The following is a 230,686-nucleotide window of genomic DNA, read 5'->3' as shown; positions in this document are numbered from 1 at the left end:
CACGAGGAACTGGTCGACGAGACCCCCGGAGAGGATGTCGTGGACGGCGCCCCCGCCGAGGGCGCCGACGAGGAGAACACCGCCGAGGCCCCCGCGGCAGATCCCGACGGGCAGCGCTCCCGGAAGGACGAGCGCGAGGAGGAGCTCGTCGCCGAGGGAGACATCGCCGCCGACTACCTCGAGGAGCTGCTCGACATCGTCGACATGGACGGCGACATCGACACCTACACCGAGGGGGACCGGGCCCACGTCGCGGTCGTCACCGAGGACGAGACCCTCGTCGGCAGGGACGGCGAGGTGCTCGAGGCCCTCCAGGAGTTGAGCCGTCTGGCCGTCATGACCGAGACCGGCCACCGCAGCCGCCTCATGCTCGACATCGCCGGTCACCGCGAGAAGCACCGCAAGGAGCTGCAGCTGCTCGCCCAGGACGCCATAAACGAGGTCAACGAGACCGGCGAGCCCGTTCGGCTGTCCTCCATGAACCCCTTCGAGCGCAAGATCGTCCACGACGCCGTCGCGGCGGCCGGTCTGTTCAGCGAGTCCGAGGGCACTGAGCCCCAGCGCCGCGTGGTCGTCCAGCCCGCCCGGTGAGACGGGCCCGGGCCCGACCGACGATCCGGGGCCGGCCGCACGCATCGCTTCGGCCCGGATCCGGCGGGAGGCTCGAGGCCCCGACGCTTCCCTCCTCCGGCCCGCCCCCGTTTCTTCTCCGCTCTCCCTCCCCGGGGGTCTGCGCACTTCGGTCGAGCTCTCTGCTCGGGAACTGAGATTCGAAAGCCACCAGTTAAATTTGTATTTCAACGAGTTTTCTGGGAGCGATTCTGGGCCGAGTTGTCCGGCCTCGGGATCGTCGTTCCCGGCGGGGCCCCGCTCAGCAACGCACTGCCGTGCCGGGCGTCAAGGCGAGGGCCGGAGAGCCGGGGCGCGGTTGTCGCAGACAGTCCCCTCCCGGCGGACCGCGGGCGGACCAGAGGCCCCGGGTCCGTCCTCGACCATGGGCGTCACCGGGGCGGACCGCACCGGCCGACGCCGGACTGGAGCACCGCACGGGGCCGTGCCATCGGACATCGAGGAACGGCCGCTGGGGAGCGCACGGTGGACTGGCGCGCCGGGTGGGGCGACCGGGAGTGCGCCCGGCGAGGACCGTGCTTCCCGACCGATGCGTGGCGCCGCCGTCCCGCGTCCAGGCCGCCCACGCGAACGATCCGGGCGTGGTCGGCCCGCTGTCCTCCACCGTGGGCGGTGACCTCCCCGAGCCCTCGTCTGTCCTCGTCGTGCGGCGATCCGCGGCCCCGGCCCGCTGGTTCCGGGGCCGGTCGGCCCGGCCGGGCCGAGCCCTCGCCCCGTCGGCGGCGACACCTCGGGTGAACGTGCTGACCGGGTTCTTCATGGGGCAGGATGGGGGCGTTCGGGAAGAGGGCCCGGGCAGTTCCCGGAAGGAGCGTCGTGACACAGCCGCACCAGCACAGCGTCGAGGCCGGAGCCCGTGGCGGGGAGACGCGCGAGGACGTGGCCAGGGGCCAGGCGGCTGCACTCCTGCGCGAGAACGATGAGCAGATGAAACGTTATGTCGACATATTGACTTCAGTGGGGGTCACCAGGGGCCTGCTCGGGCCCCGAGAGCCCGCGCGCATCTGGTCTCGGCACATCCTCAACTGCGCGGCCCTGTGCGGGTTGCTCCCTCAGGGGTCCGAGGTCATCGACATCGGCAGCGGTGCGGGCCTGCCTGGCCTCGTCGTGGCGATCGCGCGTCCTGATCTGCGCATCACTCTGCTCGAGCCCATGCTCCGACGCACGACCTTCCTCGGTGAGGTCGTCGAGGAACTCGGCCTGTCCGGCCGGATCACCGTGACGCGGGGGCGCGCCGAGGACTGCACCGGAGCCCATGAGATCGTCACGGCCCGTGCCGTGGCGAGACTCCCGAGACTCCTCGAGTGGACGGTCCGCCTCATCGCCCCCGGTGGCCGTCTCCTCGCTCTCAAGGGGGACTCGGCCCGGAACGAGATCGACGAGGCGGCGCCCCTGCTGAGGGCATCGGGTCTCGTGGCCGACGTCGTCCCCGTACGCGCGCACCCGGACGCCGAGGCGACGAACGTCGTGACGGTGGCCCGTGCACCTCGCGTGCGTCGGCGATGAGGACGGGGTCCCGGTCGTCGGGCCCGTCGCCGGCCGAGCGTCCCCCCGCGCCGTCGGTGAGGCGGCGACGACCCATGGCCGTCTTCTCCGTGGATCGGCTTCCCGTGCCGATGGGGATGCGATTCGCCGCGGACGGTCTTCGGCGGCTTCGTGGCTCCCGTGCGGGTGGAGGAGTGGTCTCCCCACCACGGACCCTCGGGTGGCCGGTTCCGCTCCCGGGCGGGTGGGGATGTGTCACGACCCGCCCGCCCAGATCTCCCGGTGCCATGCGCCTGACACCAGGAATGACTTTTGACAAGGCGTGTCGTCACGACGTTCCGGGGGAGGATCCCGTCTCCCCGTCCCGGTCCCGGACGCTAGGATTGACCTCGTCATTGTCGTCGAGGGATCGGTGGTGTTCGCGTGACGGATGTGCCCCTGGGCTGGCCTCCACTCAAACGGCGCACGTGGACGCGTCCGCTCGGTTATCCCGGCAGCACAGCGCTGCTGGAACAACGACGTGGTGATGTTTCACGTGAAACGTCGGCGGCTTCGACCGGTCCCGCCGGGCACTTCCCCGCCCCGACGAACCCGGGGACCGAGGCTCCCGCCTCTTCTGCGGGGATCCCGACGGTGCCGCTCGTGGACGACCCCGCCGCCGGTCGTGACGATCCGGTTCCCGTGCCGGGCAGTGGAACCACCGGCGACGAGCCGGACGCCGCGCCCGGAACAGGTGCGGCTGCCGTCCTCGGCGTCGACGCCCCGCAGTGGGGGGACTTCGGTGGGTCCAGGCCGGAACCGGCGACCGGTGCGTCCGACAGGACCGCGACGCACGACGAGGGAACGACCGAGCGTCCGCAGGGGCAGGGAACCCTCGGGGATGTTTCACGTGAAACAACGTCGTCCGTCGGACCCCTCCCCAGGCCGGTGACGACGCGCCGCATCGTCGTGGCCAACCAGAAGGGCGGGGTGGGCAAGACGACGACGGCGGTCAATCTCGCCGTCGCCCTCGCCCAGGGGGGCCTCCGGGTGCTCGTCGTCGACATCGACCCGCAGGGCAATGCCTCGACGGCGCTCGGCATCCCCCACGGGGAGGGGACGGCGAGCATGTACGAGGTGCTGCTCGACGACATGAGGCTCGAGGACGCCGTGGTCCGCTCTCCCGAGGCCGAAGGGCTCCTCGTCCTTCCGGCGACCATCGACTTGGCGGGGGCCGAGCTGGAGCTCGTCTCGAAGGTCGCCCGGGAGCAGAAGCTCCTCAAGGCGCTGCGCGAGTACCTGGTGGATCACGACATCGACTACGTCTTCTTCGACTGTCCGCCCTCCTTGGGGCTCCTCACGGTGAATGCCCTTGTCGCAGCGACGGACATCCTCATCCCGATCCAGTGCGAGTACTACGCGCTCGAGGGCGTGACCCAGCTCATGCGAACCATCCAGCTCGTCGGGGGCGAACTCAACCCGGATCTGCGGTTGTGGGCCGTGCTCCTCACGATGTTCGACGGTCGGACGAAGCTCTCGGCCCAGGTCGCCGACGAGGTGCGCGGCCACTTCGGTGAGGAGACCCTCGAGACCGTCATCCCGCGGTCGGTGCGCGTCAGCGAGGCGCCGAGTTACGGCCAGTCCGTCATCACCTACGACGATCACTCGGTGGGCGCCTGCGCCTATCGCACAGTCGCGGCGGAACTCGCCGCCCGAGCAGCTGAGGAGCAGGAATGAGCGCACGAACGGGTGGGCTGGGGCGTGGCCTCGGGGAGCTCTTCCAGCGCACCGACGTCCCCGCGGCGGCACCGGACGCCGGGAGGGGGGACGAGGCCCGTGCCGAGGAGTCCCGGGTCGGGGACCTCGCGTCCGCGACGATGCCCGACGGTTCGTACTACGCCGAACTACCGGTCGAAGCGATCACCCCGAACCCCCGGCAGCCCCGTCAGGTGTTCGGCGAGGAGGAGCTCGCCGAGCTCAGCGAGTCGATCGAGGAGGTCGGCCTGCTCCAGCCCATCGTCGTGCGCAGGATCGATGACGGGCACTACGAGCTGATCATGGGCGAGCGCAGGCTGCGCGCCCACGAGAGGGCCGGCATCGGGACGATCCCCGCGATCGTGCGGAGCACCGATGACTCGAAGATGCTCACCGACGCCCTGCTCGAGAACCTGCACCGTGTGCAGCTGAACCCCCTCGAGGAGGCGGCCGCCTACGAGCAGCTCATGAGCGACTTCGGCATCACCCAGGAGCAGCTCTCGACCCGTATCAAGAAGTCGCGTCCGCACATCTCCAACACGATCCGGCTGCTCAGACTTCCCGCCACCGTCCAGCGCCGCGTCGCCGCCGGCGTCCTGTCGGCCGGCCATGCGCGCGCGCTGCTGTCACTCGACGATCCTCTCGCCGTCGAGAGACTGGCCCAGCGCATCGTCGCCGAGGGCCTCTCCGTGCGCGCGACCGAGGAGATCGTCACGCTCGCCCCGGCCCGCCAGGAGGCGCCGCGCGGCACGAGGAGGGCCAGGACACCGAACCCGCGGGCCGAGTCGATCGCCCACGAGCTCGGCGATCGCTTCGACACGAGGGTCAAGGTGACCATCGGTCGTCGGAAGGGCAGCATCACGATCGACTTCGCCGGTGAGGACGATCTCGAGCGGATCCTCGGCATCCTCGGGAAGTGACCGGGCACGGGCCCGGCCCGGCGCCCCCGGGGCCGGCCGATCCGTCGAGAGCACCCGGACCATGCCGATGCCTCGGCGTCCGCCACGGCGATCCCGGTCGGGCCCTGAGCTCCGGCCATGGCAACGAATTGATTTATCGACAAATCGAGGTCCAGTCGGCGGAACCGACCCACAGCATTTCCGGGTGCCACCGGCCTCGACATCCCCGCGCAGCGGCGCCGGGGTCGCGAACGGACGGGACGTCCTGGGTTGTACGGGACCGGCGCTGCGCGTCGGGGCCCGAGGGCCTGAACGGTCACGGACGGTGCGGCTCGGCCGACGCGGAGCGGATCGGGCGGGTGGGACCATCGACCACGGCACCTCCGCCGGCCTTCGGACGCGGGGCCGACCGCGGAGAGGCGATGCGCGTGGGACGCACCGGCGCCTCATGGCGGGGCCGAGCATGCGGAACCGATCCGTGAGGCGGCCCTGGTGCGGAGTGCGGTGCCGGTCCCCGCGGCTCGCCCGCGCGGTCTCCGGCGCGCGGAGACGCGTCGAGGGGAGTCAGAGGAACTCGTCGAGGACCTTGAGCAGACCCGCACGGGTCTTGGCGCCCTGGAACTGCGCGACGAGCCGGCCGTCGCGGTAGATCTGCACGGTGGGCAGCCCGAGGACGCCCTGCTGGGTCGGCACGACCGTGTTCGCGTTGGTGTCGAGCTTGACGAAGTTGATGCGGTCGCCGTACTCCTCGCTGAGTTCGTCGAGGATGGGGCTCATGCGTTTGCAGGGGCCGCACCAGTCGGCCCAGAAGTCGACGAGGGTCGGCTTGTCCGATCCGAGGACGACGTCGTGGAAGGTGGCGTCGGTGACGTCGATCACGTTGCTCATGAGACTCCTCCTGCCCGGCTGGTCGAGCGTGCGGCCTCCATCCTACGGAGCCGGTCGCGGCGGGGCCGGGAGGCGGCGCCGGACCCGGCGGGGGAGCAGGCCACCGGGGGGCGGGGCCGTGGACCTGCCCGCGGGGTCAGGACTGGAGGGAGGCGAGGTGGTTCTCGGCGTCCAGGGCAGCGCGGCAGCCCGTGCCGGCGGCCGAGATGGCCTGCCGGTAGACGTGGTCGACGAGATCCCCGCAGGCGAAGACGCCGGGCAGGTCGGTGCGCGTCGAGGAACCCTCGACGAGGACGTAGCCGGCCTCGTCGAGGGCCACCTGGCCCTTGAACAGCTCGGAGCGGGGCACCGAGCCGATGGCCTCGAACAGGCCCTCGACGGCCAGCTCGCGTGTGGAGCCGTCTCTGGTGTCCTGAAGGGTCACGGACTCGAGCCGGTCGTCGCCGTGCAGGTCGACGACGACCGAGTTCCAGGCGAAGTCGATCTTGGGGTTCTTCTTCGCCCGCTCGACCATGATCTCGGAGCCGCGCAGCCGGTCGCGACGGTGGATGAGCGTCACCGAGTCGGCGAAGCGCGTGAGGAAGAGGGCCTCCTCGAGGGCGGCGTCGCCGCCGCCGACGACGGCGATCGGCTTGCCGCGGAAGAAGAAGCCGTCGCACGTGGCGCACCAGCTCAGGCCCTTGCCGGAGTAGCGCTCCTCGGCCGGGATGCCGAGATGGCGATAGCCGGAGCCGGTCGCCAGGATGACGGTCCGCGCCCGGTGGACGGCGCCCGTGCCGTCCGTGACGGTCTTCACGTCGCCGGCGAGATCGACCTCGGTCGCGTCGTCGGTGATGAACTCGGCGCCGAAGCGCTCGGCCTGGCGGCGCATGCCGTCCATGAGCTCGGGGCCCTGGATGCCCTCGGGGAAGCCGGGATAGTTCTCCACCTCGGTCGTCGTCATGAGCGCGCCGCCGGCGTCGAGCGAGCCCTCGAGGACGAGCGGGGACATGCCCGCCCGCGCGGTGTAGATGGCCGCGGTGCAGCCCGCGGGGCCGGAGCCGATGATGATGACGTCACGGAGCTGGTCGTTCATGGTTGCCTTTCTCGTCTCTGGCCGACGGGCGGTGGTCCGAGCCTACGCGGTGCCGGGACGGTCGGGGCCCTGGCCGTCCCCCGGCGCGGGTCGTGGTTGGGGAACGCGGTGGGCGGCGGTCTCATTCCGCTGTCGGCGCCCCGGGCCCCGTTCAGCCGGCGTTCTTGGAGTCCGTGACGACCCGGGCCAGGTTGCCGATCGCCGCGTCGGCCGATTGCTTGCCCTCGAGCGTCATGCGCAGCTGGCCCTCGACGACCGGGCGGAGGTCGAGCCAGGCGTCGCTGCCGCCGAGCATGACGCCGGCGTGGTCGATGCTGGCCAGACCGGCGTTGGCGATCCGATTGGACGAGAGCTCGCTCGTCACGAGCAGGCCCGTGCGTGAGGGGATCGCCGGAATCATCGCCGCCGTCGTCGACAGCGGCTGGTCCTCGAGGCAGTAGTGGAGGAACTGGAAGGCGACGTCCTGGTAGCAGCTCTGACGCGAGACGCTCAGGACGGTGCCGGTGCGCAGGATCGACGGCTCGCCGCCGGCATCGCCCGGGGGCATGGGGAAGAAGGCCATGTGGGCCTCGTCGCCGAGGCCCGCGCCGTTCAGCTCGTCCCAGGTGGCGGTGCCCATGGGGGCCATGGCGGCCCTGCCCTGGGCGATGAGGCGCGGCTCGCCCGTGCCGGGCACCGACGACGGATCGGCTGTCCCGTCATTGACGAGGCCGGCCAGGAAGTCGAGGGCCTTCGCGCCCGTGCCGTCGTTGAAGCCCAGGTCGCCCTCCTCGGTGAACAGCCTGCCGCCGTAGGCGCCGACGAGGTTGGCCCAGGTGCGCACCAGACCGGGGCCGAACGGGTCGAAGCCGCTGAAGCCCTCGCCGTTGAGCTGCTTGGCCATCTCGCGCAGCTCGTCGAGCGTCTTCGGGGGCTCGGTGATGCCGGCCTGCGTGAGCAGGTCGACGCGGTAACCGACGACTTGGAGGTCCATCGCGTAGGGCACGCCGAACAGCTCGTCGTCGATGCGGCAGCTGGGCAGGAAGCGTTCGTCGACGCCGAGGTCGGCGAGCAGGTCGGCCGGGAGGGGCTCGAGCGCGTTGCGACGGCGCAGAGCGTGCAGCCAGCCGTACTCGGGCATGAGGACGTCGGCCAGGATGCCGCCGGTCAGGGCCGTGAGGATCTTGTCGGGCAACTTGTCGCTCGTCGTGTAGGTGGTGGCCATCTGGTAGGCGCTCGTGCCGAAGAAGCCGGTGAGGACGTTGTTGGCGTAGCGGTCCTGGAGCTCGCCCGTGCCGAGCAGTGCCGAGAGCATCGACAGGGTGCCTGAACCGGTGCTCTTCGCGTCGTGCCAGTCGGGGCTGGCCGAGGGGCTCGCGCCGGTGGCGGTGGGCCGGGAGTCGTCGTTGCCGTCGCGGCAGGCGCTCAGCGCGGCCGCGGCCAGGGCGGCGGCGCCGATCCTCAGCAGCTTCCTGCGTTGCAGCCGCACGGGTGCCTCCTTGTGCCGGTGATGCCCGGAGCCCCGTGCCCGGGGCCGGCGTCCGATCCGACTCTACCGTCGACGCCGCTCCGGCCGTCCATGGTGCTCTCTTGCGAATGTCGAAGAGAGACGGATACGAGGGGATCGGCGCCGATCGACGATTATCATGATGTCTACTTTTTACGTAATAAAAATGGATACGGAATGATCACCCAGGCGGCCGCCCGTCGGGGGCAGACGCGCCCCGGCACGGCGGCGACCGGGCCGCTCTCAGTGGGTCTGCTCGTCAGGGGGCAGATGGTCGAAACGGTTGATCCAGTGGATCACGGTCTCGCCGGCCCCCTCGTAGGGCTCGGGGGCGGGCAGTCCGGTCTCGAGGTGGGCCGTCGCCGTGTTGAGCATGGTGACCCACGGGTCGGGGGCGCCCTGCACGCTGGCCGCACCCATCGAGGCGCGCAGCAGGTACTGGATGATCCATTCGTGGCAGATGAGGCCGACGACCCGGTCGTCGGCGTGGAAGCGGCGCTCCAGGTCGGCGAAGAGGGCGAAGCCGCGGCCCTGCGCCTGGGCCGGGGCCTCGACGTACTCGCCCTTGTCGTACCAGCCGTCGTCGTCGACGTCGACGGGCACGACGACGCGCTCGTTCACCTCGCGCAGCGCGCTGGCGCCGGCCCCGCGCTCGGCCACCGGCGCGCTCGGCGGACCGCCGTACAGGCCGCCGACCTCGTAGGCGTCGGTGAGCAGCTCGACCGGTACGTCCAGCTCCTCGCTGACCGGCACGGACGTCTGGACGGCCCGCACCATCGGCGAGCACAGCAGCACCTGCGGGCGCGGCAGCAGACCGTCCGCGAAGGCCTGCGCCAGACGGCGGGCCTGCGTGCGGCCCAGCGCGGTGAGCAGGGGATCGGCGCTGCGCCCCGCGAAGGCGTGACCCGCGGCGGTGAGCACATTGTTGGACGACTGACCGTGGCGGATCAGGAGGAGCTTCACAGGGCGCAGTGTATTCGGCGGGCCCGACGCAGGCGGGGCCCCGGGCCCTGGGAGGGCGATGCCGGGGGGTCGGCCACCGGGCGGGCGGTGTCCAGCCGTGTCGGAGGGCCGCGGCGGCGGGGCCGCCGGCGCTCCCCGCGGGGCCTCGCGGGGCGGGGACCCGGACGCCATGATCCCGCGCGAGGGGCGCTCCTGCGAGGGGGCGGGTCGCGGTCCGCCGCGCCTCACCGGGACCGCGGCGGTGCGGGCGCGTCTCGTGGGCGGCTCAGGCGGTGACCGCGATCTCGCTGATGCCGCCCTGCCAGCCGCCGTCGACCCGGGGCAGGCTCGTGAGGTAGACGAGAACGTAGCGGGTGGTGGGCCCGTCGTCGAAGGAGAACCGGGTCGTCGCGCCGGCCCCGTAGTCGGTGGCGACCGTCGTCCAGTCGTTCACCGTCGCGCGCGAGGGGTTCTCGGCGTCCCTGGGCGTCATGATCTGGACGGCCGTCGGTTCGCCGACGAACCGGATGTCCAGCCCGTCGAGCCCGACCGGGCGTCCCAGGTCGAGCAGCAGCCCCGTGCCCGGCTTGAGACCGCTGAAGGTCGCCGAGCCGGTGTACAGATCGGTGCGCCAGACGGTGCCCGCGTCCGAGTCGGCCACGAGGGCGGCCTCGGCGGCGTTCTCGCCGCCCTCGCCGCCGTCGGCGGTCGGGTCGAAGGACTCCGCGGTGAAGGCCACGGGCCCGGGGGCCGGCGTGGCGCTCCGCTCCGCAGCGGCCCGGCGGGCGGCGTTGTCGTTGTGCCTGATCGAGCCGATCATGCCCGGCACCGCGATGACGAGCATCGCCGTGACGTACAGAGGGGCCATCCAGCGCAGCAGCCGGTAGAGGCGCGTGCCCTCCCAGGAGTTCCCGCGCTCGCGGGCCCGGGCCTCGGCCTGCGCCTGGTGCTCCTTCTCGTCCCGGATGCGGGCCGCCGCCTCGGCGCGCTCGGCGAGCAGGGCCTCGCGCTGCTCGGCCGCCTCGCGGGTGATGCGCTGCACCTCGGCCTGCTCGACGAGGTCGTCTCCGACGAGCGGCTCCTGCACGGGCTCGGCGAGCGCGTGGACCCGCGGCGTCATGCCCGTGCCGGTCGTCCCGGCGCGCCCGGCCAGCGCGCGCACCCGCTGCTCCAGATCGCCATCGGGGTCGGCGGCGCCGATGACCCGGTTCATGGCGCGCACGATCTGGTCGACGCTGCGGATCCGGTTGGTCCCGGCGCGCGGGGTGAGGATCGAGACGCACACGGCGTCGAGCGGGGCCGGCACCGACTCCTTGATGGTCGCCGGCGGCACCCAGCGGGGCGTGTTCGAGACCTCCGGCGAGGTCATCGGCGCGGCAACCAGGCCGAACTCCTTGGTCTGGGGCCGCTCGGCGGGCACCGGCCAGCGCTGGGTCAGGCAGGCGTAGAGGATCTTGCCGAGCGCGCGCACGTCCTCGGCCTCCTGGAGCGCCGGCTCGCGTCCGGGGATCGCGGCCTCGCCGGACAGGGCCGCGTCGATGAGGAAGCCGACGACCTTCACGTTGCCGTTGGGCGTGATGATGATGCTCTCGGGCGTGAGGCGGCGGTGGAAGATGCCTCGGGCGTGCATGGGCGAGAGCGCGTCGGCGATCTCGCGGACGACGAAGGCCGACTCGACCCCGCTCAGCGCCCCGTACGAGAGCAGCTCGCGCAGCCGCGTGCCGGGGCTGTCCTCGCAGACGATGAAGGGGATCGGCTCGTCGAGGGCGTCGAGGACCCTCAGGAACCGCGAGTCGGTGGCCACCGAGGCGCGCCGGGCGGCCGAGAGGACCTCCGGCGTCGTGGGCGCCCGGGGATCGAGGACGTGGACGATCACCGACCTCGAGAGCATCGCGTCATGGCCGCGCCAGGTGGTGGCGAAACCGATGACGTCGAGCTGCTCGTCGAGGTGGTAGCGCTCGGCGAGCACGTCGCCGCCGGCGGGCGCGGCCGCCGGACCGCCGGGCCGGGGCCCCTGCTGCGCTCGCTCCATGTCATTCCTCGCTGCCTGGCCGGCCTGGTCGGCTGGACTGGTCCCAGTGTGCCCTCGAATCGACCGGGCGCCCGACCGGCCCGCCGAACGGCTCCTCACTCCGCGGCCCGTCTGCCGCGGGCCGCGTCTTCCACGGCCCGGGCGCGTTCGTGACGCACCTGCTTGACGCGCAGGGCGGTCGCCGCCATGAGGACTATGCCCGAGGCGATGATGATCACCCAGGCGACGCGCCCCGAACTGTTGGCCGAGACGACGAACTCGCTGCGCGGCCCGAGCTCGGTGGCGTGCTCGCCGGTGGTCATGACAACGGCGTTCATCTGCACGTCACCGTTGCTCGTCGCCCGCGGGGCGATGCGCACGGTGACCGACTCGCCCGCCCCGATCTCGAGCACGTCGGTGTCGTCGATGGAGATGCGTCCCGGATTGTCGGACGCGAAGTGGATGCGCACCCTGACCGGAACGCTCATGGTGTTGGTGACCGACACGGGCAGGGCGCTGTCGTCGTCGGGGATGACGAGACGCTCGCTGATGTGGACGCTCACCTCGCCCGAGGAGAGCGCCTGGCTGATCGGCGCGAGGGCCGTCCGGACGTACTCGTCCGCGTCGGCGTCGCTGGGGAAGGACGAGCTCCACGCGGCCAGCGTCAGGGCGTCCGCGTCGATGCCCGGGCCCCGGCCGGTGAGCTCCTCGTAGACGCCGAGGTCGCCGCGGGCCGTGCGCTCGGGCCCGGAGCGGTCGGTCGGGCTGCTCGGCGCCGTGTCCTGGGCGCTGGTCGTGACCGGCTGCTGCGAGGCGGTGAGCTCGTCGACGGTGACGCGGGCGCGCCCGTCGGCGCCGGCCAGTTCGGCTCGGGCGGCGTCCGCCGTGGCGACGACGTCGACCGCCGGGGAGCCCGACAGCGAGTAGACGAGCTGCTCGGCCCGCAGGCGGGCGGCGCGCTGGGCGTCGGAGTCCGAGCCGTCCCCGGCGCTGCCCTGGGCGATGGACTCGTGGGTGGCCAGCATCGCGAGGTCGTCCACCCGGTAGTACTCGCCGTCGGCGTCGAGATCGGGGGCCAGGACGAGTCCGGGGTCGACCCCGTCGAGGAGGTCGACGATCGCCTGCGAGGTGGACGAGCCGTCCGTGACGACGGCCAGGGGCAGGACGGCCAGCGGGTGGGCGGCCGGCAGGGCGTCCTCCGCGGCGCCGACGAGCTCGCCCCGCCCGGCGGCCGCAGCGGCGGTGACGTCGGGGGAACCGTACAGGGTGCGGTGGCTGCGCCCGTTCGCGGCGATGCGCCGCAGCCGGTCGAGGAACGAGGCGGCCGCCGCCTGGCCGGTGCCGTCGGCGGTCGTGCCGGGCCCGGTGCGCACCTGGTAGCCGGACGACATGGCCGTCAGCTCGTCCCACAGGAGCGGGTCGATGAGGCTCGAGACGTCGTCGGCCTCCGCCAGGTCGGCGATGAGGTCGAGGCGGCCGCCCCCGGCGATCTCGGCGGCCAGGTGGTCGTCGGTGAGGACGGCCTGGCCGGCCGCGCCGTCGTCGGTGGAGGGCACGAGCGAGGGCGCGCTGGACAGCACGGCGACTGTCGCCGCTTGGTAGCCGCCCTCTCCCGGGCAGGTGATGACGGTGCGGGCCGAGGCGATGAGCCCCCCCTCGGCGTCGACGAGCATCGCCCCCACGAGATAGGCGCTGGAGGCGCTCATGAGACCGAGCGCCTCGGACGAGGCCCTGAGCGAGTACGGGGCCGACGCCCCGGCGTCCAGGTCGGCGACCGTCGCGGACGCCTCGGCACCGGGCACGGGCGGGGTGCTCGTGACGTCCTGCTCGGCGGACAGCGCGTTGCTGAGGGCGTCGCCGTTGGTGATGGGCCCGCGGGCGCTCCACAGGCGCACCGTGGCTCCGGCGAGCCGGTTCGGGCCGGTGTTCGTGAGCGTCCCGGAGAGCGTCACCTCGCTCGGGACGCGGACGGTCGCCGGGTCCAGACCGGTGATCGTGAGGTCGGCGCTCGTGCCGTCGGCGGACGCCGGCGCGGCGCCCGCGCCGAGCAGCCCCGCGACGAGGGCGAGCAGCACCGCCAGCGCGACCGGCCAGGACGGCCGGGCGCGCCGGGTCTGCGCGGACGCGGCTGAGTGCACCCGCTCATCGTAGGCGGTGGACATGTGAGCGGGACGCGCGCTCGCCGTGCCCATGCCGGCGCCCATCGAGCGGCTCCGCGCCTACGCCCGGCGTTCCTTGAGGGCGCCGCGGCCGAGGCTCACGCGGTCGAAGACGGCCAGTGCCAGCGAGATCGCGATGAACACGGTGATCGCCGCATAGGCGCTCGTGAGGGCCCTCGTCCAGCCCGAGGAGACGAGCGAGTAGAAGATGGCGGTCGTCACGGCGTTGCCGATGGCCGTCGTGATGCGCTCGGCCGTGGACTTGACGCCGCCCGCGACACCGCCCTCGGCCGGGGGGATCTCGATCATCGAGAGGGTCTGGATGCAGCCCGTCATGCAACCGTTGCCGAAGCCGATGAGGGTCAGCGGGGCCATGAGCCACCAGAAGCTGTACCCGTGCTCGATCGTGAAGGCTGCCGTGGCCGCCGTGAGGACGACACCGGCCACCATGCACGACAGGCCGACGATGACGATGGTGCGGCCCTTGGCCAGCGCCATGCGCCCGGTGGCGATCGAGGTGACGGCCGAGACGAGCGCGTTCGGCAGGCCGATCATGCCGGCGGCGAGGGCCGAGGCGCCCATGCCGTTCTGGATGAACAGGGCCACGAGGACGAAGACCGAGGTGCCGCCGAGGAACTGCATGCCGCTGATGGCGGTGGCGTGGGTGAAGGAGCGGTGGCGGAACAGCGCCAGGTCGACCATCGGCTGACGGCCGCGGGCCTTGTAGGAGCGTTCCCAGCGCACCCACAGCCACATGAGCGCGGCGCCGGGGGCCAGGAGGGCGAAGGACGGGCCCGTCTTGATCATGAACGGCAGCATGATGCACAGCACCGCCGCCATGAGCAGGGTGATGGCGAGCGGGTCGAGGTCGAGATGGCGGGCCCGCGCCGTGCCCTCGCGCCGCTCGCGGGCCCGGCGCCGCTCGCTCTCGAAGGGGAACCAGCGCAGCGCCAGGACGATGCCGAGCAGGCCCAGCGGGAAGTTCCAGATGAAGGAGGCGCGCCAGCCGTTCTCGGGGCCGACCATGCGGATGATGATGCCCGTGAGCAGCGGGCCGGCCGTCACCGACGCCGAGATGACGAGTCCGAAGACACTGAACGCTTTCGCGCGGGCCTGGCCCTTGAAGTACTGCTGGATCATGCCGATCGTCTGCGGATTGTAGACGCCGGCGCCGAAGCCCTGCGCGATGCGGGCCAGGTTGAGCAGATGGGGGTTGTCGACGACGCCGCACGCCAGCGAGCCGAGGCTGAAGATGGCCACGCCGATGATCCAGAGGGTGCCGCGCCCGAGCACGTCGCCGATGCGGCCGGCGGCGACGAGGACCATGCCGAACAGCAGCGCGTAACCCGAGAGCATCCACTGCATCGAGGTGTTCGAGGCGCCGATCGCCGTTTCGATGGTCGGCAGCGCGACGTTGATCGACGAGACGGCCATGAGCTCCATGGCCAGCAGGATCATGAGGGTGAACAGGATCTTCATGCGGTTGAAGACCCTCGGGGAGTCCTCGATGCGGATGAGATGGTTCTCCGTGTTGAAAGGCACTTGTTCCTTCGTTCCCCTCGTCGGCTCCGGCGCCGGCCGGCGACCCGCCGGCTGCCCGGATCGTCCGATGCGACCGCCTGACGACCGGCTCAATTATCGGACCCGGGTTCAAGCCGGCCGTCGAGGGCGCGTCCCCGACGGCCGGGCCCGACCGGCGCCGTGCGGCCCCGTCGCGCGGCCCTGGCGCGCGACGGGGGCATCGGGGACCCGCGCCCGGGCCCGGCCGCCTCCCGCCGTCCTACGGCCCGGGCGCGCGGGCCGGGCGCCGTCTCACCCCGACGGCGGGGTCCCGGAGATCACGGAGAACGGCCGCGACCCCGCCGCGGACGGACGAGCCGTCCTGGGCCGCGACCGACGAGTCCGTCCGCGCCTCATCCGTCCGCGGCCGACAGCACGAGCCCGGAGATCCTGCTTCCGAAAAGGCTCCGGTGCAGGATGAGGACGTTCCTGATGGTCCGGTCCTCGGTGTCGTCCCCGACGAACCACTCCTCGTGGTTCTCCGCGGCGCTGCAGGCGAGCCCCGGAACCTGCTGATGCCGCAGGCAGAGCACGGCGGTGATGATGTTGGTGATGATGCTGAAGCTGATTCCGTAGCCCGTGATCGGGTTCGGCGTGTAGATCAGCCCCCGAGCGGTCGGGAGGAGCCCGGTGACAGCGGCGAGTTCCGAGTCCGTCGTGCTCGGGTCGCCGTCCGCCGTCGGGATGACCAGGTCGATGTCCGAGAGGCCGATGCGCGCCCTGTCGACGAGCCCGGTGATGAGCCTGCGGTACTCGGCGTCGATGCGGGCGTCGCGGGAGAACAGCGCCCTGCCCGCGTTCAGGGTGCCGATGGCGGTCACGCTGGCGAGGGGGGTCGCTCCCCTCTCGACCGCGACCCGCGGGTCCTCGACCCCGATGACGGCGCCGCCGTTGCTGGGCGCGAATCCGGTCCGTCGCGCGGAGAACGGCTCGTACTCGGTGTCGCAGAAGGTCAGGGAGTCCGCGCAGTAGTCGACGAGCAGATCCAGGGGGACCGCCTCCGCCGCGCCGACGAGGACAGCCCTGTTCCGCCCGCCCTCGATCGTCTGGGACGCGAGGTCCAGGGCGTCGGATCCGATGCACGACCCCGTCGTGACGGCGCAGTTCTCCCCCCTCGTGCCCAGGGCGCAGGAGATCTCCCCCACACTCGATCCGAAGTAGAACGCCATGCCCGTGCGCGGGGATATCCTCTTCGGCCTGCCCTCGACCACCTTCATCACCTGCTTGATGCCGAAACCTATCTGCGCGAAGGCCGTCCCCATGATGACGCCGATGTCCGAGGGGTCCAGATGATTCTGCGAGGAGAGCCTCCGGATGGACATCGCCTCCGCGCAGTCGAGCGCGGTCGTCGTCGCGTAGATGATCTGGTCGTCCATGTACCGGGTGCGTCTGCCGAGCTCGGGGTACCTGTCCAGCGGCACCCTCGCCGGCACCGAGGACAGGAACCGCTTCCCCGAGGGCCGCGAGTGGTGCCTGAGTGAGCTCGATTTCGCGATCAGTCCGTCCCAGAGGGAATCGGCCCCACTGGTGCCCCCGGACGAGTATCCCAGGCCGGTCACGTGCAGTCTCATGTCAGTCCTCCCAGCCTGCCATCACGAGTGCCATGTTCGATCCCCCGAATCCGGTCGCCGTCTTCAGCGCGTAGTCGCATCGGGTGACGGGGCGCGCCTCGTTCGGCACGCAGTCGATGTCGCACTCGGGATCGGGGGCGGAGTAGTTGATGGTCGGTGGAAGGATCTTGTCGACGAGGATCATGCCCAGGCACACCAGCTCCAACGCGCTCGCTCCCCCGAACGCATGGCCGATCATCGATTTGATGGAGCCGATCGGCACATCGGTCCGGCCCAGCGCGTCCGTGATCGCCCGGACCTCCGCCCGGTCGTTCTCGCGGGTGCCGGTCCCGTGGCAGCTGACGTAGTCGATCCGGTCCGGAGCGATGGACGCCTCGGCGAGGGCCTGCCGGATGGCATCCGCCCAGCGGCTTCCGTCGTGGGAGGGACGCACCATGTCCTCGCCGTCGGATGTCGCGGCGTAGCCGATGATCTCGCCGTAGATGCGCGCGTTCCGCGCCAACGCCGAGTCCAGGTCCTCGAGGACGAGGAATCCGGAGCCCTCGCCGAAGACCATGCCGTCCCGATCGGCGGAGAACGGCTTGCAGGCGCGGGCGGGATCGCCGGTCCACCGGGACGTCGCTCCGATGATCTGGAAGCTCATGTAGTTGGTGATGGCGATGGGGGCGTCGCAGCCTCCGGCGAGCGCCACCGTCGTCCGGCCCTCCTTGACGTCCCGGAAGCCCAGCCCGACCGATTCACCACCGGCATAGCAGCTGGTGCTCACCGAACGCATGATCCCATCGGCGGAGAAGCGGTGGGCGATCAGATCGGGCCAGGCCCCCGGGCAGAAGGCGTGCGCGAGCGAGAAGTCCGGGAGCGGGGTCCGGGTGAGATGCGAGACGGCCATGTCGGTGGCGCTCAGAATCCCGGCCGTCGTCGTTCCCAGGTAGACGCCGAACCGGTCGTTCGGGATCGTCTCCCCGAGGGCGGACCCCAGCCGGGCGTCGTCGAACGCCTCCTGGGCCGCGACGAGGGCGAACTGCGTACCGCGGTCGGTCAGGTGCGCGTAGGCCTCGGCCCCGGGGAGCGCCGTGGTGAAGTCGAAGTCCTGGAATTCCGCTCCGAGCGGCGGGGAGGACATCTCGTACCCGGCCAGTGAGCGCAGGCTGTCCACGGCGCTCCTGCCGCTCACGACGGAGCGCCACAGCGTGCGGGCCCCCAGCCCGTACGCCGACACGGCCCCCACACCGGTGATCACGACTCTGTGCATTTCATCAGTTCCTCTTCGTTCGATGGGTGATGCCCCGCCGGAAGGCTGTTCTCGGCGGCGCGCGGCGTCAAGGGGTTCTTGGCGCCGCCGTCTGCCCGGGGCCCGGCCCTCAACTGCGCAGCGCGCACCCGGCGCCGGCGCGGAGGGGTTCTCCCGGGCACGGCAGGGCCCGGACGGCTCCGGTCGATCATGGGACTCGGCTGCGTCGGGCCGGACGGCATCCGGTTCGCTCGGCGGCCCGGGCGGAGCCGGGAGGTCCGTCCGTCGATGCCGCGGACGGGTCCCGCCGGCGGGTTCATGGGCGGTCCGCCCGGTGGGCGCGGTGACGGGGCCGCCGACTACTCCTCCACCGGTGACTCCTCCCGGCCGGCTCCCCGCGGAACGGCCGCGCCGTTCTCCAGCCACCGTACGGTTCTCCCGAGGCCCGCCACGAGGTCGAACTCCGGGGAGTAGCCGAAGTCCGTGCGCGCCTTCCCGCAGGAGCAGATCCAGTAGTTCGTCGTCATCCACCGGACGTCCCGCGGCGTCAGCGGCGAGGTGAACCCGAAGATCCCGGCAAGGGCGTCGAGCACGTGGGAGGCCCCCAGCAGCGGGGCCCGCGGGAGGCTTCTCCGGGGCGGTTCCAGATGGTACGCCCCCGCCACCGCATCAATGATCTCCTGAAAGGTGTACGGCCGTGCGTCGGAGAGGAAATAGGTTCTTCCCACGGTGTTCTCCGACTGGGCCGCGTCGATCATTCCGCGGGTCAGGTTCTTGACATAGCAGAAATCCGACAGATTCCGGTGGCGGCCGGGGATGAGCAGCGGCAGGCCGTGGCGGGACGACTTCTCGATGAGCTCGAAGAAGGGCTGCCAGTTCCGGTCGCCCTCGCCGTATGTCATGGCGGATCTGATGATGACCACGGGGCTTCCCGTCTCGGCGCGGTGCCGGAGCGCGGCGACCTCCATGTTCGCCTGGCAACGGCCGTAGTTCGTGAGCGGTCTCAGCTCGCTCTCCTCGGTGAGGGGGAGGCCGTCCCTGGAGGGCCCGGTGGCCGCGATCGAACTCTGGATGACGATGCGTGAGATCCTCGTGTCCAGCTCGGCCGCGGACAGGATGTTCGTGGTGCCGAGCAGGTTCTGCGAGTAGGACTCGTAGCTCCGGTGGGAGCTCGGGTGCTCGCTCTCGGCGAGGTGGAAGATCGTGTCCACCCCCGAGCTCGCATTCCGGACGGAGTCCTCGTCGGCGGGCGCGCCCGGGTGGACGGCGACCGCTTCCGGGAGCAGTGCTCGCGCGCCCCGGGCGTCTGGTGCGAGGACCCGGACGTCGTGCCCCCGGTCGAGGAGGTCCTCCACCAGGCTCCTGCCCACGAATCCGGTTGCGCCCGTGATCAGTGCTCTCATCGGTCTTTCCTTTCGGCGTGCGGGTCAGCGGATCCCGCGTCCCGGGCAGGGCCGGGGTCGGTGCACCTGCTCTCGGCTGCCCGGGGAGCGGGCGTTCGTGGGACGCGGCGTCCGCGGAGGTGGGATCTGCGCGCGGCCTTGCGGACAGGAGGGCCGTCGTGCGGCGGTTCAGTTCTCCTGGCGGAAGTGGTCGTAGAGCCCGGCCAGCGGTTTCGGCGCCCACCAGTTCCACTGGCCGAGCACGGTCATCGTCGCCGGCACGAGCAGCAGCCGCACGAGCGTCGCATCGGCGGCGACCATGATGGTCAGCCCCACCCCGAGTTCCTTGATGGAGATCATCTCGCCCGAGACGAAGCCGAGGAAGACGGCGATGATGATCGCGGCGGCCGAGGTGATGATGCGGCCCGAGCGCTGCAGCCCGCGGGCCACGGCCTCGTCGTTGTCGTACCCGGCCCGCCAGTACTCGCTGATGCGGGCCAGCAGGAAGACCTCGTAGTCCATCGCCAGGCCGAAGCCGAAGGCGGCCAGGCAGGCCACGATGAAGGTCTGCAGCCCGGGTGTCCTCGGCAGCCCGAGGTGCCCGCCCTCGAAGAGCCAGGCCGTGGCGCCGAGCGAGGCGACGAGGGAGAAGCCGTTGATGACGAGCGCCTTGAGGGGGACGACGAGCGAGCCGGTCATGCAGAACAGCAGGACGAGGACCGCCACGACGATGATGAGCGCCGACCAGGGCGCCCGATCGAGCATGGCGTTGATGAAGTCGGTCTGCTGGGCCGCCGCCCCGCCCACCCAGAACGGGTGGTCGGCGGTCATCGCGCGGATCCGGTCGACGGCGTCGACGGCCTGCTGGCCGACCGGGTCGTCGACGTCCATGAGGACGCTGATGAGCGTCATGTCCTCGTGGCCGGGCAGCGGCGCGGCCGTCACATGGGTGACGTCGTCCATGGCCCGGATGTCGGAGACGAGTCCGGCCGCTCCGGTCGTGTCGGTCTGGGCGACGATGCTGATCGTCGGGGTGGCCAGCGCCGGGTAGTCGTCCTGCACGATGTCGTAGCCGGTGCGCACGGAGGAGTTCGCGGGCATGTACTCGACGATGTTCGTCCGCATGTGCAGGGAGGCGACAGGGCTCGCCATGATCGACAGGGCGATGGCGATGACGACCATGATGATCCACGGGTGCGCCACGACCCGGCGCGACAGGCGGCTGAAGAAGCCGTGGTCCGACGAGGAGTCGCCGATGGCGCGCATCACCCGTCTGATGCCCGGCACCCGGCTCAGCGGGCTCGGGCGCACCAGATGGGATCCGAGGAGCGTGATGATCGAGGGGACGAGCGTGACCGTGCCCAGCACGGCGAGCAGTGCCACGATGGCCGCCCCGGCGGCGATCGTCTTGAACATCGGGGTGCGCAGGACGAGCAGGCCGGCGATCGAGCAGGCGATGGTGAGCGCCGAGAACGAGACGGTGCGCCCCGCGGTGGCGACCGTGCGCACGACGCAGCGTCGCACGAGGTCCTTCATCGCCTCGCCGACCGGCGGTTCACCGCCCCCGTCGCCGGACTCCGCGAGCTCGTTCGCGAGCTCCTCGCGGTAGCGGCTGACGAACAGCAGCCCGTAGTCGATCGACAGGGCCAGCCCCAGGATCGAGATGACGTTGAGGATGAACGAGTGCACATCGAGGACGAAGGTGAGGCACCACAGCGCGCCCATGCCGACCAGGATCGAGACGATCGCGTTGACGAGCGGCAGGCCGGCGGCGAGCAGGCCGCCGAAGATGAGGATCAGCAGGACGAGCGCGATCGGCAGGCTCACGGACTCCCCCTGGGCGAGGTCCTCCTGGACGAGCCGGCCGATGGAGTCGCCGATGAGCTCCGTGGACACCGCGTGGGCATTCGCATCGGGCGCGTGCTGGCGCAGCGCGTCGAGATAGGCGCCCTCGGCCGTTTCGGCCACTCGGTCGTTGGCGGCCTGGGAACGGTCGTCGTCGAGGCCCGCGGCGAGCGTGACGAGTTCCACGTAGCCGTCGCCGTCGGCGGACAGCAGCGCCCGGGCCTGCTGCGAGGCGGGGTCGGGCATCGAGAAGGCGTCCTGCACCGAGGCGACGTCCTCGAGACCGGACAGGGTGCTGCGCGCCGTCGACACCGCGGCGGCGAGCCCCGCCGGGTCGGCGTGCATGTCGACGCCCTCGACGACGACCGTCACCGTCTCGCCATCGGTCCCGTCGGAGTCCGTCAACGAGGAGACCTGTTCGGACTCGGTGTCGGGGGTCGGGGCGTTCGTGCTCGTCAGCCGCTCGAAGAGCCCGCCATGCCCCAAGCCCTGGAAGGCCAGGCAGGCCATGGCGGACAGCAGCAGCGCCCAGGCGACGACGAACACCACCGGGCGCCGGGAGACGGCGCGGCCGATATATGTGAACATGGATCTCCTCGGTCTGGTCGGTCTGGTTCTGGGCGGGCGCACGGCCGGGCGTCCGTGCGAGTCCCGGATCCTCAACGGTCGATTTCGTCGTGCTGTCAGAACCTCGTGCGCCAGGCGGCGAGCTGCGGTTCCACGGCGAATCCTTCACCGGGGAGGGGGTGGGCGGGTCGTCGGATGGCAACCGGATTCCGGCTTGTCCATGCGGCCGATACGGGAACCTACAAGGCGTTTTCGGACGGGTCAAGGTTCCGTCGGGGGCCCCGCATTCCGGTAGGGGTGGATTCGGGGTTGCAATGACTTCAACGACGGTGTTGACTGAAAGTTTTTCCCGCTCGGCCAGGAGAGCGGAATCCCACGTGCGGAGCGGCGCGGACGAATTCCTGCGATTCCTGCTGGAGCGGACGGGAACCGGGCCGGTGGAGGCCGTGCGAGCGGGGCCCGGACGCCTGCCGTCGGAATACCCAGGAAACTCACAGCAATTGTCGGGATGAGCGCGTGCTCAGGGGATGATCAGGGGTGCGGGACCGGTCGCGGATGCCGCGGACGGCGCTCGTGGATGGCGCGGCGGGCGACGACGCGGCCGCGGCGAGCCGGTCGTGCCCCCGTCCCGTCACCTGCCGGCGCTCGGCCCCCGTCGGTCGGCTCCGGTTCACCGACCTGCCGCCCTGCCCCGGTACGGGACGGCGGGGGGCCGGAGCCGTTGCGACGCGCCGGGAGCGCCGGGCCCGGTCCTGCGGCCCCGCGCCGCACGGCGTTCACGCCGCGTCCGGAGCCGGGGGAACGCCCCTGCCCAGGGTGACCCGGTCGAAGACGGCCAGCGCCGTCGAGACGACGATGAACACGGTGATCGCCGCGTAGGAGCCGGTCAGCGCCGCGGCCCATCCGGTGGACAGCATCGAGTAGAAGATGGCGGTGGTGACCGCGTTGCCGACGGCCGTGGCCATGCGTTCGGTGGTGGACTTCACGCCGCCGGCCACGCCGCCCTCGGTGGAGGGGATCTCGCTCATCGACAGGGTCTGGTTGCAGCCCGTCATGCAGCCGCTGCCGAAGCCGATGAGGGTCAGCGGGAGGACCAGCCACCAGAAGCGGACGTGGGCGGTCTCGATGAGGCGGGCGGTGACGGCTGCGCCGACCACGCCGACGGTCATGCACGACAGCCCTGCGATGACGATGGTGCGCCCCTTCGCGAGCGCCATGCGTCCGGTCAGGAGCGAGGTGACCGCCGTGACGACCGCGTAGGGCAGGCCGAGGAGGCCGGTCGCCAGGGCCGAGACGTCCATGCCGTTCTGGAGGAACAGGGCGGCGAGGATGAGAACGGAGGTGCTGCCGAGGAACTGCGTGCCGCTGATGGCGGTGGCGTGGGTGAAGGAGCGGTGGCGGAACAGCGCCAGGTCGACCATCGGCTGGCGGCCGCGGGCCTTGTAGGAGCGCTCCCAGCGCACCCACAGGAGCAGCAGGGGGACGGCTGCCGCGAGCAGGCCGAATGAGACGCCGGTCTTGAGGATGAACGGCAGCATGATGCACAGCACCGCCGTCATGAGCAGGGCGACGGCGAGCGGGTCGAGGTCGAGGCGCCGGGCCCGCGCCGTGCCCTCGCGCCGCGCCCGGGCCCGGCGCCGCTCGGTCTCGAAGGGGAACCACCGCGTGGCGAGGGCCGCGCCGAGGATGCCCAGGGGGAAGGTCCAGATGAAGGAGGCGCGCCAGCCGATGTCGGGGCCTGCCGCCCTGATGATGAGACCGGTCAGCAGCGGGCCGGCCGTCACCGACGCCGAGATGACGAGGCCGAAGATGCTGAACGCCTTGGCGCGGGCCTGGCCCTTGAAGTACTGCTGGATCATGCCGGTCGTCTGGGGGTTGTAGACGCCGGCGCCGAGGCCCTGGACGAGCCGGGCGAGGTTGAGCATCATCGGGCTGGTGGCCAGGCCGCAGGCGAGCGAGCCGAGGCTGAAGATCGCCATGCCGGTGATCCACACCGAGCCGCGGCCCAGCGCATCGCCGATGCGGCCGGCGGCGACGAGGACCATGCCGAAGGCGAGGGCGTAGCCCGAGAGCATCCACTGCACGGAGGCGTCCGAGGCCCCGATCGAGTGCTCGATGGTCGGCAGGGCCACGCTGATGGACGAGATGGCCATCACGGCCATGGCGAGCGGGACCATCAGCACGGCGAGCACCTTGATGCGATTGAAGACACGGGACTGGCCCTCGACGTGGATGAGATTGTTCTCGGCGGTGAGGGGCATGGCTTCCTCCGTCATACCGGTGTCGGCCCGGCGTCGGCACGCGTTGCGTCGTCCCGGCCCGTCCGGTCGCCGGCTGGGCGGCGGAGGATCCGGCAGGGTCGTGAACAGTATGTATTCTTGCCGAAAAAACGTCGTTCTCTAGGGCGTTCGCAGTATGGGACGCTCAGCGGGGCCGGGCCGCCCACCACGCCCGCAGCGCCTCGGCGGCGCGCTCGGCGCCCAGCGGGCCCTCGTCCATGCGCAGCCCGAGCAGGTAACGGTAGGCCGTGCCCACCTCGGGGCCTGGGCCGATGCCGAGCACCTCCATGATCTGGTTGCCGTCCAGGTCGGGGCGCATCGCGTCGAGCTCCTCCTGGGCGCGCAGTTCGTCGATGCGGGCCTCGAGCTCGTCGTAGGCGCGGCGCAGCCGCTCGGCCTTGCGCCGGTTCCGGGTGGTGCAGTCGCTGCGGGTGAGGATGTGCAGGTGCTCGAGCTGGTCGCCCGCGTCGCGGACGTAGCGGCGCACGGCCGAATCGGTCCAGTCCTGCTCGCCGTAGCCGTGGAAGCGCAGGTGCTGCTCGATGAGCTGGCAGACGGCGTCGACGACGCTCCGGGGGTAGTGCAGGGCCCGCAGGCGCCGGCGGGCGAGCTTGGCGCCGACGACGTCGTGGTGGTGGAAGGTGACCTTGCCGCCCTCGAGGGCGCGGGTCGCGGGCTTGCCGATGTCGTGCAGGAGCGCGGCCAGCCGGATGACGAGGTCGGGCTCGTGGTCGGGGTCGGGGCGCCCGTCCTTGCAGTCGCGGGCCTTCTCCAGCGCGATCGCTTGGTCGAGGACGGTGAGGGAGTGCTCGAAGACGTCCTTGTGGCGGAAGTGCTCGTCGCGCTCGAGGCGCATGGCCGGCAGCTCGGGCAGGACGACGTCGGCCAGCCCGGAGGCGACCATGAGGGTGAGACCGGGCCGAGGGGCGTCCGACAGCAGCAGCTTGCTCAGCTCGTCGCGCACCCGTTCGGCCGAGACGATCGCGATGCGCTCATGCATGACGGTCATCGCGTTGAAGGCGGCGGGCTCCACGGTGAAGCCGAGCTGTGCGGCGAAGCGGGCCGCGCGCATCATGCGCAGCGGGTCGTCGCTGAAGCTGACCCGAGGAGCGCTCGGCGTGCGCAGCACCCCGGCGGCGAGATCCCTCAACCCGTCGTGCGGGTCGACGAAGACCCGGTTCACGACGTCGACGGCCATCGCGTTGACGGTGAAGTCGCGGCGCACGAGGTCGTCGGTGATGTTGTCGCCGAAGGCCACGACGGGCTTGCGGGAGTCGGGGGAGTAGGCGTCCGCCCGGAAGGTCGTGATCTCGACGACCCAGTCGCGGCCCCCGGCGCTCCGGGAGGCCCCGATCGTGCCGAACTCCTTGCCGATCGACCACACCGAGCGGCTGAAGCGGCGGAGGATCTCCTCGGTGCGGTCGGGCCCGGCCGAAGTGGTGAAGTCGAGGTCGTTGCCGAGCCGGCCGAGCAGCGCGTCGCGCACCGAGCCGCCGACCAGGTAGAGCTCCTCGCCGGCCTCGTCGAAGAGCCGGCCCAGCTCGTCGACGAGCGGTGCGGTGCGCAGCAGCTCGGCGACTGCGCGGCGCTGGACCTGCGACAGGGCGGCGGTGGAGTCGGACACGTCGGTCCAGTCTAGCCGCCGCGCCTTCGGCGCTCAGCGGTCGACGCGGGGCAGCTGGTGGGTCGAGTCCGCCGGGCCGGCCGACGCGTCCCCCGCCCCCTGGGCACCGGACCGGTGAGCGTCGGGCCGGTCGGACGGCCCCTGGGAGCCGGTCCGGTCCGAGGGCGCCGTGGCGCCGGAACGACGGCCCTTGCGGCGGCGCTTGGTGCCCTCGGCGACGGACGCGGGGTCCAGGGCGATCGTCTTGTCGGCGGCCATGTTGCGGCCGCTGTCGCCGGCCGAGACCCAGCGCACCCGTCGGTCGGCCGAGTCCTCCAGCCACTCGCGGGCACCGGTGAGGGTCTGCGACGGCGCGGGCGCCTCCTGGCCGGAGGCCGGCGCAGGTGTCGGGGCGACCGACCCGGGCGCCGTCGCGGGGGCCTGGGCGGCCTGCTCGGCGCGGTGCTCCTTGGCCGCCTTGCTCAGCGGGTGGCGCCGCTGCCCGGACTGGGGCGACGCGTTCGTGTCCTTCTCGGACGTCAGGGGCAGGATCGCCCGGCGCGGCGTGCGCATGCCCGCCCTGCGCATCGCCGCGAGGATGCGGCTGCGGATCTCGCGCTCGACGTCCCACTGCTTGTTGGCCGGGCAGGAGATGAGGATCTGGTAGACGGCCGCGTTCTCGTCCAGCGCGTTGAGGCCGAGCACGCTCGGGGCCTCGAGCATCTGGTTGTGCCAGTCCGGCTCGGCGTCCATGCGGGCGCAGGTGCGCCGCAGCAGTTTGATGACGGCCGCCGGGTTCTCGTCGATGCTCACGGGGATGTCGATCGTCGACTTCGAGAAGCCCTGCGAGATGTTGCAGACGGTGGTGATCTCGCCGTTGCGCAGGTACCAGACCTGGCCGTTGAAGTCCTGCACCTCGGTGACCCGGAAGCCGACGGCCCGCACGGTGCCCTTGATGTCGTCGACCTTGACGATGTCGCCCACGCCGTACTGGTCCTCCATGATCATGCAGATGCCGTTGAAGAAGTCCTTGACCAGGCTCTGCGCGCCGAAGGCCACCGCGATGCCGACGACGCCGGCCGAGGCGATGGCCGGCATCACGTTGATGTTGATCGAGTTGAGCACCGTGAGCACGACCACGATGATGATGAGCACATCGGTGATCGACTTGAGCACCGTGCCGAGCGTTCGGGCCCGCTGGGCGGCGCGGTTCGCGTTGATGCCGTCGGTGGTGATGTCATGACCGGCCCGCTCGGCCCGGTGCTGGCCGGCGTGCTTGATGAACTGGTCGATGAGACGGCGCATCACGAAGCGCGTCACGACCGCCAGAGCGATGGTGACGATGATCTCGATGAGGGTGTTCGGCCAGACGAACTCGATGTCCAACGGCAGCACTCAGGTCCTCCTGGAACGGCTCGACGAGGCGGGCGGACGATCGGCCCACCGCATCCATTGTGACGCGGCGGACCGGGGACCGGGTGCGGCGGCCCGCGGTGGGGGGACGAACCGGGCGGGCCTGCGCCCGTGGGCGGGGTCGGCCCGGCCCGCGCTCGCCCCGAAGGGGCCCCTCCAGGGGCGGGGTCCGCCGCGTCGCGCGGCGCCCCGGGGCGGATGGACTCGACTCCGATCTCCCAGTATCCAGCCATCTAGAAATTTTTCTAGAGCTGATGAGAGTGACGTACAGGCACCTGCCGCGCCGCCGCCGGCGGGGGCGCGCCGGTCACGGGCCGGATCGGGACGAGCGCTCCGGTCCGCGTCCCCACGACCGCCTCGTCCGCTTGTCCGGGGCCGGATCCCCGGCGGTGGAGGACCTCGGGGACGGACGTTCCCGGGGACTCCCGGTCGGGCGGTCTCGCGCGTAGGGTTGTCCCATCGGCGCCACGTACCATCGGCGCCACGTAGACGTCGGCTCCACCGGCGGAGCCGGATCTCACCCAGCACGGAGGTCGACATGAACATGAACCAGCAGCAGCGAGAGCGCATGGGCAGCGGTCGGGGCTTCATCGCGGCACTCGACCAGTCGGGCGGCTCCACGCCCAAGGCGCTGCGCCTCTACGGCATCGACGAGAGCGCGTGGAGCACCGAGGAGCAGATGTTCGACCTGGTGCACCGGATGCGCACCAGGATCATGACGAGCCCCTCGTTCACGAGCGAGCACGTCCTCGCCGCGATCCTCTTCGAGCGCACGATGGACAGCACCGTCGAGTCCGTCCCGACGGCCCGCTTCCTGTGGGAGCGCAAGGGCATCGTGCCGATCCTCAAGGTGGACAAGGGCCTCGTGGACGAGGCCGACGGCGTGCGGCTCATGAAGCCGATACCCGCCCTCGACGAGCTGCTCGACCGGGCGGTGGCATGCGGCGTCTTCGGCACGAAGATGCGCTCGGTGATCGCCGGCTGCAACGAGGCCGGCATCAGGGCCATCGCCGCCCAGCAGTTCCGGATCGCCCAGCAGATCCTGGCCAAGGGGCTGGTGCCCATCATCGAGCCCGAGGCCGACATCCACGCTGCGGACCGCGAGGCCTCCGAGCGGATCCTCCACGACGAGCTGAGGGCCGGCCTTGACGAGCTGCCCGAGGGCCGGCAGGTGATGTTCAAGCTGTCCATCCCCGTCGAGGACGATCTCTACGCCGACTTCATCGCCGATCCGCGCGTCCTGCGCGTCGTCGCGCTGTCCGGCGGCTACACCCGCCAGGAGGCCTGCGAGCGCCTGGCCCGCAACAGGGGGATGATCGCCAGCTTCTCGCGCGCCCTGACCGAGGGGCTGTCGGTGAATGACACCCCCGAGGAGTTCGACGCGAAGCTCGGGGCGTCCATCGAGCAGATCGCGGCGGCCTCGGCCACCTGATCCGCTCCGGGCGCCGCAGCGGGCAGACGGTTCCCGGGGCCTCGTGGCCCGGGAACCGTCTGCCCGTGACAGCCGATGCATCCTCCTGCCCGTGACCGCAGGGTCCCGGGCAAAGGGGTCACAGGGCGCTCTGCTTCTGCCAGCCGTCCCAGTCGTAGGTCCAGCAGCCGATGCCGTCGCCGGGCTGGAAGGCGAGGTAGGCGCCGCCGGGCGTCGTGCCGTTGAAGACGACGGGGTCGCCGATGTGGGTGACGCCCATGAGCCATGCCGCGTCGTCCGGGCTGAGGTTCGTGCAGCCGTGGCTCGTGGGAGCGACGCCCTGGGAGCCGACGGACCAGCTGGCCGAGTGGAGGAATTCGCCGCTCCAGGTGATGCGCTGGCAGTTCGGCACCTCGGTCTTGTAGCCCTCCGCCGAGTCCGCCGGGACGCCGTAGGTGGACGAGTCCATGGTGAAGGTGTCGTACTTCTGCATGATCACCTTGGTGCCGCTGTAGGTCTCGTGCCCCACCTTGCCGGTGCTCACCGGGCAGGTGCGCAGCAGCGAGCCGTCCTGGTAGACGTCCATGTGCTGGGAACCGAGGTCGCAGACCAGCTCGACCTTCGTGCCCGCGATGGAGATCGAATAGTTCGTGTCGTCGGCCAGGTACTGCTGGTCTCCGACCTTGACGCCGGCGAAGGCCAGATGGACGTCGACGGTGGTGCCGGGGGCCCAGTAGTCCTTCGGGCGCCACATGAGGATGCGGTCCTCGACCCAGCCCCACGAGCCGGGCTGCTCGGGGGTGACGGTGACGCTGGCCTGCTTCTCGATGGCCGCTCGGTGCTCGGGCAGGTCGATCGTGTCGGAGAACTGGACGTAGACCGGCATGGCCACGCCGAGATCGCTCTGGGAGTAGACGGGCTCGTAGACGAGGGTTTCGACGGAGGCGGTGGTGATCTTCTGGGTGAGGGTCGTCTCCTGGTTCTGAAGGGTCATGACGTCGACGGAGACCGTGTACTCGGTGCCGGGCCAGAAGGCGCGGTCGGGTTTCCAGGTGGTGTCGTCGAGCGTTCCGGTGAAGGCGACCCCGTCCGGGCCGGTCGCCTTGACCGAGACGGCGGAGCCGTTGGCGACGGTGACGGTGAGCGTGTCATCGGGCAGGACGGCGTCGGTGCCGTGCGCGCTGGTGACTGTGACGGTGGGGGACTCGGTGCCCGTGGGTGTGCTGCTGCCCTTCGCCGAGCCGTTCTGAGAGGGGTCGGCCGAGCCGCCGGCGCACGCCGCCAGGCCGAGCGCACCGGCTCCTGCGGCCGCTGCGACGATGACTCCGCGACGGGTGAGACGCGGATCAGTGTGCTGGGTGGTGGGCATCCAAACTCCGAATCGATGGTTCTCCCGAGCCCGCCGGCGCTGCGGCTGTGCGGCACGGTCGCATCCCGGAACGACCCGGGCGCACTGCCAGTGATGATAACCCGCCGACATGTCAGCAGGGCCCCGTTTCGAGAGCGCTTATTGAATGTTCACCCAAGGGGTGAATTCCACGCCCCGGGAGGGGGTATTTCTCAGCAAAAATTCAGCATGTTTTAATGAAACACGAGTGCTTCGCTCCGGGTTCTGCGGTGCATCCGCGGTGCATTCGATGCGCCCTGGCGACGCGTTCCGGTCCTGCACGTTCGGGGAGGGCGCTGCCCGAGGAGGCGGATCAGGGGCGTGATCCTCGACGCCGGGAGGGAACCGGGGCGCCGTGCCGCCCGGGGCGCGGGGGAGCTGCCGTACCGGGGCGACCAGCCTCACCCCGGCGCGGTCCGGGGCACGGGGTCGGTGCGCAGGCCGGTCCTGCACGTTCAGGACGATGGCAGCGGACGCGGCACCCAGCGCGTCCCGGCGGGCTCGGTGCGGGCCGCCCCCGAAGTGAGTGCGGCGATCGTTCCGACGGCACGGTCGGCGGCGTCCGCGGGGCAGGCGATGCGCACGACCGGGCCGGCCGGATCGTCCCAGCTGGTGCCCATGACGTCGAGATCGCCGGCGCGCAGGACCGCCTCGAGGCGGCCCGCGTCGGCCGGGGGCAGGTGGGCGTCGAGGAGGGCGCAGCGCTCGTGGAGCAGCATCGGGACCAGGCGCAGGGCCTGTGCGACGGTCCCCCCGTAGGCGCGGGCCAGGCCCCCGGCGCCGAGCTCGACCCCGCCGAAGTAGCGCACGACGACGGCCAGCACGTTCGACAGATCGGCCCGCCCGGTGGCGGTGACGTGGCTCGTGAGGGCCTGCATGATCGGGACGCCGGCGGTCCCGGCGGGCTCGCCGTCGTCACTGGAATGGGCGCTGTCGCGTCCCGGGCCGAGCAGCTGGGCGCTGCAGTGGTGCCGTGCGTCGTGGAACTCGTGGCGCAGCTCGCCCAGACGGGCGCGCGCCTGCTCGTCGTCGGCCACGGGGAACAGGCAGGCGATGAACCGCGAGCGCCGGATCTCGACCTCGTGGCGGCTGGGGCCGACGGGCGAGACGTAACGGTCTGCGGGCATGGGCCCATCCTGCCATCGACGTGAGGCCGGCATGCGGTTAGCGTGGTGTCATGAACGAGATGACTCCCCTTCTCGCCGGGCGATGGAGCCCGCGAGGTTTCGACCGGACGCATGTGGTGGGCTCCGGGCAGATCGAGTGCATGCTGCAGGCCGCGCGCTGGGCTCCGTCGGCCATGAACCGCCAGCCGTGGGCCTTCGTCGTGGGACGCCGCGGGGACCGGGTCCACGAGCGCCTCGAGGGGCTGGCCCGGGGCCTCTCCGACTGGGCGCTCGGCGCGTCCGCGCTCGTCCTGGCCGCCTACCGCACCGAGGGCGACGAGCCCGACTACGCCCTCCACGACCTGGGCGGAGCGGTGGCGCACATGAGCGTCCAGGCCGAGGCCATGGGGCTGCACGTGCGCCAGTTCGCCGGCTACGACCACGAGGGGGCCCGTACCGCGTTCGGCATCGACCCGCCGTGGACGCCCGTCGTCATGCTCGCGGTGGGCATTCCGGGGCCGGGGACGAGCCCGGCCGGGCGCGAGCGCAAGCCCATCGGCGAGCTCACGCCCTGGCAGTGACCGGCGGGCGCACCACGATGACGAGGCCGGCGGGTCCCGGGGAACGGTCTCCTGAAGGGCCTGCCGCGCGGACCGGTCAGATGTCGTACTGGTACAGGTTGTAGGCGTTCATGAGGTTGATCACCTTCTGCGCGTAGTTCGGGTCGGTCGCGTAACCGGCCCGCGCCACCTCGCGGATGAACCGGTCGGGGTCGTCCGTGTGGGCGAAGGCGCCCCCGTAGCGGCTGTTGTGCGTGAGGAAGTAACCGTGGTCGAGGAACGAGTCCGTCCGCGAGCCGTAGATGCGGAAGCTGCTCGAGATGATCTGGTACGACGAGTGGAGGTACTCGCCGCTGCCCATGTTGATGCAGCCGCTCTGGTAGGGGCTCGAGGTGCTGCACTTGATGCCGAAGTAGTTGTTGTACCGGCTCGACAGGGTGCTGCCGCCCCAGCCCGATTCGAGGATCGACTGGCCGAGCGCCACCGAGACGGGCACGCCGTACTGCTGCGACTCGGCGACTGCCGCAGGCAGGGCCTGCCGCAGGTAGTCCTGCTGGGTCGGGGTCAGCCCCGAGGAGTTCATCGTGATGGTCTCCGTCCTGCTCCCGTTCGCGGTCCAGATGATCGCGCCGCCCTCGAACATCTGGTACGAGCCCGTGCCCGTCGCGATCTCGTCCGATGTGGGATAACCGAGCGGGCCCTGCTCCCAGTTCTGGGACGCCCACCTCTCGCCGATGGCGCCGTGCGTGGCGTGCGCCCCGGCGGCGGACGTCCAGTGTATGGACCCGTCCTGGTAGGTCTGGTAGCAGCCGCCGTTGCGGAGTCCGCAGATCTCGTTGGTGGTGGGGTAGCCGAGGGGCCCGTTCTCCCAGCCGGTCGCCCGCCACTCGTCGCGGATGGCGCCGCGGGTGGCGTGGGCGCCGCTGCCCGGCGACCAGTGGATCTGCCCGTTCTGGAAGTTCTGGTAGCAGCCGCCGTTGCGGAGTCCGCAGATCTCGTCGGTGGTGGGGTAGCCGAGGGGCCCGTTCTCCCAGCCGGTGCGGCCCCATTCGTCGCGGATGGCGCCGTGGAGCGCGTGGGCGCCGGTGGTGGACGTCCAGTTGATGGAGCCGTTCTCGAAGTTCTGGTAGCAGCCGCCGTTGCGGAGTCCGCAGATCTCGTCGGTGGTGGGGTAGCCGAGGGGCCCGTTCTCCCAGCCGGTGCGGCCCCATTCGTCGCGGATGGCGCCGTGGAGCGCGTGGGCGCCGGTGGTGGACGTCCAGTTGATGGAGCCGTTCTCGAAGTTCTGGTAGCAGCCGCCGTTGCGGAGTCCGCAGACCTCGTCGGTGGTGGGGTAGCCGAGGGGCCCGTTCTCCCAGCCGGTCGCCCGCCACTCGTCGCGGATGGCGCCGCGGGTGGCGTGGGCGCCGCTGCCCGGCGACCAGTGGACCTGCCCGTTCTGGAAGTCCTGGTAGCAGCCGCCGTTGCGGAGTCCGCAGACCTCGTCCGAGGTCGGCAGCCCGAGGTAACCGTGCTCGTAGCCCAGGGACACGTACTCGTTGCCGATGCCGCCGCGGACCGTGTGCACCGCTCCGTCGGGCGAGGCGAGGATCGAGCCGTGCGCGAAGTTCGTCTGGCGCCCGCCCCGGACGGGGTGCTCCATCTCGTGGACGACGCCGTAGGTGCCGGACTCGCCGCCTGCGGCCCGCCACGTGTCGTAGATGGTCGAGTAGGTCTTGCCGTTGACGCGCGCCGCGACGGCGTTGCGTATCTCGGCCATGCGGTTCGTCACGTTCGTGCCCGGGCACTCGGTGCTCATGACGTCGCCGTGGCGGAAGATGACGTTGATCGTCCGGCCTCCGAGGGTCACGGTGCCGAGCGGGTTGAGGTAGTTGTTGGCGATCTTCCAGGCGATGACGTCCTCGAGCGAGGTGAGCATGGGGCCGGAGGGCTGCGCCGTGTTCGAGTTCATCATGAGGCTGATGCCGACGGTCTCCCAGTTCCAGGTGGTGGCGTGCGCGCCGTGCACGGGGAAGGTGGCGCCGCCGCCCTTGCCCTCGAAGACCTGGCCGTACTTGTCGACGAGGAAGTTGTAGCCGATGTCGCACCAGCCCAGCGTCACCTCGTGGTAGTATTGGATGCCGCGCACGATGGACGCGGACTGGCCGGCCGAGTAGTCGTTGCTGCCGGCCGTGTGGTGCACCGCGACGGCCCTGATCGTGTCGGAGTTCGCCTCGCAGCCGTCCTGGGCGATGGCGCCCCACCGGCTGCGGGTGATCATGGTCGGCTGGGGCACGGAGCCGTTCGCCGCGAGCGGTCGGGCGGCCGTCGCGGGACCGTTCACCGCGGCGGCGGTCGTCGCGGTGGTCGGATCGGAGCCGCGGGCCGGCGAGTCGATGAGCACCGCCCGCATGCCCTCGGCGGTGCCGCCGGGCCTGCTGGTTGCCTGCACCTCGACGGCGGTGGAGTCCTCGACGTAGATGACGCCGGTGGCCCGCTGCTCGGACTCCTCCTCGTCGGGGGTGACGTCGTACCACTCGCTCCAGCCGGAGGCCGTGAGGGTGCGCACGTGCACGCCGAGGTCCTCGCCGCTCAGGGCCGTCCACGTCACCCCGACCATGGAGAAGCTGCCGGCCTCGTCGGTCCGGATGTCCTCGAGGACGGTGGTGCCGTCGGCGGCGGTGGGCGCGCCGGTCGCAGGGGCCGAGGGGGTCTCGGACGACGGGGCGGGGGCCCGGCCGGCGGTGGCGTCGGACGACGGGGCGGAGGACGGGGCCTGGTCCGCCGGGGCCGACGCGGAGGGGACGGCAGCGGCGCTGCTCTCCGCGCTCCCGCCCGGGGCCTCGCCGGCCCGGCCGGAGACCGTGATCTCGTCCGAGGGGTTCTCGACGGTCGTCGAGGTGACCTGGCCCGCGCTGTTCGTTGCGGTGACGACGGCCTGCGCCGTCTCGATGTTCTCGAGCGGCTCGGAGCCCCCGGCCGGGGCCTCGCCGGCCCGGCCGGAGACGTCCTCGGCCGTGCCCGCGGGGCCGTTCGGCGCAGAACTCGGGGATGGATCCTGATCGGCGGGCCCCGCCGTGGGATCGGCCGATGCCAGTGGTGCCGCCATCATGGTGAGGGCGGCGAGGGCCGCGAGGGACGCCGCCCACCCGTGCCGCAGAGTTGTCCTGCCCGACATGTGACTCCTTGCTCGTGCTTCGTGGAAGGATGCCCTGCCGGGGGTGGTGCCGGGCCACGGGTCATCACAGTCGACGTTCCGGGGCGTACGCAAGGCGAGGGCCCCAACCCTCAGGTGGGGGTCAAGACACCCGCTGGGCCACGATCGGGGGAGGACGGGCGGCCGCCGCCGGCGACGAGGACGCCTGACGGGAGCCTCTCGGGGACGGGACGCCTTCCGGCCCACCGGTCCCGCGCCGCCCCCGGAGCGCGGGGCGCCGCCGCTCTCAGCCGGCCCGGTGCACGCCGACGAGGTGGATCGCCGCCCCGGCCGGCGGACCGGTGAACAGGGCGATGCACGCCCGCACCGGGAGCGCGAACGGCAGGAGGAGCAGCAGGGCCGACACGAGCGCCGGCCGGCAGCCGGCCGGCGCTGAAACCATGTACGGGCGTTCGCCGCCACCGTCGCCGTGCCCGTCAGCGTGGTGACGGCCAGTGGCACGGCGGCGATCGTCAGCCCGGCGAAGGTGGCGCCGGCGGCGACGAGCCAGACGATGTGCGGCATCGAGTCCGGCACGAGGCGGCGGGCCCCACCACGGGCCGGCGAGGGCGGACAGCGCCGCGGTGGCCGTCGAGAGCACCAGGGCCGCCCGGGGCACCGGCACTCCGGGGTCGGCGGCGCGCCCGGGCCCGTGGGGGTTCACGGCCCGGGTCGTCTCGTTCTGCAGGCCGTTGACCACGCCGTAGACGCCGAACAGCAGCGCCAGAGGACGATGAGCGAGGCGTAGCCGGCGTCCCCGTCCCCCACGAGGCTGCGGGCGGCGGTGATCATGATGGGCAGGGTGGAGACGGCGGCCGAGCCGGACGCCACCAGGATGTCGGGACCAGGATGCCGGGCGTGCGGCCCCTGCTCGGACCGATGCCGCTGCGGGCGGGCTGGGCGGGGCCTGTGGGCACGGCTGGAATCGTCGTGGCTGCGGGGCGTCCCGGCGGCGTCCCCTCAGACCGGTGAGGGCTCCCACCACTTCCGGTTGGCCCGGTACCAGTCGATCGTCTCCGCGAGTCCCGCGTCGAAGTCGCGGTGGACGGGCTCCCAGCCCAGTTCGGCGCGGGTCGCGGAGGGGTCGAGGCCGTAGCGCAGGTCGTGGCCGGGCCGGTCGGGCACGTGGTCGACCTCGTCGGGGTCGTGGCCCATGAGGGCGAGGATGCGCCCGAGCACGTCTCGGTTCGACAGCCGGCAGTCGGCGCCGATGAGGTAGGTCTGGCCGATGCGCCCCGACTCGAGGATGCGCAGCACCGCCGCGTTGTGGTCGTCGACGTGGACCCAGTCGCGCACATTGCGCCCGTCGCCGTACAGCCGGGGCCTGCGCCCGGTGAGCAGGCGCGTGACTGCGTTGGGGATGAACTTCTCGACGTGCTGGCGCGGTCCGTAGTTGTTCGAGCAGTTGCTGATGGTGGCCCGGATCCCGAAGCTGCGCACCCAGGCGCGCACGAGCAGGTCGGAGCCGGCCTTGCTCGACGAGTAGGGGCTCGACGGCCGGTAGGGGCTCTCGGGGGTGAAGAGCTCGTTGCCGTCGAGCGGCAGGTCTCCGTAGACCTCGTCGGTGGAGATGTGGTGGTAGCGCACGTCGTGGGCGCGGACGGCCTCGAGCAGGCTGAAGGTGCCCACGAGGTTCGTGTGGACGAAGGGCCCGGGGTCGGCCAGGGAGTTGTCGTTGTGCGACTCGGCGGCGAAGTGCACGACCGCGTCGGCCCGGGCCACGAGCGCGTCGACGAGCCCGCGGTCGCAGACGTCGCCGACGACGAGCTCGACGCGGTCCTCGGGGAGCCCGGCCAGCGAGGCGGGGTCGCCCGCGTAGGTGAGCCTGTCGAGCACCGTCACCGTGTGGTCGGTGCGCTCCAGTGCCCGGTGGACGAAGTTCGACCCGATGAAGCCGGCGCCGCCGGTCACGAGCAGATGAGTCATGGCCCGCTCCTCCGGGGCCCCTACCGGCCCCCGGCGCCGGCCCGGGCCTCGGCCTGCGCGTCGTCCGGGAAGACCCAGGCGCGGTAGGTGACGTAGCGGAAGACGGTGGCCAGCGCCTGACCGATGAGGGTGCCGGAGATGTTGTCGGACAGCCAGCTGTGCAGGCCGAGGACGTAGCGTGAGAAGCCGAGGCAGAGCTCCTGGAGGCCCATGGCGATGACGTTGAGCACGACGAACGCGAGCAGTCGGGCGCCGGTGACCCGCGACTTGCGGGAGTTGAAGGTCCAGACCTTGTTCCCGATGTAGGTGAAGACCGAGGCCACCGCGATGGCGATGAGCTTGGCGACCAGCGGCTGGTCGAACATCGGGCCGTGGTGGCCCGGCCACGGCCGCGCATAGGTGAGCAGGTTGAAGGTGAGGTAGTCGATGACGAATGCCACGCCGCCCACCGCGAGGAACTGCAGCCCGGCGACGAGGTGCTCCTGCAGGAGGCTCCGGGCCGGGTCCCGCTCGGCGGGCCGGGACTGGTCGAGGGAGGTCACCCGCCCACTGTACGTGGCCCGTCCCGGAGCCCGCGGATGTCTGCGCGATGCGCGGCACGGCATGCGGGTGGGGGACACCCCCTCAGGGTACGATCATCGCGTGAACGACACGGTGAAGCGCCCGGCGGCCGCCTTCGAGAACATCGAGGACCTGCGCATCGCGGCCATCGTCCCCTGCTACGACGAGGAGGCGGCCATCGCCAAGGTCGTCGCCGATCTGCGCGCGGCCGTGCCCCCGATGGAGATCTACGTCTACGACAACAACTCCGACGACAACACCTCGGCCGTCGCGGAGGCCGCCGGGGCGGTCGTCCGCTTCGAGGAGCGCAAGGGCAAGGGCAACGTCGTGCGCCGCGCCTTCGCCGACATCGACGCCGACGTCTACGTCATGATCGACGGCGACGACACCTACGACACCGCGGACCTGCCGGCCATGATCGGGCTGCTGCTCAAGGGCCCCTACGACCATGTGCTCGGCTGCCGCCAGGACGACGCCGAGGACTCCAAGTACCGTCCCGGCCACGCCGCCGGCAACCGGATGTTCAACCGCTTCGTCTCGTGGATCTTCGGTGAGCGGGTCACCGACATGCTCTCGGGCTACCGCGTCTTCTCGCGGCGCTTCGTGAAGAGCTTCCCGGCCACCTCGCGCGAGTTCGAGATCGAGACCGAGCTCACCGTGCACAACATGAGCCTGCGCGTGCCGAACGCCGAGCACCCCTGCGGCTTCCGCGACCGCGCCGAGGGCACCGAGTCCAAGCTCAACACCTTCAGCGACGGCTTCAAGATCCTGCACCTCATCATCAGCCTGGTCCGCCACGAGCGCCCCGTGTTCTTCTACGGCATCTGGTCGGCCCTGTGCGTCCTCGTCGGCCTGCTCGTCGGCGTCCCCGTCATCGCCGAGTTCAGCCGCACCCACCTCGTGCCGAAGCTCCCGTCGGCGCTGCTGGCCACGGGCCTCGTCCTCATCGGCGTCGTCCTGTGGATGCTCGGCCAGATCCTCGAGGGCATCAGGCGGAACCGCCACGAGGAGGCGCGGTTGGTGTACCTGCAGTACCCGGCCCCGCGCTGAGCCCCCGTCCGCGGCCGCCGCGCCGGGGGACCGGAAGGCCCCGCGCCCGGCGTCCCGGACCCGAGCGGTCTCAGCCCTGGCAGGCGGTGATCCGGTACAGGCTGTTCCCCCGGCCGTCGCTCAGCACGAGCTCGAAGCCCGGCGTGCCCTCGTCGACGGTCAGGCCGGACCAGTTGCCCTCGTCGACGCCGATGAACGGCAGGCCCGGCGCCTGCGTCCCGTTGAGCGCGTTGCGGTCCATGACGAGCGCGTACTCGATGTCGTACGTGCGCAGGACCTCGCACGTCGCCGGCGAGTCGGCCGCCCTGTTCAGGTCGTGGCGCACCGTGTCGATGTCGCTCGTGGGCTGCCCGATCCAGTTCGCGTCGTAGTCCCTGAAGAAGACATTCACGTGGAAGAGGGAGTAGGCGTAGGCCGAGCCGTCGTAGGGGTAGTTCGCGACGCCGGTCCCCTGTGGGACGACCTGCGAGACGCGTTCGAGGAACGCGTACTCGTCGTCCTGGAACCCCGTCTGCTGGCTCGGGACCGACTCCCCGCGCAGCAGCGCGCGCTGGGAGGTGAGCCCCCCGCCCGCGCACGTGAGGCCCGCGACGAGCACCACGGCGACCGCCTCCAGCCCCATGCCCGCCTGCGGCAGCCGGGACGACAGGGAGCGCGCCCGTGCGCACAGCCATGCGATCCCCAGGCACGCGAGGGGGACGGCCATGATGGGCGAGGCGGCGAGCAGCCGGTTGCTGTCGTGGTACCAGAACCCGGTGAGGACGTCTCGGAAGGTGCTCGTGGTGCTGCTCGTCAGGACGTAGAGGACGCCCACGAGGACCCACGAGGCGACGAGCCAGTGCAGGTGCCGGTGCAGGGCCCGGACGATCCCCGCGAACACCAGGGCGCAGAGCACGTACTGCGCGGGCCCCCGGTCGTTCACCCCGAATGCCGCGTAGACCCCGATCGCCTGCGCGTCCGTCTGGAAGGGAGGCCACTCGAAGCTGACGGTGCGGTGCAGGGCGGGCCTCGTGTAGAGGAAGCGCCAGACGGCGGCGATGCACAGGACGAGGGCGACGCTGATGGCCGTCGGCAGGACCAGGCCCCTCCGCTCGCGGACGTCCGCCCCGGACCACCGGAAGATCTGCTGGACGAGGAGGGGCAGCGCGATGACGACGATGGTGAACGCCGAGTTCGGCTGGGCCAGCCCGATCCCGACGAGCCCGACGAGCAGGACGACGACCATCGTGAGGTGCTCGCGGGGAGGGACGCGCAGCCGCGTCAGATGGCCCGCGAACAGGCCGATGAAGGACGGCAGCAGCGCGTACGAGAGGAAGTTCGAATAGAGGACGCCGTAGACGACGAAGTGGTAGGGGAAGGCGGCGAACAGTCCGCTGAGGCCGAGGGAGAGCAGTACCCAGCGGCCCCGGTGGCCGAGGAGCTCGCAGCTGAGGCCGAGGATGGCGAGCGGCCACACGAGCACGAGGATCGTCGTGCAGCTGGCGGCCACGGCGACCGGGATCGAGGTGCCGGTGGTCTGGACGACCAGCGCGACCATGTCGTGCCAGGCCGCGGGGTACAGCGTCGACCCCGCGGTCCGGTCGACCATCGCGGACGTGAGGGTCGACCCGTTGCCGCTCTCGACGATGTGCGCGATGACGGAGAAGTGGAAGGGCGTGTCGTACGGCTGCGGGAAGTTGTCCGGGCCGCGCACCGGCCGCGCGTACTCGAGCACCCACACGGCGATGCTGAGGAGGAAGCCGACGGAGTAGGCGACGGCGATCCTCGGGATCCTCGCGCGCCCGTTGCGCGCTGCGCCTCGGGGGTCGTCCCCGCGCGGTGGGCGGGGCAGCAGGCGGGCCAGCAGCCGGATGACGAGGAGCAGCACGATGCAGGCCAGGATCCCCAGCCCGATGTTCGTGAGGGTGAAGCCGATGCGCGCCTTGCCGTACACGACGGCGAGGAACGCGACGAGAGCGGTGGAGACCATCGGGGCCGGGTAGACGACCCGGATGCCGCGCATCCCGATCGCCGCCAGGGCGAGGATGCCCGGGACCATGTACAGGACGATGGTCAGGAGAAGTGGGGGGACCATGTGAACCCAGGACATCTTCCGATCTTTCTGCCCGCGCCGAGGCGCCCGTTCCGCTCGTCGAGGCGCAGGAGGCCGCCGTGCCCAGCGCGCCGACGCTCCTGGGCGCGACGAAGAATTCACCTCAGGATAACAACGCTGCCGGCCCCGGAGCGGTCACGACGCGACCGGGCGGAGGGCGACTCACAGCGGGCGCCGAGGCCGTACCTAGAATGAGGGCGGGCCGGTTGCCGCTACGCTGTACCGGACGGAAGGAGACCCCGGTGTCTGTGGATCTAGTGATCGTCGGTGCGGGCCTGTTCGGCCTGACCATCGCGGAGCGCGCCGCGAACGAGCTCGGCCTGAAGGTGGCCGTCGTCGACCGCCGCGGTCACATCGGGGGCAACGCCTACACCGAGCGCGAGGCCCGGACGGGCATCGAGGTGCACCGCTACGGCGCCCACCTGTTCCACACCTCCCACGAGACGGTGTGGGCCTACGTCAACCGGTTCACCGCCTTCACGAACTACGTGCACCACGTCTACACGACCCACGACGGCGAGGTCTTCCCGCTGCCCATCAACCTGGGCACCATCAACCAGTTCCTGCACGCCGCGCTGAGCCCCCGGCAGGCCCGCGACTGGGTGCGCGAGCAGGCCGGCGAGCTTGCCGGCACCGACCCCGAGAACCTCAACGACAAGGGCATCCAGCTCATCGGGCGGCCTCTCTACGAGGCCTTCATCAAGTACTACACCGGCAAGCAGTGGCAGACCGACCCCAAGGACCTGTCCGCCTCCATCATCAGCCGCCTGCCGGTGCGCTACACCTACGACAACCGCTACTTCAACGACACCCACGAGGGCCTGCCCGTCGACGGTTACACCGCCTGGTTCGAGCGCATGGTCGACAACCCGAACATCGAGGTGCACCTGGACACCGACTTCTTCGACGACGGCGAGTTCGGCCGGGCCGCCACCGTCGGCTCCGTGCCCGTCGTCTACACCGGCCCCGTCGACCGCTACTTCGACTACGCCGAGGGCGAGCTCGGCTGGCGCACCATCGACCTCGAGGAGGAGGTCCTGCCCATCGAGGACTTCCAGGGCTGCGCCGTCATGAACTACCCCGACCCCGACGTGAGGTTCACCCGCATCCACGAGTTCCGCCACTTCCACCCCGAGCGCGACTACACGAGGGACGCCACCGTCATCATGCGCGAGTACTCGCGCTTCGCCGGCCGCGACGACGAGCCCTACTACCCTGTGAACACGGCCGAGGACCGCGCCAAGGTCCTCAGGTACCGCGAGCGCGTCAAGGCCGAGAGGCAGATCCTGTTCGGCGGGCGCCTGGGCAGCTACAAGTACTTCGACATGCACATGGCCATCGGCTCGGCCCTGAGCATGTACGAGAACAGGATCAAGCCGCACTTCGCCGCTGGCGAGGCGCTGGTCTCAGGAGGGGTGGACGAGTGAGCACCGACACGAACGAGAGCGCCGGGCTGCGCGAGGTGGCCCACGTCTTCCTCGCCGAGGCCGACGACGCCGACGGCATGGCGCTGTGCATCGACAAGCCGCTCAAGGAGCAGGAGCTGACGCACGTCCTCGACCCGGCGGCGGTTCCCGAGGAGGACCGCATCTCGCGGTCCTCGCTGCGCGTGCGCCCGGGCAAGCGGGCCTCGTTCGGCTCCTACTTCAACGCCTTCCCCGCCGGCTACTGGCAGTGGTGGACGCCGGTCACCGAGGTGACGCTGCGTGTGCGCACCAGCGGCACCGGCCGCATCATCGTCTCCAGTTCCCGCGCCCGCGCACTCGGCCCCGCCGGCCCGCAGGGCCGATCCGGCAAGTCCGCCTTCTCGTCCGTGGCCGCCTCCAGACAGGTCTCCGGCCCCGGCGTGACGACCGAGTTCGCGCTGCCGCTTAAGAACTTCGGCGACGGCGGCTGGTACTGGTTCGACCTCGTCGCCTCCGCCGACGAGCCCCTCGTCCTCGACGGGGCTGCCTGGCTCGTCGCCGACAACGGTCGGCGCGGCACCGTCACCCTCGGCATGACCACCTTCAACCGGCCTGCCGACGCCGTGCAGAACGTGCTGCGGGTGGCCAACGCCCGCGAGCTCGACGACTGCGTCCGCGAGATGCTCGTCGTCGACCAGGGCAACCAGCCGGTCCGCGGGGACTCCTGCTACGTCGAGGCCGAGAAGGCCATGAACGGGCGCCTGCGCGTCATCGAGCAGGGCAACCTGGGCGGCTCGGGCGGCTACGCCCGTGGCATGTACGAGACCGTCAAGGGCAGCAACGGCGCGAGGTCCGACTACTTCATGACGCTCGACGACGACATCGAGATCGAGCCCGAATCGATCTTCCGCTCATGCGTCTTCGCCGACTACCTGACCAGCCCGGCCATCGTCGGCTCGCACATGTTCGACATCAACCGCCGCTCGTCCCTGCTGGCCTACGCCGAGGTCGTCGACGAGTACCGCTTCAACTGGGGCCCGATCCCCGGGCTGGGCGACATCGACTTCTCCGACGAGGGCCTGCGCTCCATCGCCGAACTGCACCGGCGCTGGGACGCCGACTACAACGGCTGGTGGATGTGCCTCATCCCGCGGTGCGTCATCGAGGAGATCGGCCTGCCGCTTCCGGTCTTCATCAAGTGGGACGACTCGGAGTACTCGCTGCGCGCCCGCGCCCACGGCTACCCGACCATCTCGCTGCCCGGCTCGGCGACCTGGCACGCCTCGTGGATCGACAAGGACGACGCGACCGACTGGCAGGCCTACTTCCACGAGCGCAACCGTCTCATCGCGGCCCTGCTGCACTCGCCGTACGCGGTCGGCGGCCGCATGCTGCGCGAGAGCATCAATGTGCTCACCAAGCACGCCCTGTCGATGCAGTACTACGCGGCCACCCTCGTCTCCCAGGCCATCGACGACGTCTTCGCCGGTCCCGACCGGCTGCACGACATCCTCGAGTCCAAGGCCGCCGAGACACGCGCGCTGAAGAACGACTTCGTCGACGGGCCGGTCATCACCAATCTCTCGGAGCGCCCGCCGATCCGCGCCGAGCGGGCCGTGCCGCTCATCGTCAAGGCGAAGCAGCCCAACCCGCGCACGCTCATCCCGTGGGCCGCCACCGTGGCGATCCGCCAGGTGTTCAAGAAGCCCACTGAGCTCTCGCGCACCTACCCGGAGCGCGCCGTCGCCAAGGGCGACGCCGCCTGGTTCTACCTGCCCAAGCTCGACTCGGCGCTGGTGAGCAACAGCACCGGCAACGGCGTCAGCCTGTACCAGCGCGACCCGCAGCAGGCCCGCCGGTTCCTGGGCAAGGACGTCGTCCTGCACGCCCAGCTCGCCAAGGCCTGGCCCAGGCTGGCGCGCACCTACCGGAAGGCGTTGCCCCGCATCACCTCGATGGAGGAGTGGGGCCGGACCTTCGCCAAGTACCCCGAGGAGCAGGATCAGTCCTCGTGAGCTCGTCCCCCCAGAGCACCGTGCCCGCGACGCACCTGGAGTTCCACGCCCCCGGACAGGGGCGCGGGCTGCGCGACGTGTTCGCGAACCAGTTCCTCCTCAAGCGCATCGTCGACAAGGAGATCCAGGTCCGCTACCGGGCCTCGGTGCTCGGCCTGGTGTGGAGCTACATCAAGCCGGCCATCCAGTTCGCGGTCTACTTCGTCGCGATGGGCGTCTTCCTGGGGCTGAACAAGGGCCTGCCGAACTACGCGATCTACATGTTCAGCGGCATCGTCGTGATGAACCTGTTCACCGAGGTCTTCGGCAACTCGGCGCGCATCATCGTCGGCAACGGCGACCTCATCAAGAAGATCTACCTGCCCCGCGAGCTGTTCCCCGTCTCGAGCCTGTGGGTCGCGTGGATCCACTTCTTCCCGCAGGTGGCGATCCTGCTGGTCGTCGACCTCATCGTCGGCTGGCACCCCACCCTCATGCAGCTCGTGGCGTTCGTCGTCGGCTTCGTCATCGTCTCGGTGTTCGCGCTGGCCCTCGGCCTCGTCTTCGGCACGGCCAACGTCTTCTTCCGCGACTCGGAGAACTTCGTCGACCTCATCAACATGGTCGTCACCTGGCTGAGCCCGGTGCTCTACATGTGGGTGCTCGTCGCCAACACGCTGCCGCACTGGGCCGTGACGCTCTACAAGTTCAACCCGCTCACGACGGCCGTCGAGCTCTTCCACGACGCCTTCTGGGCCTCGACCGTCAACGGCGAGATCCCCTACGAGGTCTGGCACGTCATGCCCCACCTGTTCTCGTCCTGGACGCCCATCGCCCTGGTGCTCAGCTTCGGCACGCTGCTCGTCGGCGACCTGCTGTTCCGCCACTTCGAGGGCAAGTTCGCGCAGGAGCTGTGATGGCCAGGGGAGTCGCACTCGAGCCGCGCGACGAGCGCATCGTCGTCACCGCCCAGCACGTCACCAAGACCTTCCTGCTGCGCCACACGCGCTCCATCAAGGAGGCCTTCGTCTGGCTCATCAAGGGCCGCAAGAAGGACATCACCAACGAGTTCCAGGCCATGGACGACGTGAGCTTCGACATCGCCGACGGCGAGTCGGTGGCGCTCATGGGCTTCAACGGCTCGGGCAAGTCCACCACCCTCAAGCTCATCAGCGGCGTCATGCACCCCGACGGCGGCGCCGTCGGCATCAAGGGCAAGGTCGCTGGCCTCATCGAGGTTGGCGCCGGCTTCCACCCCGACCTGACGGGCCACGACAACGTCTACCTCAACGGCGCCATCCTCGGCATGACCAAGGAGCAGATCAACGCCGCCTATGACGACATCCTCGCCTTCGCCGACATCGGTGACTTCATCGACACCGAGGTGAAGTTCTACTCGTCCGGCATGTACCTGCGGCTGGCCTTCTCGGTCGCGGTGCACACCGACCCGGACGTCTTCCTCGTCGACGAGATCCTCGCCGTGGGCGACGAGCCCTTCCAGAACAAGTGCAAGGCGCTCATCCGCCAGATGGTGCGCGACGGCAAGACGATCGTCATCGTCAGCCACGACCTCGACATGGTCGAGAAGTTCTGCAAGCGCGGCCTCGTCATGGAGCGCGGCCGGCTCGTCTTCGACGGCCCCTGCGACCAGGCGGTGCGCTTCCTGCGCGGCCGCGCCCTCGACGGCAGCGAGGACCCGCCGCGCCCGCCGCTCAGCGACGAGGAGAGGGCCAACCGCCTGTTCACCGACGACGAGCGCGCCGCCGTGCCGGTGCGGGTGCGCGTCGGCGGCCCGCCGACGGCCGCCGCCGAGAGGGATTGAGCCCGGAGGGCGCGGCGGACGCCGCCCGCGGAGCGCCCCGCTCCGCGTTCCTGGGACCAGCGCGGTGAGGCCCGCCCGGCCGCGCGTCCCCGCGTCCGCGGCCGGCCGCTCAGTCGTCGTCCCGGCCTCCGACCATGAGCCGGTACACGGGCCGGCGCACCCCGGTGGGGACCAGGCGGTAGCCGCCGCGCACGACGATGTTGCGCAGGCCCTGGCCGCGGGAGATGAATCCCGACGCCACGAAGGCCCGCTGCAGGGCGATCTCGCTGCGCAGCATCTCGCCGCCGCCGCGGCGCTGGTAGGCGCCGGCGCCCACCCGGTAGAGCACCAGCGGCTCGGCCAGGTTGGCCACCCGCGAGCCCGTCTGGAGCATGCGCACGAACAGCCAGTAGTCCTCCATCTTCGACAGCGGCTGGTAGCCGCCGGCCCTGGCCACCGCCGCCTTGCGGTAGACGACCGTCGGATGGTTGAAGGGGTCGCGGAAACGCGCCATCCGCCTGATCCGCTCCGGCTCGGCGGGCAGCTCCCGCACGAGGCCCGCCGGCCGCGCCTCCGACTCGAACTCCTGGATCGCCGCGCCGAGCAGGTCGAGCGGCTCCTCGTCGTCACCGCCCACGACGAGCGGGATCTGGGTGGCGAAGCGCCGGGGCAGCGAGATGTCGTCGGCGTCGGCGCGGGCGACGATCTCGTAGCGGCAGGCCTTGAGGCCCTCGACGAGGGCGGCCGCCAGTCCGCGGTTGTGGCCGATCCGCACGACGGTGACGGGCACGCCGCCGACGGCCGAGCCGTCGATGGCCGCGTCGAGCACCGCCTCGATCCCGTCGCTCACCTCGCCGTCACGGACGATGACGATCTCGTCGGGCCGGAGCGTCTGCTCGGTGCTCACCGAGCGCAGGGCGCGGGCGAAGAACGCCGGGTCGTCGCCCGCGTAGACGGGCAGCAGCACGCTGAACGCTGTCATCGGCCCCCCTCGACGGCGAGGACGTCCGCCTCGACCGGGGTGCCGGCCAGGACGCGGGCGTTGCGCCGCGGGCCCCGGCGCAGGCCGTCGCGCAGACCCCGGCGCAGGCCGCTGCGCAGGGCGGCCCGGTCGGACGAGGCACGGAACGTCGCCGCCCAGCGTCGCAGCGTCGAGGCGCCGTAGAGCAGGCGCTCCCAGCCGGCCAGCGCCGGCGAGCGGGTGAACATCCACACCTTGTTGCGCACCTCGAGGCGGAAGCGCGGGCCGGGGTCGGCGCTCGTGCCACCGAAGCGCTCCGTCAGGTGCGCCACGCGGCTGGCCGGCACGTAGAGGCCCTCGCGGAAGCGCAGCAGGCGCGTCGTGTACTCGAAGTCGTCGTTCCACAGGAAGTAGTCGCTGAGCGGCAGGCCCTCGTCGCGAACGGCCCGGGCGTCGAGGAGGATCGAGACGAACGAGGCCGACCGGATCGGACGGCAGCCCAGTCGCGCGGCATCGCGCCGCTGCTCGCGGGTGGCGCCGAACCGGGCCCGCGGCGTGTTCATCGGGTGCTCGCGGCCGTCGCGCCAGTCGGCGCGGCTGGCCAGGACCGCTGTCGGACGCGGATAGCGCTCGCGGGCATCGAGCAGCGCCTCGAGCGCGCCCGGGCCGGGCACCGTGTCGTCGTCCATGATCCAGACCAGGTCGGCGCCGTGGCGGTGACAGGCCACGGCGATGCCCGACGCGAAGCCGCCGGCCCCGCCCGTGTTCGTCGGCATGGTGACGACCTCGGTGACCGCCGGGTGCCCCGCCGCCACGCGCGGCGAATCGTCCGTGGAGGCGTTGTCGATGACGACGACCGCGTCCGGCCGGCGCGTCTGCCCGTCCAGCCCGTCGAGACAGCGGCCGAGGAGCTCGGCGCGGTTCCACGCCACGACGACCGCGACGACGCGGGGTGCGGGGGAGCCGCCGTCGGCGGCGGTGGGTTCGGCCATGGCCCAAGATTATCGGTGTCGCCCGGCCGGGCGACGGGGGCGTGCCGGACAGCCGCCGCCCGGCCGGCTCTCAGCGCACGGACAGCTTCCGCAGATATCCTCCTCTGGATCGCCGGGTCGACCCCCCTGCTCGGCCTGCGCCGCCGGACGTCCCGGCGGTCGATGAGCGGAAAGGACCCGAATCGATGAGGACCAGGCACGGGAAGCGCCCTTCGAGCCCCGCCGGCCGCTGCGCGGCTGCGCCGGTCCTCGCCCTCCTCACGGTGCTGGGGATGGTCGGCGTCGCGCAGCCGGCGCGGGCCGACACCGACTCGGGCGGGGCGATCACCGCCCGCTACGAGGCCCTCGGCGGCGCTGACGGCGTCCTGGGCGCCGAGCGGAGCGGCGAGACGTGCGGTACCAGCGATGGCGGCTGTTACCGCTCCTACGAGAACGGCACGATCGTCTGGACGGCCGCCACCGGCGCCCACGAGATCCACGGCGACTTCCTGGCCCAGTGGCGCCAGAGCGGCTCGGAGGACGGCTCACTGGGCTACCCGGTGACGGGCATCAGCTGCACGCTCATCCAGAACGGCTGCTTCCAGCGGTTCCAGCGCGGCTCGATCGTCCGCGACGGCGCGGCCGGCGCGACGTGGGGCGCGCACATTCTCCGGGGTGCGATCGGCGCCCGGTGGGACGCGACCGGTCAGGCCAGGGGCTATCTCGGCTATCCGAGGAGCGACGAGAGCTGCGGCCAGGACAACGGCACGGTCGGCTGCGTCCAGTTCTTCAGCTTCGGTCTGATCGAGTGGACACCGGCCACCGGTGCCCACTCCGTCCACCACGAGATCGAGCGCAAGTGGGAGGACGAGGGCGCCGAGGACGGCTACCTCGGCCTTCCGGTCAGCGAGGCGGAGGTCGGCGCCGGGACGATGACGATGACCCAGTACTTCCAGGGCGGGGCGATCCACCTCACGGCGGCGGACGCCCTCCTCGTCGTGCGGGGCGCAGTCTACGAGGCCTGGTCGGCCGCGGGTGCCCTCGAGGGCGACTATGGTGCGCCCGTGGGCGACGCGCGGTGCGACGCGTCTGGGACCTGCACCCAGGAGTTCGAGCACGGCACCATCACGCGCTAGATCGGGCGGCGATGCCCGCGGTGCGGGGCGGCCTCAGTGCTTCCCCCCGTCCGACCTGCGGGCCCGCTCGATCGCCGCCAAGTGCATCATCTCGGCCTGGGTGGGCATGCCGTAGGCCCTCGCCACACCGTCGTGCATCTCGATGATCTTGCGGCGCACCCGCTCGGAGAACTCGTGGGCGATCTCGCCCGGCTCGGCGGTCATCGGGGCCCCGTAGACGACGTGCACGTCGGGGCGGCCGGGCAGCCAGCGCTTCTCGGTGGGCGGCCACGCCGCCCACGAGCCGACCAGCGCCACGGGGACGACCGGCACGTTGTGGGCGATCGCCAGGGCCGCGGTGCCGGGTTTGAAACGCCCCATGCCGCCTGTACGGGACCGGGTGCCCTCGGGGAAGATGAGCAGCGAGACGCCCGCGTCGAGCAGCTCGCCCGACATACCCCGGTGGTTCCGGCCCTTGTTGCGGGCCCGGTCGACGGGGAAGGCGTTCATGAGCAGCTGGGTGCCCATCGCCGTGTACCACTTGGTGAAGAAGTAGTCGGCCGCTGCACCGGTGGCCAGTTCCTTGGTGAGCCGACTCGGCATCGTGAGCATGATGAGCGGGCCGTCGAAGTGGCCCGAGTGGTTCGGGGTGACCAGGAACGGGGCCCGCAGGTCGTCGAGGTGCTCCAGGCCGTGCACGTGCGCCTTGACGGCGCGGTCGAGCACCGGCTTGATGAGGGCGTAGCGCACGGAGTCGCGGGCGATGGCCGCCACCGTCGACTTGTAGAGCCGCGGGTTGCGTCCGAAGTTCATCAGCGGGCCCCCTGCCTGTCATGGCCGCTGCGAACCTTACTCGCCACGAGCCGGGACAGCCCGACAGGGCCGTGCCTCAGTGCCCAGGCGGCCGCCCTCCAGATGGCCTTCGGCGTGACCTGCACCCGGCCCGCGTCGAGGGCCGCGAGCGCCTCGGCGGCCACCTGCTCGGGCTCGACCCAGGCCCAGCCCGGCAGGCGCGGGCGGCGCATGCCCGCCGCCGCGTGGTAGTTCGTCCTCGCCCAGCCGGGCAGGACGACGGTGGCGTGCACCCCGGTGCCGGCCAGCCGCCCCGCGAGCGCCTCGGTGTAGCTCACGACCCAGCGCTTGGTCGCCGAGTAGACGTCGGCGTCGATGAGGGCGTTCACCGAGGCGACGTTGACGATCCCACCGGCGCCACGACGGACCATCTGGCGGCCGGCCGCGCCCGACAGGACGAGCACCGCCAGCGCCATCGCCGTGAGCGCCCCGGCGTGGCCGGACCAGTCGGCGTCGAGCAGATCGGCGTGCGCCGCGAAGCCGGCGCCGTTGACGAGGACGTCGATCTCGTGGGCGTCGATGAAGGCCTCGACGGTCCGGATGCCGGCCGGGTCGGACAGGTCCGCTGGAAGGGTCTCGACGGCGACCCCGTGCCGGGCCCGCAGCTGCTGCGCGGCCACGTCGAGTCTCGACCCGTCGCGCGCCACGAGCACCAGATCATCCCCGCGGGCCGCCAGGGCGTGGGCGAACGCCAACCCGATGCCACTGCTTCCCCCGGTGACGAGTGCGGTAGCCATGGCCACCAATCTATCCTCTCGCCGCCGGCCCCTCCACCGGTGCGCACGAGCCCGGGGACGATCCCGGTGGGCCTGCGGGCAGGGGCGATGCACCGCGCCCGGGCGCGTACGGTCGGATCGTGGGACGGGCCCCGGTGGGCCGGCGCCGGGAGGCTCCGCGGCCGCCCCGGGGTGACGGACCGGCATGCATCGGCCCCCGGCACGGGGGTCGTCGCATCGGCGTCCTGACGTCGACGGGGCCGGCGGGGGGATCCCCCGGCCCGTTCGACCGCCGTCAGCCGGCCAGCAGGCCGGCTGCCTGCTGGGCCATGGCCAGCTCCTCGTTGGTCCGCACGACGAGCACCCCGACCCGCGACTCGGGCGCGGAGATCAGGTGCGGGGCCTTGTCGCGCCGGCCGTTGAGCTCCTCGTCGAGGACGACGCCGATGCCGGCGAGCTTCGCGCAGATCTCGCGGCGGGTGAAGGCCGAGTTCTCGCCGATGCCCGCGGTGAAGGTGATGGCGTCGACGCCGCCGAGCAGGTTCGCGTAGCCGCCGATGTAGAACGCCAAGCGGTGCGTGTACACGTTCATGGCGGTGATCGTGTCGGCGTCGCCGGCCTCGAACTGCGCCTCGACGTCGCGCATGTCGGTGACGCCCGACATGCCGAGCATGCCCGAGTTCTTGTTGAGCTCGGTGTCGATGCGGTCGACGTCCCAGCCCTCGGCGCGGTGCAGGTAGGCGAAGACGCCCGGGTCGATGTCGCCCGAGCGGGTGCCCATGACGAGGCCGGCCAGCGGGGTCAGGCCCATCGAGGTCTCGACGGCACGGCCGCCCTTGACGGCCGAGATCGAGGCGCCGTTGCCGAGGTGGCAGACGATCTGGCGCAGCTCCGCCGGGTCGGCGCCCAGCACGCCGGGCACCAGGCCGGCGACGTACTGGTGACTCGTGCCGTGGAAGCCGTACTTGCGGATCGCGTGCCTGGCGGCCAGCCCGCGGTCGATGGCGTAGGTGTGGGCCTCGGCCGGCAGGTTGACGAAGAACGCGGTGTCGAAGATGCCGACGTGCGGCACGTCCGGGAGCAGTGTGCGGGCGGCGCGGATGCCCTTGATCCCGGCCGGGTTGTGCAGCGGCGCCAGCGGGACGAGCTCCTCGAGGGTGTCCAGCACCTCGTCGTCGATGACGGTCGGGGCGGCGAAGCGATCGCCGCCGTGCACCGTGCGGTGGGCGACCGCCGCGACGTCGTCGAGCGAGGGGCCGTGATCGGCGAACATCGTGAAGACCGCCTTGAGGGCCACCGTGTGGTCGGGCAGCCGCGGGGTGACCGTGAACTCGTCGTCGCCGACCTCGTGGGTGACGATGCCGTCGCTCGCGTCGCCGATGCGCTCCACCAGGCCCTTGGCCAGCACGGCCTCGGAGTCGGGGTCGATGAGCTGGTACTTGAGGGAGCTGGAGCCGCAGTTCAGCACCAGGATTGGTTCGGTCATGTCTCTCCTTGTCAGGCCAGGACTCTCAGGCGAGCGGGCCGTTCGTGCCCTGGGCCTGGATGGCGGTCATGATGATGGTGTTGACGATGTCGTCGACGAGGGCGCCGCGCGACAGGTCGTTGACGGGGCGGCGCAGGCCCTGCAGCAGCGGGCCGACCGCCACGGCGCCGGCGGTGCGCTGGCAGATCTTGTAGCCGATGTTGCCGGCCTCCAGATCGGGGAAGACGAACACGGTCGCGCGGCCGGCGACCTCGGAGTCGGGCATCTTCTTGGCCCCGACGACGGGATCGATGGCGGCGTCGAACTGGATCGGGCCGGCGATCCGCTCCTCGGGGGCGCGCTGGACGGCCTCCTCGTAGCCGGCGCGGACCCGGTCGACGTCCGGACCGCTGCCGGAGGTGCCCGTCGAGTAGGTCAGCATGGCGACCTTGGGGTCGATGCCGAACATGCGGGCGGTCTGGGCGCTCGCGAGGGCGATGTCGGCGAGCTGGGCCGGCTCCGGGTTCGGGGTGACGGCGCAGTCGGCGAACAGCAGCACGCGGTCGGCGAGGCTCATGAGGAAGGCGCCCGAGACGGTCTTCATGCCCGGGTTCGTCTTGATGACCTGGAGGGCCGGGCGGATGGTGTTGGCCGTCGTGTGGTTGGCGCCCGAGACGAGGCCGTCGGCGCCGCCCATGTACACCATCATCGTGCCGAAGCAGGCGCCGTCGGCCATGGCCTCGCGGGCCTGCTCGAGGGTGACGCCCTTCTTGGCGCGCAGCTCGGCGAACTTGGCGGCGTAGGACTCGACGAGCCCCGGGTTGTTCATCGAGACGATCTCGACGCCGGTCAGGTCGAGGCCCTGCCTCTTCGCGTCGGCGCGCACCTGCTCCTCCTCGCCGAGCAGGACGATCCTGGCGACGCCGCGGGCGGCGACGACCGAGGCGGCCTCGAGGATGCGGGGGTCCTCGCTCTCGGGCAGCACGATCGTCCGCACGTCGGCCCTGGCCGTGGCCATGAGCTCGTGGCTGAAGCGGGCCGGGGTACGGGTGGTGATCGTCACATCGGTCGCGGCCAGCACGGCAGACAGGTCGTCGCCGAGGACGGCGGCGGGCACGCCGAGCGAGGCGAGAAGGGTGCGGGTGGCGTCGGTGTGGGTCGGGCCGGTGGCGATGATCGCCACGACGGTGGCGTGCTGGGCGGCCAGGCCGTCCAGGGCGACGCGGGCCAGGCCGAGGGCGTGGTCGGGGCCCTGGGAGGCGTCGACGACCAGGACGACCGGGGCGGCCAGGTCGGCGGCGAGGCGGCCGTTGAGGGCCAGCTCGGTGGGGGCGGTGACGCCGGAGTAGTCGGTGCCCACGGCGACGACGGGCCCGGCGGCGGCGAGCGCCTCGAAGCGCTCGATGATGCCCGTCTCGGCCTCGTCGGTGCTCCTGGCGAATTCGTCGAAGGAGGCGCCGACGAGGCGGGCCGAGGAGGCCTGCGCGGCCAGCGGGTGGAAGAGGACGGCGGGACTGGACTGGCGTCCGGCGGCCTCGGCGATGGCCTGAGCGGCGGCGCTCAGATCGGCCCGGGCATCGGGGGACGCGACATATACACGTGTGCTCACGGGAACAAAGCTACGCCACCGGGGCCCGTCGCGCCGAACCGGAGAACGGAACATGGGGCGTGCTCCCACCGCGGCCCCCGATCCGGTGCGCCCCACCCCGTCCCGTTCCCACCTCGTCCCGTTCCCCGGTCCGGCGCTGCCTGCTTCTCCCGCCTCTTCTCCCGTTCCCACCTCGCTTTTGCGCTCGCACCTCGGACATGTCCCGGGTGCTAACCGGAAAGTGAGGTGGGAGCGGAGGGGCGGCAGCGAAGCCGGGGTCGGGACGGGGCCGGACGGGTGTGCGGGCCCCAGGCCAGCAGCCCGCGGATGTCGTCCGGGGTCAGCGGCGTCCGCCGTCGTTCCTGAGCTGCGGCAGCAGGGTGGCGGCCGCGATGCCGCCGAGCATGATCACCGTCCCGACGGTCATGGCCGCACGGGGCAGGCCGTGCGCCAGTGCTGCGACGAGCGCGCCGCCGAGGGCGAGACCCATGACGATGGCCCGGTGGGCCCGTACGCGCAGGATCGCGGTGATCGCGGCCAGGCCGATGAGGGTGACGGCCATCCCGTAGGCGGCCAGCTGCGGGAACTGAGGACCCCTGCCCGTGCACATGTCGGTGATGCCTATGTGCAGGGTGAGCAGGAGCGCTGACAGCATGGCCAGGATCGCGGTCCAGATCCTCGTCTGCTGGCGCTGGTCAGGGCCGGGGCGCAGGGGCGTGGATCCGACCAGGCGGTTCCAGAGCGGCATGAGCATCAGCAGCAGCGTGCAGACCAGCAGCGTGGCGGGCATGGCGGCCGCCGAGACGCCGCGGGGAACGGCCGACGCGCCGTGGCGGCCGGCGGCCTGACGGGTGATGACCTGCGCAGGCATGTCGTCCCAGAACAGCAGGCTGTAGCAGATCATGCCCGCCAAGGCGATGACGACGATGATGTAGCCGATGACCGGCTGAGAGCTGTGCGATCGGATGTTCATGCCCGTCTCCTTCGTGGACAGTGACAACGATGCCCGCTGGAGCGTTCACCGGTCATCGCACTTCTGGACACTCGTGTCTCCTTCTTAAGTCCCCGCGAGGGCGGTGGGGCCATCCTCCCCGGCACGTTGCGGCAGCCGGGCCCGGACGGCCCAGCCGCCCTCGTGCGGGCCTGCTGTCAAAGTGCCGCCGAGCAGCTCGCAGCGCATGCGCATGCCCTGGATGCCCAGCCCCGACCCGCTGATGCCGGAGGTCGGTTGGGTCGCCAGCCCATTGGTCACGGACAGGCTCATCCAACCGTTCTTGATGGTCAGGTCCACCATGATGGGGGCTCCTGGGGCATAGCGGTGGGCGTTCGTCAACGACTCCTGGACGATCCGGTACAGGGCGAGCCCGACAGCTGGTGAGACCTTCGGGTCCTGAGGCATCGCGACACCGATGTCGGGGTTGATCGCCCTGGCCCGACGCAACAGCTCGGGAATGTCCGCGAGGGTCGGCTGGGGGGCGGTGGGGGCCTGGGAACCCGCCGCGAGGATGCCGACCACCTCGTGCAGGCTCTCGCTGGCGCTGCCGGCCTCGCGGGTCAGTTCTTCGAGCAGCTCTGCTGCGCGTTGCGGGTTTCCGGGGAGCATGCGTCGGGCGAGCCTGGCGTCGAGCAGGACGGCAGTCATGTGATGGGAGGCGATGTCGTGCAGTTCCCGGGCCATGAGCCCGCGTTCGTCCTCGAGTGCCTTGGCGATCCTCGCTTCGCTCTCGGCCCGTTCTGCTTTCAGGAGGGTCTCCACTCCAACCGCTCGTTCGTTCGCGATCCGCATCCAGGCCCCGACCAGGGTGGGGGCCCCGATGAAGAGCGAGCCCGAGACGAAACCGACTGGTGCGAGGAGAGCGATGCCGTCGGAGCCGGTGCGCACGGGGGCGAGCACGAAGGCCCCGATCGTCGTCGTGAGGCCGATCATCGCGGTGACGGAGCTGGTCCGTGACCGGGTACGCCGTCCCAGCCAGAAGCACAGCGGCAGATAGAGCAGGAACTGCGTGACGAATGGATTCTGCTGCGTCAGTGCTGCAACGAGAACAGCAGTGTGGACGATCGCGAACGCCACGACCGGTCGGTTGATGAGAATGATGGTGCAGACGACCCCGAGAACGGTCAGGCCGATCTGCCACAGAATCTGGGCGAGCGAGTTTTCTGAGTTCGCCACCAGCAGCACGTTCAAGAGACTCACCAGGAACGATGCCAGTACGGTCTGCCGCAGCTGCTGGTTGACGCGCTCAGCCGCACCTCTGCTCATGTGCATGTCTCCGTCCGATGCCGGCCAGCAGCGCTACAACGCCGAGAAGGTCAGCTCCCTGCGGTTGAAGCAGAATGCACCCCATGTCACCACGATGGCAGACCATGCCACGACGATACCCGCTGCGAGCCAGCCCTGGGCGCCCGGCTGCGTCGAAAGCCCCGTGGCGCTCAGCGGGAGACAGCCGTGGAGGATGTCGGCGCCGGTGAGCGTGGCGAGTGAGCGGAAGGTCGACTCGACGACGAACAGACCGCCCAGCAGGAGGAGCAGAACGGTTTGCCGACGCAGCAGGAAGCCGAGGCCGGCGCCGAGGACACCGCACAGCACGAGTGTGACGAGTCCGCGCAACTCCGACATGACCAGGGCGAACGGATCCAGTGCCAGGTTGATGCGCTGCACGGCGAGAGCGGTGAACAGGACGAGCAGTCTGACCGCGGTGAGACCGAACGCGGCGACGAATGAGGCGAGTGCAGCGGCCGCGCACTTGTTCCGGTAGAGCTGCCCGCGGCGGGGCAACGCCACGGCCGCGCTTGTCATGGAGGCGAAGTGGTACTCGCGGGTGATGAACAGGCCCCCCATGATCATCATTGCGAGAGCCGCCGGGCTCACTCCGCCGACGCCGCCGGCATTGGCGGCGGCTGTGAGCTGCAAGCCGGGCTGGTCCAATGACAGTTTCGCCAGATCCTCGGGGGACATGGATTGAGCCTGCGTCGCATTGGGGATGACTCTGTTGAGAGAAATGAGGGCGTTGATCGTATCCCTCGCGAAGGCTTCGAGTGTGGCGACCAAGAAAGTCGCGATGATCAGGATGATCGTCATGGTGGAGGCGATTCGGCCTTGGCGCAGTCGCATGATCTCAACGTTCATGGTACTCATCCTCGATTTCCTGAAGTGGCGAGATAGAAAGAATCAAGATCGTCGGGCAAGGTGTCCGACTGTGCCACGACGCGGCCTCCTCGAACTATGACGACGGCGTCTATCGTGCGTTGCAGCTCGGCCAGGATGTGACTGGTGATCAGCACCGACCCGCCACTGGCCGCGAAGCGCCGGAGGAGGGTGCGGAACCATTCCATGCCCTCGGGATCGAGACCGTTGGATGGTTCATCGAGGACGAGAACATGTGGATCGCCCACCAGCGCGAGGGCCAGGCTGAGGCGTTGACGCATGCCCAGGCTCATCTCACGGACCCTCATGGGGCCTGCATCCGCCAGCCCGACCTGCTCCAAGTGCGCGTCGACGGCGTGAGGATCGGTCAGCCCGGCGGCGGCCCTGGCCAGGGCGACGCATTCGGCTGCCCTGCGGTTCGGATGCAGCCCAGCGTTTTCGCACAGAGCGCCGACCAGACGAGACGGTACGGGGATGGCATCATACCGATTCCCCTCCACCAGGCAGATGCCGGAGTCAGGGCTGGCGAGTCCGAGAAGACAGCGCAGCATCGTCGTCTTGCCCGAACCATTCGGGCCGAGCAGCCCGGTGACTGCTCCGGACTCGATGCTGAAGCTGACGTCGTCGAGGATGAGGCGACTTTCATAGCTCTTCGTCACGTGTTCGAAGGAGATGGGTGCCGGGTCGGAGGGCCTCGTGCTGGGGATGGTGGAAGTCCCTGTTGTCATGGCAGTTCTTCTCTCATGCTGCTGCTTGCGTGGGGGCCAGCAGATCCTGGTACTCGGACGTTGTTGCAAGAAGCTCCTGGCGGCAGCCGTCGGCCAGTATGCTGCCATGATCCATGACCAGGACGCGGTCGCTCGAGTTGAGGTGCTCGAGGTTGTGCGAGACGATGAGCACCGTGCGCGTTGCGGCGAAGCTCTCGAGCAGATGGGTCAAGGAGGACCTGGTCACGGGATCAAGATTGGAGTCCGGCTCGTCCATGAGGATGATGTCGGCGTCGCTGAGCAGCACTCGGGCCCAGGCGATTCGCTGTCGCTGGCCGCCGGAGAGAGTGATTCCGGCTTGGCCCACGTCCGTGTCAAGACCGAAATCCTTCTTCCCCAGCAGATCGGTGAGACCGACGTGCTCAAGGGCCTCGTACAGGGTGGAGTCCGGGTGGCGGTGGCAGCCGAGTTCCAGATTCTCTCTCAGCGTGCCGGTGAGCACGATCGAGTCCTGACCGACGAGGGCGAGGCGTCTGCGGTAGGAGTTCAGGTCGAGCTGGTCGATCGGGACACCGCCGAGTGAGATGTGCCCGGCGTCGGGGTGGTAGAATCGTTCGATGAGTTCCAGGAGCGTGGACTTGCCTGAACCGGATCGACCGACGATGGTGACTGTTTCTCCACGGCGCAGGACGAAGTTGACATCAGTGAGCACTGGAGTTCCCGGCTCGTATGAGAAGGAGACGCTGTCGAAGCGCAGCAGTTCGTCTCCCGATGCGGTGCCGATGGCAGTCTGATGGTCGGCGCGCACGTCATCCTCTGATTCAAAGAAATCAACCTCATAGCAGCGCTTGAGGGCGCCCAGGCCGATCTGCATCTGGGTGAATGCCTGGCCGAGGCTGCTGATCGGTGCGATCATCATGAACATGTAGGTGATGTAGGCGAGCAGGGTTCCCAATGTTGTCGCACCCGAGGCCAGCCGTGCGGTGCCGACCACGATCACTGCGGCGATCGAGCCTTGGATGCAGACATTGAGAGCAGGCTGGACGCACGCGGACAGGACGGTGATCCTCAGACCCTTGCGGTAAAGATTGTGGGAGCTGAGGCGTAGATGATCCAGCTCCAGCGGTTCAGCATTCGTCGCCTTGATGGTGCGCAGCGCTGAGAGCATGCGCTCGGTGCTCACGGAGAAATCTCCCAGAGCCTCCTGCACTTCGGCGGACATGCTGTTCGCCCGGTTGGTGACTGCGATCACCAAGGACAGGCCGAGGACGAAGGCCGCTGCTGTCACCGCGAACAGTATCGGGTCGGACATGATCATGAAGACCGTTGTTCCGGCGAGCATGAGAACAGAACCGGCAACCGGCAGGATCCCGGCAGACAGGAACTGCTTCACCATGGTGCTGTCCGCGTTGGCGCGTGAGAGCAGGTCGGCGGTGTTGGCCGCATCGAGCTCGCTGATCGTCATGCTGACATAGCGACGACCCAGACGGGTGCGCAGGCGATGGGCGACGGCTTCGGCGCCCCGACCCGTCAGATAGGCCTGCACGGCACCAATGACGGTGGTCCCCACGACGAGAGCCGCGAGCAGCTCGATCGTGTCGGCTTGCAGGCCGCCTTGAATCCCGTCGTTGACTGTTTTCTGCAGGACGCGGGGCTGGACGACGGACAGACCAGCTGCGGTCACCGACAGGACCAAGGCGGTACCGAGGGTGATGCGACTTCCCCTGGTGAGTCCGACGAGGTATGGCGGTCATGAAACAAGATCGTTTTCGGTGTCGCGGGGTGGGAGGTGTTCGAAGTCGTAGTCGAAGGTGCGGCCGGTGATGTATGAGGCGAATGCGCCGAAGGTTTCTTCGGGGGTCTCGCGCTGGATGTTCGCGGTGTTGTTCTTGGCCGCGTTCCGGACGTGCTCGACCGGGTTGTGGTCGGGCGCGTACGGTGGCAGATGGATCGGGGTGATGCGTTCCAGCAGTTGACCGGGCTCGTAGAGACCGGTCAGCATCTTGGCGTGGTGGAACCGGGCGTTGTCGAGGACGACCGCGATCTTCTCGGTGTCGGTTTCGCGTTGAAGTCGGTCCAGCGCGAGGATTGTCTGCTCGGTGTTCTGGTTCCCCTCGATCGGATACAACTTGACCTTCTTGCTGGTCAACGAGAGAGCACCGAAGAACGACTGGGACGTCTTCTTCCGGTCCACGGACAGTTTGGTGCGCTGTCCTTTCGGGAGCCACATGCGGCGGGTCTCGGCCTCATGCTCCAGGCGCACCTCGTCTGCCGCGTACACCTCCCAACCGGCGTCCAACAGGTCCTTGACCTGGGCTTTCACCTCGACCATGCGCCTGGTGACGGCCTGCTCGTCGCGGTGCTTGTCGAACGGGTCCGGCAGCTTGAAACTCAGCCCGCAGAACCGCAGGAGCAGCTGGTACGAAGAATCTGACTCGTACTCGACATCGAACAGGATCTTCACGACGTCACGTATCGCTGGGACGTCCCAGAACTCGGCATCAATCCCGGACTGTGAGGGCGGCTGGGCCAAGACGGCCTTGAGGTCTTCCTTCTGGGCACGGGTGAGTTTCGCCGCGTTCTGGTTCCCCGCATGCCCGGTCAGCACCGAGCACATCCTGCTGTCCCGCCAACCGGCCAGCCACTCCCGGATGGTTTTCACGCTGCGCTCAACCATTTCAGCGATGATGCTCACATCAACGCCTCGAGAAGCGTACAGGATCGCTTCTGCTTTCATCCGCACCAACACATAATTGTCCGCGCGCTTCTTCCACCTGATCAGGACGGCGGTTTCTTCCCCGGTGACCTCAACCTGCATGTCCCAATCATATCCGAAACAGCACAGGAAATCCACGAAAAATACGGTTTCGTTTCATGACGGCCATAGCTGCGCATGCTGGACGGAAGGTCCTCCGGGTGGCGTCTTGCTGCGTTCTCAGACATGAGGGACTGTTTTCCTTTCTCCAAGTGGCTGCGGGGAACAGCGACGTTCCCCACAGCCACTGGCGGTGAACGGGTGGTCAGACCGTCAAACGGTCAGGCAGACGGCCACGGAGGCGAAACTCACCGAACAGAGGGAACAGCTGGCGAAACTGACGGGATTGCAGGTTCGCATTCCACCGGTGGGTTCGGTCTCGGTTCGTTGCAGATCCAGTATGTACTGCATGAGATGTCCTTTCTACTCGTGAGGCTTTGAGGATTCGTTCAGCAGAACCAGGTGCTGAACGAACTTCCGCAGAGCGCCAGACTGCTGCTGCTGGTGATCGTGCGGTCCATGTCTCTGGCCTCCTCGACGAGGCCCTGCATTCTCAGGACTTCCGACATGATGAGCTCCTTGCCGCCAGGTGTCTGGCAGGTGATTGATTCTGAGTCTGCTCGCGCAGAACGGCGGACTGCCGCCTGTCATTGTTCTGCATCCGATGCATGATTCGCGTTGATTCTTCGGCTTCAAGGGCCCCTTGACGCCGATGCGTGTCAGCAGATGGCGGCGCTCCAAGTGCTTGCACATCCGACGAGGCTCCATGAGCTGCACATGCGAGTGGTGCGATCGGTCGATTCCGAACCCTGAAGTGACAGGATGTATGACATGATTTCTCCTTTGAAATGGTTTGTGGTGGTCAGCAGACGATGACACTGTGCGTACTGAAGCAGAACGCCCAGCTGTTGGTGCTGGGGAATCTGGTGTCCTGCTCCTCGGAATTGATTCCCTGCATTTCCAGAATTTGTGACATGGTTCATCCTCTTTTCGTGTTGGCGCTCTTCAGCAGAACCAGATGCTGCGGGTGCTGTAGCATGTCCAGTTGGACCAGTTGCTCGGGCTGCGGGTAGGCTCGGAATGTGTGTCGAGCGACTGCAGAACGAGGATTCCGTGCATGGTTCACCTCCTTTCCATGATGAGCTCTGACGATGCTCCCCGCCATTCATTTCCGCTGTGACCCACGCTGATCCGGTCCAGCAGTGGGGTGCGGAACAGATTGGGAGGGACGATCTTGAGGTGGCGGCTCTCGTACAGTCGGAGGACGGACAGGACGCCTGCGCTCCCGGAGGACCAGTCACACGAGAGCCGCATGAGCTGTTCTCCTGGAAAGACGATTCCGGTGCCACGTACCAGGGCATGCAGGTTCAGCAGTCGGGCTTGACGCGCCAGGACCTCTTCGTCGCTGATCGATGCCCACGGGCACTGGAGCAGGCGGTCCGCGAAGAGAAGAAAGCCGGCGCGGCCGTTGAACAGATTGCTCTGCACCGCGAAGGGCGGGACGAGCGTCCGTTCAATGCCGTGAAGCGTTCTCACGAGTTCATCGGTGGGCCTGTGCTCGAGCAGGCGCATGATCACCAGACCGATGCCGATGGATCCAGTTGCCAGATAGGGCAGCACTCGCCAGCCCTCGTTCAGCTGCAGGGAGCCGTCAGGTGTCTGGACCAGCAGGGCGAGGTCCCTGTCCAGGGCGGTGCTCGCCCGATCAGGATCGGTGTCGTCGCCCGTGAATTCATGACTGCAGATCCAGTACAGGGCCTGACCGGCCATCCCCTGCATCAGTCCGCCCTTGCCCACTGCGGCTGTCGCTGTGCCATTGACCTCTCGGACAATGCTTGAGCGGTCCTCGTCAAAGCGGTCGAGCATCACCTCGTGAATGGCGGCGATGGTCTCGTCGTAGTGGTGCTGGTTGTGTCTGCGGGCCTGGTCCATGAGGCAGATGCCGATCCCGGACAGTCCTGAGTAAAGATCACTGGGAAGACTTGGCAGATGAAGTGTCCTGACCTTTTCAAAAAGCCTGTCAGCCGCTTCTCCTCTGCCGAGACGGTCGAGTGTCCATGCAGCTCCAGCAAGACCGTTGTAGAAGCCGAACGAGGTCTTGCTCGAGTCGGCCGCGGTTTCCTCGATCCAATCGAGCACGTCCTCCCGCTGCCGTGCCTCAGGGTGCGCCAGGAGAACACCGCATGCCCCTGTTGCGATCCCGTAGCCGCCCTCGTCGAACTGGCTCACGTCACCGGGCCAGACACGGTCGGGCCGTGACAGGTCGAGTGCTTCGTCCAGGCCGCGGACGATCGCGGCATCGATCTCAGCAACTGCTTCGGGATCATCCATGCACCATGCGTCCCGTGCCACCCGTGCGCGTCGTCGCAGCGGTGCCGGATTGTCATCGGTCACTGTCAGTGAGATGTCGGCGACGATCGAGGCGCAGAACTCATCACTCAATGCATAAAATTGTCTGGCATGTTCGACCAGACCTCGCAACTTGCTGTGATCCAGCGGCAGGAGGACCGTGAGTGGTACGAACATCGACAGTTTGATGCAGCCCAACCCGTAGAGATCAGCTGCAATTCCTGTGCGGCCGTCCTCGGCGATGTACCCAGGTGCCCCGGCGGGCGCGCTGGTCGGGTCGTCGACGTCATGGGCCATCTCGAAGTCGATGAAGCGGATGTCCCCATCGGGGGTGACGATGATGTTGTTCGGGTGCAGGTCCCCGAAGACGATTCCATGCTCGTGAAAAGCGTGGACTGTTCGCTCGACCTTCGCAAGGGCGGCCAGCGCCCAGTCGCGGTAGTCAAGTATTTCTCGATTGCCGACTCCTGCCCGGATCTCTGGGCTGCGCATGACCATTTCGCTGTTGAGGGTCGTGCCCTCGATCAGTTCCTCCTCCATGAAGCAGTGCTCGCCCGCTTTGAACACACGGTGGCATCTGACGACTTCAGGGAGGTCGGCCAACCGGTCGAGGAACTCTGCTTCACGGAGCAGACGTGCCACCGCATCGGTGCCATCCGGCGAGATGCCTGCATGGGGGCGGGCCTCCTTCAGCACGACCGGATGCTCCTGGCCGTCGGGGATGGCCCGATAAATTCCGCCCCCGTTGCTGAAGTGCATCGCGTCGAGTACTGCATAGGGGAACTCTTCGGGTCGGTCACCAGAATTCAGAGCGTCCATCTGTGCTCGGATGAAATCAGGGATCTGCACCCATTCCGGCGGACGGAAGACCGGCTGGCGATCGTCTTCGACCAGTTCTCCTGACGGATTCCTGATCGCTGGGCTCAGCTCGTCGGTGCGTGATCTCATGAGCAGCGGACGGAAGCCGCCGTAACGCAGGTAGACAGGGCCTCCATGGTAACGGATGTCGCTGAGGATGTAGGGCCCCTCGGCGCCGCCGATGATCGCGTCCAGTTCTGCGGCAATGCGAGCGCACTGCTCATCGTCATCGGGATAAATGGTGATGAATTTTCCGCTGCTGCCACGATGCGCGTACTTCATGTTGGTCCGCATGAGCTCCGTCCGGGTCGGCAGGAACTTGAACGGGACGGCAGACGCATGGCAGTAGGATGCGACGTCTCCAAGGAGTTTCTGCGCGTTTTCCATGGTGGCACTGACGTGAATCTTCCAGCCCTGCTCAGGCATGTTCATCCCAGGTGGCATCACATATTCCCAGCCATTCCCCGTGGACAGCGACCAGCTGGTCCAGTCGCGGTCGCGGGGAAGTTCGAACCGTCGCGCTCCCGAACCATTCGTCGTGTCGCGTTTGATGTCGTAGAACGCCGGGTCGGCGTAGCAGAACGCGAGATATTTCATGTCCATCGGGTCTGTCTCCATTGGAATAGTCATGACTTGTGGAATCCCCATGGTGGAGTTCTCGCTCGCTTGTTGTGTCCTGGTTCGATCCCGCATCCAACGCGCGATCCCTTGATGGGGTGATTCGATTGTGATGGCTGCCGCCCGCTTGGTCCAGATCTGTGACGACCAAGGTACGAGTGCGGGACTGGACCAAAGGAGTAGCCGCCGCCGGCGCAGGTGAACCTTGCGGCAGATGTCGACCGCGACGGATACCGAGCGGGGGAGCGGCCCCCGTTATCCTGTGTCGGGTTCTCCGCCCCGCCCGTGTCCCGGGCGAACTTCTCGGGGTTCCCGACGGGGGTCCCCGGGGCTATCGTGGATGGCGCCACAGCCTCGTGCCGAGGCCCACCCCCGTCCTGGTGGACGGGCTGATCCCAGGAGGGACCATGCAGCAAGATGAATCGGCAGGCATCGACGCCCCCGATCCCGAGGACCCCGGTACGGTCACTGTCCTGATCGCGGATGACCAGGCGATCATCCGCCGTGGACTGCGGGATTTCCTCGGCGAGAGTCCCGACATCGAGGTCGTGGCCGAGGCCTCCACCGGTTACGAGGCCGTCTCTCTGGCGCACGCATGGCGACCCGATGTGATCCTCATGGATCTGCGGATGCCGAAGGGCAACGGGTTGGAGGCTACACGGCAGATCCTGGCCGAGTCTGACCGATCCAAGATCCTGATCCTGACCACCTTCGAACGTGACGAGTACCTGTTCGTCGCCATGGATCTCGGTGCTTCTGGATTCGCCAACAAGGATCTCGATCTCGATGATCTGTCCGAGGCGATCCGTACGGTCGCCCGAGGCGGCTGCTGGCTGAAACCACGGTTGGCTGCTCGGCTGGCGGCCGAGTTCGCGAACCGCAAGCCGGTGCCCGTTCCGACGGCGGGGGCCGCTCCGGAACTGCTCACCGTGCGGGAGCGTCAAGTGGCTGCTCTCATCTCGGACGGATTGAGCAATCAACAGATTGCGCGTCGTCTCCACTTGGAGGTGACGACGGTGAAAGCACATATCGGGTCGATATTCAACCGGCTCGACATGAACAACCGGGTCCAGATCGCCATCTGGGCGCATGACAGGCAGTTGGTCTTCTCGGCGGAGGATGAATGATGAACGGAGCCGGGCCGATGGCGACCATTTCGCATGTCCGCAGCTGGACCGATCAGTGGGAGTGGCTCAGGAACAGCCCAGATGAGTTGCAGCGGGTGCTCGAGGACGAGGCCGAGTGCAGCGAGCGGGTCCTTGCCGGGCCTGCCCGAAGGGCTGATGCGCTCGTGGGTGTTCCCGTTGCTGATCTGTTCTACGAACAAGCTTCGCAGCCCGCGGTGCGATCAGGGGACTTCTGGTATCTCATGGTGCTCGACGGGGAGGCCGGCAGTCCCAGCATAATGCGAGTGCCTCATGATTCCGACGAGCCGGAGCCGACGGCCACGGATCTCATGTCAGATCCACGTGCGCAGGTGGCGCTCAATGTCGCGGAATTGGCACCCGGGGCTTCACTCGGATCAGTCGTGTTCAGCAGTGATGGCAGGATCGTCTGCTGGACGGAGGACCCGGATGGTTCGGAATCCTACAGGGTCCATGTGACCTCGGTCGCCGGTCAGAAGGAGCTTCTTGACCCGATCGACGGTTGTTCTGGCAGTGTCGTCCTCGATGAAAAAGGGTCGCGGGTCGTGTGGGTCGGGCTCGACGGGACACGCCGGCCTGCGGCCGTCTTCGCCAAGAGTTTTTCTGATGGCCGGGTCACTGTGTTGCACCACGAGTGCGATGAGCGTCTGAGGCTACGAATGAAGCAGTGCGTCTCGGGAGATTTCCTCTTGCTGGATGCGGTGAGCAGGACCATGGTGCGACACTTCATCTCCCGCCTGGGCGCTGCCGATCTTCGACTTCGACAGGTTGCGGGCCTGCCATTCGAGGGACGGTCGACCCTCGATGTCGGAGAGCTGGACGGGCGTCCGGCCCTGTTCGCCACAGTCGCCACGGATGATCAACCGAATGGCCGTCTGCTGGTCCGCTTCATCGACCGCCTCGGCGGCGCAGAGGGGGACTGGAGGTGTCTCATCGAGCATGACGAGCGTTCCGTGCTGGCTCCGGTGCTGGTGACTCGTCGCAATCTCGTCATCGGGCGCCGCAGGGAGGGGCACCAGGGGATCGTCATCGCCAAGCCGACAGTTCCGTTGACGGGCATCCGTTCGGTGCGTGGCGCCACTGGTTCGGAATTGAGCGTCACGGCCCTGCCCGACTGGGATGGCTCGGTTCTCAGAGTGGGCGTCAGCTCCTATGTGCACCGGCCCCTGAGTGGCAGGGTCGACCTGGACGAAACCGAGCCGAGGGTCGAGCTGGCTGCGCTCAACGAGGATGTCTACGAGACGAAGGAACTTTTCGGCGAGACTGCTGATGGCGTTCGGATCCCCATTACTCTTGTCGGTCGGCGAGATCGCACCGGTCCCGCTCCCTGCCTGCTCAGTGTCTATGGTGCATACGGGGTGAATCAGCGCCCCAACTACAATCCGCTGCTTCTCAAGCTGCTCGACGCAGGCATGGTCTTCGCGGTTGCCCATGTACGCGGTGGAGGTGAGCTCGGCCCCCGGTGGCACACGGTGGCGACCGGCCTGGGGAAACCACTCACCTTCACCGACGTGCTGGCGTGCTTGGACGCCCTTGTCGCACGACGAACGGCTGATCCGAATCGTGTTGCCCTCATCGGCGGCAGCGCTGGAGGCCTGGCTGTGGGGGCGGTCCTCAATCTTGCGCCGGAACGGTTCAGGGCGGTGGTCGCCGACATGCCTTTTGTCGATCCGCTGACAACGATGATGCACCCGGATCTTCCATTGACGATCAGCGATCGCTCGGAGTGGGGGGACCCGTTGGCCGATCCGAGGATCTTCGAGTGCATCCGCGGATATTCACCGTGCCAGAACGTGCGTGACGCGGTTTACCCCCGGTGCTTGCCACGGTCAGGACGAGGGACGCGCGGGTTTCTCCGCTGGAGGCCCTCAAATGGATCCGTGCGCTGCGCACCACTGCGAGGGGCGGGCCCTTCGTACTGCGTGTTCGTTCCGGCGGCCAACTGCATGCTGCATCATTCGATGCGACGGTTCACGACACGGCTGTCCAGTACGCATGGATCGCCGATCAGCTCGGCGTTGACCTGACCGGCGGATGCCGGGGTCCGAATCCGTCACGCTGACCCAGCGCACGACCGTGCCCGAACGGGCCGCCATCGCCGCGATGGTCCTCATCATGGTGCTCTTCCCGCTGCCCATCCGGCCCGCGATCCCCAGGGGCAGTTCGGGCACGGAGGACGAGGTCCCGGGTTGGAAGAGAGCCTCGACCCGGTGCGCCATGACTCGTCCCGGACCGTCGTCGTGCGGCGGTGGACCGACGCGCGCGGGCATAGTGGCTCCTCTCCGAGGAGGTGATCGAGGGGCCCGGCGTGGGGCCCACCAGGGCGGCCGATGACATGGAGAACCTGTAAATGCACGATGACAAGGGAGTATATCATGATGTTCGGACATCGGAACGGGAACGGCGACCGCGGTGGCCAGGGGGTTCCCGTCGAGGCGACCCGGGGCCTGTTCTGGGCCTGGGTCGCCAACGACCTCGAGGAACTGACCACCATGGGGCCGTGGTCGAGGAGGCACGGCTCCGAGCTCGCGAGCAGACTCGCAGGGCGACTGCCGGGCGGGGCCCCCCGACGGGTGAGCGGCGGGCTGAGCGAGAGGCACGTCCGCGTGTCGATATCGATCATGGGATGCCTCATGCTCGCCCTCGCCGAGCGGGGCAGGGCGACCGGGGGCAGGTCCCGGCTCTATCAGGTGGGCCTGCTCGGTTTCGGCGTCCACGGCTTCACCCATCTGCTCAATTCGGCCGTGCGGCGCGGCTACACGCCCGGAGTCGCCACCGCGCCGACCGTCGTCATCCCGTTCTCGGCCTGGGCCGTCCGGGAGCTGGCGCGCAACGGGGTGCTGCGTCTCGACGGCAGGACGATCACGACGGCGCTCGTCGGCCTGCCCGTCACGATCCTCGGCATCCATGGCCTGACCGCGCGCCTCGTCGACCCCGAGGACGCCCCGGAGGACGTCGCCCCGGGGCGCACCACCCCTGGGGAGCGCACCACCCCTGGGGGCTGAGCCCCCAAGGCCGGGAGATGGGCTCGGGACTCGGCCGCTCCTCGCTTCTCCCGCCTCTTCTCCGGTTCCCACTTCGCCTTTGCGTTCGCACCTCGTACATGTCCAGGGTGTTGACCGAAGAGTGCGGTGGGAACGGAAGGTGAGGTGGGAACGGAAGGTGAGGTGGGAACGGAGGGGCGGCAGCGAAGCCGGGTGCGGGGCCGGGACCAGGCCGGAGGGGCGGTGCGGGGCCGGGCCGGTGGGCCCCGGTCCCGGACGGCACCGGGCCCCATGGCCCCGCCTCAGGCCAGCAGCCCGCGGATGTCGTCCAGGGTCAGGGCGCCGCTGCTCAGCGCCTCGTCGCCGACGACCTGGTCGAACAGCTCGCGCTTGCGCTGCTGCAGCTCCACGACCTTCTCCTCGATGGTGTCGGCCGACACGAGGCGGTAGACCATCACCTGCTTGTCCTGGCCGATGCGGTGGGTGCGGTCGATGGCCTGGCGCTCGGCGGCCGGGTTCCACCACGGGTCGAGGACGAAGACGTAGTCGGCCTCGGTGAGCGTGAGGCCGAAACCGCCCGCCTTGAGCGAGATGAGGAACGCCGTGGCGTCGCCCTCCTTGAAGGCCCGCACCCGCTCCTCGCGGCGGCGGGTGCGCCCGTCGAGGTACTCCCAGCCGATCCGCTCGGCGGTGAGGCGCTCGCGCACCAGCTTGAGGAAGCCCGTGAACTGGCTGAACACGAGCGCCCGGTGCCCGGCCTGGGCCAACGAGTGGAGCTGCTCGGCGAGCGAGTCGATCTTCTCGGAGCCGACGGCCAGGTCCGCCTCGTCGAGCAGGCCCGGGTGCAGGCTGAGCTGGCGCAGCCTCGTGAGGGCGGCGAGGATCTCGATGCGGTGCGTGCGGGAGCTGTCGTCGAGCAGCCCCAGCACGCGCATGCGGGTGGCGGCCAGCTCACGGTCGTAGATGCGGCGGTGGGCCCGCCCCAGCGTCACCGGCACGACGAACTCCTGCTTGGGCGGCAGTTCGGCGGCCACCTGCTCCTTGGTGCGGCGCAGCATGAGCGGGCGGGTGCGCCGGTGCAGCAGGGCGAGCCGGTCCGGCTCGTCGCCCGATTCGATCGGACGGGCGATGTCGGCCTGGAAGCGCCTCGGGTCGGGGAACAGGCCGGGCGCGGCGATCGACAGCAGACTCCACAGATCCATGAGGGAGTTCTCCAGCGGCGTGCCGGTGATGACGAGCCGCATGCGCGCCAGCAGGCGCCTCACGACGGCGTAGGTCTTGGCCGTGTGGTTCTTCACGAACTGCGCCTCGTCGAGCACGAGCAGGCTCCACTCCAGCGCGGTGAAGCTCGCCTCGTCCAGCCGTACGAGCGTGTACGAGGCCACGACGACGTCGGCGCCGGCGACGGCCCGGGCCAGCGGCACGCCCGACTTGGTGGCCGTCTGGTCGATGACGACGACCCGCAGCGAGGGCGCGAACTTGCGGGCCTCGCCCGTCCAGGCCGCCATGACGGAGGTGGGGGCGACGACGAGCGCCGGGCGCGCGAGCTCCCCGGTCTCACGGGCCCGCGCGATGAGCGCCAGGGTCTGCAGCGTCTTGCCCAGGCCCATGTCGTCGGCGAGGATGCCGCCCAGCCCCGCCGTCCACAGCGCGGCGAGCCACTGGTAGCCCTCCGTCTGGTAGGGGCGCAGCCGGGCCCCGATCGCCGCCGGCACGTCGGGCGGGGCGATCTCGTCCAGGTGCCCGAGCGCGGCGACCGAGCGCCGCCAGCGGGCCGAGGCGGCCGTGATGGCGCCCGAGGCCTCCAGGTCCTGCCAGGTCCCCAGGTCCCAGCGGCTCAGGCGCATCTCGCCCGTCCCCGGGTCGACGAGCCGCGCCGCCTCCTCGACGAGACGACGCAGCGGATCGAGCCCGGGACGGGCGAGGTCGATCCAGGCGCCGTCGTCGAGCATGACGTGGTCGTCGCCGGCGGTCAGGGCGGCCAGCAGCGCCGCCACTGGCAGCTCCCGGCCGTCGATCGTCACGACGACCGACAGGCCGAACCAGTCGGTCGAGCCGTCCAGGGCGGCGTCCTCCACCGCCGAGGTGGCGAGGGCCGCGTCATCGGCGTCGGGCTCGGCGTCGAGGACCTCGACGGCGAGCCTCGGTTCGCCGGTGAGCTCGGTGTACTCGGGACGGACGCCGATGCATTCGACGAGCACGTGCGGGTCGTCCTCCAGAGCGGGCAGCTCGCGGGTGACGAAGTCGAGGAGGGCGCGCCCGGTCAGCTCGGCGGTCTGCCCCCCGACGAGATCGCGGACCCGGTCCAGGAGGAGCCGCGCCCCCTCGTCCATGAGCCCGGCGGGGCAGCGCTCAAGCTCGAGCCTGGTGCTGTGGCCGGCCGAGGCGAGGGCGACCCCGCTGCGCAGCGCCAGCCGTCCGGGCCGGCTGAAGTCGAGCTGCACCCACAGGCCCCCGGTCGGCGGCGCGTCGATGTCGACCCGCGCGTCGCTGCTCGTCAGACGCAGGTTGCTGCGCAGCTGCGGGGCGTACAGGCCGAGGAAGCGCGGCAGATCGTCGGCGGGCAGCGCCAGCGAGGGCGCCGCCTCGAGCAGGGGCCGCAGGGCCGGGTCGACGGAGCGGTCGAGCTCGGTCAGCCGCAGCTCGCCGCGAGGCTCGGTGCGCAGGATGCCGTGGGCCGGCTCGCCCAGCAGCGTCCAGCCGGGGCGGAACGGCTCGGGGCGCCCGTCGCGGCTCAGCAGCACCTGCAGCTCGTAGTCGTCGCCGGCCGCCGCGAGGTTCAGGCCGAGGGAGGCCTTCGTCGGGTCCAGGTGGACGCGGGCGTGCCGGCGGTCGCCCAGGTCGTGCAGCAGCTCGACCCCCGCGTCGACGGCCCGGCGCAGCTGCGCCCAGACCTCGGAGGGCAGCGACTCGAGCGTCACGCGGTTCGCCGCGTGGGCGTCCCCGGAGCCCAGCAGCTGCGCCAGCCCCACGACGGCGGCCCGCTGGTCGGAGCGGGCCTGGACCATCGCCGGGGCCTCGACGAGATCGCGCCAGCGCACGCGCTTGCCGACCCAGTCCCCGTCCACGCCGGTGCGCAGCAGGTGCAGCCGCCAGCGGCCGGAGGAGACGTAGTCGTACCCGGCGATGCCGGCGTCCTCGAAGACGACGGCGAGCTTGCGCGTGCCGCCCTGCTCGGGGGCGAGCCGGGCCATCACGCGCTCCCACGAGCTGGTCGGCGCGGGCGCCGAGGCCGCGGCGCGGCCCTCGAGGACGAGCTGCGCGGCCGAGCGGGCGCTCATGAGCAGCGCGACGGCGTGCTTGCAGTCCCTGCCCTTGGGGCAGGTGCACGAGTCCGACCAGGTGATGACGCGCCGGCCCGCGCAGATGAAGCGGATCGAGGTGTCGTACGGGGACGACAGGGTGCCCTGCACGTGCCCCGAGAGGGCGTCGGGCCCCAGCCGCACGTCGGTGACGACGCCGGAGCGTTCGGCGTAGGCGGCGCCCCGCTCGACGGAGCGCTGCGGGTAGTGGTTGAGGAGGACCTCGTCGTCCAAACGGGCCAGCCAGCGCAGTGGCGCCGATGCGGCCGGATCGTGGTCGAGGTGGGCGTTCATCCTGTCCAGTCTAGGCGCGCGCACCGGGCCCGGGCGAAGGGTCCGGACCGGGTCGCCGCAGCAGGCGCGGGCCGTTCGCCGTGGGCGTCCGGGCGTCCGTCGCCCGCGCTCGCGGGCTTTCCGGAGCCGCTCGCGGCGAATGCTCGCGGGGCCTTTGACCGTTCGCGGCGAGCGCTCGCGGGTCCCGGCGGGGCCGGTCGGGGCGCCGCCCCGGGCGCCCACTAGGCTCACCGTATGTCAGTCCTGATCGGTGCCCACGTCGACGAGGAGGACCCCGTCGGCGAGGCCGCGGCGCGCGGCGCCGACATCGTCCAGATCAGCCTCGGCGATCCGCGGAGCTGGAAGGGCCCCGTCCTCGCCCACGGGGGCGGCCCGCAGGCGCTGCGGCGCGCGGCCGCCGACGCTGGGCTGGCGCTCGTCGTCCACGCGCCCTTCGTCATCAACGTGGCCAGCACCAACAACCGCATCCGCGTGCCGAGCCGCCGACTGCTCCAGAAGCACGTCGACATGGCGGCCGAACTCGGCGCGCTCGGGGTCGTCGTCCACGGCGGGCACGTCACCGCCGAGGACGACCCCGGGGCCGGGTACGAGAACTGGGCGAAGGCCGTGGCCGGGCTCGACGCCGCGGTGCCGATCCTCATCGAGAACACCGCGGGCGGCCGGCACGCCATGGCCCGCCGGCTCGAGTCGATCGACCGGCTGTGGACGGCGCTCGCGGCGGTCGATGGGGGGGACCGGGTCGGCTTCTGCCTCGACACCTGCCACGCCCACGGGGCAGGCCTCGGCCTCGACGGCCTCGTCGACCGGGTGCGGGCCATCACCGGACGCATCGACCTCGTGCACGCCAACGACTCGCGCGACGAGCCCGGAACCGGCGCCGACCGGCACGCCAATCTCGGCCAGGGCCTGGCCGACGCCGAGGCCATCGCACGCATCGTCGCCACGGCCGGGGCACCCGCCGTCGTCGAGACCCCCGGCGGGGCCGAGGCCCAGGCCGCCGACATCGCCTGGCTGCGAGCGAGGATCTGACGCGTCCCACCTCCGGCCCCTCCACCCCATGCCCGGGACGACGTCGCCCTCATGTTCGAGTTCAAGGCCGCGGCCTCCCGCCGGAGCCACCGCCCGGCCACCCGCGTGCTGGTCGGCGACGACCCCCGGCCTGGGACGTCGCCACCTACCGCGAGCTGGACGAGGGCGCCGAGAGCCTCGACGGCTTCGCCCCCGTCGACGGCCCGCTCGACGAGGGGCTGGCCGCAGAGGTGGACGCCCGACTGGCCGCGGCCACCGGCGACGACCTGATACAGCATCATCTGCGCCTCGGGCACCACCGGCGAGCCCACGGGCGTCATGATCGCCCACCGCGCGATGATCGCCGGGTCCCGCGCCCTCGACGAGATGCTCTCCTCCGGCCCCGCCGAGCGCTCGCTGTGCCTCCCGACGCTCTCGCACGCCCTCGAACGCGCCTGGTCCGCCCATCTGGGGTCGCACGGCTGCATGAGCACCTACGTCACCGAACACCCGGCGCATCGCCGAGATGATGGCGCTGGCGCGCCCGACGATGATGGTCGCCGTCCCCGAGCTCTACGAGGCGGCGATGGCCGGCGCCCGCGCCGAGGCCGGCGACTCGGGGCCGCGCAGGCGCCTCGTCGACTGGTCGCTCGGCGTCGTCGCCGCCGTGCAGGCCGCGTACAACCGGGGCGAGCGGCCCCGCTGCGCGACCGTCTGCGGCTCCTCGTGGCCGACCGGCTCGTCCTGGGCGGGATCCGGGCCGCGATCGGCGGGCCGGAGAGGATGCTCGTGAGCGGCGGCGCCCCGCTGTCGCGCGAGGTCCAGCCGTTCTCCGGCGCGGCCGGCCTCCACATCCTCGACGGCTACGGCATGACCGGGGCGGCCCCGCTCATCGCCTTCAACCCGCACACGCGCTGGCGGCCCGGCAGCGTCGGGCGGGTCATGAAGGGCGGGCGGCTGCGCATCGGCGCCGGGGCCGCGGGATGCGCACGCGCCGCGGGCGCGCATCCCGTGCGAGGATGCAGCCATGGGTACAGTCGTCGCCGTCCGCCACGTCGCCTTCGAGGATCTCGGCGTCCTCGAACCGGTGCTGCGCGCCCGGGGCCACTCGGTCACGATGCTCCAGGGCGGGGTGGACGAGCTGTCGGCGCTCGACGACGCCGACATCGCGGTCGTCCTCGGCGGTCCGGTGGGCGCCGGCGAGACCGACGCCTACCCGTGGCTCGTGGACGAGCGGCGCGCGATCCTCCAGCGCCTCGTCGGGCGGCGCCCCACCCTCGGCATCTGCCTCGGCGCCCAGCTCATGGCCTCGGCCCTCGGCGCCCCGGTCGTGGCGTCCGGCGGGCAGGAGATCGGCTTCGCGCCCATCGACCTCACGGACGCCGGCCGCGCCTCGGCACTGGCCCCGCTGGACGGCGAGCCCGTCCTGCACTGGCACGGGGACCGCTTCGAGATGCCCGCCGGCGCCCAGCGGCTGGCCACGAGCCCGGCCTGCGCGCAGCAGGCGTTCAGCCTCGGCCCCAACGTGCTCGGCCTGCAGTTCCACGTCGAGGCCGACCCCGGCGGCATCGAGCGCTGGCTCATCGGCCACGCCCGCGAGCTCGTTGACGCCGGCACCGACCCGCGCGCCCTGCGCTCCGACGCAGCCCGGCTGGGCCCGCGTCTGGCCGGTCTGGGAGGGCTGGTCATGGAGCGCTGGCTCGACGGCCTCGAGGACTGAGGGCCCGCCGCCCGCCCCGGCCGGCGCCCCGGCGCCGCCGAGGGGGCCGGGGCCGGCGCTGCGTAGACTGACGCCGTGCCCGAACAACCCCAGCCCCGAAGCGTTCACAGTCGTCAGGCGATCATCGAGGCGACCGCCGGTCTCATCGGCAGGCAGGGCGTCGGCGGCACCTCCGTCTCCGACATCATCAGGACCTCGGGCACCTCCGCCGGCGCGATCTACCACCACTTCGGCAGCAAGCAGGAGATCATCGTCGAGACCGCCCGCCAGGCGCTGCACTGGCCGATGACGGCGATCGCCGAGTGCTTCGACAACCCGGCCTCCCCGGCCGACCTGTTCGGCTACGCGGTCGAGGCGCTGCGCCTCGGCCCCGAGCTCGGCGAGCTGCTCGTCCAGCTGGGCGCCGGCGGCCTCACCGACGACGAGCTGGGGCGTGCGCTGCGCGCCGAGTTCAGCCAGCTGCGCGACGGCCTGGACCTGACGCTCGACTCGTGGGCCCGCAACCAGGGCGTGCCGCAGCGGCGCGTGCGGGGCCTGGCGCAGATGCTCGTCGGCCTCATCCTCGGCTTCGCCGCCCAGCGCGCCCTCGTCGACGACTTCGACGAGGGCGCCTACGAGGCCCAGGGCCGCGCGATGCTCACCGCCGCGGTGGCGGACTGACGCCGGGCGGGCCGGCGACCGTCATGCCGGCCGCGGGCCCAGCAGCGCACGGATCCGGTCGCGCGCGTCGACCATGCCGGGGCCGTACCAGACCACCGGCCGCTCGGGCAGGATCCGCACGTCGCGGCCGGGGAAGCACTCGGGCCCGTCGTCCGGCGCGAAGGGGTACGGGGCGTCCAGCAGGACGATGAGTCCGGCGTCCGAGCGCCGGATCGTCCCGGGGTCGACGACCGGGTAGCGCTGCCGGTCCCAGCCGGCGACGGGCAGCTCGGCCAGGGGGAGGCCCGTGCGCCGCAGCAGATCGGCGGCGTAGGTCCGCGGGCCGATGACCATCCACGGGTCGCGCCAGATGCACACGACGACCGACGAGACGACGGGCCCGTCGGCCCCGGCCCAGGCGCGGCGGGCCCGCCGCAGCCAGTCGGGCGGGGACCCCAGCCCGAGGGCCCGCCCGAACAGCCGCCCCATGCTCACCAGGGCCCCGTCGACGGTGGCCGCGTCGGTGACCCACACGGGTGCGCCGGCCGCGCGCAGCGCCTCGACGTCCTCCCGGCGGTTCTCCTCCTTGCTCGCGACGACCAGCTCGGGCGCCAGGGCGAGGATCGCGCCGAGGTCGGGGTCCTTCGGGCCGCCCACGCGGACGACCGGGTGGCCGGCCCGCTCGTCCAGGTCGGGCGGGAGGACGCAGAACCGGGTGGCGCCGACGACGCGCTCGGGGCAGCTCAGGGCCAGGGCCTCGGTGAGCGAGGGCACGAGGCCGACGACGCGCCGCGGCGGGGCGGCCAGGTCGACGGGATGCCCGAGGTCGTCGGTGGTCATCGTCTGCCTCCTGCCGGTGGGTGCGGGCGCCCGGTGCCCGCGGGCCGTGCCGCTCGCAGGTCGCGCCGGTGCCCGGGCGGTGGGAGCGGTCCGGCGCCCCGGAGCCCTCCTGCGGTGGGGCACCCGCGCCCTCTGGTCATCGACAAAGGTAGTGCCCCCGTCGCAGGAGGGGGAGGGCGCGGGGTCCCCCGGCCGGCTTCAGGGCACGATGATGCCCCGCCACCAAGCGGCGAAGACGGGGCAGCGTTCGAGGACGGCGCCGAGGCCCGCCTCGGCGATGGGAAGGGGTCCCGTGACGGTCCTGCTGCAGTTCGGATCGGCCCTCTCGAGACGCTCGGACGGGGCCGTGCCCGGACCGTCGTCGACGAGCTCGGGACCGCCGGCGCGCCCGATCACGTCCCTCGGCTCGTTCAGGGCCGGTTCCGGGAGCAGCCCTTCCCCCCGGGTCGGAGTCGATCGCCGCGAGGACGAGCGCCTCGATCTCGTGGAGCACGACGAGGGGCCTGAAACGGGGGTCCCGGTAGTGCTCGCGCGAGGCACCCACGAGAATCCTCTGACGCTCGATGCTGTTCCCCCGCGTCTCGTCCGGGAGCGCCCCCGGGTACCGGTCGTAGTCGATGAGGAGTCCGATCCGGTGGGAATGGCCTGCGGCGAGCAGACGGTGCAGGGCTCCGCCGTGGTGCTTCCAGCCGCCTCCGCCCCGGTGGTCTCCAGCGGGCGTGGCGGAGGTCGTGACGATCGTCGACGTGAGGCCGACGTCTTGAACGAGGGCCGCCGGTGCGAGAACCGTCCCTGACGAGCGCCTCCTCCGTCCGACCCTCGACGAGGACGGATGACCTGCCCCACCGGACCGCTCCCTCGTGCGCGGGGCCGCCACCCAGCGGGTTCATCCCCGGAGACTGCCCGTCGAGTGGTCCTCCAGGAAGGATGCGAGGAATCCCCCCATCGGACCGGGACACCTGCGTCGCGCCGGCGACCCCGCTCAGGACGACGATCTCGTCCAGCTCGAAGTGGGGGACCGACGGCACGGACTGGGTGGCCAGGATGACCTCGCGCCCGTTCCTGCCCGCGGTGCGGGTCATCTCCGCGGGCAGGTCGGTGGCCACGGGGTGCAGCCCGAGCTCGGGCTCGTCGAGGACGACGGTCGCCGGCGAGTCGGGCCCCGGCAGCAGGGCGGCCAGGCGGACGAGGCGCAGCGTGCCGTCACCGGCCTCCCGGGCCAGGAAGGTGCGATCCGGCCCCCGCTGTCCCCACCGCAGCCTGATCCGTTCCGAGGGATCCGGCCGCAGGACGAAGTCGTCGAAGACAGGGCCTGACGTGACTGATCGCGGAGACGATCCGGCGGTGGCGCCCGGGATGCTCCCGCTGGGCCCTGGGGGGATGGGCGGCGATGCTCCCCGCGTCCGAGCGCAGGGCCACGTCGTCTTCCGCCGTCGACCGGCCCTCGACCGGGGCGTGGCCGGAGACGTCGTCGAAGTGGAGGATCCGGCAGCCCTCCGGGATGGGGCGCACGTATGCGGCGAAGCCCCGGAGCCTTCCGGACGTTCCAGACTCGGCGATGCGACGGACCCGGCTCCGGGCGCCGAGACCCAGGTCCTCGTCGAAGGGCCGCTCGCGGTCACGGCCCGCCTGGAAGAGCAGCCATTCGTGGAGCTCCGCCTGATCGGAGCCGTGCACGGCATCGGGCCGGAGCTCCACCCGGTAGCCGTTCCGCCCGACCTCCTCGTCGAATTCGGACGTGAGCCCGATGCGGATGCGGTCCGCCCGGCCCTCGTCGCCCTCGAGGAGAGGATTGCTCGCGCCCCCGCGTCGGCGCGGGCACCCCCGGAAGGAGTCGTCCCAGGTGCGCGGGACGAGCTCCGGCGCGCTCACGAGGTTCGACTCGCCGGAACCATTGGCCCCGATGAGCACGGTGACGTCCGAGGCGAGCTCGAGACGACGGATCGAGCCGAGTCCCTCGATGGCGAGACGTCCCGGTCCGGCGGTCATGCGACGAGCCCAACCGCTGCCGGCGCTGGTGCGCGGGCCCGCCGGTCCGGACCGCGTCGCCCGGGCCATGACGACGGCGCCGGAGGCCCGACGGGGCGCGGATGCGATGATGGGCCCATCGCCACAGCACCTGCGGAGGTGGTCCCCATGTCCACTGAGGTCGACCGGCTCTTCTCCGGCCCCGATGCGGGGGAGCTGCCCGAGGGGGTCGGCATGGGCCGCATGGACTTCATCGCCCCGGACGAGGCCAAGAGCGTGCTCGACGGCGCACGGCAGGTGTGGCTGTCGATGGCGGGCCTCGACCACGGGGACTTCGCCGCCGGGAGCGCCCGCTCCGCCCTGCCCGAATGGTTCCGGAGGGCCTGCGAGGACCGGCCCGCCGGCTCCGACCGGATCTGGGACCTCACCGCCTGGCTGGCCTGGGCCGATCCCGCCGAGCGGGCCTGGCGCTGGTGGGATGCGAACGTCATGGACGAGTCCTACGGCTGGGTGCGCATCGTCCTGCACGAGTGGCCCTGCGCGGTGGGCGTGCTGGCCGCCACCCTCCACGCCTGCGGCGCCACCGAGGTCGGCTACGACGGCTGACCCGCGGCCGGGGCTCAGGGCACCGCCTCGACGACGACGGCCGTGCCCTGGCCGCCGCCGATCGCGATGGCGGCCAGCCCGTACCGACCCCGGCCCTGCCTGACGAGCTGGCTGAACAGCCGGGTCACGAGCACGGCCCCGGTGGCCGCCCACGGGTGCCCCAGCGCGATGGCGCCGCCCTGCGGGCAGTTGCGCCCCTCGTCGATGCCCAAGGCGTCGAGGCAGGCGAGCACCTGCCCGGCGAAGGCCTCGTTGATCTCGACGACGTCGAGCCGGCGGGCCTCGAGGCCGCAGCGCCCCAGCGCCCGGCGGCAGGCCGGGACGGCTCCCCAGCCGGGCCGGCCCGGGTCGCACGTCGCCGAGCGGACGGCCGTGATCCGCAGCGCGGGGCACCGGTGGCGGGCCCAGGTGCCCTCGTCGGCCAGGAGCACCGCCGCCGCCCCGTCGTTGACGCCGCAGGAGTTCGCGGCGGTGACGGTCCCGTCGGCGCGGAAGATCGGCCGGAACCTGGCGAGCCGCTCGACGGTGAAGCCCGGCCGGGGTCGCTCGTCGCGGTCCCTTCCGTCGACGGGGACGATCTCGTCGGCGAGGAGCCCGGCCCGGCGGGCCTCGGAGGCCCGCCGGTGCGAGGCGACCGCGTAGGCGTCCTGGCGTTCGCGGCCGATGCCGCACTCGGCGGCCAGCAGATCGGCCGCCTCGCCCATCTCGGGATCGGGGCAGCCGGGCGGCGCGAAGGGCGCCCGCTCGAAGAGCCGGGGCGGCCGCCCGTCCTCCGACCGCCAGTGGGTCAGCGGCTCGGTCGAGACCGACTGCACCCCGCCGGCGATGACGTAGCCGGGTTCGGCCGCCAACCAGTGGTGCCCGACCTCGATGGCGGTCAGCCCGGAACCGCACTGCCGGTCGATCGTGAGTGCGGGGACGTCCGTCAGGCCGGCGGCGAGCGCCGCGACGCGGGCGACGTTGCCGCCGGGGCCCCGCACATTGCCCATGACGACCTGTCGGATGAGGCCCGACTCCGGGCAGGCGCGGGCGAGCGCGGCGAGCACCGGCGCGGCGAGCCCGGTGGTGTCCGTGTCCCGCCACATGCCGTGGGCCGTGCCGATCGCGGTGCGCCGGGCGTCGACGACGTACACGCTCATCGCGTCAGCTCCTCGGCCAGGCGGCGCAGGTCGACCTTCCCGGCGGCCGTCCGCGGCAGCCGGGGGACGACCCGCCACAGGCGGGGCCGCTGCGGGCCGGACAGGTTCCGGCGGGCCCAGCCCCTCACGGCCACCAGGTCGTCGTCGTCGGTCACGACGGCCGCCAGCACCTGCCCCAGCCGGGGGTGGGGGACGCCGAGGAGGACGAGCCCGCCGACGGTCCGGGCGGCGAGCCGGGCCTGCAGCGGCGCCAGCTCGACGGTCGCGCCGCCGGTGGTGACCGCCCCGTCCCGGCCCCAGACGCGCAGCAGCCCGCCGTCCAGCTCGCCGCGGTCGCCGACCGTGACGAATCCGTCCCCGCGCCGGACGAGCCCGCCGGGCCCGGAGCGGTCGAGGCAGAGCCACGGCGAACGCACCCAGATGCGCCCGTCAGCGGTGTCGACCTCGACCGAGTCGAAGGGGCGCAGGTCCTGCGCGTGCCGGCCCAGCGCGACGAGCGAGAGCTCGGCCGCGCCGTAGTAGTGCAGCACCGTCCAGCCCCTGGCCGTGGCCCGTTCCCAGTCCCGCACGGGCAGTCCGTCGCCGGCGACGAGGGCCTTCATCGCCGGGCGGGTCCCGAGCGCCCCCGCGAGGGACGAGGGGGTCAGCGTCGCCCAGCTCGCGTGTTCGGGGCGCCGGCTCCAGGCGGCGCCGACGTACTCGCACAGGCAGGCCGAGAAGAGGTTCATCGTCGAGGTCAGCGGGCCGGGGAGCCACATCGTGTCGGCGGCGCCCAGCCCCATGCGCGCCGCCAGCGGCGCGAAGGAGTCCACCCAGGAGTCCGTGCTGCGCACGATGATGCGCGCGGCGCCCGTGGTGCCCGAGGTGCGCAGCGCAATCGGCGAGCCCTCGCGGTGGGCCCGCCAGAAGGCGGCCGTCGGGTCGTCCCCGCCGATCATCCGGGCTCCCGTCGTGCCGGTCATGCGATCACCCTCCCCGGGCGCAGGCGCCCCGCCGGGTCGTGCCGGACGCCCCTGCCCGGGAGTCGGCGCCCCTCCTGAACCGCGCCCCGTACTGAGTACTGAACATCGTTCAACACTGGGAGTGTAGCGCCCCGCCCGCGGCGGCGAGGCCGTTCGTCGGGTCCGGCGACGGGCGCCCGGGTCGGGGAGCCCCGCCGCGTAGCCGTCGGCGGCCTCCCAGCCCCCCGGCGCCGGTGCCGGCGCTGAGATCCCGGCCTCCTCGAGGCGGCGCGCCCACGTGGCCGACCGGATGAGCGCCGAGCGCGAGTCGGCCGGGCCGGTGATGCGGTGCACCGTCCGGTGCCCCAGGCCGAGCAGGTGCGTCATGGCCGCCCGCACGCCCTGCACCTGGTCGGCCGGGGCCGACGGGCAGCGCGGAGGGTCGAGTCCGAGGACGCGGCGGGCGGGCCCGCCGGCAGCGCGAGCCCCCTCGACGGCCGCGGTGCCGGCTGGATGACGACGAGCCCGTCGATCGCCTGGCGGGCCAGTCCGGCGTCCTCGGCCAGCGAGCCGGGGAACGAGGCGAGGCCGTAGACGCGGAGACGGTCGGACGTCCTGCTGAGGAACGAGGCGGTGGGCGCCTGCGACAGGCCGACGCCCCAGGCCGCGGCGTCGTCCTGGTGGTCCGTGAGCCAGTCCCGGGCCCGCTCGAGTCTGCCGAGGGAATCGGCGACGAGCTAGACGTCCTGCTTCCAGTGCGGGCCGGTGCTCTTCGTCACGACGGTCGGCGCCAGGGCGGACAGGCTCGCGTGGAGGATGTCGATGTCCTGCCGGCCGAGTTCACCAGGATGAGGTCGGCGTCGAGGGTGCCGATCGACTCGACGCTCGGCTCGGTGCGGCCGCGGCGGCGGCCCCGAGGCCGGGGCCGAGCGTTCGGCGCTGGATTCGTGCCGTCATGAGGGAAGCCCGAGCTCGTCCTCCGCTGTTCTCGTGGCATGTCCGGGGCCACTGCGCCGTCAGCTGGAATTCGTCGCCGAATGGCTCTCGCCCTGCTCCTCGTGCTCGCCGGCGTCGCACTCGCCGCGGCGCTCGACCCGGTCACCGGCACCATCACCATGTGCGACACCGACGTCTTCGACTCCTACCGCTTCCGGACCCTCGGCTCCTTCGCCGAGCGCGACATGCTCACGCTCGCCTGGGTCGGTCCGTTCATCGCCGCCGGGCTCGTCGTCGCCCCGGCCTGCGGGCGCGGTCTCAACGCGCTGGCCCTCGGCGACGAGCAGGCCGCGGCCCTCGGCGCCCGCCTCGGCGTCGTGCGCGTCGCCTCGCTCGTCGCCATCGCCCTGCTGTGCGGAGCCGCCACCGCGGCGGCCGGGCCCGTCGGCTTCGTCGGACTCGTCGTGCCGTACGTCCTGCGCGTGCTGGTCGGCGGAGGCTCCGGCGCCGATCGCTTCATCGTCCTCGACCGGAGACTGCCGCGGGCCATCGCGGCCCGGCTCGCCGGCGCGGGGGTGCGACCGGCCCGGCGGCGTCTCGTCATGCTCGTCCACGGGGTGCTGCTCGTGGCCGTCGTCGTGGCGGTCACCGGGCCGATCGGCTTCCTCGCCCTCGCCGCGCCGCAGCCGGCCCGGAGGCTGGCCGGCACTCCCGGCACCGCCTTCGGCCGAGCGTCGCGATGGGCGGCGCGCTCCTGGGCGCGACGGGTCTTCGCGCCCAGCGCGCGCTCGCGCCCTTCCAGATCCCCGTCGGCCTGGTCAGCTCGGCGCGCGGCGGCCTCCACCTGCTGCGGCTGCTCGGCCCCAGCCGGCGGGACGTCCGACCGCGGCGCCGGCGTCCGGTCGCTCCGTCGTTCCCGCGGCGCCGGGCCCCGGGAGGGCCCTGCCGGTCCGCCCCGACCGCGTCCTCCGGGCGGCGCGGTCCAGGCCGCGGGCGGCGAGCGGGAAGACCAGCACCGTCAGCGCGCCGGCAGCCACGAGGCACGAGCCCAGCGAGGCCGGCATGAGCTCCTGCGAGACGGCCACCTCGGTGACGGCCACGATGATCGGCAGCCCGGCCGACGAGTAGAGCGCCAGCTTCGCCCGCTCGGCCCCCGCCGCCACGCCCGAACCGGTGCTCGTGAAGCGCTCGGCCAGCCACACCGGCAGGCCCCGCGTCACGAGCACCGCGAAGAAGGCCGCGACGACGGTGAGCGGGCTCGAGCGCACGGCGTCCAGCGCGATGCCCATGCCGCTCATGACGAAGAAGACGGGGATGAAGAAGCTGTTGCCCAGCACCGAGATGCGCTCTTCGAGCGGGCCGGTGTGGTCGCCCACGATGAGCCGGAGGCACAGGCCCGCCATGAACGCGCCGAGCGCCACGTCGACGTCGAAGAGCGCGGCCAGCGCCATGAGCCCGGTGAGCAGCAGCATGATCGTCCGCATGGTCCCCTGGGTGAGCCGGTGCTCGCCGGTGCGGATGAACCAGTCGATGACCCGCTGGTAGACGTCCTGGCGCTCGGCCTCGCTCAGGTGCCGGAGCTGGTCGTTGACGCGATGGGCCGCCCGCCTCATGCGGTGGCGGGTGCCGAGCGCCAGACCCGCCGTGAGCACGCCGAAGCCGATGAGGACGAGCGCCCCGACCCACGGCGAGTTGCTCGACAGCAGGATCGCCATCGCCGCCACCGGGCCGAGCTCGCCGACCGTGCCCTGGGCCAGGAAGGCCCTCCCCAGCGGCCGGTCGAGCACGCCCTGCTCCCGCAGGATCGGCATGAGCGTGCCGAGCGCCGTCGAGCCGAGCGCGATCGCCAGGGCCGCCGCGTTCAGCCACCGGTGCCCGGGGACGATGAGCATGCCGACCCCGAAGCCGATCACCAGGCAGACGAGCCAGGTGAGGGCGGCGGACCTCGTCCGTCGTCCGACGAGGTCGTTCGGGTCGATCTCGTAGCCCGCCGACAGGAAGAGCAGGCCCAGGCCGAGCTGCTTGAGCATCTCGAGGTTCGTGGCGCCCGCCAGCTGCAGCCCCGAGGGGCCGATGAGCACCCCGAGGCCGAGCAGCAGGACCACCTCGGGCAGGACGCGCCGGGTCGCGTGTCCGATCGCCGGGGCGACGAGCGTCGCCAGCACGATCCAGAACAGCGAGACGCTGGTCGACGAGGAGATCTCCATGAGCAGCATCCGGCGATCCTATGCGCGGGGACCAATCGCGCGGGGAGCGATCCCGGGGAGGCCGAGGGCCGGTGCGGACGGCCCGGTGGGCCTCGGCCGCGCGGGGACCGAGTCGGTGGCAGCGGCGGATCCGGGCCGGGTCGACGATCCGGCGCCGCAGAGGTCGCGTCCGGCCCGCCGGGGCCCCGTGCCCGGACCGGGCGGCCCCTGCCGGGGCCGATCGGGGAGCACCGGCCCGCCGGGACCGCGCTCAGCCCTGGCCGCCGGCGCACCGGAAGGTCGGCAGCTCGCCCTCGTGCCGGGGCAGCCAGTCGCCCAGTACGTCGATCTCGTCGGTCACCGTCCGGTACTCGTGGCCGGTGATGACGACGCTCATCGCGACGAGGCCGGCGCCCGTGTCGATGATCCCCAGCTGGCGCATCGTCGAGACGCCGGTGCGCTCGTTGGTCCCCCAGCCTGACTTGGCGTGCCCGCCGTCGACGGTCTCGATGCCGACGGCCTGGGCGTCGACGAGGTCGGCCATGAGCGAGTAGACGCGCCGGGCCGCCCCGTCGTCCGAGCAGGCCAGCCACGAGGCGAATCGGGCCTGGTCGGCGCTCGACCACTGGGTCATGCCGAAGCCGGTGTCGCCGCCGAGCGCCGCGTTCGGCAGCGTCAGCGTCGTCGTGTCGCCGCCCTCGCGCAGCAGGTTGTCGACCCTGGTGCTGGACTGGTAGCCGCCGCCGAGCGTGTCGAACAGCGTGCTCGCCGCGTCGTTGCTCGACTCGGTGATCGCCTGCGCTGCCAGCTCGTCGAGCCCGTCGCCCTCGCGCAGCGCCTCGACGGCGATCGGCACCTTGATCGTCGACCACGCCGTGGACTCGGGCACCTGGCCGACGGTGACGACCCCGCCGTCGGCGGTCGCGACGGACACCTGGGCGTCGTCGGGGAAGGACGCCACGAGCTGTTCGAGGCGGGTCCGCAGCGCGTCCTCGGGCGAGTCGCCCCCGGCCGCCCCGCAGCCGCTCAGCGCGGCGGCGAGGAGGGAGCACGCGAGCGCCGCGCCGATGGTCCCGGTGAGGGGACGCGCGGACGCCCCGTCGGCGGGGACGCCCCTGGGCTGGTGCGATGGCATGGCGGTCCTTCCGGGGATGATGCTCCATTGTCCTCCGCGATTGTCCTCCGCGGCGGCGTCCCCGCGGCGTCGAGGCCCGTCCCCGGCGTCGGCGACGGGCGGTCCGGTCGTCCCGCCCCTCCCCGCGCCCGGGTCTCGGGACCTCCGCAGGGCGGGCCCGTGCGCCCCTCCCCGCGCCCCGGGTTTCGGAAGCGGCGGCCCTGACCTACGATGAAACAGAACGAGCATTCTGTTTTCGCACGGTGCTCTCCCGGTCCCACGGAGGAGGACGGATGACTGGTGAGGTCCTGCGCCTCGGTCTCGACGTCGGGTCGACGACGGTGAAGGCGGTCGTCATGCGCGGCCACGAGATGCTCTTCAGCGACTACCGGCGGCACAACGCCGACGTGCGCGGCGAGATGAGGCGGCTCCTGCTCGACATCGGCGAGCGCTTCCCGGACGACACCCTCAAGGTCGCCATGACCGGCTCGGGCGGCCTCGGCGTCGCCCGCATGATGAACGTCACCTTCATCCAGGAGGTCATCGCCGCGACCGAGGCGATCGAGCAGCTGAACCCCGATGTCGACGTCGTCATCGAGCTCGGCGGCGAGGACGCCAAGATCACCTACCTCCACCCGACGCCCGAGCAGCGCATGAACGGCTCGTGCGCCGGCGGCACCGGGGCCTTCATCGACCAGATGGCCACCCTGCTGCACACCGACGCCGCCGGCCTCGACGAGCTCGCCGGCCGCCACGAGAACCTCTACCCCATCGCCTCGCGCTGCGGCGTCTTCGCCAAGACCGACGTGCAGCCGCTCATCAACCAGGGCGCCCGCCACGAGGACATCGCCGCCTCGGTCCTCCAGGCCGTCGCCACCCAGACCGTCGCCGGCCTGGCCTGCGGCCGCCCGATCCGCGGCAAGGTCATCTTCCTCGGCGGCCCGCTGCACTTCCTGCCCCAGCTGCGCGAGGCCTTCACGCGCGTCCTCGGCGACCACGTCCACGACTACGTGAGCCCCGCCGACGGCCAGCTCCACGTGGCCGTCGGCGCCGCCTTCCTCGCCGACGGCCCGACCCTCTCGCTGCGCCACCTGGCGCAGATGCTCGACAGCGCCGGCGAGATCCAGGTGGCGTCCAAGACGATGCGCCCGCTGTTCCTCGACGAGGCCGAGCGCGCCGAGTTCGACGCGCGCCACGGCGTCGTCGACGTCGAGCAGGCCGACATGAGCGAGGCCGTCGGCGACCTCTACCTGGGCATCGACGCCGGGTCGACGACCATCAAGTCGGTCCTCATCGACGACGAGGGCACGATCGTCCACTCCAGCTACGACTCCAACCAGGGCGACCCGGTCAAGGCCGCCGTGGCCATCGCCCGGGACGTCATCTCGGCCCTGCCCGCCGGCTCGACGATCGCCCGCACCTGCGTCACCGGCTACGGCGAGGACCTCGTGAGGACGGCCCTGCACGCCGACGAGGGCGAGATCGAGACGATGGCCCACTTCCGCGCCGCTCAGGCCGTCTGCCCCGGCGTGACGAGCGTCATCGACATCGGCGGCCAGGACATGAAGTTCGTCAAGATCCGCGAGGGCGTCGTCGACTCCATCGCCGTCAACGAGGCCTGCTCGGCCGGCTGCGGCTCCTTCCTGCAGACCTTCGCCGAGACGATGGGTGCCGATGTGCGCGAGTTCGCCCGGGTCGGCATGGAGGCCACGGCCCCCGTCGACCTCGGCAGCCGCTGCACCGTGTTCATGAACTCCTCGGTCAAGCAGGCCCAGAAGGAGGGCGCCGGCATCGCCGACATCTCCGCGGGCCTGTCCTACTCGGTGGTGCGCAACGCCCTCTACAAGGTGATGAAGCTGCGCGACGCCGGCGAGCTCGGCGACCGGGTCGTGGCCCAGGGCGGCACCTTCCTCAACAACGCCGTGCTGCGCGCCTTCGAGCTGCTCACCGGCGTCAACGTGAAGCGGCCGAACATCTCGGGCCACATGGGCGCCTACGGCGCGGCCCTCATCGCCAGGTCCCACGCCGCCCCGGGCGACGTCTCGGCCATGATGGACCGCGACCTGGAGGGCTTCTCGGTCGAGTCCAGCCAGCGCATCTGCAAGCTGTGCCAGAACCACTGCAAGCTCACCATCACGACCTTCGACGACGGCTCCCGCCAGGTCTCCGGCAACCGCTGCGAGCGCGGCGCCAGCCTGGACGCCCGTCCGCGCAAGAGCGAGACCCCGAACCTGTACGACTACAAGTACAAGCGGATGTTCGCCTACCGCCGGCTCACCGACGCCAAGGCCACCCGCGGCGAGATCGGCATGCCGAGGGCTCTGGGCATGTACGAGGACTACCCGCTGTGGTTCACGATCTTCACCCGGCTCGGCTTCAAGGTGCTCCTGTCCGGCCGCTCCAGCCACGACCTGTTCGAGTCGGGCATGGAGTCGATCGCCTCCGAGAACGTCTGCTACCCGGCCAAGCTGGCCCACGGTCACATCGAGTGGCTGCTCGACCACGGCGCGAGGACCATCTGGATGCCCTGCGTCAACTACGAACGCAAGGAGATCGCCGAGGCGGACAACAACTTCAACTGCCCGATCGTCGCCTTCTACCCCCAGGTCCTCGAGAAGAACGTCGAACGGCTGCACGAGCCCGGCGTCACCTTCATGGACCCCTTCCTCAACCTGAACGACCCCGACAAGCTCGCCGAGCGACTCGTCGAGATCCTGGCCGCATGGGGGATCGGGCTGCCCGAGATGAGGGAGGCCGTCGCGGCCGGCTTCGCCGAGCTCGACCGGGCCAAGGCCGACATCAGGGCCGAGGGCGACCGCGCCATGCAGTACATGATCGAGCACGGCATGCGGGGCATCGTGCTGGCGGGGCGGCCGTACCACGTCGATCCCGAGATCAACCACGGCATCCCCGACCAGATCACCCAGCTGGGCATGGTCGTCCTCTCGGAGGACGCGCTGACCAACGGCATGCGCAGCACGGGCTTCGCCCGCCCCCTGCGCGTGCGCGACCAGTGGGTGTACCACACCCGCCTCTACGAGGCCGCCGCCCAGGTGCGTCGCGACCCGAGGCTCAACCTCGTGCAGCTGAACTCGTTCGGCTGCGGCGTCGACGCCGTCACGACCGACCAGGTCCAGGACATCCTCGAGCAGGCCGGCGACATCTACACCGTCCTGAAGATCGACGAGGTCTCCAACCTCGGCGCCGCCCGGATCCGCCTGCGCTCGCTGCGCGCCGCGGCGGCCGAGCGCGAGGAGGTCTCCCGCGAGGTCGACACGACGGCCCTCCCCGCCCCGGCCGCCGGACTCGTCACGGTGCCGGCGAGCAGCACCCCGCCGTACACGAAGGAGATGCGCAGGACCCGCACGGTCTACCTGCCCCAGATGTCCCCGATCCACTTCCAGGCCATCGAACCGCTCTTCCGGCGGGCCGGCTACCGGATGGAGCTGCTCGAGCACGCCTCGCGCGATGACATGGAGTGCGGCCTCAAGTACGTCAACAACGACGCCTGCTTCCCGGCGATCATGGTCATCGGCCAGCTCATCAACAAGTTCGTCTCCGGCGACGCCGACCCCGCCGCGTCCGCCGTGGCGATCACCCAGACCGGCGGCATGTGCCGCGCGACGAACTACGTCGGCATGCTGCGCCGCGGCCTGCGGGCCGCCGGCTATGGGGACGTCCCGGTGCTGGCGGTCTCGGCCCAGGGCCTCGAGTCCAACCCGGGCTTCAAGCTGACCCCGAGCCTCGTCCACGGGGCCATCCAGGGGCTCGTCCTCACGGACCTGCTCCAGGAGGTGCTCCTGCGCGTGCGCCCGTACGAGCGCGAGGAGGGCTCGGCGATGCGGCTCTACCGGCGCTGGAACACGCTCGTGCGCGAGTTCATGGTCGACCCCTCGTACTCCCCGACGGAGGGCCGCAGGGTGGGCTTCAAATGGCTGTGCCGCCGGATGGTCGGGGAGTTCGACGAGCTGCCGCTGCTCGACATCCCGCGCAAGCCGCGCGTGGGCGTCGTCGGCGAGATCCTCGTGAAGTTCCAGCCCGACGCCAACAACAACGTCATCGGCGTCATCGAGGACGAGGGCTGCGAGGCCGTCATGCCCGGCCTCATGGGCTTCTTCCTGCAGTCACTCGAGACCGGCCAGTGGCGCTACGAGAACTTCGGCCTCGACAGGTCCGGGCGGTACCTCAAGAGGCTGGCGCTGTGGTGCATCGAGCAGACCCAGAGGACCGCCGACCGGGCGCTGGCCGCCACGAACGGCAAGTTCGAGGTGCCCGAGCGCATCCACGACATGGCCGCCCGCGCCCAGAGGGTCATCTCGCTGGGCACCCAGGCCGGCGAGGGCTGGCTGCTCGTCGCCGAGATGATGCACCTCATCGAGCACGGCACGCCGAACATCATCTGCGCCCAGCCGTTCGCCTGCCTGCCCAACCACGTGGTCGGGCGCGGCATGTTCAAGACGCTGCGCGAGCTCTACCCGCAGGCCAACATCACCTCGATCGACTACGACCCGGGCGCCTCGGAGGTCAACCAGCTCAACCGCATCAAGCTGATGATCGCCACGGCCTTCAAGAACGAGCGGACCGTCGGGCTGAAGCAGTGGCAGTCCGACTTCGACACGGCCAGCCCGCTGGGGGCGGAGACGTCCTCCCCGTCGAGCCCCGACATCAGCATCGACGACGGCTCGGTGGGCTCCGCGGTCCGCTGACCGCCCGGGGCCGGAGGGCGGGCGAGTCGTACTCGTTCCCCTTGCTCGCACCCCGTTCCCCTGTTCCCACCTCGCTTCTGTGCTGTCGCCCCGGATGCGTCCCGGGTGTTGACGCGCAAGAGGAAGGAGCGAGGCGGGGGAGGGCGGGGGAGGAGGACGGACGATCGTCCGGCGGCGCTCAGGGGATCGGGGTGCTGCGCACCCGCATGCGGCCGTCGTCGTCCAGGGCGATGCGGACGGTGCGCCTCCACGCGTCCTTCGTGCCCGGATGGTCCGTGCGCCGATGCCAGCCACGGCTCTCGGGACGGGCCCTCGCTGCGGCGACGACGGCCGCGCCGACCAGCCGCAGGTTCGTCGTCGACAGCGCCGCCCCGGTCAGCGGGGCGCCGGTGGGCAGCCCGACGAGCTCGTCGGCGGCCCGCGCGAGCTCGGTGTGCTCGCGCGCCAGGCCGACGGCCCGGCCGGCCCCCGTGATGCGCGGCCGGGCGGCCGCCGGGACGCAGCCGCCGGGCGTGCGCTCGACCGGCGCGCCGGGCTCGTCGAAGGAGTCCGCCGTCCGCGCCAGACGGGCGCCGACGGTGAACCCGCCGACGAGGGCCTCGACCAGGCCGGCGTTCGACGGGCCGGCCGCGCCGCGGGCACCCGTGCAGGCGGCCTCGCCGGCCGCGTAGAGCCCGGGGACGGTGCTCGAGCCGTCCGGGGCGACGCCGATACCGCCGATCATCGTCTGCACCGCGGGCCGGACCGGCACCGGTTCGCGCGCCGGGTCGATGCCGTGCGCCCGGCAGGCGGCCAGCGTCGCGGACAGGGGCGGTGCGGCCCAGCTGGACTCGCCGATGCGGGTGCCGTCCAGGAGGAGGCGCTGGCCGGCGTGCCCGGCCAGCCAGTCGTGGACCGCCATCGCCAGCTCGTCGGAGGGCTTCAGCTCGTCCTCGCCGAGCCCGGCGAGCGCCGGGCGCCCCTGCCCGTCGACGAGCACGGCCCCGGCTCGACGCAGTTCGCGGCCCAGCGTGATCGCCGGGTCGAGCGGGAGGGCCAGCTCGTCCGGCAGGTCGACGGCGGTCGGGGCGCAGGCGGTGAACTCCATGTCGCGCAGCTCGGCGCCGGCGCGCAGCGCCATGGCGGCGGCGTCGCCGGTGGCGGTCACCGGGGCGGTCGTGCGCGGCCAGAACTGCTCGGCCCCGCCGCCGGCCAGCACGACGACGGGGGCCAGCCAGTCGACGAGCGCCCCATCGGAGCGCAGCGCGCGCAGGCCGGCGACCCGGCCCTCGTCGTCGGTGAGCACGTCGACGCCGCGCATGCCGGTCTCCAGCCGCAGGCGCGTGCCCAGGCGCCCGGCCATGGTGCGCACCGCCGACGCGAGGCCGCGCTGCACCTGGTGCCCGGTGGTCTCGTGGCGTCCCGGCCGAGTCGCGTCGGCGCGCTCGAGGAGCTCCGCGACCCTGGCGTGGACGAGCGGCGCGGTCCTCAGCAGATGGCTCAGCGCCCGCCGGTCGGCGACGCCGAGGCCCCTGCGCAGCGCCTCCTCGGGGTCGTGGGGCCCGGCCCACCCGTCGAGGCGTCCGGTCGAGATCGCGGTGGCCCCGTCGAGCAGCGTGCCGCCGGTCACCAGCGCCGTGTCGACGCCGGCGGCGGCCAGCTGCATGGCTGCGCCCGAGCCGGCGGCCCCCGCGCCGACGACCACGACGCGGGCCCGCCTCGTGAGCCCGGGCTCCGGCGCGCCGAGTTGTCGCGCCGATCGGATCGTCGTCGCCATGGGTCCCCCTCGTCCGCGGAGTTTCGCACCGCCCCTGCTCACAATGCCACGGGCGGGCCCGCGTCGGAGCCGCGACCGGCGGTGAGAGAATGAACTCGTCGCCGCAGCCGCCGGCGGCCACGGGAGAGTACGAGGAGCACTCCATGCGCATCGCCTTCGGCGCCGATCACGCCGGTTTCAACCTGAAGGAGCGGCTCGTCGAGCACGTGCGCTCCAGGGGCCACGAGGCCATCGACGTCGGCACCCACGGCCCGGCCAGCGTCGACTACCCGACGTTCGGCAGGCGGGCGGCCCGGAAGGTGCTCGACGGCGAGGCCGATCGCGCCGTCCTCGTGTGCGGCACCGGCATCGGCATCGGCATGAGCGCCGGCAAGCTGCCCGGCATCCGCTGCGCGGTGGTCTCCGAGCCCTACTCGGCGAGTCTCGCCCGCCGCCACAACGACGCCAACGCGCTGGCCATCGGCTCGCGCGTCCTCGGCCCCGGCCTGGCCGAGATGATCGTCGACGAGTTCCTCGACGCGGAGTTCGAGGGCGGCCGCCACGCCCGCCGGGTCGGCATGATCGAGCCGCCCGCCGACGCCTGCTGAGCCCCGTCGCGGAGCGAAACCCGTTGTGGCCCGATCCACGTCGGGTCGTCGACCCGCCGGCCCCCCGTCCCCGGTGAGAATGTCCACCCGCTATGGTCGGGATCATGAGAATTGGCATACCAAGGGAGTCGCTGCCCGGCGAACAGCGGGTGGCGGCAACGCCCAAGACGGTTCCACAGCTCATCAAGCTGGGTTACAGCGTCGTGATCGAGCATGGCGCCGGCGAGCGCGCCTCCTACTTGGACGACGACTACATCGCGGCGGGCGCCGAACTGGCCGACACCGGCACGGTGTGGGGCAGCGACATCGTCATGGCGGTCAACGAGCCGAGCGTCGAGGAGCTGGGTGCGATGCGTCCGGGCGCGACGCTCATCACCTTCCTCCACCCGCGAGCCAATCCCGGCCTCCTCGAGGCCCTGCGGAAGGCCGGCGTCACCGGCCTGAGCATGGACATGGTGCCGCGCATCAGCCGGGCCCAGGCCATGGACGCCCTGAGCTCCACGGCGAGCATCGCCGGTTACCGGGCCGTCGTCGAGTCGGCCTACGCGTACGGCAAGACCTTCGCGGGTCAGGTCACCGCCGCCGGCAAGATGCCCCCGGCCAAGGTCTTCATCATCGGCACCGGCGTCGCCGGCCTCGCGGCGGTCGGCGCCGCCAAGTCCATGGGCGCCGAGGTCTTCGCCACCGACGTCCGCCCCGAGACGGCCGAGCAGGTCGAGTCGATGGGCGGCACCTTCGTCCACGTCCGTCCCGCGGCCGGCGACCAGGGGGTCAGCTCCGACGGCTACGCCAAGGAGACCTCCGAGGACTACAACAAGCGCGCCGCGGAGCTCTACGAGGAGCAGTGCCGGAAGGTCGACATCGTCATCCTCACGGCCGCCATCCCCGGCAAGCCGAGCCCGAAGCTCATCACCCCCGAGATGGTGGCCTCGATGAAGCACGGCTCGGTCATCGTCGACATGGCGGCCCTGGGCGGCGGCAACTGCATGCTCACCCACCCGGGCGAGGAGTACGTCACCGACAACGGCGTCACCATCATCGGCTACACCGACATGGCCAGCCGCCTGCCCGCCCAGTCCAGCCAGATGTACGCCACGAACATGGTGAACCTGGCCAAGCTGGCCACCCCGGCCAAGGACGGCCGGTTCGTCATCGACTTCGACGACGAGGTGCTGCGCAACATGACCGTGACCCGCGACGGCGAGGTCACCTTCCCACCGCCGCCGATCCAGGTCTCCGCGGCGCCGAAACCCGCCCCCGGCGCGGCCGCCGCCGAACCCGCCGAGAGGGAGCCGGAGAAGCCGAAGAAGGAACGGCCCTGGTGGTTCCTGCTCCTGGTGGTCGGTCTGCTGTCGGTGGCGCTCATCGCGCTGCTGACCTTCGCGCCCGGAAGCTTCGTGAGCCTGTTCGGCACCTTCGCCCTGGCCTGCGTCGTGGGCTACTACGTGGTGTGGAACGTCTCGCACGCCCTGCACACGCCGCTCATGAGCGTCACCAACGCGATCAGCGGCATCATCATCGTCGGCGCGCTCCTGCAGCTGCCCAAGGACAACATGGTGATCACGGTCATCGCGGCCCTCGGCGTGCTCATCGCGTCGATCAACATCTTCGGCGGCTTCTCGGTCACGCGCCGCATGCTCAACATGTTCAGGAAGGGTGATCGCTGATGACTCTCCTCGAAGCGAGCGTCGCCAATTTCACGCAGGCCACCTACATCATCTCCGGCCTGCTCTTCATCCTCGCCCTCGTGGGGCTGAGCAAGCACGAGACGGCCAAGCGGGGCAACGTCTTCGGCATCCTCGGCATGGCCTTCGCGCTCATCGCCTCGATCGTCTCGCTGGCGGTCGGCGACACGCGGGCCCTCGCCTGGGCCCTCATGATCATCGCCATGGTCATCGGCGCCGTGATCGGTCTGTGGAAGGCCGCCAAGGTCGAGATGACCGGCATGCCCGAGCTGGTCGCCCAGCTGCACAGCTTCGTCGGCCTGGCCGCCGTGCTCGTGGGCATCAACGCGTTCATCGAGAACCCCGAGGCCCCCGCCTTCCAGATGCACGAGATGTGGATCGGCGTCTTCATCGGCGCCGTGACCTTCACCGGGTCGATCGTGGCCTGGGGCAAGCTGGCCGGCAAGATCAAGTCGGCCCCGCTGACCCTGCCCGGACGCAACTGGCTCAACCTGGGCGCCCTCATCGCGATCATCGCCTGCGGCATCTGGTTCGCTGACGGCGGCGGCTGGTTCCCGCTCATCGCGCTGACGATCCTGTCGCTGCTGCTCGGCGTCCACCTGGTCGCGGCGATCGGCGGGGCCGACATGCCGGTCGTCATCTCGATGCTCAACAGCTACTCGGGCTGGGCGGCCGCCTTCAGCGGCTTCAGCCTCCAGCTGCCCGTCCTCATCGTCACCGGCGCCCTCGTCGGCGCGTCCGGCGCGATCCTGTCGTACATCATGTGCAAGGCCATGAACCGCAACTTCGTCTCGGTCATCCTGGGCGGCTTCGGCCAGTCCGACGCCGGGGCGGGCGCCGGTCCCGAGGGCGAGATCACCGAGCTCGACACGACCGGTGTGGCCGATCTTCTCAAGGGCTCCACCTCGGTCATCATCACGCCCGGCTACGGCATGGCGGTCTCGCAGGCGCAGGCCCCGGTGGCCGAGCTCGTCCGCAAGCTGCACGACCACGACGTCGAGGTCCGCTTCGGCATCCACCCGGTGGCGGGGCGCCTGCCCGGCCACATGAACGTGCTGCTGGCCGAGGCGCACGTGCCGTACGACATCGTCCTGGAGATGGACGAGATCAACGACGACTTCAAGAACACCGACGTCGTCCTCGTCATCGGCGCCAACGACACCGTCAACCCCGCCGCCATGGAGCAGGGCACCCCGATCTCGGGCATGCCGGTCCTGCACGTGTGGGAGGCCGGCCGGGTCGTCGTCTTCAAGCGCGGCATGAGCGCCGGCTACGCCGGCGTCCAGAACCCCCTGTTCTTCAACGAGAACACGGTGATGTGCTTCGGCGACGCGAAGGAGTCGATCAACGCCATCAACGCCGCCCTGTGACGGGCGGTCCCCGCGCGGGCGGGGCCTGAGAGACACGGACGAGGGGCCGGGTCTCTCAGGCCCGGGTCGCGTCGCGGTGGGCCCACGACTCCGGCGGGGGACGCGCACCGCGGCCGTCGATGACCCGTCTCCGCCGACGTCGCAGCGGCACGAGGCGAGGCGGCCCGATCTGGGTGATGGGGGCAGTCAGGGCACGAATGGTGAAACTTTCAAAATCAACGATTGTGTGCTAGACCTGGGATCATTCAGGGTGTTCCGCACCCCAACCCCTGCGGGTCGGATACCCGCAGGGGCGCAGTCGCCCCTGACCGAACGGATCCCGTATGCGCCTCTCAGCTCCTGCCGCACCCCCGCGCCCCGCCGCGGCGCGGCGGTTCCCGCGCCTGCTCGGTGCGCTCGCACTGGTGCTCGCCTGCCTTCTGAACGTGGCGCACGCGGCCCCGAGCGTCGCCGTCCCGACGATGCAGGTCGACCTGGGCGCGACCTCCGCCCAGATACACAACGTCGTCACCAGACAGGACGTGTCGAACCCCGAGCGGTATGCGAACACCCACGCCTGCGTGCGGTACAGCCCTCGGGGCGGGGGCTCCACCCTCGACATGACGACGACGGCCACGGTGACCTCGGGGTCCGGACAGTACGCCGCCTTCTCCTACGGGCGGTACCGGCAGAACGGCCGGCAGGTCTGCCCCGACGACTTCAGCGACCAGCAGAGCTCCGTCGGCTTCCTCCCCGGGGACACGCGGACGGTGAGCGTCGGCGCCCCCTTCCTCATCGGGACCATGCACCACCACAACGCCCCCATCTTCACCGACCCGGGCTCGGAGAGACCCGACGGCAGCGGGGGCGCCCTCATCTCCGGCGGCATGGAGGTGGACCTCGCCAACACGATCCGGACGTCCTTCCCCTGGACCCTCGACGAGACCTCCAACATCTGCCGCTCCACCTTCGATGCGTCCGGCGACTACGACCCCTCCGGCAACGGCGGCTACGCCTTCGACTCGACCGGGGCCATCGGCCCGAGGGCCTCCTGGCAGTTCCGGGGGTGGAGCTCCGACTACCACTACGCCTACGACCGCAGTGGCAGACTGCGGTCCTTCCCCGCCGGGGACACCTCGGCGAGCGGGTCCGACGACGGCGCCCTCTACGGCCTCGACGGCAGGTCCTGCGAGGACGACGTCCTCACGATGACCGCCGTCAGCTCCGACAGCGTCTGGGCGGACGCGAACGGGGTCCCGTACAAGCTCGTGCTGCGCGGCTTCGTCAACAACGGCCGGAACGAGACGTGCACCGTGATGGACCCGGAGACCGCCGAGGCCCGGCTGGAGACCTCCTTCGTCACCCAGGAGAACAACGACACCTACGGCTGCCTCTACGGCTCCCTCGAGCAGGTCCGTCAGGTCACCTTCGCCAAGGACGTCTCGGGCAGCGCCATCACGCAGCAAACGGTGGGCATCCCCCAGTTCACCTACACCAACGTCTCCCAGACCGGGTCCTCCGCCCTCGAGGGCTGGGGCGACCCGAGCCCGCTCCGGCCCACCGGATGGGGCGGCGAGCACGCCGCGACCGACCCGAGGACCTACGAATTGTTCGCCCCAGGCGGCGGTGCCGCCGTCAGGGAGGACCAGTCCGGGCCGGCTCCCACCGAGAGCACGCCCGGGTGGCGCCTGTCCGGCGTGACCTGCACGCAGGGGGACGGCACACCCCTTCTCGACCAGGACGGCAGGGTCCTCGACCAGACCGACGCCGTCAACCTCGATGCGGGAACCCTGGACCTGGACCGCGCCGGGCTGGCCCGGAGCTCCGCCGAGGTCCCCATCACCTGCACCTGGCACAACGAGTACGTCGACCCCACTCCCCGGCTGAGGGTGGAGAAGACCTTCATCGGCTCCGACGCCACCGCCGGCACACCGACCCTCAACGCCGACTATGCGATCACCGTCACCAATGACGGCAGCACGGCCCAGGACACCGGTGCGCTCGTCGACCGGCCCGACCTCGCCCCCGGTCTGACCGTGAACACGGTGTGGGCCAGCCAGGACCAGGGCCTACTCGGTCAGCCCCAGTCCGTGGTCCAAGGCGCGGCCGACGGGTACCGGCTCACCGAGGGCGTACCGGTCCAGCCCGGGCAGAGCCAGGTCTTCTACGTCCGGGTCAACGCGACGCTGGACCCGGCCGCGTCCGGCTACACCGACGAGAACCTGGGCTGCTCCCAGACCGGTTCCGGCGCCTATGAGGCCGGGCACGGCCTGTTCAACGAGGTGCTGGCAGAGGACGGCAAGGACGTCGACGGCCCCGGGAACAACACGGCCTGCGGGCCGGTGGACCCGGGCGTCGGCAGGCTCCCGGTCACGATCCACAAGACCGGCGTCATGGGTGACGTGAGCGGGGCCGTCTTCGACGTCTACTCGATGGACCCGAGCACGCCGGGCGCCGCGCCCGTCGACCGGGGCGTCATGGTGAACCCCGATGACGGCTCGCTCTTCACCACCGTCCCCCTGGACATCAACCACGACTACTGGCTGGTGGAGACGCAGGCCCCGGCCGGTCACCAGCGGCTGTCCGAGCCCGTCGGCTTCCACCTCGCCGCAGACGGTGTCACCCTGCTGGACCCCGAGACGGCAGCGGGCACCGTCACCGTGTCCCGGACGGGCCGGGTGCCCGACACCATCACGATCCACGACACGGCGATCGCCGTGCCGCTGCCGCTGACCGGCGGCGGTCTCGCCCGGCTGCTCCCAGCCCTCGGCGCCGCGGCGCTGTTCGCGGGCAGTGGCGCAGCGGCTCTTCACCAGCGGCGGGCCCGGCGGAGGAACGCTCGCTGAGCGAGCGAAGGCTCCGGGCCGGCACGCCGGCCCGGAACCCCGAGGAACCCTGACTTGATCAATGATTGACAATTAATGTATCTTTGATTCACCTAAGGGTCAGATGGCCCTTGGGTGCGATCTGCATTCCTACCAACGCCTCTGGTCGAAGACTGTCATGACACCTCACCCTGAGAAAACCCCTGTTCGCCCTGTCCTGGTGCGCATCCCGGCCGGGACGGTCGGGTGCCGTGCCGACGGCGTTCCGCTGGGGACGGCCCAGCGGACCGGCTCGTTCCGGACGCCCTCGAACCCTCTGCGGGGCCGGCCGGCCCTGGTCGGGTGCCGCTCCGAGAGGGGTGGTCGGCGATGATCCCCCGCAGAGCGACGAGAACGGGGACGAGGGGCCGTCTGCGCGGCGCGGCGGCCGCCGCCAGCGCGGCGGCGCTCCTGCTCGGCATGATCGGGGCCGTACCGCCGGCGGCCGCCGCCCCCGGCGGCGAACTGCCCGCCGTGTACGCCACGGGCGGCGACGGCCGGTTCACCGACGCGATCCAGTGGCTCCAGTGGAGCGACTACCCGCTGGCCGCCAACGCCGAGGACAACACGGTGCTCGGCTACGGCGACCAGTACGGCTCGGCCACGCGGACGATCACGAACTACCGCTACCTCGACGACGCGCAGACCCTGAAGCTCACGACGACGTGCACCCTGTCGGGCCTCGTCACCGAGAACGTGGGGCAGGCCAACGGCGACGCCGGCCCGGTGCAACGGGCCCCGCTCGTCGCCACCGTTCCCGGCAAGTGGGCCGGCGACGCACTCGACAATCTGTACAACGTCGGCGGCCCGGGCCACTGGAGCGATGGGCAGATCGCCAGGAGCGGCAACCTGACCTACCCCGGGGACTACGTCAACGACAACCGGATGGTCATCGGCCTGTCCAACGGCTTCGCCGATCGGGGCAACGCAGGCGTCGGCTACGGCTCCAGGATGAGTTTCGACATGCAGTGCTCGGCGTCGCTCAACGGCGAGGAGGTCCCGCTGAGCGGGCTGGTGCTGGCCGACGCCGAGGCCTCGAGCGCCCACAGCCCCAAGGGCTACCGCGACGAGTGGGTGCAGGCCACCGCGACCCAGGGCTCCGACACCAGCTGGCGGGTCCTGGACGCCTACAAGGACTCGAGCTGCCCCGTCACGACCCAGGCTGTCGTCTCCAACGGCGGCGACACCGTGCAGCTCCTGCCCACCGGTGAGGAGTGCGTCTACCAGAACGGCGGCAGGTACTCCAGGCCGGAGGGCACCGGCGGCCCCGGCACCGTGCTCTTCATGCAGGGCAGCACCGAGGCCCGCATCTCGATGCAGGGCCGCGGCTACAGCGCCGTCGCCCTGGGCCTCGTCGTCGGCACCGACTTCGGCGACGCCCCGGCCTCGTACGGCCGGGCCAGCTCGCTGTTCCAGCCCACCTGGACCGGCGGCCGCATCACCCGCACCACCGACGCCTTCGCCGTCGACCAGGCCACCATGAGCGCTTCCGACACCCGGCTGGGGGCCGGCATCGACAGCGAGGGCGACCAGAAGTTCTCCACCGGCGCGAACGGGGACGACTACAGCGGGATCGACGACGAGGACGGCGTCGCACTGCCTGCCGGCGGCATCGAGACCGAGCCGGGGGGCTCGTACACGCAGCAGGTCTCCTGCACCGGTCCCGGCAGGATCGCTGGCTGGGTCGACTGGAACCGCAACGGCCGGTTCGACGAATCCACCGAGAAGAGCGCCGAACGATCTTGCTCCGCGTCCGGGAGCGCGACGCTGAGCTGGACGGTGCCCGACGACGTGGTCCGCTCCGTGGCGGACGAGGGCGCCACGAGCTATCTGCGCGTGCGCATCACGAACGACGCGGGCCCGCTGAGGGCCACCGGCAACACCCGCACCGGCGAGGTCGAGGACTACGCCGTGGACGTGCGCGTGCCGACCCTGCGCTTGGTGAAGGACGTCGACGCCGCGCACGTCGCCGACGACCAGCCCCTCGCACCCGACTCCTGGACGCTCACGGCCGCCGCCGACGGTCGGGACGTGCTGTCCGGCCAGGGCTCCACCGCCGAGACCGTCGTGAGACCGGGGCGGTACACGGTCACCGAGTCCTCCGACGATCCCCGTGCCCAGGCCTACGAGCTGACCGACGTCGAGTGCACGACCCCCGACGGGCAGCAGCTGACGACCGGCGACGCTGATGGCGGGGCCACGGTCGACCTGACCGGCCACGACAGGGTGACGTGCACCCTCACCAACGCCGCGCGGCAGGGCAGCGCCACGTGGTCCAAGATCGACGGTGCCGACGGCCGGCCGCTGGGCGGCACCGTGTGGACCCTCACCGGCCCGAGCCATCCCGACGGCACCGATGTCGAGGACTGCGTGGCCGACGACGCCGCCGCCTGCACGGGCCCCGACACCGATCCCGGGGAGGGGGCGTTCACCGTGGCCGGCCTGGACTGGGGGCACTACGCCCTGAAGGAGAAGTCGGCCCCGCAGGGCTACGGGCTCAACCCGAACACCTACATCCTCACCGTGAACGACTCCTCCCTCGAGGCGAGCCTCGACCAGGCGGTGCCCGACGACCGCAAGGACGCCGCGGTGAAGTGGTCGAAGACCGCTGCGGACGGCTCGCCCCTCGGCGAGTCGACGTGGACCCTCACACCCACCGACCCGGCGGGCGTCGCGATGACTGTCGAGGACTGCCGGGCCGATTCCGCCGATGACTGCACCGGCCCCGACAAGGACCCCGCTGCCGGCGGCTTCCTCGTCGAGGGCCTCACGTGGGGCGACTACGAGCTCAAGGAGAAATCGGCGCCCGCCGGCTACGTCCTGTCCAAGGACGTGCACGGCGTGCGGATCGGGGCCGCCAACGCCGGCACGACGATCGACCTGGGCAGCTTCACCAATGCGATGCACGGCTCACCGACCATCCCCCTCACGGGCGGGCGAGGCGCACAGCTCTTCCTCCTCCTCGGCGGGGCACTGTTGGGCGTCGGCGCGGGCACCGCGGCCGTCCGCAGGCGCCGTGTCCGGGCGTCCGCGGAGAACCGGAGCGCCTGATGACCGCCATGAACATGAGCCACGGCCCCCCGGGGCCCGGACCGAGCCGGCCCGCAGGGGCCGGCACGACCGGGGAACGCCACCGGAGTGGCCGACCCCACCCAGCCCACCCCCATGCCGTACCGGATGGTCCGGACGGTTCGAGAAAGAAAGCCTGAAACCAATGGACACGAATGCACACCCCGTCGGGAGGCGCCTCGTCGCAGCCACCGGGGTTCTGGCACTGAGCCTGTCCGGCCTGGTCGGCGGCGCCGGCATCGCCAGTGCCGACCCCTCGTACGGCAACATCGATCAGAACGCCAAAGGCTCGATCATCATCCACAAGCACCTGACGGGCGGTGATGGCAGCCAGGGCAAGCCCGACGGCTCGGCCGATGCCGACGGCGATCCCCTTGCCGACGTCACCTTCGCCGCCTACCCGATCACCAGCCTCGACCTGTCGAAGCAGACCGACTGGGACACCCTGTCGAATCTCGTGGTGCCCGACAGCTCCTGCGCCAACCCGACCGCGCCGACCCTGTCCGGCCAGACGCTCGGCGCCTCGGCCGGCAGCGGCACCACCGCTTCGAATGGTCAGGCCACCATCGGCGATCTGCCCGTGAGGGCCTACTTGGTGTGCGAGACCGCCGCGCCCGCCAATGTCGTCCAGAAGGCCAAGCCCTTCGTCGCGACGATCCCCTACCCGGACAACGGCAAGTGGCTGTACGACGTCAACGTCTACCCGAAGAACACCGTGGCCGCCATCGACAAGACCGTCGAGCAGCAGTCGCAGTACGGCTACGGCCTCGGCTCGATCGTCTCGTTCCCGGTGACCACGACCGTGCCGGCCCTGGACAACAACGCGAACTTCCAGTACTTCCAGATCAAGGACACGATGGACGCCAGGTTCACCGGCGTGGGCGTCCCGACGGTGACGCTCAACGGCGCCCCGCTGACCGCGGGCGATGACTACACGGTGGCGGTCGACGACGCCACCAACACCGTCACGGTGAAGTTCACCAAGACCGGCCTCACCAAGCTGAAGAACAGCGCCGGCCAGGATGTCAAGGCGACCTTCCAGGGCACGGTGTCCTCGGTGGGCGACGGCACCATCAAGAACACCGCCCAGCTGCTCACCGACACCCAGTACGGCCCCGTGCCCGACACCCCGCCGGACACCCCGCCCACGCCGCCGAACCCGCCCACGAGCCCCGAGGTGCAGACCCACTGGGGCGACCTCACGGTGCACAAGGTCGATGCCGACCACACCGACGCCGGCCTGGCCGGCGCCACCTTCCAGGTGTACAACGCGACCGATCCCTACGCCGATGACTGCTCCGGCGCCACGAAGACCGGCGATCCCATCACGGTGAACAACCAGAGCAGCTTCACCTCCGATGACAGCGGCGTCGTGAACGTCGCGGGCCTGTTCGTGTCCGACTCGAAGAACAGCCCGGTCAACGCCACCCAGCGCTGCTACGTGCTCGTCGAGACGGCCGCCCCGGCCGGCTTCGTCAAGCTGGGCCAGGACACCCCGGTGACGGTCAAGACCGGCACCACCGACACCAGCGTCGCCTACGACGCCACCATCAAGAACACCAAGGAGGCCGTCCCCGGCCTGCCGCTCACCGGCGCTCAGGGCCGGCTGCTCATGATGGTCGTCGGCGCCGTCCTCATCCTCACGGCGGCGACCACCGTGGTCGTCCGCTCCCGCCGGAACGCGACGAGCGCCTGAGGCGACCGATGAACCGACCGGCCCGATGACCGGCCGGGAGGACGATGATGTGGTGGGGAGGCCCGGCCTCCCCACCACATCATCATGACCGCGAAGAGCACGACCGGGGGAGAGCATGACCGGGAAGAGGAGGGGCGCGGCGGTGCCCGATGAACGACCCGCGGAGGACACGGCGAAGCGAACGTGGCGCCTGTCCCCGTTCTCGCTGCTGGCCGGGCTCCTCGCCCTCGTCGGCATGGTCGTCTTCGCCTATCCGACGGTGGCCGGCTGGATCTCCCGGTACAACCAGTCGAAGGTCGTCAGCGACTACGCGTCCGACGTCGCGACGGCCGAGCCCGACGCCGCCGAGCAGCTGGCCCGGGCCCGGGCCTACAACGACGCGCTCAACGCCGGCGCCATGCTCCAGGCCGGCTCGAACGTGCCCACTGGCGACGGGACGAGCGCGGACGACTCCCTGGACTACGACTCCATGCTCACCGCCGATTCGCAGGGGCTCATGGCGCGGTTGAAGATCACCTCGATCGACCTCGACCTGCCCGTCTACCACGGCACCTCCGACGAGACCCTGCTCAAGGGGCTCGGCCATCTCAAGGGCACGTCGCTGCCGGTCGGGGGCGTCGGAACCCACGCGGTGATCACCGGCCACCGCGGCCTGGCCCAGGCCGAGATGTTCACCAGGCTGAACGAGGTGAAGGTCGGCGACAGATTCGTCATCGAGGTCTTCGGCGAGGTGCTCACCTACCAGGTGAACGACACCCGGGTGGTCGAGCCGACCGAGACGCAGACCCTCAGCGTCCAGGCCGGTCACGACCTCGTGACGCTGGTCACCTGCACGCCGCTCGGCATCAACACCCACCGCATCCTCGTCACCGGGGAGCGCGTCGAGCCGACCCCGACCGAGGACATCGAGGCGGCGGGCCGGCCGGCCGACCCCGGCTTCCCCTGGTGGGCGCCCGCCATGGCGGGCGGCACCGCGCTCATCGGCGTGTACGTGTGGCGCGCCGGGTACGAGCCCGCCAGGACGAGAACGCGGGAGGAGTGAGCGGCGGGGCCGACACGCCGGTGGTCATCTCGATGCTCGAAGGTCGGGGTTCGAATCCGCGAGCTCGACCGGCTCCTGCCCGTGTCTGGTGCGCGCCAGTACTTCCGTCCCGGTGCGGGCGAGAACCAGGAACGTGGACCGGTGCTGCGAAGAGATGCCGGGACGCCAGTGCAGCAGGAGTGCGTACCGTACCGGCCCTGTTCATACGCCCGGTGCGCATGAGCGATCGGCTGGAAGCATCGCGCCTCGGGCCGGGGCGCCGTGCTGCAGCCAGGAGATCCGGGCCGGGCCGGCCGGTTCTCACGACTGGAGTGGGACAATTCCGAGGTGAGCAACCCCAAGAAGACCAGGGCAACCGTCGCGCGGGCCCATCGCTCGGAACGGATGAGCATCAAGGACGTTGCCCGCTTGGCAGATGTCTCGTACCAGACTGTCTCACGCGTGATCAATGACGACCCACGGGTGAGCGACCGTACTCGCGATCACGTGTGGAGGATCATCCAGTCCACGGGTTTCGTCCCGAACCCCGCAGCCCGGGCGCTGGTCATGCGGAGGTCGAGCCTCATCGGAATTCTCACCGATGGCTCGACGCGCTACGGGCCGGCCGGCGTTCTCGCGGCAGTCGAGAACGCGGCCAGGGACGAGGGCTACGCCGCGAATGTCCTCGTGCTTGCCGAGGCCGACTCGCGTGGCACGGTTCGCGCGTACCAGCACTTCATCGATCAGGGCGTCGCGGGCATCGTGGTCATCGCCCCCAAACTGCCTCTGGCGGAGGCGGTCCGTGAGACGAAGTTCTCAGTGCCGGTCGTGATGGTCGCTGCCGGGGAGTCAAGCGTCCCAGGGGTCGCCGTCGTCTCGGAGGACCAGGAGTACGGTGCGCGGCTCGCGACACGTCGCCTGCTCGACAAGGGACATCGTGAAGTGGCTCACCTCGCGGGGGAACTCAGCTGGCTGGATGGCCGGGTGCGGTTGCGCGGGTGGCAGTCCGAGCTGCGCGCAGCGGGCATCGAGCCGCCACCCCACATCCAGGGCGACTGGACCGGGGAGAGCGGCTACGCCGCGGGTAGGCGCATGCTCGACGAGGGCTTGCCCTCCTCGATCTTCGTTGCGAGTGATCTCATGTGCCTGGGGATGCTGAGGGCCTTCTACGAGGCCGGGGTGCGTGTGCCGGACGACATCAGCGCGGTCTCCTTCGACGACAGCGAGTTCGCCGCCCAGTTCTACCCCCCGCTCGACAGCGTCCGGCAGGACTTCAACCGCCTGGGGCAGGAGGCTGTGCACATGCTCCTGCGTCTCATCCAGGGCGAACCCGCCGGCACGGTCGCCATACCGCCGGTGCTGACGGTGAGGAGCTCTGTCGCACGGCCCCGTGCCGCCGTCGCACGGTCCAGCACCACCGGGTGAGTTCCCGATCGGTGACCCGGGGGGCGCGGCCCGGCGTGCCGCGACGTCCGGTCGCGTCCCGGGGTGCGGTGCAACGGGACGTCCTCCGAGCGAGTCGGGCCGACGGGACGGGCGTGGCCCCCATCGGCTCGTCAGTCACCGGACGTCCCACCAGTGCGCTGGGCGCCGGGTGAGCGGACTCATGGCGTTCACGTGACGTACCGCCGCCCTTGTGCTCGATCCCGCTGCCCACCACGGGAAGAGGTGTGATGCCTCGTCCCGGGGCGGATCCGAGCCACGCATCAGCGGCGCTGATCCGTGCGGGAGCAGCTCTTGACACGGCTGTGCAAAACGTTCACACTATGTGATGACGAAACGTTCACAATCAAAGGATTGCGGCGCACGCGTCAACCGTGAGTCAACGTGGATCGAAGGAGATTGACGATGCAACGACGAACTGTCTTGCTTGCTGCGGCTGGTATTCCGATCAGCGCGTTGTTCCTGCAGGGATGTACGTCTTCTGGTGAGAGCACGGCAACGGCAACGAATGCGGAGGTCAACGCGAAGGCCGATGAGGCGATCCGTCAGCTGGAATCGGCCGTGAGTGCCACCGGGCCGCATGGCGAGAGCGCCGCCGCCGCCTCGGAGGTCGACCTCACCGACTCCGACATCGACACCGTGAAAGCGATGGGGGCGACCGCCGCGATTGCGATGCACACGAGCGGTGACGACTGGTCGGCGGCGCAGATCGCTGGCCTCACGTCGCGGTTCAACGAGCTCGGCATCAAGATCACGTCGACCACGGACGCGAACATGGACCCCAGCAAGCAGGTGTCCGACGTCGAGACGATCCTGGCCCAGAAACCGAACATCCTCGTCTCCATCCCCACCGATCCTGTCGCGACTGCCTCGGCATATCGAATGGCCGTGGACCAAGGCGTCAAGGTCGTGTTCATGGACAACTGTCCGGACGGCTTCACCGCTGGTTCGGACTATGCCTGTGTCGTCTCGTCCGACAACTACGGGAACGGGGCGATCTCAGCGCATCTCATGGCGAAGACCCTCGGCGGGCAGGGGAAGATCGCTGCCATCTATTACGAAGCCGATTACTTCGTGACGAACCAGCGCTACCAGGGGTTCAAAGAGACGCTCACGAGCAATTAACCGGACATCCGGATCATTGCGGAGCGAGGCATCAGTGGTTCGGATCTCGCCGGCTCTGCGCAGAAACAAGCCGATGCCCTCCTCAGCCAGAACGCCGATCTGAACGGCATCTGGGCCGTGTGGGACGTCCCCGCTGAGGGAGTCATCGCGGCGGCGCGTTCGGCAAGCCGGACAGATCTTGGAGTGGCCTCCGAAGATCTTGGCAAGAATGTTGCTATCGCAATGGCCCAGGGCCAGTATGTCTGCGGACTCGGCGCACAGCGTCCATATGATGCCGGGATCACCGAGGCAAATGCAGCGGTCAAGGCCCTGTTTGGCCAGACGATTCCGGCCTTCATTGCGCTGAGCCCGCTGGCGGTGACCAGGGACAATGTTGCTGATGCCTGGCGGAGCGTCTATCACACCGATCCGCCCGAAGAAGTGCGGCAGGCGCTGGAGGGATGACTGTGACCGGTTGCACTGAGCCGACCTTGATCAGGATGTCGGGCATCCGCAAGAGTTTCAACGGCGTGCAGGTCCTCAACGATGTCGGCTTCGAAGTGAGGGCAGGGGAGATACACGCGCTGGCGGGAGGGAATGGGGCCGGCAAGTCAACTCTCATGAAGATCCTCCAGGGCGTCTACCAGAAAGATGCCGGAACGATTGAGATCCAGGGGAGGCCGGCCCAGCTGAACACGTACGCCGATGCGCGGCGTCAGGGTATCGGGATGGTCTTCCAAGAGTTCTCCCTGGTCCCCACGCTGACGGTCGCGCAGAACATCTACCTCAATGATGAGCCGCGCTCGGCAATGCTCATCCGGGATGCTGAGATGGTTGCCGGCGCCCGGGAGATATTGGAGCGGATGCAGGTCGACCTGGATCCGTGTGCCGAGCTGGCGTCCCTGGGCACGGCCTATTGGCAGCTCACCGAAATTGCCAAGGCCTTGCGGGGGAGAGCCCGAGTGCTCATCATGGACGAGCCCACCGCGTCATTGGCCAGGAAGGAGGCGGATCGGCTTTTTGAGCTGCTGCGGAACCTTCGGGAGCAGGGCATCGGCATCATCTACATATCCCACCGCATGGAGGAGATCTACGAGATAGCGGACAGGATAACGATTCTCCGGAATGGATCGAATCTGCTCACCAGGCCGATCTCCGAGACCACCCAGGAAGAGATCGTTCGGGGGATAGCGGGGAAGGCCGTGGCCCTCACTGCTGCTGGTTCCACGGGGCAGTGCGGGGGCGTGCTGCTGCAAGTCACCGGCGTGAGTGCGCAGCGCAAGCTGCACGATGTCTCCTTCGAGGTGCACGCCGGTGAGGTCATAGGGGTGGCAGGACTCATGGGATCCGGCCGGACCGAGCTCCTTGAGGCCTTGTTCGGAATCAATCGGATAACCATGGGCAGTGTCGTCCTCGACGGTCGACCCATGTCGCCGAAGAGTCCGAGGGACGCCATCGCGGCAGGCGTCGTGCTGATTCCGGAGGATCGGCGCCGTCAAGGACTCATACTCAAGCACTCCGTCCAGGAGAACCTCGTTCTTCCGGATCTCTCGGCGGTGCTGCGCGGCGGTCTGCTCTCCGCGGCCGCCGAACGGGATCGCGCAGTTCAGCTGATTGGTTCCTACGGCATCAGGGGCGCAGGCCCGAACCTGCCCGTCGAGGTGCTGTCGGGCGGCAACCAGCAGAAAGTGGTGATCGGCAAGTGGCTGGGGGTCGGCCCCCGACTGCTGCTCATGGACGAGCCGACCGCAGGGGTGGACATCGGAACGAAATCAGAAATTGTCAGACAGGTGAGGGAGTTTGCTCGAGACGGCGGTGCAGTCCTTGTTGTTTCGAGTGAGTATCAAGAACTCATCGCCATGAGTGATCGGTATCTCATCATGCGAGGTGGCTCCATCATCCGCAGTCTTCCGGCGGATGCGGTGCCGGACGAAACCACGTTGGAGATGTGGGTACAAGGAGTTGAGCAATGACCGAATCATCAATCGGGGGGACACATTCCCGGGCCAAGGGCCTGTTGAGCCGGGTGAACCTTGGGCAGTACATCATATACCTGGCGTTCGCCGTCACTTTCGTCCTGTTCGCAGTCGTGCTTGACGATCGGGGCTTTCTCACCAGCGGAAACCTCATGAACATCCTCCGACAGAGCGCCATCGTGGGCGTGATCGCGGTGGGGATGACTTTCGTCATCGCCGATGCCGAAATCGATCTTTCGGTCGGCTCGGTGGCCGGACTCGTTTCCGTGGTCACGGCCATGGCGATCTCCCACTGGGGCATTCTTGCCGGAATCGTCGTGGGGCTCATGGTCGGGATGCTCATCGGTCTCATCAACGGAAGTCTGGTGGCCTTCGTGAAGATCCCGTCATTCCTGGTGACCCTGGCAATGATGGGGATCGCGTTCGGCCTGGCCCAATGGGTCACTGATTCTGCGCCCCAGCCCATCCTGAAGCAGGGCTACAACATGGCCTTTGGCTCCGGTGACATCGGACCGTTGCCGGGCCTGGTGATCTGGTTCCTCATCGTGGCGGGCTGCGGCGCATTTGTTCTCAAGAAGACCCGCTTCGGGCGTCATGTCGTCTCGGTCGGCGCCAATCCGACTGCTTCGATCTACACCGGGATCAGCGTTGTCCGAACGAAATTCCTGGTCATGCTGATCTCCGCGGTCGTCGCTGCGCTCGGCGGAATGCTGTACGCCGGGCGGCTGCAATCCGGACGGTACCAGTGGGGCCAAGGCGACGAGATGAACGCCATCGCGGCCGTCATCCTTGGCGGCACGGCCCTGGCGGGTGGCCGTGGCTCCGTCCTCGGGACCGTGTTCGGCGCACTCTTCATGGGACTCATCAACAACGGGCTGATTCTGGCAGGTCTCAGTTCCCCGCAGCAGCAGGTCGTCCGAGGGGTCATCATCATCCTTGCCGTGGCACTGGGCAGCAAGAAATAAGAGAAGTGAAAGGAAATAACATGGGAACCGTTCCATTGGAAAAGACGCCTCAGCTCGAGGTGGCGAACCAGAGATTCCTGATCGAGGGTGAGCCCGGGGCGCTCTACGGCGGTGCCGTCCACTACTGGCGGCTTGATCGGGAGAAGTGGTCAGAGATCCTCGACGCCGTCGTGGCCATGGGTTATCGCATGATCTCCATCTACATCCCGTGGGAGGTCCATGAGCTGGAGCGCGGCAGGTTTGATTTCGGTGAGATCAACCCCGCGAACGACATCGATGCCTTCCTGAGCCTTTGTGAGGAGAAGGGCCTTCGTATCGTCGTGCGGCCGGGGCCGCAGATCAATTCCGAACTCACCGGATTCGGGTACCCGCAGCGTATCCTCGCCGATGAGTCGCTGCACGCCCGCAATGCACGCGGTACGCGAGTGGTCCTCACCCAGGCGCCCCGCCCGATCCCGGCCCTGAGCTACGCCGCTGACAAGTTCTTCGAGGAGACCGCGTTGTGGTATGACGCGATCTGCCCCATCCTCGCACGGCACGCCTACCCGAGGGGCGGGCTCGTCGCCTGCCAGGTCGACAACGAGATGGCCTATTTCTTCGGACTCAACTACTATTCGTCGGACTACTCCGAGGCCTCGATCGAGAAGTATCGCGCGTTCCTCGCCGAGAAGTACGGTTCCCTGGCCGGGATCTCCAAGGCCCACCGTACCCGGTACGACGCCCTGGAAGACGTGGATCCGCCGCGCAAGTTCTGCGCACGGCAGCCCGGCGACCTGCCGGTCTACTTGGACTGGGCGCAGTACCGGGAGAACTATCTGGTCGACTCGATTGCTCGGCTCGCCGACATGCTCCGTGAGCGTGGCCTGGCCTCGATTCCGCTCTTCCACAACTACCCGCATCCGCTCGGGCCGGGCGGTGCCTCGTCCAACTTCACGACGCCGTTCAATCTCATCGCCTTGGAGCGGGTTGTCGATTTCGTCGGCTTCGATGTCTATTCCCGCAAGGAACTCTTCCAGCACGTGAGGACGGTCACGAGCTATGTGTCCGGGTCGAGCCGGTATCCGTACATCCCGGAGTTCATCGCAGGTGTCTGGGCCTGGTACCTGAACCCCGGGGACCTGCGTGATGAGGAATTCGTCACCAAGGCTGCACTGATGCATGGCATCAAGGGGTTCAGCAGGTACATGCTCGTCGAACGCGACAGGTGGCTCGACTCCCCGATCCGTCGTGATGGCACCGTGCGGGAGGACAAGGCCCACGTCTTCGGGCAGGCCAACAGAATGCTCGACCGCCTCGACTGGCAGCACATGGATCTTCTCGCCCCGGTCGCCCTGCTGGCGAATCGTGACTATGACAGGCTGGAGGCTGCCAGCGTGCTCGTATCGTTCCCGGGCGATTTCCTGGAGACCCCCAGCACGTTCAGCGAGTACCCGAACATCCTCACCGTCGATGAGAGCGACATCGGATTCCAGCAGCCCGTCCAGCTGGCGAAGCGCGACTGGTTCGGGGCCTGGTACGAGAACTTGGAGCGGTCACGTGCCGGCTTCGTCATCAGCGACACGGAGGCAGATCTCGAGCTGCTCGCGCAGCGCAGGATCGTTGTCCTCACCACCTTCGAGTTCCTCTCCGCGCAGACCCAGCGGACCCTTGTCGATTACGTTCGTCAGGGCGGGACGCTGATCATCGGGCCCACGGTCCCGACTCTCGGTGCCGACATGGAGCCGTGCACGATCCTTTCCGACGCCCTGGGCGGCAATTCGGCGGGATCGGCGGAGCTCGGCGAGGGGAGCGTTCACGTCGTCGCGTCGCCCGGCGACATGGCGGCTGTACTGGGCCGGGTCCTGGCCGGTCTCGGGGAAACCCTGGTGACGGTCGACAACCAGCTGCTGCGCTCGACGATCCATCTGAATTCGGCGAACCCGAAGGATGTCGTCGTCTTCATCGCGAACCCCACGGACGAGCCGCAGACCGCTACGGTCACGGCCGAGACCCCCATCGTGGCATGCCAGGATGCGTGGTCGGGCGAACAGCTGTCCAGCACGGAACCCCTCATGTGCGAACTCCTGCCCTACACCGTCCACGCCTTCCGCATCGCCCTGGACTGAAAGGAACCATCAATGTTGCACGCGAATGCGCAGATGCTTGACATCGACGTCGATCAATGGCGCGCCGCCCAGGACCTCATCCTGCATTCCGGGAAGGCTGCTCCCCGGTTGGTCATCATCCACGACCATGGCCGAGTCCAGAAGGCGCGTTTCTCCGACGGGGAACCCCTCGCCGATGCCCCGACCTCGATCACCGATCCCAGGCGGACGGCCGCGGAACTGTTCGCCGAGTTCAACGAGCGGGTCGAATTCGTCATGGTCATGGAACGCGATGCCGTCGATGACTACTTCGCCCGGGTCCAAGGGGCATGGACGATCGACGCCGATCTGGACGATTTCGTGACGACCATGTTTGCCGCCCTCGACGACGATCCTGAGGGTATCGTGGTGCATCCCGGGCCGGCAAGCGGTCAGCTGGGACTGCAATGGCGACTCGGCTGGGGCCATGAGGAGATCGTCGCCAAGGTGGCCTCGGCGATATCGCCGGATTCCTGGGTGGTTCTGGGCAGTCACGACGTCGACCGGCTCGTGGCGAGTCTTCTCATCCACTTCGACGAGGACCTCGAGGTCGACTTGTTCACGACGGCGGCCCCTGAGCGGGTCGACCTGATCGGGGGACGTGGGGAAGTGCTCGAACGGCTGATCGACCTGGTGGGGCAGCAGGGCGGAAGGGTCGGCTTCGCGCTGTCCGTCGATCATCAGCTGGCGCCCGAGCTCCTGGCCGCCACGGACAAGGCGCGGGTGATCGCCGCCCACCCCGGTGAGGCCACCGTCCGCACGCCATGAATCCTCCGGTGGTCGTCCAACCGGCCGGATGAGCGGGTGTCCCGGGCAGTTCCTGCCCGGGACACCCGCCTGTCGTCGGCACGACATCGGGTGTTTCCCCCCGGAGCCACCACGAGCCCGTGACCGGCGGACATCGGTCGTGGCAGCCAGCCGCGGGACGGGGCCGTGGCGCCTCAGCGGTTCTCGCTGAGCAGCTGCACGAGGTCACGCGCCATCGGGCTGCGCATCGTGCGGCCCACCGGCTCGGGCAGGGCCAGCCGCCAGTTGGGGTAGACGCCGACCGTGCCGGGCATGTTGGGCCGGCCCCGCACCATGGCGGCGTCGTCGAGCACCGCGAGGACGACCCTGCTCGGGGCCGAGCCGAGACGGCGGTAGCGCGCCATGATGGCGTCGTGGATCTCCTGCTCGCCGATCCGGCGGCCGGGCTTGCCGGGATCGACGCCGGCGTCGACGGCGAGCTCGCGGCGGGTGCGCTCGATCTGGTCCCAGTCGGCGCTCTTGCCGATGCGCCGCAGGTCCTCGACGTCCGAGCCGGTGATGAGCCCGGCGACCGTCACCTGGTCGTGGGTCGACGAGGTGCCGATGGCCAGCTCGGGGAAGTCGTCGGTGTCGACGCGCATGGCCGAGCGGTTGGCGAGCATGCCGATGTCGGTCATGGACTCGCGCACCCCGGCAGGGACGGTGCCCATGTCCTCGCCGACGATCCAGGCGCCGGCGCGCATGGCCTCCAGACGGAGGACGGCCAGCAGCGCGTGCACCGGGTAGGTGACGTAGACGCCCTCCGCGGCGGTGCCGTCCTTCGGCACCCAGTACAGGCGCCACAACTGCATGACGTGGTCGATGCGCAGCGCCTTGGCGTGGCGCAGCCCCTCGTGGACCATCTCGATGAACGGTCCGAAGTCGTGGAGGACGAGCGCCTGCGGGTTGAACGGCGGCAGCCCCCAGCGCTGGCCCTCGATGTTGTGGGTGTCGGGCGGGCAGCCGATCTCGAAGTCGAAGCACAACGAGTCCTGGAAGGCCCAGGCGTCCTCGCTGCCCTGGTCGAAGCCGACCGCCAGGTCGGCGATGACGTCGACGCCGCAGGTGCAGGCCTCGGCGTACTGGACGTCGGCGACCCACTGGCACCACGCGTAGAAGGAGACCTTGTCGGCGTGCGCCCCGGCCCAGCGGCGCACCGCCTCCGAGCCCGGGCGGTGCAGCTCGGCGGGCCACTCCTGCCAGTCGGAGCTGTCGAGCTCGTCGGCGATGGCGCACCACACGGCGAAGTCGCGCAGGGCCCTGCCGCGGCGCTGGCGGTAGTCGGTGTACTCGATGTTCTCCTCGTCCCGCACGGCGCCCCAGACGCGCCACAGCGCCTCCTTCTTGAGGGCCCACACGGCGGAGCGGTCGATGAGGCGCTCCGCGTTGAGGGCCCGCCCGGCCGCCGACAGATCGGACAGGTCGACGCGCTCGGCGCCGGGGGCCTCGCCGGGCGCGACGTGGAGAAGGTTGAGGAACTGGCGGCTCGCCGGGGAGTACGGGGAGTCCTGCGGATGGCTCACCGGGGCGATGGCGTGCACCGGGGAGACCTGGACGCAGCCGGCGTGCTGGGAATGGGCGATGCGGCAGATGCGTCCCAGGTCGCGGAAGTCGCCGATGCCCCACGAGTCCTGCGAGCGGGCGGCGTACAGCTGCAGCTGCCAGCCCCAGCTGCGGTCGGGGGAGCGCAGGCTCTCGGGCGCGGCGATGACGAAGCGGCGCAGACCGTCATCGGTGTGCAGGACGTGGTAGCCGGGAACGTCGACGACGCCGTGGGCCCGGTAGTGGTGGCCGCCCTCGAGGACGAGATCGCCGAAGAGCTCGGGATGGTGGCGGCCCGGCGTGCAGACGAGCGGGGCGCCGATGCCGGGGGGCGGCTCGTCGCGGAAGTGGTCGTCGACGAGCTCGAGCGTGCTCGTGGGGACCTCGACGACGGCGCCCGCGGCGTTGACGTAGCTGCCGCTCACGCCCAACGGCTCCAGTCGTCCCAGGAGGTCGTCGCGCCGGTTCGCCTCGGTGCTCTGCCCGCCCGCAGCCTGATCGCCGAAGCCAGGGGCGTGAGCGTTCTCTTTCAAACTCACCCCCCCAGGCTATAGGGCCGGTTCGGCGGCAGGGGCGATCCGCGGGCCGGGGCGCTCGGGGACCCCCTGACGGGGCCCCGCACCGGCGTGGCGCCGCCCCGCACGCGCCGGGGCGCGGAGGCCGTCGCGCGGGCCGCCCGCCCCGCACGATGAGGGCCCTGACGAGCCCGGACGCGGCTCGCCCCGCGGGCGTACGAGGGCCCCGACCCCTCCGGGCCCTTCCGCGGCCGTCCGGCGCGCCGGGCGGGGCAGGGCCTAGGCTTGCCCACGTGCCCAGCAACGACACCCAGAGCGACGACGCCTTCCGGGTCGACCTGCGCGGCCTGGTCGGCCTGCTCGGCCACAACCTCTACTCGAGCCCGCGCGTCTTCGTGCGCGAGCTCCTGCAGAACGGCGTCGACGCGCTCACCGCATCCGATCCCCGCCCCGGCGACCGGCGCCCCGGCATCGAGCTCATCGGCTCGGACGCCGCCTCCGACGGGCGCATGCACTGCCTCGACTCGGGCGTCGGGCTGGACGCCGACGACGTGCGCGCCTTCCTCGCCACCATCGGCGGCTCGTCGAAGCGCGGCCACGACGAGACGATGCTCGGCCGTTTCGGCATCGGCCTGCTGAGCTGCTTCGTCGTCACCGACCGCATCGAGGTGCTCACCCGCAAGGGCGACGGGCCGGCGATCCGCTGGATCGGCCACGAGGACGGCACCCACGAGACGGTCCCGGCGTCCGGCCTCGACGACGAGCGCACCGCCTGGCTCGCCGCCGGCCCCGGCACGTGCGTCTCGCTGCGCCCGACGGCCGCCACCGCCCACTGGCTCACCTCCGAGCGCGTCACCCGGCTGGCGAGGACCTTCGGCTCCTACCTGCCGTACCGCGTCGTGAGCGCCCGCCCCGACGCGACCCCGGTGACCATCGCCCCGACGACGCCGCCGTGGCGGCTGGCGGGCCGCGCCCGACGTCGCGAGTGCGAGCGCCTCGCCCGCGAGGAGTTGGGCGTCGAGCCCCTCGCCGTGCTGCCGGTGGCCGTCCCCGAGGCCGGTCTCGACGGCGTCGTCGTCATCCTCGACCAGCAGGCGCAGGCCGGCTCGCGCGGCGGCCACCGCGTCCACCTGCACGGCATGCTCCTGTCCGAGGACGTGCCCGGTCTGCTGCCCGACTGGGCCTTCTTCGCCCGGGCCGTCGTCGACGCCACCCGGCTGACGCCGACGGCCAGCCGCGAGGGGCTCCGCGAGGACGAGCTCCACGAGACGGTCCGCACGAGCCTCGGCGGGCAGATCCGCCGCTGGATCCTGCGCCTGGCCGCCACCGACCCGGCCCGGATCAACCGCTTCCTCGCCGTGCACTCGGTCGCCGCCAAGTCGATGGCGCTCGGTGACGACGAGCTCTTCGAGACCCTGCTGCCGGTGCTGCGCTTCGAGACGAACACCGGCGAGGCGACCCTGCCCGAGCTCGCCGAGCGCACCGACGTCATCCGCGTGGCGCGCACCGTCGACGACTACCGTCAGATGGCCGCGGTCGGCGCCGCCCAGGGCATCGACGTGCTCAACGGCGGCTACGTCTACGACGCCGAGCTGGCCCTGCGCGCCCCACGGGTGCTGCCCGGGCTGCGGGCCGAACCCCTGTCGCCGCGCGACCTCGACGCGCACATCCGCGCCGTGCCGGAGGAACGGCTGCGCGCCGCCCGGCCCGCGCTGGAGCGCGCCCGCCGGGCCCTGGGGCGGCTCGACGTCGACGTGGAGCTGCGGGCCTTCGCGCCGTCCTCGATGCCGGCCCTCCACCTGGAGGACGGGCGGGCCCGCGCCGCGGCCGCCTCCGACGAGGTCGCCGCCGGCGCCGACGAGACCTGGGCGGCCCTGCTCGCGACGATGCGTCCGACGCCGGTCAGACCCCGCCTGCTGCTCAACGACGACAACCCCCTCGTGCGCAGGATGCTCGCCCTCGGCGACGACGAGCTCGTCTCCCCGGCCGCCGAGTCGCTCTACGCCCGCGCCCTGCTGGCCGCTGGGCACCGGCTGCGCGCGGCCGACCTGGCGGCCGTCGACCACTCCTTCCTCGCCCTGCTCGAACGCGCCCTGGAGGGCGACGATGACCGGTGACCACGAGGCGGGACCGGCGAGCGGCCTGTCCCGTCATCCCTTCGCCCCCGAGGCGGTGGCCCGCGCCGGCGCCCGCCGTCTCGCCGAGCTGTTCGTCGACGCGACCCGCTGGGGCGGCTGGCAGGCGCAGCAGGCGATCGTGACGCGCTGGGAGGAGCTGCGCGCCGGAGCGATCGAGTGGGCCGGGGCCACGGGAGACCGCGAGCCGCCTCATGCGCCGGCCTGCCTGGAGATGGACACCGGGATCGCCGATTTCGGCGTCACCGACGCCCGCGACCCGGAGCGCATCGAGACCGTGGTCGACCTGTTCACCCGGGCCGGTGACACCGCTCGCGCGCTCGACCTGGAGCACCTGCTCGCGGTCGGGCTCGACGGGGACGCCGTGCGCGGCGACATGCTGCTCGACCGGACCCGCGCCTGCGGTGGGGCCCGCGTCCTCGTCACCGCGCTCTCCCGCACCCGGATCGACGGCGGCGACCCGGACGCTGCGCGCGCCCGGCTGGCCGAGCTGCGGGCCCTGGGCATCGACGTGATGAGCGAGCCGATGACCCGTATGCGGATGGGCCGCGCGGTCCTCGGCCTCGGAGCGGCCTTCGACGGCATCCTCGACCTCCCCGATCCCGTGGACGCCTGTCTGCTCGACGACGAGTTCCCCGCGCTGCGCGCCGCCCGGGCCCGGCGCCGGGCGGACCCGGCCCGGCAGACCGGCCAGGGCGCGCAGGCCGTCGCCATCCTGCGCGCCGAGGCCGACCGCCAGCGTTCGATGGGCATGACGGTGGAGGTGACCAGGCTCATGCACAGGGCCTCGGAGCAGCTGGAGGACCTGGCCCGCGGGCGGGGCGACGAGCGGGAGCACCGGCGGCTGCTGGCGGAGGGCCGCGACTGGCTCGAGGAGCACGGGCGCCACGAGGAGGCCGTGCGCTGGGACGAGGACCACCGGGACGACCCGGGTCCGTGGAACGATCCGTCCGGGAGTCCGGCGGGAGGGGGAGCGGCATGAGCGACGAGGACATCCGCGAACGGATCATCCGGCTGCACGACACGATGATCGGACGCCCCTACGCCGAACGGATCGGGCCGCTCGAGCAGGCCGTGGGGCTGGCCGACGAGCTCGGCGACGAGCGGCTCGGCATCGCCGTGCGCCTGGCGCTCGTCACGGCACTCACCCTCGGCGGGCGCCCCTCGGAGTCCTTCGTCCCCTTCGCCTGGCTCGTGCAGCGCTACGACGCGGACTCACCGGCCCTCACCGACGAGTACCGCCACGCCATCCTGTGGTGCAACAAGTGGATCGTCGACAACGCCCCCGACTACCCGCAGATCCCCCTCGCCCAGGTCGAGGCGCTGCTGGCCGACATGCAGCGGCGCTACACGGCGGCCGGGATCGGCCCGGAACCGGTAGCCAAGTGCCGCTACGAGTTCGTCTCGGCCACCCGCGGCGAAGCCGCCGCCGAGGCCGAGTTCGACGCCTGGACCGCCCTGCCCCGCTGCGAGATGAGCGACTGCCCGGCCTGCTCGGCCCGGGCCCGGGCCGAGCACTGGTACGACCGGGGCCGGTACGAGCGCGCCCTCGAACTCCTCGCCCCCGTGCTGCAGGGCGGGTCCGCGTGCGAGGAGGAGCCCTGTCACTCGCTGAGCCTGGCCGCCCTGTGCGCCGCCGAGCTCGGCCGGATGGACGACGCCGCCGGGCACCACCTGCGCGCCTGGCGCCAGACGCGCGACGACGTCGGGAAGACCGGCGTCGTGGACAGGCACGTCCTGCTGTGCGCGCGCACCGGGGCCCTGGCCCGTGGCCTGGAGCTGATGGCCCACCGCTGGGAGCAGGTGCGCGAGTTCGACAACCCTCGGACCGGGATGCTCCTGCGGGCCGCTGCCGCCCGGCTCGTCGGCGCCTGCCTGGCCGAAGGGATGGCGGGGCAGGCGCTGCGCGTCCACGACGGCAGCGAGCTCGTCATCGACCAGGGCCTCTACGACGACCTGGTCGCCCGCGCCCTCGAGACCGCCGCCGCCTACGACGCCCGCAACGGGAACGACTCCGTGGGCCGCATGGTGCGCGAGGACTTCATCGATGCCGGCCCGCTGCCGCCGATGCCGCTGACCACGGGCACGGCGCCCGATGCGCGCCGTGCCGAGCCGCTCAACGGCCTGTCGTCGCATCCGCGCGCGGTGCGTCCGGACGAGATCGCCGCCGCGCGGCCGGAGGACCTCGAGGGGCTGCTCGACCGCATCCTGCGGTGGGGCGGCTCCGACGCCGCCGCGGCGTTCGAGGCGCGCTGGCGCACGCTCCGCGACGAGGCGATCGCCCGGGCCGAGTCGAGCGGCGACCCGCAGCTGCTCCGGAGCGTCGCGAGCCTCGTGGTGAATTCGCTCCACCTCGCCGGGGCGGTGCACGAGTCCCAGCGCCTCGAGGCGACCGAGATCGCCATCCGGCTGCTGGAGCAGGCCGGCGACACCGTGGGCGCGGCGGCGCTCCAGCATGCGATCGCGAGCGCCATCACCCACGACGAGGAGCGTGCCGCCGCGCTCGCCGAGCAGGTGCGGGCCAGCGGCGACGTCGAGGAGATCCTCAACGTCATCGGCACCGCCGTGTTCGATCCCGAGGACCCTGCGTCGCGCCGGGCCCGTCTCGACGAGCTCGACTCGCTCGGCGTCACGGCCGAGTCCGCTCCGAAGCTCCGCAGCCGCTGGGTCGGCCTCGTGCTCATGTGCTGCTCGGGCGACCCCGACGTCGCGTCGGCGCTGTGCGAGCGCGCCGCCGCGCTGCTGCAGCCGGGGGAGTTCCCGGAGCTCCAGCGCCGCCTCGCCGACCACCGCGCCGAGGCGCTGTGGAGGCAGGACCGCGCCGAGGAGGCGGCCGCCGTCGTGGACGACGCCGTGGGGCGTCTGGAGAGCGCCGGCGCCCTCGACCAGTTGGCGCAGGCCCTGCGCTACAGCGGCCGCATCCACCAGTTCCTGGGCGACCGGCTCACGGCCGAGCGCCGCTACCAGCGCGCTCTCGCCTGCGCCCAGCGTGTGGGCGATCCGAAGGCGAGCACCCATGCGCGGGGCTTCCTGTGCTCGCTCCTGCTCAAGCAGGGCCGGGACGTCGAGGCGATCGAGGTGGCCGAGCACGCCCTGGCCGACCTGGAGATCCCCGACGACCCCTATGTGGGATGGGGCACCGACGCCATGCTCGACTCGCGCACCCAGATCGCCGGCATGGGCGCCCGGCTGTGCCTCGGCCTCGGGGAGACCGAACGGTCCGTCTCGCTGGCCCGGCGCGGCGCCGACGACGCGATCCAGCTCGGCAGGGCCGCCACTGCGGCGGAGCTGCTCGAGATCGTCGGCGACGGGCTGAGCGAGCGCGACGCGATCGAGGCGCTGCGGGCGTACACGGAGGGCGTCGAGCAGGCCCGCGCCGCTGGCGACGCCATGGAGCTGCTGGCGTTGCAGCGCCGCCGCATGTGGTCCGCCGCCGACGCCGACGGCTTGGACGCCGGGCTCGCCGTGCATGCCGAGGCGGTCGCCGCCGGACAGGCGCTGTGCGAGCGGGTGCTCACCGACCCCGAGTTCGCCGAGCGGACGAACATCGACCCCGAGATGACGATGCTCGACATCGCGATCGACCGGGTGCGCCTGCTGGGGAGCAACCACGCCGCCGACCGGGCCCTGGCCGAGCTCGGCGACGCGCCCGAGCGGATCCTCGCCCACGGCAACGAGAGGTTCGCCGCCACGGTCCACGACCTGCGCGCCCGGCTCCGCCTGGCGGTCCACGACGAGCGCGGTGCCTTCGCCGACATCGGCGCGGCCATGGGGCTGGCCGACCGGATGGAGGACGCCGCACTGCGCAGGGACTTCGCGGCGCTCGGCGCGACCTGGCTCGACCGCGAGGGCCGCAGCGACGAGGCCGAGCGCTTCTGGGCGGCGAACCGGGGTCGGCAGGAGGACTGAGAGCGGGCCTGCGGGGAGGATGATGGGGGCAGGGCTCGTGTCCTGCGACGAGGGCGTCCGGTCACGCATCGTTGGTGCCCATGACCCGTCGTGCGCCCCACGGGGCCGGACCCCCCATCGTGAGGGGGACGGCGGGTACGGCGTGGGAGCCCGATTCCGGGTCGGGGAGAGGGCGGTCGTTCCCGCCGATCCCGTGACGCGTCCGGGAGCGAGGGGACCGATGGGGGCGGGCGCGCAGCACGGACCGATCGGTCCGGGATCGGAGGCGATGGTCGAGTCGAGGGGGCTGGCGAAGAGCCATCCGTCGCCGACGGGTCGGTGACGGTGCCCGACGGGATCTCGTGCTCGGCGGGACCCGGGGAGGCGGTGGTCCTCCGCGGCGTCCCGGGGAGCGGCGAGTCGGCGCTTCTCACCGTGCTCGGCGCCCTCGACGGATTCGACTCGGGAGGCGTCACGGTCTGCGGGCGGGGCCTCGGAGGACTCCCCGTGCCCCGGAGAGCGGGATCCCGGGCGGAGAGCATCGGCTTCGTCTTCCAGTACTTCGATCCTCCCCCGTGCTGAACGTCGTGGAGAGCGTGGGGATCTCGCCCACGGCCCTCGGGGTGGGTCGTCGTGAACGGCGCGGGCGGTCGATCGCGATGCTCGACGCCGTCGGGATCGGTGGGTACGTCGAGAAGCTCCCCGACCAGCTCCCCGGGGCGAGCAGCAGCGGGTGGCCATGGCGCGCACCGGTGAAGCGTCCGCGCCTTCTTCTCGCCGATGAGCCGGCCGGTGCCCTCGACGAGGGGTCGGCGGAGCAGGTCATGGATCTCATGCGCGAGCCGCAGCGCTCCTTCGGGACCGCACTCATCATGGCCACGCATGATGCGCTGGTCGTACGACACGCCTCCGTCGGGCGGCGCCTCGCGTCGGGGCATGTCGAGGTGGTGAGGGAGCGAGAAGGATCCGGAACCAGGTCACCACGTCCCCGGTGGGCCTCGGCGAGGTTCCCGCTCGGCTCCGCATGGGGGATGGCGGGGCGCCTGGTGCTGTTGCGCGCTCTCGCAGCCGTCGCGCCGGCGTCCTCCTGCGGAGCCTGCCCGGCGATGGGGACGGGACCATCGCCCATGGCCGGAACGGCTGGTACGAGGAGGGCGAGCCGCCCGACGTGGAGCTCCGTTTCGACGAGGCGTCCCCCGACGCCCTCGCCTCGCTCCCCGCCGCGGAGGGTGTGGACTCGGCGGTCACCCGACACGATCGCGAAGGGGCGCACCGGTGTCGAGGGGCGGAGGGATCTGGCCGTCTCGGTGGTCCCCGCGCCGGCGACGATCGACGATCAGGCCGTCGGCCGGCTGGTGCTCCGCGTTCACCGGGAGCGTCGGTCTTCCGAGGGCCGAGCTCGTGATGGACCCCTTGCTCGTCCCCGTCGGTTCGGCGGCCGTGATCTTCGCAGGGGGAGCCGCGCTGGCGCTGCGAGTCGTCTTCACGATGTCGCCCGAGGAGGCCATGGCGCGGATTCGCCCTCATCATGGTCATCGGCCGGGCCGGTTCAGCCGACTCGCCACCGGAACACCGTGGCCTCCGCCGCGCATCGCGGCAGGAGATCCTCTGCGCACCCCGCTCGTGCCCCTCGTCACCGTTCTGCCGGTGGGGGCCGGATCCAGCCTCGCCGCCGCCTCCTTCCTCTCCTGCCCCACTGTGATGACGACGTCCACGGACTCGGCGGCCCGTCATGAGTGGGACGTGATGGTCGATTCCGGGAGACCCGTCACCACCGGTGAGGCGGGGACGCTGATGGGTGATCATTGGTGTGCAGCGGCAGCAGCGGACCCCTTGCGTCAAGACGGTGGTTCAGGGGGCGACGGCGGGGACTCGCACACTCTTCTCGCAGGAGGGTTTCGACCCCACGAACCACTGGCACGAGGTGAGCATCCTGCAGGGCCGGGACATCGACGTCGATGCGAAGAACGATGCCGTCCTCGAATCGGGGGTCGCTCGCGACCTCGATCCGGCCCCGGGGGACTCCTTCACGATTCGCGCCGCAGGCGGTTCCTGCCGAGTCCGGCTGGTGGGCACGATGTCCTCGGCGCTGCCGGGAGAGGCGAGAGTCCCCGAGGAGCCGGGTCAGGAGCTCTCCGGCCTGGGCGGGCGGGTGACGGGAGTCGTGGTTCGGCCTGACGGGACGGGTCCCACGGCCGAGAGCCCGGCGCACGAGCTGGGTGGCGAGGGCGCCATGCGGCAGGCGATGACGGAGAGCGGGATCTCGACGCTCGTGGTCCAGTCGAGTGATCAGGTCACGGCGTTGCTGTGGGCTGGCGCGCTGATGAGCATTCTTGTGGCCGGACTTCTCGTCGGGGCATGCCTGGGTTGCACGATCATCGGCAGACGGGAGGAGCACCGTCTTCTGAGGCGTCATGGGTTTCGCGGATCGCGCCGTCCGGGGAATCGTCGTCCTCGGATCCACGGTCCCGGGGGTGCTGCCCGTCCTTGTGGCCTTCCCCCTCCTCGCCGGTGATGTCGGCTGTCCTCGACAGACGGCTCCCGCTCTCCTGGTTCCACGTGAACACGCTCGTCCAGGTCGAACCGCTTCCCCGGACGTTCGTGCCCGGGCTGTTCTTCCTCCCCCTGCTCGCTGTGCCCATGGCATGGGCCGTCCTGCCGCGGAAGAGCCTCGTCGGCGGCGCCCGGCAGACGGGGTGGCCGTGGAGGATGTCGGAGCCGCGATCGATCCACCATGCCTCGTGGATCGCCCGGACCCCATGCAGAGGCGGTGCCCCTTGTCACGCCCCGGCCGCATGCTGTGAACGAGCTTCCTCGTGCCACCCGGCGTCCCGGGCCTCCGGGTGGGGCGGCGGGCATCCCTGGGGAGAAGGGGCCGAGGCGCACGGTCCGCGGAAGGGGCGTTCCGCCCGGAACGGGATCCCGGTGCCCTCGTGCTTCGCGGCCCGCCCGATCCGATGCGCTGCAGGGTTCTTCCGGCGATCCCGTCGGCAGTCGGGGGCCAGGGACGGTTGGTGTGTCGTGGACGAGGGCCATGACGCGGCCGGCCCATGCGTGCGACGGGGTCTGCGGCAGATGTGCCGGCGGCCGGCGCCCGCCCGGTTCCTCGTCCTCGCCCGCCGAAGTCAGCGCACGGTGAACCCGCCCAGTCCGGGTCTCCGCGGCGCCTCGCGCACCCGCACCCCGGTGACCCGTGAGAAACCGGGGCCCTCGCGGAGCCATGCGACGAGCTCCCCGACCGCGTCGGCCGACCCCTGGGCGAACACCTCGACGTCGCCGCTGGGCAGGTTGCGCACCCACCCGGTCAGCCCCAGCGCGTCGGCCTGCCGCAGCGTGCACCAGCGGAAGCCGACGCCTTGGACGAGGCCGCTCACGAGGACGCGGACGCTCCGCACGTCGTCCATGGGCCCTCCTCCCGTGGTCGTGGGCGTCCCCCCATTATCAGATCATTATCGGACGTCCGAGAGCCGTGCCGTGACGGACGGGGCGGCGTGGCGGTCGGGGCGCGCGGGCATCCCACGATCCCGGTCCCGGGCTCCTCCCCGCACAGGCGGCGCCGCTCGTCGTCCCGGCCGGGGCGCGGGTGCTGGGCACCGGGCACGATCCCCCGGGGTCACGTCCGGGCCGGAGGGCGACCGGGATCCTCGGGGGCGGCCGTCGGGCGGTCGAGCCGGATGCCCGCGTCGTCGAGCGCCGCCCGTCCGGCGGGGGTGAGCCGCACGGCCCGGGTGCGGCCGGTGCGGGAGAGCCATCCCCTGTCCAGCAGGGCCGTGCAGACACCGGTGCCGAGGGGGCCGGCGAGGTGGAAGCGGCGTTCGGTGGCGTCCATGCACGGGCCGCCCGTGTCGAGCATCTCGGCGGGCACGCCCCACCGGGCGAGGAGGCGACGGCCCCGGCCGGTGACCCGCCAGCAGGGGTCGATGAGCCCGCGGTCCTCGAGCTGTTCGGCCAGGCGCACCCCGAGCCGACCGGCGAGGTGCCGATAGCAGGTGCGGCCCGCTCGGAGGTTCGCGTTCGCGCGTGAGGCGCTGAGGCTGCGGGGAGTGGGCAGGGACGAGCCGGCGACGACGCCGAGACTCTCGATGACACGGGCGATGTCCTCCCCGGCCAGGCGGATGTAGCGGTGACGGCCCTGGCGGAGCTCGCGGACGAGGCCGTGGGCGGTGAGCGCGTCGACGTGCTCGCTGGCGGTCGACCGGGCCAGGCCCGCGTACCTGCCGAGCTCCCCGACCGTCCATGCCCGCCCGTCCATGAGCGCGGCGCACATCGCCGCCCGCGACGGGTCGGCCAGAGCCGAGGCGACGGCCGAGACATCCGGGACCGCTTCGGGGAACACGCGCGCACCCATGCCCCCAGTGTGCGCCCGTGACTGTTCGGCGCCGACCGAACAGTCACGGGCGCAGCCTGGACGCACCGGATCCATGGAATCCGCGGACGAGGGGAGTGAGCGCAATGGACGAGGGCCGCCGGCGGCTGCGCGGGCACGACGACGGGCGTCTCCACCGGGGACGCGGTGGCCGGGTCCCGGGCGGGCCCGGTGCCGCCGACATCGCCGGACCGGCCGTATCGAACCCGGGGCCGGGGCCCGGGCGGGCGGACGGCCGAGGCCCCGCCGGGGGCGCACTCATGACCACGACGGCCCGGCGCACGGCACTGGCCGCGATCCTCCTCGGGTTCTTCGTCGTCATGCTCGACACGACCATCGTCAATGTCGCCCTGGCGGGGATCGGCGCCGACCTCGGCATGACGGTGGGCTCCCTGCAGTGGGTCGTCGACGCCTACGCGCTCACGTTCGCCGCGTTCCTCCTCACCGCCGGGGCCGCATGCGACCGTCTCGGTGCTCGCAGGGTCCACCTCGCCGGCCTCGTGGTCTTCGCCGTGCTCTCGGCCGTGTGCGCACTCGCCCCGACGGGCGGCCTCCTCGTCGTCGGCCGCGCCGTCCAGGGCCTCGGCGCGGCGCTGCTGTCGGTCGTGTCCGCCGATCCGGGGGAACGGGCACGCGCCATCGGGCTGTGGGGCGGCGCGGGAGGCGCTGCCGCGGCGATCGGACCCGTCCTCGGCGGGGCGCTGGTGTCGACGATCGGCTGGCGGGCGGTGTTCTGGGCCAACCTCCCCGTCATCGCCGTCGGGTGCCTCCTGACCCTGCGGGCGGTCCCCGCGCCCGCAGGCAGGCGCGGAAGGCGTGCGGACCCGCCCGGACAGCTGCTCTCCGTGCTCGCGCTGGTGGCGCTCACCCATGCGGTCATCACCGCCGGGGAACGGGGGTGGTCGCCGCGGCAGGTCTGCGCACTGATCGTCGGGGTCGTCCTCCTCGCCCTGGTCGCCGTCGTGGAGCGACGGCGACCGGAGCCGATGCTGCCGGTCGCCCTGTTCACCCGTGCCCGGTTCTCCGTGGCCGCGGTGGTGGGTTTCGCGCTCAACGTCGGCTTCTTCGGGCAGCTCTTCGTGCTCTCCCTCTTCTTCCAGCGGTACCTGGGCTACGAGCCGTGGCTGGCGGGCCTCGCGTTGGCGCCCCAGGCGTGCAGTGCCGTGGTCGCGTCACCGCTGGGCGGTCGCTGCGCCGCCCGGTGGGGCGCGTTCCCCACCATGCTCGCCGGCCTGGTGATCGGCGCTGCCGGCTTCAGCAGCCTCGTACTCCTCACCGCGGAGACCCCCTACGCGGTGGTCGCGGCGCTGACCTTCACGGCCGGGTTCGGGACGGCCCTCGCGGTGCCGGCCGCGACCTCGGCGGCGGTGGCGTCCGCCCCGCCGGAGCACGTCGGCGTCGCCGGAGGGGTCGTCAATGCCGCACGCCAGACCGGCAGCGTCGTCGGCGTCGCGGTCCTGGGCGCCGGGGTCGCCGGCGGAGCCTTTCTTCCCGGCTTCCACTCGGCCGCCGCCGCCGCGGGCGGGGTCTTCGGCGCCGCAGCGCTCCTGACCGCCGCCGTCGCCCTCAGACCTTCAGACCCATCGCCCTGCCCGCCTCGCGCAGCTCGTCGCGGGCGTCCGGGTGGGCGGCGTGCTCGATGATCTGCCGGGCCTGCTCGTCCTCGTCGTTGCCGAAGACCTGGGCGATGCCGTTCTCGGTGGCGATGGCGCTCATCTGGTGCGAGGTGATCGGCGAGGCGATCTTCGGCACGACCGTTGAGACCCCCGCCTTCGGGTGCCGGCTGCGGAGGGCGATGATCGCCTCACCGCCGGGCGAGTGCAGGGCGCCGACGAGGAAGTCCGTCGAGCCGCCGGTGCCCGAGTAGATGCGGTCGCCGCGGCGGGTGGCGTTCGTCTGCGCGAAGAGGTCGACCTGCATGGCCGTGTTGACGCTCACCACCTTCGGGAGGGTCGAGATGATCGCGGGATCGTTCGTCACCTCGCAGCGGCGCAGCCGGACGCGCGGGTTGTCGTCGGCCCAGTCGTAGAACTCCTGGGTGCCGAGCATGAAGGTGCCGATGAGCGGCTCGTCGGGGTCGAGGGCCCCGGCGCGGTCGAGGAGCATGGCGCCGTCGCTGACCAGCTCGCTCCAGAAGCGCAGCCCCCGCCGGGGGTGCAGGCAGCCGAGCACGGCGTCGGGCACCGCGCCGATGCCGGCCTGGATGCTCGAGCCGTCCTCGACGCGGGCGGCGATGAGCTCGCCGAGCCGCAGCGAGGCCTCGTCCGGGACGGGCTCGGGGATCGTGATCATCGGGTGGTCGATCTCGACGCCGTAGTCGATGTCGTCCACGCTCAGGACGCCGTCGCCGTGGACGAACGGCATCCGCGGGTTCACCTGCGCGACGACGATGCCGTCGCGGGCGCGCACGGCCTCGAGGGCGCCGAGCATGACCTGCACCTCGATGCCCATGGAGACCCTGCCGCCGCGCGGGGCCGTCGTGTGCAGGACGACCACGTCGGGCGGGCAGGTGGTGCGGAACAGCCGCGTCGACAGGGACAGCCGCATCGGGAAGTAGCGGGATCGGCCCGAGGCGCGCATGGCCGGGCCGAGGAAGATCGTCTCGTGCGTGACGCCCTCGTGCGAGGGGATGCCGGCCGGGGCGTTGACGCAGAACAGGGCCCAGCGGTCGAGCCGGGCGTCGAGAAGGGCGAGCAGCTCCAGCGGAGTCGAGAAGCCGCCCGGGGCGACGAGGCGCGGTTCGTCGGGAAGGCCATCGGTCACGGCGCCGAGGCCCTCGGGGCGGATCATTCTCATGCCGCACAGGGTACCGACGGGCCGCCGCGCCGCCCGGCGCGCCGCCGCGTTAGCCTTGCGGGCGCGGGGCGTCCCGGCAGGACGCGCCGGCGGGGTCCTGCCCGACCGAAGGATCCTGACGCGACAAGGGGAGGACGATGGCGAGGAAGACGATCGGGAGGCAGCGCGGCGCCTTCCGCGGCGAGGGCCTCCCGGCCCTGCTCCTCCTGGCCGTCGTGAGCGTCCTGTCCGCCGCGATGCGCGGCTCCAACCGGGGGCGCCGCGACGGAGACTGACCGGGCGCCGGCCCGCGCCCTCCCCGCCACCCCCGTCAGCCCCCGGGGTCGTTGTCGGAGGGGGAGTCCTCGATCGGGAAGCTCACGACCTTGGCCGGCACGCCGACGACCGTCGCATGGGCCGGCACGTCGCGGAGCACCACCGAGCCGGCGCCCACCTGGGCGCCCTCGCCGACGCGGATGCTGCCGAGCACCTTGGCCCCAGCCCCGATGACGACGCCGCGGCCGATCTTCGGGTGGCGGTCGCCGCCGATCTTGCCGGTGCCGCCGAGCGTCACCTCGTGGAGCATCGAGAAGTCGTCCTCGACCACCGCGGTCTCGCCGATGACGACGCTCGTCGCGTGGTCGAACATGATGCCCTTGCCGATGCGTGCCCCGGGGTGGATGTCGACGGCGAAGACCTCGGAGATGCGGCTCTGGAGGTACAGGGCCAGCACCGTGCGCCCGGCCACCCAGTAGTGGTGGGCGACGCGGTAGGACTGCAGGGCGTGGAATCCCTTGAAGAACAGGAGGGGCGTCGAATAGCTGCGGCACGCCGGGTCGCGGCGCAGCACCGCGCGCAGGTCCTCGCGGATGGCGACGCCGATGCCCGGCTCGCCGGCCAGGGCGTCGTCGATGAGGCGCCGCAGGCTCATGGACGACAGCGTCTCGCTGCCGAGTTTCGAGGCGAGGATGAAGCTGATCGAGTCCTCGAGGCGCTCATGATCCAGGATCGAGGCGTGCAGGAAGCTGGCGAGGAGCTGCTCCTCGTCGGCGTCGCGGCGCGCCTCGGAGCGGATCAGCTCCCACAGGGGATCCTTGGCGGTCATGGGCCCAATCCTACGGGCGGGGCGCCCGACTACTCGTGGTCGCCGAGCGCCGGCAGGACGGTGGCGGTCAGATAGGCGGCGTAGTCCTCGGCGCGGGCGGCGAGCTCGGCGTCGCCGATCGACATGGCGCCGGCCGTGACGAACGGCGTGACGAAGCGGGTGCCGATGAGATTGCTCGTGGCCTGGAAGGGGCGCAGCAGATCGGTGACCCGGTACCTGTAGTCGCCGTCGCGGCGGTACTTGTCGGCGGGGGCGCCGGGCGAGACGGCCAGCAGGAGCTCCTTGCCGCGCAGGGCGGTGCCGGTCGAGCCGTAGGCCCAGCCGTGGGTGAGGACGTCGTCCTCCCACTGCTTGAGGAGCGGGGGGCACGAGTACCAGTACATGGGGAACTGCAGAACGATGCGGTCGGCGGCGGCCAGGACGGCCTGCTCGGCGGCGACGTCGATCCGAAGGTCGGGGTAGAGCTCGTACATCCGGCGCACCTGGACGCCGGGAACGCCCTCGGCGGCGTCGGCCAGCGCCCGGTTGACCCGCGAGCGGTCGAAGTGCGGGTGGAAGACGAGGACGGTCGTGTTCATCGGTTCTCCGGATTCCGGCGCCCGCCCGCAGGGCGCGGCGCCTCGTGTGGCGGTTGCTCAGTGAGACAGTGTTCCACCCGGGTTCAACCCCTTGATGGCCCGCGGGCGCCCCTCGCGGGGCCGGATGCGCTCCCGCCGGCCGTCGGGTCGGCGGCCCCCGGTCCGACGACGTACCCCTCGGCCCGGGCTCGCATGTCGGATGCGCCCGGATCTCGGGCGCGCATCCCGCACGGGCCGGTGCCGAGCCCGCGAGCGGGGCGGGCGGCGGTTCGTGACAGCACGCTCCCCGTGGGGATCCCGGCGGAGACCCGCGGGCGGCGTCAGCGCTGCATGTCGACGAACCGCGAGTAGTGGCCCTGGAACGCGGTCGTGACGGTGGCCGTCGGGCCGTTGCGGTGCTTCGCGACGATGAAGTCGGCCTCGCCGGCGCGGGGGCTGTCGCGGTCGTAGGCGTCCTCGCGGTGGAGCAGGATGACGACGTCGGCGTCCTGCTCCAGCGAACCGGACTCGCGCAGATCGGACAGCATCGGCTTCTTGTCGTTGCGCTGCTCGGGGCCGCGGTTGAGCTGGCACAGCGCGATGACGGGGATCTGCAGCTCCTTGGCGAGCAGCTTGATCTGGCGGCTGAACTCGGAGACCTCGAGCTGACGGCTCTCGACCTTGCGGCCCGAGCTCATGAGCTGGAGGTAGTCGATGATGACGAGCCGCAGGTCGTTGCGCTGGCGCAGGCGGCGGGCCTTGGAGCGGATCTCCATCATCGTGAGGTTGGGCGAGTCGTCGATGAACAGCGGCGCCTCCTGCACGTGGCCCGTCTTGCGGACGATCCGCTGCCAGTCGTCCTCGCTCATCCTGCCGTTGCGGATGTGGTTGAGCGGCACCCCCGCCTCGGCCGACAGCAGGCGCATGACGAGCTCGGTCTTGCCCATCTCGAGGCTGAAGTAGACGGTCGTGAGGCCGTTCTTCACGGCCGCCGAGCGCGCCAGGTCGAGCGCGAGCGTCGACTTGCCGACGGCCGGGCGGGCCGCGACGATGATCATCTGGCCGGCGTGCAGGCCGTTGGTGAGCTCGTCGAGCTCGGCGAAGCCGGTGGGCACGCCCGACATCGCGTCGTCGTGCGACTGGATGGCCTCCATCTCGTCGATCGTCGGCTCGAGGAGGTCCTTCAGCGACTGGTAGTCGTCGGAGGTGTTGATGTCGGAGACCTCGTAGATGGCCTGCTGGGCCGCGTCGACGATGTCGGGCACCTCGCCGGCGCCCTGGTAGCCGAGCTGGGAGATCTTCATGCTCGCCTCGACGAGGCGTCGCAGCGTGGCCTTGTCGTGGACGATCTGGGCGTAATGGCCGGCGTTGGCGGCGATCGAGACGGACTGCATGAGGTCGATGAGGTAGACGCGCCCGCCCACCCGCTCGAGCTCGCCCGTCCTCTCGAGCTGGGCCGCGACAGTCACCGCGTCGGCGGGCTCGCCGTGGCCGTAGAGCTCGATGATGGCGTTGAAGATCGCCTCGTGGTTGGGACGGTAGAAGTCGTCGGCGCGCAGGCCCTCGGTGACGTCGGCGATGGCGTCCTTCGACAGCAGCATGGCGCCGAGCACGGACTTCTCGGCCTCGATGTCCTGCGGGGGGGTGCGGTCGAGGGCCTCGGGGCCCGGCGCCTCGTTCATGATCGACGTGATGGTCATGATCCTCCCCTTCCGTCCTCCGAGCGGCGATGCGGACCACGCTAGGGATGACCACCGACACGGATCCGCGCAGCGCCCGCCGGCCCGTCTTGGCGGCGTCCGAAGGCCCTCCGCGGGTGAGTCGATCGACCCGCACGGCCCCTCACGCTAGCGCTGCGCGGGGTGCCAGTCCACCGCGGGCCGACCGATTCCGACGGAGTTGTCCACAGGCCGTGTGGACAACTCCGGGATGGGTGTGGACGTTCCCGGCGTGTCCCGTGGACGGCTTGTGCACAGTGCTGTGCGCTCACAGGATCGTGTGCGGGTAAATCTATTTGACAAGGGGTGATGTGCGTCGACTGTGAGATTTTCTGTGCGCTGCGGCGGGTCGGCGGGCGACTTGCGCTCTCCTCGTCGCTGCGCTATGGGCGCCGGGGGAGACCGGGGTTGTCCACGGGCGGGCACCCCTGCTGTGGATAACGAGGGACCCCTGGCGACCCCCTTCGAGAGGGTCGCCCCCTAGGGGTGTTTCATGCGCGTCCACTAGGGAACATCCGACCCTGGTGATTGAATTGTTGAAGACAACCGGTACCGCTCCACGAGACCGTTGCGGATACCGGGTGGGGGTATCTTGAAAGTACCCCTGTGGGGTATTAGTCTCAGCCCCATGAACGCGCAGGACGGACACACAGAAAAGGGGTTCTCCGTCACAGGAACGGCGCCGGCCCCGTCCGGCGGCGCCGTGTCCGACGGCGACCCCGGACGGGGCCGTGACCCCGAGTGCGGGCACCACCACGGCTACCTCGCCGACAAGGACGGCTACCTCAAGCGACTCCGTCGCATCGAGGGTCAGGTGCGCGGCCTCCAGCGGATGGTCGACGACGAGCAGTACTGCATCGACATCCTCACCCAGGTCTCCGCCACGACGAGGGCGCTGCAGTCCGTGGCCCTGACCCTGCTCGACGAGCACCTGAGCACCTGCGTCGTACGCGCCGCCCGGGCCGGAGGCGACGAGGCAGAGATCAGGCTGGCCGAGGCCTCCGACGCCATCGCCCGGCTCGTCCGCTCCTGAGCCCGACGCCCCCGGACCCGTGGTCCGACGGGCAACCCATCGTCCACCCACCGTCGGCACCCATGAGAAACCAGGAGGAAGACATGGCCACCACCGCCGCCTACACCGTCACCGGCATGACCTGCGAGCACTGCGTCCACCACATCACCGAGGAGGTCTCGGCCCTCGACGGCGTCATCGACGTCGAGGTCAGCCTCGCCGACGGCTCCATGGTCGTCACCAGCGACGCCCCGATCGACTTCGCCCGAATCGCCGAGGCGGTCGACGAGGCCGGCGACTACCGGGTCGCCGAGGCCTGATCCGACCGAGGAGCGCCCGCGGTCGCGGGCACGGAAGGCACTGACATGACCGACACCGTCGGCACGCCCGCCGCCGAGCGGGGCGAGGCCCTCACGAGCATCGACCTCGACGTCCAGGGCATGACCTGCGCGTCCTGTGCCGCGCGCATCCAGAAGAAGCTCAACAGGATCGACGGCGTGCGGGCCGCGGTGAACTACGCGACCGCCAGGGCCCACGTCCTGGCGCCGCGCGGCACGACGAGTGAGGCGCTCATCGACGTCGTGCGCGCCGCCGGCTACGACGCCGGCCCGCCCGACCCGAGCGAGGACGCCGAGGCCGCGGCCAGGGCGCGCACCGAGGCGATCAGGCGTCGGCTGGTCGTCTCGGCGGCCATCGCCGTGCCGGTCATGGCCGTCTCGATGGTCACCCCGTGGCAGTTCCCCGGCTGGCAGTGGGTCGCCTTCGCGCTCACCACCCCGGTGCTCTTCTGGAGCGGCCGGGGATTCCACCGCTCCGCATGGGTCAACCTCCGGCACGGCGCCTTCACGATGGACACGCTCATCAGCGTCGGCACCCTGGCCGCCTACCTGTGGAGCGCCTTCTGCCTGATCTTCGGCAACGCCGGGACGCTCGGCATGAAGCATCCGTTCAGCCTGCACCTGGTGCGCGCCGACTCGCTCGACGCCGTCTACTTCGAGGCCGCCTGCGGCACCATCACCTTCATCCTGCTGGGCCGCTGGATCGAGGCCCGCTCGCGCTCCGAGGCCGGCTCGGCCCTGCGCGAGCTGCTCACGATGGGCGCCAGGGCCGTCCACGTCCTGGACGACGACGGCACCGAGACCACCCGGCCCATCGAGGCCCTGCGGGTGGGTCAGTGCTTCGTCGTCCGTCCCGGCGAGAAGATCGCCTCCGACGGCGAGGTCGTCGAGGGCGCCTCGGCCATCGATGCCCACGTCATCACCGGCGAGTCGGTGCCGGTCGACGTCGGCCCCGGCGACCGCGTCGTCGGCGCCACGCTCAACACGAACGGCCGCCTCGTCGTGCGGGCCACGGCCGTGGGCGCCGACACGCAGCTGTCGCAGATCGCCCACCTCGTCGAGCAGGCGCAGACGGGCAAGTCCAACGCCCAGCGCCTGGCCGACCGGATCGCCTCGGTCTTCGTGCCCGTCGTCATCGTGCTGGCCCTCCTCGCCTTCTGCGCCTGGCTCGTCGCCGGCGCGGGCGTCGGCTTCGCCATCACCGCCGGCGTCTCGGTGCTCATCATCAGCTGCCCCTGCGCCCTCGGCCTGGCCACCCCGACGGCCCTGCTCGCCGGCACGGGGCGCGGCGCCCAGCTCGGCGTCGTCATCCGGGGCCCCGAGGCGCTGGAGCGGGCCAGGGCGATCGACACGGTCGTCATGGACAAGACCGGTACCCTCACCAGGGGCGAGATGAGCGTCCAGCGGATCACCGCGGCGCCCGGCGAGGACGAGGACCGCGTGCTCGTCGCCGCGGCCGCCCTCGAGGCGGGCTCGGAGCACCCGATCGCCCGGGCCGTCGTCGCCCGGGCCGCTGGACGGGGCCCCGCGCCCGCGGCGGGCGACTTCCGGGTCGTCCCCGGGCGCGGCGTGCGGGCCGTCCTCGACGGGGCGGACGCCCTCGTCGGCAGCGCCGCCCTCATGTCCGACGAGGGTCTCGAGGTCCCCGACGTCCTCACCGCCGCGGCCGTGGCCGCCTCGGACCGGGGCGCGACGGTCGTCCTCGTGGCGTGGGACGGCGCCGTGCGCGGCGTCCTCACCGTCTCGGACGAGCTCGCCGACAACTCCGCCCGGGCCGTCGGGCGCCTCCACGCGCTGGGCCTGCGCACGGTCATGCTCACCGGCGACAACGAGCGCGCCGCGCGCCACGTGGCCGCCTTGGTGGGCATCGACGAGGTGCACGCCCAGGTGCTGCCCGAGGAGAAGCTGGCGGTCGTCGACGGGCTGCGCGCGGAGGGCCACCGGGTCGCGATGATCGGCGACGGGGTGAACGACGCCGCCGCCCTGGCCGCCGCCGATCTCGGCATCGCCATGGGCACCGGCACCGACGCGGCCATCGCCGCCGGCGACCTCACGCTCATGCGCCACGACCTCATGCTCGCCGTCGATGCCATCGCCCTGTCGCGCGCCACGCTGCGCATCATCCGGGGCAACCTCTTCTGGGCCTTCTTCTACAACGTCTGCGCGATCCCGATCGCCGCGTTCGGCCTGCTCAACCCGATGATCGCCGGGGCCGCCATGGCCTTCAGCTCGGTCTTCGTCGTGACGAACAGCCTGCGGCTGCGCGGCTTCCGGCCGGTGCGCTGAGCCCCGCCCCGGGGCCCGGTCGACACCCGCGACCAGTCCGCCCCGCGCCGCCCGCCGTCCGGGAAGGGCTGGGACAATGACCCTGTGAGCGCGAACCCCGTGGTGCTGATCGTCGAGGACGACAGACAGGCCGGTCGCCTGCTCGGCGAGATCTTCGCCGAGCAGGGCTATCGCGTCGTGTCCGCCCTCACCGGCCCCGACGGCATCCGGCTGGCCCGCACCGCCCGACCCGACCTGGTGCTGCTCGACCTCATGCTGCCCTTCAAGAGCGGCGACGAGGTGCTGGCGTCGATCCGCGCCTCCTCCCAGGTGCCGGTCATCGTCGTCTCCGCCCGCGAGACCACCCGCAGCAAGGTCGACCTGCTGCGCATGGGGGCCGACGACTACGTCACGAAGCCCTTCGACGTCGACGAGGTGGTCGCCCGGGCCGAGGCCGCGCTGCGCAGGGCGGGCGGGGCCTGCGCCGCCAGGACCGTCCACGAGACCGCCGGCCTCGTGCTCGACGAGACGGAGCACCGCGCCGCCGCGGGCGGGCGCGAACTGGCCCTGACGAGCACCGAGTTCGGCCTGCTCACCGTGCTCATGAGGGCCCCGCGCCTGGTCTTCTCCAAACCGCAGCTGTACGCCGAGGTCTGGGGCGAGTCGGTCGGCTACGACGAGCGGACCGTCAACACGCACGTGTCGAACTTGCGGCGCAAGATCCGCGAGGCCTGCGGCGCCGACCCGATACGGACGGTCTGGGGGATCGGCTACACGCTGCGACCGGCCTGAGCGGCCCGCCCCGGGCCCGGCCGCGTGGGGACGGGCCGCTGTCGTCCGTCCTGTCGGGAACGCCGGTGCCGTCCTTCACCCACCCCCGTCCTCAGCGGCATGCCCGGCTCCCCCGGGAGCGCCGGGGCCGCGCCCCCGATCCTTGACGAAGTCTTGAGGGCCGGCTTCACATTCTCTTGAGGTCGACCCGACAGGATCATGGCATCGCCGCAGGGGCGGACGCGCGGGGCGAACCCCGGATCAGGAGCAGTGATGGAGACCGTCATCCGAACGCAGGGGCTGGGCAAGGCCTACGGGCGCCTCAAGGCGCTCGACGACGTGTCGATCGAGGTGGGGACCGGGCAGATCTACGGCCTCGTGGGTCAGAACGGCGCCGGCAAGACGACGCTCATCCGGCTGCTCACCGGCCTGGCGCGCCCCAGCGCCGGCGAGCTCTCGCTGTTCGGGCGGACCACGGGCCTGAACAGGCAGCGCCGCCGCGCGGGCGCCCTCATCGACGTCCCGGCGCTCTGCCTCGACCTCACCGCCAGGCAGCACGTCGAGGCGCTGCGCGTCCAGCGGGGCCTCGCCGGGCGCCACTGGACCGACGAGGCCCTCGAGATCGTCGGGCTCGCCGACGAGGGCGGGAAGAAGGTGCGCTCCTTCTCGCTCGGCATGCGCCAGCGCCTCGCCCTGGCCAGCGCCTTCCTGGGCGACCCGGAACTGCTCGTCCTCGATGAGCCGGTCAACGGCCTCGACCCCACGTGGATGATCGCGATCCGCCACGAACTCGTCCGGCGGGCCCGCGAGCAGGGCACGACCGTCCTCGTCTCCTCCCACCTGCTGGCCGAACTCGACCTGTTCGCCAGCCATTACGGGTTCATCCACCACGGACGGCTCGTCCAGCAGATCAGCGCCGACGAGCTGCACGCCCGCTGCGAGCGGAGCCTGCGCATCGGCGTCGACGATCCGGCCCGGGCCGCCACCGTCCTCGAGGAGTCCTTCGGCGTGCGCCGCTACACGATCGGCGACGGCGGGATCGTCCTGGCCGAGCGCCTCGAGGACGCGGCCGCCCTCAACGCGGCGCTGGTCGACGCCGGCGTCGCGGTCGGCGCGCTCGAGGCGCGCTCCATGAGCCTCGAGAACTACTACACCGAGCTCGTGAAGGGGGCCTGAGATGTTCGTCAACATCGTCCGCGCCGACTCCTACCGCTTCGTCCGTTCGCGCTTCGCCCGGATCGCGGCCGCCTGCTTCGTCCTCCTGCTGGCGCTCTTCGCACTCATGATGCACGGCGGGAGCACCTTCGCGTTCGGCGGCGTCATCGGTCACAAGGACGGCGTGGCCCTCATCGACGGCTTCTACGGCTTCGGCTTCACCGATCCCGCGCACCCCGCCTTCTGGGAGCTCCTCTACACGGCCTCCTGCTTCGGGCTCTTCGCGATCCTCGGCATGGTGCTCACCATGGTGATGGTCGTCTCCGCCGATGACCGCGACGGCATCACGAAGCTGGCGGTCGCCGGCGGCCAGTCCCAGGAGAGGCTCTTCCTCTCGAAGGTGCTCATCGTCACCGTCCTCACGGCCGTCCTGTGGCTCGTGCACAACGTCGTGAGCCTTCTCCTCACCCTGGCCCACTACGACCAGTCGGTCACCGCGGCCCAGGTCCGCACCTGGCTCGGCTTCGTCGGCACCGAGTTCTGCCTCTACCTGACGGTCATGCTCGTCGCGGCGCTCGTCACGGTGCTCACGGGGAGCCGCATCGCCTCCCTGGCCGTGGTCATCGCCCTCATGGTCGCGGACGTCATCCTCAGCGCGCTGTCGCACGCGGATCACCACTGGATCGGCACGGTGCAGCAGCTCAACCCCATGCACTTCGTCTTCTCCATCTCCCGCGCCTGGGCCGAACCGGAGATCCTCGCGCATGCGTGGCTCCTCGTCGCGGTGGCGGTTCCCGCCTGCCTGGCGGGCTGCGCGGCGCTGCTGCGCCGGCGCGAGCTGAGCTGACAGGATCGGGGCATGCTCGGATGGACCGTGACGGCCGCGCTGGCGGCCGTCACGGTCGTGCTCGGATGGCGGCTCCGGCGGCAGCGGGCACGGATCCGCCGCCTCGGCGACCAGGTGGAGGCGCGCAGGGAGTCGGACTCGCGCGAGCCCCTCGTCGTCGACGCCAGCGGGGACGCCTTGGAGGCCCTCGCCGCGCAGATCGACCTCACCAGGCAGGCCCAGCAGTCGGCTCTGGCCGACGCCCGGCGCCGCGAGCAGCGCCTGCGCCAGGAGATGGCCAACATCTCCCACGACCTCAGGACGCCGATGATCGCCGTCAAGGGCTATCTGCAGCTCCTCGAGCGCGACGGGCCGCAGGCCTCCCCGGAGCGCATGAACACGGTTCTGGCCAGGGTGGACGACCTGTCGAGGCTGGTCGACGAGTTCTTCGAGCTGAGCGTGCTGGACTCGGACGACCACGAGTTGACCATCGAACGGGTCGATGCCACGGCGCTCGTCTCGCAGACCCTGCTGGGCCACCGGGCGCACCTCTCCGTGCGCGGCGTCGCGCCGCGGGTGAGCCTTCCGCCGCGCTCGGTGATGGTGATGGCCGACCGGACGGCGCTGACCCGCGTCGTGACGAACCTCGTCTCCAACGGGCTCGTGCACGGCGACGGCGGGCTGCGCGTCGAACTGTCCGCCGATCGCGGGCTGGCGGTGCTGGTCGTGGCCAACCGGGCCCCCGAGGTGCACGCGCGTGAGCTGGCGCGGCTCTTCGAGCGCTCCTACCGCACCGATCCGGCCAGGCGCGGCCCGCACGCCGGGCTGGGCCTGTCGATCGTCGCCGAGCTGGTGGCGCGGATGGACGGCACCGTCGAGGCCTCCCTCGAGGACGACGAGCTGGTCCTCGCCGTCGCCCTGCCGCTGGCCGGCGGCGGCGATCAGTCGATCGGCTCGTAGTCGCTCGTCTCGGGGCAGACGCTGACGAAGACGACGTCCTCGTCGCCGGTGTTGGTCAGCCCGTGGCAGGCCTCCTTCGGGGCCACGGCCACCTGGCCGGCGCGCAGCGGCACGTCGACGCCGGGCCCGGGATGGTAGAGACCGGTGCCGGCCAGACAGACCCACACGTCGCCGGCGTGGTGGTGCCTGTGCAGCCGCACCTGCTGACCGGGCCGGACGACCCACACCGAGGTGCTGCTCGTGTCGGTGCTGTGGAGGACGGTCTTGACCGCCGCCTCCTCGCTGCTGCGCGCATGATCCGCGATGGTGATGATCCGTTCGTCCATGACCGCCCTCCTCGGCGCCGTCCGAGTGCCCTGGGTCCAGCCTCCCCCGGCCCGCCGGCGGGGGCAAGCCGGCGCCCCTCCGAGGCCCGACCGGGACCCGCCCGGTAGTCTCGGCGCTGCGGACGTCCCGGCGGCCGGTGATCCGCACCCCGCGAGTTCCCGCACGTGAAGGGCCCGACCATGAGCATGAGCCACGACAAGAAGATCGCCTACCCGGTCACGGGGCGGTGGTGGGGCGACCCGGACGCCGAACCCGTGCCCGCGCCCGCGCCGGACGAGAACGGCGAGATCCATTACCAGCCCTACTCCGTGACGATCCCCTGGGAGGAGGCCTGGCGGCTCAACAGGGACGTGCTGCTGGCCGACGCGCGGGCCGTCGAGGCCGGCGAGGGCATCGGCGATTCGGACGAGAGCAACTGGCTCACCTACGGCGTCACCTTCGTCTGCCAGTTCGTGGGCGCCCTGACGCTGGCCTGCAGCATGCTCACCGACCTGGGCAGGCGCATGCGCGCCGCCGTCGACTCCGGCGAGCCCGTCCTCGTGCCGGACTGGCTCGCCGAGCAGGGCGCCGGCCTGACCCCCGAGCAGCTGCCCCACCTCGTGGCCACGGTGCTGGGCCAGCGTCTGGTGACGGAGTCGCAGGAGCAGTCCGAGGTCGCCGCCCGGGCCTACGCCATGCTCACCGTCCGCGCCGCCATCGCCGGCGACCACCACGAGTTCGACGAGCTGGTCAACGAGCAGGCCGAGCCCGAGTGGCTGGTGCCCGGGCTCCAGGACGCCTGCATCGCCGTCGCCGTCTCCTGCGCCGGCATCGGCTGGGGCGAGGAGCTGGCGCCCTCGCGCGTCATCGAGATGACCGAGTACAGCTGGACGGGCGAGCAGGCCGTTGGGATGCTGCAACGCTGAGCCGGCCGCGGCGGCCCCGACGGCCCGGGCCGTCGGGGCTGGCCGAGCGGCCGGGGGAGTTCCCTGTGACTCCCCCGGGGACTCCCGCATCGTCTGCTGGCGCGCTCTTGGCCGGCGTGGGCCCCGCGGGCATGTCGGACCCCTCGGGCGAGACGCGAACCATCCGAAGGACCGCGCAGGAGCATGGGCATGAGCCGTAGGAGCATGAAATCCGTGCATCACGAACCCGACGACCCGGACATCGCCGTGGCGATGCGAGCCCGGCGCGGGGAACCCGGTCCGTCGACCCGGGAGATGGCCCGGCGCGCCGGGGTCTCCGAGCAGAGTCGGCGCAACCACGAGCAGGGGGCGCACCCGGGTGCGGGAGGACAGGCAGCCCGCGGTGTGGCGGGCCCTGGGGCTGGGGTGGGAGCGGCCGAATGCCCGCTCCGGGCCCGCATGGCTGGACGATCCCGAGCTGCTCGGCCCCCTCGACAGCGATGACGAGGAGGCCATCCGTCGCGCCTGGGAGGATCCGGAGACCCTCGACGCCGTCATGCGGGGCGCAGGAGGACGACTCGGCCTCCCGGAATGGGACGACATCCCCTCCGCCCTGGCGGAGGGCTGCTCACCGCTGCTCGTGGCGGCCCTCGGCGAGGACGCTGCGCGCTGCTTCGCCCTCGGCGCCGATCCCTGCGATCGCTCCCTCACCGAGGACCTGGAGGGTCTCGCCGAACTGCCCTGAGGGGCCCGTCTCGGCGAACTCGGGAAGAGCCACATCCGACGGACCCTTCCCGAGCCGTGGTCGACGCGTTACGACTACGAGTTCGTCCACCAGCTGGGCGGGCTCTGCCGGATCATGCAGCACCGGCTGGTCGAGAAGGGGATCGGAGCGTGCGAGCCGTTGGTGCGCTCGCTGGCCGAGGCCCTCGTCCTGCACGACATCATCACGCTCGGGGCCGTGATGGCCGCTCCGCTGGGCCGCTCCGCTGGGCCGCTCCCTCGACGTCGACGCGGGGGAGGGCTGGGTCAATGCCCTGAGCGGTCCGGACGAGCCCGCCCACCGGCTGGTCACCACCGTCATGACGCCCCCTCCCGATGCCGCGGAGCACTCCGGGAACCGGTTCGCGGCCCTCGACGCTCCTTTCATCCCCGCGTGGACTCATCGCGGGGCGACGGCGGCACGGCCACGGTCACCCAGCTGCGTCATCGCTGAGAGTCCGGGGCCGACGGGCCCCGTTCTCACAGAGGACTCAACGGAGTCTCGAAGGAAGCCCCGGCATTGACGAGTCATCATCACTGCCAGTGGGTCGGGCGCGGAGCCTCGGATCGACGCCCGGCTCCCACAAGATGAGGTTCCCTCCTGTGGATCGGGGAACCCGGCTCCGCGCACCGCGCGGAGCGCCGCTCGTGGGGACGGGCCCAGGGGCATGCCCGGCTCCCCATGATCGGGCGGCGGGGTGGGCTCGGCGAGATCGGATGCGCCGAGCCCACCGCTTCTTCTTCGGATCGTCTCCCCGGACGGTCGGGGTCCTCGAGCGACGGACGTCATCCCGCTGCCATCAGGACGAGCCTTTCTTACGCGATGTTCTCGCGTCGGCGTCCTCGTGCATCGGCCGTCGTTCCGCTGCCGGGCTCCGCAGCCGTGCGTCGGTCGTCCGGCTCGCCGGGCGCTCTCCGCAGACCGTTCGGCGGGGCGTACCGCTCGTCCGGGCCCCTCCCCCGCCCGCTGCTCGTCAGCCTCCTCAACCCGGTGGGGCCTGTTCGCAGGAGGTCCAGCGAGGAGCAGCCCCTGGTCATGGCATGACTCGGTTCATCGGCGCTGTGAACGGGCTTCAGTGGACGCCCACGAGATCGCAGACGAACACGAGGGTCTCGTCCGGCTTGATCACGCCGTCGATGCCGCGGGCGCCGTAACCCATGTGCGGAGGGATGGTGAGCTGACGGCGTCCGCCCTCTCGCATGCCGCGCACACCGCGGTCCCAGCCGGAGATGACCTGGCCGGCGCCGAGCCGGAAGGTCAGCGGGTCGCCGCGGTCGTAACTCGAGTCGAACTCGGCGCCGGTGCTCAATGCGACCCCCACGTAGTGGACGTCGACGAGCGCGCCGTTGGCGGCCTCGTCGCCGTCGCCCTCGACGAGGTCCTCGACGACGAGGCTGGTGGGAACGGTGGAGGGCAGGACGACGTCGGGTTTCGTGGGGTTCGTCATGGAGCACAGCCTAGGGCATGGGGTGCGGGGCTCTGTCCATCGCACTCGACGTGGTCGGTCAGGGCACAGCCCGGGGCATGGGGTGCGGGCCGGGGGAGGCGAAGCATGGTCGCTGCGCCCTTCGCGCGGCGTCCTCCTCGTCCCCGCCCCGCTTTTGCGTTCCACCTGCGCGTTCCCGCCTCGTTTTTATGCTCTCGCCTCACCTTCGGGTTCCCGCCTCACCTTTGCGTTCTCACCTCGGACATGTCCCGGGTGTCAGCAGAAAAGTGAGGTGGGAGCAGGGGAAGGGCAGGCGTCAGTGCACTGCCCCGTGCGCGGAACGGTGCACGAGGGCCCGATCACCCCCAGACGACCTTGAGGTCGGGATCGTTGAGGTCGATGGACGGGGAGCCGAAGTACATGCCCGAGCCGGAGCCGAAGCCGTACAGCTCGCAGTTGCTCCAGTTGCCGTCCTTGCCGCAGGAGGCGGTGATGTCCATCTTGCCGAGATCGTAGTAATCGGCCTTGATGACGGTCGGCGTCGTGATGCCGGGCTCGGGGGTCACCGACTGCAGCTTGGCGGCGTTCTCGGCGTCCTGGGTGCGGTGCACCGAGTCCTCCTTGATCTGCGAGCCGTCGTCCAGATCCGCCAGCTTCGCGCCGCACCCGGGGTCGATCTTCGTCGAGGCCAGGCAGGCCTGGGCCTCGGAGATGACCTTCTGGCGGAACATCTGGACGCCGGCGTCGGAGACGGCCAGCTCGAGGTCCGAACCGCTCACGTAGCCGTCTGCGGGGTCGTAGGCCTGCATGTCGCTGCCGTTGATCGTCAGGTACTGGTGGTCGGTGGAGACCTTGTAGTCGCCGGGGAAGACGTACGGCGAGGTGCTGCTGGGGGCGGTGCCGTTGACCGTGACGGTGACGCCGTCGAACGAGGACAACGAGAGGTACGAGCTGGTGGCGATGACCGGTTTCTTGGAGAAGAAGTCGACTTCGAAGGTGGTCGAGACGTCCTTGTCGCCGATCGTGTAGGTGGCGGGCACGTCGAACTCGTAGTTGGTGGGCCCCTGGGCCGCGTCGCTCACGACGATGTTGGAGATCGGGGCGCGCGAGAGCGAGTCCTTCAGCACGTCGTCGGTGAGCAGCGAGGTGTCATCGAGGCTGTTCGACAGGTAGTCCTTGGCCTTGCTGGCGTTGCCCTCGGAGACGGCGGTGAGATAATCGGTGACTGTCTTCTTGGCCTTCGTCTGGTCGGATCCCCCGGCGGCGAGGACGATGGCGATCACCGTGCCGATGATGAGCGCGAGAACGATGCTGCCGATGATGATGGCGAGTTTCCTGGACTTCGGCTTCGTCGCCGAGCCCGTCTGCAGGCCTCCCGGGAATGCGGCGCCGGGGGCGGCGAAGGCGGTGCCCTGGCCGGGGAAGGCGTTCGGCTGGCCGGGGCCGGGCTGACCCTGGGGGCCGGCGGGCTGGCCGGGGAAGGCGTTCGGCTGGCCGGGGCCGGGCTGACCCTGGGGGCCGGCGGGCTGGCCGGGGAAGGCGTTCGGCTGGCCGGGGCCGGGCTGACCCTGGGGGCCGGCGGGCTGGCCGGGGAAGGCGTTCGGCTGGCCCGGGCCGGGCTGCGCGGGGCCCTGCGGACCCTGCGCGGCGAAGGCCGCGGACTGCCCGTAGGGCGACTGGGGCTGCTGGCCGTCGTGCTGGGGCGGCTGACCGCCTGGCTGAGGCTGCTGCCAGCCCTGGGGATTCTGGCCGCCGGGGCCCTGGGGCGGGGCGCCGCCGGGCTGCCATCCGTTGGCGGGCTGGGGCGGCTGGTCCATCCAGGGCCCGTTCTGCCCGGGTCCGCCGGATCCTGGTTGCTGGGGTGTACTCATGACGATCGATCCTCTCCTGTGGCGTGCTCATTTTATGAGAACGGGCCGGTTCAGGGGGAGCCGTCCGTTCCTCGCATCCTCCGGTTGCGCGCCGCGAAGGGCCCCGGCGGCGGCCGATGCCATCGCCCCGGTGCGTCGAAATCGCGATGACGAGGGGCGACGGGGGCTTCCGGTTCGGTGGAAGAATCGTTCCATGCCCGGATACGCAGTGCTCGACCTTGAGACCACCGGTTTCTCACCACGCCGGGGGGACCGGATCGTCGAGATCGGCGTCGTGCTGCTCGACGGACGCGGCCGGGGCCAGGGGGAGTGGGGCACGCTCGTCCAGCCGGGGCGCAGCGTCGGCGCCACCGCCGTGCACCGCATCACCGAGCAGGACGTCGCCGGCGCGCCGACCATGGAGCAGATCGCCGGGCGCCTCGTCGAGCAGCTGCGCGGGCGTCTCGTCGTCGCCCACAACGCCTCCTTCGACGTGCCCTTCCTCGATGCCGAGCTGCGTCGCGCCGGCGTCCCGCTCCCGGGGCCGATGATGCCCCGGGCCTGCACGATGCGCCTGGGACGCGCCCTGCTGCGCCCCCGCCCGGCCACGTTCAAGCTCGCCGACTGCTGCCGGGCCACCGGCGTCGGCCTGCACCACGCGCACTCGGCCCTGGGGGACGCCAGGGCCACGGCCGAGCTGTTCCGCGTCTACATGGGCATCACCGACGGGCTCGACGGCCCGGCGCCGTGGGAGCGGGACCTCGGGCCGGCGGAGGACTACCCCTGGCCCGTCGGCCTGGTCGGTCCCGACGACGCCCCGCTGCTCCCGCGGCCCTGAGCCGCCCCGGGCTCATGGCGTCCCGGCCCCGCGGTCGGTCGCGGGCACGGGGTGCGGGCGGTCGGTCGTCCGGCCGCTGCGCACGCACCATCCGGGCGGAGGTGTGGACGAGTGCGGGCAGTCGCCCGCGGTGCCCCGGTCCCGTACCTGCCGCCCCGGAGCGGCCGGTTCCCGGGGTGCGGGCCGCCGTCGTTCGCGGCCGGTGAACCGCCCCGGTGGAATCCTCGTCACAAGGCGTGTCACCCATTCTTTTGCATGGCTGGGACCATGATTAAACGGCTGTCGAGATCATCCGGGGCGAATCCGTCAGCCGGACGCGAACGGCCCTGTTCCGGAGCTTTGCGTCAGGGTGTCGCGGGGCCCTAGCCTGCGTCCATGGATGCTGAGGTTCTCTCGCGGTGGCAGTTCGGCATCACCACCGTCTACCACTTCTTCTTCGTCCCCCTCACCATCGGCATCACCTGGCTCATGGCGGGAATGCAGACGGCATGGCTGCGCACGAAGGACGACCAGTGGCTGCGCCTGGTGAAGTTCTTCGCCAAACTCATGCTCATCAACTTCGCCGCCGGCGTCGTCACCGGCATCGTGCAGGAGTTCCAGTTCGGCATGAACTGGTCGGAGTTCTCCCGGTTCGTCGGCGACATCTTCGGCGCCCCCCTCGCGCTCGAGGCGCTCGTCGCCTTCTTCATGGAGTCGACCTTCATCGGCCTGTGGATCTTCGGCTGGAACCGCCTGCCCAGGGGACTGCACCTTGCCTGCATCTACCTGGTCGCCATCGGCACCACCGCCTCGGCCGCCTTCATCCTCTCCGCCAACTGCTGGATGCAGAACCCTGTCGGCGCGGTCTACAACGAGGCCACCGGACGCGCCGAACTGGCGAGCTTCACCGACGTGCTCACCAACCCGTTCTTCCTCGCGACCCTGCCCCACCAGCTCGGCGCCTCCCTCATGGTGGCCGGCGCCCTCCTGCTCGGGGTGAGCGGCTGGTGGCTGGCGGCCAAGCGCCGTGCGGCCCAGGCCGAGGCCGGCGTCGAGCCCGACACCGCCACCTGGCGCAGGTCCGCACGGCTGGGCGCCTGGGTGCTGCTGTTCGCCGGCCTCGTCACCCTCGTCTCCGGCGATCTGCAGGCCCAGCTCGAGACCCGCTACCAGCCCATGAAGCTGGCCGCCTCGGAGGGCCTCACCGAGACCGAGGACGGGGCGCCGTTCTCCGTCGTCGCCATCATCACGACCGAGGGCGACGGCGAGCAGACCACCTACCACAAGGCGCTGAGCATCGAGGTGCCCTATGTCCTGTCGGTCCTCGCCCAACACGACCCGAACGCCACCGTCCAGGGCATCCAGGACCTGCGCCAGCAGTACCTGGACGAGGGCTACCGGACCGATGACGGCGAGGTCAACCAGCTGCAGGACGCCTTCGCCTCCGAGCTCAAGGGCATGCCCGTCGACCCCGTGCCGAACATCATGGTGAACTTCTGCAGTTTCCGCCTCATGATCGGGCTCGGCTGCCTGGCCATCCTCGTCGGCGTCGTCATGCTGTGGCTCACCCGCACAGGGCGCGTCCCCCGGGGCGGGCGATTCTTCACCGCCGTCATGGTGTGCCTGCCGTTCCTGCCGCTGTTCGCCAACTCCTTCGGCTGGATCCTCACCGAGATGGGCCGTCAGCCGTGGCTCGTCTACGGCGTCCTGCCCACAGCGGCGGGCGTCTCGCCGGGCAACGGCGCCGGCGACCTGCTGTTCACGATGATCCTCTACACGCTCGTCTACGCGGCGGTGGCGGTCGTCGTGCTCATGCTGTTCATCCGGACGATCCGCGAGGGCCTGCCCGAGCTGGTCGACCCCGTCGCGGACGGAGCCGACCGTCCGATGTCCTTCGCGTACTGAGGTGACTGACATGCTGACCACCATGCTGACCGGAGCGGTCCCCCTGCAGATCGAGCTCGGCGCGAGCCCCCTGCAGGTCGTCTGGTTCTGCCTGATCGCTCTCCTGTGGACGGGCTTCTTCTTCCTCGAGGGCTTCGACTTCGGCGTCGCCATGCTCTACCCGGTCCTGGGCCGGGATCCCGGGCGCCGCCGCGTCATGATCAACACCATCGGCCCCACCTGGGACGGCAACGAGGTGTGGCTGCTGACCGCCGGCGGCGGCATGTTCGCGGCCTTCCCGGGCTGGTACTCGACGCTGTTCAGCGCCCTCTACCTGCCGCTGTTCCTCGTCCTCGTCGGGCTCATCGCGCGCGGCGTCTCCTTCGAGTACCGCGCCAAGATGCCCGACGACCGTTGGCGCGACGCCTTCGACGCCTGCGCGAGCATCGGCTCCCTCGTCGTCTCGCTGGTGCTCGGGATCGGCTTCGCGAACTTCGTCCGTGGCCTGCCGGTCGCCCCCGACCCGACGGCCTTCGGCTCCCCGAACCTGTTCACCGGGGGCTTCTGGAGCCTGTTCAACCCGTTCGGTCTGCTCGGCGGCGCGCTCTTCGTCCTGCTGTTCTGCACCCACGGCGCCGTCTTCCTCGCCCTCAAGACCTACGGCGAGGTGCGCGAGCGGGCCATGGCGCTCCTGCGGACCCTCGGCCCTGTCACCGTGGCCGTCCTGGCGGCCTTCGTCGTCATCGCCTGCACCGTCCACGGCGCCGGACGGAACCCCTACCTCGGCACCGCGGCCGGCGTCGTCGTGTGGGTCGCCGGCCTCGGCTCGGTCCTCGCCCTGGCCGTGGCGGTCCTGGCCCAGCGCGTCGAGCGCAACGGCTGGGCCTTCCTCCTCACCGGGGCGACGATCGTCGCCCTGTTCGTCATGATCTTCACGAGGATCTACGGGACGCTCGGCTTCGTCCCGGCGGACATGGGGGACCCCCTCACCATGGTCACCGCGTCCAGCTCGCCGCACACGCTGAGGCTCATGACGATCTTCGCGGCCTGCGTCGTGCCGGTCGTGCTGGCCTACCAGATCTGGAGCTACTGGGTCTTCCACAGGCGGATCAGCGGCCGGGAGCTGCCCGAGCACGAGACCGAGCCGAACGAGGTCGCGACCACGATCTGGGCGTGAGGACCGACGGCGGCGCGGGGGCGGGTGACGTCCCACCCTCGCGAGAGCCTGCCGGCCCCCGGAACCGTCGACGGCGCGGGGCCGGGGTGACGATCGCGGCATAATTTTCACGAGTTGTACTGTGAAAAATGCCGTGCCGGCGTCCGGCCGACGACGGCGCACGATGACCAGGGAGGTCCGCCCATGCCGGGTCCGCTCGATCCGCGCCTCGTCAGGCGCGCCAAGGCGACGCGGTTCTTCCTCGTCGCCGTCGCCCTCGTCGGCGTGGCGACGGCCCTCCTCGTCCTGGCCCAGGCGCGCCTCCTCTCCGACGGCGTCGCCCGCGTCGTCGACACGGGAGCCATGGACGGCATCGGGCCCGTCGCCGCCGGGCTGCTGGCCGTCCTCGCCGCCCGCGCCGGCCTGAACTGGCTGTCCCAGCTGTTCGCCCACCGCGCCTGCTCGGCGGTGAAGTCCCAGCTGCGCACCGACGTCATGCGGGCCCGTCTCGCGCTGCCCGACGACGCCTCGACCCCCTCGGGCACGCTCATCACGCTCGTCACCCAGGGCCTGGACGCCCTCGACGGCTACTACTCGAAGTACCTGCCGCAGCTCATGATGGCCGTCAGCGTGCCGCTGGTCATCGGCGTCGCCATCCTCACCCAGGATCTGCGCTCGGCGCTCATGATCGCCGCCACGATCCCGCTCATCCCCGTCTTCATGGCGCTCATCGGCATCGCCACCCAGCGGCAGGTCGACCGGCGCTTCGCCCAGCAGGCCCGCCTGTCGAACCACTTCGCCGATCTCGTCGCGGGCCTGCCGACCCTGCAGGTCTTCGGCCGCGCCCGCGCCCAGCTCGAGGGCCTGCGCATCACCGAGCGCGCCCACCGCACCGAGACGATGCGGACCCTGCGCCTGGCCTTCCTGTCGTCCTTCGTGCTCGAGCTGATCAGCACCCTGTCGGTCGCGCTCGTGGCCGTCTCGATGGGCATGCGCGTCGTCGACGCCCGGTTCGACCTGCGCACCTCCCTGTTCGTCCTCATCCTGACCCCCGAGGTCTACCTGCCGATCCGTCAGGTCGGCGTCCACTTCCACGACTCCGCCGACGGCACCGCCGCCGCGGCCAAGGCGTTCGAGGTCATCGAGCGGGCCGAGGCCGGACGGATCGGCGGCACCGCCCCGGCCCCCGACCCCGGGCGGGTGCCGGTGGTCCTCGACGAGCTGTCGGTCACCTACCCGGGCGCCGACCGCCCCGCCCTCGCCCCGCTCAGCTGCCGGATCGAGCCGGGCCGGGTGCTGGCCCTGGCCGGCCCCTCCGGCGGCGGCAAGTCCACCGCCCTCAGCGTCCTCATGGGCTTCCGGGCCGCCACCGGCGGCCGCGTCCTCGTCGGCGGTGTCGACCTGGCGAGCGTCGACCCCGACCAGTGGCGGGCCCGCATCGCCTACGTCTCCCAGGACCCGGCCATGCCGGGCGGGACGATCGCCGACAACGTCCGCATCGGCTTCCCGGAGGCCGACGACGCCCGGCTGCGCGACGCCCTCGACCGCGCCGGAGGGGAGGCGCTGGCCCTCGACCGCGTCGTGGCCGACGAGGGCGAGGGCCTCAGCTCCGGCGAGCGCCGCCGGGTCGCCCTGGCCCGCGCCCTGCTGCGCATCGAGCTGGGCGGGGCGCGCCTCCTCGTGCTCGACGAGCCGACGGCCGGTCTCGACCAGCCCACCGAGGCCCGCGCCCTCGAGGCCGTCCGCGCCAGCGGCGCCTCGGCCGTCATCATCTCGCACCGCCCGGCGCTGCTGGAGATGGCCGACCGGGTCGTCGAGGTCGTCCCGCCGCGGCCCGTCCCGGAGCCGGACGCCGGCCCCGGCGACGGGGAGCCGGGCCCCGGCTGCCGGCACCCCATCGCCGACACCACCAACAGGGTAACGGGCGGGTCCTGCGACGAGGTGTCCGGGCGCGCGGGGGTCGTGGGAGTCGGCGGCGAGGGGCCCGCCGGGTCCGAGGACGCCTTCCTCCTGTCCGACGCCGGGCACCCGCACGCCCTGCGCCGACGGGTCCCCGAGCCCGAGGCGCAGCCCGTCCTCGCCCCGGCCCGGCGCGTCACCACCCCGGGCCGGCTCGTGCGCGCGCTGCTCGGGGTCGTCCCGGCCGGCCGCCTCCGGTTCGTCGGCTCCGTCCTGCTGGCCTTCTGCGCGGCAGGCTCGTCCGTCGGCCTCATGGGCGTGGCCGGCTGGCTGCTGTCCCGCGCCGCAGAGCACCCGCCCGTGCTCCACCTGCTCGCGGCCTCCGTGCTCGTCCGCTTCTTCGGCATCGGGCGGGGCGCCTTCCGCTACGCCGAACGCCTCCTCGGCCACGACCTGGCGCTGCGCATGGAGAGCGCCCTGCGCGAGACCGTCTTCGCCCGCCTGGCCCGCACCACGCTGCTCGGCAGCCGGCGCGGCGACCTGCTCGTGCGCGTCACCGCCGACGTGGAGGGCGTCCTCGACGTCGTCGTGCGCGTCCTCGTGCCCTTCGCCGGCGCCGGTCTCGTCATAGCGGCCTCGAGCGCGCTCATGGGGGCGCTCTCACCGGCGGACGCCGTGCTGCTGCTCGTCACGAGCGTCCTCGCCGGCTTCGCCCTGCCCCGGCTCGGCCAGCGGCTCTCCGAGCGGGCCGACCGGGCGGCGGCGCCCCTGCGCGGCCGCCTCGGCGACGAGGTGCGGCGGCTGGCCCGCTGCGCGCCCGAGCTCGTCGCCTACGGGGACGTCGGCACCGCCCTGGCCGGGCTGCGCGAACTCGACGGCGAGCTGGCCGCGGCCGAGGCCCGCGCGGCCTGGACCCGCGGCCTGGCCTCGGCGGGCCAGATGCTCATGTGCGCGGCGGCGGTGGTCGGCGGGCTGCTCATCGGAGGGCACGAGGTCGCCGCCGGCACGCTCCTCGCCCGCGAGCTCGCCGTCCTCGTCCTCACGCCGCTCGCTCTCAACGAGGGCTTCAACGACCTCATCAAGGGGGCCCAGAACCTCACCCGCGCCCGGTCGTCGCTCGGCCGCGTCCTCGCTCTCCTGTCCGCCGAGCCCGTCGGCAGCGGCGACCGCGAGATCGGCGTCGACAACGGCGTGCGCGAGCTCGTGCTCGACGAGCTGGCGATCGGCTGGCCGGGCGGCCCGGTCATCGTCGACGGCATCGGCCTCACCGTGGCCCCCGGGGAGCGGGTGGCGCTCACCGGCCCGTCCGGCACCGGCAAGACGACCCTGGCGGCCACGATCATGGGTCTCATCCCCCCGCGCGGCGGCGCGCTCACGGCCCCGTCGGGCATCGGCTACCTGGCCCAGGACGCCCACATCTTCGCCACGACGATCGCCGAGAACGTGCGCATCGGCGACCGGGACGCCACGGACGGGCAGGTGCGCGCCGCGCTCGACGCAGCCGGGCTGGCGGCCATGAGCCCCGACCGCGAGGTGGGGGAGGAGGGGGCCACCCTCTCCGGCGGCGAGGCCCGCCGCGTCGCGATGGCCCGCGTGCTCGTCGGCCGCGACCGCGACCGGCTCGTCATCCTCGACGAGCCCACCGAGCACCTCGACCACGACACGGCCGAGGCGCTCATGGATGACGTCTGGGCCGGTGTCGCGGGCGCAGGGGCGCTCGTCATCACCCACGACCCGGGCCTCGTGGCAGCCTGCGACCGCGAGACGGCGCTGCGGCCGGTGGTTGTGCGGACCTGAAGGCCACGGCGGATGAGGGGAGCGGAGCGGGTCTGCCGCCTGCGGCCGCGCCTTCCGACCGGGGCCGGTCCGACCGGGCCGCTCCGACGAGAGCCCTCCGGTGCGGTCGTTCGGGGAACGACGGCCGGGCGGGCCCGGCCTGGATCGCCGACCGACAGCTTGCCGGCCGACAGCGCCGGGGGCGGGGGATGGTCTCGTTCCTCTCGCGATTGTTGGTCTGGTTGCCGGTCGACAGCGCCGCGGCGGGGGAGCGGCGGCCGGGCGGGCCCGGCCCCCGCGCGCTCACGACCTCGGTCTCGGCGGTCGATGGCGGATTCGACGGCGGTGCGGGCCGGGCCCCTCGGGCTCACGACCGGAGCGGCATCAGCCGCGGGGTCCCGGCGCAGCCCCGGCGCAGCGGCCCTTCGCCCCTCGGTCGGGCGCCGGTTCAGCGCGTCGCGCCGGCCAGCGGCACCTCGGCGTCCGGCTCGTGGGTGATGCGGTTGCGCAGGTCGCGGCGGACGATCTCGATCGACCACATCCACACGACGTGGCCGAGCGCCTCGGAGAAGTGCTCCGACCAGGTCTGGCCGCCGTCGACCCACGGGAAGGGTGAGGGGACGATCCCGGTGAGCGGCATGAGGACGAGGTGCGCGCCGATCCACACGAGCAGGCCGAAGGCCGCGCCCTGCCACAGCTTGATCCTCGGAAGGTACTCGGCCATGACGCAGTAGAAGATCGCGAGGACGATCGCGAAGGCGAAGTGGACGATGAACGAGTAGATCGGCAGCGTGTCGTTGAGGTTGAAGGACACGGTCGTGTGGGACTGGGCGGAGCTCATGCCGAACCAGTGCTCGAGCATGGTCTGCGGGGGATTCGTGGCATTGCGCTCGGGCGTGCGGGGCGGGAAGGGCACCTCCCAGCCGAATTTGACGATCGCGGAGAAGAAGCCTCCGATGATGCCGACGAGGACCGCCGTGCCGGTGCGTCGGCGCGCCGGATCGGTCCGGTTGAACGGATGCGAGAACCACGTGGCCATGGGATGCCTCCAAGGGAGGACCGGCGCTGGGCCGATGCATGCGGACCGGGCCGCTCGGGAGGCGGTTGTGGGGCCCGACGGCCTCCTCGCGGTCATCCTCACTGTTTCACGACGGGGCCCGCTCGTCCAGGGTCGAGCCAGGCCGGGAGCGGGGCGCCGCCCGGCGGGCCCTTGGCGCGGACCGGGCACCGTACTGACCGGGCGGTTCGCCTCGTTCCCGCCCCGCGCCCTGGTGCGCGCGTCTCTGGAGTCAGATCACTCGGCCGCGGCTCTCGCCCCGTGCCCCTGGCGCGGATGTCCCTGCGGTCGTAGGCTCGTGCCATGCTCATCGCCTTCTCGGTCAGCCCCACCACGAGCGACGACGCCCATGGCTACGTGCACGACGCGGTGGCCGCCGCGGTCAAGGTGGTTCGCGAGTCCGGCCTGCCCAACGAGACCAATGCGATGTTCACGAACATTGAGGGGAGCTGGGACGAGTGCATGCGGGTCGTCCACGACGCCTGCGAGGCCGTCGCCGCAGTGAGCCCGCGCGTCTCGCTCGTCCTCAAGGCCGATATCCGCACCGGCTTCACAGGCGAGATGACCGGCAAGCTCGACCGGCTGGACAAGGCCCTCGACGAGCTCGGGTGACGGTCGCCCGGCGGGGCTCCGCCGGGCGAGCACCGGTTCGAACGCGTCGCTGTTGTCGCGGATCTGCTTCACCAGCTGCGGCGCGGGTCCTCCTTCGCGATGGACCGGGTCAGGTTGTCGGCCCCGCCGTTCATGCTGCTGAATCCCTTGACAGGGTACGGAGAGACTTGCTCACAAGAGGCTCAGCGAGAGATGCGACCACTAGCCATGGTCTGGTTCATTGTGGCTGTGAATAAGCCTCGGTGAGAGTTGTGTCGTCGGTGACGTGGGACTGAAACGCTACCCCTACCGTGAGGAAATGATGCACCGTGAACTGAAGATGATTCGTTTTGACGAGTCCGAGATCAAACAGGTTCTCACCATCATGGACGAGCTTGCTCTGTCCTTGGATCACATCGAGGCATCATTCGATTCATCGGAGTCGGCCAAAGATGCTCTCTGGGAATACATGTCCACACTGCAAGCTGGTCGGCGAGTGGCGTATCTGCGCGGCATTCCCTCGGATGCCATCACCAGGGAACTTGGAGAGGACGCTTATCTCGCCGAGCGTGAGGCTGTGCTCTCGTGGCCGAGGATCAGTCCGCCGGAGGGGACCGAGCAGGAGGATCCGTAGTGGGGCGACGCCGGTCATCTTGTCGGCGACAAGGTGGGCAGGTTCGATTGGCCCATTGCCGCAGATGCCAATATCCCACAGGACATTCTCGTACGACTGAGAACGATACCCACACATTTGCATGGCGTGTACAGCGTCCTTGACCGGCCATGTCGAATCACCAGCCAGAACGGACCCCTTGAAGGGCTGATCGCCTTCGCGAAAAGCAATGGTCGAATCTGTGTCGACACCCTCACCGGTGCATGGAGTGCTTGGTGTTTTTCGGACAGTGGGTGAAATGATCGTGAGGTAGAATTAGATCATGTCGGCACCGAAATATAGTGCGGAATTTAAGGAACAAGTCGTTCTCGAGATCGTCCAGAAGTCCAGGCCGATAGCCGAGGTAGCCAGATCGTACGGTCCTGTGGCGCAGACAGTCGGGAACCGGGTCGCACGATGGCGGAAGGAACACCCCGACCTCAGCACTGATGCCATGACCGCGGAAGAGCACGCCGAGATCAAACGTCTGAAGGCAGAGCTCCGGGAAGCCCGCATGGAAAACGAGTTCCTGAAAAAAGCGGCGGCCTTCTCCGCCCAGGAATCCGGGTGAGCGCGAAATACCGCCGCATCCACCGCGAAGAAGGCAACCGCCCCATCCAGTCCATGTGCCGGTGGGTGAAAGTATCCAAGTCCGGCTACTACGCCTGGCGAAACCGACCCAAGTCCTCGACGACCCAGCGGAGGGAAGACCTGACGGCCATCATCGTCAAGTTCTTCGACGAGTCCGAACAGACCTGCGGTTACCGCCGGATCCACGCAGAGCTGGCCCGAAGTGGCGTCAAGGTCTCACTCGACATGGTCCGCGATCATGGCAGCAGCAGGTCCCGTTGCTTGTCAACCCCGGAAACAAGCCAAGACGACCGTGCCGGCGCCGGACCTTCCGGGCCGGCCCGACCGGCTGCGCCGAGACTTCACCGCCACCGCGCCCGGAATGAAATGGGTGGGCGGCATCACGCATATTCCAACCTGGCAGGGATTCGCCCACCCGGCGGTCGTCATGGATTGTTTCTCGGGAAAGATCATCGGGCACGCGATCGCCGGTCACATGCGCACCGGACTCGTCACCGAGGCCTTGGCCATGGCCGTGCGGAACTGTCCACCGATCCGTGGTGTCACGGTCTTTCACTCGGATCGGGGGGCTCGATGCACGTCGGCCGAATACACGAAATTCATGACCGACCGCGGGATTCTCCCGTCCGTCGGGCGGACCGGTAGCCGCTATGACAATGCCGCCGCCGAGTCATTCAACGCGATCTTGAAGAAAGAACTCGTGAACCGTAAGGTTTACTCGACCCGAAACCATGCAATCCGGGACGTGACAGCCCGGACCGGGTCACGATGCGATCGCAAGCGTCTCCACTCGGCGATCGACTACCAGACCCCCAACCAAGCCGACACCGAATGGAGACAACAACACAAGGCAGCAGCCTAAAACCAACCATTAACCACTGTCTGAAAAACCTATATCACTCCAGAGGGGCCTGGATGCACTGCAGATGTCAGGCTGACTCTGGGTCGTTGTTCTGATCGGCGAGCCAGGCTTTACCTGCGGGACTGTCCAGCCACTCCTGTCTAGTCGAGGGGAGAGCCAGATCAGTTTCTCGTGCCGTGTATCGAATCTGGCCGCTCGGCATGACTACTTGATGCCTAACCTTCAGCCGCGCACCGACGGGAGGCCAGTTCTCGGGATTGATGCAGAGGATGTCATCCCCGATGAATCTTAGATCGATGACACCGATGATGTCCGAGTCGTCGGTCCTCACGTCCAGGCCCCACGGATGGTGCCCGATGACTGTGCACCACTCAATGGGACCGAGCCATGGGGCTTCTATTTTTTCTGTTTTCTTCATATCTTTCTCCAGTGTCAGTGACCCAGTTGGTCAACTACCCGAAATCTTGTCGTACGAGACCCATTCTCGGTTGATGGTCAGTTCGTTGAAACGATCTATCTTGCCTGCTGGTATTGCATATTGAACACTGCTGGGACCTCCCTCGGTGTAAGGTGATTTATATTGCGCGAATTCATTCTTGAAGTCGGGGTGCATGTCGAATCGGGTGTACCCGTTCTCGTAGTTTCCGATTCGTGGATCGGCGAACGTGCGTGCCGCCGCTTCGTCGCCGGCGTATGCGCTCTTGTCGCCGACTTGGAAATCTGCGGGATCTAAACCATCGAGTGCTTCACGGTCACCGACTCCGCGGCGCGGCGTACGGTAAGTATTGATGTTTTTGGCGGCGTCTGTGCTGATGGTACCAATGGCCGTCATGAAACAAAATCGTTTCTGGTTTCGCGGAGCGGGAAGGTGCTCGAAGTCGTAGTCGACGGTGCGGTCGGTGACGTATGAGGCGGACGCGCCGAGGGTTTCTTCGGGGGTCTCGCGCTGGATGGTCGCGATGTTGTTCCTGGCCGCGTTCCGGACGTGCTCGACCGGGTTGTGGTCGGGCGCGTACGGCGGCGGATGGATCGGCGTGATGCGCTCCAGCAGCTGGCCGGGCCCGTGGAGGCCGGCCAGCATCTTGGCGTGGTGGAAGCGGGCGTTGTCCGGGACGACCGCGATCTTGCCGGCCTCGGTTTCTCGTTGGAGCAGGTCCAGCGCGAGGATCGTCTGCCAGGTGTTCCGGTTCCCCTCGATCGGGTACAGTTTGACTTTTTGCTGGTCGGGGAGAGGGCGCCGGGGAAGAACTGGGACGTCTTCTTCCGGTCCACGGACCGGCCTGGTGCGCTGTCCTTTCGGGGGCTGCATGCGGCGGGTCCAGGCCTCGTGCTCCAAGCGGACCTCGCCGACCGCGTACACCTCCCAGCCGGCGTCCAACAGGGCCTTGACCTGGGTCGTCGCCCAGGCCATGCGTCTGGTGACGGCTTTCTCGTCGCGGTGCTCGTCGAACGGGTCGGGCGGCTCGAGACTCGGCCCGCACAAGCGCAGGAGCAGCTGGTAGGAGGAGTCCGCCTGGTACCGGGCGTCGAACAGGATCTTCACGACCTCACGTATCGCCGGGACGTCCCAGAACCCGGCGCGGACACCCGCCGGGGAGGGCGGCTGGGCCAGGATGGCCTTGAGTTCTTCCTTCTGGGCGCGGGCGGGTTCCGCCGCGTCCTGGTTCCCGGCATGCCCGGTCAGGACCGGGCACATCCTGGTGGCCTGCCAGTCGGCCGGCCATTCCTGCACTGTCCTCTCGGCCCGCTCAACCATCTTCGCGATGATGCTGGTACTGACTCCTTCGGAGGCGTACAGGATCGCTTCTGCTTTCATCCGCACCAGCGCATGATTGTCGGAACGCTTCCTCCACCTGATCAGGACAGCTGTTTCTTCCGGGGTGACCCCGACCTGCACGCCCCGATCATATCCGAAACGGCACAGGAAATCCATGAAAAATACGGTTTCGTTTCATGTCAGCCATAATCAGGAGTGAACCGTGAGTCACTTGATATTTCCACATCTGGAAACATCTGTCAGGGTAATTGGCAATCAGTTTGTAACACCTCTTATGGCCGTCATGAAACAAAATCGTTTCTGGTTTCGCGGAGTGGGAGGTGTTCGAAGTCGTAGTCGAATGTTCGGCTGGCGATGTATGAGGCGAACGCGCCGAAGGTTTCTTCGGGGATCTCGTGCTGAATGTTCGCGGTGTTGTTCTTGGCCGCGTTCCAGACGTGCTCGACCGGATTGTGATCGGGCGCGTACGGCGGCAGGAAAACAGGGGTGATGCGCTCCAGCAGCCGGCCGGGCTCGTAGAGGGCGGTCAACGCTTTCGCGTGGTGGAAGCGGGCGTTGTCCAGGACGACCGCGATCTTCTCTGTCTCGGTTTCTCGTTGGAGCCGGTCCAGCGCGAGGATTGTCTGCTCGGTGTTCTGGTTGCCCTCGATCGGGTACAGTTTGACCTTCTTGCTGGTCAACGAGAGCGCACCGAAGAACGACTGGGCCACCTTCTGCCGGTCCACGGACAGCTTGGTGCGCTGCCCTCTAGGGAGCCACATACGGCGAGTCTCGGCCTCGTGCTCCAAGCGGACCTCGTCGACCGCGTAGACCTCCCAGCCTTGGTCCAACAGGGCCTTGACTTCGGTCTTCACCTCGGCCATGCGCCGGGTGATGGCTTTCTCGCTGCGGTGCTCGTCGAACGGGTCCGGCAGCTTGAAACTCAGCCCGCACAGGCGCAGGAGCAGCTGATACGAAGAATCCGCCTGGTACTCGACATCGAACAGGATCTTCACGACCTCACGTATCGCCGGGACGTCCCAGAACCCGGCGCGGACACCCGCCGGGGAGGGCGGCCGGGCCAGGATGGCCTTGAGTTCTTCCTTCTGGGCGCGGGTGAGTTTCGCCGCGTCCTGGTTCCCCGCATGCCCGGTCAGCACCGAGCACATCCTGGTGGCCTGCCAGTCGGCCAGCCATTCCTGCACGGTCCGCTCCGTGCGCTCAACCATTTCAGCGATGATACCCACATCAACGCCACGGGAGGCGTACAGAATCGCTTCTGCTTTCATCCGCACCAGCACATGATTGTCGGAACGCTTCCTCCACCTGATCAGGACGGCGGTTTCTTCCAGGGTGACCTCAACCTGCATGTCCCGATCATATCCGAAACAGCACAGGAAATCCACGAAAAATACGGTTTCGTTTCATGTCAGCCATATTATTTAAACGGGTTTGGAACGGATACGCCTTCCTTCCAGAGTTGAAGGTCCGGGAAATCATTACTGTAAATCTGCAACAATTCCCAGTCCGTTGCCACTCCCACCCCTCGCGAGGCGCGCATTTCCGCAGAAAATGGGCTGTCGATACCTGTGAACGGTTTCTCTGCGGCCCGCAATGGCGGCCCTCCACCTGATCCTGATCCACAAATATCCCCTCGCTCAGCGGGCAACTGGACGTCCACCGGTCATGAGTCAGTGAGGAGAAGTCAGGGTCACTCTCGTCTGTCACCGCCGCAACCGCACACAGGCCGAACTCGCCGAATCCGTCGATGTCGGCCGGTCCTCCGTTCCTCCGGGGTCATCCGCCGGTGGACGCCTCGCTTGGGGCGAGGCCTCCGAGGACTTCATCCCCACCATGGATGACCCGGGCCTACCCCTGACCCCGCTCGTCGACGGAGCCCTCGTGCCGTGCTGGAACTGGCGGGACCGGCCCGGCCTGTACTCGGGCAAGCACCACCGCACCGGCCTGCTCGACCACTTCCCCGACACTCCACCGATGGCCGATAAGGGCTGCACCGGGCTGGGCATGATCACCCCGGAACGAAAACCCGTCGGCGGTGAACTCACAGAAACCCAGAAACAATACCACAAGGTCATCAACACACTACGCGCCCCAGTCGGACGAGCAATCGCTAACCTCAAACCCGGAGGATACTCCACACCGGCTACCGAAGATCACTCTGCACCTTCCCCGAGGCCATCGCGGCAGTCATCGCACATAAATTCATAAAAATTAGGTTTGAATAAGAGTCAAACCATCGATTGTCAAATTGCTCTTCGCATTCCGCCATTTCGAGCTAACTGCATCGAGCTGTTTCTGAGTGCCTACAAGAATCATGTGGAACGGAAGCGCTGGACGATCCCACCATTCTCCCAAATCAATCTTCTCTCCCCACTCTGTAGCAGCATTGATCAGACATGACAGGAACAATTCCAACTCAATCTCAAGTTTGGGTGAATTCATCAAGATTTGATCAGGTTCCACCACAATGAGAGCGATACCCTTTCCAGGATCTTGATTGTCTAGACTCGACAAGCATTCATCGAATGCCATCAAGTTTTCCCCAAAATACAAAGGGAATTGACAGGCGGAAGAAAATTCATCGTACAGATCGTTCATCGTACGCATTTTGCGGCCCCGCAGAGCCCGGGTGTACATTCCAAGAGAAGCGCAATCGATGATTATTTGCTCGGCTCTTGATTCACTCGCAACAAGCGACAAGATGAAGCGATCTGGTTCTACCTCTGATATCCTTTCGCAGAAATCTTTCGAAGCTGTCATCGTGGACTCTCTCTTACTTCAATAAAACTTTCATAGTGATCAGTAGTGTAATAGGCTGAACCATCATCACCCATGACAACTCTCTTGGCGTCGCGAGGGGTTCCTTTTACATTTGGGGAGACATCATATTCTCGATAGGAGATTGGGTTGCCTGCCCTGTCGGCCGACGGCAGCTGATTATTCGAATTCATCCATGGGCGACCTCCTTTATGTCCGGGAAGCGGTGTACCTTTTTGGTCTACATGGTCAATGGTCTTCCAGGCATCCTCTTGAACGGGTCCGATGGGTTGATCATATTGCGAGCCTGGTTTGGGTGTGCAGCTGTTGTGGACTGTTGTCCATGTGGTGCCGGCTAGGACGTGGTAGGTGTGGAGGTCTTCGATTTCGAGGTTGTGGACGGTGTGGGTGTGTCCGGTGGCTTCGATGCTCTGCACGGTGACCCAGGTGTTGTCTGGGGTGTGGAGCCGGTCGCCGGGTTTGAGGTGTCCTGCGGGGGTCCAGCCGTGGTCTTTGGTGAGGAAGGGGTGTCCGGTGGTGGTTTCGACCTGGCCGCCGTCCTCGAGCCTCACCACGAGGGTTTCGACGTTCTCGTGGGTCCAGGTGCGGGTGACGGTGCGGGTCTGGGTGGTGTCGGTGTCGGGGTCCCAGGCGGTGACCTGGTCTCCGGGTTGGACGTCCTGGATGGGTTTCGAGCTGCCGTCGGCCATGAGGACGGGGGTGTCGCCGGTGAAGCAGGCGGCCCCGTTGCAGGCGTCGTGGGCGACCCGGGCGGTGTCGTCGCCGAGGTTCTCGGCGGCGTCCGTGCCGATGGTGGACAGTTCGCGTTCGCCGGTGGTGCGGGCGGCCTGCTCGGCTGCTTCGCGTCCGGTGGTCTCGAGGGCTTCGCGGCCGGCTGTGGCGGCTGCTTCGCGTCCGGCCGCGGCTCCTCCGCCGCCGGGGATGGGGATGGCGCCGATGGCGGCCTCGACGCCGACCCGGCCCCAGTCCACGGTGCCGTTGTCGTGTTTCTGCTGGGCGATGCTGATCCCGCCCGAGACCAGGAAGCTTATTCAAAACTCTTGACAAACCCTGCTCTGACTAGATTTCACCTTGACGACGCGCTATGGCCGTCATGAAACAAAATCGTTTATGGTTTCGCGGAGTGGAAGGTGTTCGAAGTCATAGTCGACGGCGCGGCCGGTGACGTATGAGGCGAACGCGCCGACGGTTTCTTCGGGGGTCTCACGCTGAATGTTCGCGATGTTGCTCCTGGCCGCGTTCCGGACGTGCTCGACCGGATTGTGGTCGGGCGCGTACGGCGGCAGATAAATCGGTGTGATGCGCTCCAGCAGCTGGCCGGGCTCGTAGAGGCCGGTCAACGCTTTCGCGTGGTGGGGGCGGGCGTTGTCCAGGACGACAGCGAGCCGGTCGGTCTTGGTTTCACGCTGTAGCCGTTCCAGAGCCAGGATGATCTGTTCGGTGTTCTGGTTCCCCTCGATCGGATACAGCTTCACCTTCTTATTGATGAGGGACAGGGCACTGAAGAACGACTGGGACGTCTTCCGCCGGTCCACGGACCGCTCTGGTGCGCTGCCCTCTTTCGGGGGCTGCATGCGGCGGGTCTCGGCCTCGTGCTCGGGGCGGACCTCGTCTGCCGTGTAGACCTCCCAGCCGGCGTCCAACAGGGCCTTGACTTGGGTTTTCACCTCGGCCATGCGCCGGGTGGTGGCCGGCTCGTTGTGGTGCTCGTCGAACGGGTCGGGCAGTTCGAGGCTCAGCCCGCACAAGCGCAGGAGCAGCCGGTGGGAGGGGTCCGACTGGTACCGGGCGTCGGACAGGATCTTCATGACATCATGTACCGCCGGGACGTCCCGGAACCCGGTGCGGGCACCCGCCTGGGAGGGCGGCTGGGCCAGGATGGTCTCGAGTTCTTGCTTCTGGGTGCGGGTGAGTTTCGCCGCGTTCTGGTTCCCCGCATGGCCGGTCAGCACCGAGCACATCCTGGTGGCCCGCCACTCGGCCAGCCATTCCTGCACTGTCCTCTCAGTGCGCTCAACCATCTTCGCGATGATGCTGATACTGACTCCTTCGGAGGCGTACAGGATCGCTTCTGCTTTCATCCGCACCAGCACATGATCGTCGGAACGCTTCTTCCACCTGATCAGGACAGCTGTTTCTTCCGGGGTGACCCCGACCTGCATGCCCCAAACACATCCGAAACAGCACCTGGAATTTACGAAAAATACGGTTTCGTTTCATGTTGGCTACAAAAGGGCACTATAGCGATAGATTCTCACGAATATAATCGGCACGGGCTTTGGCTATTTGGAGCGTCGTTGCTTTGAATTCTGCCCAATTCTTCACGCTCATTAAATCTATGGCCGCCATGAAACAAAATCGTTTCTGGTTTCGCGGAGTGGGAGGTGTTCGAAGTCGTAGTCGACGGTGCGGCCGGTGATGTATGAGGCGAACGCGCCGAAGGTTTCTTCGGGGGTCTCGCGCTGGATGTTCGCGATGTTGCTCTTGGCCGCGTTCCAGACATGCTCCACCGGGTTGTGGTCGGGCGCGTACGGCGGCAGGAAAACAGGGGTGATGCGCTCCAGCAGCTGCCCCGGCTCGTGGAGGGCGGTCAATGCTTTCGCGTGGTGGGATCGGGCGTTGTCCAGGACGACCGCGATCTTCTCTGTCTCGGTTTCTCGTTGGAGCCGGTCCAGGGCGAGGATCGTCTGCTCGGTGTTCTGATTGCCCTCGATCGGGTACAACTTGACCTTCTTGCTGGTCAGGGAGAGCGCACCGAAGAACGACTGGGACGTCTTCTTCCGGTCCACGGACGGTCTGGTCCGCTGCCCTTTCGGGAGCTGCATCCGGCGGGTCTCGGCCTCGTGCTCCAAGCGGGCCTCGTCCGCCGTGCAGACCTCCCAGCCCTGGTCCAACAAGCTCTTGACTTGGGCCTTCACCTCGGCCATGCGCCGGGTGATGGCTTTCTCGTCGCGGTGCTCGTCGAACGGGTCGGGCAGCTCGAGACTCAGCCCGCACAGGCGCAGGAGCAGCTGATACGAGGAATCCGCCTGGTACTCGACGTCGAACAGGATCTTCACGACGTCACGTATCGCCGGGACGTCCCGGAACCCGGTGCGGGCGCCCGTCTCGGAGGGTGGCTGGGCGAGGATTTTCTTGAGTTCTTGTTTCTGGTCGCGGGTGAGTTTCGCCGCGTTCTGGTTCCCCGCATGCCCTGTCAGCACCGAGCACATCCTGGTGGCCCGCCACTCGGCCAACCATTCCAGCACTGTCCGCTCGGCCCGCTCAACCATTTTCGCGATGATGTCGATTCCGACTCCTTCAGAGGCGTACAGGACAGCTTCTGCTTTCATCCGAACCAGCACATGATTGTCGGAACGCTTCCTCCATCTGATCAGGACGGCGGTTTCCTCGGGGGTGACCTCGACCTGCATGCCCCGATCATATCCGAAACGGCACAGGAGATCCACGAAAAATACGGTTTCGTTTCATGTCAGCCGTAGGTGTCTCACTTGGGTTACGTCAGGATTTTTGCATAAGTCCCCAAGAGTTCTGAATGCATCCAAAACGTGCTAAGTCTTCCACGGGTCTAATTCTTTAAGTGTAGAGGGTAGCCAATCTCGTAGAATGGAACCAGGCTTTCCAGGGTCTGGGATCATCTCCATTCCACTGACGCTGACAAGATCTATTATCTCCTGATCTTGTCCATGCTTCTGGATGGCATCAGATATCCAGTTAATAATATTCTTTACCAATGGGGCATTATCATTGCAATTTGACGACATCCAACGAATGATGTCCGCCATGACAAGATGTGGAAGAATCTCTCCTTCCATCTCGTCCAAATGATCCTGGAGGGTTGGAACAAGCTCTTGATAATTAAAACACAGAGCCCCAATAAAAGCTACAGTTTTAGCGGACATCACGTCACCTTCAGTACTGATTTTAAATCATCGACAAGACTTTGTGCAACTAATCGATCATGCCAATCTGCATTCGGGTTTCTATCTAGCCATTTCGTTAAACCTCTTATCGACTCTTTTCCTTTTATGCTATGGGTTACTCCGTGTACTGCATCACCTGTCGCCATCTCGTGTCTAATGGCATCCATGGTAGTCCCGTCGCCAACGCGTTCAGGATTTGTAGTCCCTTTATAGAGATTATTTACGATGTTTTGGAGTTTAGGTGATTGAACTTCAGGGGTTGGCAGAATCTGATTCGGTGTGCACATGTTGTGGACTGTTGTCCATGTGGTGCCGGCTAGGACGTGGTAGGTGTGGAGGTCTTCGATTTCGAGGTTGTGGACGGTGCGGGCGTGTCCGGTGGCTTCGATGCTCTGCACGGTGACCCAGGTGTTGTCGGGGGTGTGGAGCTGGTCGCCTGGTTTGAGGTGTCCTGCGGGGGTCCAGCCGTGGTCTTTGGTGAGGAAGGGGTGTCCGGTGGTGGTTTCGACCTGTCCGCCGTCTTCGAGCCTCACCACGAGGGTTTCGGTGTTCTCGTGGGTCCAGGTGCGGGTGACGGTGCGTGCCTGTGTGGTGTCGGTGTCGGGGTCCCAGGCGGCGACCTGGTCTCCGGGTTGGACGTCCTGGATGGGTTTCGAGCTGCCGTCGGCCATGAGGACGGGGGTGTCGCCGGTGAAGCAGGCGGCCCCGTTGCAGGCGTCGTGGGCGACCCGGGCGGTGTCGTCGCCGAGGTTCTCGGCGGCGTCCGTGCCGATGGTGGACAGTTCGCGTTCGCCGGTGGTGCGGGCGGCCTGCTCGGCTGCTTCGCGTCCGGTGGTCTCGAGGGCTTCGCGGCCGGCTGTGGCGGCTGCTTCGCGTCCGGCCGCGGCTCCTCCGCCGCCGGGGATGGGGATGGCGCCGATGGCGGCCTCGACGCCGACCCGGCCCCAGTCCACGGATCCGTTCTCGTGCTTCTGCTGGGCGATGCTGATCCCGCCGGAGACCAGGGCCCCGGACAGGCTCATGAGCGCGACGCCGGCGGGCCCGCCGACGCCGGTGAACATGAGCGCGACACCGGCCACGACCGCGGCGCCGGCGGCGATGTACTCCCAGTTGTCCTTCAGCCAGTCCCCGGCGGCCGCGAGGCCGGTCGTGTGCCGGTCCCGCCAGGCGTTCATGTCGGCGTCGGTGAGGGGGTGCAGGCCGGTCGGGTCGGTGAAGGCGACCGGGTTGTTGGCGGCGTACGCGTACGGGTTGGCGGCCCAGCCGGCCCCGGTGGTCGGCTGTTGGGGGTCGGGGCTGAGGAAGGCCCGGGTCGCGGGGTCGTGGAAGCGGGCGCCCAGGGCTTCGAGGCCGCCGGGCAGCACCAGCTCCCCGGCCCCGCCCAGCAGCATCCCACCGGCGGCCGGCCCGGCCGGGGTGTCGAGTGGGGTGCCGGCGCCGACGGCCCACACGTCACCGCCGCCGGCGCTGGTGGTGCGGGTGGTGCGCCAGCCGGGGGTCCGCCAGCCGCCGCCCGTGGTGGCGGTGAACCCCGGCACGGACAGGACACCGGCACCGGCGGCCGACACCAGGGACGGGAACCCGGCGGCGCTGTCCCAGTCCAGGGGCCGGCCGTCGAGGGCGGCGAGCTCGCCGAGCGCGTCGGTGAACAGTGATGTGCGGGCGTGTTCCAGGGCCGAGTCGATGGTGACGGTCTCCAGGCGGGCCAGGGGCCCCCACCCGTACGTGCGGATGGTGCCGTCGGCGTGCTCCTCACGGACCCTGCGGCCGGCCGCGTCATAGGAGAACCACGCCGACAGGCCCTCCCCGCCGCCGGCATCCCCGCCGGCATCCTGGCCGGTGTCCTCGCCGGCGCCGGTGGTGGTCCGGCGGGTCCGGGTGAGTTGGCCGGCCGCGTCGTAGGTGTAGTGGCGGGTGACGCCACCAGCCGTGGTTTCGGTGGCCAGTCGGCCGGCCCGGTCCCAGGTGTAGGCGGTGGTGCCGCCGTCGCCGGTGACGGCGGTGAGCTGGTTCGCGCCGTCGTAGGTGTAGGCGGTGCGGGCCCCGTCCCGGCTGGTCCACGCGACCCGGCCGGTCTCGTCGCGGCCCACCGCCGTGTGCGACACCACACCGCCGTGGCGGACGATGTGGCCGGTGACGAACCCGTCGGTGTGCTCCCACTCCTGACGCACCGCCCGGCCGGCCCGGTCCTCGGCGGTCGCGGCGGTCATCCGCCCGGACGGGCCGTACTCGTAGACCACCCGCCCGAACGCGGAGGACTCGACCCGGGCGAGTCTGCCGGCCGGATCGTACCCGTAGCGGACGGACCGGCCGTCGGGGGTGCGCATCCACGCCCTGCGCCCATCACGGTCGTAGCCCCACCGGACGGCCCGGCCGTCCCGGGCCCGGGAGACGAGCCGGCCCGCATGATCCCACCGGACCGTGTGCGTGACACCGCCGGTCTCGGTGACCGTCATGGTCCGGGCCGCGAAGTCGCGGGCGACCGTGTGGTGCACGACCCCGTCCCAGGACAGGGCCTCGAACCGGCCCGTCCGGTCGTACGACCAGCCGGTCACATGCCCGTCCGGGCCGGTCTGGGACGTCTGCCGGCCCGCCGCGTCGTACTCGCCGACCGTGACCCTGCCCAGCGCGTCCGTCGCCTTGACCACACGGCCGAGCTCGTCGCGCCCGTACCGGGTCACCCCGCCGGTCGGGTCCGTCACCGTGACAAGCGCACCGAGCCGGTCGTAGCCGTACCGGGTGACCGCGCCCGTCCCGGAGACCGCCTCGACGAGATTCCCGGCCCCGTCGTAGCGGAACCGGCGACGCCCGCACACCGGATCGGCGAGACCCCTCACACGGCCCGACCGGTCATAGGCGTACCGGGTCGTGCCGTACCCCGGCACGTGCCGGGCGGTCACCCGCCCGCACTCGTCATAGGACCACCACGCCCGCTCCCCACCAGGCCGGACCTCCTCCACAAGCCTCGAATCCCCGTCATAGACGAAACAGGCCACCCCGCCCGCCGGGTCGGTCACCCGCGCGAGCCGCCCGCACCCGTCATAGTCATACCGGGTGGCCGCCCCCGACGGGCGCACCAACTCCACAACCCGCCCGGCCGGGTCCCGTACCAGCCGGGTCAGGGCCCCGTCCGGGTCCACACGCTCCACCGGACGCCCGCACCGGTCGTACCGGGTCACCCGGTCGGCCCCGTCATCGCCGGTCACCGCGACCACCCGGCCCAGCCCGTCCGTGGTCACCGACTCCGACGCGGCCCCGTCCGACACCGTCCGGACCCGCCCCCGGCCGCCCGTGACCCAGTCCCTGCGCACCCCCGCAGGATCCACCGTCGCCGCCAGCGCACCATCGACGTCGTACTCCCGCCGCCACAGCCCACCCGCCGGGTCCACCGTCGCCACCAACCTGGACAGGCCGTCATGCACGTACCGCCACACGGCCCCATCCGGAAGCACCGCCCCGGCAAGATTCCCCGCATCATCCCACCGGGACGTCACGACCCCGCCCAGCGGATCCGTGTACGACTCCCGCTCCCCGTGCCCGCCGTACCCGTACCGCCTGCGACCCCCGCCCGGGTCCACCACACCGGCCAGCCTGCCGGCGGCCGTGTGCTCGAACCGCCACACCGCCCCGTCCGGGTCCCTGCGGGAGACCAGCCGGCCGGCCCGGTCGTAGCGGTACACGGTCCGGTGCCCCAGCGGGGTCACCGCCGCGACCACCCGGCCCGCCCCGTCACGTTCGAGGCGGGCCGCATTCCCGTCCCCGTCAGTCGACGACACCAGGTCACCGTGCCCGTCATAACCCAACCGCACCGCCACCCCGGCAGGATCCACCACCCCGACGAGCAGGCCCCGATCCCACACAAGACGGGACACCCCGCCGCAGGGGTCAGTGATCACCGACGGGTCCCGGTCCTCGCCCGCATACTCGTAAACAGTGACCGCCGGCCCAGACCCACCAGCACCGGCGGCACCGCCGCTGCCGCTGCCAGTGACGGTGCCGGTGCTGCCGGTGCTGGTGTCGGTGACGGTGACTCGGGTGATTCGGTCGAGGTTGTCCCATTCGTAGTCGGTGCGGGCCCCGTGGCTTCCAGGCGCGTGACCAGCCGGCCCCGCCCGTCATACCGGCACACCGTGGTCTGGCCGTCGCGGCCCGTCACCAGGGTCCGGTTGCCCCACCGGTCCCAGCCGATGGACTGCCGGGCCCCGTCGGTGTCGACCATGCCGACCAGACGTCCGTGCCGGTCGTGGATCCACGTGTTCGCCCGGCCCCCGTCCCCATCAGCCACCTGCGTCACACCGCCCGGCAGGTACGTGTAGTGCGAGACCCGCCCGAACCGGGACCGCTGCGACACCACCTGCCCCCGCCCGTTGTAGGCGTTGACCACCTCGACCACACCATCCGGATCCACCACCTGCGCGATGAGGCCCTGTTCGTTCCACCCGTACCGGCGGGCCCCGCCCGCGGAAGCGGCCTCCACCAGCCGGCCCGCCGGGTCGTAGGCGTAGTCCACCCGACGCCCATCCGACGCCACCAAGGCAACGACCCGGGTGCCCTCCGGGTTCCACTCCACCCGGACGGCCCGGCCCCGCTCGTGCGACAGGCCCACCAGCCGGTCACCATCCCACCGGTAGTCCACCCTGGTGCCCGCGCCACGGCCGGTCCAGACGGGCCTGCCGGCCCGGTCGAACACCCACCGGCCACCCGCATTGTCCGACACCACGAACCCACCACCACCAGCAGCGGCCCCGCCGGCGGTGACGGAAGCGTCCGCGGTAGCGGTATCGGGGGCGGTGGGGGCGTCACCGGTGATGGGGGCGGCCCCGGCAGCAGAAGCGGCGGCCATGGCGGTGGTACCGGTGGAGGTGCCACCGCCGGTGGGGGAGTCCCCGCCGGCGGAGCCAGGAACACCCGCGGCGGCGTCGGCACCATCAGCGGCAGCGGCCCCGGCGGTGGCGTCGGCAGTGTTCCTGCTGGCGGCGTCTGCGGCAGCAGCGGCCTCGGCGGTGGGGCCGGTGCCGCCAGCGGGGCCGGCCTCGCCGGTGGTGCCGGTGGTGTGGAGCCAGAAACTGTCGCCGTCGGCCCGGTCCCAGCCGTTGCCGAGTCTCGGGAACACGATGTGCCGGCCGGACGGCTGCACCCACACGGCGCCGTTGTCGGTGATGGTCAGTCGTTGGTCTGCTGTGGAGGCCCAGCCGGGCCCGAACGCCCCGACACTCGTGGACAGGGAATTGTACACGCGGTCGAACCCCAACGACGCGGCCCCGCCGTCGAACGACAGGTCGGTCTCGGGTTCGATGAAGTTCCCGGTCGTCGTGTTCACCGGGTCGTCCGCATACCCGGAGGTCTGGGGGTCGCCCAGGATGCTCGGGGCGGTCACGTCGACCGGCCGGCGGGTCCGGTCCACCCCGGCGGCCTGCAGGGACGCGTCGATCGCCGCGTCCGAGACCGTGGAGACGACCCCCGAGGCGCCGGCGGCCTCGAACGCGGCCGCGACCGTGTCCACCCACCGAACCTCATTCGTGTTGTTCGACCCGAACGAGGCCAGCGCGCCCGTGATCCCGGACGCGTCGATGCCGCACCACGAGCACCGTTCGGCGAAGTCGGCGATCGCCCCGTCCAGGGCGCCCTTCTGGGTCGTGACGGTGTCGTTCGCGCCGGTCACGTTCGACGAGTACGTCCGCAGGTCATCGGGCCGGGCCGAAGACACGCCCCCCGCTTGGCCCGGGGCCGGCTCGGACCAGGGTGTGGTCGTGACCTCGTGGGGCTCCGGCAGCGGTACCTGGTCCGGGCCCGCCGGCGGCTTGTCGCTGCTGGTCGCCCAGTCCCAGCCCTTCTTGAAGATGTTCTCCTTGTCCTGCCGGTCGGCCCACTCCTTGGCCTGCTTCCGCCGTGCGCGTTCGGCCTGGGCGGCCTCCTTCAGCTTCTGCACCTCGGCCACCAGATCATCCAACGCCGATGCGATGTTCGTGCAGTCCGTCGAGGCCGTCCTCGCGTTCGCGTCGAACACGTCCGCGTAATGGCCCTCGAAATCCGCCGACGCCGCCGACGCCCACCCCGCCCGCGAGGCGGCCTGCCCCGTCAGAGTGCCCGACAACGTCCCCGCCGCCGACTTCAACGCATCCGCCGTGGCGTCATCGAACGCAACCGGCTCGTCGTAGGCTCCCAGCCTGCCCGAGTACTCGGCCACGGCATGATCCTTCCCGCACAGGGCACATTGACAGGCCAGCACCAGGGGGCGGGCGGCCACACCCCGCCGACGTTAAACCCCGGCACCGACAAGGCGCCACAGGCCGAACGCCATCCGGACGCGCACGCCGCCGCGACCGGGGGAAAATCAGGGACAACTCCGAGACGAGGCTCATGGAGCTCTAGTCCCCCGACGCATGGAGCTCTAGTCCCCCCGGCGATTGCTCCGGTGCGGCCCCGTTCCGGCCGCCTCGGTGCCTCGATGGCTGTTCGTCCGTCCCGGTGGCCCGCTCGCCGACGCCCACGGTCCGAACACATCCACGGTCCGAACGTCAGGGTCTGGATCGCTTCTCGGCGGATGAGCCCGTCGCCGCTGGCTGAGGCTCGGCGCACGATCGCCTCCGGCGTCATCTCCCAGATGGGCCCGTCTCCGCTGGCGTGAGGCTCGCCGCCGCCAGGGACCGCCGCCTGCGGATCCGGCGTTCGACGAGAGTCGGGTGAGCCTTGCCCGAGAGCGTCAGCGAGCCCGCGCCGTCCCCGAGCCCCCCGGCCGGGTCGGTCCCTCATGGGGATGTGGCGGACGAAGTAGTAGATCCCCCGAGCCCCCGGGACCGGATCGGTCCGCGACGCGGCGGCGGATTCAGCCGATGGAGTGAAAACACCATGGATCCGCCGGGGAAAAAGTCGCCGGTCCCGCTCCCGGGGGTTACATCCGACGCTTTCTGGGGTACTTTGGGACTGAACCGGTCCGTTACTTGCGCCCGGGCGCTCCGCCCGGCCCCGTGACGATCCGGTCGCCGGCGTCGGAGCCGATGCGGTCAGCCCGCACGGGTCCGGCCCGGGCCCGCTGAGACCCCGCCCGACGTGGAGTCCCGCTCAGGATGAGGTAGAGGAAAAGGGTTCGCCATGACCACTGAACGTCGCGACATCACCATGCTGCCCGACCTTGCGACCAGCTCCGGCCGCGTCGGGCCGGTCCGCACGCGCATGCCGATCTACGTCGACCTGCTGCCGCCGTGCAACAACGCCTGCCCCGCCGGCGAGAACTGCCAGGAGTGGCTGCGCCTGGTCAAGGAGACCGATCCCGAGAACGCCTGGCGCCAGCTCGTGCGGGACAACCCGTTCCCGGCCATCCACGGCCGCGTCTGCTACCACCCGTGCGAGACCGCCTGCAACCGCGGCGACCTCGACCAGGCCGTCTCGATCCACTCCGTCGAGCGCTACCTGGGCGACATGGCCATCGCGCACGGCTGGCGGTTCAACCACCCGCGCAACAACACCGGCTACCGCGTCCTCGTCATCGGCGCCGGGCCCGCGGGCCTGTCCGCCGCCTACCACTTGGCGCGCCTCGGGCACGAGGTCGAGATCCACGACGCCGGCGAGAAGGCCGGCGGCATGATGCGCTACGGCATCCCCGAGTACCGCCTGCCGCGCGACGTCGTCGACGCGGAGATCGCCCGCATCGAGGAGCTGGGCGTCAGGATCGTCCTCAACCACCCGGTCTCCGACCTCATGGCCGAGCAGAAGGAGGGCAACTTCGACGCCGTCTTCGTCGCCGTCGGCGCCCATCTGTCGCGCCGCGTCGAGATCCCCAGCGTCGACGCCGGGCACATGGTCGACGCCGTCGACTTCCTGCGCGACGTGGCCAGCGGCGACAAGCCGATCATCGGCCGCCGCGTCGCCGTCTACGGCGGCGGCAACACCGCCATGGACGCCGCTCGCACCGCCCGCCGCCTGGGCGCCGAGGACGCGGTGATCATCTACCGCCGCACCGAGGCCCAGATGCCCGCCCACAAGGAGGAGCTCGACGAGGCCGAGCGCGAGGGCGTCCAGGTGCACTGGCTGCGCACCATCAACCAGATGGACGCCGAGGGCATCGAGGTCGAGATCATGGAGCTCGACGAGGACGGCAAGCCCCACGGCACCGGCAGGTTCGAGAAGCTCGCCGCCGACACCGTCATCATGGCCGTCGGCCAGGTCGCCGACACCGGCTTCCTCCGGAAGATCCCCGGCATGCAGTTCAACGGCGACATCGTGCGCGTCGACCCCGCGACCCTCATGACGGACGTGCCCGGCATCTTCGCCGGCGGCGACGCCGTCCCCTCCGAGCGCACCGTCACCGTCGGCGTCGGCCACGGCAAGCGCGCCGCCAAGCAGATCGACACCTGGCTCAACCACCAGAACCCCGCTCCGCGGGTCAAGCACCCGATCGTGCACTTCGACGACCTGCACCTGTGGTACTTCGGCGACCACCCGCGCGAGGTCCAGGCCGAGCTCGACCCGAGCGAGCGCGTCGTCGACTTCGGCGAGGTCGTCAAGGGCCTCACGGAGGACGAGGCCATCTTCGAGGCCCGCCGCTGCCTGAGCTGCGGCAACTGCTTCGAGTGCGACGGCTGCTTCGGCTCCTGCCCCGAGGACGCCATCATCAAGCTCGGCAAGGGCCACCGCTACCGCTTCGACTACGAGAAGTGCACCGGATGCGGCACCTGCTACGAGCAGTGCCCCGTCCACGCCATCGAAATGATCCCGGAGAGGTGATCGCCATGAGCACGACAACCAAGACCCGCGGCCCGATCCCCGGCTCGAGCGGCATGCCGGACGACAACTCGATCCCCACCGGCGAGGCCGCCACCGCGACGCCCTCGCCCGTCGACGTCGCCGAGGGCGCCCGCGACGCCGCCGAGGACGTCCAGGAGACCCGTGAGGAGCGCGACCGGCGCAACCAGATGATCTGCGACGGCAACACCGCCGCCTCCGACGTGGCCTTCCGCATCAACGAGCTCTGCTCGATCTACCCGATCACCCCGAGCTCCCCGATGGCGGAGCTGGCCGACGAGTGGTCGGCCAAGGCCCGTCACAACATCTGGGGCCAGGTGCCGCGCGTCATGGAGATGCAGTCCGAGGCCGGCGCGGCCGGCGCGCTCCACGGGGCGCTCCAGGGCGGCGCGCTGTCCACGACCTTCACGGCCTCCCAGGGCCTGCTCCTCATGATCCCGAACATGTACAAGATCGCCGGCGAGCTCACGAGCACCGTCATGCACGTGGCCGCCCGCTCCCTGGCCACCCAGGGCCTGTCGATCTTCGGCGACCACCAGGACGTCATGGCCTGCCGCCAGACCGGTTGGGCCATGCTGTGCTCGACCGGCGTCCAGCAGTGCCACGACAACGCGCTCATCGCCCAGGTCGCCACGCTGCGCTCGCGGGTGCCGTTCATGCACTTCTTCGACGGCTTCCGCACGAGCCACGAGCTCAACACGTGCATCCAGCTCACCGATGACGAGCTGCGCGCGATGGTGCCCGACTCCCTCATCCGCGCCCACCGCGAGCGCGCCCTGAGCCCCGAGCACCCGTTCATCCGCGGCACCGCGCAGAACGCCGACGTCTACTTCCAGGGCCGCGAGGCCGGCAACACGTACTACAACGCGGTGCCCGGCATCGTCCAGGAGACCATGGACGACTTCGCGGCGATGACCGGCCGTCAGTACCACCTGGTCGACTACTTCGGCGCCCCCGACGCCGAGCGTGTCATCGTCATCATGGGCTCGGGCGCCGAGACCGTCCAGCAGACCGTCACCAAGCTCAACGAGCAGGGCGAGCGGACGGGCCTGCTCGTCGTGCGCCTGTACCGCCCGTTCCCGGCGGCCCAGCTGGTCGCCGCGCTGCCGCCCACCGTCAGGCGCATCGCCGTGCTCGACCGCACCAAGGAGCCCGGCTCCAACGGCGAGCCGCTGTTCCTCGACGTGGCCGCCACGCTGTCGGAGGCCTACTCGGCCGGCGAGCGCGCCGAGCTGCCCGTCGTCATCGGCGGCCGCTACGGCCTGTCGAGCAAGGAGTTCACGCCCGGCATGTGCGCGGCGGTCTTCGGCGAGCTGGCCGAGGACAAGCCCAAGCGCCGCTTCACCATCGGCATCACCGACGACGTGACGAATCTGTCGATCCCCTGGGACGACAGCATCGACCTGGAGGACCCGCAGACCCGGCGCGCCGTCTTCTACGGCATCGGCTCCGACGGCACCGTCGGCGCCAACAAGAACACCATCAAGATCCTCGGCCACGAGCCGGGCATCTACGCCCAGGGCTACTTCGTCTACGACTCGAAGAAGTCCGGCGGCCGTACGACGAGCCATCTGCGCTTCGGCCCCGATCCGATCAGGGCCCCCTATCTGGTCACCCAGGCCGGCTTCATCGGCGTCCACCACTGGGCGGACCTCGAGCGCATCGACGTGCTGGCCTTCGCGCGCAGGGGCACGACGGTGCTCATCAACTCGCCGTACCCGACCGAGGAGGTCTGGAGCCGGCTGCCCGCGCCGATGCAGCGCAAGATCATCGACCTCGACCTGCAGGTCTACGCGATCGACGCCGGCTCCGTGGCGCGCCAGGTGGGCCTGGGCAATCGCACCAACACGGTGCTCCAGACCTGCTACTTCACGATCTCGGGCGTGCTGCCCGCCGAGCACGCGATCAAGGCCATCAAGGACTCGATCACCGCGACCTACGCCAAGAAGTCGATGGACATCGTGAACAAGAACCACGCCGCCGTCGACGCGGCCCTCGAGCATCTGCACAGGATCGACGTGCCCGCCGAGGCGACGAGCACCACCGGCTACCTGCCGCCGGTGCCCGACACGGCTCCCGACTTCGTCAAGGACGTCACCGCGGCCATGATGACCGAGCGCGGCGAGACCCTGCCGGTCTCGAAGATCCCGGCCGACGGCTCGTACCCGTCCGGCACGACCCGCTTCGAGAAGCGCAACGTCTCGGAGATCATCGCGGTGTGGGACGAGGAGAACTGCATCCAGTGCGGCAACTGCTCGTTCGTCTGCCCGCACGGCGTGCTGCGCGCCAAGTACTACGAGCCCGGCGTGCTCGACGACGCCCCGGCGAGCTTCCAGTCGATGCCGCTGGACGCCGCCGGCCTGCCCGATGCCCGCTACACGCTCCAGGTCTTCGCCGAGGACTGCACCGGCTGCGGCCTGTGCGTCGAGGCCTGCCCCGTCCGCCCGCTCGGCCGGCCCCAGCGCAAGGCGATCAACCTGGAGTCCGTGCTCGACCGCACGAACGAGCGCGCCAACGTCGAGTTCTTCCAGACGATCCCGCACCCGCAGCGCACCCGCGTGAACTTCGGCTCGGTGCGCGGCACGCAGTTCCTCGAGCCGCTGTTCGAGTTCTCCGGCGCCTGCCCCGGCTGCGGCGAGACCCCGTACCTCAAGCTGCTCACCCAGCTGTTCGGCGATCGTGCCCAGGTGGCCAACGCCACCGGCTGCTCGTCCATCTACGGCGGCAACCTGCCGACCACCCCGTGGGCGAAGAACGCGGAGGGCCGGGGCCCGAGCTGGAGCAACTCGCTGTTCGAGGACAACGCCGAGTTCGGTCTGGGCATGCGCCTGGCTGCCGATCTGCACCACGAGCTGGCCTGCCAGCGCCTGACCGAGCTGCGTCCGCTCATCGGCGACGACGGCCTCGTCGACGACCTGCTGAACGCCAGCCAGTCCTTCGAGTCCGAGCTGCGCGCCCAGGCCGATCGGGTCGAGGCGCTCAAGAGCCGGCTCGCGGCCGTCGCCGCCGACCCGGCGATCGACGACACGACGAGGCTGCGCGTGGAGGACCTGCGCTCGGTCGCCGACAACCTGCTGCGCCGTTCGGTGTGGATCGTCGGCGGCGACGGCTGGGCCTACGACATCGGATCGGGCGGCGTCGACCACGTGCTCGCCAGCGGGCGCGACGTCAACGTCCTCGTGCTCGACACCGAGGTGTACTCGAACACCGGCGGCCAGGCGTCCAAGTCGACGCCGATGGGCCAGGTGGCGAAGTTCGCCACCGCGGGCAAGATGACGAACAAGAAGGACATGGCGATGCAGGCCGTCTCCTACGGCGACGTCTACGTGGCCCGCGTGGCCCTGGGCGCCGACCCGGAGCAGACGCTCAAGGCCTTCCGCGAGGCCGAGGCCTACCACGGCCCGAGCCTCATCATCGCCTACAGTCACTGCATCTCGCACGGCTTCAACATGCGGCTGGGTCTGGAGCAGCAGTACAAGGCGGTGGCCTCCGGCCACTGGCCGCTGTTCCGCTACAACCCCGAGACCCGCAACGTCGGCGGCAACCCCTTCCTGCTGGACTCGGCGCGCCCGCGCATCCCGCTGAAGGAGTACCGCAAGGCCGAGCTGCGCTTCAAGATGCTCATGGCCAAGGATCCGGCCGAGGCCGAGCGCCTCACCGCGATCGCCCAGGAGCAGGTGAACCGTCGGTGGGCGGAGTACGAGGAGATGGCCTCGCGGCCCGCCGAGATGTTCGCCGTCGACGCCCGCAAGGAGGTCTGACATGTCCGTCGAATTCGATGAGGCCCTGAGGGCCGCCGCCGCGTCCGCCGCCGCCAAGTCGGCGGCCGGCAACGGCGCGACCGATCTGCTCATGGACGCCGACCAGATGAACGCCCAGGTCAACACGCCGGTCGAGACCGAGCTGTCGACCACCTACATGGGCCTTCGACTCAACTCGCCGCTCGTCGCCTCGGCCGGTCCGCTGTCGCAGTCCGTCGAGTCGATGGAGGACCTCCAGGAGTCCGGCGTCGGCGCGATCGTCATGTTCTCGCTGTTCGAGGAGCAGGTGCGCCACGAGGAGGCCGGGCTCGTCGAGACCGCCGAGGCGCACGCCGACAGCTTCGCCGAGGCGCTGAGCTTCTTCCCGACCCCGCCGAGCAACGATCTCGGCAGGACGAGCGCGTACCTCTCGCTGCTCGAGCAGGGCGCGAAGGCCCTGTCCGTGCCGCTCATCGCGAGCCTCAACGGCGCGCGCACCGGCGGCTGGACGGCCACCGCGCGCCGCATGGAGGACGCGGGCGCCGCGGCCATCGAGCTGAACATCTACTTCGTGCCCGGCGACCTGTCGATGAGCGGCACCGAGGTCGAGGAGCGCCACCTGGAGATCCTCCAGGCGGTCAAGGACGTCGTGACCGTCCCGGTCGCGGTCAAGCTCTCGCCGTACTTCTCGAACTTCGGCCGCATGGCCGTCAGCCTCGACGAGGCCGGCGCCGACGCGCTCGTGCTGTTCAACCGCTTCCTCCAGCCCGACATCGACATCCATCGCAAGGAGGTCGTCTCCGGCTTCGAGCTGTCGAGCACGGACGAGGGCCGGCTCCCGCGCACCTGGCTGGCGGCCCTGCACGGCAGGATCGGGGCCTCGCTCGCCGCGACGAGCGGCGTCGAGACCTCGGCCGACGTCATCAAGGACCTGCTGGCCGGCGCCGACGTCGTCATGACCACCTCGGCGCTCATCCGGCACGGCGCCGGCCACGCCGCCGAGCTCGTCGACGGCCTGCGCCGCTACCTCGGACGCAACCAGCTGACGCTGGACCGGGCCCGCGGCATGCTCGCCGTGCCCGCCGAGGCGCCGGTGGACGAGTACGAGCGCTCCGGCTACGTGTCGGCGCTCGAGAAGGCCAAGCGGCGCTACGGCCTGTGAGCCCGCCGGGCCCGCCGATCCGGTGTCATGCGCGGGCCCGGCGCGCCCCTGCCGGGGCGATCGGCGAACATCGGGGCCGGCCCGACCGGGCCGGCCCCGGCTCGTCGTTCAGGACCGGCCCTTCGGTGCCCATCCGTGAGGAACTCACTGCTGCGTGTCCGTTCGGATCGGCTCGCCGGGGGAGCCCGGTGCAGATCGCCTGCGAGCTCGCGGGTGGGGCGCTGGAGTCTGCAAGATGCCCGGCGCCTCCGGGGTCGAGCCCTGGCTTTTCGAGGCCCAGCCACACCCCTGGCACGGGCCCATCAGCCGTCGGTGCCGGGCCCGGCCGCTTCTGCCGCCTCCGTGGTGACCTCCAGCAGATCGCCGACATCGCAGCCCAGCGCCCCGCAGATGGCCACGAGCGTCGAGAAGCGGATGGCCTTCGCCCGGTTGTTCTTCAGCACCGAGAGGTTCACGACGGTGACCCCGACCTGCTCGGAGAGCTCCACGAGCGTCATGCCGCGCGCGTCGAGGAGCCGGTCCAGGTGGCAGACGACGTGCGGACCGGACGTCGGGGCAGCACTCACATCGCCGACCACAGGTGCAGCATCCCTCTGTCCCGCATCGTCCGCTGCCGTCCGGCGTGCGGCGGTCGTCGTCATACCAGCCCCTCGGTCTGCTCGCGCAGGACGGTGCTCTCGGCGGTCAGGCGGGTGGTGCGATCGTGGAGCCGGGAGAGCGCATGGGCCAGGAAGGCCATGAAACTGGCGATGACGAACGCGGTGATCCAGGCCACGCCACTGAAGTGGCCGGCGGTCACCAGGGGCGGCGATTCCTCCGTGGCGGGGGAGGGCACGGCGATCGACGGAACGACCCAGGCGCAGCCGCCGCATGCCGCTGCCGCAGCGACGACGCTCCGGCCCAGGCGCCTCGTCTCGTGCACCACTCGACGCCAGGGCGCATTCGGATCGGTGCCGTTCGCGTCATCCCGGGGGACGGTGGCAATGCACACTCGCCCCACGCCGATCGCGCAGCAGAACAGGAGGACAACGTAAGCCGCAGCAAGAACCCCGCAGGCGGCGAGCGCCCATGCGGGGGCTCCCACGTAGAGATACTGCGCGCCAAGCCCGCCGGCCGGTTCGGCGATGCCCTCGTAACCGGCGGGCACGCTGCCCGACGAGGGCGCGTCGACGGTGACGAGCAGCGCGTGTTCTTGCACCAGGGTCAGGATCTCCAGGAACGGGGGGATCGCCAGGCACAGCGCGATGACGGCGGCGCTGAGCGTGGCGCTGATCCGGCCGGTGCCGGGGAAGGGATTGTCGCCCGCCGGGGAGAACTCGTCGACCATGGCGCGAACCCGGTGCCGGATGGTGAAGCGGGCGTGCTGCGCCGTGGGCCCTGCGGTGGCCGGCTGGGCCGCAGCGGGGCCGGTAGGGGTTGTCATGTCGGTGTTCATGGTGTCTCCTCTCGCGCCGGTCACAGGATGTGGGTCATCGCTGCTCGCCGTGCGCATCGGGCGGTCCGCTGATCGGGCGTCTGTCGACGTGGCCACGGCTGCCTCCGCGGTGAGACGGCTGGTCGGGTGAACCATCAGAGCATATCGACTATCGATGCGTTGATAATCGATATGTTACTCGACGGGGCTGTCCGGTCACGATCTGTGCGCCGACGTTCGTGAGCCGGGATGCGGCGCTCGTCCGACCCGGCCCCGTCGTGGCCGGCTCGTCCCCGGGTGCTCGGTGCGGGGCGCGCGGTCACCGGCATGGCGCGGCCCGCGTGGTCCACCGGGCGCCCGGCGTGAGCGGAGAGGAGCATCGAACCCCGCCGGCGATCCGGCCGCTGATCCTCCGCCGCCCCATGCCGTCGCTTCGCCCTCGGCGGCCATCCCGCGGTTCCGAATCCCAGGGGGCCCGCAGGATGCCAGGCCGGTCCGGTGGGCCCTCCCAGCAGGGTCCATCCCGCGGTTCCGAGTCCCTCAGGGGGCCTGCAGGGGCTCGATCCCGGCGTAGGAGGCGGCCGCGCCTTCGGCGAGAACGGCGGTCGATCCCGCCCTCACCCCCGCCCTGACGGCCCCGGGGAAGTCCGATCCGGCGGCGAGGGCGGCTGCGAGCGCGCCCACGGCGGCATCGCCCGCCCCGGTCGTGTCGACGACCGGGCCCAGCTCCAGGGCGGGCACGTGCTCGCTCCGGTCGCCGTCCGACCAGGCCGCACCATGCCCCCCCAGGGTCACGAGCGCGGAACGGGGCCCCAGGCCCACGAGCCCGTCCGCCGCATCGAGGGCGCTGTCCGTGTCCTGGGGCGCCGGACGGCCGAGGACGATCCCGGCCTCGGTCTCGTTGACGACGACGCAGTCGACCAGGGCGAGGACCTCCGGGGCCACCCTGTAGGCGGGGGCGATGTTGAAGACGATGCGGGCGCCGGCCCGGTGCGCCCAGCGGATCACCCGCTCGTTGACCTCGGCGCCGATCTCGCCCTGCAGGACCACGACGTCCCCTGGGGACGGTTCGACGGCCTCGCGCGCCTGTTCGGCCGTCACCCGCCCGTTGGCGCCGGCGTCCAGGATGATCGTGTTCTCGCCGGAGGCGCTCACGGCGATCATCGCGATGCCCGTGGTGGTGTCGTCGTCGACGAGCAGGTGCGACACGTCGACCCCGTGCGAGGAGAGCTCGGCGCGAATGGCTGCTCCGGACTGGTCCGCCCCCACCCTGCCGATGAAGAGGCTCTGCGCGCCGGCGTGGGCGGCCGCGGCCGACTGGTTCGCGCCCTTGCCGCCGAGGCGGTGGGTCAACGATGTGCCCGACAGGGTCTCCCCTGGGCGGGGCAGGCGGTCGACGGTGACCGTGATGTCCTCGTTGATGGATCCGATGACGATGACGCGTCCCATGATTGGTCCCTCGGTTCGGTGGTTGATCGGATGCTGTGGGCCCGGCGCGGTGGTCCGGGCCCCGGGGCTGCGGTTCGCTCCCGCCCGGTGCGCTCCCGCGGATGGTCACCCGGTGGCCGGTGGGGCGAGGGATTCACGGGGGATCAGCGAGGTCTCGATCCGCTGCGAGCCCGGTCGTTCGCCGTCGATCATGGCGGACAGCATGGCCATCGCCCTGCCGGCGAGTTGCTCCGGGTGCTGCGTGATGGCGGCGATGGCCGGGGTGAGAAGGCTGAAGACGTCCAGGTCGTCGAAGGAGACGAGCGAGATGCCCTGATCGCCGATGGCCCTTCCGGCGTCACGGAGGTGGCCGAACGCGCGGAGGGCGTGCCGGGAGTGTCCGAAGAGGACCGCGGTGGCCCCGTCCCCGAGGAACGAGTCGAGCTCGCGGAGCCAGTCGTCGCCGTCCAGAGGCGCCGCGATGACCATGCGCGACGTGCTGGACAGGAGCGCATCGCTGGCGTTGTCGAAGGCGAGAAGGCGTTCGCGCCCGGTCGAGGAGCCGAGCAGGGAGCCGACGTAGACGATCTGCTGGTGGCCGAGATCCCTGAGGGCCTCCACCGCCGCGTACACGCCGGGAAGGGGATCGGCGTCCACGGACGGGGCCTTGAGCCCGTCGAGCGTGCGGTCGACGGTGACGAAGGGGATCTGCTGGTCCCTGAGCCGGTCGAGCATCGGCGTCATCCCGCCGAGTGGGACGACGATCAGGCCGTCGACCTGTTCCTCCAGGAGGGTGCGCAGGTGCTGGTCCTGCTGGTCCGGGTCCTCTTGCGAGGAGGCGATGAAGACCGTGAAGCCGTCTGCGAGGCCCTCCGTCTGGATGGACTGGGCGAGGCCGGCGAAGAAGGGGTTGCGGATGTCGGGCACGATCAGGCCGATCGCATTCGTCCTGGCGGTCCGCAGCGAGCGGGCCCGCAGGTTGACCTGGTAGCCGAGGGCGAGGGCGGCTGCACGGACCTTCTCGCGTGCGGCTGGGGATGTGGCCGGGTGGTTGGTCAGGACCCGTGAGGCGGTTCCGAGCGACACGCCGGCGCGTGCGGCGACGTCCTTGATGGTCGGACGGGACCGGGTGCGGGGATCGCTGTCCGTCGGCGTCGCCTCGGCGCCCTGCGGGGAGCCGGTCGGTTCGGACGGGCCGGAGTTCTTGGGATTCGTCATCGCCACCCCCTTGTGGAAACGTTTCCAAACGTGCTACAACAATCGCACGAGCCGACCGGATCGTCAAGACCGCGCATCGCATCGACCATCGATCGATCGCCGGGAGCCGGGCGAGTGGGAGGTTCGGGGCCAGGGCCGACGACCCGAGGAAGGGGCACGGCCGGGTCGAACCACGCGGACGAAGGAGTTTCATCGTGGCAGCAGCAATCATCCTCGACTGCGACCCGGGGCACGACGATGCGATCGCCATCCTCATGGCGCTCGGCAGTCCCGAGGTCGATCTCATCGGCATCACCACGGTCGGTGGCAACCAGGACTTGGACAAGGTCACATACAATGCCCGGGCGATCTGCGAGGCGGCCGGCCGCCCCGATGCGCCCGTGCATGCCGGGTCCCGCCGGCCACTGGTCCGTGAGGCGATCGACGCGGCCGGGATCCATGGGCGGACGGGGCTCGACGGCGTGGAGCTCCCCGAGCCGACCCGCGAGCTCCCCGATCGGCACGCGGTCGGCTGGATGATCGACGAGATCATGGCGCGCGAGCCCGGGACGGTCGTCCTGGTGCCGACGGGACCGCTGACGAACATCGCGCTGGCGGCCAGGCTCGAACCGCGCATCGTCGACCGCGTCAAGGAGGTCGTCCTGATGGGCGGAGCCCATGGGCCGGGGAACGCCACGCCCGTGGCGGAGTTCAACATTCTGTGCGACCCCGAGGCCGCTCACATCGTCTTCAACGAGACGTGGCCGGTGACGATGATCGGGCTCGATGTCACGCACCGCGCGCTGTGCACCCCTGAGATCCAGGAGCGGCTCTGCGCCGCCAGCCCGAGGCTTGCGGGAGTCGTCAACGGGCTCATGGATTTCTTCCGCGCCACCTACCGGAATCAGCAGGCCTTCCCCGATCCGCCCACGCACGATCCGTGCGCCGTGGCGTACGTCATCGACCCGACGATCGTCGAGACCCGGCGGGCACCGCTCGACGTCGAGATCCGTGGGTGGGTCACCTATGGCATGACCGTCGTCGACCTGCGGGCCGGAGAGAATCCGGAATGCCGGACCAAGGTCGGTACGGGCCTGGCCGTCGATCGTTTCTGGAACGTCGTCGAGGACGCCGTACGCAGGCTTCCGCAGATCTGATGGAGGGGACGGGGTCGGTCCAGCCCCCGGAGGACCGAGGCTTGTTCACGGCGTTCGCGGATGACGCTGCGCCCAGGGGCGACGATCATGATCCAGCCCCTGTGGACAGGCCTCATCGTTCGGAATCCCGCCCCATGGGCGGCCTGGCCGGGGACTCCGCCCGGCGGCTGTCGGATTCCGAATGAAACCCCAGTACACCGGGAGGATTGTTCAAAACTAGCGCGTCATCAAGAAATATCTGATCAGAGCCTGGTTTGTCAAGAGTTTTGAATAAGCCTCCGAATCTTGTTCACAAGGAGGTCGACAACAATCGCAACCCCGGTCGGAACTCGTTCCGCAGATGCGGTGAGACCTGTGCGGAACCTTGACCAGGCCCAAGCGGAGCACCTGGGCAGTGGGTTCACGGAGGCTCATCCGCAGCACGACGGGATGAGTGCTCGGCCAGGGGGAGCACCGCGGCTGGGGCTCCCATGGACAGGCTTCCTGGAATGAAGCCTGCATGAGCCCCGGTGAACAAGCCTCACCAGCACAACCCCCGAAGGGTCTCACATGTATCTCGCACTCGACGCCATGGGCATCATGGCATTCCTCGCAATCGGCCTGGTGTTCTCGCACGGCCGCAAGAAGATCGACTGGAAGTCCGTCGGCATCCTCACGGTGCTCAACCTGGCGCTGGCCTGGGTCCTCACCAGCTTCCCGTGGGGCCGGGCCGCCGTCCAAGGGGCCGCTGCGGCCTTCAACGAGCTCGTCGACGTCGCCTGGACGGGCATCAACTTCGCGCTCGCCAACTGGGTCGGCGCCGATGGCCTCAATCCCCAGCCGGTGAACTTCGTGGTCTCCGCGCTGCTCCCGATCCTGCTGATCCTGCCGATCTTCGACATCCTCACGTACATCGGTTTCCTGCCCTGGGTCATCAAGTGGATCGGCCGTGGCCTGAGCATCATCACCCGCCGGCCGAAGTTCGAGACCTTCTACTCCATCGAGATGATGTTCCTCGGCAACACGGAGGCCCCCGTCGTCTCCAAGCTCCAGCTTCAGAAGATGTCGCCGGCCCGCAACGTCGTGATCGCGATGATGACGATGAGTTGCGTGACGGCATCGATCCTCGCCGCATACATCCAGATGATGCCGGCGGAGTACACCCTGACCGCGGTCCCGCTCAACTGCCTCAACGCTCTCATCGTGACGTCGATGCTTTACCCCGTCGACGTCACGAGGGAGGAGGACGTCATCTACACCTACGAGGACGGGTTGACGGTGGATGCTGGGGAACGGCCCGTGCCGGCCGCGGTCGCCTCGGAGCAGGGCCCGGCGCCCCAGCCCGCCGCGTCCCGGCCCGCCGCCGCGGCGACGGCGCGGTCGGGGCTCGGCGCCCGGTTCGGAAGGATCGTCGCACGCGATCCGAACAGACCCAGGAAGGAGCCCTTCTTCTCCTTCCTCGGCGATTCGATCCTCAATGGCGGCAGGCTCGTCCTCATCGTCACGGCGAACGTCATCACCTTCGTGGCCCTCGCGGCCCTCATCGACAAGATCCTCGGCGCCATCTGGTCGCCGCTGTCGCTCGAATCGATCCTCGGCGTCTTCATGTACGTCCCCTCACTCCTGCTCGGGCTCGACCCCTCGGCCGCATGGGACATGTCGCAGATCATGGGTCTCAAGCTCGTCACCAACGAATTCGTCGCCATGGGCCTGGTCACGGACGTCGTCACCACGTTCCCCCCGCATCACCAAGCGGTCCTCACGGTGTTCCTGACCTCCTTCGCCAACTTCGGCACCCTCGGCATGATCATCGGCACCTTCAAGGGCATCGTCGACAAGGAGCGCAATGAACTCATCGCGAAGAACGTCGGCCGCATGCTCCTCTCGGGAATCCTCGTCTCCCTGCTGTCGGCGGGCATGGTCGGGCTTTTCGTCTGGTGACCAGGACGGGCATGACGGCGCACCCCGGAACGCTCACCGCGAATGCTGTGAACGAGTCTCCGGGAGGCCTGCTCACGGCTCGACAGGATGGAGACCCGGCAAGGGGGACGCGTCGAGGCGGGGCCCCTGCGAACAGGCCTCCACGAGTCCTGCGGTGAGGGGCCTGCCTGGCACCTGCCGAGTTGTGAACAAGCCCCCCGGAGCCCGCTGACACACACCTACCGAACGGAGGAAGAACATCATGACCAAGAAGATCATCCTCGACCTCGACACCGGGATCGACGACGCGCTCGCGATCGCCTATGCCCTCGGCAGCCCGGAACTCGATCTCATCGGCATCACCGCCACGTACGGCAACGTCACGGTCGGACGGTCGGTGCGCAACTCACTGGCCGTTCTCGAACTGCTGGGGCGCACGGACGTCCCGGTGTTCGCCGGGGTCGGCCACTCGCTGACCACCGATTCCTTCACCCCGAGCGAGCTCTCGGCCTTCATCCACGGCGGGAACGGCATCGGCGAGATCGAGATCCCCACCGCCGGGCGCAACGTCGAACAGCAGACGGCCACTGACTTCATCATCGAATCGGCGCACCGGTACGGCGAGGACCTCACCTGCATCCCGACCGGCGCGGCGACGAACATCGTCGCCGCTCTCGAGAAGGACCCGACGATCAAGGACGCCATGGGGCCGATCGTCATGATGGGCGGCGCGCTGACCACCGAGGGCAATGTGAACAAGTGGACGGAGGCGAACGTCAGCCAGGACCCCGAGGCCACCGACCGGTTGTTCCGGTCCGGGGCCGAGGTGGTCATGGTCGGCCTGGACGTCACCCACCAGACCCTCCTGACCAAGGCCGAGACATCGACGTGGCGCGACTTTGGCACGGAGGCCGGTCGCTGCTACGCGGACATGACGGACTACTACATCGATTTCGAGACGAAGGCCATGGACATCGCCGGCTGCGGTCTGCACGACCCGCTCGCCGTCGCGGTGGCCGCCGATCGGAGCCTGGTCACCCTGCTTCCCATCACCATGCAGGTCGATCTGGAGGGGCCGACCAGAGGACGCACCATCGGCAGTCTCGCGGGGCTGTCGGACCCCGTGAAGACGGTCGGGGTCGCGGTGGAGGTCGACGTCGAACGCTTCCTCGGGGAATTCATGACGCGAGTCGGCTCCGTCCTGTCGGTCGGTCCCGAGGGGTGGGGCGGCTCGACGCCGGGCTGCCCGCGCGCATAGAGTGTCGCGGTGACCAGGCGCGAGGAGATCCTCACCGCAATGGGGGACTCGATCCCCATCATGGTCGGTTACTTCTTCGTGGCCACGGCCTTCGGACTGTACTGCGCCCGCGGCGGGATTCCCCCCGGCGACGGCCGGGCTCATCTCGTTCACCAATGTCTCCTCCTCCGGCCAACTGGCCGGGGTGGCGGTGATCACCGGCGGCGGCTCGTGGCTGCAGCTCGCCCCGGGGGTCTTCCTGGTGAACCTGCGGTACGTTCTCATGTCGATCTCGCTGGGCCAGCGTCCGGGTCCCGGGGTCGGCGCCGTGCGACGCACGCTGCTGGCCCTGGGGATCACCGATGAGATCTACGCGCTGGGGATGTCGCGCGCCCGGCTCGCCGTCGTCTCCCATCCGAGCGGTTGCGCGCTGCCGATCCTCGGGTGGACGAGCGGCACGGTGCTCGGCGGCCTGGTGGGGAATGCGCTCCCGGAGCGGCTCACCGCGGCCTTCGGCCTGCTCATGTACGTCATGTTCGTGGCGATCGTCACCCCGGCCGCCGCCCGGGCGCGTCCCGTGCTGGGCGTCGTGGCGGGCGGCACCGGGCTGAGCACCCTGCTCGCGGTGCGGACCGACCCGGCCTCGGGGTGGCGGATCATCGTCACCGCCCTGGTGATCTCGGCGGTGCCCGCCACCGTCGTCCCGGTGCCCGCGCCCGACGACGAGCAGGGGGGCCGGGACGTGAACCCGTGGTTCGGCGTGGCGATCATGGCCACCGTCACCCACCTCATGCGGGCCGTCCCGCTGCTGGCGATCCGGCGACGCATCACGAACCAGTGGATGCTCAGCTTCCTGCACCACCTGCCCTACGCGGTGCTGTCGGCGATGGCCTTCCCCGCCGTTCTCACCGACGCTCCCTCGTCGACCACCGGGCTCGTCGCCCTGGGGGTCGCCTTGGTGCTCGGCTGGCGCGGCCACGACCTGTCGCGGGTGGTCCTGGGGCCGCCCTGGCCATCGGCGTGGCCGAGGCCCTTCAGCTCCTGGTGTGAGGCGCGGGCCGGTGCGTCGCTCCGCCCGGGCCGGCCCCGACGCGTCGTTCAGGAGTAGTCGTTCCTGTCCAGCGACGCCTCGAAGCATCGGCGATCGAGGTTGGTGTTCCAGACGCGTCTGCCTCGGTCGGGCCTCAGACTTCCCCCGGGGAGGTTGCCCTCTCGGCGGGCGTTCCTGTTGAACCAGCTCACGGTCTCGACCTTGGCCACGGCGGGGTCTTCGCGTCTCATGTCGATGAGGGTGTTGAGCACCGGCACGAGATCGGTGTCCCTGGAGGCGAGGATGACCAGAGCGACATCGGGGAGCAGCGCTTGGTGCAGACAGGTCAGTGCGACGAGGACATCGATGCCCTTCTCCCGGCCCGGCCCCGTGGGTACTTTGTGCCCGCATGTGTCCATGTCCGGGGTCCCCTCAGCGGTCAACTTGAAGGAGTACTTGAGATCGCGCAGCACCACGGTCGCTCCGTCGAGCCGCCACTGCCGTGCTTGGGCCGAGCATCGACGGTTCTGTTCCCAGTCGTAGTGGCTGTGGGGAAGTTCGCGGAACGCGATGACCTCCTTGAGCAGGGCGGCGGGGTGTCCGTCTCTCTGCGTCTTGTTCCTGCGCTGGATGGCGACCTCTGCGAAGCGCCTCGGGTGGATGAGGGCTTCGTGCTTGCCCCCGTGCCTGTCGAACACGTCGTGGGCGGTCAAGTGGACGTTCTGGTAGTCCATGACCACCACGGCGTTGAGCGTCATCGCTCCTCCTCGAAAAATCCCCACCAACCCTGCTGGGCGGTGGGGAACAATGCATCGAGTGTGCGCTCTCACCAAGGGTGATGTCAATCCCGTGCGGAGACTGCCGCCGCGGGGCCGGGGATGCGCCCAGGTGTCCGGGCGCGCCCGGACGACGCCGCATCCACTAGGCTGGTCGGGAACGCGGCAGGTCGGATGACAAGGGGGAATCATGCCGTTGACGGAGTACGAGCAGCTGCGGCTGACAGGTGAGCACTGGCGCATCAGCGTCCTCGGCGAGCATCTGCTGCGCTACGAGTGGAGCCCGCGGGGCGTCTTCGAGGACCGCCCCACCCAGGTGGTGACCGCGCGGCCCTGGGCGCCCGTGCGCGCCCAGGTGCGCCGGGAGCCCGGCGCGGCGCAGGTCATCACCGCCGCCTTCCAGCTCGACTACGACGGCACCGAGCCCGCTCCGAGCTCGCTGCGCGTCAGGGGCCGCGGCACCTACCAGTCGGAGTGGCGCTACGGGCTGCCGCTGCCGAACCTGTTCGGCCCCGCCCTCGGCCTGGCCTCGAACCTCGGCGGCACCGCCCGCACCCTCGACGGGGCCGACGGGCCCATCGACATGGGCGAGGGCCTCGCCACCCGCAACGGCCTGTCGGTGCTCGACGACTCGGCCTCGTGCGTCGTCGACGGCGAACGGCTCCTGCCCAGGGAGCCCGGCGCCGTCGACCTCTACGTCTTCGTCCACGGCGCCGACCACGCCGGGGCCGTCGAGGACCTCTACCGCATCGCCGGGCGCCCGCCGCTCATCCCGCGCTGGGCCTTCGGGAACTGGTGGAGCCGCTACCACGCCTACACGCAGGGCGAGTACGAGCGCCTCATGGACCGCTTCGCCGACGAGGGCATCCCCTTCTCGGTGGCGGTCATCGACATGGACTGGCACGTCACCGACGTCGATCCCGCCACCGGGCACGGCTGGACCGGCTACACGTGGAACCGCGAGCTCTTCGACGACCCGGCGGGCTTCCTGGCCGGGTTGCACGGGCGCGGCCTGCGCGTCACCCTCAACGTGCACCCCGCCGATGGCATTCGCGCCCACGAGGATTGCTACCCGGCGGTGTGCGAGGCGCTCGGCCGGGACCCGTCCGGCGGCCTGCCCGTCGAGTTCGACCTGTCCGACCCGGCGTTCCGGAGGGCCTACTTCGAGCAGGTGCACCATCCGCTGGAGGACATGGGCGTCGACTTCTGGTGGATCGACTGGCAGCAGGGCGAGGTCGGCCCCGACGGCGTCGACCCGCTGTGGCGGCTCAACCAGCTGCACACCGCCGACATGGCCGCCCGGGGCAGGCGCCCGCTCATCCTGTCGCGCTACGCCGGGCCCGGCTCGCACCGCTTCCCGGTGGGCTTCTCGGGCGACACCGTCGCCACATGGGCCTCGCTGGCCTTCCAGCCGCGGTTCACCGCGACGGCCGCCAACATCGGCTACGGCATGTGGAGCCACGACATCGGAGGGCACATCTTCGGCGTCCACGACGACGAGCTGGCCACCCGCTGGCTGCAGTTCGGGGTCTTCTCGCCGTTCAACCGGCTGCACTCGACCGACGACCCGTTCGCCGGCAAGGAGCCGTGGAACTACGGCGCCCCGGCCCGCGAGGTCATGACGCGCTTCCTGCGGATGCGCCACGCGCTCGTGCCCTATCTGTACACGGAATGGGCGGCCGGGGCGCCGCTCGTGCGGCCCGTCTACCACGAGTGGGGCGACCGGCCCGAGTCCTACGAGGCCCTCGACGAGTACCTGCTCGGCCGCGCCCTGCTCGTCGCGCCCCTCACCCGGCCCCGCGACGAGGCCTCGCAGACCGCCGCGGCCCGCGTCTGGCTCCCGCCGGGCACCTGGGTCGACGTCCTCACGGGGATCGTCCACCGGGGCGACCGCTTCCTCACGATGCGCCGGGGGCTGGACGCCATCCCGGTGCTCGCCCGCGCCGGCTCGATCGTCCCGCTGGCGGTCGGCGCCTCCACCGAGAACCCCGACGAGCTCGAGCTGCTCGTCGTGCCGGGCGCCGACGGGGCCTACGAGCTCGTCGAGGACGACGGGGCCCTCGAACCCGCCACCGCCCGCACCCGCATCGAGTGGGACGACGGCGCCCGCACGCTCACCGTGCACCCGGCCGTCGGCGCGACGGGCGCGATCCCGGCCGGACGGCACTGGCGGGTGCGCTTCGTCGGCGTCGGCGGGTCCGCCCGCGGCGAGGGCCTGCGGGTCGACCTCGGCGACGCCGCGGCGGCCGAGGGCCTCACCGCGCACGTGCCCGGCGCCGTGCTGGGCGCCAACGACGTCGCCGGGCGCGTCCACGAGCTGCTCGCCGCGGCCCAGTGCGCGCACACGGCGAAGGGCTTCATCAGCCGTCTCGTCGCCGAGGGCTCCCCGCTCGACCAGCTCGTCGCGCTGCGCGAGGCCCGGGTGCGGGGGATCGTCCACGGGCGGGCGGCGCCCCTGCCCGAGGACCTCGTCGAGGCCGTCCGCGAGATCCTCGTCGCCGACGCCGGCCGAGCGGCGACCGGGCGCCCCGACTGATTTAGCCTTCGAACCGTTCACGGACTGAGCCCGCCGGGGTCGGCACGACGAGCGGTCGGCGTCGGCCGCTCCTCTCCTGGCCGCTCAAGGCTCCCGGACGCCCGCGGGGAGGACCCCGCCAGGGCTGCGAGCTCTTGGCGCGCGGCGGCGAGTTCGCGGGTCAGCCGACTCAGCTCCTCGCGCTCCATCGGCGTGCCGGTGGCGATCACCTCGAGCAGTCGGGAGGCCAGGGCGTGCGTCTCGACCATGACGCCCCGCATCCGCCGAGCGGTCCCCGAACCGAGACGCCCCGCGGCGCCCACCGTGCCGTCGAGCCTGGCGAGGCGCTGGTCGGCCGTCGCCAGGGGCTGTTCGAGTTCCCCGGCCGTCACGCCCCGGGCGATCGCGGTGAGGGCGTCGCGACAGAGCGCCAGGAGGGTGCCGATGCGCAGTCGCGTCACGTCGGCTGTACGCACGGGGAGGACGAACCATGCGCAGGCGATGCCGATCGCCCCGCCGACCAGGACGCCGAGAAGCCGGTGGCCCAGCATCTCGCTCGCGGACTCGCCGAAATACCCGTACAGGAAGGTGAGAGCGGCGGTGATGCCTGCCGCCCAGTAGACGTAACCATAGGCGCGCGCCGCCGCCGCCACTGCGAGGGTGGCGAAGAGAGCGACCAGGGTGGTGGCCTCGCCGGTACTCGACCACGTGGACAGGACGGTGGCGATCCCGGTCCCGGCGAGTGCGCCGATGATGCGCTGGACTCCCTTCCAGAGCACATCGCCGCGTCCCTGGTTGGCGCTGTGGACGATCAGGGCGGTGAGAACGGGCCACACCAAGTGATCGGGATCCATGAGTTGCGCTGCTGCGAAGGAGGCGGCGGTCGCGCATCCCAGGTGGATCGCCATCCGCGTGCTCGTCCTCAGACCGCCCCTTCGCCGACGTGGGGACTCGGGGCGGGACGGAGGCTCCGCCAGACCGCTGAGCGCCCGTACGGTCAGCGCCCACGTCATGGCCATTCCTGCGGCGACGAGCATCCATCCCAGGAGCTCCCATGTCGGGTCGATGCTCTTCGGCGACACCAGAACGGCGATGAACGGCGTCGAGGCGATCACTCCCGGTCGCCTCAGGGTCGGGGCGAAGCGCCGTTGCCACACCAGCAGGGCGACGCCCGTCGAGAAGGCGGCGCAGCCCCACGCCCTCCGGCACGTGTCGGAGGCCAGCAGCATTCCGCACCCGATCGCCGCGCCGCTCGATGCCGTGAACATCCCGAGCGCGGCGGGAAGCTCGGACCGGTTGACGGTCCGCAGGGCGCGGGGCAGGGCGACTCCCAGCATCACGGCGAAGACGATCGCGTCGACGGGAGGGTCCCACCACGTCCCCAGCTGGAGCATCGACCAGAACGTCGGCAGCACCACCACCATCGTCTCCGCGCCGCCTTTAAGACCATCTCTTGTCAGTCTCATAAACATAAAATAAGTCCTAAATCAATGACTTTGTATAAAACAAGGCAGGAATGAACGTCGTCACATGATACAATTACTGCATGGAAAATAAGATTACGGTGAGAGAAGTTGCTCCTTTGCTTAGATTGGTGGTACTGCGGCTCGCTCGGCTGCTTCGGGTAGAGCGAGGTAAGTCAGCGTTAAGTAATAATAAGATAACGATTCTAAGTAATTTAGCGCGCGAGAAAGATGGAAGTCCGTCTCGGATTGCTTTTGAAGAAAGCCAACACTTACAGTCATTGACGCGACCCCTCGCGGAACTTGAGGGTGACGCGCTCATTAGGCGATCAATCGATCCGATAGATGGTAGGCGAAGTGTATTAAATATCACTCCCACTGGACGAGAAGCTTTGGAAGCTGATATGAAGTTGCGAGATGAATTGTTGTGTAACATGCTTGCGGGGCTTGATGATGATAAATTCATGACGTTTTATTACGCCGCTCAAATTATTGATCAGATGAAAGTGTCTTACTGAAGAACTTATTTATTATACGGTACGGAAAGGTAGGTGCTTGACGAAGCAACAATTTAAGCAATTCTCATCTAAGTAAGTCTCAAGTTATAAAATTGGTAGGAGAAACAGCGTCGCGGTAAAGTCGAAAATAATTCAGCTTAATAAGATTTAGTTACTACCTATTTAATTCGTCTTGGATCCATCTAGTCCTCTGGGTTCGTTTGAGTGCGTCAACCCATAGCTCTGCTTCCTGCTCTGATACTCCACATGCAAAAATGAAGGCTTCAAGAATTTTTCTTGAAGGTGCTCTTTTCCCCCTAAGGACATCAGCGAGGGTACTTTTTGGGAGTACTCTTCCTGCTTTGTTTGCATTCTGTTCAAGTTTTCGCAATGAAGGCTGTCCAGAAGTGAGCCGCAATCTGATCATCAGTTGTATTAGCTGGCCCGCGTAAAGACAAGTATCAATAGTAGGAACCTGCAATCCGTATTTGTGTGGAGAAGAGAGCAGCGCTTTGATCCACAACTGTCTGGCGTGTTCTTTATTTGCACCACATGCCTCGGTGTATGCATCGACGACTGCATATGAAGGTATGTGACAACCAGAATCAGCGCGCGAAAAGGTTGATGCTGAATAGCTTCCTGCCTTAGCTTCCATTTGACGGTACGTGAGATTCGACTTCTTGCGTTGTCGTCTGAGCCAGGCGGCGAGGTCATGACAGCATGAGTTTCGGTCAAGTGGAGACTTTTTTCTACTCATTTTAGCCTTTTGCTGAGATATTTCATTACTAATAATCTGAAAAGAGGTTAGTATGCTATTATCGTGATTAAAAGTTCTGTAACTGTAGTAAGTTGCAGAATCTTGATGGACTCTTCCCTAAAAGACATAATACGCGAACACTTAGTATCTGTCTAGGGGTGCCACGGACGCGTGACATGCCGTCGCAACCTAGAAGTGCTCTTATGGGGTGTCAGGTCGTAGCGGTAATATCGGTGCGGGACTGCGGGCCGTATAAGGGGTATGATCTCGGATCATGGCTTGGGAAGGCGAAGGCACGTCGATGTGTGCACAGGGTTCTATGCGCTTTCTTTGGGGCGGTTACGGTTAGGGCCGTGTTTAGCTGTTGCGGATCAGAACGTTGTGGACGTCGGGGTTGGGAGGAGGAGGGGAACGGGTCTCTGTCCGGCACGATGGGTGGTGCTGAAACCATTCATCCGCTGGGAGGGGACCCTTTCCATGACCCACCGTAATGCCCCGTTAACGCCACGTTGACCGTTGAGAGAGACTGCCAGGTTTTCTGTGACGCTTGTGGGTGTGGGTGTGGGTGTGGGTGTGGGTGGGCATGATTCCGGGCGCGGCTGTGGTGGTTTCCGAGGAGATTTCGGTGAAGCGTCCGTGGCGGGGCCTGGGGGGTTACGGGTTTTAGGTGGGTGGGGCCTGTTTGGTCCGCCACCTGATCTGGTTGATGGCTTGGTTGACGTTCTTGTCGGTTTTGGACTGAGGGGAGTCTCGGGAGTTTGGGGGGAGGGGTGGTCATGCCCGGCCCGGCATGTCCCATGTCCGGATCGGAGAGGATATGGTCGAATCATTGCTCGAAGGGCCGCTGCTGTTGTCGAGGAGGCTTGGTTCGGTGGGGCCTGGGCATCGTGGGCATGGCTGGGCGCTTGGTCCGGGACTTGGGCCGGGCTCCGGGTGGGGTGCAGGCCACTTGACGGTGGGCTCCGGCGGCATGGTGCCTGCCGGCGTGGAGACTGTGCTTGTCACGTCATAGTCGGTGGGGTGCGGGGGTACCCGCATGCACTGGTGTGGGCTTGGGCGTCGTGAACCGGCCGTCGGTGGGTGAAATGGTCCGGGTTTGCTTCCTGGGCGTTTACCCTGTTTGTTGTTGTCGCTGACAGCTGGTGTTGTTGCCAGTAGTCGGTCTCGACCTCGGCTGGTGTGCGGTAGTCGAGAGCTTGGTGGAGGCGCTTGGTGTTCCACCAGTTTACCCACTCGAAGGTGGCGATCTCGACTTCAAGGACGTCGGCCCACCGGCGGGTGTGGATGATCTCGTTCTTGTATGAGCCGTTCACGTTCTCGGCCAATGCGTTGTCATAGCTATCGCCCACGGATCCGGTGGATTCCACGATTCCAGCGTCGACGAGGTGCTGGTGGTAGGTCAGGGACACATATTGGGAGCCGTGATCACTGTGATGGATCAGCCCGGCCGTAGACTTCGCGTTCCAGATCGCTTGATTGAGTGCCTGCAATGGCAACGCTTCCGTTTTCATGGAACCTGACAGGGCCCAGCCGACAATACGACGGGAGAACACGTCGGTCACGAACGCCGCGTAGACAAAGCCCTTGGCAGTTCGCGCGTAGGTGATGTCAGCGACCCACAACTGGTTCGGGCCCTTCGTGGTGAAGTCTCGCTGGACCAGGTCCGGACGAGTATCCACGCCCTTGCCTTTGCGTGTAGTGACGGGGTTCTTGCCTTTGCGTTTGCCTGCTACGCCGGCCGGAGCCATGATCCTGCGGGTCTGCTCACGCCCAATGATGACTCCGAGACGACGCAGGGCATGCCACATCTTCCGCACCCCATAGACCCCATAGTTTTCGGCGTGAATTTCACGAACCAGCTTGACAAGCTCACGATCTCGCACCTGGCGCGCCGAGGGCGCGCGAGTCTTCGCGTCCCGGTAACCACGCGAAGACAGGAAGCCCCCCTCACGCTCCTTGTTCAAGGTCGCACAAATGAACTCGACCGTGGAACGATCACGATACTCGTCGATGAACGCAGTCATTTCCGACGTTTCGGGTCGAGTTCCTTCGCGAAAAAAGCCGACGCGGCTTTCAACAGTTCGTTCGTGTCGCGTAGCTCTTGGTTCTCCCGGCGTGGCCTGGCGTTCTCGGCAATCACGTCTTCCTCGGCCCGTACGATCCGGCCCGTCTTACGAGCTTGTTGCAGCCATTGGCGGGCGGTGTGCCACGAGACCCCAAGTTTAGGCGCCACGACCTGGCACGCTTCCTGAATCGAGATCCCCTCGGCAAGGATCCGGTCCTCGACCAACCGGACAACCCGGTCCTTGGCGTCCTGATCAAATTTCTTTGGCATACCCCAGATTTTCCCATCCACTCGAACGGAAGAAAACCTGGACCATTTCAGGGTCGTCATTGGCCGCCGCGTGGATCTTCCGGCACAGGCCGTGCATCCGGGTCCGGGTCGGCCGCGTGATGGCTGGTTCGCGGCCTGTCCCTTGGTGGTTTTCTTCTCACGCACCGACAAGCCTCGGGGCGGTCGTGGCGGGCCGCCCTCCCGTCTTCTGCGACACATCCCACGTGAGATCATCACCGATAAGTGGTGCTGATGTGGGCGCAGGCGCCGCGTTCGAACGCGTGGGCCTTGTAGCAGGGCTTGAAATGGTCCAGGTTTTCTTCCGTTCGAGTGGATGGGAAAATCTGGGGTATGCCAAAGAAATTTGATCAGGACGCCAAGGACCGGGTTGTCCGGTTGGTCGAGGACCGGATCCTTGCCGAGGGGATCTCGATTCAGGAAGCGTGCCAGGTCGTGGCGCCTAAACTTGGGGTCTCGTGGCACACCGCCCGCCAATGGCTGCAACAAGCTCGTAAGACGGGCCGGATCGTACGGGCCGAGGAAGACGTGATTGCCGAGAACGCCAGGCCACGCCGGGAGAACCAAGAGCTACGCGACACGAACGAACTGTTGAAAGCCGCGTCGGCTTTTTTCGCGAAGGAACTCGACCCGAAACGTCGGAAATGACTGCGTTCATCGACGAGTATCGTGATCGTTCCACGGTCGAGTTCATTTGTGCGACCTTGAACAAGGAGCGTGAGGGGGGCTTCCTGTCTTCGCGTGGTTACCGGGACGCGAAGACTCGCGCGCCCTCGGCGCGCCAGGTGCGAGATCGTGAGCTTGTCAAGCTGGTTCGTGAAATTCACGCCGAAAACTATGGGGTCTATGGGGTGCGGAAGATGTGGCATGCCCTGCGTCGTCTCGGAGTCATCATTGGGCGTGAGCAGACCCGCAGGATCATGGCTCCGGCCGGCGTAGCAGGCAAACGCAAAGGCAAGAACCCCGTCACTACACGCAAAGGCAAGGGCGTGGATACTCGTCCGGACCTGGTCCAGCGAGACTTCACCACGAAGGGCCCGAACCAGTTGTGGGTCGCTGACATCACCTACGCGCGAACTGCCAAGGGCTTTGTCTACGCGGCGTTCGTGACCGACGTGTTCTCCCGTCGTATTGTCGGCTGGGCCCTGTCAGGTTCCATGAAAACGGAAGCGTTGCCATTGCAGGCACTCAATCAAGCGATCTGGAACGCGAAGTCTACGGCCGGGCTGATCCATCACAGTGATCACGGCTCCCAATATGTGTCCCTGACCTACCACCAGCACCTCGTCGACGCTGGAATCGTGGAATCCACCGGATCCGTGGGCGATAGCTATGACAACGCATTGGCCGAGAACGTGAACGGCTCATACAAGAACGAGATCATCCACACCCGCCGGTGGGCCGACGTCCTTGAAGTCGAGATCGCCACCTTCGAGTGGGTAAACTGGTGGAACACCAAGCGCCTCCACCAAGCTCTCGACTACCGCACACCAGCCGAGGTCGAGACCGACTACTGGCAACAACACCAGCTGTCAGCGACAACAACAAACAGGGTAAACGCCCAGGAAGCAAACCCGGACCATTTCAGTGCCAGGCAGCCTCGACCAACAGCCGACGGGCATGACCGTTGCCGGTCTTCGTGATCGGTCCCAACGCCCGCGACTGGCCCGAGGAGTTCTCCGACGGGACCAGACCGAGGTAGGAGCCGATCGAGTTGCCGGTGAACCGGGTCCAGTCGCCGATCTCGACCGCTAGGCCGAACCCGGTCAGGGTGGATACCCGCGCAGACAACCCAGGCGGTGAACGGTGTCGGTCCAAGGACTGTCGGCGGCCATGGCTGTGATGCGTTCATCGAGGCGATCACGGCGCGCAGTGATCGTGATCACACCGTCTAGACCGAGCTCGCCCATCAGTCGTTTCACGGTGTATAATGCAATCGGCAACGTGTCCATGGTGCTCATAACAGGTCGCGGATCGTCTCGACACCTCGGCGTCGACCGTCGCCGCCTCGGGAACCGACGCGCTCGTCCGATGCAGGCCCGCGATCAGCGCCGTGACCGGTCAGGTTCGGCTGCGAAGAAAACTGATGCGGACTTAAGGATCATGTCGACGCGCTCGAGTTCAGCGTTCTTACGCTCCAGTCGCTTCACCTCCGTCGTCGCTTTGGGCCACTGGCCGGCGTCAACCCCGACTTGCCGGCACCCTTTCGGCGCACTTCCCGGCATGCCCCCATCCTCCCCAAGGAGCGACGGACTCTCCGGACACACTGGGATGACTCGCCGTGACTCGCTAAACGGAGCAGAGAGCTGATTTGATTCAATTTGTCCAATATGCATGAAACAATGCAGTGTGAGAGCATCCTCCATGAATCTACGCTGCCTTCGGCGGGGAGTTAGTTGGAGACTGTCCTCGTAACTGTCCGGACGAATAGCGAGGCGGCCCGTTGCGCGCCCTAATCAGGCGAGGTATCCTTTCAGCAGCAAGGATGCGGTGTAAGTGTTGCGTCGCTAGGTACAGGTGTCCACGCTGCTGGAAGGGCAGTGACAGCAAGTAAAAATGGGAGAAGAAATGTCAGATGCAAATATTGAAGAAACGTTGATTCAACTGATTCAAGACGTTAAGCCATCCCTTCGTGATGTGGAAATTCATCCGGCTGATTCCATACCTGACAGGCTCGGACTGGATTCATTGGATTTGCTTCAACTGTCACGACGAATTCGACGTAAGCTTGAAAAGCCGTTTGATCTTGATGAATGGACAGAAGGCTTGCCTGAGCACCATGGATCTGTCCAATCCATAATTGATCTACTAACTTCTGATGGGCCAGCAGATTGATGATGGTGATGACATGCTGACGACTTCTTATAAAGAAGATAAAGACTGTGTCGCGATTGTTACCGGTGGTTCGCGTGGTATTGGAGCGGCAATAAGTAAGCGATTAGCAAAGCGCGGCATGGTCTTGAATATTCTATATGAGCGTGATGCGAGGGCAGCAGAGCAAGTTGCTGAGATGATTTCTTCGGAAGAAGGGAAGGTAACTACACATCAGGTTGATGTTTCCAGTGAAGCGGAAGTAAATAGTCTCGTAGAGGACGTTATTGCGTCAGCGGGCGGAATTGATTTACTGATTAATAATGCTGCAATTAGTGACGATCACCTGATTATGATGACAACGCTTCAAGAGTGGGAAAGAGTTCTTAAAGTAAATATTACTGGCACTTTTTTGATGACCCGTGCCGTACTGCCCTATATGTTAGATCAAGGGCATGGGAACATAATCAATATCTCATCGAACTCTGCTAGAATTCCAGGCCCGGGTCAAGCGGCTTATGCGGCTTCAAAAGGGGCAGTGGAATCATTCACTCGCGCGGTAGCCATGGAAGTCGGAAGAAAAGGGATTCGAGCAAATACTGTTGCGCCAGGAAAAATAATGACTGACATGACGCGAAACCTAGTCGATAAGCTTGGTGCTGGAACCGATGGCTCGCGTTGGGGGACTCCCGATGATATTGCTGCAGTAGTTTCATTTCTTGCTTCGGCTGAAGCTGATTATGTCCAAGGACAAGTTATTACTGTTGACGGAGGACGACTCGTCATGCGCCCTCACCCAAGATAAGAGAAGCTTTCTACAGGGGTGACACAAGTAGTAAGCGGAAGGCCTAAGTATGAAGAGATCTAGTATGCGCTATAGGTCAAAAGAACTCGTATATTGGGAAGATATGCGTGATTCTTCCTTGCGTCGTTATGGACCACTCATTTTTACATCTGAGCTATTAGATAAGCTCTTAGATATGCTGGGAGAAAAACATCCGATTCATACAGGTAAGGTGAATTCAGATGGTTCTCGCGATCACAGAATTATACCAGGTGGTTATATCCATGCGATTACATCTGGTTGGGTAGTTGAGCATGGATCAGCAGCAGCAATTATAGGGCTCCGTTCGATGCACTGGGATTTTGTTCGACCCTTGTATCCAGATATTCCATTTTATTTCACGGTAGAGACTGAATCTTCCTCGGTTATTAATAGTTCCGTGGGTCTTATTTCTAGCCTACGCAGGGTAGTTGATGAAGATGATCGGACCTATGCGATTGGTCGTATGAGTGTCTTGGTCCGACGAAAAAGCGATAAGTAATTGATGGCTGTTTTTATAACTGAAGGGTTACGTAGCATGGGTGATGCATGGAAGCCGCTTGATGGTCGCGTTGCACTGATTACAGGTGGGTCGAGAGGAATTGGAGCGGCGATTACGAAAAAGCTTGCTAGTTGGGGGGCAACAGTCGCGGTAGGGTATGTGGATCATCCTCGTGAAGCCAAACGGATTTTGGCTGATTTGGAGAAGGATGGTGTTGAGTCAAGCTTACACCGAGCTGATCTTTCTGATCCTAATGATGTGAGTAGATTGGTTCAGGAAGTAGGTGATTTATATGGACATATTAACATCCTGATACAAAATGCTGCTGCTACTAAATTTGTTGAACTTAGCGAGGCGAGTCTTGAACAGTGGCAGTTTGTCCAAGATACAAATTCGAGGGCAACATGGCTGCTCGCGAAATATGCGCTAGCTTTTATGAAAGAACAAGAAGGAGCACGCCTCATCACCATCACTAATTCGACAACAACGCGAATTATCGAGCGGGCTGGCCTGTTCGCAGCCGCTAAGGCTGGTGTTGAAGCTATAACGAAGTATCTTTCGTACGAGCTCGCTCCCCACGGAATCGTTGCGAATTGTGTTAGGCCAGGCTTGGTTCAGACTAGGGTTATGAGAGTTCGACCTGATTTTGCGTATGGTGTCGAACATGAACACAATGTGACTCCATGGCCTGGTGGTCGAACCACAACGGCAGAAAGCAGCGCTGATGCTGTGGCTCTTCTTTGTCTCCCAGAGGCGAGTTGGATTGCGGGTCAGACAATTACTGTAGATGGTGGATACCGTCTTTGGGGGATGCTGCCGATGAGTTCGCGTAGTCGCAAGCGAAGTATTTAAGCAGAGAATAGGATTGGTAAAGAACTGGTATGACTTATCAAGTTGTGATATCTGGGGTCGGGTTGATAACCTCACTGGGAAAAGGGTCGCGGAAAGTTTTAAACGCAATGGAGAGGGGGGAAAATGGATTTTCTAGTCAAAGTCAAGTGGTGTGTTTTGATAATGAAGAGAAAATCGTTGCACGTGTTTCCCCTGAAAACGTTTCGTGGCCCAATGGCCCTTCGTGGTTAAATCGTGAAAAATATGCTAATCGTCAATCTCATCTTGCGGTAACAGTCGCTCAAGAGGCAATTAAAGATTTAAGACTTACGGAATCTTATCCGTTCACAGTTGATCCATTGCGGAGCGGAATCGTCATGACCTCAGGTACGAGTTCAAGTGATGAGCTCGGGGCGCTGTTGCCTCGTCTCGCGTCTGAAAGCAGAACTAGTAGTAAGGCTTTGCCCGAGTTTCTATATGATGAAGTTCCCGATTATTCATATATCAAAGGGATTCCTTCACAAATCGGACAATTTGTTTCCGAAATATCAGATTTTCACGGATCGAATGTTGCGGTTTATGGAGAGGGAAGCTGTGGTGGGTTTGCTGGTTTATCTCTTGCAGTTGATTTGGTTACTTCCGGGGAACTTGATCGCGTGATGGTTGTTGGCGTTTCAGTTAGTCCCTCAGCAACACTAATGGATGCCTTCTCTAGAGTTGAACCACTTGCTCCCTATGTAGCTGATGGCGTGGGGCCTTTTGATATAAACAGATGTGGATCTCTTCTTGGAGAAGCAGCAGCAGCAATTGTTATTGAGCGTAGCGATTTATGGCAGCCTCAAGGTGAGAAGCGGCCGATTCAGCTCGTTGATGTAACAACAACTACTGCTCCATCAGTTCGGGAATCCTTCAAGGCAACGCTGAGCGCCTTGAAAAATGATGGTGACAGCGTTGATCTTTGGTGGGCAAATGGAGCAGGGGCTCGACAACTTGATCTAGCTGAAGTAGAGATCGGTTCATCCGTTACGAAAGCGCCGATAACGAGTAGTAAAGGAACTATTGGAAACGCGCTTGAATGTTCGGCATTAGTTGATGTCGCTCTTGCTGCTGAGCTGATCGGCGGAAAGTTAATCCCTCCAATTGGGTTAACCTCACGGATTGATCCATATCTTGGTGATATAGATGTTGTTTTTGGGAAATCGCGTCAAGTTAGTGAGTCTCTTGGCTCTGTGTTGATCACGAGTTTGGCTCATGGCTGGGATTGTCCTTCGGCTGGAGCGGCTGTTATTCGTAAAAGGGATGAATGTTGATGAATGCTATATTGATCACCGGTGCTGGAGTGGTTACGCCGATTGGTGTTTCTGTCGCAGAGTTTTGGAGGTCTTGTCTAGCTGGTAGGTCAGGAATTCGAATTGATGACCGTATGGATGTTGAGGGACTTCCATGCGGTTGGGTTTCTGGGCTATTGTCTTCTGATGATCGCGAGAAAGTATTGACACGATCTGGATCTGTTGGGAGGTCATGGAGTGATGTGCTTCTCTATGATTCTGTTAAACAGGCTCTAGACGATGCATCGGTTGAACCTCTCCTTGGTTCTCGCGTTGGAATGATTTGGGTACGTGTGTGGCCGGGGCCAAGCGGTTCAGATCCGCGTGATTACTCTCAGCATTTGCGAGGTCTTGCAAGCCGCTATGATAGAGTTCAAAATAATTGCGTTAGTATTACTAATGATATCAAGCAGAGTACCCCTCCACCTGAAGTTATGGATCTCTCATCTTTCCCAGCTAATGTTTCTCGAATGCTGGCAACGCCAGTTAACGCAAAGCGGATCGAAGCTACGTGCGCTGGGGGGCTTCGAGCAATTGCTGAAGCTGCAAGAATGATTATACTTGATCAAGTTGATGTTGTTATTGTTTGCGCAGCTGTTTCGAGAAACACTCCATATGTTCTTTCGCAATATGCTCAACTAATGGCCTTATCAAGGTGGGAGGGGCCAGTCGAACAGTCTTCTATGCCTTTCGATAGGAGGCGTTCTGGTATGGTTATCAATGAATCGTCTGCTGCTATAATTATTGAATCGGATGAGCATGCGCGTAATCGTGGGGTAGAACAGAGTTATGCTCAAATTTCTGGTTGGGGACTTTCCATTGGAACAGGGCATGTGACAGCCCCTGAGGCTAAGTGTATTGAGCGTGTTATGTCGGACGCCCTTCGGTCGGCTCAAGTGTCTCCTGATGCTGTTGACGAGGTTAACTCACACGGTACGTCGACAAAACTGAATGACTTGATGGAGGCAAGATCTATTCATGCGATTTTTGGTAAACGCGCTCCATCTCTCCCTGTCGCGGCTATTAAGTCAATGACTGGACATGGTTCCGCTGCTTCGGGAGTCATCGAAAGCATTGCTTCGGCGTTGAGTATTTGTGATGGTGTGGTGCCTCCTATTCCTACATGTTTGGAACCAGATCCAAAATGTGCGTTAGCCACTCAAACAGAAGTCACCCATCTTCCTGTTCGTAACGTGCTAAAAAACTCGTTTGGTTTTGGTGGGCAGTATGCTTCGATGGTGTTTACCGAACCTTCAAAAAAACGCCAAGTTTTTTAGCGTCAGTAGTTCATTTTACGCCACTCTTGTTTGGAGATCATTTGCTTTCCTCTTCGATGCTTATGCCACAAAATATAGATGATATTCATGCGATAGTAGTATGGCTTCATGGGATGGGTGAAGAACCCATGACGATGTTAGATGTGGCGATGACTTCAAGGTTGTGTGAAATGGGAGTAGGCTCGGTAGCTTTGAAAGCCCCTATGCAGCATTTTTCTCGCATTACAGGAGAAGTTGTTGATGCCTGGTTTGATCAAGAAATTGATCATCTGGAAGTATCGGGTGGAGCTGAAGTTGAGGATGCTGCCGGTAGAGTTGATGATTATATCAATTTTCTTATCAAGAAAACCGGCAATGTCAGGATTGTTGTTGCGGGTTTTTCGCAAGGTGCTGCTTTGGCGTTGTTTGAGCTGGTGCGCCATCCAGATAAATTTTTAGGTGCGCTTCTTTACTCACCCTACAAGATAGGCGATAACTTATTTTTCCCACGACATGATTTTAAACAGCGGCAACCCACTGATCTTGTGAAGCCTCGTGTCTGGATTGGTTATGGTTTGAATGATTGGGTCATTCCAGCTCGCTGGTCTTATTCACTAGCTACGGAATTGCGAAACTCAGGATTTTCAGTTGTTACTCGCCACTACTTAGGTGGGCATGTTCCCTTCAGTGGTGCGCAGGAAGATATTCGAAATTTTCTAAGGTCTCTACTTTTATAAAATACTTGACTTGGTGGTGTCGGCTAGTGAGTGTTTCGCCTGCCTCAGCGGGTGGTTTGTCGAGGGTTCCGAGGGTTTCTTTTTGCTTGGCGGCTCCGAGAGTTTTTCGAGGGTGGTTGTTGAGAAGGAATGCGATGCTGTTGGGGTTGAGCCGAGTGTGGGTGGACGGTTCGGTGTCCTTGGGTGGGTGGTGCTGGCGTAGGAGGTCGCTGGTGTTCTCGTTGTTGCCGCGTTGTCGCGGGTTGTGGGGGTCGCAGAAGAACGAGGTGTCGGCGGTGTCCATGATGAATTTGGCGTGTCGAGCCATCTCGGTGCCTTGGTCCCAGGTCGGTAACCACCGGTGTAGCAGGCCCGGCGGCCGGCCTATGGCCCGGGTCTGGCGGTACGGCGACCCGGTTGCGCTGTGATCGTGTACGGCGTTGCAGGATGGGAAAACGACTGGTGTGTTCGGCCAGGGTTTGATGACTGCTGGCCGGTTGGCTGCTCCCTTATCAGGTCGCTCTCCCAGCGTCCCGACACTGCCCGGTCCTCGGTCTTGGCTGATCGCCGGGTGATCAGGGCCTTGTCTGGGAGCGTCTCCCATCTTGTGGTCATCGCCCGCTGTTGGTCCCAGTTCACTTGTGCCGTGTCATTACGGCGCAGGCTCCCCGTTCAGGTACGTTCTCAACTGTCTGCGAGCCTACAGGGTTTGGTAGATCGCTTCGGCGGGCACCTGCTGGTCTGGCCGGTGAAGGTGTTCGCGTGCCAGTCGTCCGTTGATTTGGCGGCGTGGCGACTGGCTCTGTTCCAGCCCATTGGGTACCGCACGGGTCAGATGTGGGTAGGTCTCTACTGTGCGCGGTTTGGGCCGGGCTCGTCGTGGCACGGCTCGTTGCCGGACCGCCCGGGCCCGGTAGCCCCCTCGGCTCCCACACCGGGCGATCTCCTTGTTGATCAACGAGCCGTCACGGCCCGGCAACCGTCCGATCGTCCGATCCCGGCAACCCAGCCGCGACATCCCGAGAGATCTCCGAGATTTCCTCGCACCAACGAGCACTCGACGCCACACCACGCACCCGAACCATCCCCTCACCGAAGACCACACGCCTTGCTCCGGCGAGGCGATGACTCATTTACGTCAAGCTTTACTTCGGTAAGAGGTATTCACTTTGCAGTCAGGGCGAACTAGTGATGAGAATAATTTCATTATGGTTTATTGATTTTTCTGATGTTCTCAATCTTCCCGTCGATGAACGATTCCCTGGTTTGCTTGATGAGTGCGAATCGACACAGTGCAAGAAGTTTTATCTAAAAAAAGATTCAAACTTGTATTACTGGAGTCATACCTTGCGCAGGATGGTGTTATCATATATCCTTGGTATACCTAATGAAGAAATTAGATTTGGCACGGGCAAATATGGGAAACCCTTTATTGTGTCTGGTGAGACTCGTACCAAGAGTCCATTTATAAGTTTTTCGCATGCCGGTTCTGCTGCTGCGCTTGCCGTTGACTGGAAAGCGCCTGTGGGAGTTGATATTCTGGATGAAAGGTACGATTTAGAGTATCTTCACGATTTTTTTGATGTGCATCTGTCTAAGCTTCAGAGTCAAGTTGATATTGCCTATTCCGAACGAGATATGCTCTCTTTTGCATGGGTGCGAATAGAAGCAGTCTCAAAATGGTGTGGTTTGGGGGTAACGTCGGTACTATCAAAAACTTCCCATTCAAGTAAAGAAAGGTTTTGCAATTTATCAAAACCTATTACATGGATGGGATGCAATGAATTTTTGTTTTCTCCCTCCGGGTATCATGGATGTCTAATTTTTTCCAAAATGCACGATAAACGCATTTCTGTTTCATGCCATCATTTGTCATTGGCTAATAAAGTCTGAGGAGAGTAACATGCAAACTTGGATTGATCACTGCATCTGGTGGCACGTCTACCCGCTGGGCTTCACCGGCGCCCCGATCCGTCCGACGGACGAGGAGCGGGTCCTCGTGCCGAGGCTCGACCGGATTATCCCATGGCTCGACCATCTCATCGCGCTCGGCGCCAACGGCCTCGCCCTGGGGCCCGTCTTCCGCTCGGAGTCCCACGGCTACGACACGACCGACTTCTTCGCCATCGACGAGCGGCTCGGTGACGACGCGGCCTTCGACCGGCTCATCGCAGAGTGCCGTCGGCGCGGCATCGTCGTCATGCTCGACGGCGTCTTCAACCATGTCGGGACCGCCCACCCGCTCTTCCGCAAGGCACTGGCCGGAGGGCCCGAGGAGGCGATGTTCCGGATCGATCGTTCGGGCGGCGAACTGACATACGCCGACTTCGAGGGTCACCGCGGCCTTGCCGCGTTGAATCATGAGAGCGAGGCCGTCGTCGACCTCGTCTCGGATGTCATGCGCCACTGGCTGCGTCGTGGTGCGTCGGCTTGGCGGCTTGACGCCGCCTACAGAGTGCCCCCGGAGTTCTGGGCCCGGGTGCTGCCCCGGGTCCGCGCCGAGTTCCCCGCGAGCTGGTTCGTCGGCGAGGTGATCCACGGCGACCACAGGGAGATCATCCGCCGCTCCGAAATGGACTCGCTGACCCAGTACGAGCTGTGGAAGGCCATCTGGAGCTCGCTGCTCGACGGGAATTTCTTCGAACTCGACTGGTGTCTCACGAGACACGATCGGCTCATGGACGAGTTCGTCCCCATGACCTTCGTGGGCAACCACGATGTCACGAGGATCGCCACCAGGATCGGTGACCAGCTGGCGGCCCTGGCCGTCGTCATCCTGTTCACCGTGGGAGGCATCCCGTCCGTCTACTACGGCGACGAGTACGCCTGGCGCGGCGTGAAGACCGACGGGCCCGGCGGCGACGACGAGATCCGTCCGGCGTTCCCGGACGGCCCCGCCCGGCTCCCCTCCACGGGGGACTGGATGCTCCGGCTCTACCAGCGGCTGATAGGGCTGCGCCGCCAGAACCCCTGGCTCGTGCATGCCGTGACCGGGAGCACGCACCTGGCGAACCGCTCGTACTCCTACGAGTCCCGCGGGCCCGACGGCCAACGGCTGTGCGTCGATCTAGTCCTGGACCCCGAACCCGCCGCCACGGTGAGCGGAGACGGAGCGGTGCTCCTCCGCGTGGACCGCACGACGTTCCGGTGAGTCCGACCGGCTCCAAGCCGCGCGGGGGACCCCTCGACGGGGCGGGGCCGGAGGCCGCCGGCACGCCGCGCGCACCCGGGGTCCGCACCCGCGGCCGATCAATGAACCCCGAGGCCTAGTCGCAGGAGTCGACCGTCGACCGCGGGAGCGTCTCCCCTTGTCAGGTATTTATTCTGGCGTGCTGTGAACAAGCCTCCCCGGACAACAACGGCACGCCGCGCGCGCTGGCCCGGGGCCCGAGTGGGGGCCTCCGCGGGGGAGGAGCCCCGGCGGAGCGGGCGTGTCCACCGATGGGGATGCGCCCCGGGTCGTCGGAGCCGGGGAGTCGGAGCCGGGGAGGAGCCCCGACGGGTCGGGCGGTCCGCTCCGGCGCGCGGGGCCCGGTCCGCCCTGAGGGGAATCGGCCGGCCGCGGGCCCGGAACTGCTTGTGGGGCCCGCTCGCATGTGGGATCATGCGGGCGGTCGGCGGCCCGGGCCCGTCGGGGTCGCCGCCGTCCGGTCGTCCGACGACGGGAGGGGAGCGCCATGGCGCGCATCGGGATCACGGGGGCCACCGGCCGCATCGGCGGCATGGTCGCGCGACTGCTGGAGAACGGGCCCGACGAGCTCGTCCTCATCGTCCGGGACGCCGCCTGCGCCCCGCGCGGCCCCTGGCGGGTGCGCACCACCACTGGCTACGCGGACCCGGCCAACCGCGAGGCCCTGGCCGGGCTCGACGTGCTCCTCATGGTCTCGGCCGCCGAGAGCGCCGACCGACTCGACCAGCACCGCGCGTTCGTCGCCTCCGCCGCCGCTGCCGGCGTGCCGCACGTCGTCTACACCTCGTTCCTCGGCGCCGCGCCCGACGCCGTGTTCATCCTCTCGCGCACCCACTGGGCCACCGAGCAGGCCCTCCGCGCCTCCGGCATGGCCCTCACCGTCCTGCGCGACTCCTTCTACCTCGACTTCCTGCCGAAGATGGCCGTCGACGGGGTCATCGCCGGCCCCGCCGGGGACGGCGTCGTCTCGGCGGTCGCCCAGTCCGACGTCGCCGCCAGCGCGGCGGCCGTCCTCGCGGACCCGGCCCCGCACGCCGGCGCCACCTACGAACTCACCGGCCCGGAGGCGATCGGCCTCGCCCGGGTCGCCGAGACCGTCACCCGCCTGACCGGCGTGCCGACGCGCTACCGGAACGAGACCGTCGAGCAGGCCCGCGCCTCGCGCGCCCGCTACGGCGTCCCCGACTGGCAGCTCGACGCCTGGGTCAGCACCTACACGGCCATCGCCGCGGGCGAGGTCGCCGCCGTCACCGACGACGTGCGGGCCCTGACCGGACGCGAGCCGCTGTCGCTGGAGCGGTTGCTGACCCGCTGACCGTCCGCGGAGGACGCGGGAAGGGCCCGGTACCGGAGGGTGCTCGGTACCGGGCCCTTCTTGTTGCGAGAGCCGCCCGCTGCCCCGGGTGGTTCCGGGGGACCGCCTCCTTGCCTAGGCGGCCCCCCGGTCCCCGGCGAACTGGGCCTGGTAGAGGCGCCAGTAGGCGCCCCTGGCCGCGATGAGCTCGTCGTGGCTCCCCTGCTCGACGATGTCGCCGTGCTCCATCACGAGGATGATGTCGGCGTCGCGGATCGTCGAGAGCCGGTGCGCGATGACGAAGCTCGTCCGTCCCTCGCGCAGGCGCCCCATCGCCTTCTGGATGAGGGCCTCGGTACGGGTGTCGACGGAGCTGGTGGCCTCGTCGAGGATGAGGATCGACGGATCGGAGATGAACGCGCGGGCGATGGTCAGCAGCTGCTTCTCGCCCGCGGAGACGTTCGTCCCCTCGTCGTTGATGACCGTGTCGTAGCCGGCCGGCAGGGTGTGGACGAAGCGGTCGACGTAGGCCTCCTTGGCGGCGGCGACGACCTCATCGTCCGTGGCGCCCGGCTTGCCGTAGGCGATGTTGTCGCGGATCGAGCCGCCGAACAGCCAGGTGTCCTGGAGGACCATGCCGAGCTGGTCGCGCAGCTGGGCGCGCGGCACGGCGTTGACGTCGACGCCGTCGATGCGGATGGAGCCGCCGTCGACGTCGTAGAAGCGCTCCAGCAGGTTGACCATCGTGGTCTTGCCGGCTCCGGTCGGGCCGACGATGGCGATCTGCTGGCCCGGCCTGGCGTCGAGCGACAGGTCGTCGATGAGCGGCTTGTCGGGGCTGTACGAGAAGCGCACGTGGTCGAACTCGACGTGCCCGGCGACCGGCAGCTCGAGCGAGCCCTCCGCGTCGGGGGCCTGCTCGGCGGCGTCGAGGACCTCGAAGACGCGCTCGGCGCTCGCCACGCCCGACTGGAGCAGGTTGGCCATCGAGGCGACCTGCGTGATCGGCTGGGTGAACATCCGCGAGTACTGGATGAACGAGGTCACGTCGCCGAGGGCCATCTGGCCGCTCGCCACGCGCAGGCCGCCGACGACGGCCACGGCCACGTAGGTCAGGTTCCCGACGAAGAAGTTGACCGGCATGAGGACCGCGCTGATCGCCTGGGCGCCGAAGCTCTGCCGGTAGAGATGCTCGTTCGTCCTGGCGAACACGGCCTCGACCTCGCGGCGCCGTCCGAAGACCTTGACGAGCGAGTGGCCGGTGAAGGCCTCCTCGATCTGGCCGTTGAGGACGCCGGTCGCGGTCCACATGCCCACGAAGCGCCTCTGCGAGGCCCGGCCGATGAGCACCGAGACGACGAGCGAGACGGGGATCGCGCACAGGGCGATGAGCGTGAGCCGGGGGCTCACGGTGAGCATCATGACGAGCACGCCGACCAGCTGGAGCACCGCGTTGAGGATCTGCGAGAGCGTCTGCTGGAGCGTCTGCTGGATGTTGTCGATGTCGTTCGTGATGCGGCTCAGCAGCTCGCCGCGGGGTTGGGCGTCGAAGTAGCTCAGCGGCAGGCGGTCGAGCTTGTCGCTGACCTGGTCGCGCATCGAGTACACCGAGCGCTGGACGACGCGGTTGAGGATGTAGCCCTGCAGGAACTGCAGCGTCGCGGCGAGCACGTAGAGCGCCATGCAGACCAGCAGGATGCGGCCCAGCCGGGTGACGTCGATGCCTTGGCCGGGCACGACGTCCAGGCCGGAGATCATCTGGGCCTGGTCGGTCCTGCCGGCCGCCTCGAGGGCGGCGATGGCCTGCTCCTTCGTCATGCCGGCGGGCAGCATCCTGCCGATGAAGCCCTCGTAGACGACGTTCGTGGCCCGGCCCAGCAGTCGGGGGGAGTAGACGTTGAAGGCCACCCCGATGAAGCCCATGACGATGACGAGCAGGACCTTCCAGCGGTGCGGCGACAGCTCGCCGACGAGCCGGTGCAGTGACGGCCCGAAGTTGACGGCCTTCTCGTGCACCCGGCCCGTGCCGGGGCCCCCGCCCCGCTGGACGTTCTTGGCGTAGTCGGGGCGCTCGTTGGCCCTCGTCCCGCCGCGTCTTCTCGCGGTGCGGCTCATGCGGCGGCCTCCTCGGCGCTCATCTGCGAGTGCACGATCTCCTGGTAGGTCGTGCACTCGGTGAGCAGCTCGGCGTGGGTGCCGCGTCCGACGATGCGTCCGGAGTCGAGCACGATGATCTGGTCGGCGTCGCGGATCGTCGAGACGCGCTGGGCGACGATGAGCACCGCTGCGTCCCGCGTCTCGGCCGCGAGCGCGACGCGCAGGCGGGCGTCGGTGGCGACGTCGAGGGCGCTGAAGGCGTCGTCGAAGACGTAGATCTCGGGCCTCTTGACGAGGGCCCGGGCGATCGACAGGCGCTGGCGCTGACCGCCGGAGACGTTCGAGCCGCCCTGCGCGATGGGGGCCTCCAGGCCTCCGTCCATCTGCTCGACGAAGTCGGCGGCCTGCGCGGTGGCCAGTGCGGCCCACATCTGGTCGTCGGTGGCCTCCGGGCTGCCGTAGCGCAGGTTCGAGGCCACCGTGCCGCTGAACAAATAGGGCCGCTGCGGCACGAGGCCGATGCGGCTCCACAGGAGGTCCATGTCGAGGCGCCGGATGTCGACGCCGTCGAGCTTGATCGAGCCGCCCGTCACGTCGTACAGGCGCGGCACGAGGTTGGCCAGCGTCGTCTTGCCCGAGCCGGTCGACCCGATGACGGCCGTCGTCGTGCCGGGGCGCAGCGAGATGTTGATGTCGTGGAGCACGGGCTCCTCGGCGCCCGGGTAGCTGAACTCGACGTCGGTCATCTCCATCGAGCCGGTCTCGGCCAGCTTCCGCACGGGCCGATCGGCGGGGACGACGGTCGAGCGGGTGCGCAGGACCGCCATGATGCGCCCGGCGCAGACCTGCGCGCGGGGCAGCTGGATCATCATGATCGCGGCCATCATGACGCTCATGAGCATCTGGAACATGTAGGTCATGAAGGCGGTGATCTGGCCCACCTGGATGTCGCCGCTGTCGACGCGCAGCCCGCCGAACCACCACACGCCCACGGTGGAGGCGTTCATGATGAGCATGACGATCGGGATGAGCAGCGAGAAGAAGGCGCCGATCCGGAAGCCCAGGAGCATGAGCGACCGGTTGGCCGTGTCGAAGCGCTTGCGCTCGCGGCGCTCGCGGACGAAGGCGCGGATGACCCGGATGCCGCTCAGCTGCTCGCGCACGACCTGGTTGATGCGGTCGATGCTCCTCTGGTTCTTCCGGAAGGCCGGGGTCATCTGGCGGACGATGGCCCCGACGAGGACGATGAGGACCGCGACCGCCACGGCGACGATCCACGACAGGCCCATGTCCTCGCGCAGGGCCATGATGACGGCGCCGACCATGGTGAACGGGGCGCCGAGGATCATGATGCAGGTCATGAGGATGAGCTGCTGGACCTGCTGCACGTCGTTGGTCGTGCGGGTGATGAGCGAGGGGGCGCCGAAGTGGTCGACCTCCTGGCTGGAGTAGTTCAGCACCGTGTGGAACAGGCCTGCGCGGATGTCGCGTCCGATGCCCATCGCCAGTCGGGCGCCGAGGACCGCCGCCAGGCACTGGGCGACGACCTGGGCGCCGCCGACGGCGAGCATCCGGCCGCCGGTGCGCCAGATGTAGGCGGTGTCGCCGTACGCGACGCCGGTGTCGATGATGCGGGCGTTGAGGTTGGGCAGCATGAGCGAGGCCACGGAGGCGGCCGCCTGGAGCAGCACGATGAGGGCGAACCAGCCCCTGTACCGGCCGCCGAAACGCCCGATGAGCTTCGTCAGCATGCGTGATCCCTCTCGAGACCGTGGACGAGCAGGCGCGCGGCGAGCTCCGGGGGGAAGTCGGCGCCCTGCTTGAGGAAGGGGTGCGAGGTCGCCATGGCCACCGAGCGGAGCCAGGCCGCGGCCTGCTCCAGCGGGACGGACAGCTCGTCGGCCCAGGGGGCCAGCGCCACGGCCATGGCCGCTCGCAGGTCGTCCGAGCGCGTGGGGCGGCCGTCACAGTTCTTCATCGGGGGCTTGTGGGGAGTCAAGTCGTCGGAGGGCATGGCGTGGACGGCCATGAAGACCTCCTCGACGGTGTCCATGTCGGAGTAGAGCAGGGCCAGGATGGCCGTGATGCGCTCGACGAGGCTGCCGTGCTCGGGCAGCGCCCGCAGTGCCCTCGTCGTACGGGTCGGGTCGAGCACATCGGCGATGACGGCGTCGAAGAGGGCCTGCTTCGTGGGGAAGACGCGGAAGATCGTGCCCTCGGCGATCCCGGCCGCCTCGGCCACCTGCTTCGTCGTGAATCCGCCCCCGTTGGCGACGAGGAGCGGGCGCGCCGCGGCGATGATCGCCCGGCGCCGCTCCTCGGGGGGCATGGGTGCTGCTCTGCTCACAGACAGCGAGAGTATGAGTGAGTGCTCACTCATTCAAGTGGGGGCGTCCGGGTCCGTCGCCGGTCCCGCCCGCCGGGGCCGGGTCCGTTCGCGCACGGTGGAATCGGGGGACGGGCGATGGCCCGTTTACCAAGGCTTCCGTTTTGGAAAACATCTGGTTAGGGTTGCCTCGGCATGTGAGGCAGCGCCCCGGGCGCCCGCCGGCGGGAGGCGCCGGGGCGGGGAGCAGCAGAAGGAGAGCCCCATGGGCGACGGACAGACCACCCGTACCGAGAATGTCGTGAGGACCGGCATCGTCGCCGAGTTGCCCCTCGTGGCCGAGAGCATCGTCTCGCGCATTCTCGTGGACAACGACCTCCTCCAGGTGACCCAGTTCACCTTCGGCGCCGGCCAGACGCTCAGCGAGCACACCTCGTCGCGCGCCGCCGTCGTCCAGGTCCTCGAGGGGGAGCTGGTCTTCCGCCTCAACGGCGAGGACAACCTGCTTCGCGCCGGCGACTGCCTCTACATGGCCCCCGACACTCCGCACTCGGTCAGGGCCGAGACCGACTGCCGCATGGCCCTCGTTCTCGTCGATCCCCAGGGGTGAGTCGGGTCTGACGAGGATGCTCGTGACGGGGAGCGTTGGCGGGCCTTCCCTTCCCGGAGGGAATGGTTTAGGCTAGCCTCAGCGAATCGCTCGAGGAGTGCGGGTCATCGGTGTGGGCGAGCACCGGTGGCCCGCACTCCCCGCTCGAGGCCCCGGGCCGATGCCGGTTGACCCCCCGAGGGCCCTTGCTATAGTCGGTCACCCCGCCACCGAGGGCGGGCGTCGGCACCGATCGGGGGCCGACGGCAGAAGTCGAGACCGTGCACGACAGCAGCCCGCCCGCTCAGGTGGACGCCGACGGTCGGGAACCGGCTGTCCCGTACCGGGCCGCGCCGAGGGCGCAGGCCCCGCCCACTCCTGAAAACGCACACCGCACTCCGGCGCCGCACCATGCGCGCCGAGCCCCGGAACGCATCACCGTCGGGGCCTCCGGTGCCTGGAACCGATCGGAACATCCCCGTGGACGACACGACCATCCGAGTGCTCCTCTGCAGCCACGACTCCCAGGGGCTGGGCCACGTGCGCCGCAACCTGGCGCTCGCCCACGCCCTCTCCCGGGCCGTCCCGGGGGCCACCGGCCGTCCCCTCTCGGGGCTCCTCGTCACCGGGCTGTCCATGGGGGACGACTGCGTCCTGCCCGCCGGCTTCGACTGGTTGACCATCCCCGGCGTCGCCAAGGGCCCCGCCGGCTACGAGGCCCGCCGGCTCGCCTGTTCCACGGGCCGGCTCGTCGGACTCCGCTCGGCCCTCGTCGAGGCGGCCCTGCTCGCCCACGCCCCCGACCTGGTGATCATCGACCGTCACGTCTACGGGGTGCAGCGGGAGCTGCGCCGTCCGCTGCACCGGCTGCGCGCCGAGCGCCCCGGCGTGCGGGTCGTGCTCGGGCTGCGCGAGGTGCTCGACGATCCCGCCGTCGCCGCCGCCGAGTGGCGCGCCCTCGGCGACCCGACGGAGTTGAACGCCCTTCTCGACGAGGTGTGGGTCTACGGCGATCCCGCCGTCCACGACCCGGTCGCCGACGGCGAGGTGCCCGACGCCCTGGCCGGGCGGGTCCGGTTCACCGGCTACCTGGCCCACGGCCGACGCGGCCTCGACCGCGGCGCCGAGCCGGTCGGACGCCCCTTCGTGCTCACCACCGCCGGGGGCGGGTCCGACGGCTTCGCACTGCTGCGGGCCGCCGCGCGGATGACGGTGCCCGACGGCCATGAGCACGTCGTCGTCGCAGGGCCGCAGCTCGACGACGCCCGCCTCGCCGCCGTCGAGGCCCTCGCCGGGCCGCGCACGCGGGTCCTCCGGTCGTGGCGGGGGCTGGGGGAGCGGATCGGCGAGGCCGCCGCCGTCATCGCCATGGGCGGCTACAACACGGCGTGCGAGATCCTCGCGACGGGCACGCCCGCGCTCGTCGTGCCGCGCGAGGAGCCCCGGGTCGAGCAGCTCATCCGGGCACGGGCGCTGGCCGCCGCCGGGGCCCTCGACGTCCTGCCCGTCGGCCGGGCGGACCCGCAGGCCCTGGGCGGCTGGGCGGCCGCCGCGGTGGGGCGGCGCGTGGACCGTTCCGGCCTCGTCCTCGACGGGCTGGCCGAGGCGGGCCGGCGGGCCGTCGGGCTCCTGGGCGGGCGCCCGGAGCCGGCGCCGACCCCGGCCGCCGCGGCATCGACGGGTGGCGGCGCGGCGCGGGCCAGGATCGGGTACGTCCTCAAGGTCTATCCGCGCTTCTCCGAGACCTTCGTCGTCACCGAGATGCTCGCCCGCGAGGAGCTCGGCGACGAGCTGCACGTCTACGCCCTGCGCCCGACGACCGACTCGCGGTTCCACCCCGAGATCGCTCGGGTCAGGGCCCGGGTCAGCTGGGTCCCCCGCCCCGGCGGGGCCGCCGACCTGTGGGGGCGGATCGCCGGGGCCGCCCGGGACCCGGCGCTGAGCGGGCCCCTCGCCCGTCTGCTGCCCGAGATCGCCGAGCTGCCGGGCGACGAGGTCGCCCAGGGCGTGGCGCTCGCGCAGGCCGTCCTCGACGACGGCATCACCCACCTGCACGCCCACTTCGCCTCCCTGGCCGGCCGCATGGCCTGGCTGGCCTCGCGCCTGACGGGCGTGCCCTACACGATCACCACCCACGCCAAGGACATCTTCCACGAGTCCGTCGACGCGTCCTGGCTGCGCCGCATCTGCGGCGGGGCCGACCGCGTCGTGGCCATCAGCGCGTTCAACGAGGCCCATCTGAGCAGGGTCCTGGCCGGGACCGGGGCCCGGGTGCGCCTGCAGTACAACGCCCTCGAGCTGTCGCGTTTCCCCTACGGCGACCCGCCGGCCGTCGGCTCACCGCTGCGGGTGGTCGCCCTGGGGCGCCTCGTGCCCAAGAAGGGCTTCGCCGACCTCATCGACGCGCTGGCCGAGGCCCGCGCCGCAGGCGTCGCCGTCGACGCGTCCATCGCGGGCGAGGGCGAACTGGCCGCCGAGCTCGCCGAGCGGATCGAGCGGCGCGGCCTCACCGGGTCCGTGCGCCTCCTCGGGCCCCTCACCCAGGAGGAGGTGAGGCGGCTGCTCGCCGGTGCGCACCTCTTCGTCGCCCCGTGCGTGCAGGCCCTCGACGGCAACATCGACGGCCTCCCCACGGTGGTGCTCGAGGCCATGGCCTGCGGCACGCCCGTCATCGCGACCGCCGTCTCGGGCCTGCCCGAGGTCATCAGGGACGGCGACACCGGGATCCTGCTCGAGCCCGGGGACGTCGGCGCGCTCGCCCGCGCCCTCGCGCGCGCGGCCGCCGGCGGCCTCGACCTGACCGGCATGGCCCGCAGGGCGAGGGCGCTCATCGAGGAGGACTTCGACAGCCGCCGGCAGGCCGCGGTCCTGTCGTCCTGGGAGTCCGGCGCGACGGGGGGCGACCGCTGATGCGCATCGCCTATGTGAGCATCGACCCGGGCATTCCCGTGTTCGGCACCAAGGGCGCCTCGGTGCACGTCCAGGAGGTGGTGCGCGAGCTGCTGGCCCGCGGCCACGAGGTGACGGTGTGGACCACGCGCCGCGGCGACCGGCCGCCTGCCGACCTCGCCGGGCTGCCCGTCGTGGAACTGCCGATGACCGCTCCGGAGGAGGCGGGGCCGGCGTCGGGGGCCGAGGACGCCGAGAGGCGCGAACGCGCCCAGCGCCGGGCCTCGGACGAGGTCGTCCGCCGGTTGCTCGCCGACGGCGTCGACCTGGTCTACGAGCGCTACTCGCTGTTCTCGACGGTGCTGGCCCGGCTCCACGAGGCGGCCGCCACGCCCGGCGTCCTCGAGGTCAACGCCCCCCTCGTCGACGAGCAGCGCGCCCACCGGCTGCTCGTCGACGAGGCCGGCGCCCTCGCCGCGCTGCGCGCCCAGACGGGTGCGGCCGCCGCGACGGTGTGCGTCTCGGAGCCGGTGCGCCGGTGGGTCCTCGCCCGCACCGGCGCCGCCCGCGTCAGCACCGTGCCGAACGGCGTCGACGTGCGCCGCATCGTGCCCGCCCCGCCCGGGCCCGGCGTTCCCGTCGTCGTCTTCGTCGGCACCCTCAAGCCCTGGCACGGGGTGGAGGACCTGCTCCGGGCCGCGTCCCTGGCCCGCGAGCCCTGGCGGCTGCGGATCATCGGCGACGGCCCCCGCCGCGCCGGGCTGGAGGAACTGGCCGGCCGGCTCGTCCTGCGGGTCGACTTCCGAGGCCCGGTCGCCCCCGAGGACGTGCCCGCCCACCTGGCCGGCGCGGCCATCGGGGCGGCCCCCTACCCGAGGACCGACGACGAGGACGACCAGTACTTCTCCCCGCTCAAGGTCTACGAGTACCTGGCCGCCGGCCTGCCCGTCGTCGCCTCGCGGACGGGCCAGTTGCCCGAGGTCCTCGAGGGGCTGGGCGTCCTCGTGCCGCCGTCCGACCCGGCCGCCCTCGCCGCGGCGATCGACGCCCTCGCCGCCGACCCGGCCCGCCGCGCCGCACTCGGCCGGGCCGGTCGGGCCCGTGCCGTCGCACGGCACTCCTGGGCCGACGTCGTCGGACGGATCATGCGGCTCGCCGGCGTGGCGGAGGCGGGCCATGGCTGAACGGATCAGGAGACGGGCGCTGACCCGCACCCTGCGGCTGCTCGCCCCGGACGCCGGAGCCCACAAGGGGCTCCTGACGGGCGGGGTCATCGCCCTGCTCGCCGAGGTCGGCTTCCGCGTCCTCGAGCCCTGGCCCATGAAGCACGTCGTCGACTCAGTCTCGGCGTCGCTGGGCGCCGACGTCTCGCACCGGCCCGCCACGCTCGGGCTGCTGCTGTGGCTGGGCGCCGCGCAGGTGGCGCTCACCGCACTGCGGGCCCTCACGAACTACCTGGCCACGGTCGCCTTCGCCCTGGCCGGTTCGCGGGTGGCCAGCTCGCTGCGCGCCCGCATCTTCCGGCACGTCCAGGGACTCTCCCTCCAGTTCCACGCCCGCAACCGCAGCGCCGACACCGTCCAGCGCATCGTGAGCGACGTGGCGCGCATGCAGGACGTCGTGATCACCGCCGGCCTGCCCCTCGTGGCCAACGTCGTGACCCTCGTCGTCATGGTCGTCGTCATGGCCGTGCTCGACCCGCTCCTGTCGCTCGTGGTGCTCGGCGCGATCGGCCTGTTCGTCCTCGTCTCCGCCGGCAACTCGCGCAGGATCGCGGTGGCCGCCCGCAGGACCCGCACGGGTGAGGGCCACCTGGCGAACACCGCCCAGGAGTCCCTCTCGGCCATCCAGGTGGTGCAGGCCTACGGGCTGGAGGAGCTCATCGCGGAGCGCTTCGGCTCGGCCAACCGGACGTCCCTGCGCTCGGGCGTGGCCTCCCGGCGGCTGTCCGCCCGCCTCGAGCGCACCACGGACGGGATCATCGGTGTCGCCACCGCCGTCGTCCTCGTCGGCGGCGGGCTGCGCGCCCTCGCCGGCGCCATGAGCCTGGGCGACCTCGTGCTCTTCACGAGTTATCTGCGCACGACGATGAAACCGCTGCGCGACATGGCCAAGTACACGGGCAGGATCGCCCAGGCCACCGCCTCCGGCGAGCGGGTCGCCGACCTCATGGCGGTGCGTCCCGAGATCGTCACCCCCGCCCACCCGGTGCGGATCGGTCGGGCCCACGGCCTCGTGCGTCTCGACGACGTGCACGCCGGCTACGAGGGCGCCGAGGTGCTCCACGGGCTGAGCCTGGCCGCCGCCCCCGGCGAGATCGTCGCCCTCATCGGCCCCTCGGGCGCCGGCAAGTCGACCCTCGTGTCCCTGCTCGTGCGCGCCCAGGACCCCACCGCCGGTCGGGTCAGCCTCGACGGGCACCCGCTGTGCGAGCTCGACCTGGACGAGCTGCGCGCGAACGTCTCGCTGCTGCACCAGGAGGCCGTGCTGTTCACCGGCACGGTGCGGGAGAACATCCGGCTGGGGCGCCGGGGCGCCGACGACGCCGAGGTCGAGGCGGCCGCCCGGGCCGCCCGTGTCCACGACTTCGTCATGGAGCTGCCCGAGGGCTATGACACGGTGGTCGGCGAGCGGGGCGGCACCCTGTCCGGCGGCCAGCGGCAGCGTGTGGCCATCGCCCGGGCCCTGCTGCGCGACGCTCCCGTCGTGATCCTCGACGAGGCCACGACGGGGCTCGACCCCGCCTCGGCGGCCCTCGTCCTCGACGCCATCGAGCGTCTCGTGGCGGGCCGCACCACCCTGGCCGTCACCCACGACGCCGAGGTCGCCCTGCGCGCCACCCGCGTCGTGTGGATCGAGGACGGGCGCATCGTCCTCGACGGGCCCCCGCAGGAGCTCATGGCGTCGAGCCGGGCGTTCCGCGACTGGGTCGCCGCCGGCGGGCACGCCCGCGACGGGACGAGGGTCGGGGGGCCGCCATGACCGCCGGCCGGCGGCCCTCGTCGACCGGACGGGTCGTGGCCGAGGTCCTCGACGCCGCCCGCCTCAGCGAGCTCGTCGGCCGCGAGGTGCGCGCCGCGCGCATCCGGGTCAAGCCGGGCTCGTCCGTCGTCCTGGCCCTGACGGACCCCGGGACCGGCCTGGCCGACGGCTGGGCCAGGGTGCTGTGGCCGGACGGGCTGTCCAAGGCCGTCAAGGCCGAGCGCAGGGCCGCCGGGCTCGGACTGGTCACCGCCCGCCGTCCCCTGGACGGGGGGCTGGCGGGGCTGGTGCTCCAGCACGGCGAGATCCGCGCCGACCCCCGGCTCCGCCGCCCCCTGGCGCGGGCCGGCCGGGGCGGGCTGCTCGCCGGGCGCCCCGAGGACGCGGCGCTGCGCTACAACCCGTTCCGGCGCCTCGTCGCCCGCGACGGCGACCGGGTGGTGCGGGTGACGGCCGCCCCGGACCCGCTGGGGGCCGGCCTCCACGCCTTCGTGTCGGACCGGCTGGCCGTCCCCCGACGGCTCGACGACGGCGCCGACCCGAGCCTGGCCGTGCTCCGCCGCACCGGGGACGCCGACCTGGGCGTCCGGCCCGACTCGGTGGCGGCCCGTCGGGCCGGCGCCCTCTTCGCGGCGCTCCACCGTTCGACGGGCCGGCTGCCGGACGGGCTGCGCGAGGCGCTGGCCCGCAGGGCCGTCGACCCGCAGCGCCAGGCGGCGGCCCACGCCGGCGTCCTCGACGCGCTCGACCCCGGGCTGGCCGATCGGGTGCGCCGGCTCGCCGCGCGCGCCCCGGCGCCGTTGACCGGCCCGACGGTGCTCGTGCACGGCGACGCGTCCCCCGACCAGGTGCTCACCGACCGGGACGGCGGGGCCTGGCTCACCGACTTCGACCGCGCCCACCTGGCGCCCGCCGCCGTCGACCTGGGCTCCTACCTCACGACGTCCGGCGGCGCCGAGGGCCGGGCCTTCCTGGCCGGCTACCGGGAGGCGGGCGGCACGGTCCCGCCGGAGCCCCAGCTGCGCGCGGCGCGGGCCCGGGCCATGCTGCTGCGCGTCGCCGAGCCCCTGCGGCGGGCCCGTCCCGACTGGCCCGCCCTCGTCGGCGAGCGGCTCGACCGGCTCGAGGAGGTGCTGCGATGACGAGCGAGGCGCTGGCGGCCCTGCGCGGCCTCGTGGGGGTCGTCCGGGCATGGCCGGGGCGCCGCGGCGCCGTCGTCCTCGAACGGCGCGGCGACGACGGGCTGCTGCGCGCCGGCCGTGTGGGGGCCGACGGGCGCGTCGAGCTCGCCGACTACGCCGCCGACCCCCGCCTGCCCGAGCTGGTGCCGCCGCCGGACGGGGCGCTCGTCGTGCACCGCCTCCACCGGCGGGCCGTCGTGCTGCGCGCCGACCGTGCGGTCAAGCTGCTGCGGCCCGGACGCGCCCGGCCGCTCGTCGCGGCCTCGCGGCGCCTCGGCGGGCCGTGCGAGGGCACCGGGCTGCGGGTCGCCCGGGTGCTCGCCGCGACCGACGCCCGCGTCGAGCTCTCCCTGCTGGCCGGACGAAGCCTTCACGAGCTCGGCGACGACGGTCTCGACGGTTGGGCGCGGCTCGCCGAGGCCTGGCCGCGGATCGCCGCGCGCCCCGATCTGGCCGATTCCGGGCACACCGGGGCCGACGAGGTCGCGGTGCTCGCCCGCTGGCTCGCCGCGGCGGGGGAGCACGGGGCGCTGGGGCGCCTCGACGCGCTGCGCCGGGCCGTGGAGCGGGTGTGCGCCGAGCTCGTCGCATCCGCCGATCCGCCGGCGCTGCTGCACCGGGACCTGCACGACGGGCAGCTGCTCTGGGACGGGCGGGAGCTCGGCGTCCTCGACCTGGACACCGTCGCCCGCGGCGAGGCCGCCCTCGACGTGGGGAACCTGCTCGCGCACGCCGAACTGGGCAGGCTGACGGGCGCCCTCGGCGCCCCGGCGCACCGGCGGGTCCGCGACCACCTGGCGGAGCTCGCCGCTCGGACGGGCGCGCGCCCGGCGCGCGTCGACTGCTACCGGCGGGCCGCCCGCCTGCGGCTGGCCCTCGTCCACGCGTTCCGGCCGGCGGCCGACTGGTGGCTCCCGGAGTGGGTCGAGGCCTGCCTGGCGTCGGCCGAGCCGCCCTGAGTCGACCGCCGCGGCACCGCCGCGGGCCCGCGACGGGCACCGCGCCCCGGTCGGCACCGCCGGGGCGGGAACCACCGACACGAGCACCACGGAAGGAAGGACATCATGCGGATCACCGTTCTGGGATGCGGCTACCTGGGAGCCGTGCACGCGGCCGCCATGGCGGCGCTGGGCCACGACGTGCTGGGCGTCGACGTCGACGCCGATCGGGTCGGCGCCCTCGCGGCGGGTCGGCCGCCCTTCTACGAGCCCGGCCTGGCCGAGCTCCTCGAGCGCGTCACCCGAGAGGGGTGTCTGCGGTTCGCCGTCGCGCCGGTCTCCGAGCAGCTCGCCCGCGCCGAGCTGCACTTCATCACCGTCGGCACCCCGCAGTCCGATGACGGCTCCGCCGACCTGAGCCACGTGGAGGCCGCCGTCGAGGCGCTCCGAGGGGCCCTGCCCGCCGGCTCGGGGGCCGTCGTCGTGGGCAAGTCGACGGTGCCGGTGGGCACCGCGTCGCGCCTCGCCGAGTCGCTGGCGCCGCGCGGGGCGGCCCTGGTGTGGAACCCCGAGTTCCTGCGCGAGGGCCGTGCCGTCGAGGACACCCTCCACCCCGACCGCATCGTCTACGGGCTGCCCGGGGACCCGGTGCTCGCCCGCCGGGGGCAGGAGGCGCTCGACGCCGTCTACGCGCCCCTGCTCGCCGAGGGCGTCCCCCGCATCGTGACGAACCACCCCACCGCGGAGCTCGTCAAGGTCGCCGCCAACTCCTTCCTCGCCACGAAGATCAGTTTCATCAACGCCATGGCCGAGGTGTGCGAGGCGACCGGCGGCGACGTCGTGGCGCTCGCCGAGGCCCTCGGGTACGACGAGCGCATCGGCGCGGCCTTCCTGCGCGCCGGCGTCGGCTTCGGCGGCGGCTGCCTGCCGAAGGACATCCGCGCCTTCGTCGCCCGCGCCGAGGAGCTGGGCGTCCGGGAGGCCGTCTCCTTCCTGGAGCAGGTCGACGCCATCAACCGGCGCCGTCGCGATCGCGTCGTGGCCCTTGCCGAGCGCTGCCTGGGCGGTTCCCCCGAGGGGGCGCGGGTCGTCGTGCTGGGCGCCGCCTTCAAACCCGACAGCGACGACATCCGCGACTCCCCGGCCCTGGAGGTCGCGCGGCGCCTGCACGAGCGGGGGGCCCGGGTGCGCGTGTGCGACCCGCGGGCCCTCGACGCCGTACGGCGCCACCACCGGGGGCTCGAGACGGTCCGCGAGCCCCTGGCGGCCCTCGAGGACGCCGACCTGGTCCTGCTCCTGACCGAGTGGAACGAGTTCGTCCGCCTCGACCCGGACGAGGCGGCGGACCGGGTCGCGACCCCGGTCGTCATCGACGGCCGCAACGCCCTGGACGCCCGGCGCTGGCGCGAGGCCGGCTGGACCCATCTGGGGCTCGGCCGGCCCCGGCCCGTGCCGGCGCTCCGGACCCGGGCGCTGCGACGGGCCCGAAGCCCCCGGAAGGTGCCACGGTAACCTGTTCGGGTGAGTTCCCAGCAGCCGACCGACCCCAGGGGCGAAGAGCCCGAGCAGGACCTTCCCGAGCAGATGCGCGTGCGCGCCGCCAAGCGCCGGCGCTGCCTCGAGGCGGGCGGCCAGCCCTATCCGGTCGATCTGCGCAGGACGCACACCCTCGCGCAGGTGCGGGCCGGCTGGCCCGGCCTGGGGCCCGGCGAGGAGACGGACGACGAGGTGGCCGTCGGCGGGCGCGTCGTCTTCCTCCGCAACTCCGGCAGACTGTGCTTCGCCACCCTCCAGGACGGCTTCACCCCCGACGCCGACGCCGAGCGCCTCCAGGTCATGCTCTCGCGCGCCGAGATCGGCGACGAGGCCCTGGCGGGCTGGAAGTCCGAGGTCGACCTGGGCGACTTCGTGTGGGTGCGCGGACGGGTCGTCGCGTCCCGGCGCGGTGAGCTGTCGGTCATGGCGGCCCAGTGGCGGCTCGCCTCGAAGGCGCTGCGGCCCCTGCCGGTGCTCCACAAGGGGCTGTCCGAGGAGTCGCGCGTGCGCCAGCGCCACAACGATCTCATCGTCCGTCCCGAGGCGCGCGCCATGCTGCGCACCAGGGCGCGCATCACCCGCACCATCCGCGAGTCGCTGGAGGCCCAGGGCTACCTGGAGGTCGAGGGCCCGGTGCTCCAGACCCTGCACGGCGGCGCGGCGGCGAGGCCCTTCATCACCCACCTGAACGCCTTCGACATCGACATGTACCTGCGCATCGCCCTCGAGCTGCACCTCAAGCGCGTCATGGTGGGCGGCGCCGACCGTGTCTACGAGATCGGCCGGGTCTTCCGCAACGAGGGCGTCGACTCCTCGCACAGCCCCGAGTTCACGATGCTCGAGGCCTATCAGAGCTGGGGCGACCAGTTCACGATCGCCGAGACCCTCCGGTCGATCATCATGGACGTCGCCGACGCCCTCGGCGCCCACCGGATCGAGACCGGGCGCGGCGTCATCGACCTCGACGGCGAGTGGGCCTGGCTGCCGGTCCACGAGGGGCTGTCCGACAGGCTCGGCCGACGGATCACGCCCGAGACCCCGCTGGAGGAGCTGCGCGACGCCGCGCGGGCCAATGGCGTCGCCTTCGACGAGGGCTGGGGCCCGCAGAAGATGGTCGTCGAGCTCTTCGGCGAGCTCGTCGAGAAGGACCTGATGGCGCCCACCTTCGTCTGCGACTACCCCGAGATCGCCCAGCCGCTGGCCCGCCGCCACCGCTCCAAGCCCGGCTGCATCGAGGCCTGGGACCTCATCATCGGCGGCATGGAGCGCGGCACCGGCTTCAGTGAGCTCGTCGACCCCGTCGTCCAGCGCGAGATCCTCATCGCCCAGTCGCTCGCCGCCTCGGCCGGCGACCCCGAGGCCATGCAGCTCGACGAGGACTTCCTGTCCGCCCTCGAGCAGGGCTGCCCGCCCATGGGCGGCCTCGGCCTGGGGATCGACCGGCTCATCATGCTGTTCACCGACGCCGGGATCCGCGAGACGATCCTCTTCCCGCTGCTGCGGCCGCAGGGCTGAAGCCCGGATGTCTCGTCCGTCGGCGCGATCCGCGGCTGTCGGAGACCGGCCCGGGGCCGGCCGGCTTCACAACCTTCACTACCGCTCCGCGGGGACGGCCTGCCGCTGCGGCTGAGGGACCGGGCGCGGACGACGGAACCGTCCCGCTCCTCGTCGGGCTCGACCCCGTGTCCGGGGGCTCCGGAATTCCGGAGCCTTCCCCGCCGGGCCCGAGACCTCCAGCTGGCGCAGTCGCACCGGGTCGGGGTGGTGGAGCCTTCCCCGCCGGACCGGAGGGCTCGGCCCCGCGCTCGGGGCGGGCCAGCACCGGTGCTCGTTCAAGGGGCCGCGAAAGATGGCTCGGCCCCGCGCTCGGGGGCGGGCCCGGGTGTCTCGTTCTCCGTCCGTCGCGCACTGTGCGCCCGCGCGTGTGAAACCCTGACCGTGGCGAGCGGCGGCCCGCGCCGCCGCCGCCGGAAGGTTCCCCATGCCCAAGCTCCGCAGAGCCCTGTCCAAGGGCGGCATCCTCGTGTGGGTGCTCGCCGCCATCGTCCTCGCCCTCGTGCTGGGCTCGGTGCGCATCGGCGGCAACCACCTGCTGCCCGTCGGCGTCGGCCGCGTCTTCGCGACCTTCTCCGACCTGTTCAGCCAGTTCCTCACCTTCTCGATCCCGCTCATCATCGTCGGGCTCGTCACTCCGGCCATCGCCGACCTCGGGCGCGGCGCCGGGAAGTGGCTCGGCATCACGGCGGCCCTGGCCTACACGTCGACGCTCTTCTCGGGCTTCATCACCTATCTCGTGTGCGCGCAGGTCTTCCCGCGCCTCCTGGCGAGCACCTCGCTGGGCGACGTCAAGAAGCCGGGCAGCGCCCTGGAGAGCTACTTCACCGTCGAGATGCCGGCGCCGCTCGAGGTCATGACCGCCCTGCTGCTGTCCTTCGTCCTCGGCATCGGGCTGGGCATGATCCCCCGCGGGGTCCTGCGCAAGGGCTTCGTCGAGTTCCGCGCCATCATCACGAAGCTCATCGAGCGGATCATCATCCCGCTGCTGCCGCTGCACATCTTCGGCATCTTCCTCAACCTCACCTACACCGGCGAGGCCCTCGCCGTCGTGAAGACCCTCCTGAGGGTGGTCGTCGTCGTCCTGCTCCTCGAGGTCGTCATCCTCGGCGTCCAGTACTGCGTGGCCGGCGCCTACGGTCGGAAGAACCCGGTGAGGGCCCTCGCCACGATGCTGCCGGCCTATCTCACCGCCCTGGGCACCTCCTCCTCGGCCGCGACCATCCCCGTCACCCTGCGCCAGACGAGGCGCAATGGCGTGTCCGGCGCCGTCGCCTCCTTCACCGTGCCGCTGTGCGCGACGATCCACCTGGCCGGCTCCACCTCGAAGATCTTCGCCTTCGCCTACGCGATCTCCCTCACCCAGGGCGTGAGCATCTCCACCGCGCAGTGGGTCGGCTTCGTCTTCATGCTCGGCATCACGATGGTGGCCGCACCCGGTGTGCCCGGCGGCGCCATCATGGCCGCGACCGGTCTGCTGTCCTCGATGCTCGGCTTCGACGACGCCCAGGTGGCCCTCATGATCGCCACCTACATCGCCCTCGACTCCTTCGGCACCGCCACCAACGTCACCGGCGACGGCGCCCTCGCCATCATCGTCGACCGGATGACCGGCGGCCGGATCAGCGACGGCGGCGACCCCGAGAACGCCCGCGAGCTCGCCTTCGACACGACGGCCTATCTCGATGATGTCTCGGCCCCGGGCATGAGCGCCGAGGACCTCGGTGTCCTGCCGAGCACGTCCTAGAGGTTCCCGAGCAGTCGTGACTTCGCCACGGTGAACTCCGAGTCGGAGAGGCCCCCCTCGTCGTGGAGCCGGGCCACGTCCCGGAGTTGCTCGGCGATGGACGAGGACTCGACCGCGGCGCGTCTGGGCAACTCCGGGGTCGGATCACCGTCGGTGAGGACCGGACTCTCCTGCTCCCGATGGGAGAGCCGGGCCGAGACGACGGCCTGACCGGCCTGCTCCAGAGCCCTGCCCGTGTTCTCCTGTTCCCGGCGTACGACGGGAATGATCCCCGAGGTGTCCTGATTCGTCAGGACGTGCGTCATGAGGTCGGTGGGATGGTCAGCGTCGACTTACCTGTGGTCGCTCTGGCCGCGTAGCTGATCCCGGAGGCCGCCAGGGCGGTGTCATAGTGTTGAAGCAACGGTGTTCGTGCCTGTGACAAGGGGGTTGGTGTTGAGACGGTTGCAGGCCAGGACGGACAGCCAAGTCGTTCGGGGAGGGTCTGGCCCAGGGCTGCTCGGTGCGGCGGATCGCTGATCCGGGCCGGGCCGGTGTCCCTCGGTCGTGTCCCGGGGAATTGCCCGACACGGTGGCAGGGGCGCCTATCGGCCCGGCTAGGCGGACCAGCAGGTAGCCACCCGACGGTCCCGGCCCAGACCCCGCCGCCTGGAGACAGAGCCGGTGCTGCGCGCCAGGGCCCTGGCCGATCTGGCGAAGTCCCGCACAACCCGTCCAGGCCGCCGGGAGATTCCATCTGGAGGCTGCGAGCCGGCAGGTGAGACCCCGGTCCCCGCCGGCAGGAGGTGCCGTCGTGTCTCACGAGACCATCCGCACGCCTGGATCCACTGTCTCTTCCGGAAGGAGAACTGGCCCATCACGGGATCATGCCGCTACGGCGGCCGGACCTGTCGGCGTCCTCGTCGCAGGGTCGGCCAGCGGGGAGCCTCCATCATCGGGACGGGGAAGGCACCGGGGAGCGTCCTGACGACGTGCGGGGCCGCCGGGAGTCGCGGACACTGGGAGGGTGATCCCGTCACAGGTCAAGGACGGGGCCTCGGCGGCGGCGATGCTCATGGAACGGACGACCAGGTTCGTCAAGATCGTGGCCCTGCCCCTGGGCAAGAAGTCCGATGGCCTGGCTGTCAAGCCTTGGGTTTTGCGGGGGCTCGTTTGTCTGGTTGCGGTGGTCTGGGGTAGGGGCTGGTTGCCGCCCTTGATGACCTCGAGGCCATGCCCGGTCCCGTGGGCGCGTTCGTGCTCGATGGGGGGTGAGCATCCCGATCGCGGGGTGGGGCCGTACCGTGGTGTACCGGTGGACCGGTTCGACGGTGGCGGTCAGGGGCTGGTCCGGCACGACGTGCATCGTGCGGGCCCCGAACGCCGAGCAGTTCTCCGAATGGACCTGACTGATGCGCTTTCTGGCCCTGATGGACTTGGAAGGGGCCGTGGTGACGATGGACGCCCTCCACAGCCGGAGTGACACCGCCGAACAGATCACAGACCAGTACGGCGTCCTGACCGTGAAGGCCAACCAGCCGAGTCTCTACCACGCTCTGAAGCGCCTGCCCTGGAAACACGTCCCACGCGACTCCCGACCCGACCACTCACGCGGGCGGCGAGTCACGCGCACGGTCCAAGCGGTCGTGGCCCCGGCCTGGATCGACTTCCCCGGTGCCCGCCAGGTGGTCAAGATCCGGCGCACACGCACCACTAGGACCAGGACAGTGGTCACCGCCGACGCCATGCACACCCAGGCGCGTACCGCCGGGTGGGGCACCAGCAGAGTCGTGGTCTCTCTCCATGCCACGTCGCGTAGTTGTGAGGTGAGACTCACCAGGCTATTCATGTAGCGATCACTACATGAATGATGCTACACTCAGTTTCGGATAGACCGAGGTCTGGCTCGAGTAAGGGGGGATCAGCGCAGACCGGGTCAGCGGGGTCTATGGGGTCCATCTGGCCCAGTGGCCTCATGTTCTGAAGATGGGAGTTAGACATGATCGATGTTCAAGAAGCTGGTCTTGAACGCCACGTCACTCGTGAAGGATCAAGCAGGTGGACAGTACGTGCGAAGCGTGAGATCACCTACGATGTCATTGTTTCGCGACAGCTTTTTAGCGTTAGCAACCCGACACTGGCAACAATGGGAGATGTTCCTGCGGCTCGTGGGATATAATTCTGGAAGTCAACGCGCACAGAAACTATGCAACGAGATCAGGAGAGAATGTAACATTGAGGCTACCCCCATATTCATTGGGCTGGATCATCCTCGTCACGTGAATAACCGTTTTCATGACATTATTGCTGAGCATGGCCCGATTGGGTATTTGGTCAACAATGCAGGTGCCAACGACAGATCATCAGGTTTTTCGTTGGATGCGAAAAGATTAGACGAGATCTTGACAATCAACCTTAAGTCTCCGCTTCTTCTAACCTCAGCGACTGGGAGTTATTTTGTTAAAAACGGAATCAAAGGCGCAATCGTAAATATTACTTCTGTACATGATAAGATTCCAATTTCAGGTGGAGCCTTGTACTGTGCCTCGAAGGGGGACTTGCAGTTGCCTCTCGAGCACTAGCATTAGAATTCGCGCCGTTTAATATTCGACTTAATATCGTTGCTCCGGGAGAGACGGCAACGCCAATGAACGGCATTGATGAAGAAAATCAGAATTCCATAATTTTACGACCTGCTATTCCGAGTGGTAGAGCAGGTGAGACAGCAGAGATTGCCAATGCGGTGACTTGGCTTCTAAGTTCAGAAGCGTCATATGTAGTCGGTGCAACGATGTATGTTGATGGTGGTCTACTGCTTATGGCAGCCGAAGAAAATGCTAAAGCGTTGTCCAAAAATTAATCTTTCGGCAGACAGATATTTGTGTTTGAAAGGAATGAAGATGAAGGCAGTTGTTATTAATCGAACAGGTTCTGCCGATGAACTTACATACTCGGATCTTCCAGAACCAGAAATAAATTCATGTGATATTCGGATCAAAGTGGCGGCTGCTGCGGTCAATCCAGTTGACATCAAGACTCGTTCGGGATTTCTTGGTATTGATCTCACATTTCCTGCTGTTTTGGGATGGGATGTTAGCGGTACGGTCGAGGCTACCGGTGCTGATGTCACAAAATTCAAGGTTGGTGACGCAGTCATGGGCATGATCGCTCAATCTGTGCGCAGACGCGGAACGTACTCAGAGTTCGTAGTTGCTCCGGAAACGTTATTTGCGTCTGTACCGGAGAAACTTCCTCTTGAACGAGCTGCAGCAGTACCATTGGCTGCTATGGCCGCTGCGCAACTTCTTGACAAGGTCAACTTGACCCAAGCTTCCCGAGTCCTTGTGACCGGTGCAGCAGGAGCAGTCGGTCGTGTAGCCGCTCAGTGGTTGCTTCAAAGAGGTCATGAAGTAGCGGGTCTCGCACGTTCCTCTGACCGTGACGATCTGACTAGGTTGGGAATCACGGTGGTTTACTCAGATATTGTAGAGATCCCACGATATGCATTCGACGCAGTGCTTGATACTGCTGGCATCTCCGGCACAATTGCGGCAGTACACGATAAAGGAGCGTTCGTGTCAGTCGCAGACAACCGGCAGCCTGAACCTCAGCGCGGGATTATCCCGACAAAGAGTTACGTCCAGGAAGATGGGGCGCGGCTTGCAACAATCGCTGAACAAGTGGCCTGCCATTCTTTAGTAGTTACGGTAGGGAGCAGGTATCCCCTGTCAGAAGCGGCTGCCGCTCACCGTGATTTTGAAAAGGGAGGCCTTCGTGGAAAGGTGTTGTTAATACCATGAACACTCTAAATTACATTTCTCTGGCTGTGCCGAACATTAAAGTGGCAGCAGATTGGTTCACTCAAGTGGTTGGGCCACCGGCTAGTGGAAAAGCTCTATTTGAGTTTGATCCGAGTGTCACGGTAAAACTGGTCGAGTGCAAGTCAAGCGAACTCGGACTGCCATCAATATTCGATCTTGGGACGCTCCATCTTTGTTTTCGTGTAAGGAATATTGAAAAGGTTGCTATGGCTGTCATGAAACAAAATCGTTTCTGGTTTCGCGGAGTGGGAGGTGCTCGAAGTCGTAGTCGACGGTGCGGCCGGTGACGTATGAGGCGGATGCGCCGAGGGTTTCTTCGGGTGTCTCGCGCTGGATGGTGGTGGTGTTGTTCCTGGCCGTGTTCCGGACGTGCCCGGCCGGGTTGTGGTCGGGCGCGTACGGCGGCAGGAAGATCGTGGTGATGCGCTCCAGCAGCCGGCCGGGCCCGTGGAGGCCGGTCAGGGCTCTGGCGTGGTGGGGGCGGGCGTTGTCCGGGACGACCGCGATCTTGCCGGCCTCGGTTTCGCGTTGGAGCCGGTCCAGCGCGAGGGTCGTCTGCCAGGTGTCCCGGTTCTGCTCGGTCGGGTACGGCGCGACTGTTCTGCTGGTCGGGGGGAGGGCGTCGGAGAAGGACTGGGACGTCCTCTGCCGGTCCACGGACCGGCCTGGTGCGCTGCCCTTTCGGGGGCTGCGTGCGGCGGGTCCAGGTCTCGTGCTCCAAGCGGCCTGGCCAGGATGGTCTCGGGTTCCTGCTTCCGGACGCGGGCGGGTTCCACCGCGTCCCGGTTCCCCGCATGCCCGGCCGGGACCGGGCGCATCCTGGTGGCCTGCCAGTCGGCCGGCCGTTCCTGCACCGTCCTCTCCGCCCGCTCGACCGTCTCTGCGATGATGCCCGCATCGGCGCCACGGGAGGCGTGCAGGACCGCCTCTGCCTTCATCCCGGCGAGCACGCGACTGCCGGAACGCTTCCTCCCCCCGACCAGGACGGCTGTTTCTTCCGGGGCGACCCCGACCCGCACGCCCCCACCGCATCCGAAACAGCACAGGAAACCCACGAAACACGGCCCCGTCCCATGACGGCCATAAACCTGGGCTGGCAGTCTTGTTTCATTACGGTCATACGTCACCCGCAGCCTCCTCGAGGTCGACGTGTTCAGATCCCACCCTACTTTGCGATGAATCGTTTAAATTCCAATAATCAAATCCGTTAAACGTACATTCAACGCAAATATATGTTATTCTTGCAGTCGATTGAAGGTTGCGAAGAGAGGCGCCATCTCTGCCGCGCTGCGCCATGCCCTGCAGGACAGTTCCGATGAATTCCGCTATATTTTCAGCATTCACATTCGAGACGATGACTTCCTTTTCAAGATCTGCATCTATTATATTTTTAATACGCTTAATGTTAGAGATTCGATGACTCTCTAATTTTTTTTCGATGTCCCGGTTTGCATCTGTAACACAAGTTGCCGCGCAGGAAATAAGACAGCCACCCGGACCACTTTTGTCGGAGTATTTATCCGCAGCTTCAAACAAGATTCGTCGGATAAGGGGGAGGGCGTGTTCTTCTTCATTGAAGGCAAGGTCCGTGAAACGACCTTCTGTATTCAGGTAGTGCTCGACAACTTGATCAAATAGATGTTGTTTATCTTGAAATGCAGCATAAAGGCTTGAAGCGGTAATTCCCATTCCTGTCGTTAGTTTGGCGATGGAAGTTCCTTCATATCCATTTCGCCAAAAAATATCCATAGCCTTGTCTAAGGCATCATCAATATCGAACTGTCTGCCTTGGCCACGTACCCCAGCCATCAATAAATATCCCCCTCGGTGAGATGCTGACATATCAAAACTTGTTTGAAGGCAGATACCTCCTTCTATAGTTGAAATTTCATTGTTTTGGAATCTATTCTTAGCTTATGAATCCTGCTGTGGGCAAGTATAGTATAGATGTCCATAACTCTTTGCATTGGGGTAAGTGAAATGCTGCTATGGCTGTCATGGAACAAAATCGTTTCTATGGCTGTCATGGAGCAGGATCGTTTCTGGTTTCGCGGGGCGGGAAGGTGCTCGGAGTCGTGGTCGAATGTTCGGCCGGTGATGTGTGGGGCGGATGCGCCGAGGGTTTCTTCGGGGGCCTCGTGCTGGATGGTGGCGGTGTCGTTCCTGACCGCGTTCCGGACGTGCCCGGCCGGGTTGGTGGTCGGGCACGTACGGCGGCAGGAAGATCGTGGTGATGCGCTCCAGCAGCCGGCCGGGCCCGTGGAGGCCGGTCAGGGCTCTGGCGTGGTGGGGGCGGGCGTTGTCCGGGACGACCGCGATCTTGCCGCCTCGGTTTCGCGTTGGAGCCGGTCCGGTGCGAGGGTCGTCTGCCAGGTGTCCCGGTTCTGCTCGGTCGGGTGCGGCGCGACTGTTCTGCTGGTCGGGGGAGGGCGTCGGAGAACGACTGGGACGTCCTCTGCCGGTCCACGGACGGCCTGGTGCGCTGCCCTTTCGGGGGCTGCGTGCGGCGGGTCCAGGTCTCGTGCTCCAAGCGGCCTGGCCAGGATGGTCTCGGGTTCCTGCTTCCGGACGCGGACGGGTTCCACCGCGTCCCGGTTCCCCGCATGCCCGGCCGGGACCCGGCGCATCCTGGTGCCCCGCCAGTCGGCCGGCCACTCCTGCACCGTCCTCTCCGCCCGCTCGACCGTCTCAGCGATGACGCCCGCAT

General features: G+C 69.2%; 168 protein-coding genes and 8 pseudogenes (2 of these 176 cut by a window edge). 93 read left to right on the top strand and 83 right to left on the bottom strand.

The annotated features are described in order from the left end of the window. From EGX94_RS06505 to EGX94_RS06490, 4 genes are all read left to right on the top strand, one after another. Window positions 1-591 carry the 3' portion of a Jag family protein gene (locus EGX94_RS06505; protein WP_021798761.1) on the top strand. Its footprint begins 18 nt before the window's first position, so the window shows 591 of its 609 coding nt (coding positions 19-609); its start codon lies off the left edge, out of view; its stop codon occupies window positions 589-591. 966 nt (window positions 592-1,557) lie between these two features. Beyond that, the gene (rsmG, locus tag EGX94_RS06500; RefSeq protein WP_226906081.1) at window positions 1,558-2,136 is read left to right on the top strand and encodes a 16S rRNA (guanine(527)-N(7))-methyltransferase RsmG; all 579 of its coding nucleotides are present in this window, start codon (window positions 1,558-1,560) and stop codon (window positions 2,134-2,136) included. 906 nt (window positions 2,137-3,042) lie between these two features. Beyond that, on the top strand, window positions 3,043-3,831 hold the full coding sequence (locus tag EGX94_RS06495) for a ParA family protein (RefSeq protein ID WP_043123273.1): 789 nt from the start codon (window positions 3,043-3,045) through the stop codon (window positions 3,829-3,831). Next, entirely contained in the window at window positions 3,828-4,769 is a 942-nt protein-coding gene (locus EGX94_RS06490; RefSeq protein WP_021798752.1) for a ParB/RepB/Spo0J family partition protein, read from the top strand. Before EGX94_RS06495 ends, EGX94_RS06490 begins: the two co-directional genes overlap by 4 nt. A gap of 543 nt (window positions 4,770-5,312) precedes the next feature. Here the strand turns inward: EGX94_RS06490 and trxA are convergent. The 14 genes from trxA to EGX94_RS06420 form a co-directional block, all read right to left on the bottom strand. After that, window positions 5,313-5,636: a thioredoxin gene (gene trxA / locus EGX94_RS06485; protein WP_021798751.1), complete on the bottom strand. Its 324-nt coding sequence runs from the start codon at window positions 5,634-5,636 to the stop codon at window positions 5,313-5,315. A 136-nt stretch (window positions 5,637-5,772) separates the two neighbouring features. After that, window positions 5,773-6,711 carry a thioredoxin-disulfide reductase gene (trxB, locus tag EGX94_RS06480; RefSeq protein WP_021798760.1) on the bottom strand — a complete coding sequence of 313 codons (939 nt, stop codon included), beginning with the start codon at window positions 6,709-6,711 and terminating at the stop codon, window positions 5,773-5,775. A gap of 151 nt (window positions 6,712-6,862) precedes the next feature. After that, window positions 6,863-8,179, bottom strand: coding sequence for an ABC transporter substrate-binding protein (locus EGX94_RS06475; protein ID WP_021798754.1), 1,317 nt, complete (start codon window positions 8,177-8,179; stop codon window positions 6,863-6,865). 261 nt (window positions 8,180-8,440) lie between these two features. Beyond that, window positions 8,441-9,160 (bottom strand): histidine phosphatase family protein, encoded by a 720-nt coding sequence (locus EGX94_RS06470; protein WP_021798758.1) that lies wholly within the window; start codon window positions 9,158-9,160, stop codon window positions 8,441-8,443. A 265-nt stretch (window positions 9,161-9,425) separates the two neighbouring features. Continuing rightward, window positions 9,426-11,171, bottom strand: coding sequence for a protein kinase family protein (locus EGX94_RS06465; RefSeq protein WP_021797296.1), 1,746 nt, complete (start codon window positions 11,169-11,171; stop codon window positions 9,426-9,428). A 95-nt stretch (window positions 11,172-11,266) separates the two neighbouring features. Further along, on the bottom strand, window positions 11,267-13,288 hold the full coding sequence (locus EGX94_RS06460; protein WP_123826067.1) for a DUF6049 family protein: 2,022 nt from the start codon (window positions 13,286-13,288) through the stop codon (window positions 11,267-11,269). Window positions 13,289-13,369: 81 nt separating this feature from the next. Then, a complete protein-coding gene (locus tag EGX94_RS06455) occupies window positions 13,370-14,851 on the bottom strand; it encodes an MFS transporter (protein ID WP_021797298.1) in 1,482 nt (493 codons plus the stop codon). 371 nt (window positions 14,852-15,222) lie between these two features. Continuing rightward, complete coding sequence (locus tag EGX94_RS06450) at window positions 15,223-16,440, bottom strand: beta-ketoacyl synthase N-terminal-like domain-containing protein (protein ID WP_021798238.1); 1,218 nt, start codon at window positions 16,438-16,440, stop codon at window positions 15,223-15,225. A 1-nt stretch (window position 16,441) separates the two neighbouring features. Next, window positions 16,442-17,692, bottom strand: a complete 1,251-nt coding sequence (locus EGX94_RS06445) for a beta-ketoacyl-[acyl-carrier-protein] synthase family protein (protein ID WP_021798240.1) — start codon at window positions 17,690-17,692, stop codon at window positions 16,442-16,444. A gap of 338 nt (window positions 17,693-18,030) precedes the next feature. After that, on the bottom strand, window positions 18,031-19,074 hold the full coding sequence (locus EGX94_RS06440) for an NAD-dependent epimerase/dehydratase family protein (RefSeq protein ID WP_021798241.1): 1,044 nt from the start codon (window positions 19,072-19,074) through the stop codon (window positions 18,031-18,033). A gap of 168 nt (window positions 19,075-19,242) precedes the next feature. After that, window positions 19,243-21,486, bottom strand: coding sequence for an MMPL family transporter (locus tag EGX94_RS06435; protein ID WP_021798244.1), 2,244 nt, complete (start codon window positions 21,484-21,486; stop codon window positions 19,243-19,245). 755 nt (window positions 21,487-22,241) lie between these two features. Then, window positions 22,242-23,726 (bottom strand): MFS transporter, encoded by a 1,485-nt coding sequence (locus tag EGX94_RS06430; RefSeq protein WP_021798246.1) that lies wholly within the window; start codon window positions 23,724-23,726, stop codon window positions 22,242-22,244. A 163-nt stretch (window positions 23,727-23,889) separates the two neighbouring features. Then, the gene (locus tag EGX94_RS06425; RefSeq protein ID WP_226906080.1) at window positions 23,890-25,347 is read right to left on the bottom strand and encodes a CCA tRNA nucleotidyltransferase; all 1,458 of its coding nucleotides are present in this window, start codon (window positions 25,345-25,347) and stop codon (window positions 23,890-23,892) included. Window positions 25,348-25,401: 54 nt separating this feature from the next. Beyond that, entirely contained in the window at window positions 25,402-26,742 is a 1,341-nt protein-coding gene (locus EGX94_RS06420) for a mechanosensitive ion channel family protein (RefSeq protein ID WP_021798245.1), read from the bottom strand. 556 nt (window positions 26,743-27,298) lie between these two features. Between EGX94_RS06420 and EGX94_RS06415 the strand changes: the two genes are divergently transcribed. Then, window positions 27,299-28,192: a fructose bisphosphate aldolase gene (locus tag EGX94_RS06415; RefSeq protein ID WP_021797310.1), complete on the top strand. Its 894-nt coding sequence runs from the start codon at window positions 27,299-27,301 to the stop codon at window positions 28,190-28,192. A gap of 118 nt (window positions 28,193-28,310) precedes the next feature. On the opposite strand, the gene EGX94_RS06410 is transcribed toward EGX94_RS06415, so the two are convergent. Then, window positions 28,311-29,540, bottom strand: a complete 1,230-nt coding sequence (locus EGX94_RS06410) for a L,D-transpeptidase (protein ID WP_021797307.1) — start codon at window positions 29,538-29,540, stop codon at window positions 28,311-28,313. Between the two features lie 473 nt (window positions 29,541-30,013). Next, window positions 30,014-30,685: an IMPACT family protein gene (locus EGX94_RS06405; RefSeq protein ID WP_021797300.1), complete on the bottom strand. Its 672-nt coding sequence runs from the start codon at window positions 30,683-30,685 to the stop codon at window positions 30,014-30,016. Window positions 30,686-30,735: 50 nt separating this feature from the next. On the opposite strand from EGX94_RS06405, the gene EGX94_RS06400 reads away from it, so the two are divergent. Next, window positions 30,736-31,245: a nitroreductase family protein gene (locus EGX94_RS06400; protein WP_021797309.1), complete on the top strand. Its 510-nt coding sequence runs from the start codon at window positions 30,736-30,738 to the stop codon at window positions 31,243-31,245. A gap of 76 nt (window positions 31,246-31,321) precedes the next feature. Here the strand turns inward: EGX94_RS06400 and EGX94_RS06395 are convergent, their stop codons facing one another. The 4 genes from EGX94_RS06395 to EGX94_RS06385 form a co-directional block, all read right to left on the bottom strand. Next, on the bottom strand, window positions 31,322-34,381 hold the full coding sequence (locus EGX94_RS06395) for a glucosaminidase domain-containing protein (RefSeq protein WP_021797302.1): 3,060 nt from the start codon (window positions 34,379-34,381) through the stop codon (window positions 31,322-31,324). A gap of 265 nt (window positions 34,382-34,646) precedes the next feature. Beyond that, window positions 34,647-34,802: a hypothetical protein gene (locus tag EGX94_RS13385; protein WP_192962702.1), complete on the bottom strand. Its 156-nt coding sequence runs from the start codon at window positions 34,800-34,802 to the stop codon at window positions 34,647-34,649. Window positions 34,803-35,359: 557 nt separating this feature from the next. Next, window positions 35,360-36,325 carry a dTDP-glucose 4,6-dehydratase gene (gene rfbB / locus EGX94_RS06390; RefSeq protein ID WP_021797311.1) on the bottom strand — a complete coding sequence of 322 codons (966 nt, stop codon included), beginning with the start codon at window positions 36,323-36,325 and terminating at the stop codon, window positions 35,360-35,362. Between the two features lie 20 nt (window positions 36,326-36,345). Next, window positions 36,346-36,867, bottom strand: a complete 522-nt coding sequence (locus EGX94_RS06385) for a GtrA family protein (protein WP_021797313.1) — start codon at window positions 36,865-36,867, stop codon at window positions 36,346-36,348. 100 nt (window positions 36,868-36,967) lie between these two features. Between EGX94_RS06385 and EGX94_RS06380 the strand changes: the two genes are divergently transcribed. Continuing rightward, window positions 36,968-37,936 carry a glycosyltransferase gene (locus tag EGX94_RS06380; RefSeq protein ID WP_021797306.1) on the top strand — a complete coding sequence of 323 codons (969 nt, stop codon included), beginning with the start codon at window positions 36,968-36,970 and terminating at the stop codon, window positions 37,934-37,936. A 70-nt stretch (window positions 37,937-38,006) separates the two neighbouring features. On the opposite strand, the gene EGX94_RS06375 is transcribed toward EGX94_RS06380, so the two are convergent. Then, window positions 38,007-40,025, bottom strand: a complete 2,019-nt coding sequence (locus EGX94_RS06375; protein ID WP_043121198.1) for a DUF6541 family protein — start codon at window positions 40,023-40,025, stop codon at window positions 38,007-38,009. Between the two features lie 245 nt (window positions 40,026-40,270). Here EGX94_RS06375 and glf point away from each other — a divergent pair, with 245 nt between their 5' ends. The 4 genes from glf to EGX94_RS06355 are packed head-to-tail and all read left to right on the top strand — an operon-like array spanning window position 40,271 to window position 45,250. Next, window positions 40,271-41,455 carry a UDP-galactopyranose mutase gene (gene glf / locus EGX94_RS06370; protein WP_021797312.1) on the top strand — a complete coding sequence of 395 codons (1,185 nt, stop codon included), beginning with the start codon at window positions 40,271-40,273 and terminating at the stop codon, window positions 41,453-41,455. Beyond that, window positions 41,452-43,449 carry a glycosyltransferase gene (locus EGX94_RS06365; protein ID WP_021797304.1) on the top strand — a complete coding sequence of 666 codons (1,998 nt, stop codon included), beginning with the start codon at window positions 41,452-41,454 and terminating at the stop codon, window positions 43,447-43,449. Before glf ends, EGX94_RS06365 begins: the two co-directional genes overlap by 4 nt. Next, window positions 43,446-44,345 carry an ABC transporter permease gene (locus EGX94_RS06360; protein ID WP_021797308.1) on the top strand — a complete coding sequence of 300 codons (900 nt, stop codon included), beginning with the start codon at window positions 43,446-43,448 and terminating at the stop codon, window positions 44,343-44,345. Before EGX94_RS06365 ends, EGX94_RS06360 begins: the two co-directional genes overlap by 4 nt. Beyond that, complete coding sequence (locus EGX94_RS06355; RefSeq protein ID WP_123826065.1) at window positions 44,345-45,250, top strand: ABC transporter ATP-binding protein; 906 nt, start codon at window positions 44,345-44,347, stop codon at window positions 45,248-45,250. The genes EGX94_RS06360 and EGX94_RS06355 overlap by 1 nt, the downstream gene beginning before the upstream one ends. A 109-nt stretch (window positions 45,251-45,359) precedes the next feature. Here EGX94_RS06355 and EGX94_RS06350 read toward each other — a convergent pair whose 3' ends face one another. Both EGX94_RS06350 and EGX94_RS06345 read right to left on the bottom strand, forming a co-directional pair. Then, on the bottom strand, window positions 45,360-46,211 hold the full coding sequence (locus tag EGX94_RS06350) for a glycosyltransferase (RefSeq protein ID WP_123826063.1): 852 nt from the start codon (window positions 46,209-46,211) through the stop codon (window positions 45,360-45,362). Further along, complete coding sequence (locus tag EGX94_RS06345; RefSeq protein WP_028706393.1) at window positions 46,208-47,182, bottom strand: glycosyltransferase; 975 nt, start codon at window positions 47,180-47,182, stop codon at window positions 46,208-46,210. The genes EGX94_RS06350 and EGX94_RS06345 overlap by 4 nt, the downstream gene beginning before the upstream one ends. Before the next feature lie 185 nt (window positions 47,183-47,367). Between EGX94_RS06345 and EGX94_RS06340 the strand changes: the two genes are divergently transcribed. Next, a complete protein-coding gene (locus EGX94_RS06340; protein ID WP_051383726.1) occupies window positions 47,368-48,297 on the top strand; it encodes an LGFP repeat-containing protein in 930 nt (309 codons plus the stop codon). A 33-nt stretch (window positions 48,298-48,330) separates the two neighbouring features. Here the strand turns inward: EGX94_RS06340 and EGX94_RS06335 are convergent, their stop codons facing one another. The 12 genes from EGX94_RS06335 to lanKC form a co-directional block, all read right to left on the bottom strand. Further along, window positions 48,331-49,089: a lysophospholipid acyltransferase family protein gene (locus EGX94_RS06335; RefSeq protein ID WP_021796585.1), complete on the bottom strand. Its 759-nt coding sequence runs from the start codon at window positions 49,087-49,089 to the stop codon at window positions 48,331-48,333. After that, entirely contained in the window at window positions 49,089-49,865 is a 777-nt protein-coding gene (locus EGX94_RS06330) for an SDR family NAD(P)-dependent oxidoreductase (protein WP_043120389.1), read from the bottom strand. Before EGX94_RS06330 ends, EGX94_RS06335 begins: the two co-directional genes overlap by 1 nt. Before the next feature lie 274 nt (window positions 49,866-50,139). Then, window positions 50,140-51,330, bottom strand: coding sequence for an acetate/propionate family kinase (locus tag EGX94_RS06325; RefSeq protein ID WP_021796572.1), 1,191 nt, complete (start codon window positions 51,328-51,330; stop codon window positions 50,140-50,142). A 25-nt stretch (window positions 51,331-51,355) separates the two neighbouring features. Then, window positions 51,356-52,918, bottom strand: coding sequence for a phosphate acetyltransferase (pta, locus tag EGX94_RS06320; RefSeq protein ID WP_021796569.1), 1,563 nt, complete (start codon window positions 52,916-52,918; stop codon window positions 51,356-51,358). Window positions 52,919-53,237: 319 nt separating this feature from the next. Beyond that, the gene (locus EGX94_RS06315; protein WP_021796571.1) at window positions 53,238-53,870 is read right to left on the bottom strand and encodes a hypothetical protein; all 633 of its coding nucleotides are present in this window, start codon (window positions 53,868-53,870) and stop codon (window positions 53,238-53,240) included. 84 nt (window positions 53,871-53,954) lie between these two features. Continuing rightward, a complete protein-coding gene (locus EGX94_RS06310; RefSeq protein ID WP_021796588.1) occupies window positions 53,955-55,157 on the bottom strand; it encodes a sensor histidine kinase in 1,203 nt (400 codons plus the stop codon). 33 nt (window positions 55,158-55,190) lie between these two features. Beyond that, complete coding sequence (locus tag EGX94_RS06305) at window positions 55,191-56,024, bottom strand: hypothetical protein (RefSeq protein ID WP_123826059.1); 834 nt, start codon at window positions 56,022-56,024, stop codon at window positions 55,191-55,193. 5 nt (window positions 56,025-56,029) lie between these two features. Continuing rightward, a complete protein-coding gene (locus EGX94_RS06300; RefSeq protein ID WP_196807725.1) occupies window positions 56,030-56,701 on the bottom strand; it encodes an ABC transporter ATP-binding protein in 672 nt (223 codons plus the stop codon). Window positions 56,702-56,783: 82 nt separating this feature from the next. Beyond that, the gene (locus EGX94_RS06295; RefSeq protein WP_021796577.1) at window positions 56,784-58,445 is read right to left on the bottom strand and encodes an ABC transporter ATP-binding protein; all 1,662 of its coding nucleotides are present in this window, start codon (window positions 58,443-58,445) and stop codon (window positions 56,784-56,786) included. 54 nt (window positions 58,446-58,499) lie between these two features. Next, a complete protein-coding gene (locus EGX94_RS06290; RefSeq protein WP_081707297.1) occupies window positions 58,500-59,567 on the bottom strand; it encodes an IS630 family transposase in 1,068 nt (355 codons plus the stop codon). 210 nt (window positions 59,568-59,777) lie between these two features. After that, window positions 59,778-59,915 carry a SapB/AmfS family lanthipeptide gene (locus tag EGX94_RS14320; protein ID WP_123826057.1) on the bottom strand — a complete coding sequence of 46 codons (138 nt, stop codon included), beginning with the start codon at window positions 59,913-59,915 and terminating at the stop codon, window positions 59,778-59,780. A gap of 711 nt (window positions 59,916-60,626) precedes the next feature. Beyond that, window positions 60,627-63,329, bottom strand: coding sequence for a class III lanthionine synthetase LanKC (gene lanKC, locus EGX94_RS06280; RefSeq protein WP_051383728.1), 2,703 nt, complete (start codon window positions 63,327-63,329; stop codon window positions 60,627-60,629). Between the two features lie 407 nt (window positions 63,330-63,736). On the opposite strand from lanKC, the gene EGX94_RS06275 reads away from it, so the two are divergent. From EGX94_RS06275 to EGX94_RS06265, 3 genes are all read left to right on the top strand, one after another. Continuing rightward, entirely contained in the window at window positions 63,737-64,456 is a 720-nt protein-coding gene (locus EGX94_RS06275) for a response regulator (protein WP_021796581.1), read from the top strand. Beyond that, window positions 64,453-66,501, top strand: coding sequence for a prolyl oligopeptidase family serine peptidase (locus EGX94_RS06270; protein ID WP_021796583.1), 2,049 nt, complete (start codon window positions 64,453-64,455; stop codon window positions 66,499-66,501). Before EGX94_RS06275 ends, EGX94_RS06270 begins: the two co-directional genes overlap by 4 nt. A gap of 348 nt (window positions 66,502-66,849) precedes the next feature. Beyond that, complete coding sequence (locus EGX94_RS06265) at window positions 66,850-67,479, top strand: HXXEE domain-containing protein (protein WP_021796579.1); 630 nt, start codon at window positions 66,850-66,852, stop codon at window positions 67,477-67,479. A 281-nt stretch (window positions 67,480-67,760) separates the two neighbouring features. On the opposite strand, the gene EGX94_RS06260 is transcribed toward EGX94_RS06265, so the two are convergent. Further along, window positions 67,761-71,054: a DEAD/DEAH box helicase gene (locus EGX94_RS06260; protein ID WP_021796587.1), complete on the bottom strand. Its 3,294-nt coding sequence runs from the start codon at window positions 71,052-71,054 to the stop codon at window positions 67,761-67,763. Between the two features lie 234 nt (window positions 71,055-71,288). Here EGX94_RS06260 and EGX94_RS06255 point away from each other — a divergent pair, with 234 nt between their 5' ends. From EGX94_RS06255 to EGX94_RS06235, 4 genes are all read left to right on the top strand, one after another. Further along, window positions 71,289-72,083: a deoxyribonuclease IV gene (locus tag EGX94_RS06255; protein ID WP_021796582.1), complete on the top strand. Its 795-nt coding sequence runs from the start codon at window positions 71,289-71,291 to the stop codon at window positions 72,081-72,083. A 505-nt stretch (window positions 72,084-72,588) separates the two neighbouring features. Next, a complete protein-coding gene (locus tag EGX94_RS06245; RefSeq protein WP_043120384.1) occupies window positions 72,589-72,855 on the top strand; it encodes a hypothetical protein in 267 nt (88 codons plus the stop codon). Window positions 72,856-73,089: 234 nt separating this feature from the next. Further along, the gene (locus tag EGX94_RS06240) at window positions 73,090-73,782 is read left to right on the top strand and encodes a glutamine amidotransferase (RefSeq protein WP_021796576.1); all 693 of its coding nucleotides are present in this window, start codon (window positions 73,090-73,092) and stop codon (window positions 73,780-73,782) included. 75 nt (window positions 73,783-73,857) lie between these two features. Then, the gene (locus EGX94_RS06235; RefSeq protein ID WP_021798808.1) at window positions 73,858-74,442 is read left to right on the top strand and encodes a TetR/AcrR family transcriptional regulator; all 585 of its coding nucleotides are present in this window, start codon (window positions 73,858-73,860) and stop codon (window positions 74,440-74,442) included. Between the two features lie 21 nt (window positions 74,443-74,463). On the opposite strand, the gene EGX94_RS06230 is transcribed toward EGX94_RS06235, so the two are convergent. The 4 genes from EGX94_RS06230 to EGX94_RS06220 form a co-directional block, all read right to left on the bottom strand. Then, entirely contained in the window at window positions 74,464-75,261 is a 798-nt protein-coding gene (locus tag EGX94_RS06230) for a helical backbone metal receptor (protein WP_021798810.1), read from the bottom strand. 198 nt (window positions 75,262-75,459) lie between these two features. Next, window positions 75,460-75,657 (bottom strand): DUF4276 family protein, encoded by a 198-nt coding sequence (locus tag EGX94_RS13770; RefSeq protein ID WP_196807800.1) that lies wholly within the window; start codon window positions 75,655-75,657, stop codon window positions 75,460-75,462. A 14-nt stretch (window positions 75,658-75,671) separates the two neighbouring features. Next, window positions 75,672-76,484 (bottom strand): AAA family ATPase, encoded by an 813-nt coding sequence (locus EGX94_RS14315; RefSeq protein WP_404825148.1) that lies wholly within the window; start codon window positions 76,482-76,484, stop codon window positions 75,672-75,674. Continuing rightward, window positions 76,465-77,250, bottom strand: coding sequence for an AAA family ATPase (locus tag EGX94_RS06220; protein ID WP_226906057.1), 786 nt, complete (start codon window positions 77,248-77,250; stop codon window positions 76,465-76,467). Before EGX94_RS06220 ends, EGX94_RS14315 begins: the two co-directional genes overlap by 20 nt. A gap of 147 nt (window positions 77,251-77,397) precedes the next feature. Between EGX94_RS06220 and EGX94_RS06215 the strand changes: the two genes are divergently transcribed. Further along, window positions 77,398-77,835 carry a hypothetical protein gene (locus EGX94_RS06215; RefSeq protein ID WP_123826053.1) on the top strand — a complete coding sequence of 146 codons (438 nt, stop codon included), beginning with the start codon at window positions 77,398-77,400 and terminating at the stop codon, window positions 77,833-77,835. Between the two features lie 14 nt (window positions 77,836-77,849). Here the strand turns inward: EGX94_RS06215 and EGX94_RS06210 are convergent, their stop codons facing one another. Both EGX94_RS06210 and EGX94_RS06205 read right to left on the bottom strand, forming a co-directional pair. Next, a complete protein-coding gene (locus EGX94_RS06210) occupies window positions 77,850-78,974 on the bottom strand; it encodes a thiolase family protein (protein ID WP_123826051.1) in 1,125 nt (374 codons plus the stop codon). Continuing rightward, a complete protein-coding gene (locus EGX94_RS06205; RefSeq protein WP_123826049.1) occupies window positions 78,971-79,936 on the bottom strand; it encodes an AMP-binding enzyme in 966 nt (321 codons plus the stop codon). The genes EGX94_RS06210 and EGX94_RS06205 overlap by 4 nt, the downstream gene beginning before the upstream one ends. A 339-nt stretch (window positions 79,937-80,275) precedes the next feature. Here EGX94_RS06205 and EGX94_RS06200 point away from each other — a divergent pair, with 339 nt between their 5' ends. Further along, window positions 80,276-80,509, top strand: coding sequence for a hypothetical protein (locus EGX94_RS06200; protein ID WP_148083274.1), 234 nt, complete (start codon window positions 80,276-80,278; stop codon window positions 80,507-80,509). 401 nt (window positions 80,510-80,910) lie between these two features. Beyond that, window positions 80,911-81,501, top strand: a pseudogene (locus tag EGX94_RS14310) (iron chelate uptake ABC transporter family permease subunit); the annotation flags it as partial. Window positions 81,502-81,669: 168 nt separating this feature from the next. On the opposite strand, the gene EGX94_RS06185 reads toward EGX94_RS14310, so the two are convergent. Together EGX94_RS06185 and EGX94_RS06180 are read right to left on the bottom strand one after the other, a co-directional pair. Further along, the gene (locus tag EGX94_RS06185; RefSeq protein WP_123826047.1) at window positions 81,670-83,067 is read right to left on the bottom strand and encodes a cation:proton antiporter; all 1,398 of its coding nucleotides are present in this window, start codon (window positions 83,065-83,067) and stop codon (window positions 81,670-81,672) included. A 241-nt stretch (window positions 83,068-83,308) separates the two neighbouring features. Continuing rightward, window positions 83,309-84,172, bottom strand: coding sequence for a serine hydrolase (locus tag EGX94_RS06180; RefSeq protein WP_123826045.1), 864 nt, complete (start codon window positions 84,170-84,172; stop codon window positions 83,309-83,311). A gap of 272 nt (window positions 84,173-84,444) precedes the next feature. On the opposite strand from EGX94_RS06180, the gene EGX94_RS06175 reads away from it, so the two are divergent. Continuing rightward, window positions 84,445-88,857 (top strand): acyl-CoA dehydratase activase-related protein, encoded by a 4,413-nt coding sequence (locus tag EGX94_RS06175; RefSeq protein WP_021797014.1) that lies wholly within the window; start codon window positions 84,445-84,447, stop codon window positions 88,855-88,857. Between the two features lie 178 nt (window positions 88,858-89,035). Here the strand turns inward: EGX94_RS06175 and EGX94_RS06170 are convergent, their stop codons facing one another. After that, window positions 89,036-90,613: an FAD-binding protein gene (locus EGX94_RS06170; protein ID WP_123826043.1), complete on the bottom strand. Its 1,578-nt coding sequence runs from the start codon at window positions 90,611-90,613 to the stop codon at window positions 89,036-89,038. 143 nt (window positions 90,614-90,756) lie between these two features. Between EGX94_RS06170 and rpiB the strand changes: the two genes are divergently transcribed. The 13 genes and pseudogenes from rpiB (at window position 90,757) to EGX94_RS06105 (ending at window position 111,263) form a co-directional block, all read left to right on the top strand. Beyond that, window positions 90,757-91,200, top strand: a complete 444-nt coding sequence (gene rpiB / locus EGX94_RS06165) for a ribose 5-phosphate isomerase B (RefSeq protein ID WP_021797195.1) — start codon at window positions 90,757-90,759, stop codon at window positions 91,198-91,200. A 104-nt stretch (window positions 91,201-91,304) separates the two neighbouring features. Continuing rightward, a complete protein-coding gene (locus tag EGX94_RS06160; protein ID WP_028706374.1) occupies window positions 91,305-92,867 on the top strand; it encodes a Re/Si-specific NAD(P)(+) transhydrogenase subunit alpha in 1,563 nt (520 codons plus the stop codon). Beyond that, complete coding sequence (locus tag EGX94_RS06155; RefSeq protein ID WP_021797198.1) at window positions 92,867-94,255, top strand: NAD(P)(+) transhydrogenase (Re/Si-specific) subunit beta; 1,389 nt, start codon at window positions 92,867-92,869, stop codon at window positions 94,253-94,255. The genes EGX94_RS06160 and EGX94_RS06155 overlap by 1 nt, the downstream gene beginning before the upstream one ends. Before the next feature lie 323 nt (window positions 94,256-94,578). Then, window positions 94,579-97,080, top strand: a complete 2,502-nt coding sequence (locus EGX94_RS06150; protein ID WP_021797194.1) for a SpaA isopeptide-forming pilin-related protein — start codon at window positions 94,579-94,581, stop codon at window positions 97,078-97,080. A gap of 348 nt (window positions 97,081-97,428) precedes the next feature. Then, window positions 97,429-100,149: a CshA/CshB family fibrillar adhesin-related protein gene (locus tag EGX94_RS06145; RefSeq protein ID WP_028706372.1), complete on the top strand. Its 2,721-nt coding sequence runs from the start codon at window positions 97,429-97,431 to the stop codon at window positions 100,147-100,149. Window positions 100,150-100,312: 163 nt separating this feature from the next. Then, window positions 100,313-101,863 (top strand): SpaH/EbpB family LPXTG-anchored major pilin, encoded by a 1,551-nt coding sequence (locus EGX94_RS06140; RefSeq protein ID WP_021798106.1) that lies wholly within the window; start codon window positions 100,313-100,315, stop codon window positions 101,861-101,863. A gap of 115 nt (window positions 101,864-101,978) precedes the next feature. Then, window positions 101,979-102,905 carry a class C sortase gene (locus EGX94_RS06135; RefSeq protein ID WP_081660568.1) on the top strand — a complete coding sequence of 309 codons (927 nt, stop codon included), beginning with the start codon at window positions 101,979-101,981 and terminating at the stop codon, window positions 102,903-102,905. Between the two features lie 327 nt (window positions 102,906-103,232). Then, window positions 103,233-104,309, top strand: a complete 1,077-nt coding sequence (locus tag EGX94_RS06130; protein ID WP_123826041.1) for a LacI family DNA-binding transcriptional regulator — start codon at window positions 103,233-103,235, stop codon at window positions 104,307-104,309. A gap of 423 nt (window positions 104,310-104,732) precedes the next feature. After that, window positions 104,733-105,896, top strand: a pseudogene (locus tag EGX94_RS06125) (substrate-binding domain-containing protein). 65 nt (window positions 105,897-105,961) lie between these two features. Beyond that, a complete protein-coding gene (locus EGX94_RS06120; RefSeq protein WP_226906056.1) occupies window positions 105,962-107,404 on the top strand; it encodes a sugar ABC transporter ATP-binding protein in 1,443 nt (480 codons plus the stop codon). Beyond that, window positions 107,401-108,372, top strand: a complete 972-nt coding sequence (locus EGX94_RS06115; protein ID WP_021798107.1) for an ABC transporter permease — start codon at window positions 107,401-107,403, stop codon at window positions 108,370-108,372. The genes EGX94_RS06120 and EGX94_RS06115 overlap by 4 nt, the downstream gene beginning before the upstream one ends. Window positions 108,373-108,392: 20 nt before the next feature. Further along, window positions 108,393-110,477, top strand: a complete 2,085-nt coding sequence (locus EGX94_RS06110; protein WP_021798109.1) for a beta-galactosidase — start codon at window positions 108,393-108,395, stop codon at window positions 110,475-110,477. Window positions 110,478-110,510: 33 nt separating this feature from the next. After that, complete coding sequence (locus EGX94_RS06105) at window positions 110,511-111,263, top strand: hypothetical protein (protein ID WP_148083273.1); 753 nt, start codon at window positions 110,511-110,513, stop codon at window positions 111,261-111,263. 173 nt (window positions 111,264-111,436) lie between these two features. On the opposite strand, the gene malQ is transcribed toward EGX94_RS06105, so the two are convergent. Further along, on the bottom strand, window positions 111,437-113,362 hold the full coding sequence (malQ, locus tag EGX94_RS06100; protein ID WP_081660567.1) for a 4-alpha-glucanotransferase: 1,926 nt from the start codon (window positions 113,360-113,362) through the stop codon (window positions 111,437-111,439). Between the two features lie 269 nt (window positions 113,363-113,631). Between malQ and EGX94_RS06095 the strand changes: the two genes are divergently transcribed. The 3 genes from EGX94_RS06095 to EGX94_RS06085 are packed head-to-tail and all read left to right on the top strand — an operon-like array spanning window position 113,632 to window position 119,382. After that, window positions 113,632-115,455 (top strand): HSP90 family protein, encoded by a 1,824-nt coding sequence (locus tag EGX94_RS06095; RefSeq protein WP_021796993.1) that lies wholly within the window; start codon window positions 113,632-113,634, stop codon window positions 115,453-115,455. Next, window positions 115,445-116,455: a hypothetical protein gene (locus EGX94_RS06090; RefSeq protein WP_123826039.1), complete on the top strand. Its 1,011-nt coding sequence runs from the start codon at window positions 115,445-115,447 to the stop codon at window positions 116,453-116,455. Before EGX94_RS06095 ends, EGX94_RS06090 begins: the two co-directional genes overlap by 11 nt. Next, window positions 116,452-119,382: an ATP-binding protein gene (locus tag EGX94_RS06085; protein ID WP_021798084.1), complete on the top strand. Its 2,931-nt coding sequence runs from the start codon at window positions 116,452-116,454 to the stop codon at window positions 119,380-119,382. Before EGX94_RS06090 ends, EGX94_RS06085 begins: the two co-directional genes overlap by 4 nt. Window positions 119,383-122,486: 3,104 nt before the next feature. Here EGX94_RS06085 and EGX94_RS06080 read toward each other — a convergent pair. Together EGX94_RS06080 and EGX94_RS06075 are read right to left on the bottom strand one after the other, a co-directional pair. Next, window positions 122,487-122,765: an acylphosphatase gene (locus EGX94_RS06080; protein WP_021798097.1), complete on the bottom strand. Its 279-nt coding sequence runs from the start codon at window positions 122,763-122,765 to the stop codon at window positions 122,487-122,489. Between the two features lie 209 nt (window positions 122,766-122,974). Then, complete coding sequence (locus EGX94_RS06075) at window positions 122,975-123,709, bottom strand: ArsR/SmtB family transcription factor (protein WP_051245386.1); 735 nt, start codon at window positions 123,707-123,709, stop codon at window positions 122,975-122,977. Window positions 123,710-123,987: 278 nt separating this feature from the next. On the opposite strand from EGX94_RS06075, the gene EGX94_RS06070 reads away from it, so the two are divergent. Further along, entirely contained in the window at window positions 123,988-125,370 is a 1,383-nt protein-coding gene (locus EGX94_RS06070) for an MFS transporter (RefSeq protein ID WP_051383830.1), read from the top strand. Here EGX94_RS06070 and EGX94_RS06065 read toward each other — a convergent pair. Next, complete coding sequence (locus EGX94_RS06065) at window positions 125,294-126,517, bottom strand: acetyl-CoA hydrolase/transferase family protein (RefSeq protein WP_021798089.1); 1,224 nt, start codon at window positions 126,515-126,517, stop codon at window positions 125,294-125,296. The genes EGX94_RS06070 and EGX94_RS06065 overlap by 77 nt on opposite strands. 143 nt (window positions 126,518-126,660) lie before the next feature. Between EGX94_RS06065 and EGX94_RS13380 the strand changes: the two genes are divergently transcribed. Further along, on the top strand, window positions 126,661-126,798 hold the full coding sequence (locus EGX94_RS13380; RefSeq protein ID WP_021798094.1) for a hypothetical protein: 138 nt from the start codon (window positions 126,661-126,663) through the stop codon (window positions 126,796-126,798). A gap of 35 nt (window positions 126,799-126,833) precedes the next feature. On the opposite strand, the gene cysE is transcribed toward EGX94_RS13380, so the two are convergent. From cysE to dnaB, 3 genes are all read right to left on the bottom strand, one after another. After that, on the bottom strand, window positions 126,834-127,607 hold the full coding sequence (gene cysE / locus EGX94_RS06060) for a serine O-acetyltransferase (RefSeq protein ID WP_021798099.1): 774 nt from the start codon (window positions 127,605-127,607) through the stop codon (window positions 126,834-126,836). A 29-nt stretch (window positions 127,608-127,636) separates the two neighbouring features. Beyond that, a complete protein-coding gene (locus tag EGX94_RS06055) occupies window positions 127,637-128,185 on the bottom strand; it encodes an NAD(P)H-dependent oxidoreductase (protein WP_021798087.1) in 549 nt (182 codons plus the stop codon). A 320-nt stretch (window positions 128,186-128,505) separates the two neighbouring features. Then, window positions 128,506-129,846, bottom strand: a complete 1,341-nt coding sequence (dnaB, locus tag EGX94_RS06050) for a replicative DNA helicase (RefSeq protein WP_028706361.1) — start codon at window positions 129,844-129,846, stop codon at window positions 128,506-128,508. Window positions 129,847-130,585: 739 nt separating this feature from the next. Here dnaB and EGX94_RS06045 point away from each other — a divergent pair. The 7 genes and pseudogenes from EGX94_RS06045 to EGX94_RS06015 all read left to right on the top strand — a co-directional run bounded on the left by EGX94_RS06045 (window position 130,586) and on the right by EGX94_RS06015 (window position 137,209). Then, entirely contained in the window at window positions 130,586-130,915 is a 330-nt protein-coding gene (locus EGX94_RS06045; RefSeq protein WP_226906078.1) for a metal-sensitive transcriptional regulator, read from the top strand. Window positions 130,916-130,998: 83 nt separating this feature from the next. Beyond that, a pseudogene (locus EGX94_RS06040) lies at window positions 130,999-131,211 on the top strand (heavy-metal-associated domain-containing protein); the annotation flags it as partial. Between the two features lie 48 nt (window positions 131,212-131,259). Continuing rightward, the gene (locus tag EGX94_RS06035; protein ID WP_043150250.1) at window positions 131,260-133,518 is read left to right on the top strand and encodes a heavy metal translocating P-type ATPase; all 2,259 of its coding nucleotides are present in this window, start codon (window positions 131,260-131,262) and stop codon (window positions 133,516-133,518) included. Window positions 133,519-133,602: 84 nt separating this feature from the next. Continuing rightward, on the top strand, window positions 133,603-134,289 hold the full coding sequence (locus EGX94_RS06030; RefSeq protein WP_028706360.1) for a response regulator transcription factor: 687 nt from the start codon (window positions 133,603-133,605) through the stop codon (window positions 134,287-134,289). A gap of 252 nt (window positions 134,290-134,541) precedes the next feature. Next, window positions 134,542-135,444: an ABC transporter ATP-binding protein gene (locus EGX94_RS06025; RefSeq protein WP_021798412.1), complete on the top strand. Its 903-nt coding sequence runs from the start codon at window positions 134,542-134,544 to the stop codon at window positions 135,442-135,444. Window position 135,445: 1 nt separating this feature from the next. Further along, window positions 135,446-136,270 carry an ABC-2 family transporter protein gene (locus EGX94_RS06020; RefSeq protein WP_021798405.1) on the top strand — a complete coding sequence of 275 codons (825 nt, stop codon included), beginning with the start codon at window positions 135,446-135,448 and terminating at the stop codon, window positions 136,268-136,270. A 12-nt stretch (window positions 136,271-136,282) separates the two neighbouring features. Continuing rightward, window positions 136,283-137,209, top strand: coding sequence for a sensor histidine kinase (locus tag EGX94_RS06015; protein WP_021798413.1), 927 nt, complete (start codon window positions 136,283-136,285; stop codon window positions 137,207-137,209). Here EGX94_RS06015 and EGX94_RS06010 read toward each other — a convergent pair. Continuing rightward, a complete protein-coding gene (locus EGX94_RS06010; protein ID WP_021798410.1) occupies window positions 137,191-137,535 on the bottom strand; it encodes a cupin domain-containing protein in 345 nt (114 codons plus the stop codon). The two genes, EGX94_RS06015 and EGX94_RS06010, sit on opposite strands and share 19 nt — an antisense overlap. A 180-nt stretch (window positions 137,536-137,715) precedes the next feature. Here EGX94_RS06010 and EGX94_RS06005 point away from each other — a divergent pair, with 180 nt between their 5' ends. Further along, window positions 137,716-138,441, top strand: a complete 726-nt coding sequence (locus EGX94_RS06005; protein ID WP_021798404.1) for a hypothetical protein — start codon at window positions 137,716-137,718, stop codon at window positions 138,439-138,441. A gap of 358 nt (window positions 138,442-138,799) precedes the next feature. Further along, window positions 138,800-139,165, top strand: a complete 366-nt coding sequence (locus EGX94_RS06000) for a hypothetical protein (RefSeq protein ID WP_123826037.1) — start codon at window positions 138,800-138,802, stop codon at window positions 139,163-139,165. A 1,090-nt stretch (window positions 139,166-140,255) separates the two neighbouring features. Here the strand turns inward: EGX94_RS06000 and EGX94_RS05995 are convergent. Together EGX94_RS05995 and EGX94_RS05990 are read right to left on the bottom strand one after the other, a co-directional pair. Beyond that, window positions 140,256-140,630: an FKBP-type peptidyl-prolyl cis-trans isomerase gene (locus EGX94_RS05995; RefSeq protein WP_021798411.1), complete on the bottom strand. Its 375-nt coding sequence runs from the start codon at window positions 140,628-140,630 to the stop codon at window positions 140,256-140,258. Window positions 140,631-140,968: 338 nt separating this feature from the next. Continuing rightward, entirely contained in the window at window positions 140,969-142,480 is a 1,512-nt protein-coding gene (locus EGX94_RS05990; RefSeq protein ID WP_123826035.1) for a hypothetical protein, read from the bottom strand. 193 nt (window positions 142,481-142,673) lie between these two features. Here EGX94_RS05990 and EGX94_RS05985 point away from each other — a divergent pair, with 193 nt between their 5' ends. The 5 genes and pseudogenes from EGX94_RS05985 to cydC all read left to right on the top strand — a co-directional run bounded on the left by EGX94_RS05985 (window position 142,674) and on the right by cydC (window position 150,012). Continuing rightward, on the top strand, window positions 142,674-143,297 hold the full coding sequence (locus tag EGX94_RS05985; protein WP_021797373.1) for a 3'-5' exonuclease: 624 nt from the start codon (window positions 142,674-142,676) through the stop codon (window positions 143,295-143,297). Window positions 143,298-143,672: 375 nt separating this feature from the next. Then, window positions 143,673-145,181, top strand: a complete 1,509-nt coding sequence (locus tag EGX94_RS05980) for a cytochrome ubiquinol oxidase subunit I (protein ID WP_021797374.1) — start codon at window positions 143,673-143,675, stop codon at window positions 145,179-145,181. Window positions 145,182-145,191: 10 nt separating this feature from the next. Next, on the top strand, window positions 145,192-146,337 hold the full coding sequence (gene cydB / locus EGX94_RS05975) for a cytochrome d ubiquinol oxidase subunit II (protein WP_021797372.1): 1,146 nt from the start codon (window positions 145,192-145,194) through the stop codon (window positions 146,335-146,337). Between the two features lie 183 nt (window positions 146,338-146,520). Continuing rightward, window positions 146,521-148,137: pseudogene (gene cydD, locus EGX94_RS13760) on the top strand (thiol reductant ABC exporter subunit CydD); the annotation flags it as partial. A gap of 294 nt (window positions 148,138-148,431) precedes the next feature. Further along, on the top strand, window positions 148,432-150,012 hold the full coding sequence (gene cydC / locus EGX94_RS13755; RefSeq protein WP_226906077.1) for a thiol reductant ABC exporter subunit CydC: 1,581 nt from the start codon (window positions 148,432-148,434) through the stop codon (window positions 150,010-150,012). A gap of 427 nt (window positions 150,013-150,439) precedes the next feature. Here the strand turns inward: cydC and EGX94_RS05965 are convergent, their stop codons facing one another. Next, entirely contained in the window at window positions 150,440-151,030 is a 591-nt protein-coding gene (locus tag EGX94_RS05965) for a YagU family protein (RefSeq protein WP_021796364.1), read from the bottom strand. 321 nt (window positions 151,031-151,351) lie between these two features. Here EGX94_RS05965 and EGX94_RS05960 point away from each other — a divergent pair, with 321 nt between their 5' ends. The 5 genes and pseudogenes from EGX94_RS05960 to EGX94_RS05940 all read left to right on the top strand — a co-directional run bounded on the left by EGX94_RS05960 (window position 151,352) and on the right by EGX94_RS05940 (window position 153,744). Further along, on the top strand, window positions 151,352-151,660 hold the full coding sequence (locus tag EGX94_RS05960) for a thiamine-binding protein (RefSeq protein WP_021796358.1): 309 nt from the start codon (window positions 151,352-151,354) through the stop codon (window positions 151,658-151,660). A gap of 265 nt (window positions 151,661-151,925) precedes the next feature. Then, window positions 151,926-152,273: a hypothetical protein gene (locus EGX94_RS05955; RefSeq protein ID WP_123826031.1), complete on the top strand. Its 348-nt coding sequence runs from the start codon at window positions 151,926-151,928 to the stop codon at window positions 152,271-152,273. Window positions 152,274-152,574: 301 nt separating this feature from the next. After that, window positions 152,575-152,862, top strand: coding sequence for a transposase (locus tag EGX94_RS05950; protein ID WP_043120143.1), 288 nt, complete (start codon window positions 152,575-152,577; stop codon window positions 152,860-152,862). A 53-nt stretch (window positions 152,863-152,915) separates the two neighbouring features. Continuing rightward, window positions 152,916-153,056 (top strand): annotated as a pseudogene (locus tag EGX94_RS14305) (IS3-like element ISAar4 family transposase); the annotation flags it as partial. Between the two features lie 64 nt (window positions 153,057-153,120). Next, entirely contained in the window at window positions 153,121-153,744 is a 624-nt protein-coding gene (locus EGX94_RS05940) for an IS3 family transposase (protein WP_081707276.1), read from the top strand. A gap of 67 nt (window positions 153,745-153,811) precedes the next feature. On the opposite strand, the gene EGX94_RS05935 is transcribed toward EGX94_RS05940, so the two are convergent. The 10 genes from EGX94_RS05935 to EGX94_RS05885 form a co-directional block, all read right to left on the bottom strand. Then, window positions 153,812-154,162 (bottom strand): LCCL domain-containing protein, encoded by a 351-nt coding sequence (locus EGX94_RS05935; RefSeq protein WP_021796359.1) that lies wholly within the window; start codon window positions 154,160-154,162, stop codon window positions 153,812-153,814. Between the two features lie 30 nt (window positions 154,163-154,192). Further along, complete coding sequence (locus tag EGX94_RS05930; RefSeq protein ID WP_123826029.1) at window positions 154,193-155,641, bottom strand: transposase; 1,449 nt, start codon at window positions 155,639-155,641, stop codon at window positions 154,193-154,195. Window positions 155,642-155,802: 161 nt separating this feature from the next. Further along, complete coding sequence (locus tag EGX94_RS05925) at window positions 155,803-156,870, bottom strand: IS630 family transposase (protein WP_081707277.1); 1,068 nt, start codon at window positions 156,868-156,870, stop codon at window positions 155,803-155,805. A gap of 862 nt (window positions 156,871-157,732) precedes the next feature. Next, complete coding sequence (locus EGX94_RS05915; RefSeq protein ID WP_162142629.1) at window positions 157,733-158,119, bottom strand: barstar family protein; 387 nt, start codon at window positions 158,117-158,119, stop codon at window positions 157,733-157,735. A gap of 158 nt (window positions 158,120-158,277) precedes the next feature. After that, window positions 158,278-159,270 carry a polymorphic toxin-type HINT domain-containing protein gene (locus tag EGX94_RS05910; RefSeq protein ID WP_021796360.1) on the bottom strand — a complete coding sequence of 331 codons (993 nt, stop codon included), beginning with the start codon at window positions 159,268-159,270 and terminating at the stop codon, window positions 158,278-158,280. 120 nt (window positions 159,271-159,390) lie between these two features. Then, window positions 159,391-160,461 (bottom strand): IS630 family transposase, encoded by a 1,071-nt coding sequence (locus tag EGX94_RS05905; RefSeq protein WP_021796356.1) that lies wholly within the window; start codon window positions 160,459-160,461, stop codon window positions 159,391-159,393. Between the two features lie 174 nt (window positions 160,462-160,635). Then, window positions 160,636-161,712, bottom strand: a complete 1,077-nt coding sequence (locus EGX94_RS05900; protein ID WP_081707278.1) for an IS630 family transposase — start codon at window positions 161,710-161,712, stop codon at window positions 160,636-160,638. Between the two features lie 138 nt (window positions 161,713-161,850). Continuing rightward, window positions 161,851-162,201, bottom strand: coding sequence for a hypothetical protein (locus tag EGX94_RS05895; RefSeq protein ID WP_123826027.1), 351 nt, complete (start codon window positions 162,199-162,201; stop codon window positions 161,851-161,853). Further along, window positions 162,201-166,118, bottom strand: coding sequence for a polymorphic toxin-type HINT domain-containing protein (locus tag EGX94_RS05890; RefSeq protein ID WP_123826025.1), 3,918 nt, complete (start codon window positions 166,116-166,118; stop codon window positions 162,201-162,203). Before EGX94_RS05890 ends, EGX94_RS05895 begins: the two co-directional genes overlap by 1 nt. After that, a complete protein-coding gene (locus EGX94_RS05885; RefSeq protein WP_021797533.1) occupies window positions 166,115-168,409 on the bottom strand; it encodes a DUF6531 domain-containing protein in 2,295 nt (764 codons plus the stop codon). Before EGX94_RS05885 ends, EGX94_RS05890 begins: the two co-directional genes overlap by 4 nt. A gap of 905 nt (window positions 168,410-169,314) precedes the next feature. On the opposite strand from EGX94_RS05885, the gene EGX94_RS05880 reads away from it, so the two are divergent. From EGX94_RS05880 to EGX94_RS05870, 3 genes are all read left to right on the top strand, one after another. After that, window positions 169,315-170,946, top strand: coding sequence for an NAD(P)-binding protein (locus EGX94_RS05880; protein ID WP_021797536.1), 1,632 nt, complete (start codon window positions 169,315-169,317; stop codon window positions 170,944-170,946). A 188-nt stretch (window positions 170,947-171,134) separates the two neighbouring features. Next, the gene (gene nifJ / locus EGX94_RS05875) at window positions 171,135-174,725 is read left to right on the top strand and encodes a pyruvate:ferredoxin (flavodoxin) oxidoreductase (RefSeq protein ID WP_028706112.1); all 3,591 of its coding nucleotides are present in this window, start codon (window positions 171,135-171,137) and stop codon (window positions 174,723-174,725) included. A gap of 157 nt (window positions 174,726-174,882) precedes the next feature. After that, complete coding sequence (locus EGX94_RS05870; RefSeq protein ID WP_043121577.1) at window positions 174,883-175,866, top strand: dihydroorotate dehydrogenase-like protein; 984 nt, start codon at window positions 174,883-174,885, stop codon at window positions 175,864-175,866. Between the two features lie 302 nt (window positions 175,867-176,168). Here the strand turns inward: EGX94_RS05870 and EGX94_RS05865 are convergent, their stop codons facing one another. The 4 genes from EGX94_RS05865 to EGX94_RS05850 all read right to left on the bottom strand — a co-directional run bounded on the left by EGX94_RS05865 (window position 176,169) and on the right by EGX94_RS05850 (window position 179,926). Then, a complete protein-coding gene (locus tag EGX94_RS05865; protein ID WP_226906055.1) occupies window positions 176,169-176,432 on the bottom strand; it encodes a helix-turn-helix domain-containing protein in 264 nt (87 codons plus the stop codon). A gap of 71 nt (window positions 176,433-176,503) precedes the next feature. Continuing rightward, a complete protein-coding gene (locus EGX94_RS05860; RefSeq protein ID WP_043121568.1) occupies window positions 176,504-177,301 on the bottom strand; it encodes a hypothetical protein in 798 nt (265 codons plus the stop codon). A gap of 519 nt (window positions 177,302-177,820) precedes the next feature. Then, window positions 177,821-178,729 (bottom strand): ribokinase, encoded by a 909-nt coding sequence (locus EGX94_RS05855; RefSeq protein ID WP_021797527.1) that lies wholly within the window; start codon window positions 178,727-178,729, stop codon window positions 177,821-177,823. Between the two features lie 105 nt (window positions 178,730-178,834). After that, window positions 178,835-179,926: a LacI family DNA-binding transcriptional regulator gene (locus tag EGX94_RS05850; protein ID WP_051383790.1), complete on the bottom strand. Its 1,092-nt coding sequence runs from the start codon at window positions 179,924-179,926 to the stop codon at window positions 178,835-178,837. A gap of 194 nt (window positions 179,927-180,120) precedes the next feature. Here EGX94_RS05850 and uriH point away from each other — a divergent pair, with 194 nt between their 5' ends. The 4 genes from uriH to EGX94_RS05830 all read left to right on the top strand — a co-directional run bounded on the left by uriH (window position 180,121) and on the right by EGX94_RS05830 (window position 185,306). Then, window positions 180,121-181,062 carry a uridine-preferring nucleoside hydrolase UriH gene (uriH, locus tag EGX94_RS05845; RefSeq protein WP_021797535.1) on the top strand — a complete coding sequence of 314 codons (942 nt, stop codon included), beginning with the start codon at window positions 180,121-180,123 and terminating at the stop codon, window positions 181,060-181,062. Between the two features lie 549 nt (window positions 181,063-181,611). Beyond that, complete coding sequence (locus EGX94_RS05840) at window positions 181,612-182,982, top strand: nucleoside transporter C-terminal domain-containing protein (protein WP_123826023.1); 1,371 nt, start codon at window positions 181,612-181,614, stop codon at window positions 182,980-182,982. A 241-nt stretch (window positions 182,983-183,223) separates the two neighbouring features. Continuing rightward, window positions 183,224-184,219, top strand: coding sequence for a nucleoside hydrolase (locus EGX94_RS05835; RefSeq protein ID WP_021798644.1), 996 nt, complete (start codon window positions 183,224-183,226; stop codon window positions 184,217-184,219). Between the two features lie 142 nt (window positions 184,220-184,361). Then, entirely contained in the window at window positions 184,362-185,306 is a 945-nt protein-coding gene (locus EGX94_RS05830) for an AzlC family ABC transporter permease (protein ID WP_226906074.1), read from the top strand. On the opposite strand, the gene EGX94_RS05825 is transcribed toward EGX94_RS05830, so the two are convergent. Further along, complete coding sequence (locus tag EGX94_RS05825) at window positions 185,297-185,986, bottom strand: PIN domain-containing protein (protein WP_021798641.1); 690 nt, start codon at window positions 185,984-185,986, stop codon at window positions 185,297-185,299. The two genes, EGX94_RS05830 and EGX94_RS05825, sit on opposite strands and share 10 nt — an antisense overlap. A 208-nt stretch (window positions 185,987-186,194) precedes the next feature. Between EGX94_RS05825 and EGX94_RS05820 the strand changes: the two genes are divergently transcribed. After that, complete coding sequence (locus EGX94_RS05820) at window positions 186,195-188,540, top strand: glycoside hydrolase family 31 protein (protein ID WP_123826021.1); 2,346 nt, start codon at window positions 186,195-186,197, stop codon at window positions 188,538-188,540. A 17-nt stretch (window positions 188,541-188,557) separates the two neighbouring features. On the opposite strand, the gene EGX94_RS05815 is transcribed toward EGX94_RS05820, so the two are convergent. Beyond that, window positions 188,558-189,985, bottom strand: a complete 1,428-nt coding sequence (locus EGX94_RS05815) for an FUSC family protein (protein WP_192962701.1) — start codon at window positions 189,983-189,985, stop codon at window positions 188,558-188,560. 80 nt (window positions 189,986-190,065) lie between these two features. Between EGX94_RS05815 and EGX94_RS05810 the strand changes: the two genes are divergently transcribed. Continuing rightward, window positions 190,066-190,500, top strand: a complete 435-nt coding sequence (locus tag EGX94_RS05810) for a MarR family winged helix-turn-helix transcriptional regulator (protein WP_123826019.1) — start codon at window positions 190,066-190,068, stop codon at window positions 190,498-190,500. A gap of 154 nt (window positions 190,501-190,654) precedes the next feature. Here the strand turns inward: EGX94_RS05810 and EGX94_RS14300 are convergent, their stop codons facing one another. Together EGX94_RS14300 and EGX94_RS05800 are read right to left on the bottom strand one after the other, a co-directional pair. Then, the gene (locus EGX94_RS14300; protein ID WP_404825143.1) at window positions 190,655-191,134 is read right to left on the bottom strand and encodes a hypothetical protein; all 480 of its coding nucleotides are present in this window, start codon (window positions 191,132-191,134) and stop codon (window positions 190,655-190,657) included. Window positions 191,135-192,387: 1,253 nt separating this feature from the next. Continuing rightward, a pseudogene (locus tag EGX94_RS05800) lies at window positions 192,388-193,571 on the bottom strand (IS3 family transposase); the annotation flags it as partial. 351 nt (window positions 193,572-193,922) lie between these two features. Here EGX94_RS05800 and EGX94_RS05795 point away from each other — a divergent pair. After that, a pseudogene (locus tag EGX94_RS05795) lies at window positions 193,923-195,106 on the top strand (IS3 family transposase); the annotation flags it as partial. Window positions 195,107-195,173: 67 nt separating this feature from the next. On the opposite strand, the gene EGX94_RS13745 reads toward EGX94_RS05795, so the two are convergent. Both EGX94_RS13745 and EGX94_RS13740 read right to left on the bottom strand, forming a co-directional pair. Beyond that, window positions 195,174-195,380, bottom strand: a complete 207-nt coding sequence (locus EGX94_RS13745; protein ID WP_404825142.1) for a transposase — start codon at window positions 195,378-195,380, stop codon at window positions 195,174-195,176. Continuing rightward, entirely contained in the window at window positions 195,356-195,541 is a 186-nt protein-coding gene (locus tag EGX94_RS13740; protein WP_226906054.1) for a hypothetical protein, read from the bottom strand. Before EGX94_RS13740 ends, EGX94_RS13745 begins: the two co-directional genes overlap by 25 nt. Before the next feature lie 604 nt (window positions 195,542-196,145). On the opposite strand from EGX94_RS13740, the gene EGX94_RS05785 reads away from it, so the two are divergent. The 10 genes from EGX94_RS05785 to EGX94_RS05740 all read left to right on the top strand — a co-directional run bounded on the left by EGX94_RS05785 (window position 196,146) and on the right by EGX94_RS05740 (window position 206,361). After that, a complete protein-coding gene (locus tag EGX94_RS05785; protein WP_021796494.1) occupies window positions 196,146-196,424 on the top strand; it encodes a phosphopantetheine-binding protein in 279 nt (92 codons plus the stop codon). Further along, window positions 196,408-197,205, top strand: coding sequence for an SDR family NAD(P)-dependent oxidoreductase (locus EGX94_RS05780; RefSeq protein WP_021796498.1), 798 nt, complete (start codon window positions 196,408-196,410; stop codon window positions 197,203-197,205). Before EGX94_RS05785 ends, EGX94_RS05780 begins: the two co-directional genes overlap by 17 nt. Before the next feature lie 103 nt (window positions 197,206-197,308). Beyond that, entirely contained in the window at window positions 197,309-197,725 is a 417-nt protein-coding gene (locus EGX94_RS05775) for a hotdog family protein (RefSeq protein WP_123826017.1), read from the top strand. Between the two features lie 36 nt (window positions 197,726-197,761). Further along, entirely contained in the window at window positions 197,762-198,577 is an 816-nt protein-coding gene (locus EGX94_RS05770; protein ID WP_192962700.1) for an SDR family NAD(P)-dependent oxidoreductase, read from the top strand. Between the two features lie 29 nt (window positions 198,578-198,606). Next, complete coding sequence (locus EGX94_RS05765) at window positions 198,607-199,866, top strand: beta-ketoacyl synthase N-terminal-like domain-containing protein (RefSeq protein ID WP_081707289.1); 1,260 nt, start codon at window positions 198,607-198,609, stop codon at window positions 199,864-199,866. Next, window positions 199,860-201,161: a beta-ketoacyl-[acyl-carrier-protein] synthase family protein gene (locus EGX94_RS05760; protein WP_123826015.1), complete on the top strand. Its 1,302-nt coding sequence runs from the start codon at window positions 199,860-199,862 to the stop codon at window positions 201,159-201,161. The genes EGX94_RS05765 and EGX94_RS05760 overlap by 7 nt, the downstream gene beginning before the upstream one ends. Before the next feature lie 113 nt (window positions 201,162-201,274). Further along, window positions 201,275-201,877, top strand: a complete 603-nt coding sequence (locus EGX94_RS05755; RefSeq protein ID WP_192962699.1) for an alpha/beta hydrolase — start codon at window positions 201,275-201,277, stop codon at window positions 201,875-201,877. A 1,170-nt stretch (window positions 201,878-203,047) separates the two neighbouring features. Next, window positions 203,048-203,749 (top strand): 4'-phosphopantetheinyl transferase family protein, encoded by a 702-nt coding sequence (locus EGX94_RS05750; protein ID WP_404825147.1) that lies wholly within the window; start codon window positions 203,048-203,050, stop codon window positions 203,747-203,749. Window positions 203,750-203,759: 10 nt separating this feature from the next. After that, on the top strand, window positions 203,760-205,007 hold the full coding sequence (locus EGX94_RS05745; RefSeq protein WP_021796502.1) for an alpha-amylase family protein: 1,248 nt from the start codon (window positions 203,760-203,762) through the stop codon (window positions 205,005-205,007). 526 nt (window positions 205,008-205,533) lie between these two features. Next, window positions 205,534-206,361, top strand: coding sequence for an NAD(P)H-binding protein (locus EGX94_RS05740; RefSeq protein WP_021796489.1), 828 nt, complete (start codon window positions 205,534-205,536; stop codon window positions 206,359-206,361). 114 nt (window positions 206,362-206,475) lie between these two features. Here the strand turns inward: EGX94_RS05740 and EGX94_RS05735 are convergent, their stop codons facing one another. Genes EGX94_RS05735 through EGX94_RS05725 form a run of 3 tightly spaced genes read right to left on the bottom strand, consistent with a single transcriptional unit; the run spans window position 206,476 to window position 210,784 of the window. Continuing rightward, window positions 206,476-208,455, bottom strand: coding sequence for an ABC transporter ATP-binding protein (locus EGX94_RS05735; RefSeq protein ID WP_021796499.1), 1,980 nt, complete (start codon window positions 208,453-208,455; stop codon window positions 206,476-206,478). Further along, window positions 208,452-210,188 carry an ABC transporter ATP-binding protein gene (locus EGX94_RS05730; protein WP_021796493.1) on the bottom strand — a complete coding sequence of 579 codons (1,737 nt, stop codon included), beginning with the start codon at window positions 210,186-210,188 and terminating at the stop codon, window positions 208,452-208,454. The genes EGX94_RS05735 and EGX94_RS05730 overlap by 4 nt, the downstream gene beginning before the upstream one ends. Beyond that, window positions 210,182-210,784: a TetR/AcrR family transcriptional regulator gene (locus tag EGX94_RS05725; protein ID WP_196807724.1), complete on the bottom strand. Its 603-nt coding sequence runs from the start codon at window positions 210,782-210,784 to the stop codon at window positions 210,182-210,184. The genes EGX94_RS05730 and EGX94_RS05725 overlap by 7 nt, the downstream gene beginning before the upstream one ends. Window positions 210,785-211,028: 244 nt before the next feature. Here EGX94_RS05725 and EGX94_RS05720 point away from each other — a divergent pair, with 244 nt between their 5' ends. The 9 genes from EGX94_RS05720 to EGX94_RS05670 all read left to right on the top strand — a co-directional run bounded on the left by EGX94_RS05720 (window position 211,029) and on the right by EGX94_RS05670 (window position 224,179). After that, window positions 211,029-211,373 carry a cupin domain-containing protein gene (locus tag EGX94_RS05720; protein WP_021796490.1) on the top strand — a complete coding sequence of 115 codons (345 nt, stop codon included), beginning with the start codon at window positions 211,029-211,031 and terminating at the stop codon, window positions 211,371-211,373. A 459-nt stretch (window positions 211,374-211,832) separates the two neighbouring features. Beyond that, complete coding sequence (locus EGX94_RS13735) at window positions 211,833-214,262, top strand: glycosyltransferase (RefSeq protein WP_226906053.1); 2,430 nt, start codon at window positions 211,833-211,835, stop codon at window positions 214,260-214,262. Next, on the top strand, window positions 214,262-215,425 hold the full coding sequence (locus tag EGX94_RS05705) for a glycosyltransferase family 4 protein (protein WP_028706125.1): 1,164 nt from the start codon (window positions 214,262-214,264) through the stop codon (window positions 215,423-215,425). Before EGX94_RS13735 ends, EGX94_RS05705 begins: the two co-directional genes overlap by 1 nt. Further along, window positions 215,418-217,223, top strand: coding sequence for an ABC transporter ATP-binding protein (locus EGX94_RS05700; RefSeq protein WP_021796955.1), 1,806 nt, complete (start codon window positions 215,418-215,420; stop codon window positions 217,221-217,223). The genes EGX94_RS05705 and EGX94_RS05700 overlap by 8 nt, the downstream gene beginning before the upstream one ends. After that, a complete protein-coding gene (locus EGX94_RS05695) occupies window positions 217,220-218,365 on the top strand; it encodes an aminoglycoside phosphotransferase family protein (RefSeq protein WP_123826011.1) in 1,146 nt (381 codons plus the stop codon). The genes EGX94_RS05700 and EGX94_RS05695 overlap by 4 nt, the downstream gene beginning before the upstream one ends. Continuing rightward, complete coding sequence (locus EGX94_RS05690; RefSeq protein ID WP_123826009.1) at window positions 218,362-219,363, top strand: phosphotransferase; 1,002 nt, start codon at window positions 218,362-218,364, stop codon at window positions 219,361-219,363. Before EGX94_RS05695 ends, EGX94_RS05690 begins: the two co-directional genes overlap by 4 nt. A 105-nt stretch (window positions 219,364-219,468) precedes the next feature. Beyond that, the gene (locus tag EGX94_RS05680; protein ID WP_021796739.1) at window positions 219,469-220,854 is read left to right on the top strand and encodes a UDP-glucose dehydrogenase family protein; all 1,386 of its coding nucleotides are present in this window, start codon (window positions 219,469-219,471) and stop codon (window positions 220,852-220,854) included. A 72-nt stretch (window positions 220,855-220,926) separates the two neighbouring features. Then, on the top strand, window positions 220,927-222,393 hold the full coding sequence (gene lysS / locus EGX94_RS05675) for a lysine--tRNA ligase (RefSeq protein ID WP_043120513.1): 1,467 nt from the start codon (window positions 220,927-220,929) through the stop codon (window positions 222,391-222,393). A 466-nt stretch (window positions 222,394-222,859) separates the two neighbouring features. After that, window positions 222,860-224,179 carry a dicarboxylate/amino acid:cation symporter gene (locus tag EGX94_RS05670; protein ID WP_021796746.1) on the top strand — a complete coding sequence of 440 codons (1,320 nt, stop codon included), beginning with the start codon at window positions 222,860-222,862 and terminating at the stop codon, window positions 224,177-224,179. Here EGX94_RS05670 and EGX94_RS05665 read toward each other — a convergent pair. Then, window positions 224,176-224,484 (bottom strand): hypothetical protein, encoded by a 309-nt coding sequence (locus EGX94_RS05665; RefSeq protein WP_021796735.1) that lies wholly within the window; start codon window positions 224,482-224,484, stop codon window positions 224,176-224,178. The genes EGX94_RS05670 and EGX94_RS05665 overlap by 4 nt on opposite strands. Before the next feature lie 945 nt (window positions 224,485-225,429). Here EGX94_RS05665 and EGX94_RS13375 point away from each other — a divergent pair. The 4 genes and pseudogenes from EGX94_RS13375 (at window position 225,430) to EGX94_RS05645 (ending at window position 227,958) form a co-directional block, all read left to right on the top strand. Beyond that, the gene (locus EGX94_RS13375; RefSeq protein WP_155948313.1) at window positions 225,430-225,567 is read left to right on the top strand and encodes a hypothetical protein; all 138 of its coding nucleotides are present in this window, start codon (window positions 225,430-225,432) and stop codon (window positions 225,565-225,567) included. Between the two features lie 21 nt (window positions 225,568-225,588). Then, entirely contained in the window at window positions 225,589-226,011 is a 423-nt protein-coding gene (locus EGX94_RS05660) for a hypothetical protein (RefSeq protein ID WP_123826007.1), read from the top strand. A gap of 153 nt (window positions 226,012-226,164) precedes the next feature. Beyond that, window positions 226,165-227,018, top strand: a pseudogene (locus EGX94_RS14050) (SDR family oxidoreductase). A 40-nt stretch (window positions 227,019-227,058) separates the two neighbouring features. After that, a complete protein-coding gene (locus tag EGX94_RS05645; RefSeq protein WP_081707313.1) occupies window positions 227,059-227,958 on the top strand; it encodes an NADP-dependent oxidoreductase in 900 nt (299 codons plus the stop codon). A 234-nt stretch (window positions 227,959-228,192) separates the two neighbouring features. Here EGX94_RS05645 and EGX94_RS13370 read toward each other — a convergent pair whose 3' ends face one another. The 3 genes from EGX94_RS13370 to EGX94_RS05630 form a co-directional block, all read right to left on the bottom strand. After that, window positions 228,193-228,636 (bottom strand): transposase, encoded by a 444-nt coding sequence (locus EGX94_RS13370; RefSeq protein WP_021796747.1) that lies wholly within the window; start codon window positions 228,634-228,636, stop codon window positions 228,193-228,195. Between the two features lie 459 nt (window positions 228,637-229,095). Beyond that, on the bottom strand, window positions 229,096-229,788 hold the full coding sequence (locus tag EGX94_RS05635) for a TetR/AcrR family transcriptional regulator (protein WP_021796744.1): 693 nt from the start codon (window positions 229,786-229,788) through the stop codon (window positions 229,096-229,098). 461 nt (window positions 229,789-230,249) lie between these two features. After that, window positions 230,250-230,686, bottom strand: the 3' portion of a protein-coding gene (locus EGX94_RS05630) for a hypothetical protein (RefSeq protein ID WP_123826003.1). 121 nt of this gene lie beyond the right edge of the window; the window shows 437 of its 558 coding nt (coding positions 122-558); its start codon lies beyond the right edge, outside the window; the stop codon is at window positions 230,250-230,252.

The organism is Propionibacterium acidifaciens (genome assembly GCF_003798325.1).
In the GTDB taxonomy this organism is placed as follows: domain Bacteria; phylum Actinomycetota; class Actinomycetes; order Propionibacteriales; family Propionibacteriaceae; genus Propionibacterium; species Propionibacterium acidifaciens.
This window is presented reverse-complemented; position numbering and strand designations above follow the sequence as displayed.

Excerpts from the sequence above, each read along its gene's own strand:
- rsmG (WP_226906081.1), top strand. The coding sequence starts at position 1,558 with ATGAAACGTTATGTCGACATATTGACTTCAGTGGGGGTCACCAGGGGC.
- EGX94_RS06490 (WP_021798752.1), top strand. The coding sequence starts at position 3,828 with ATGAGCGCACGAACGGGTGGGCTGGGGCGTGGCCTCGGGGAGCTCTTC.
- trxA (WP_021798751.1), bottom strand. The coding sequence starts at position 5,636 with ATGAGCAACGTGATCGACGTCACCGACGCCACCTTCCACGACGTCGTC.
- trxB (WP_021798760.1), bottom strand. The coding sequence starts at position 6,711 with ATGAACGACCAGCTCCGTGACGTCATCATCATCGGCTCCGGCCCCGCG.
- EGX94_RS06465 (WP_021797296.1), bottom strand. The coding sequence starts at position 11,171 with ATGGAGCGAGCGCAGCAGGGGCCCCGGCCCGGCGGTCCGGCGGCCGCG.
- EGX94_RS06450 (WP_021798238.1), bottom strand. The coding sequence starts at position 16,440 with ATGAGACTGCACGTGACCGGCCTGGGATACTCGTCCGGGGGCACCAGT.
- EGX94_RS06445 (WP_021798240.1), bottom strand. The coding sequence starts at position 17,692 with ATGCACAGAGTCGTGATCACCGGTGTGGGGGCCGTGTCGGCGTACGGG.
- EGX94_RS06440 (WP_021798241.1), bottom strand. The coding sequence starts at position 19,074 with ATGAGAGCACTGATCACGGGCGCAACCGGATTCGTGGGCAGGAGCCTG.
- EGX94_RS06435 (WP_021798244.1), bottom strand. The coding sequence starts at position 21,486 with ATGTTCACATATATCGGCCGCGCCGTCTCCCGGCGCCCGGTGGTGTTC.
- EGX94_RS06430 (WP_021798246.1), bottom strand. The coding sequence starts at position 23,726 with ATGCCCCTCACCGCCGAGAACAATCTCATCCACGTCGAGGGCCAGTCC.
- EGX94_RS06415 (WP_021797310.1), top strand. The coding sequence starts at position 27,299 with ATGAACATGAACCAGCAGCAGCGAGAGCGCATGGGCAGCGGTCGGGGC.
- EGX94_RS06410 (WP_021797307.1), bottom strand. The coding sequence starts at position 29,540 with ATGCCCACCACCCAGCACACTGATCCGCGTCTCACCCGTCGCGGAGTC.
- EGX94_RS06405 (WP_021797300.1), bottom strand. The coding sequence starts at position 30,685 with ATGCCCGCAGACCGTTACGTCTCGCCCGTCGGCCCCAGCCGCCACGAG.
- EGX94_RS06400 (WP_021797309.1), top strand. The coding sequence starts at position 30,736 with ATGAACGAGATGACTCCCCTTCTCGCCGGGCGATGGAGCCCGCGAGGT.
- EGX94_RS06395 (WP_021797302.1), bottom strand. The coding sequence starts at position 34,381 with ATGTCGGGCAGGACAACTCTGCGGCACGGGTGGGCGGCGTCCCTCGCG.
- EGX94_RS13385 (WP_192962702.1), bottom strand. The coding sequence starts at position 34,802 with ATGGTTTCAGCGCCGGCCGGCTGCCGGCCGGCGCTCGTGTCGGCCCTG.
- rfbB (WP_021797311.1), bottom strand. The coding sequence starts at position 36,325 with ATGACTCATCTGCTCGTGACCGGCGGCGCCGGCTTCATCGGGTCGAAC.
- EGX94_RS06375 (WP_043121198.1), bottom strand. The coding sequence starts at position 40,025 with ATGTCCTGGGTTCACATGGTCCCCCCACTTCTCCTGACCATCGTCCTG.
- EGX94_RS06355 (WP_123826065.1), top strand. The coding sequence starts at position 44,345 with ATGGCCAGGGGAGTCGCACTCGAGCCGCGCGACGAGCGCATCGTCGTC.
- EGX94_RS06350 (WP_123826063.1), bottom strand. The coding sequence starts at position 46,211 with ATGACAGCGTTCAGCGTGCTGCTGCCCGTCTACGCGGGCGACGACCCG.
- EGX94_RS06345 (WP_028706393.1), bottom strand. The coding sequence starts at position 47,182 with ATGGCCGAACCCACCGCCGCCGACGGCGGCTCCCCCGCACCCCGCGTC.
- EGX94_RS06340 (WP_051383726.1), top strand. The coding sequence starts at position 47,368 with ATGAGGACCAGGCACGGGAAGCGCCCTTCGAGCCCCGCCGGCCGCTGC.
- EGX94_RS06335 (WP_021796585.1), bottom strand. The coding sequence starts at position 49,089 with ATGAACTTCGGACGCAACCCGCGGCTCTACAAGTCGACGGTGGCGGCC.
- EGX94_RS06330 (WP_043120389.1), bottom strand. The coding sequence starts at position 49,865 with ATGGCTACCGCACTCGTCACCGGGGGAAGCAGTGGCATCGGGTTGGCG.
- EGX94_RS06325 (WP_021796572.1), bottom strand. The coding sequence starts at position 51,330 with ATGACCGAACCAATCCTGGTGCTGAACTGCGGCTCCAGCTCCCTCAAG.
- EGX94_RS06315 (WP_021796571.1), bottom strand. The coding sequence starts at position 53,870 with ATGAACATCCGATCGCACAGCTCTCAGCCGGTCATCGGCTACATCATC.
- EGX94_RS06310 (WP_021796588.1), bottom strand. The coding sequence starts at position 55,157 with ATGAGCAGAGGTGCGGCTGAGCGCGTCAACCAGCAGCTGCGGCAGACC.
- EGX94_RS06305 (WP_123826059.1), bottom strand. The coding sequence starts at position 56,024 with ATGAACGTTGAGATCATGCGACTGCGCCAAGGCCGAATCGCCTCCACC.
- EGX94_RS06290 (WP_081707297.1), bottom strand. The coding sequence starts at position 59,567 with ATGCAGGTTGAGGTCACCGGGGAAGAAACCGCCGTCCTGATCAGGTGG.
- EGX94_RS14320 (WP_123826057.1), bottom strand. The coding sequence starts at position 59,915 with ATGCAGTACATACTGGATCTGCAACGAACCGAGACCGAACCCACCGGT.
- lanKC (WP_051383728.1), bottom strand. The coding sequence starts at position 63,329 with ATGGAGACAGACCCGATGGACATGAAATATCTCGCGTTCTGCTACGCC.
- EGX94_RS06275 (WP_021796581.1), top strand. The coding sequence starts at position 63,737 with ATGCAGCAAGATGAATCGGCAGGCATCGACGCCCCCGATCCCGAGGAC.
- EGX94_RS06270 (WP_021796583.1), top strand. The coding sequence starts at position 64,453 with ATGATGAACGGAGCCGGGCCGATGGCGACCATTTCGCATGTCCGCAGC.
- EGX94_RS06265 (WP_021796579.1), top strand. The coding sequence starts at position 66,850 with ATGATGTTCGGACATCGGAACGGGAACGGCGACCGCGGTGGCCAGGGG.
- EGX94_RS06260 (WP_021796587.1), bottom strand. The coding sequence starts at position 71,054 with ATGAACGCCCACCTCGACCACGATCCGGCCGCATCGGCGCCACTGCGC.
- EGX94_RS06255 (WP_021796582.1), top strand. The coding sequence starts at position 71,289 with ATGTCAGTCCTGATCGGTGCCCACGTCGACGAGGAGGACCCCGTCGGC.
- EGX94_RS06245 (WP_043120384.1), top strand. The coding sequence starts at position 72,589 with ATGATGGCGCTGGCGCGCCCGACGATGATGGTCGCCGTCCCCGAGCTC.
- EGX94_RS06240 (WP_021796576.1), top strand. The coding sequence starts at position 73,090 with ATGGGTACAGTCGTCGCCGTCCGCCACGTCGCCTTCGAGGATCTCGGC.
- EGX94_RS06230 (WP_021798810.1), bottom strand. The coding sequence starts at position 75,261 with ATGACCACCGACGACCTCGGGCATCCCGTCGACCTGGCCGCCCCGCCG.
- EGX94_RS06220 (WP_226906057.1), bottom strand. The coding sequence starts at position 77,250 with ATGACCGCCGGACCGGGACGTCTCGCCATCGAGGGACTCGGCTCGATC.
- EGX94_RS06215 (WP_123826053.1), top strand. The coding sequence starts at position 77,398 with ATGTCCACTGAGGTCGACCGGCTCTTCTCCGGCCCCGATGCGGGGGAG.
- EGX94_RS06210 (WP_123826051.1), bottom strand. The coding sequence starts at position 78,974 with ATGAGCGTGTACGTCGTCGACGCCCGGCGCACCGCGATCGGCACGGCC.
- EGX94_RS06205 (WP_123826049.1), bottom strand. The coding sequence starts at position 79,936 with ATGACCGGCACGACGGGAGCCCGGATGATCGGCGGGGACGACCCGACG.
- EGX94_RS06185 (WP_123826047.1), bottom strand. The coding sequence starts at position 83,067 with ATGCTGCTCATGGAGATCTCCTCGTCGACCAGCGTCTCGCTGTTCTGG.
- EGX94_RS06180 (WP_123826045.1), bottom strand. The coding sequence starts at position 84,172 with ATGCCATCGCACCAGCCCAGGGGCGTCCCCGCCGACGGGGCGTCCGCG.
- EGX94_RS06175 (WP_021797014.1), top strand. The coding sequence starts at position 84,445 with ATGACTGGTGAGGTCCTGCGCCTCGGTCTCGACGTCGGGTCGACGACG.
- EGX94_RS06170 (WP_123826043.1), bottom strand. The coding sequence starts at position 90,613 with ATGGCGACGACGATCCGATCGGCGCGACAACTCGGCGCGCCGGAGCCC.
- rpiB (WP_021797195.1), top strand. The coding sequence starts at position 90,757 with ATGCGCATCGCCTTCGGCGCCGATCACGCCGGTTTCAACCTGAAGGAG.
- EGX94_RS06160 (WP_028706374.1), top strand. The coding sequence starts at position 91,305 with ATGAGAATTGGCATACCAAGGGAGTCGCTGCCCGGCGAACAGCGGGTG.
- EGX94_RS06155 (WP_021797198.1), top strand. The coding sequence starts at position 92,867 with ATGACTCTCCTCGAAGCGAGCGTCGCCAATTTCACGCAGGCCACCTAC.
- EGX94_RS06150 (WP_021797194.1), top strand. The coding sequence starts at position 94,579 with ATGCGCCTCTCAGCTCCTGCCGCACCCCCGCGCCCCGCCGCGGCGCGG.
- EGX94_RS06145 (WP_028706372.1), top strand. The coding sequence starts at position 97,429 with ATGATCCCCCGCAGAGCGACGAGAACGGGGACGAGGGGCCGTCTGCGC.
- EGX94_RS06140 (WP_021798106.1), top strand. The coding sequence starts at position 100,313 with ATGGACACGAATGCACACCCCGTCGGGAGGCGCCTCGTCGCAGCCACC.
- EGX94_RS06135 (WP_081660568.1), top strand. The coding sequence starts at position 101,979 with ATGACCGGGAAGAGGAGGGGCGCGGCGGTGCCCGATGAACGACCCGCG.
- EGX94_RS06115 (WP_021798107.1), top strand. The coding sequence starts at position 107,401 with ATGACCGAATCATCAATCGGGGGGACACATTCCCGGGCCAAGGGCCTG.
- EGX94_RS06110 (WP_021798109.1), top strand. The coding sequence starts at position 108,393 with ATGGGAACCGTTCCATTGGAAAAGACGCCTCAGCTCGAGGTGGCGAAC.
- EGX94_RS06105 (WP_148083273.1), top strand. The coding sequence starts at position 110,511 with ATGCTTGACATCGACGTCGATCAATGGCGCGCCGCCCAGGACCTCATC.
- EGX94_RS06090 (WP_123826039.1), top strand. The coding sequence starts at position 115,445 with ATGACCGGTGACCACGAGGCGGGACCGGCGAGCGGCCTGTCCCGTCAT.
- EGX94_RS06085 (WP_021798084.1), top strand. The coding sequence starts at position 116,452 with ATGAGCGACGAGGACATCCGCGAACGGATCATCCGGCTGCACGACACG.
- EGX94_RS06080 (WP_021798097.1), bottom strand. The coding sequence starts at position 122,765 with ATGGACGACGTGCGGAGCGTCCGCGTCCTCGTGAGCGGCCTCGTCCAA.
- EGX94_RS06075 (WP_051245386.1), bottom strand. The coding sequence starts at position 123,709 with ATGGGTGCGCGCGTGTTCCCCGAAGCGGTCCCGGATGTCTCGGCCGTC.
- EGX94_RS06070 (WP_051383830.1), top strand. The coding sequence starts at position 123,988 with ATGACCACGACGGCCCGGCGCACGGCACTGGCCGCGATCCTCCTCGGG.
- EGX94_RS06065 (WP_021798089.1), bottom strand. The coding sequence starts at position 126,517 with ATGATCCGCCCCGAGGGCCTCGGCGCCGTGACCGATGGCCTTCCCGAC.
- EGX94_RS13380 (WP_021798094.1), top strand. The coding sequence starts at position 126,661 with ATGGCGAGGAAGACGATCGGGAGGCAGCGCGGCGCCTTCCGCGGCGAG.
- cysE (WP_021798099.1), bottom strand. The coding sequence starts at position 127,607 with ATGACCGCCAAGGATCCCCTGTGGGAGCTGATCCGCTCCGAGGCGCGC.
- EGX94_RS06055 (WP_021798087.1), bottom strand. The coding sequence starts at position 128,185 with ATGAACACGACCGTCCTCGTCTTCCACCCGCACTTCGACCGCTCGCGG.
- dnaB (WP_028706361.1), bottom strand. The coding sequence starts at position 129,846 with ATGAACGAGGCGCCGGGCCCCGAGGCCCTCGACCGCACCCCCCCGCAG.
- EGX94_RS06035 (WP_043150250.1), top strand. The coding sequence starts at position 131,260 with ATGACCGACACCGTCGGCACGCCCGCCGCCGAGCGGGGCGAGGCCCTC.
- EGX94_RS06025 (WP_021798412.1), top strand. The coding sequence starts at position 134,542 with ATGGAGACCGTCATCCGAACGCAGGGGCTGGGCAAGGCCTACGGGCGC.
- EGX94_RS06020 (WP_021798405.1), top strand. The coding sequence starts at position 135,446 with ATGTTCGTCAACATCGTCCGCGCCGACTCCTACCGCTTCGTCCGTTCG.
- EGX94_RS06015 (WP_021798413.1), top strand. The coding sequence starts at position 136,283 with ATGCTCGGATGGACCGTGACGGCCGCGCTGGCGGCCGTCACGGTCGTG.
- EGX94_RS06010 (WP_021798410.1), bottom strand. The coding sequence starts at position 137,535 with ATGGACGAACGGATCATCACCATCGCGGATCATGCGCGCAGCAGCGAG.
- EGX94_RS06005 (WP_021798404.1), top strand. The coding sequence starts at position 137,716 with ATGAGCATGAGCCACGACAAGAAGATCGCCTACCCGGTCACGGGGCGG.
- EGX94_RS05995 (WP_021798411.1), bottom strand. The coding sequence starts at position 140,630 with ATGACGAACCCCACGAAACCCGACGTCGTCCTGCCCTCCACCGTTCCC.
- EGX94_RS05990 (WP_123826035.1), bottom strand. The coding sequence starts at position 142,480 with ATGAGTACACCCCAGCAACCAGGATCCGGCGGACCCGGGCAGAACGGG.
- EGX94_RS05985 (WP_021797373.1), top strand. The coding sequence starts at position 142,674 with ATGCCCGGATACGCAGTGCTCGACCTTGAGACCACCGGTTTCTCACCA.
- EGX94_RS05980 (WP_021797374.1), top strand. The coding sequence starts at position 143,673 with ATGGATGCTGAGGTTCTCTCGCGGTGGCAGTTCGGCATCACCACCGTC.
- cydB (WP_021797372.1), top strand. The coding sequence starts at position 145,192 with ATGCTGACCACCATGCTGACCGGAGCGGTCCCCCTGCAGATCGAGCTC.
- EGX94_RS05965 (WP_021796364.1), bottom strand. The coding sequence starts at position 151,030 with ATGGCCACGTGGTTCTCGCATCCGTTCAACCGGACCGATCCGGCGCGC.
- EGX94_RS05960 (WP_021796358.1), top strand. The coding sequence starts at position 151,352 with ATGCTCATCGCCTTCTCGGTCAGCCCCACCACGAGCGACGACGCCCAT.
- EGX94_RS05950 (WP_043120143.1), top strand. The coding sequence starts at position 152,575 with ATGTCGGCACCGAAATATAGTGCGGAATTTAAGGAACAAGTCGTTCTC.
- EGX94_RS05940 (WP_081707276.1), top strand. The coding sequence starts at position 153,121 with ATGGCAGCAGCAGGTCCCGTTGCTTGTCAACCCCGGAAACAAGCCAAG.
- EGX94_RS05935 (WP_021796359.1), bottom strand. The coding sequence starts at position 154,162 with ATGAAGAAAACAGAAAAAATAGAAGCCCCATGGCTCGGTCCCATTGAG.
- EGX94_RS05925 (WP_081707277.1), bottom strand. The coding sequence starts at position 156,870 with ATGCAGGTTGAGGTCACCCTGGAAGAAACCGCCGTCCTGATCAGGTGG.
- EGX94_RS05915 (WP_162142629.1), bottom strand. The coding sequence starts at position 158,119 with ATGAACGATCTGTACGATGAATTTTCTTCCGCCTGTCAATTCCCTTTG.
- EGX94_RS05905 (WP_021796356.1), bottom strand. The coding sequence starts at position 160,461 with ATGCAGGTCGGGGTCACCCCGGAAGAAACAGCTGTCCTGATCAGGTGG.
- EGX94_RS05900 (WP_081707278.1), bottom strand. The coding sequence starts at position 161,712 with ATGCAGGTCGAGGTCACCCCCGAGGAAACCGCCGTCCTGATCAGATGG.
- EGX94_RS05895 (WP_123826027.1), bottom strand. The coding sequence starts at position 162,201 with ATGTCCGCTAAAACTGTAGCTTTTATTGGGGCTCTGTGTTTTAATTAT.
- EGX94_RS05880 (WP_021797536.1), top strand. The coding sequence starts at position 169,315 with ATGACCACTGAACGTCGCGACATCACCATGCTGCCCGACCTTGCGACC.
- nifJ (WP_028706112.1), top strand. The coding sequence starts at position 171,135 with ATGATCTGCGACGGCAACACCGCCGCCTCCGACGTGGCCTTCCGCATC.
- EGX94_RS05870 (WP_043121577.1), top strand. The coding sequence starts at position 174,883 with ATGGGCCTTCGACTCAACTCGCCGCTCGTCGCCTCGGCCGGTCCGCTG.
- EGX94_RS05860 (WP_043121568.1), bottom strand. The coding sequence starts at position 177,301 with ATGAACACCGACATGACAACCCCTACCGGCCCCGCTGCGGCCCAGCCG.
- EGX94_RS05855 (WP_021797527.1), bottom strand. The coding sequence starts at position 178,729 with ATGGGACGCGTCATCGTCATCGGATCCATCAACGAGGACATCACGGTC.
- EGX94_RS05850 (WP_051383790.1), bottom strand. The coding sequence starts at position 179,926 with ATGACGAATCCCAAGAACTCCGGCCCGTCCGAACCGACCGGCTCCCCG.
- EGX94_RS05840 (WP_123826023.1), top strand. The coding sequence starts at position 181,612 with ATGTATCTCGCACTCGACGCCATGGGCATCATGGCATTCCTCGCAATC.
- EGX94_RS05835 (WP_021798644.1), top strand. The coding sequence starts at position 183,224 with ATGACCAAGAAGATCATCCTCGACCTCGACACCGGGATCGACGACGCG.
- EGX94_RS05825 (WP_021798641.1), bottom strand. The coding sequence starts at position 185,986 with ATGACGCTCAACGCCGTGGTGGTCATGGACTACCAGAACGTCCACTTG.
- EGX94_RS05820 (WP_123826021.1), top strand. The coding sequence starts at position 186,195 with ATGCCGTTGACGGAGTACGAGCAGCTGCGGCTGACAGGTGAGCACTGG.
- EGX94_RS05815 (WP_192962701.1), bottom strand. The coding sequence starts at position 189,985 with ATGAGACTGACAAGAGATGGTCTTAAAGGCGGCGCGGAGACGATGGTG.
- EGX94_RS05810 (WP_123826019.1), top strand. The coding sequence starts at position 190,066 with ATGGAAAATAAGATTACGGTGAGAGAAGTTGCTCCTTTGCTTAGATTG.
- EGX94_RS14300 (WP_404825143.1), bottom strand. The coding sequence starts at position 191,134 with ATGGAAGCTAAGGCAGGAAGCTATTCAGCATCAACCTTTTCGCGCGCT.
- EGX94_RS13740 (WP_226906054.1), bottom strand. The coding sequence starts at position 195,541 with ATGGACACGTTGCCGATTGCATTATACACCGTGAAACGACTGATGGGC.
- EGX94_RS05785 (WP_021796494.1), top strand. The coding sequence starts at position 196,146 with ATGGGAGAAGAAATGTCAGATGCAAATATTGAAGAAACGTTGATTCAA.
- EGX94_RS05780 (WP_021796498.1), top strand. The coding sequence starts at position 196,408 with ATGGGCCAGCAGATTGATGATGGTGATGACATGCTGACGACTTCTTAT.
- EGX94_RS05775 (WP_123826017.1), top strand. The coding sequence starts at position 197,309 with ATGCGTGATTCTTCCTTGCGTCGTTATGGACCACTCATTTTTACATCT.
- EGX94_RS05770 (WP_192962700.1), top strand. The coding sequence starts at position 197,762 with ATGGGTGATGCATGGAAGCCGCTTGATGGTCGCGTTGCACTGATTACA.
- EGX94_RS05765 (WP_081707289.1), top strand. The coding sequence starts at position 198,607 with ATGACTTATCAAGTTGTGATATCTGGGGTCGGGTTGATAACCTCACTG.
- EGX94_RS05760 (WP_123826015.1), top strand. The coding sequence starts at position 199,860 with ATGTTGATGAATGCTATATTGATCACCGGTGCTGGAGTGGTTACGCCG.
- EGX94_RS05755 (WP_192962699.1), top strand. The coding sequence starts at position 201,275 with ATGGGTGAAGAACCCATGACGATGTTAGATGTGGCGATGACTTCAAGG.
- EGX94_RS05750 (WP_404825147.1), top strand. The coding sequence starts at position 203,048 with ATGAGAATAATTTCATTATGGTTTATTGATTTTTCTGATGTTCTCAAT.
- EGX94_RS05745 (WP_021796502.1), top strand. The coding sequence starts at position 203,760 with ATGCAAACTTGGATTGATCACTGCATCTGGTGGCACGTCTACCCGCTG.
- EGX94_RS05740 (WP_021796489.1), top strand. The coding sequence starts at position 205,534 with ATGGCGCGCATCGGGATCACGGGGGCCACCGGCCGCATCGGCGGCATG.
- EGX94_RS05735 (WP_021796499.1), bottom strand. The coding sequence starts at position 208,455 with ATGAGCCGCACCGCGAGAAGACGCGGCGGGACGAGGGCCAACGAGCGC.
- EGX94_RS05730 (WP_021796493.1), bottom strand. The coding sequence starts at position 210,188 with ATGCTGACGAAGCTCATCGGGCGTTTCGGCGGCCGGTACAGGGGCTGG.
- EGX94_RS05720 (WP_021796490.1), top strand. The coding sequence starts at position 211,029 with ATGGGCGACGGACAGACCACCCGTACCGAGAATGTCGTGAGGACCGGC.
- EGX94_RS05705 (WP_028706125.1), top strand. The coding sequence starts at position 214,262 with ATGCGCATCGCCTATGTGAGCATCGACCCGGGCATTCCCGTGTTCGGC.
- EGX94_RS05700 (WP_021796955.1), top strand. The coding sequence starts at position 215,418 with ATGGCTGAACGGATCAGGAGACGGGCGCTGACCCGCACCCTGCGGCTG.
- EGX94_RS05695 (WP_123826011.1), top strand. The coding sequence starts at position 217,220 with ATGACCGCCGGCCGGCGGCCCTCGTCGACCGGACGGGTCGTGGCCGAG.
- EGX94_RS05690 (WP_123826009.1), top strand. The coding sequence starts at position 218,362 with ATGACGAGCGAGGCGCTGGCGGCCCTGCGCGGCCTCGTGGGGGTCGTC.
- EGX94_RS05680 (WP_021796739.1), top strand. The coding sequence starts at position 219,469 with ATGCGGATCACCGTTCTGGGATGCGGCTACCTGGGAGCCGTGCACGCG.
- lysS (WP_043120513.1), top strand. The coding sequence starts at position 220,927 with ATGCGCGTGCGCGCCGCCAAGCGCCGGCGCTGCCTCGAGGCGGGCGGC.
- EGX94_RS05670 (WP_021796746.1), top strand. The coding sequence starts at position 222,860 with ATGCCCAAGCTCCGCAGAGCCCTGTCCAAGGGCGGCATCCTCGTGTGG.
- EGX94_RS05665 (WP_021796735.1), bottom strand. The coding sequence starts at position 224,484 with ATGACGCACGTCCTGACGAATCAGGACACCTCGGGGATCATTCCCGTC.
- EGX94_RS05660 (WP_123826007.1), top strand. The coding sequence starts at position 225,589 with ATGGACTTGGAAGGGGCCGTGGTGACGATGGACGCCCTCCACAGCCGG.
- EGX94_RS05645 (WP_081707313.1), top strand. The coding sequence starts at position 227,059 with ATGAAGGCAGTTGTTATTAATCGAACAGGTTCTGCCGATGAACTTACA.
- EGX94_RS05635 (WP_021796744.1), bottom strand. The coding sequence starts at position 229,788 with ATGGCTGGGGTACGTGGCCAAGGCAGACAGTTCGATATTGATGATGCC.